The sequence below is a fragment of the Streptomyces sp. NPDC096324 genome (assembly GCF_044763015.1).
Classification (GTDB): domain Bacteria; phylum Actinomycetota; class Actinomycetes; order Streptomycetales; family Streptomycetaceae; genus Streptomyces.
The window spans coordinates 515621-746306 of the sequence record NZ_JBIWFK010000001.1; the positions used below are offsets into that span (position 1 = coordinate 515621).

Below are 230686 nucleotides of genomic sequence, written 5' to 3' on the forward strand. Positions count from 1 at the left end.
TTCAGTAAGCGCGCCGCGACGGCGGCACCGTCGACGTGATGGCTGCAGTGCCCGGCCTTCATGTGCCACAGCTCGTGACCGAGGATGACCAACTGATGGTCGGGCGCGGTGCGTTCCTCGATGACGACCAGGTCCTGTTCGGCCATGTCGAGCCACAGTCCGCTGGCGGTGCCGGGCGGGAACGAGGCCGTACGGAACTGGACGGGACGGCCGCGGCGCCGGCTCATCGCGCCGCACAGCTCGGTGTAGAGGTCGGCGGGTGCCGCCGGTGCCGGGAGCGAGAGTTCCGAGACGAGTTCGCCGCACAGGCGGCGCATTTCCCTTCCGATGCCCACTGGTCTCCCCCGGCTCACGACTCTGGCCGTTTGACGCTCTCCAGGAGCATGTCCAGCCATTCCGCGACCTTGTCCCGGTGCTGGTCGGTGGGCAACTGCGCGGCCCGCCAGGCGATTCCGCGGACGCCGTGGTCGAGGAGCAGTCGTTCGAGCGGATCGTGGGCGACGGAGGCCGCGGCGCGTTCGCGGTCGGCGAGACGCTGCAGGAGTTCCTGCTCCGACCGCTGGAGCGCGCCCACGAGCGCCTCGGAGTCCTCGGCCGTGAGGAATCCGGCGTGCACCCGGAAGAAGCGCTGGATGGCGTCGCAGTGCTCCATGGTGGGCCGCCGGTCGCCGTTGATGAGGGCGCCCGCCTGCTGGCGGGACATGCCGGCGCCGTCCGCTATCTCCTGCTGCGTGTAGCGGCGGCCGTTGGGCTTGAGCCGGGTGCGCCGCAGCAGGTCGAGGCGCTGAAGGAAGCGTGCCTGCAGGTCGGGTTCGCCCGCCGGGTGGCCGCACAGCAGGGCCTTCGCCACGGGCTCGGGGACACCGGACTCGGCCGACAGCCGCCGGACGTCGAAGACTTCGGCCTGCGGCACGCCGAGCCGGCCGGCGAGTGCGGTGACCCTGGCCACGACGGCCTGCAGCAGAACCGTCGCCGTGGCGCACGGAACCTCGAAGCCATCCGTCACCGACAGATCTCCTACGTCTCTCTCAGGTGGCTCTCACGAAGTTCGGGAACCATGTGGACACGAGGGTCAGGAACCATCCCGGCGGCAAGACCGGGGACCAACCGGAGCCTAGCCGGTCGCTCGAACTCACATCCAGGTCTCGCCACAACTGTGGCGAGATTCAGCCGTCAACAAGCGCCAAATGCCACGATAGTTGACACGCCCGTCCCCGGGGCAGCAGGATCGGGGCGCCGCGTGAAGGCCGCAGAGGCAAGAGGGGTGACCTCCCGATGGCGTACCAGGCAGGAAGGCAGCGGTCCCAGCCGCGACCTGTCCCCGAGAGTCTCGAAGCGCAGGCGTACCTCCAGGACTACGCCACGCTCCTCGAGGCCGTGCCCTTCCCCTCCTTCGTGTTCGACCGCCGCTGGGACGTCGTGCTGTCCAACGACGCGTTCGAGACACTTTTCGCCGGCATGGGCGCGCATCCGACCGCCATGCCGGGCGACAACTTCCTGCGTTTCGTCCTGTTCCACCCGGACGCGGGGTCGGTGCTCGGTGAGCACGAGTCGAGCTGGTGCCTGCCGATGCTCGCGCACTTCGCCTCGGCGGTGGAGCGCAACGGCCAGGACCGCGGACTCCAGGCGATCCGCCGGGACATCGCCCAGGACCCGATCATGGACGCCGCCTACCGGCACGGCCTGCCCCACTGGATCGAGGCCGTCGGGCCGCGCGGGGTCGAGCACGACGGGGCCGTACGCCCGCTGGTCCACCCCGATCCCCGCTGGGGCGGCACGGACTGCCGGATCGTCGACGAGACCCCCAAGGCCCTTCAGCACATGGGGTATTCGCGGATCACCCTGGTGCTGCGCGACGCGGCCCGGCCGGTCACGGGCGGACCGGGCAGGGCACGCAAGACGCGCAACGGCGCGGCGGAGCTTCGTGCCGTGTGACGCGCGTTGACCCGTCTGCGCGGAGGGTCGGGAGTTCTGGAGGGAGGCGGCCCCGGGGGACGGATCGGCCCGTTCAGCGGGCCGGCATCACGAGGACGAGGGGCACGCTGTCGCAGGGGACGAGCCGCATGTCCTCGTGTCGGGTGGCGCGGGCCGCCGCCAGCACGGCCGCGAAGTCGGGCCCCTTGATGAGGGAACCGGCCAGATGCGCGGGGTCCGCCGACGCGGCCACCCGGCCCCGGGCGTTCACCAGGTAGGCGGCTCCGGGCAGCCGTTGCAGCAGCGGGACCACCGCCCGCTCGAAGTGCCGCAGATACACGTCGGCCGCGGCGACCCCCACGAACCGGCCCTCCACCTGGACCGGCGCGGACAGGGTGAGGCTGTACTCGTCGGAGCAGAGGTAGTCGACGTAGGGCCCGGCGACCGCGCGCTGCCCCGTGTCGCGGGGGAGGGCGAACCAGTCCCAGTGCGTGTAGTCCGAGTACGCGGAGTGCGCCGGATCGAGGTCGAGCAGCAGCGGTCGTACGCCACCGTCGGAACCCTGCTGCCACCACTCCAGCCACGCCGGTACGTCACCGAGCAGGCCGGGTGCCGCCACGAAACCGGCGCCCGACACCAACTCCTGCCGGGTGAGCCGCAGATGCAGTCCCGGGCGCAGTGCCGCCAGATCCACGGTCGCCGGGCGCCGGCCGTCGGCGGCGACGCGGGTGAGCAGCGCGGCCGCGTCGGCCCGGGTGTCGGCGACCGCGTCGAAGACGGCCTCCAGCGTGCAGCGGACCTGCGTGGCGACGGCCGCCTCGGCGGAGACGTCAAGCGTCGCCGTCGCGCCGGCCGGTCCGGGGCTCCTGCGCATCGGTGCCCTCCAGTGGACGCGGACCTGACATGACACGCGGCATCTGGAGGCGCAGGGTGATGAGCCGCGCCGTCGAGTCCACCACGCACCGCTCGGCCAGTGCTCTGGCCGATTCGTGGGCCCCATCTTGCACGGCCGAGATTACGGAGCGATGACGGTCGGCGACTTCTTCACGATATTCGTCGTCCCCGAGCACGAGGCACATCAGCGCGCCCACCTCGGTCTGGAGCACCACCTGCTCACGCGTCAGCCGGGCGGACTGCGCCGCCGCGGCGAGTTCGACGTGGAAGCGGCCGTAGACGCGGCTGCGGGCGGCCGCGTCCTCGGCGGCCGACAGGTCGTCCAAGGTGCGCCGCAGGGCCTTGAGGTCGTCCGGTTCGGTCCGCTGCGCCGCGAGCCGGGCCGCCGCTCCGGACAGGGCCGCCCAGTGGTCGCCCAGGTCCCGCAGCTCCTCGGTGCTCCAGCCGGCGAGCCGGGCCAACAGCCTTTCCTCGCCGGGGACTTCGGGAAGCGACACGAAGCTGCCGCCGCCGCGCCCGCGCCGTGTGGTGACCAGTCCCTGCTGCCTCAGGGCCATGAGGGCCTCGCGCAGGGTGACCGTGGACACGCCGAGCTGACCGGCCAGCTCCATCTCCCCCGGCAGTTGCTCGCCGTCGGCGAGCAGCCCCAGCTCGATGGCGTCGCCGATCCGGTGCACGACCGTCTCGACGCGGGCGCGGCTGTCCACGGGTGTGAAGACGGCTCTGCGGACGCCGTCGCCTCTGTGTTGCTTCACGGTCACCACCTTGTGCGTTGACTCAACCTTTACTCTAAAGGGGTCTTGAGATTTGAACTATGGCTTCATATCTTTCCGGTCAGTGTTGCAACGCACCAACGCACCAGAAAGGTTCCCCGCCCATGGAGGCAAAGGCGATCCGGCTCCAGGGCCTGCGAAAGGCGTTCGGTGAGACGACCGCCGTGGCCGGAGTCGATCTGGAGATAGCCGACGGCGAGTTCTTCTCGATGCTCGGCCCGTCGGGCTCGGGCAAGACGACCGTGCTGCGGATGATCGCCGGATTCGAGAGCCCGACGGAGGGCCGGATCGAACTGGCGGGCCAGGAGGTCACCGGTCTCGCCCCCTTCGAGCGGGACGTGCACACCGTCTTCCAGGACTACGCGCTGTTCCCGCACATGACCGTCGAGGAGAACGTCGCCTACGGACTCAGGGTCCGCAAGGTGCCCAAGGCCGAACGGCTGGTCCGGGCCCGCAAGGCGCTCGCCGACGTACGCCTGGAAGGGTTCGGACGACGTCGTCCGGGCCAGCTCTCCGGAGGGCAGCGCCAGCGTGTCGCCCTCGCCAGGGCCCTGGTCGGCCGCCCCAGTGTCCTGCTCCTCGACGAACCCCTCGGCGCCCTCGACCTCAAGCTGCGCGAGCAGATGCAGGTCGAACTCAAGGCGATCCAGCGCGAGGTCGGCATCACCTTCGTGTTCGTCACCCACGACCAGGAGGAGGCCCTGACGATGAGCGACCGCATCGCCGTCTTCCACCAGGGCCGCATCGAACAGGTCGGCACCCCGGCGGAGATCTACGAACGCCCCGCCACGGCCTTCGTCGCGGGCTTCGTCGGTACGTCCAACCTGCTCGACGGACAGTCGGCCCGGCAGATCGTCGGTGCCCCGGGCACGTACAGCATCCGGCCGGAGAAGATCCGGGTCCTCGCGGAGCCCACGGAGCCCACGGAGCCCACGGAGCCCGCCGACGGTGCCGGGTCCGGGTCCGCCGATGCCGGTGCGGCCGGCGAGCCGGAGCACTCCACGGCCACCGGCACCGTCGCCGAGGTCGTCTATCTGGGCGACGCCACCCGCTTCCTGGTGGACCTCGACGCGGGCGGCCGCCTCACCGCGCTCCAGCAGAACCTGGACACCTCCTCTGAGGACGTCGCCGCCCTGCGCGGCACCCGGGTCCGGCTCCGGTGGCACCGCCGCCACGCCTTCCAGGTCCCCGACCCCCGCTGACCCCCGCTCAGTCCACCGTCACCCATGGAGTTCGCCGTGCGCCTCACCCCACCCCTCAAGGCCGCCGCCGCCGTAGCGGTGCTCCTCGCCGCCACCGCCTGCGGATCGTCCGGTACGGGCTCCTCCGCGTCCACCGGCCTCAACCCGCCCGACCTCAAGGCGCAGTCGAAGCTCGGCAGGACCGAGGGCCAGGTCAACCTGATCGCCTGGGCCGGCTATGTCGAGGACGGTTCCAACGACCCCAAGGTCGACTGGGTCGGCGACTTCGAGAAGCAGACCGGCTGCCAGGTCAACTCCAAGGTCGCCGCCAGCTCCGACGAGATGGTCAAGCTGATGAAGACCGGCCAGTACGACGCCGTCTCCGCCTCCGGGGACGCCTCCCTGCGCCTCATCGCCTCGGGCGACGCGGCCCCGGTCAACACCGGCCTCGTCCCGAACTACAAGAACGTCTTCAGCGGCCTGAAGAAGGGCGCCTGGAACTCCGTCAAGGGCCAGATGTACGGCATCCCGCACGGCCGGGGCGCCAACCTGCTGATGTACAACACCGAGAAGGTCAGCCCCGCCCCCACCTCCTGGTCCGCGGTCTTCGACGACGCCCCGGCGAACAAGGGCCACGTCACCGCGTACGACTCGCCGATCTACATCGCCGACGCGGCGCTGTATCTGAAGGCCACCAAGCCCGAGTTGAAGATCAAGGACCCCTACGCGCTCGACCAGAAGCAGTTCGACGCGGCCGTCGACCTGCTGAAGAAGCAGAGCGCGAACGTGGGGGAGTACTGGAGCGACTACCTCAAGGAGATCTCCGCCTTCAAGAGCGGCGACTCCGTGGTCGGCACCACCTGGCAGGTCATCGCCAACCTCACGGCCGACGAGGGCGCCAAGGTGAAGGCCTTCGTGCCCGAGGAGGGCTCCACGGGCTGGTCCGACACCTGGATGGTCTCCGCCAAGGCCAAGCACCCCAACTGCGCCTACAAGTGGATGGACTGGATCATCTCGCCGAAGGTGAACGCCCAGGTGGCCGAGTACTTCGGTGAGGCGCCGGCCAACTCCGAGGCGTGCCGGTACACGAGTGACAAGTCCTTCTGCGACACCTACCACGCCACCGACGAGAGCTACTGGAAGAACATCGCGTTCTGGAACACGCCCATCGAGCAGTGCCTCGACGGCCGCACCGACGTCAAGTGCGTCCCGTACGCCAAGTGGGTCCAGGCCTGGACCGAGATCAAGGGCTGACCGAACGATGACCTCCACCCCGCAGGCCGCCGGACGCTCCCCCGTCCGGCGGCTCGCGGGGACACTGCACCGGCACTCCCGGCTGCGGCTGTCCCTGCTGCTGACCGCACCCCTGCTCTGGCTGACGGTTCTTTATCTCGGCTCGCTGGCCGTGCTGTTCGTCTCGGCGTTCTGGACGACGAACTCCTTCACCTCCGAGGTCGTGAAGGTCTGGTCGACCGACAACTTCCACCAACTCCTCACCACCCCCGTCTACCGCCAGGTGATCCTGCGCAGCGTCGGCGTCGCCCTCGCGGTCACCGCCCTGTGCGCGGTGATCGCGTTGCCCGTCGCCTTCTACACGGCCCGGATCGCCCGGCCCGAGCGGCGCCCGCTGCTGGTCGTCGCCATCCTGACCCCGCTGTGGGCGAGTTACCTCGTCAAGGTGTACGCCTGGCGGCTGATTCTCTCTCAGGACGGCCTGGCCGACTGGGTGTTGAAGCCCCTCGGGCTGAGCGGACCCGGGTACGGGATCACGGCCGCGATCATCGCGCTGACCTACCTCTGGCTGCCGTACATGATCCTGCCGATCCACACCGCGCTGGAGCAGTTGCCCGCCAACCTGCTGGACGCGTCGGCGGACCTGGGGGCCCGCGCGGGCCGCACCTTCCGGTCGGTGGTGCTGCCGATGGTCCTGCCGTCCGTCGCGGCCGGCTCGGTGTTCACCTTCTCGCTCAGCCTCGGCGACTACATCACCGTGCAGATCGTCGGCGGCAAGACCCAGCTCATCGGCAACGTCGTCTACTCCAACATCGAACTGAACCTGCCCATGGCCGCCGCGCTCGGCACGGTCCCCGTCGTGGTCATCGTGGTGTACCTCCTCGCGATGCGCCGCACGGGCGCCCTGAGCAGTCTCTGAGGAGCCCGCTGTGCAACTCTCCCGTCCCGCGCGTATCGCGCTGCGCGTCGCCGCCGGGCTCGGCTTCGCCTTCATCTACGTGCCCCTCGCCCTCGTCCTGGTCAACTCCTTCAACCGGGACCGCAGCGCGAGCTGGCCGCCGTCCGGGCTCACCTTCCACTGGTGGTCGGTCGCCTGGGAGAACGAGGGGGCCCGCGCCGCCCTGTGGGTCTCGGTCAAGGCCGGGCTCGGCGCCACGGCGATCGCGCTGGTGCTGGGCACGCTCGTCGCCTTCGCGGTCGCCCGCCACCGGTTCTTCGGCCGGGGCACCATCTCCTTCGTGGTCGTGCTGCCGATCGCGCTGCCCGGCATCGTCACGGGCATCGCGCTCAACTCGGCGTTCAGCACGGTGCTCCAACCGCTCGGCGTCGGACTCGGCATGTTCACCGTGATCGTCGGCCACGCCACCTTCTGCATCGTCGTCGTCTTCAACAACGTGGTCGCCCGGCTGCGCCGTACGTCAGGAACGTACGAGGAAGCGGCGATGGACCTGGGCGCGGACACCTTCCGGGCCTTCGTCGACGTCACGTTCCCGCTGGTGCGCTCCGCGCTCCTGGCCGGCGCGCTGCTCGCCTTCGCGCTGTCCTTCGACGAGATCGTCGTGACGACGTTCACGGCCGGGCCCGGCATCGAGACCCTGCCGATCTGGATCTTCGACAACATGACCCGGCCCCGGCAGGCACCGGTCGTGAACGTCGTGGCCGCCGTGCTCGTCCTGCTCTCGGTGTTCCCGATCTACGTGGCCCAGCGCCTGTCCGCGGACACGGCCACCGAGAGCAGGATCTGAGGGCCGCGCGAACCGCCCCTCACAAGAGCCGGTCCCCACAGGGAAGTATGTGACATAGTACTGATGTGAGTAGGCCCGTTACCTGCGATGTCGTGATCGTCGGAGCCGGAATGGTCGGCGCCGCCTGTGCCTTGTACGCGGCTCGCGAGGGCCTCGACGTCGCCGTGGTGGACCGCGGCCCCGTGGCCGGCGGGACGACCGGCGCGGGTGAGGGCAATCTCCTCGTCTCCGACAAGGAACCCGGCCCCGAACTCGACCTCGCCCTGCTCTCCGGACGACTGTGGGCCGACCTCGCCGAGGAGCACGGGAAAGCGGTCGAGTACGAGGCCAAGGGCGGTCTCGTCGTGGCCTCCACCCCCGCGGGCCTGGCCGCGCTGGAGACGTTCGCGGCGGGTCAGCGGACGGCCGGCGTGCTGGCCGAACCAGTCGCCGCCGACCAACTGCACGACCTGGAACCGTACTTGGCCCCAGGACTCGCGGGCGGCGTCCGCTATCCCCAGGACACCCAGGTGATGCCCGCCCTCGCGGCCGCCCGACTTCTCAAGGCGTCGGGGGCGCGGCTGCTGACCGGGCGCACCGTGACGGAGGTGCTGCGCGCGAGGGACGGCTCGGTCCGCGGAGTGCGCACCGACCGGGGCGACCTGCACGCACCCGCCGTCGTCAACGCGGCCGGCACCTGGGGCGCCGAGGTGGCCTCGCTCGCGGGCGTCACGCTCCCCGTCCTGCCACGCCGGGGATTCGTCCTCGTCACCGAGCCCCTGCCGCGCCGGGTGCGCCACAAGGTGTACGCCGCGGACTACGTCGCCGACGTCGCCAGCGACTCGGCCGCTCTCCAGACGTCGCCGGTGGTGGAGGGGACCGCGGCCGGCCCGATCCTGATCGGCGCGAGCCGGGAACGCGTCGGCTTCGACCGGTCGTTCTCGCTGCCCGTCGTGCGGGAACTGGCCGCGGGCGCCACACGGCTCTTTCCCTTCCTGTCCGAGGTGCGCGCCCTGCGGACCTACCTCGGATTCCGGCCCTACCTGCCCGACCATCTGCCCGCCATCGGCCCCGACCCCCGGGCGCCCGGCCTCCTCCACGCCTGCGGGCACGAGGGAGCCGGCATCGGACTGTCCACCGGCACCGGACAGTTGATCGCGCGGGTCCTGGCCGGCACGGCACCCGGCCTCGACCTCACACCGTTCCGGCCCGACCGCTTCCCCGAGGAGGCCGTGTGAACCCGCTGGACCTCGTACGGGCCGAACCCGGCCCCGCCTTCACGGTCACCCTCGACGGCCGGGCCGTCGAGGTGCTGCCCGGCCGGACCGTCGCCGCCGCGCTCTGGGCCGAGGGCATCACCTCGTGGCGCACCACCCGTGACGCGGGCCGGCCCCGTGGGGTCTTCTGCGGCATCGGCGTCTGCTTCGACTGCCTCGTCACCGTCAACGACCGTCCCAACCAACGGGCTTGTCTGGTTCCGCTGGCGCCCGGTGACACCATCCGCACCCAGGAAGGCACCGGCCACGATGACTGAGGGACCCCACCGCCTCGCGGTGATCGGCGCGGGTCCGGCCGGTCTCGCCGCCTCCCTGGCCGCGGCGGCACGCGGCGTCCACGTGACGCTGATCGACTCGGCGGTGGCGGCGGGCGGACAGTTCTACCGCCGGCCCGCGAGCGGCCTGGGCGCCCGGCGGCCCCGCGCGTTGCACCACCGGTGGCACACCTGGGAGCGACTGGAACGGGGGCTCGCCCGACACCTGGAGGCGGGTACGGTCCGGCACTTGACGGACCATCATGTCTGGCTGGTCGAGCGGCCCGGGGCGACGGGCGCACGGCCGGGATTCACCGTCCACGCCCTCCTCGGCCCGCTCCAGGAGGAGTCCGTCGCCCTGCGCGCCGACGCCGTGCTCCTCGCCACCGGCGGATACGAGAAGGTGCTGCCCTTCCCCGGCTGGACCCTGCCCGGAGTCGTGACCGCCGGCGGGGCCCAGGCACTGCTCAAGGGCGGCCTCGTCGTGCCGGGACACAGAGCCGTCGTCGTGGGAAGCGGGCCGCTGCTGCTGCCCGTGGCGACCTCCCTCGCCGCCGCCGGGGTCGAGGTCGCCGCGCTCGTGGAGTCCCTCGATCCGAGAAGGCTGCCGCGCGGCGGCGGGGCGCTGGCGGCCGAGCCGGGCAAGATCGCCGAGGCGGCCCTGTACGCGGCCCGGCTCCTGCGCCACCGCGTCCCGTTCGTCCCGCGTCACACCGTCGTGGAAGCCCACGGCGAGGGCCGGCTCGAAGCCGTCACCGTCGCCGCGCTCGGCCCCGACGGGCGGGTACGGCCCGGAACGGAGCGGCGGATCCCGTGCGAGGCGCTCGCCGTCGGGCACGGGATGGTCCCGCACACCGATCTCGCCGAGGCGCTCGGCTGCCGGACCGACGCCTCGGGGGTGGACGTGGACGAGGAGCAGCGCACCGACGTGCCCGGCGTCTGGGCCGCCGGTGAGACCACGGGAATCGGTGGTGCCGCGCTCTCCCTGGCCGAGGGGCATCTCGCGGGCCGGTCGGTGGCGGCCCGGCTGCGTGGCGTCGAACCCGATCCGCGCTCGGCCGCCCGGGCCGTCAGGGTCCGCGCGAGAGCGCGCGCGTTCGCCTCCGCGCTGGACGCCGTGTACCGGCCGCCCGCCCACTGGGCGGAGCAGGTCACCGACGAGACCGTCGTGTGCCGCTGCGAGGAGGTCACGGCCGGCCGCGTCCGCGAGGCCGTCACCGACCTCGGCGCGGGCGACGTCCGCACGGTCAAGCTGCTCACGCGCGCCGGGATGGGGTGGTGCCAGGGCCGGATCTGCGAACCGGCCGTCGCCGGACTCGCCGGCTGCGAACAGGTGGCCGCACGAAGGCTGTTGGCGCGCCCGGTACCGCTCGGCGTCCTCGCCCGCGCCGGTGCGGAGGACGACGACCCGTCGCCCGGCACGGGCCCGCCTCCCGGCCTGCGCTGACGCTCCTCGCCGGGCCCGGAACGAAGCCCGGCACCGGCGCGGCCCGTCCCCCGCCTCGCCGCGGGCCACCTCGACCGACAGTAAAATGTCACACCCTATTGAGAGAGGATGAGCACCTCATGACCGACACCCCCGACAGCCGTCGCCCCTGGCACGGAGTCCTCGTCGCCACCGCGCTCCCGCTGAACGACGACCTCGGTGTCGACCACGGCCGGTACGCCGACCACTGCGTCTGGCTCGTCGAGAACGGCTGCGACGGCGTCGTACCGAACGGCTCCCTCGGTGAGTACCAGGTGCTCACCCCCGAAGAGCGGGCCAAGGTCGTCGAGACCGCCGTCGCCGCGATCGGCGGTTCCCGGGTCATGCCCGGCGTCGCCGCGTACGGCTCGGCGGAGGCCCGCCGCTGGGCCGAGCAGGCCAGGGACGCGGGCTGCGGCGCCGTGATGCTGCTGCCGCCCAACTCCTACCGCGCGGACGAGCGTTCCGTCCTCGCCCACTACGAGGAGGTCGCCCGGGCGGGCGTCCCGGTCGTCGCCTACAACAACCCGATCGACACCAAGGTCGACCTGGTGCCCGAACTCCTCGCGAAGCTGCACGCCGCCGGCTTCGTCCAGGCGGTCAAGGAGTTCTCCGGAGATGTGCGCCGCGCCTACCGCATCGCCGAACTCGCCCCGGAACTCGACCTGTTGATCGGCGCCGACGACGTCCTCCTCGAACTCGCCGTGGCGGGGGCCAAGGGCTGGGTGGCCGGATACCCGAACGCGCTGCCCCGGGCGAGCGTCGAGCTCTACCGCGCCGCCGTCGCCGGTGACCTCGACACGGCGGGCAAGCTCTACCGGCAGCTGCACCCACTGCTGCGCTGGGACTCCCAGGTCGAGTTCGTCCAGGCCATCAAGCTGTCCATGGACATCGTCGGCCGCCACGGCGGTCCGGTCCGGCCGCCGCGCGTCCCGCTGCTGCCCGAACAGGAGGCCGCGGTGCGCCGCGCGACGGACCAGGCCGTCGCCGCCGGTCTCGCCTGAGCCGGCCCAGCCCTCCGCCGCCGGTCCCGCCCGAGCCGGCCCGCCGGCACCTCCGCCACCGTCCAGCCACCCGTCGAGATCACTCAGGAGTCCCATGCGCAGCAAACTCGTCCTGCACGCCGTCGACTCGCACACCGAGGGCATGCCCACCCGGGTGATCACCGGCGGGATCGGCACCGTCCCGGGCGCGACCATGAACGAGCGGCGGCTCCACTTCCGCGAGCACCGCGACGACATCAAGCAGCTCCTCATGAACGAGCCGCGCGGGCACGCGGCGATGAGCGGAGCCGTCCTCCAGCCGCCGACCCGCCCCGACTGCGACTACGGCGTGATCTACATCGAGGTGTCGGGCTATCTGCCGATGTGCGGGCACGGCACGATCGGGGTCGCGACCGTGCTGGTGGAGACCGGCATGGTCGAGGTCGTCGAGCCGGTCACGACGATCCGGCTCGACACCCCCGCGGGTGTCGTCGTCGCCGAGGTCGCCGTGGAGGACGGCGCGGCCAAGGAGGTCACGCTCAGGAACGTGCCGTCGTTCGCCGTCGGCCTCGACCGCAAGGCCACGCTGGCCGACGGGCGCACGGTGACGTACGACCTGGCCTACGGCGGCAACTTCTACGCGATCCTGCCGCTGGAGCAGTTCGGCCTGCCCTTCGACCGCTCCCGCAAGGAGGAGATCCTCGCGGCGGGCCTCGCGCTCATGGACGCGGTCAACGCCGAGGGCGAGCCCGTGCACCCCGAGGACCCGTCGATCCGCGGCTGCCACCACGTCCACCTGTACGCGCCCGAGGCGACATCTCGTTACTCGCGGCACGCGATGGCGATCCACCCCGGCTGGTTCGACCGCTCGCCCTGCGGTACGGGCACCAGCGCGCGCATGGCCCAGCTCCACGCCCGGGGTGAACTCCCGCTGGACACCGAGTTCGTGAACGAGTCCTTCATCGGCACGCGGTTCACCGGGCGGCTGCTCGGCACCACCGAGGTCGCCGGAGTGCCCGCCGTGCTGCCCAGCTTCACGGGCCGCGCCTGGATCACCGGAACCGCCCAGTACCTGCTCGACCCCTCGGACCCGTTCCCGGCCGGGTTCGTCCTGTGAGCGGCCCCGCGCCGGGGCGTAGATACTGGTGCTCTCAGTAAGACGTGACATGGCACAGAATCCCGGGGCGGCAGAACGACGGCGCGCCGGCCCGTACGAGGAGACCTTGATGGCCGCCCAGCGCAGCAGCGAACCCTCAGCAGCTCCCGACCTGCCCACGCTGGGCGGCAGGCGCAGCAGCTACCGCGAGCGCGTGGCCGACGCGCTGCGCGCCGCGCTGATCGCGGGCGAGCTGCGGCCCGGCGAGGTGTACTCGGCGCCGACGCTGGCGGCCCGCTTCGGCGTCTCGGCGACGCCGGTCCGCGAGGCCATGCTCGACCTGGCCAAGGAGGGCCTGGTCGACACGGTCCCCAACAAGGGATTCCGGGTCACGGCGGTCTCCGAGGAGCAGCTCGACGAGTACACCCACATCCGCTCGCTCATCGAGATCCCCACCGTCGTAGGGCTGGCCACCACGGCCGATGCCGTCTCGCTGGAGGCGCTGCGTCCGGCCGCCCGGGAGATCGTGACGGCGGCGGCCGCCGGCGACCTCATCGCCTACGTGGAGGCGGACATCCGCTTCCACCTCGGCCTGCTGGCCCTCGCGGGCAACTCCCATCTGGTGGAGGTGGTCGGCGACCTGCGCAAGCGCTCGCGGCTGTACGGGCTCGACGCCCTGGTCCGGGCGGGCCGGCTGGAGGCCTCGGCCCGGGAGCACCTGGAACTCCTCGACGCCCTCCTGGAACGCGACGAGCGTGCCGTGCGCGCGGTGATGACGCGCCACCTCGGCCACGTCCGCGGTCTGTGGGCGGCGCCCTGAGGGTTCCCCGGTGCGGCCTGAAACGACCGGGCTCCCGGGGCGTGAACCTACTGGACCCCAGGGCGTGAACCGCCGGCCCCGCCGGGAGTGAGACCACCGGGCCCGCCCGGCGTGAAACCGCCGGGCCCGTCCCGGCGCCGGACCCGGCCCCGCGGTCGGGAACCGGCCGAAGTTCTACGCAAGCGATTTGCAATTCTTGCGCTATTCTTGCGCTCATGACGCGACGACTTGCTCAGGTGGCGAAGAAGGTCGGGGTCAGCGAGGCCACGGTCAGCCGGGTGCTCAACGGCAAGCCGGGTGTCTCCGACTCCACTCGGCAGGCGGTCCTGTCCGCCCTGGACGTCCTCGGCTACGAGCGGCCCACCCAGCTCCGCGGTGAACGCGCGCGGCTCGTGGGGCTCGTCCTGCCCGAGCTGCAGAACCCGATCTTTCCGGCGTTCGCCGAGGTGATCGGCGGTGCGCTCGCCCAGCTCGGGCTCACCCCGGTGCTGTGCACCCAGACCAAGGGCGGGGTCTCCGAGGCCGACTACGTGGACCTCCTTCTCCAGCAGCAGGTCTCCGGGGTGGTGTTCGCCGGCGGTCTGTACGCGCAGGCCGACGCGCCGCACGACCACTACCGCGAGCTCGCCGACCGCAACATCCCGGTGGTGCTGGTCAACGCGGCCATCGAGCACCTCGGCTTCCCCTGCGTCTCCTGCGACGACGCCGTCGCCGTCGAGCAGGCGTGGCGCCATCTCGACTCGCTCGGCCACGAGCGGATCGGACTCGTCCTCGGCCCCGGCGACCACATGCCCTCGGGCCGCAAGCTCGCGGCCGCGCGCGCCCTGGCCCCGGATCTGCCGGACGCGTACGTGGCACGGGCGATGTTCTCGCTGGAGGGCGGCCAGGCCGCGGCCACCAGGCTGCTCGACCAGGGGGTCACCGGCATCATCTGCGCCAGCGACCCGCTCGCGCTCGGCGCCGTTCGGGCCGCCCGCCGCAAGGGGCTCAGCGTCCCCGGCGAGATCTCCGTCGTCGGGTACGACGACTCGGCCTTCATGAACTGCACCGAACCCCCGCTGACGACGGTCCGCCAGCCCATCGAGGCCATGGGGCGCGCCGCCGTGGAACTGCTCAACGCGCAGATCGGCGGCAGCAGTGTGACCCCCGAGGAGCTGCTGTTCGAGCCGGAGCTGGTGGTGCGCGGGTCGACCGCGCAGGCTCCCCGCGGCTGAGCCTCGGACGAGGGCCCGCCGGCGCCGGTGACCGGGTCGTCGCACCACGCGGCGGCCCGGCGGTCTTTCCGGGGCCGTTGACTCCGCTACGCAACCACCTGCAACGCAGACCCCCAACCCCTGTCAAATAATTACAGATTCTGCGCGACATCTTGCGGACGGATGTCGTCGGTGCTTGAGTGTGCGGCGCCAGAACACGGCGGCACGCCCGCCGTGGGCCTTCCTCGCTCCAGCCCGAAGGGGTCCACCAATGAGAAGTACCGGGTTCCGCCGTAGTCTCGTCATGCTCATGGCGTCCTCCGTCGCGCTCTCGGCCGCCGCGTGCGGTTCGAGCGGCGACGACGATGCGGCCAACGGAAAGACCCGCATCACCGTCAACTGCGAGCCGCCGAAGAGCGCCAAGGTCGACCGCTCGTTCTTCGACGCCGACACCAAGGCGTTCGAGAAGGCCAACCCGGGCATCGACGTCGCCATGCACGACGCGTTCCCGTGTCAGGACCCCAAGACCTTCGACGCCAAGCTGGCCGGCGGCCAGATGGAGGACGTGTTCTACACGTACTTCACCGACGCCAAGCACGTCGTCGACGTCAACCAGGCCGCCGACATCACGAGTTACGTCAAGGACCTCAAGAGCTACAGCACCATCCAGCAGCAACTCCGTGACATCTACACGGTCGACGGCAAGATCTACGGCATCCCGCGCACCGGCTACTCGATGGGCCTCATCTACAACAAGGCCCTCTTCAAGAAGGCCGGCCTCGACCCCGACAAGCCCCCGGCCACCTGGGAGGAGCTGCGCGCGGACGCCAAGAAGATCGCCGCGCTCGGCAACGGAACGGTCGGTTACGCCGACTACAGCGCCCAGAACCAGGGCGGCTGGCACTTCACCGCCGAGCTGTACTCGCAGGGCGGCGACGTCGTCTCCGAGGACGGCAAGAAGGCGACGGTCGACACGGCCGAGGGCAAGGCGGTCCTGCAGAACCTGAAGGACATGCGCTGGAGCGACAACTCCATGGGCAGCAAGCAGCTCCTCGTCATCAACGACGTGCAGCAGATGATGGGCTCCGGCAAGCTCGGCATGTACCTCTCCGCGCCCGACAACATCCCGATCCTGGTCAAGGAGAAGGGCGGCAACTACAACGACCTCGGCCTGGCGCCGATGCCCGGCGGCAAGGGAACGCTCATCGGCGGCGACGGCTACATGTTCAACAAGAAGGACTCGCCGGCCCAGATCAAGGCGGGCCTCAAGTGGCTCGACTCCATGTTCCTGACGCCCGGCGACGGCTTCCTCGGTGACTACGCCCGCGCCAAGCAGAACAACGCGCCCGTCGGACTGCCCGAACCGCGCCTGTTCACCGGCGCGGCCGACGACAAGGACCAGCAGGTCAAGAAGGCCAACGCCAACGTGCCCGTCGAGAACTACCAGGCCTTCCTCGACGGCAACCAGAGCCTCGACATGAAGATCGAGCCGCCGCAGGCCCAGCAGATCTACTCCGTCCTCGACGCCGCCGTGTCCGCGGTCCTCACCAAGAAGGACGCCGACATCGACCAGCTCCTCAAGGACGCCTCCGGCAAGATCGACTCCATCCTGGCCCGAGGCTGACACCGTTCATGAAGACCGCATCGAAGCCCCCCGCAGTGCTCCCTCCGGCCGCCGTCGGCGCGCCGGAGGCGCCGCGGTCGGCCGGGCGCCGGACCGGGGGACCGTGGCGCCGGCGCCTGGCCGACCAGTTCCGCGCCTACGCCTTCCTCGCCGGAGGCCTGCTCTGCTTCGCCCTGTTCTCCTGGTACCCGGCGATCCGCGCCGTCGTGATCGCCTTCCAGAAGTACACGCCGGGCAGCGGCGGCGAGTGGGTCGGCACCGCCAACTTCACCCGGGTCTTCCACGACCCGGAGTTCACGGCCGCCTGGCGCAACACCCTCACCTTCACCCTCCTCGCCCTGCTCATCGGCTTCGCCGTCCCCTTCGTGATGGCGCTCGTCCTCAATGAACTGCGGCACGCCAAGGCGTTCTTCCGGGTCGTGGTCTATCTGCCGGTGATGATCCCGCCGGTGGTCAGCGCCCTGCTGTGGAAGTGGTTCTACGATCCCGGAGCCGGTCTCGCCAACGAGACGCTGCGCGCGCTGCACCTGCCGACCTCGAACTGGTCCAACGGCGCCGACACCGCGCTCGTCTCCCTGGTCATCGTCGCGACCTGGGCCAACCTCGGCGGCACCGTCCTCATCTACCTGGCCGCGCTGCAAAGCATCCCCGGCGAGCTGTACGAGGCGGCCGAGCTGGACGGCGCGAGCCTGCTCCAGCGCATCCGCCATGTGACGATCCCTCAGACGCGCTTCATCATCCTGATGCTGATGCTGCTTCAGATCATCGCCACCATGCAGGTGTTCACCGAACCCTTCGTGATCACCGGCGGCGGCCCCGAGGACAAGACCGTCACGGTGCTCTACCTGATCTACAAGTACGCCTTCCTCTACAACGACTTCGGCGGAGCCTGCGCCCTGAGCGTCATGCTGCTCGTCCTGCTCAGCGCCTTCTCCGCCCTCTACCTGCGGCTGACCCGCTCCGAAGGGGAGGACGCGTGAGCACCCGCACCCTCGTGTCTCCGCTCGCCCTGGCCCGCCCGCGCGGCAGAGCCGTCTACTGGACCGTCTTCGGCGGCGTCGTCCTGCTCTTCGCGCTGGCCTTCCTCTTCCCCGTCTACTGGATGGTCACCGGCGCCATGAAGTCGCCGGACGAGGTCACCCGCACCCCGCCCACCCTGCTGCCGGAACACTGGCACCTCGGCGGCTACACCGACGCGTGGGACCTGATGGACCTGCCCACCCACCTGTGGAACACCGTCGTCCAGGCCACGGGCGCCTGGGTGCTCCAGCTCGTCTTCTGCACGGCCGCCGCCTACGCCCTGTCCAGACTGAAGCCGGCCTTCGGCAAGGTGATCCTCGGCGGCATCCTCGCCACCCTGATGGTCCCCGTGCAGGCCCTGGTGGTCCCCAAGTACCTGACCGTCGCCGACCTGCCCGTCCTGCACACCAGCCTGCTCAACTCCCCGCTCGGCATCTGGCTGCCGGCCGTCGCCAACGCCTTCAACCTCTATCTCCTCAAGCGCTTCTTCGACCAGATACCGCGCGACGTCCTGGAGGCCGCCGAGATCGACGGCGCCGGAAAACTGCGCACCCTGTGGTCGATCGTGCTGCCGATGTCCCGGCCCGTCCTCGGAGTCGTGTCGATCTTCGCCCTGGTCGCCGTCTGGCAGGACTTCCTCTGGCCGCTGATGGTCTTCTCCGACACCGACAAGCAGCCCATCAGCGTGGCGCTCGTGCAGCTCTCGCAGAACATCCAGCTCACCGTGCTCATCGCCGCGATGGTGATCGCCAGCATTCCCATGGTCGTGATGTTCCTGGTGTTCCAGCGGCACATCATCGCCGGGATCAGCGCGGGCAGCACCAAGGGCTGACGCCCGCACCCGACCCCCTCGAACGAAAGGCAACGCACCGTGGGACAGCCCCGCCCTGCCCGAAATCAGTCCGCGTGGTGGCGTTCCGCCGTCATCTACCAGGTCTACGTCCGCAGCTTCGCGGACGGCGACGGCGACGGCACCGGCGACCTCGCGGGTGTCCGCGCCAGACTCCCGTACCTCGCCGAACTCGGTGTGGACGCCCTGTGGTTCAACCCCTGGTATCTCTCGCCGCTGGCCGACGGCGGCTACGACGTCGCCGACTACCGCACCATCGACCCGGCCTTCGGGACACTCGCCGAGGCCGAGAAACTCATCGCCGAGGCCCGTGAGCTGGGCATCCGCACCCTGGTCGACATCGTGCCGAACCACGTCTCCGACCAGCACCCCTGGTTCCGGGCCGCGCTGGCCGGCGGCCCGGAGCGCGAGCTCTTCCACTTCCGCCCCGGACGCGGCGAACACGGCGAACTCCCGCCCAACGACTGGCCGTCCCAGTTCGCGGGCTCCACCGAACCGGTGTGGACCCGGCTGCCCGACGGCGACTGGTACCTCCACCTCTTCACCCCCCAGCAGCCCGACCTCAACTGGGCGCACCCGGCCGTCCGCCGGGAACACGAGGAGATCCTGCGCTTCTGGTTCGAGCGGGGGGTCGCGGGTGTCCGCATCGACTCGGCCGCGCTTTTGGCCAAGGACCCGGACCTGCCCGACTTCGTCGAGGGCCGCGACCCGAACCCGTACGTCGACCGCGACGAGCTCCACGACATCTACCGCTCCTGGCGGACGGTCGCCGACGCCTACGACGGCGTCTTCGTCGGCGAGGTGTGGCTCCCCGACTCCGAGCGCTTCGCCCGCTACCTGCGCCCCGACGAACTGCACACCGCCTTCAACTTCTCCTTTCTGTCCTGCCCCTGGGACGCCGGACGGCTGCGGACCTCCATCGACGAGACCCTCGCCGAACACGCCCCCGTCGGCGCGCCCGCCACCTGGGTGCTGTGCAACCACGACGTGACCCGCACGGTCACCCGCTACGGGCGTACGGAGACCGGCTTCGACTTCGCGGCCAAGGCCTTCGGCACCCCCACCGACCTGGCCCTCGGCACCCGCCGGGCCCGCGCCGCGGCGCTGCTCTCGCTCGCCCTGCCCGGCTCCGTGTACCTGTACCAGGGAGAGGAACTCGGCCTTCCCGAGGTCGAGTTGCCGCTCGACAGCATCCAGGACCCGATGCACTCGCGCTCCGGCGGCACGGACCCGGGCCGCGACGGCTGCCGGGTCCCGCTGCCCTGGACGGCCGCGGAACCGTACGCCGGATTCGGCGGCGAACCCTGGCTCCCGCAGCCCGCGGAGTGGCCCACGTACGCCGCCGACGGCCAGGCGGACGATCCCGGGTCCATGCTGAGCCTCTACCGTGCCGCGCTCCGCGTGCGCCGCACCGAACCGGGCTTCGGGGACGGCGGGTTCGGCTGGCTGCCCGCACCGGAGGGTGTCCTCGCCTTCACCCGCGCGGACGGACTGCTCTGCGTGGTCAACCTGGCCGACGGCCCGGTCGAACTCCCGGAGCACTCCCGGATCCTGCTCCACAGCGGCCCGCTGGACGCCGACGGGTTCCTTCCGCCGGACACGGCGGTCTGGCTGCGCGCCTGAGCGGGCCCGCACCGCAGGGCACCGTTCCCACGGGTGTCACCGATCGGACGGAGGAGCGTCCTCGACGACCGGCTCCCCGCGTTTCGCCGCCTGGATCTGCTCGTACACATGGGTCCGCAGCTCGGCGAAGCGCGGGGCGACCCGGGTGCGCAACTGGTCCCGCTCCTCGGGAAGATCGACCTTCAGCTGCTCCCGTACGACGGTGGGGGAGCCCGAGAGGACCAGGACCCGCTCGCCCAGATAGACGGCCTCGTCGATGTCATGGGTCACGAACAGGATGGTGATTCCGCGCTGCCGCCACAGCTTGCGTACCAGATCCTCCAGATCGGCGCGGGTCTGCGCGTCGACCGCCGCGAACGGCTCGTCCATGAGCAGTACTTCGGGCTCGTACGCCAGGGCCCGCGCGATGGCGACCCGCTGCTGCATCCCGCCCGAGAGCTGCCACGGATAGGCTTTCGCGGCGTCGGCCAGGCCCACGGACTCCAGCGCGTCGTCGACCAGTTCCCGGCGCTGCCATTTGCTCAGGCTCTTCTGTCTCAGGGGGAGTTCGACGTTCTCGCCGACCCTCATCCAGGGGAACAGACTGCGGCCGTACTCCTGGAACACGAACGCCATGCCCGGCGGCGGGCCGGTCACCCGCCGGCCCCCGAGCAGGACCTGGCCCGACGTCGGCGCCAGCAGACCGCCCACACACTTCAGCAGGGTGGTCTTGCCGCAGCCCGACGGGCCGACCAGGCAGACGAGTTCACCCGCGTCGACCGTGAACGTGAGATCGCGGACCGCCTCCACCCGGCGCCCCGACCCCTCGTAGACCTTCCGGAGGCCGGATACGACCAAAGACGCGTGCATGGACCGCCCTTTCACGAGCGTCGTCACGGGGACCGCCTGGAGGAGTCGCGCAGACCGTGGTACCAGCCGAGGACCCGGCGTTCGACCACCTGGAGGACGGCCGAGAGGAGGAAGCCGAGCAGGCCGAGGACGAGGATCCCGGTCCACATGTCGGGGATCGCGAAGCCGCGCTGGAACTGCACGATGGTGAAGCCGAGTCCGTTGCTCGCCGCGAACATCTCGCTGATGACCATCAGGATGATGCCGATGGACAGCGCCTGGCGCAGCCCCGCGAAGATCTGCGGGCTCGCGGACGGCAGGACGACGGACCGGATCCGCGCCGGACCCGTGATGCCGTACGAGCGGGCCGTCTCGGACATCACGGAGTCGACGGCGCGCACGCCCTCGATCGTGTTGAGCAGGATCGGCCACACGCAGCCGCTCGCGATCACGACGATCTTCATCGTGTCCCCGATGCCCGCGAACAGCATGATGACCGGAACGAGGACGGGCGGCGGCACCGCGCGCAGGAACTCCAGGACCGGTTCGCACACCGCCCGCACCTTCCGGTACGAGCCGATGAGCGTCCCGAGGGCGATCCCCACGGTCGCGGCCGACGCGTAGCCGGCGAGCAGTCGCAGCAGGCTGGGCACCAGATCGGCGCGGAGCCGCGCGCGGGTCCAGACGTCGGGGAACGTCCTGAGGATCGTGCGCAGCGGGGGCCAGTAGACATTGCCGCTGCCGTCCGAGGCGAGCCACCACAGGCCGACCAGCAGCGCGGGGAGCGCGACGACGAACAGCGCGCGCAGCAGGAGGCCGCCCCACGGGTTCGGCCTCGTCCGGCCCGCCGGGACGTCCGTCATACCGCCACCTCCCCGCGTACGGACTGGTGCCAGGCCAGCGCGTACCGCTCCACCGACCGGGCACCCACGTTGATCAGCAGTCCGAGCAGTCCGGTCACCACGATCAGCGCGTACATCTCGGGCACCGCCTGCGAGGTCTGGGCGACCGCGATGCGGGCGCCCAGTCCCGGTGCGCCGATGACGAGTTCGGCGGTGACCGTGAGGATGAGCGCGACGGCCGCGGCGAGCCGGACCCCCGTCATGACGTACGGGAGCGCGGTGGGCCACAGCACATGTCGGATCCGGGCCCAGGCGCCGAGACCGTACGAGCGTGCCGTCTCCTCCGCCACCGGGTCCACGTCCCGCACGCCGTACATGACCTGGACGAGGACCTGCCAGAAGGACGCGTACACGACCAGCAGGAGCACCGACCGCAGCTCGGTGCCGTAGAGGAGGACGGCGAGCGGGATCAGGGCCACGGAGGGGATGGGGCGCAGGAACTCGATCGTCGAGGCGGTCGCCTCGCGCAGATACGGCACGACCGAGACGACCACCCCCACCACGACGCCCGCCGCCACCGCGATCGCCAGCCCCAGCGCCCAGCCCGTGAGGGTGTCGCCCAGGTCGGTCCAGAAGGTCGCGTCGTCGAGCTCGTCACCGAGAGCCCCCACGATCCGGCTGGTGGGCGGGAAGAACTGCTCCTTGACGATGCCGAGCCGCGGCACCGCCTCGCCGAGGGCGAGGAAGGCCGCGAGCCCGGCGGCGCCCAGTGCGGCGTTCACGGCCCGGCCGGGGGAGCCGCCACGCGCTCGCGTCCGTGTCACGGCAGCAGCTTGTCCAGATCGGGCGCCGTCTTGAAGAGGCCGTCCCGCTCGCCCAGCTTCTCCAGCGTCTCGATCGAGGCCCGGTTCGGCTCGGCCGGCCACTTCGGCAGGGTCACCTTCGCCAGGACGGCCGCGGGGATCTTGGTGTACGTGGTGACGATCTGCCGGACCTCGTCCGGGTGCGCGTCGGCGTACGCGAGGGACTCCGCGGTCGCCTCCTGGAAGTCCTTGACCACGTCGGGGTGTTGCTGCGCGTACTGGTTCGAGGTGAAGTACATGGCGACGGTGAGGTTCTTCGCCACGTCGACCAGGGCGGAGGCGATCTCGGTCGCGCCCTGGCTCTTGACGGTGGCGAGCGCCGGCTCGACCACCATCGCCGCGTCGATCTGTCCCTTGTCGAGGGCCGCGGGCATCAGGTCGAAGGCGAGCTCGACGAACTTCACCTTGGAGGGATCGCCGCCGGCCTTGCGCACCGACTCGCGCACGGCCGTCTCGTTGATGTTCTTCAGTGTGTTGACGGCGACCTTCTTGCCCTCCAGGTCCTTCGGCGACGCGATGGAGCTGCCCTTCCTGACCGTGATGGCGCCGAAGTCCGCGCCCGTGACGCCGGTCGAGGCGACGCCGTTCGCGATGGCCTTCACGGGAACGCTGTTGGACTGGGCGATCATCAGCGAGGTCACGTTGGAGAACCCGAACTGGAACTGGCCCGACACGACACCCGGGACGATCGCGGCGCCGCCCTGCGCGGTCGTCATCGACAGGGTCAGTCCGTGCTTCTTGTAGAAGCCCTTCTTCTGGCCCAGATAGACGGGGGCGACATCGACGATGGGGATGACCCCCAGCTTGACGGTGGTGGTGCCGCCGGACGAAGAGTTCTTGTCCGAGGCGCCACCGCCGCCGGACGAGCCGCAGGCCGACGCGGCGACCAGTAAGGCTCCGGCCGCGATCCCGGCGAGCAGACGACGCATGGCTCCTCCTGTGCAGACGAGAGTGTTCCGACAGGGCGTGCGCACACCGCACAATGGTGCTCAGCGCGAAGGTAGAACCCTGTCCGTGCCGGGTCAATGGCCTTGGCTGACAATATTGTTGACAGTTATCGAAGTGTGCTCCCGTCCCGGACGAGAGCACTCCGTGTGTCCCTCTGGAGGCGACGATGCCTGCAGCAGACCGAGCGCCCCATTTCGTCCGGTCCTTCGAACGCGGACTCGCCGTCATCCGCGTCTTCGGCGCCGACCGGCCGGAACTGACACTCAGTGAGGTCGCACGCGGCTGCGACCTGACCCGCGCGGCGGCACGCCGCTTCCTGCTGACCCTGGTCGATCTCGGTTACGTGAGCACGGACGGCCGCGTCTTCCGGCTCACCCCGCGCGTGCTGGAACTCGGCTACGCCTATCTCTCCGGCTTCACCCTCCCTCAGATCGCCGAGCCCCATCTGAAGCAACTCGCTGAACGAGTGGGGGAGTCGAGCTCGCTCTGCGTCCTCGACGGCGACGACATCGTGTACGTGGCGCGGGTCCCGACCCGGCGCATCATGACGGCGGCGATCACCGTCGGAACCCGCTTCCCGGCCCACGCCACCTCGGTGGGCCGGGTGATCCTCGCGCACCTCACGGACGACGAGATCGACATCCGGCTGGAGCGGGCCGATCTGCGCCCCTTGACCGGGCGGACGATCGTCGCGCGAGACCTGCTGAGAGCGGAACTGGCCCGCGCGCGGCGCCAGGGATACGCCATCGTCGACCAGGAGTTGGAGGAGGGACTGCGCTCGGTCGCCGCCCCCGTGCGCGACCGGGACGGCGCCGTGGTGGCGGCCGCGAACATCCCGGTGCACGCCAGCCGCAACAGCCTCGAATCCGTCCGCCGCGACCTGCTTCCCCCACTGCTGGAGACGGTCGCGCGGATCGAGCGGGACCTGGCGGTCACAGATCCAGGACGAGCCGCCTCCCCAGGCAGCGGGACACACAGATGAGCATCGTCGCGCCCGCCGCCCGCTCCTCGTCCGTGAGCACCGAGTCCCGGTGGTCCGGGGTCCCTTCGAGCACGTCCGTCTCGCAGGTCCCGCACGTGCCCTCGGCGCAGGAGTACAGGACCTCGACACCGGCGGCGCGCACGGTGTCGAGGACGGAGACACCGGGGAGGACGGTGACAGTTCGCCCCGAGCGTGCCAGGACCACCTCGAACCGCGTCTCCCCGCCGGTCCCTCGGTCCTTCGGCCGGAACCGCTCGACGCGCAGGGAGCGGGCCGGGCAGCGCTCCTCCATCGCGTCGAGCAGCGGCCCGGGGCCACAGCAGTAGACGAGGGTGTCCCCGGAGAGCCCGGCGAGCACGGAGGGCAGGTCGAGCATGCCGGTCTCGTCCTGGGGGGCGAGGGTGACCCGGTCCCCGTACCGCCGCAACTCCTCGGTGAACGCCATGGAGCCGCGGGTCCGTCCGCCGTACAGCAGGGTCCACTCGGCGCCCGCCGCCTCGGCCGCGGCGAGCATCGGCAGGATCGGGGTGATGCCGATGCCGCCCGCGACGAAGCGGTAGCGCGGGGCGGGCACGAGCGCGAAGTGCTGGCGCGGGCCCCGGAAGCGGACCGTGTCGCCCTCGCCCAACCGCCCGTGCACGTAGGCCGATCCGCCGCGCCCGTCCGGTTCGCGCAGTACCGCGATCCGCCAGGTCCCGCGGTCCGCCGGATCACCGCACAGCGAGTACTGCCGTGTCAGTTCCGGCCCGAGCAGGACCTCGATGTGGGCGCCCGGTTCCCAGGGCGGGAGTTCGGCACCGAGCGGATGCCGCAGGCGCAGGGCGAGCACGCCGTCGGCGGCGAACTCACTGCACTCGACGACGAGTTCACCCCCGTACGCCTTGCTGTCGGCCGAGCCGGTCACCGCACCCTCTCCACCGGCTTGTCGCCCTCCTCGACCAGCCGGGCCAGGATGCGCCGGGCCGCGAGACCGCCTGCGTCGATGCCGATGCTCAGCTCCTGGTAACCGGCGCGCTCGGAGGCGAGGGTCCGCTGGAGGACGGTGAGCGCGTCGACGTCCTGCATGACGACGGTGTGGTTCAAGTCCCGCATGAAGGCGCTGACTTCGTCGTCCGAGCGGGCGAAGTCGCGCGAGACGGCCCAGAAGTCGTACACCTTGCCGTCGCCGGACGGCGTGATGGCGTACGTGATCTCGGTGTGAAAGGCGTCCGGGTCGCTGCCGTCCGGCTCGGGCAGGACGCCGACCGGAGCGATCCTGCTGTGCAGCAGATAGAGGCAGGGTGCGTGGTACTCGATGTCCTGCCAGCGCGTGATGCGGCCCTCGATGCCGGTCGACCGCGCGTAGAAGGGCGGACACGCGGCGTCGTCCATGCGCCGGGAGACGCGCACGATCCCGGCGTCCTCGTCCACCTCGGTGACGATCGGCGTCTCGGCGACCTCGGGTGTGCCGATGTAGCCGCCGTGCAGATACGTCTCGTGCGAGAGGTCGAGGAGGTTGTCGACGAGGAGTCCGTAGTCCGCGTCGATGGGTTCCATGCCGCTGACGGTCGTCCAGTGGGGCGAGTCCATGTGCGGTGCGCGCGGAACGGAACCCGGGTCGGCGAGCGCGGGGTCGCCGATCCAGACCCAGACGAACAGGTCCTGCTCGACGACCGGGTAGGAGGCGACACGGGCGGTGCGCGGTATCCGCTTCTGCCCCGGCACCGACACGCACGCTCCGGTCGGGTCGTAGGTGAAGCCGTGGTAGCCGCACACGACCCGGTCGCCGTCGAGCCGGCTCTCCGAGAGCGGGAAACGCCGGTGCACGCACCGGTCGGACAACGCGACGACCGCCCCGTCCTCCTCGGTCCGGTAGAGCACGAGCGGCTCACCGAGGACGGTCCGTCCGACGAGCTCCCGCCCGATCTCGTAGGCGAAGGCGACGACGTACCACTGGTTCCTGGCGAAGGCGGTGATGTGCGGCATGGCGATCCCGTCCCTGAGAGCGGGGCACCGTCGCCCCGCGTGCCGTGGTCGCACCCAGCGTCGTGACGTCCGCGAGGGGCGGGCAAGTCGGCTTCCGCCAGGCGGAAGCGTTGCCGCACCTGTTCGCCGGCGGGGCCGGCGCGGGACGGACGGGACGGGTGGAACCCGTCCCGTCCGCCGGCCGGATCGGACGGGTTTCCACCCGTCCGGACCGTTGGCCGGATCCGTTCGTCTGGCGTACCGCCGACCTTCACGCCAGGGACAGAGGGCCCTTTCCTGACGTTCGGTGCGCTTGGAAAACTCCCTTCGCGCACGTTCCATCAACCTCCGGCCAACGGGCCCGTCAGGACAAGAGGTCACCCAGTCATGCCTCAAGTGAATCGGCGCCGTTTCTTCCAGATCGCGGGCGGGACGGCGGCGTTGACCGCGCTGGCCGGCAGCGTCCAGCGCGCGGCGGCCGTGCCGGCGCATCGTCGTTCGGGCACGATCGAGGATGTCGAGCACATCGTCGTCCTGATGCAGGAAAACCGTTCGTTCGACCACTACTTCGGCTCGATGAGAGGCGTCCGCGGCTTCGGCGACCCCCGTCCGGCGTCGCCGGCCGGCACCAAGCCGGTCTGGTACCAGTCGGACGGCACCAAGGACGTGCTCCCCTTCCGTCCCGAGATGGACGACCTCGGTCTCGCGTTCATCAAGGACCTCCCGCACGGCTGGAGTGACGGGCACGCCGCGTTCAACAAGGGCAGGTACGACAAGTGGGTGCCCGCCAAGTCGGCCACGACGATGGCGTATCTGACGCGGGAGGACATCCCCTTCCACTACGCGCTGGCCGACTCGTTCACCGTCTGCGACGCGTACCACTGCTCGTTCATCGGCTCGACGGACCCCAACCGCTACTACATGTGGACGGGGTACACGGGCAACGACGGCAAGGGCGGCGGCCCGGTCCTCGGCAACGACGAGGCCGGGTACGGCTGGACGACGTACCCGGAGCGGCTGGAGGCGGCCGGGATCTCCTGGAAGGTGTACCAGGACGTCGGCGACGGGCTGGACGCGAACGGCTCCTGGGGCTGGATAGCCGACGCCTACCGGGGCAACTACGGCGACAACTCGCTGCTGTACTTCAACCAGTACCGCAACGCCCGGCCGGGCGACCCGCTGTACGAGAAGGCCCGTACCGGCACCGACGCCCGCAAGGGCGAGGGCTTCTTCGACCGGCTCAGGGCCGACGTTCAGGGAGGCACGCTGCCGCAGGTCTCCTGGATCGCCGCCCCCGAGGCCTTCACCGAACACCCCAACTGGCCCGCGAACTACGGCGCCTGGTACATCTCCCAGGTGCTGGACGCGCTCACCTCCGACCCCGAGGTGTGGAGCAAGACGGCCCTGTTCGTCACGTACGACGAGAACGACGGCTTCTTCGACCACCTGGTGCCGCCCTTCCCGCCGCAGTCCGCGGCCCAGGGCAAGTCCACGGTCGACGTCGGCCCGGACCTGTTCGCGGGCGACGCGAGCCACGCGGCCGGACCCTACGGACTGGGCCAGCGGGTGCCGATGCTCGTCGTCTCGCCCTGGAGCAAGGGCGGATACGTGTGCTCCGAGACGCTCGACCACACCTCGATCATCCGGTTCATGGAAGCCCGGTTCGGGGTGCGCGAGCCCAACATCTCGCCCTGGCGGCGCGCGGTCTGCGGCGACCTCACGGCCGCCTTCGACTTCACCCACGAGGACACCGCCCCGGTCACCCTGCCCTCCACCGACGGCTACCGGCCGCCGGACGGCGACCGCCACCCCGACTACGTCCCCGCCCCGCCCGCGAACCCCGTGCTGCTCCGGCAGGAGCGCGGCTCGCGCCCGACCCGCCCGCTCAAGTACGCGCTCCTCGTGGACGGTTCGGCCGACACCGCGGCCGGGAAGTTCACGCTGACCTTCGGCTCCGGCGCCAAGGCGGGTGCCGCCTTCCTCGTCACCTCCGGGAACCGCACCGACGGCCCCTGGACGTACACCGCCGAAGCGGGCAAAACCGTCTCGGACACCTGGAACTCGGCCTACTCGGGCGGCTCGTACGACCTCACCGTGCACGGTCCGAACGGCTTCCTGCGCACCTTCAAGGGCGCCAACAGGACGGCGGGACCGGAGATCACCGCCCGGCACACCGGCTGCGACGTGGAGCTCACCTTCGTCAACAAGGGTGCCGCCACGGCGACGCTCAGGCTCACGAACGGCTACGGCGGACCGGCGCAGGTCGTCCGGGTCCGGGCGGGCGCGACCGTGAGGCACACGGTGGATCTGGCGGCGAGCAAGTGCTGGTACGACCTCGGTGTCGTCGTCGACGGACAGCCGGGGTTCCTGAGGCGATTCGCCGGGCATGTCGAGAATGGTCGGCCCGGTGTGAGCGACCCTGCACTCATCACGGTCTGATGGGTCCACAACTGACCGTTGTCTTCCGGCCATGTCACGGTAGGGTGCCCCGGTGACGACGCATTCGAACACTCCTGCAGGTTGGTACCCGGACCCGAACGGGAAGCCCCAGACACAGCGTTACTGGGACGGCTCGCAGTGGACCGACCAGGAGGCTCCGGCCGGACAGCAGGTGCCGCACCAGGGCACGCCGCCCCAGCACGCCTTCCCCCAGCAGGCCACCGCACCCGATCCGCGGGTCCAGAGCCAGGTGCAGCAGCAGGCCGGGGTGGCCCCGAGCGGTGCCGGCGGCGGCACCCTGTTCACCGAGCCGGTCCTGGTGGTGAACCAGAAGGCCAAGCTGATCGAGCTGACCAACGAGTACAAGGTCATGGACCAGCAGGGCAACCCGATCGGCTCGGTAACCGAGGTCGGTCAGGGCGTGCTGAGGAAGATCCTGCGGCTGGTCTCCAGCCTCGACCAGTTCCTCACGCACCGGCTGGAGATCCGCGACGCCCACGGTCAGCCGCAGTTGCTGCTGACCCGGCCGGCGAAGATATTCAAGTCCCGCGTGATCGTGACCCGTCCGGACGGCTCCACCGTGGGTGAGATCGTCCAGAAGAACATGATCGGCAAGATCAACTTCGCGATGAACGTGGACGGCCGGCAGGTCGGCGCGATCAAGGCGGAGAACTGGCGTGCCTGGAACTTCGCGATCGTCGACGAGTCGGAGAAAGAGGTGGCCCGGATCACGAAGACCTGGGAAGGCCTCGCCAAGACGATGTTCACGACCGCGGACAACTACGTCCTGCAGATCCACTTCCAGCTTCCGGAGCCGCTGCTGAGCCTGGTCGTCGCGACGGCGCTGACCGTCGACACGGCGCTCAAGCAGGACTCCCGCGGACTGGGCTGACGGACGCGGTCATACGGACACGGACATACGGAAGGGCGGCCGCGGATCTCTCCGCGGCCGCCCTTCCGGCATCCGCCGTCCGTCTCCTACAGGGACGTCAGATGGCCCGAGTCGCTCTGCCGGGGCACCAACGAGGGTTCGTACACGGCTCTGTTCGGCCCCAGCGCCAGCACCGCGGCGACCGGGTGGTCGTCGTCCACCAGACCCTCCAGATGGGCGACCGCCGGCGCAGCCGCGGGCTCGGGCGTCGAACGGGACAGCGTCACCACGCCCCACGCGGCGACCGACGCTCCCGCGAGCGCCAGCAGCAGGCCCGCGGCGCCGCCCTGGAGACGTTCGCCGAGCAGGGACAGTCCGATCGCCGCCGCGGCCAGCGGATTGGCGAGCGTCACGACGGCCAGCGGTGCGCCGAGCCCGCCCTGGTAGGCGGTCTGCGACAGCAGCAGGCCGCCGGCCGCGAAGGCCGCCACGAGCAGGGCCACCACGACGACCTGCGCGCTGAACGGCGAGTCCGAACGGTCCGTCGCGGCGACCGTCACGGTCTGGGTGAGGGCCGAGGCCACACCCGAGGCGAACCCGGAGGCCGTCGCGTGCCGCAGTCCCGGCCGGGCACCGCGCGCCAGTACGCCGATGACCGCGGCGGTCGTGCCCGCGACGGCGAGCGCCTGCGGCAGGCTCAGCACCTCGTCCGGAGCGGTCCCGGACGCCGTGACGAGCAGCGCGGCGAGTCCGGTCAGCGTGAGCGCCGTACCGCGCCACTCGACCGCGCTCACCCGCCGTCCGGCGAGCCGCGCACCCAGTGGCACGGCGGCCACGAGGGTGAGCGCCCCGAGCGGCTGGACCAGCGTGAGGGTGCCGTACTTGAGGGCCGCCACGTGCAGCAGTGCGGCCGAGGCGTTCAGGGTCACCGACCACCACCAGGCACCCTGGGCCAGCAGGCCCAGCGTGCCCGTCTCCGAGCCCGCCGACCGGGCGGCGAGCCGCTCCTGGGCGACGGCCGCGGAGGCGTAGGCGACGGAGGAGAACAGGGACAGGACGACGGCGGCGAGTGTCGGGTTCATCGCCCCGCTCCCACGAGTTCGGGCAGATCGCGTACGGGCGTCTTCGCGAGCCCGTGGGCCGGGAGCCGTCCCGAGGTCGTCGCCGTCCGGCGCGGCGGGTGGACCACGGCCAGGGCGACGCAGAGCAGGGCGGTCGCGGCGATCGCGTCCAGCCAGTAGTGGTTCGCGGTGCCGACGATCACCAGCAGGGTGAGCAGGGGATGCAGCAGCCACAGCGCGCGCAGGCGCGACCGGGTCGCGGTGATGAGGCCGATCGCGACCATCAGCGCCCAGCCGAAGTGCAGTGACGGCATCGCCGCGAACTGGTTGGCCAGGGCGTCGGCGGCCGGGTGCGCGCCGTACACGGTGGGCCCGTAGACCTGGCCGGTGTCGACGAGGCCCGTCCCGGCGAGCAGCCGCGGCGGTGCGAGCGGGAACACGAGGTGCCCGACCAGGGCGGCGGCGGTGACCAGGGCGAGGATCCTGCGGGCCCACACGTAGTGCGCGGGGCGCCGCAGATACAGCCAGACCAGGAAGGCGACCGTGGCCGGGAAGTGGACGGTCGCGTAATAGGTGTTCGCGAGGTGCACGAGCGTGTCGCTGTCCAGCAGCGCGCCCTGTACGGCGCCCTCGCCCGGCAGGTGCAGGGTCCGCTCCCAGCCCCAGACGCGGTGCGCGTCGGCGAAGGCCTCGTCCGTGCGGCCGGTGGCCAGCAGCCGGCCGGCCTTGTAGACGACGAAGAGCCCGACGACGAGCAGTAGCTCCCGCAGCAGCGGCGGGCGCGCCACCGTGTCGTCCGGTCGCGCTCCGATGCCGTCCGGGCGCGCGTCGGCGCGCGTGGGCGATTGCGTGAGCGGCCGCGCGTGAGCGGCCGCGTCGGCCGACGCGGCCGCGGGTGGAGCCGCGTCGGGCGGCTCCGTTCGTGAAGCGGATGCGGATGCCGGATCCGCAGGCTCGGTTCGGGAATCCATCCCCGGCCCCCTTGCTGACGTTCTGAAGTCGTACGTGCGCGGTGAGCCCAGGACAGGATCCACTCGGCCTTCCCGGTGGGGGAGCGGAGTAGGTCCTGTCCGAGGCTCATCGATACGGCAGTGTACCGATACGACGGTGTACCGATACGCGAGTGTACCGATACGGATGCGTACCGGTACCCTCGCGTATCGATTACACTGAACGCAAGACCGCACCGGTGTATGCCGGATCGAGCGAGGAGAAGCGCCATGACGTCGCAGGCCGCGGACGGACCGGAGACGGTCGTCGCCTCGCGCCGCTCCAAAATCACGCCCGAGCGTGAGCAGGAGTTCTTCGACGCCGTGCTCGAACAGATCCGGGAGTGCGGGTACGAGGCGCTCACCATGGAGGGTGTCGCCGCCAGTACCCGGTGCAGCAAGTCCACTCTCTACCGGCAGTGGAAGACGAAGCCCCAGTTCGTGGCCGCCGCGCTGCGCAACAACCGCTGCCCGCGGTTCACGGGGATCGACACCGGCTCGCTCGCCGGCGACCTCCGCGCGGCGGCGGCCGCCGCGGGCGAATGGTCGGCCAGGGACAGTACGCAGCTCCTGCAGGGCCTCGGCAATGCCGTCATGCAGGACAAGGAGCTCCAGCAGGCCCTGCGCGACGCGCTCGTCGAGCCCGAGGTGGCCGAGCTGCGGCAGATGATCACCCGCGGTGTCGAGCGCGGTGAGGTCGACGCCGGGCACCCGGCGCTGGAGTTCATCCCGGCCCAGATGCTCGGGGTCCTGAGGGTGCGCCCCCTGCTGGACGGGCAGTACGCGGACGCGGCGTATCTCACACAGTTCGTGGAGGCCGTCGTGCTGCCGACGCTCGGTCTCACCTGAGTCTCAGGCCGCTGTCCGTGGGATGACCGGACGTCGGCCTGTTCCGCGCCGCACCGTGGGGACGGGGGCGGCGCGCACCCCCCGGCCGGGTGGGGTTCCCCTTGAGCGGAGGGGCGCTCCACCCGGCCGATCCACGTCCACGGTGTCCCGGCGCCGGGACGAAGGTGTCCCGCGTGGGCGGCTTCAGATGTTCACTGACGCTTTCAGACGTTCTGGCCGTTCCCGCCGGTTCCGCTCGCGACCTTGATGCCCTTGGTGATGGTGTCGATGATCGACTGCTGCGGGGCCTTGGAGCTGACGTCGAGACCGAAGCGGACGACGACCAGGGAGCCGTGGTCGGCGGGGGACGGGAACACGAGCGATTCGACGTACCCGTCGTCACCCTTGCTCGTCACGACCTTCCAGCGCACCAGATAGCCCTTCTCGCCGGCCACCGTGACGGCCTTCGAGGCGAGCTCCGTGTGCGAGGTGATCGAGCCGTAGCCCTCGCCGTACGACTCGGCCGCGTTCTTGGAGATGTCCTCCTTGGCCGCCGCCTCCGCCGTCTTGGACTTCAGCTTCTGCGCCGTCGCCGGGGCCGAGTAGGCGCCGCCCCGCTGGCAGTTCTTCGAGGTGTCGCCGGGGCATTTGTAGGTGTCCTTGGTGGAGACCGCCGCCGTGCCCGCGCCGCTCTGGCCCGTCCAGCCGTCCGGCACCGGGATGGCGATGCCGTTGTAGACGTCCGTGGCGAAGCCGGGGTCGGTCTCCGGCCGGCCCGACTCGCCGGGCGCCGGAGTCTGCCCGCCGGAGCCACCGGAACCATTGGGGTCACCAGGGCCCCCTTGACCGTCCGAGCCGCCGGAGCCGCCGGGCGCCCCGCTGGGACCGCCCTCCTGGCCGCCGCCGGGCCCCCACGGTCCGCCCTGGCCGTTCGGCCCGCCGGAACCGGGCGAGGCCGCGCTGCCGCCGCCTCCGCCGTCGCTGGTCAGCGCGTACACACCGCCGCCGATGCCGGCGAGGACGGCGACCGCCGCCGCGACCGCTATGCCCGTGCGCAGCCCGCGCCGCGGGCCGCTCGGGGCGTACGCCGGATACGGTGCGGCCCCCGCCGGGTATGCCGGGGGACCCCATCCCGCCGCCGACCCGACGGGGCGGACCTGGTCCGTCCATGTCCTACCGTCCCACCAGCGCTCGGTGGCGGGAGCGTCATCTGTCTGCCCGGGGTCGGGATACCAGCCGGGGGGAGTCACCTGCGTCATGGGCCCACCGTATGAGCCCAGGGTGAAAGGCGGATGAGAGGGTCCCCCAAGGCCCTCGGGGACCTGACGTGACCATGCGGAAACTCCCACCGGACGGATGAAGAACGCCTGTGCCAGGAGCGCGCCCGCCCCGCACCGCCCCCGGGCCGGCGGCCGCACTCCGGGGAGTGGGGCGCGCGAGCCCGGGACGCCGGACACGAACGGCTCGGCCGGACGTCCGCGGGGGCCGCGAGCGCGGCCGCGCGAGGGCCCGGAAGACGAGGGCGTGCAGGTCACCCGTCGCGCGCCGGGGCGCTTGTGCCGGTTCTTCCCCGAGGGAGCGAGGTTTCCCGGAACGCGCCCCCGCCCGGTGCGCGAGAGAGGAAGATTACCTTCATTTGCCCGTTGATTGACTGTCCGTCACTCCCCTTTGGGACTACGGCATGTCCGGCGGAGAGGCCTCCGCGAGTCCGCCGTCACCCGTCTCGGCAACTGGTGCCGGGTCCCGCCTCCGTCGTGGCTTCCAGGAGGCTAGGCTCGTTGCAGTTACGTCGTTTGGGCGACCTGGGGAGGTAGCGGGATGACGGAGGTACGACCCGGAGCGGTCGCCTCGGCTTCCCTGTGGGAGCGCGAGGAGGAGGTCGCCACTCTCGAAGAGGCGATCACCGCGCTGCGGGCTGAATCCGGGACCTCGGGCGCCCTGCTGGTGCTCAGCGGAGAGGCGGGTCTCGGCAAGACCGCCCTCCTCGCCGAGGCGCGCAGGATCGCGGAGAGCAACGGCTGTGCCGTGTGGTCGGCACGCGGCGGCGAGACCGTCACGTCCGTCCCCTTCAACGTCGTACGGCAGTTGCTCCAGCCGGCCCTCGTCTCGCTGCTCCCCGAGGAGGCGCGCGAATACCTGGGGGACTGGTACGACATCGCGGGACCCGCCCTCGGCATAGCCGAACCGGGTGACCGGCAGCCGGACCCGCAGGGCGTCTGCGACGGTCTGGTCGCCGCGGTCCGGCGTCTCGCGAAGCGGGACTGGCCGCTCGTCCTGCTCATCGACGACGCGCACTGGGCCGACCAGGAGACCCTGCGCTGGCTCGCCGCGTTCGCCGAGCGCCTGGACGACCTGTCCGTCCTCGTCGTGGTGGCCCGCAGGCCCGGCGGGGTGAGCGGCGAGAGTTCCCGGCTGCTCGACGCGGTGGCCGCCGTGGGCCGTCCGGTCGCCACCCTGACCGCGCTGACCCCGGCCGCCACCGAGGGACTGACCCGCGCCACCCTCGGCGAGCAGGCCGACGCGCCCTTCTGCCGCGAGGTGTGGGCGGTCACCGGCGGCAACCCGTACGAGACCGTCGAACTGCTCGCCAAGGTCCAGGACAGCGAACTGGAGCCGGTCGAGGGCTCGGCCGCCGAACTGCGCGACCTGAACCGCTCCGCTCGCGGCCGCGGGCTCGTCGCCCGCCTCGAAGGACTGGGGATCGACGCCACCCGGTTCGCCTGGGCGGCCGCCATCCTCGGCACCGGCATCTCCCTCGACCTCGCCGCCCAACTCGCCGGAATGCCCGACGAGGAGGCCTCCCGCTGCGCCGAACTGCTGGGCGCGGCACGCATCCTGACGACCGTCGGACCCACGAACGGCCACCGGCAGGACGGCGAGCTGGAGTTCGTGCACCCGCTCATCGCCACCGCGGTCTACCGCTCGATCCCGGACGCCCTGCGCACGGCGATGCACGGACAGGCCGCCTGGGCGGTCACCGAGTCCGGACGCGGCGCGGCCGCGGCCTCCCGCCATCTCCTCGAAGTGCATCCGGACGACGATCCCGAGCTCGTCGAGCAGATGCGTGAAGCCGCCCGCGAGCACCTCGCCGTCGGCGCGCCGGACGCGGCCCGGCGTTGCCTGGAACGGGCGTTGAAGGAGCCGCCGCTGCCCGAGGTGCACGCACGGGTGCTCTACGAACTGGGCTGCGCCACGCTCCTGACCGCGCCGTCCACGACCATCGGCCATCTCCGGGCCGCGCTCGAACGGCCCGGACTCGAGGACACCGTGCGGGTCGACGCCGTCTTCCGGCTCTCCCAGGCGCTGCTCCACAACAACCAGTTGGACGAAGCCGTCCGCACGGTCGACGCCGAGGTCGAGCGGCTGGAGCCGGGACCCGCCCGGATGCGGCTCCAGGCCGTCCACTACATGTGGGAGGGCATCCACGCGGGCGAGGAGCGCGCCGGACACTCCAGCGGTCTCGCCGAACTCGTCACGACCTGCACGGGGCGCGACAACTCCGAGCGCGCGCTGCTCATACTGCGTGGCTTCGACGCGATGACCCGCGGCGAGAACGCCGAGGAGGTCGTGGAGCTGTGCGACCGGTCCCTCGTCAACGGCCGCCTCGCACCCGGACTCGCCTGGACCGACACCGAGTGGGGCGTCGAGCTGCTGCTCATGCTGGGCAGCGCGTACGCCTACACGGACCGTCTCGACCGGGCCGAGAGCCTGTTCAGCGAGGCCCTGCACGCCTATGTGAAGGCGGGCTGGAGCGGCGGTCACCTCTCCCTGGCCAACGCCTACCTCGGACTCGCCCACCGCAGGCGGGGCCGCCTCGCCGACGCCGAGCACTACCAGCGCGAATCGCTGCGCCTCGCGGAACGGGTCGGACGCGGGCTGCCCCTGTACTGGTCGGTGACCTGCGGGCTCATCGACACGCTGCTGGCCCGTGGACACGTCCAGGAGGCGGCGGAGATCGCCGAGCGCTACGGCTTCGCGCCTCCGTACCCGTCCACGATCGTCCTGCCCGACACCCGCTCGGTGCGGGGCCGACTGCTGCTCGCCGTCGGCCGCACCAAGGAGGGCATCAACGAACTGGAAGCGGCGGAGAAGGCCGCAGCCTCCCGCGGCCACCACAACACGGTGCTCGCGCCGTGGGCCGTCGACCTCGCGAGGGCACTCGCCAACGAGGACCCCGCACGCGCCGCCTCGCTGGCCGGTGACGCCCGCCGCCAGGCCGAGCTGTTCGGTACCGACACGGCGATCGGCGAAGCCCTGCGGTGCGCCGCCGCCCTCGAGACCGGTCAGCGCGCGGTCCGGCTGGCGGCCCAGGCCGTCACGTACCTGGAAGCCTCCCCGTGCCAGTACGAACACGCGGCGGCCCGCGTCGAGTACGGCATCGCGTCCCGCTCGGCGATGGAACTGAACAAGGGCCTGACCCTGGCCCGCGCCTGCGGAGCGGACGGCCTGGCGACGAAGGCGGAGGCGGCACTGACGGGCCTGTGACGAGCCCCGGCCGCCTCCTGGGCCGGCGTGCGCCGACGTCCGTCCGCGGCCCGGCCAGGGGCGGCACGCCGGCGCCCGCCGACAGCGACGGCAGCCCGCGTGTGCCCCGGCCCGGGTGGCAGCCCGCGGCGCTCCTTGGCCGAGGCGACGGCCGGCGCGTGCGTCTGGCCGAGTCGGCAGCCTGCGGAGGAACTCTGGCCGGTGCGGGCCGCCTGCGAGGGCCCCCGGCCAGGACCGGCGGCCCGCGAGGACCCCGGGACGGGGGTCAGTCCGATGAACCCGTCGGGGAGTCGTCGTCCTCCGTGTCGTCCTCCGCCAGTACCCGCTGGGCCACCGCGAAGGCCGAATTCGCGGCCGGGACACCGCAGTAGACCGCCGTCTGCAGCAGCACCGCCCCGATCTCCTCGGGTGTGAGGCCGTTGCGCCGGGCCGCGCGGACGTGCATCGCCAGCTCGTCGTGATGGCCGTGGGCCACCAGCGCGGTCAGCGTGATCATGCTGCGCTCACGGCGGCTCAGTGTCGTGTCGGTCCAGATCTCGCCCCAGGCGTAGCGCGAGATGAAGTCCTGGAACCGGGCCGTGAACGGGGTCTGGCGGGCCTGCGCACGGTCCACGTGCTCGTCGCCGAGGACCTGACGGCGTACCTCCATGCCGAGCCGGGCACCCCCCGCCGAGAAGTGCGCGCGCAGCGCCGTCAGCACGGCCTCCGGGCACTGGGCGGGCGCCAGATGGGAGGCGCCCGGGATCTCCACGAGCGCCGCACCCGGCACCGCGTCGGCGATCTCGCGCAGATGCGCGGGCGGTGTCGCGGGGTCCTCGCGCCCCGCGATCAGCAGCGTCGGTACGGTGATCGACGCCAACTCCTCGCGGAGGTCGAACGCGGCGAGGGCGTCGCAGCAGGCGGCGTACGCGGCCGGGTCGGCGTCGCGGTGGTCCTGGACCAGCTCCGGCACGGTGAAACCGGCGGTGAACCAGCGGGCGTCGGCGGTCGCCGCGACGGGCCCGAGGCCCTCGCGGCGCACCAGTTCGGCCCGTTCCTCCCACGGCTTCGACCCGTTGAAGTGGGCCGAGGAGCAGATGACGGCGAGCGACGAGAGCCGTTCGGGGTGGTGGACCGCCAGATGCAGCCCCACCGCCCCGCCCAGGGACACACCGGCGTACGCGAAACGCCCGATGTCCAGGGAGTCGGCCAGCTCCAGCACGAGCCCGGCCAGGTCGGCGACCGTCGCGCCCGGACCGATCGGATCGGAGGGCGCGCCGCCGTGCCCGGGCAGGTTCCAGCGCACCACCCGGTGGGACGCGGACAGTTCGGGCGCGATCCTGTCCCACAGGGCGTACGACGTCCCGAGCGAGGGACCGAGGAGGAGCGGGGGAGCGGCCGGGGACCCCTCGGCGCGGTGGGTGAGCAGGTTCGCGGTCAACGTCGCTCCAGAGCACGGTCGGTGAGGACTCCGGCGGAGCCCGTGTAGCGGGTCGGGTCGGTCAGGTCGGCGAGGTCGACTCCCGGAAGGTCCTTCAGAGCGGGCTCCTCGCCGAGCACGTCCGCGAGGGGCCGCCGCTCACCTGCGGCCCGCTCGGCGGCGCGCGTCAGCAGTTCCCTGGCACGCGCCCGGCCGAGAACCGGGGCGAGTTCGGCGGCAAGCCGTTCGGACACGATCAACCCATGCGTCAGGCCCAGGTGTTCCCGCATGGCGTCGGCGTCGACCCGTAGGTTCCCGGCCAGTTCGGCTGTGTCGCGGGCCGCTCCGCCGGTCAGCCGGAGCAGATCGCGCAGGGGTTCCCACTCGGCGTGCCAGGCCCCGGCCGGCCGTTCGTCCTCGGCGGCCAGCGCGCCGTACAGGGTGGCCGCGAGCAGCGGGGCACGCCGGGCGGCGGAGGCCACGAGGGTGGCCCGCACCGGGTTCGCCTTGTGCGGCATCGCGGACGAGCCGCCGCCGGACCCCTCGGCCAGCTCGGCGATCTCGGTGCGCGCGAGGGTGAGGACGTCGACGGCCGTCTTGCCGAGCGCGCCGGCCGTGAACGCCAGGGCCCCGGCCAGGTCGGCGATGGGCGTGCGCAGGGTGTGCCAGGGCAATGCCGGTTCGGCGAGGCCGAGTTCGCGGGCGTACGCGGCGGTCAGGGCCCGGGTGTCGTCCGCGCCGAAGGCGGTGAAGGCGGCCAAGGTGCCCGCCGCGCCGCCCAGTTGGGCGGGCAGTGAGGTCCGTACGGCGCGCAGCCGGTCCCGGGCGTCGAGCACCAGGGACCGCCACCCCGCCGCCTTCAGCCCGAAGGTCGTCGGCACCGCGTGCTGGGTGAGCGTGCGGCCGGGCAGGACGGTGTCCCGGTGCCGTTCCGCGAGCCGCGCGAGGTGGTGCCCGGTCCGTTCCAGGTCGTCCAGGACCAGGTCCAGGGTGCGGGCCGCGACGAGCATGGTGGCCGAGTCCAGGATGTCCTGGCTCGTCGCGCCCCGGTGGACGTACGGGCCGAACTCGGTGGCGACGGCGGCCGTCAGGTCCGTGACCAGGGGGATCACCGGGTTGCCGCCGCCCCGGGCGCGCAGCGCGATCGACGCGAGGTCGAAGTCCGCGGTGCCGGCCGCGCGGGTCACCGCCGTCGCGGCTTCGGCGGGGGCCAGACCGAGGGACGCCTGGGCCCGGGTCAGGGCGGCCTCCGCGTCGAGCAGGGCCCGCAGATAGGCGGCGTCGCTCGTCGCGGCCGACGCCGGGGAGCCCACCCGGCCGGGAGCGAGCAGGCCGATGTCGGAGGCGAGGGGGTCGGCGGCTGTCACCGGAACTCCAGGAAGACCGTCTCGCCCTCGCCCTGAAGGCGGATGTCGAAGCGGTGCGTCCGCCGCGCGCCCTCGGCCGCGATCAGCGTGGCGCGCCGCTCGTCCGGCAGCGCGTCGAGCAGCGGATCCGTGCCGTCGGCCAGATAGGCGCGGGTGAACAGGTGGTGGGTCAGACCGCGCGCGAAGACGCACACGGCGATGTACGGCAGCCCGGTGTTCCCCGGTGGCAGGGTGCGCAGCGCGTAGCGGCCGTCGGCGTCGGTGGCGACCCGGCCGAAGCCGGTGAAGTCGACGCCGTTGCGGCCGAGGAACCCGCCCGTGGACGGGTCGCGGCGCAGGGAGCCGGGGGTGCCGGTGAGCGAACCGTCGGGCGCGGCCTGCCAGAAGTCGAGCAGGGCGTCGGGGACCGGCGCGCCCGCCCCGTCGAGGACGTGGCCGTGCAGGGTGACGGTGTCGGGGTGGCCCGGGGGCGCGATGTCGCCGCCGCCCGGGAACGGCAGCGCGTGGCCGTAGAAGGGGCCGATGGTGTGGGCGGGAGTGGGGAGCGGTCGCTCGGCCATGCTCATCGGCCTTCCTCGATCCAGGTGGCGGAGGGACCGTCGAGGACGATGTCCCACGCGTAGCCCAGGGAGAACTCGGGCCGCGAGAGAGCGTGGTCGTACGTGGCGATCAGCCGGTCGCGGGCCGCCGGGTCCGTCACGGACCGCAGGATCGGGTCGTAGGGGAACAGCGGGTCGCCCGGGAAGTACATCTGCGTCACCAGTCGCTGGGTGAACGCGGTGCCGAAGACCGAGAAGTGGATGTGCGCGGGCCGCCAGGCGTTGGTGTGATTGCCCCAGGGGTACGGTCCCGGCTTGACCGTGGTGAACGTGTACCGCCCCTGATCGTCCGTCAGGGTCCGTCCCAAACCGGTGAAGTTGGGGTCGAGCGGGGCCGGGTGCTGCTCGCGCAGATGGGCGTACCGCCCGGCGGCGTTGGCCTGCCAGATCTCGATGAGCTGGCCGCGCACCGGCCGGCCCTCGCGGTCGAGCAGCCGGCCCGCGACCGTGATCCGCTCGCCGATCGGCTCGCCCCGGTGCTGGAGGGTGAGGTCGTTGTCGATCCCGGTGATGTCGGTGACGCCGAAGACGGGACCGGACAGCTCGACGGTCTCCGGATCGCCGCCGCTCACCGCGACCAGCGGCCGCTTCGGGTGGCGGAGCCGTGAGCTGCGGTACGGGGGGTAGTCGCGCGCGGGGTGGTGCCGCACGGGCGCTCCGCCGGCCACCGCCTTGTCGTACGCGTCCTGGTGATCCTTGATCTCGGCGTCGATGTCCGACTGGGTGGGAGTCATGGTCGGGTTCCTAGCGTTCGAGGACGAGGGCGAGGCCCTGGCCCACACCGATGCAGAGGGTGGCGACGCCGACTCCGCCGCCCCGACGGGCGAGTTGGTGGGCGACGGTTCCGGCGAGCCGGGCGCCGGAGGCGCCCAGGGGGTGGCCGATTGCGATGGCGCCACCGAGCGGGTTGAGGATCGCGGGGTCGAACTCGGGCCATTCCGCGAGACAGCCGAGGACCTGGGCGGCGAAGGCCTCGTTCAGCTCCAGTGTCGACAGGTCGTCAAATCCCTTGCCCGCCTTGGCCAGAGCGCGGTTCACGGCCTCGACGGGGGCGAGTCCGAAGTACTGGGGGTCGATCGCGGACACGCCGGTCGCGGACACCCGGGCGAGAGGTTCGCGGCCGGTGGCCCGCAGACCCTCCGCGTCGGTCAGCAGCAGGGCGGCGGCACCGTCGTTGAGCGGCGAGGCGTTGGCCGCGGTGACCGTGCCGCCCTCGGTGCGGAAGACCGGCTTCAGCCGGGCCATGGCGTCGAGGGACGCGTCGGCGCGTACGCATTCGTCGGCGTCGAACACGACGGCATCGCCCTTGCGCCGGGGCAGGGACAGGGGGGCGATCTCGGCGTCGAACAGGCCCTCATCCTGGGCCCGGGCCGCCTTCCGGTGGCTGGCGAGGGCGAACTCGTCCTGTCGCTCACGGGTGATCGTGTGCTTGTCGGCGATGAGTTCGGCGGACTCGCCGAGCGGGATGGTCCACCGCGGGTCCATCCGCGGATTGACCATGCGCCAGCCGAGCGTCGTGGAGTACAGCTCGGTGTGCCCGGCGGGGAACGGCTTCTCGCTCTTGGGCAGGACGTAGGGCGCGCGGGTCATCGACTCGACGCCGCCGGCCAGGACGATCGACGCGTCGCCGAGCGCGATGGCGCGGGCCGCCTGGATGACCGCTTCGAGCCCGGAGGCGCACAACCGGTTGACGGTCACGCCCGGCACGGAGGTGGGCAGCCCGGCCAGCAGCGCGGCCATCCGGCCCACGTTCCGGTTCTCCTCGCCCGCGCCGTTGGCGTTGCCGACGTACACGTCCTCGATCCGCGCCGGGTCCAGGTCCGGGGTGCGGGCGAGGAGTTCGCGGACGGCGTGGGCGGCGAGATCGTCCGGTCGGACACCGGCGAGCGAACCGCCGTACCTGCCGAACGGGGTCCGTACGGCATCGACGATGTAGACGTCCTTCACAGCCGGATCCCTTCCACGACACGGACCTCGGCGGCGGTCCTCGCCACGACCTCCGCGACCGTGACGCCCGGCGCGGTCTCCACCAGGAGCAGGCCCTCGTCGGTGACGTCGAGGACGCCCAGATCGGTGATGATCCGGTTCACACAGGCCTTCCCGGTGAGCGGCAGCTCGCACTCCCGCAGGATCTTGGGCGAGCCGTCCTTGGCCGTGTGCGTCATCACCACGATGACCGTACGGGCCCCGTGGACGAGGTCCATCGCCCCGCCGATGCCGGTGATCATCTTGCCGGGGACGGCCCAGTTGGCGAGGTCGCCGCCGGCCGACACCTGCATCGCGCCCAGCACCGCGACGTCGATGTGCCCGCCGCGGATCATCCCGAAGGACAGTGCGGAGTCGAAGTACGAGGCACCCGGCAGGACCGTGACGGTCTCCTTGCCGGCGTTGATGAGGTCGGGGTCGACCTGGTCCTCGGCCGGGTACGGGCCGGTGCCGAGAATGCCGTTCTCCGACTCCAGGATCACCTCCACGCCCGGGGGGAGGTGATTGGGGATCAGGGTCGGCAGGCCGATGCCGAGGTTCACGTACTGGCCGTCCGTCAGCTCCCGCGCGGCGCGCGCGGCCATCTCTTCCCTGCTCCAGGCCATCACTCGCTCACCGTTCCGTCCGCCGCGGACGCCGAGACCGTCCGCTTCTCGATCATCTTGGCGCTCGCCTGCTCGGGAGTCAGGGCCACGACGCGCTGTACGAAGATGCCGGGCAGATGCACGGCGTCCGGATCGATCCCGCCCGGCTCCACGAGTTCCTCGACCTCGGCGATCGTCACCCGGCCCGCCATCGCGGCGAGCGGGTTGAAGTTCCGGGAGGACTTGTTGAAGACGAGGTTGCCGTGCCGGTCGCCCTTCGCGGCCCGTACCAGCGCGAAGTCGGTGCGGATGCCGTGCTCCAGCACGTACTCGGTGCCGTCGAACTCGCGCACCTCCTTCGGCGGGGAGGCCAGCGTGACACCGCCGTGGCCGTCGTACCGCCACGGCAGCCCGCCCTCGGCGACCTGTGTGCCGACCCCGGCGGGCGTGTAGAAGGCGGGGATCCCGGCACCGCCGGCGCGCAGCCGTTCGGCCAGCGTGCCCTGCGGGATCATCTCGACCTCCAGCTCGCCGGACAGGTACTGCCGGGCGAACTCCTTGTTCGCGCCGATGTACGAGCCGGTGACACGGGCGACGCGTCCGGCGGCGAGCAGGGTCGCGAGCCCGGAGTCCATGGCCCCGCAGTTGTTGGAGACGACCCCGAGTCCCTGGACGCCGCGCTCGTGCAGAGCCGCGATCAGCACGTTCGGTACGCCACTGAGGCCGAATCCGCCGACCGCCAGGGTCGCCCCGTCCGGTACATCGGCCACCGCCTCCAGTGCCGTGGCGACCACCTTGTCCATCCGTGAAGCCTCATCTCTTCCGACTGCCCCGGCGCCCAAATTAATCAGGGCACTGATTAATTCTTCGAGGTGCTCAGCACGCTGCCACCCGGACATCGGTCCGTCAAGACCCCAGATGGGCGCGCACATACATACGAACTGCATGGCCGACTGGGGCGGGACAGCCGTCGAGGGGGACAGGTATCGTTCAGTGCACAAACGAATTCGGTACGGATGACGTCAGGAGCGCACATGGCCGCGGTGGACCTCTCCACCCATCCCGGGCACCTGGCCCGGCGACTTCAGCAGGCGCACTACCTGTTGTGGAACACGATGGTCTCCGAGGAGATCACCTCGCCCCAGTTCGCGGTCCTGAACGCGCTCGTCGCCGAGCCCGGCCTCGACCAGCGCACGGTGGGGGAGCGGGTGGGGCTCGACCGGTCCACGATCGCCGAGGTCATCAGCCGGCTCGGGCGCCGCGCGCTGCTGGACAAGGTGCGCGACCCCGAGGACGGGCGGCGCTACCTGCTCCGCCTCACGGACGACGGGCTGCGCGTCCACCGCAAGCTGACCGTGCGCACCGCGCGCATGAACCAGGTGTTCCTGGCCCCGCTCTCCGCCGAGGAACAGGGCCTCTTCCTCGACCTCATCCAGCGTGTCTCGGACGCCGCCGAGGGGCTCCGCAACCCCGCGGAACCCCTTCGCGCGCAGCACTGAGGCGCCTCTCACGCCTTGGCCAGGACCACCCACACCTGGCCCGGCGCGAAGTTCATCGGCGCGCCGTCCGGGGTGGTGAACCGGGTGCCGTCGCTCGCCTCGGGGCGCGTCCAGTTCGCGTCGAAGGCGCGGCCGTCGCGCAGCACCTGGGCCGTGCCGGAGCCCACCGACTCCGTGAACGGCGTGTTGTTGCCGAGGAAGTCGTGGTACTTCGACGTACGGACCTTCACGTACTGGATGACCACGGTCGCCGGGGCCACCGTCTTCCCGTCGGTCGTCACCGTCGGGGTGCCGTCCATCGCCACCAGCCAGCGCCCCCGTTCGGCGGACCAGGTGAAGGTGAAGCGGGCCGACGGGAAGCGGACCGTGCGCGAGGTCTCCGGGGTGCCGCCCGAGGGTGCCGCACCGAAGTGGAAGCCCGTGGTCAGCGCCGCGTCGCCGGGCACGGAGTCCATCAGCCGCCGCGGACGCAGATACAGATTGTGCGGAGCGGCCTTGCCCGCGCCCCGGTACCAGGCGTCGGGCACCTTCCCGGCCGGCTCGGGATCCAGCGGGGCGTCGTCGATCAGCGGCAGCAGCTTGTGCTGGGCCCCGGAGAAGGCGAGCGTCGGGTCGTGGAACTGTCTCAGCAGTTCGAGATCAGACTCGCGGGCACTGCGTACGGGCCCGACGGCGTCGGGCAGGGTCCTCGCGAAGACCGCCATCAGCCGGCTCAGACCTCCCTCGACCTGCTCCGCGTAGACCACGTCCGCCGCGTCGAGCCCCGTCTGGGGGCGGGCGTCGGGCGCGTTGTCGATCTTCACGGCGAGCACCGGACCGGCGTTCACCGTGCCGGTCCCGCTCTCGCTCGGGCTCTGGCTCTGACTCGGCGACCTGCCGTCGTCGGTGGCTCCGCCCCCCGAGGTGCAGCCCGATATCAGGGAGCCCGTCACCGTGACGGCCAGCAGTCCCGCCGTCCACGCGCCCCGCCGCGTCCGCACCATCTCTCGCATGCCCACCGTGCCACCTGTCCCGTGCCATCGATTTATGCGTTCATCAGTTCATCGGTGGCCGTACCCGATCGTTTCTGATTGCGCGAGGCGACTGAGACGATCGGCTCAGCGGGACGATCCGTGCAGGGTCGAAGGGGGTCGCGGAGGCGACGATTCCGTGCCGGTGCCCCGGCTCTGCCCGGCTGTCTCAGCTCCGCGGCCCCAGAATCTCCGCCAGGTCGTAGCCGACCGGCTCCTCCAGTTGTCCGTACGTGCAGCTCTCGGCGGTGCGGTCGGGACGCCATCGGCGGAAGCGGGCCGTGTGGCGGAACCGTACGCCGTTCTCCATGTGGTCGTACGCCACCTCGGCCACCCGCTCGGGCCGGACCGGAATCCAGGACAGGTCCTTCTTCGCCGACCACCTGCTGGGCGCGCCCGGCAGCCGGGCGCTCTCGTGCGCCGACTCCTGCGCCCAGGCCGCCCACGGATGCTCGGCCGCGTCCTCGAGCCGCAGGGGCTCCAGTTCCTCCACCAGTTCCGCCCGCCGCTTCATCGTGAACGCGGCGCTCACGCCCACGTGCTGGAGCGTGCCCCCGGTGTCGTACAGCCCCAGCAGCAGGGACCCGACGACCGGCCCGCTCTTGTGGAAGCGATAGCCGGCCACGACGACATCCGCCGTCCGCTCGTGCTTGATCTTGTACATGGCCCGCTCGTCCCGCAGATACGGCAGCGTGAGGGGCTTCGCCATGACCCCGTCGAGCCCCGCCCCCTCGTACTGCTCGAACCACCGCCGCGCCACCTCGCGGTCCGTGGTCGCGGGCGCCAGGTGCACCGGTGCCGTCACCTCGGACAGCGCCTTCACCAGCAGCGCGCGCCGGTCGGTCAGCGGCACGTCGAGCAGGGAGGCGTCGGCCAGGGCCAGCAGGTCGAAGGCCACGAAGGAGGCGGGGGTCTTCTCGGCCAGCATCCGCACCCGCGAGTCCGCCGGGTGGATCCGCTCCGTGAGCGCGTCGAAGTCGAGCCGCCCGTCCCTGGCGATCACGATCTCCCCGTCCATCACACAACGCTCCGGCAACCGCTCCCGCAACGCCTCCACCAGCTCCGGAAAATACCTGGTCAGCGGCTTCCCGGTACGGCTCCCGATCTCCAGCTCGTCCCCGTCACGGAACACGATCGCCCGGAACCCGTCCCACTTCGCCTCGTAGTGCATGTCCGGCGGGATCTTCGCCACGGACTTGGCGAGCATCGGCTTCACGGGGGGCATGACCGGCAGATCCATACTTCGATTCTGCGCGGTGGCGCGGGCATCCGCCCGGTGTGCGGGGCCCGCGAGCTGCGCCTACCGTGGCTCGCATGGGCGATGCGGTGGAACTCGAAGCGGCCGGCAGGAGCGTGCGTCTGTCCAGCCCGGACAAGATCTTCTTCCCTGAGCGGGGGTTCACGAAGCTGGACCTCGCCCAGTACTACCTCGCCGTCGGCGACGGCATCCTGCGCGCCCTGCGCAACCGTCCCACCACGCTGGAGCGCTACCCGGACGGGGTGACCGGCGAGTCCTTCTTCCAGAAGCGGGCGCCCAAGAACATGCCCGACTGGATCCCGACCGCCCACATCACCTTCCCCAGCGGCCGCAGCGCCGACGAGATGTGCCCCACCGAGCCCGCCGCCGTGCTGTGGGCCGCGCAGTTCGGCACGCTCACCTTCCATCCCTGGCCGGTCCGCCGCGAGGACGTCGACAGCCCCGACGAACTGCGCATCGACCTCGACCCGCAGCCCGGCACGGACTACGCCGACGCGGTGCGCGCCGCCCACGAACTGCGCGAGGTCCTGCACGAGTACGGCGGCCTGCGGGGCTGGCCCAAGACCTCCGGCGGCCGCGGGCTCCACGTCTTCGTGCCCATCCAGCCGCGCTGGACCTTCACCCAGGTGCGCCGGGCCGCCATCGCCGTCGGGCGCGAGCTCGAACGCCGTATGCCCGACCAGGTCACCACCGCCTGGTGGAAGGAGGAGCGCGGCGAGAAGATCTTCGTGGACTACAACCAGACGGCCCGGGACCGCACCATCGCCTCGGCCTATTCCGTACGTCCCCGCCCGCACGCCCCGGTCTCCGCACCGCTGCGCTGGGACGAGGTGCAGGACGCCAGACCCCGGGACTTCGACCTGGCGACCATGCCGAAGCGCTTCGCCGAACTCGGCGACGTGCACGCCGACATGGACGAGCACGCCTTCTCGCTGGAGGCCCTGCTGGAACTCGCCAGCCGCGACGAGCACGACCACGGCCTCGGCGACCTCCCGTACCCGCCCGAGTACCCGAAGATGCCGGGCGAGCCCAAGCGGGTGCAGCCGAGCCGAGCGAAGCACGAGGACGCCTAGGACCCGGGGACACTTCCGTCAAGTCGCCCTGTGGGGAGACCGGTTCGAGCCGTTTTCGATGATCGGGGAGCACCCCCACGGAGCGAGCGGTCGCGCGGCTATCCTGATCGGCATCCGCCGAGGAGGTGCCCTGAGGTGACCGAGACAGTGTCGCGCCCCACGCTGGAGGCCGTGGCCGCGCGGGCCGGGGTCTCCCGGGCCACCGTGTCACGGGTCGTGAACGGCGGGGACGGAGTCCGTGAGCCGCTCGTCGAGCGCGTGCGCCGGGCCGTCGAGGAACTGGGTTACGTTCCGAACCAGGCCGCCCGCAGCCTCGTCACCCGGCGCCACGACGCGGTCGCCGTGGTGATCGCCGAGCCCGAGACACGCGTCTTCGCCGACCCGTTCTTCGCACTCCAGCTCCGGGGCATCAGCAAGGAGCTGACGGCCAACGACTCCCAACTGGTCCTGCTGCTCACGGAAGGGCGCGACGATCACGCCCGCGTCGCCCGCTATCTCGCCGGCGGCCATGTCGACGGCGCGCTCGTGTTCTCCCTGCACCTCGAGGACCCGCTGCCGGGCCTCATCCACGGCGCGGGCGTGCCGACCGTGTTCGGTGGACGGCCCGGCTGGGGCGACGGCGTCCGCGAAGCGGTGTACGTCGACTGCGACAACCGCGGCGGAGCCCGCCAGGCCGTTCGCCATCTCCTCGGTCTCGGGCGGACGCGCGTCGCCCACATCACCGGTGCCCTCGACCAGACCTCCGCGGTCGACCGGCTCGACGGCTTCCGGGACGTCATGGCCGACGCCGGTCCGGAGCTCGTCGCACAGGGGGACTTCACCCCCGCCGGCGGCGAACGCGCGATGCGGGAACTCCTGGAGCGCCGCCCCGACGTCGACGCGGTGTTCGTGGCGAACGACCTGTCGGCCCTCGGCGTGCTGCGCGTGCTGCGCGAGCACGGACGACGGGTGCCCGAGGACGTCGCCGTGATCGGCTTCGACGACATGCTGCCGATCGCCGAACAGACGGATCCGCCACTGACGACGGTGCGTCAGGAGATAGAGGAGATGGGCCGGTTGATGGCCCGGCTGCTGATCCGCGGCCTCGAGGGCGGCCCCGCCGCGCAGGACCCGGCGCCCGACCCCGGCGGAGTGGTCCTGCCGACGACGATCGTGCGACGGGCCTCCGCGTAGGGCTGAAGACCATGGTGCGAGGGGCTTCCGTACAGTGACGACAGCCCCGGCGCCCCGGACGATTCAGCTCTGCCGCGGGGCGCTCTTGATCACCGCGAAGCGTGCCCCGTACGGATCGGCGAGCTTGGCCATACGGCCGACACCCTCCATGTCCGTGGCGGGCATACGCACCGCACCGCCGAGTTCCCCGGCCTTGGCGACCACGGCGTCCGTGTCGGGGACCTCGATGTACGGCAGCCAGTACGCGCCGGTCCTCGCCTCGACCGGGTCGTCCGCGAGCGGCATCAGACCGCCGAACATGCCCTCCTCCTCGGTCTCCGCCGGGTTGACGCAGGTGTAGGTCCCGCCCGGGAACTGGGCCGCCGTCGTGTGCCACCCGAAGACGGCGTTGTAGAACCCGGCGGCCGCCGCGATGTCCGGCGTGCAGAGCTCGACCCAGCACAGCGAACCCGGGTCGCCCGCCATGCCCAGGCCCTTGGTCCGGCCGGGCTGCCACACGCCGAAGGTCACGCCGGCCTGATCGGCGAGCATGGCCATGTGGCCCTCGCCCATCACGTCCATGGGCGGCATGAGCACCGTGCCCTTGTGCTGCTCGACCGCTTTGGCGGTGGCTTCGGCGTCGGCGGTCTGGAAGTAGACGTTCCAGGACGGCGGGCCCTGCTCGGCGGTGACCTGCATACCCCCGGCCACGGTCTTGCCGTCCACCTGGAAGAACCCGTAGCCACCGGCGTCCGGCCCCGCCGACTCGAACCGCCAGCCGAAGAGGCCTCCGTAGAAGGCGATGGCGCCTTCGATGTCGGCCGTGCCGACATCCAGCCAGTTCGGGGAGCCGTTGACAAAGCTGGTGGTGAGCATGATTGCCCTCCTTTGAGGGGTCCCGTTGCCTTTGATGCCGAGTCTTCCACCGCCCACTGACAATCGCCCCGGAGACGCGCAAACCGGCCGGAACGGCGGCGCCCGTCACTCCGAGTGTCCACCGGGATTCGTATCGTCGCCGGGTTCTCCCGCGCGCCGCCGTGCCCGAGACCATCCCGCGGGGCCATCATCGAGGCCGCCGGAAGCCTTGGTACACCGCGTTGATCCCGCGTTGATCGAACGTTTTTCGCCGCCGGGCACGCTGTGACCATGTACTCGGTAACCATCACCCCGTCCGACCTCGCCTGGCAGGAGCAGGCGTTGTGCGCGCAGACGGGGGCGGACTTCTTCTTTCCCGAGCCGGGCAGCTCGGTGCGCGAGGCCAAGCGCATCTGCGGCATGTGCGCGATGCGTCCCGCGTGCCTCGAATACGCGCTGAGCAACGACGAACGCTTCGGCGTGTGGGGCGGACTCTCCGAGAAGGAGCGTCTCGGCCTGCGGCGCGCCCTGGAGTGACCCGACCCCCTCGCCTCCTTTGGACTGCCGTCGTGGTTCATCGGAGTGAGCTGCTTGGCATATGCGCTTGGACCGTGCCAAATCTGCGTATGACGTCCTCTGATCGTTGTCACCGACACCGAAAGGGACGTCATGGCCGACAGCAAGGCCACCAAAGCAAGGAAAGTCGCGGGGTCGATCGGACTCGTCACCCCGATGGGGGAGCCCGCGCCCGCGCAGGCTCCCCCGGCCGACGAGGAATGGCAGCTACCGGGCGGCAGCGCCCGGGTGTACTACGGGCAGGGCCACAAGGGCGTGGTCCGGCCGGTGGTCCTGGCCGACGGGTTCAACCTGGGGCCGACCGATTTCGACTGGCTGTGGGACGGGCTGGAGAACGGCAGGTTCCCGTTCATCAGCGAACTGCGCCGGCGGGGACGCACGCTGGTCCTCGTCGGGTTCGACGAGCGCAGCGAGTCGATCCTGCGCAACGCCGAGACGATGACCGCCGCGATCATGCGGACCGTCGCCGAACAGCTCGGCGACACCCGGCTGCTCGTCGGCGGGTTCAGCATGGGCGGCATCGTCACCCGCTACGCGCTGGCCAAGATGGAGATGCAGCGCATGGACCACCGGGTCGGGGTCTATGTGTCGTTCGACAGCCCGCACCGGGGAGCGTGGGTGCCGATCGGACTCCAGGCGTTCGCGCACTACCTCGCCGACGCCGGCGACGACACCTACCTGCGGCAGATCAGCAGCCCCGCCTCGCAGCAGATGCTCTGGCGCCACCTGGACGCTCTCGACGGCACGCCGAAGGAGAGCCCGCTGCGCAGGGAGTTCAAGGAACAGCTGGAGCGGGTGGGCGGCTGGCCGCGCATCCCGCGCCTGATCGGGGTGTCCAGCGGGCGCGGTGACGGTGTGGGCAACGGGGTGCGCGCCGGGGCGAAGGCGCTGACCTGCGCCGGGCCGCTCTTCGACGGCACGTACTTCCTCGCCCAGCCCAAGGGCGAGGCCGCGGATGTGGCCGTGCTCGACGGCGTCCTCGGCGGCCCGTACACGATCACCACGAGCGGGTTCCCCGAACTCGACGGCGCGCCCGGCGGAACGCTCGAGTCGTTCGGCATCGTCGGGGACACGCTGACGGCGTTCGGCGAGAACGTCGACATGGTCCACCGGTCGGTGTGCTTCGTCCCGTCCATCAGCGCGGTCGCCATCCGTGACCTGGACCGCCAGGAGAACCTGTACGCCAAGATCGACGAGCTGCCCCCGGAGGAGTCGGATCTCGACGACTTCCTGCTCTCGACGGACAACGACCCGCACGCCGTCATGACGGCGGAGATCGGGGAGTGGGTCCTGGACCGGCTCCCCGACTAGAGCGGCCCGGGACCGGACCGGTCGGGGACCGGACAGCCGCGGGACCGGGCGTGGCCCACGGGGCCACGGCATGTGTGGGCGCCCCGGCGGGACCTGAACCCTGCCGGGGTGCCCGCGCCCGTTCCGGTCCGCCCGGGAGGGGTCACGCGGTGGCGCGGGCCGCCATCCGGGCCTTGCGGGCGGCGAGCTTCGCGTCGAACTTCGAGGCCTCGGCGTCCAGGCCGCCCATGAAGTAGCCGAGCTCCTCCTGGGCCTTGAGGCCCTCGGGGCCGAGGCCGCCGATCTCCAGGACCTTGAGGTGCCGCAGCACCGGCTGGAGCACGTCGTCGTGGTGGATGCGCATGTTGTAGACCTCGCCGATGGCCATCTGCGCGGCCATGCGCTCGAAGCCGGGCATGCCGTGACCGGGCATCCGGAAGTTGACGACGACGTCACGGACGGCCTGCATGGTCAGGTCGGGGGCCAGTTCGAACGCGGCCTTCAGGAGGTTGCGGTAGAAGACCATGTGCAGGTTCTCGTCGGTCGCGATGCGCGCCAGCATGCGGTCGCAGACCGGGTCGCCCGACTGGTGCCCGGTGTTGCGGTGCGAGATGCGGGTCGCCAGCTCCTGGAAGGCGACGTACGCGACCGAGTGCAGCATCGAGTGACGGTTGTCCGACTCGAAACCCTCGCTCATGTGCTGCATGCGGAAGGCTTCGAGCTTGTCCGGGTCCACCGCGCGCGAGGCGAGCAGGTAGTCGCGCATCACGATGCCGTGCCGGCCCTCCTCCGCCGTCCAGCGGTGCACCCAGGTGCCCCAGGCGCCGTCGCGGCCGAAGAGGGACGCGATCTCGTGGTGGTAGCTCGGGAGGTTGTCCTCGGTGAGCAGGTTGACGACCAGCGCGATCCGGCCGATCTCGGTGACCTTGGACTGCTCCTTGTCCCAGGCCTCGCCGTCCTCGAACTGCCCCGGGAAGTTGCGGGCGTCGCTGAAGGGCACGTACTCGTGCGGCATCCAGTCCTTGGCCACCTTCAGGTGGCGGTTGAGCTCCGTCTCGACGACTTCCTCCAGCGCGTACAGCAGGCGAGCGTCGGTCCAGGCTGCTGCCGGGCTGCCGAGGTCGGGGGAAGTGATCGTCACTGGTGCTCCAGGGAGGGACGGGACAACGAGCGGAAATCTAACCTACGGCATCGTAGGCTACGTCTCCGTAGGTTACGTCTCCGTAGGTTAAGAAGCCCGTAAAGACCGCTGATCAGCGGTGTTCCGGGCGAGGGCGCGCCTCTTCCGCCCCCTGCCGGAGAGGCCCGGAGCGGCGAGGGGCGGGACCGTACGGGTGACTCGCTCACTCGTTCAGACGTACAGCTCCCGGAGCCTCACCGAAAGGCATGTCACGCAGCCTTCGAGCTTCTCGAACTCGCCGATGTCCACCACGACCGGTTCATGGCCGAGGCCGGCGAGCAGTTCCGCGGTCTTCGGGGCGGACGCGGCCATCAGCAGCTTCCCGCCGCCCAGGAGCACCACGTGCGCCCCGGACTCCTCCGGGACGGCCAGGAAGCGCGGGAACAGCGAGGGCGTGTCCACGAGCGGCTCGTGGCCGATCACCGTCCCGTCGGGCAGAGCGGTGACCGCCGACTTCAGATGCAGCACCTTGCTGACGGGAACGGCGACGACCCGCGCCCCGAGCGGTTCGAAGGCGGCGCGGAGCTGCTGGACCCCGGCCGCGTTCGTCCGGCCGCCCCGGCCCACGTAGATCGTGTCGCCCACCTTCAGGACGTCGCCGCCGTCGAGGGTGCCCGGATCCCAGATCCAGTTCACCGAGCAGCCGAGGCGGGCCACGGCCTCCTCGACGCCCGGCGTCTCGGCCCGGCGGCTCTCCGCGCCGGGCCGGGCGATGAGCGCGACGTTGCGGAAGACGACGACGGCGTCCTCGACGAACACCGCGTCCGGACAGTCCTCGGCCGGGTCCACCTCGACGGTCTCCCAGCCGTGCGTCCGCAGCGCCTCGGTGTACGCCTCCCACTGCTCGAGCGCGAGATCGACGTCCACCTCCGTGCGTTCCACATGGGTCACCAGCCCCTCGGCGAGGCGGGGGCCGGGCCGGCGGACGAGCGCTTTCTGACTGGGCACGGGCGGGTCTCCGAATCGGCTGGGGGTGTCGAACGCACCATCATGCAGCGCGGTTCGCGCACGCAGAAGACCCCCGGCCCGACACCGGGCACCGCCCACCCCCGACGCTAGGCCGCCTCCGCGTCCCGCACTATGAGGAATACCCGACAGTTTCCGGAGCGATTTCTTTCAGTTCTCCTCCTTCCAGCAGCAGCCGTCGCGTGATGCCGATCGACTCCAGGAACGGCATGTCGTGGCTGGCGACGATCAGCGCCCCTTCGTACGACTCCAGGGCCGTGGTGAGCTGGTGGACGCTCGCCATGTCGAGGTTGTTCGTCGGCTCGTCGAGCATCAGGAGCTGCGGGGCGGGCTCGGCCAGCATCAGCGCCGCGAGCGCCGCGCGGAAGCGTTCGCCGCCGGAGAGCGTCGCCGCCCGCTGGTCGGCCTTCGCCCCCTTGAACAGGAAGCGGGCGAGCCGGGCCCGGATCCGGTTGGCGGTGGCGGCGGGCGCGTAGCGGGCCACGTTCTCGGCGACGGTCAGCTCGTCGTCGAGGACGTCGAGCCGCTGGGGCAGGAAACGCAGGGGCACATGGGCGTGTGCCTCGCCGGACACGGCGTCCAGCTCCCCGGCGATCGTCCGCAGGAGTGTCGTCTTGCCCGATCCGTTGCGCCCGACGATCGCGACACGTTCGGGTCCGCGAAGATCGAACACGCCGTTCACCCGTGCGCCGTGCTTCAGCTCCAGCCGGTCGAGGGTGAGGACGTCGCGCCCCGGCGGCACCGCCGTGTACGGCAGGTCGATCCGGATCACGTCGTCGTCCCGTACGGCCTCCACCGCCTCGTCGAGACGCTCCTTCGCCTCGCTCAGCCTGCCCTCGTGCAGGAGCCGGTGCTTGCCCGCGGACTCCTGGGCCGACCGTTTGCGCGCTCCCATGACGATCTTCGGTTCGCGCTTCTGGTCGTTCATCTTCTGCCCGTACCGCCTGCGCCGGGCCAACTTGACCCGAGCGTCGACCAGTTCGCGCTTCTGCTTCATCAGATCGGACTCGGCGACGCGCACCATGCGCTCCGCCGCCTCCTGTTCGGCGGCGAGCGCCTCCTCGTACGCGGAGAAGTTCCCGCCGTACCAGGTGACCTCGCCGGAGTGCAGATCGGCGATCTGGTCCGCCAGATCGAGGAGTTGGCGGTCGTGACTGACCACGATCATGACCCCTGACCAGGCTTCCACGGCCGCGTACAGCCGCTGTCGCGCGTACAGGTCCAGGTTGTTGGTGGGTTCGTCGAGCAGGAGGACGTCGGGCCGGCGCAGCAGGAGCGCGGCCAGCCGCAGCAGGACCGACTCGCCGCCGGACACCTCACCGATCGTGCGGTCCAGGTCGATGTGTCCGAGGCCGAGCTCGCCGAGGGTCGCGCGGGCCCGCTCCTCGACGTCCCAGTCGTCGCCGACCACGTCGAAGTGCTCCTCGGACCCGTCGCCCGCCTCGATCGCGTGCAGGGCGGCGCGGACCGCGCTGATGCCGAGCGCCTCGTCGACCCGCAGCGCGGTGTCGAGGGTGACGTTCTGCGGCAGACGGCCGACCTCGCCCGCGACCCGGACGGTGCCGTCGGCCGGGGTGAGCTCTCCGGCGATCAGCTTCAACAGGGTCGACTTGCCGGAGCCGTTGACGCCGACGAGTCCGGTGACGCCCGGTCCGAAGGCGACCTGGAGGTCGTCGAAGACCTCGGTGCCGTCCGGCCAGGCGAAGGACAGGGAGGTACAGGTGACGGAGGTGGGGAACGTTGACATGAGGGCCTCGCGATTGCTGGATGCGGTCGGGGGTACGCGTACGGGACACCGCGAGGCGACGACGATCCGGTTCGGAGGAGAGCGGGAAGAACGGGCTCCGCACCCTGGGACGGCTCGAACGCCGAGGTCGCACGCTGCGCACACGCGGGTCCGACGGGACCGGCTGTGTGACGCGGTGTCTCCGACCTCAGACGAGCAACGTCCTTCTCCATTCGACGGCAACAGAACCGCTTCACACCGTAGGGACGGTCCTGAGGGCTGTCAAAGGATTAACCCGCCCCACCGACGAACCGAGGAGATCCCGTGCCGAACGGCTCGCTCTCGTTGCCCGCCCGGCTCTACCTCCTGGCGTGGGACACCACGAAGGGGAGGATCACCGGGTCCACCCACCTCCACCACCTGGTGCGCGCCGGCGCCCTCACCGAGCTCGCCCAGCGCGGGCTGCTCGTCGACGACGACGGCATCGTCACCCCCGTCGACGCCGACTCCCGGACCGGGGACGTCGTTCTCGACGGGCTCCTGGAACTCGTGGCGGAGTCCCGGCCCCGGCGGTGGAAGCCGTGGGTCACCTCACGGGCCCGGGTCACCCTGGACGCGGTCCGTGCCCAGCTCGCCGCCGACGGATACCTGCGGGCGGAGCGCAAGCGGGTCTTCGGGATCTTCCCGTCCGTCGAGTACGAGCTGGACCGGATCGCCGTGGTGGAAGCCCTGCGCTCGGACGCGCGGGAGGTGCTGGAGGGACCGGTGCCCGTCGCCGACGTCGGTGACCGCGACGCGGCCCTCGTCGCCCTGGCCACGGCCGCCGAGCTGCGCACCTTCGCGTCGCCCAAGGAACGCAGGCTCCACCGCGCCCGCATCGACGAGCTCACCGAGCGCGGGGGCGCGGCGGCTCCCGCCCTGAGGAAGGTCATCCAGGACGTCCGCACGGCGGTGGTCGTGGCGGCCACGACGGCTTCCTCCACGACCGCCGCCACGACGGCGACGAACTGAACGCGGGCGACGGCCGCGGCGAACCGAAGGGACGCCACGGAGAACCGAGCGGACGGCCGCGGAGAACCGAACGGACGCCGCGGAGAACCGAGCGGACGGCACGGGCCGGGTCCGCCCACGGGAGCCCATGCTTCCGGGGGCGCGCCCGGCCCGTCGTGCGCCCGGCGGCCGCGTACACGTCGGATTCCTGCCAGCTCCCCTCGCCCCGGCCGTGCTTGGGTTGTCCCATGACCGACACCGAGCGACTCCGCGACTCCGCCCTCGCCCTCCGCGCCCTGCACGTGCCGGGCCGGCCCCTCGTCCTGGCGAACGTCTGGGACGCGGTGAGCGCCCGGATCGTCGAGGACGCGGGCGCCGCGGCGGTGGCGACGACCAGCGCGGGCCTCGCCTGGACGCTGGGCGCGGCGGACGGGGACCGGCTGGACAGGGAGGACGCGCTCGCGGCCGTCGCGCGGATCACCGCCGTGGTGCGGGTGCCGGTCAGCGCGGACATCGAGAGCGGGTACGCGTCCGACGTCACGGGCGTGGGGGACACCGTCCGGGCGGTGCTCGCGGCGGGCGCGGTGGGCGTCAACATCGAGGACGCCCTGTACGAGGAGGGGGCCGGGCCGCTGCGTCCGACGGCGGAGCAGGCGGAGCGCGTCGCCGCGGTCCGCGCGGCCGCCGACGCGGCGGAGGTTCCCCTGTTCGTCAACGCCCGCATCGACACGTTTCTGCGCGGCGCGGGCGGAGTGGAGGAGACCCTGGAGCGGGCCGCCGCCTTCCTGGCGGCTGGAGCCGACGGGGTCTTCGTCCCCGGAACCGTCGATCCGGCGACCGTGAAGGCGCTCGTCGAGGGCATCGAAGGCCCCCTGAACATCCTGGTGGGCCCCGGAGCGCCGTCCGTGGACGAGCTGGCCGCGCTCGGCGTGGCCCGGATCAGCGCGGGGTCGAGCATCGCGGCGGCGGCACACGGCCTGGTCCGGCGTGCCGCGCGGGAGCTGCTGGACACGGGGACCTGCGAGAGCCTGACCGGCGGGTTCGACTACGCCGGCCTCAACGCCCTGATGGGACGCGCCGGCTGACGGCACCCACGCCGGTTCAGCAGGTGCCCCGCATGAGTTCCGCCAGGTCGCGGTCCAGGTCCACCTGGAGGTGTTCGAGGCCGACCGGAACCAGCTCGGTGGTCTGCTGGAGGAAGGTCCGTACCTCGCCCGAGCGCACATGGATCACGGCGGTGCCCTCGGGGGCGTGGAACTCCAGGACGGTGCGGTCGAAGCCGTACGGCCGCACCCGCACGTCGCCGTACCCCACCGAGTCCTCCAGACCCGACACGAGCAGTTCCCGGGCGAAGGTCCAGCAGACCTCGATGCCTTCGAGCGTCGCGGGGGCCGGGAAGGTCATGCGGACGGCGAACGGGTCGGTCCGGTCGTAGTGCAGCGTGGCCGGAATGCTCGGCATCCGCGGCGCGGCGGCGACGAGGCGGGCCTCTACGGGCTGCTCGATGGCGGTGGACAACGCCTTGCTCCCTTGTGACGGCTGGACGAACTCCGGGCGGATGAAGCCGGTCAATTGAAGAGACGGAAGAATGACCCGGCGCGTGCACCTCTGACCCGAGTGACCTCTGTCACCGAGGTCATGCACCGGGAGATCCACTTTCCCCGATCGTGGTGATCCTTGTCGGGGATCGTGATGATCCCTTTCCGTTCCGTATTCACCCGACACCGAAGAGGACACCCGGGCGGCCCCCGAGGTTCCCGCCGGAGGCCATCTGGACGCGATCGGGGGAGTGGACTAGCTTCGCCCGCCATGAGGGGCTTGGGGAAGACGAGACGCACGGGCCGTACGGTCGGCGTGGGTTCGGCGGCGGCCGCACTCACCGCGGCGCTGGTGGTGGCGGTACCGGCGGTGGCGGCGCCCGCGCGGGCGCACGACACGGCGCGGACCCCGCAGTGGGCGCTCAAGGACACCGGCACGGACGCGCGCCTGCGCGGACTGTCGGCCGTCGGCAGGGACACCGCGTGGGTGGCCGGCTCGAAGGGCACCGTGCTGCGCACCACCGACGGCGGCGCGGTCTGGCGGAACGTGTCGCCGCCCGGCGCCGCGGACCTGGAGTTCCGCGACATCGAGGCGTTCGACGCCCGGCACGCCGTGGTCCTCGCCATCGGCGAGGGCGAGGCGTCCCGCGTCTACCGGACCGAGGACGGCGGCGCCACGTGGACCGAGTCCTTCCGCAACACCGACGTTCACGCCTTCTACGACTGCCTCACGTTTCTCGACCGGCGCCACGGTCTGGCGATGAGCGACCCGGTGGACGGCAGGTTCCGCATCCTGTCGACCGGCGACGGCGGCCGTACCTGGAAGGTGCTGCCCGAAGACGGCATGCCCGCCGCCGAGGACGGCGAGGCGGGCTTCGCCGCGAGCGGCCAGTGTCTGGTCGGCTCGGGACCCCGCGACGTGTGGCTGGCCACGGGAGGCGGGACGCACGCGCGCGTGCTGCACTCCGCCGACCGTGGACTGACCTGGACCGCCACCGGCACCCCGGTCCCCGCGGGCGACCCGGCGCGCGGTGTCTTCGCCCTCGCCTTCCGCGACCGCGTCCACGGAATCGCGGTGGGCGGCGACTACCGCGCCGACCAGTCCTCGCCGCGGGCCGCGGCCACCACCCGCGACGGCGGCCGCACCTGGACCACCGCGGACCGGCCACCGCCCGCCTACCGCTCCGGCGTCACCTGGCTGCCGCACAGCCGCACCGCGGCCCTCGCGGTCGGCCCCACCGGCACCGACCTGACCACCGACGGCGGCCGCACCTGGCGCACCCTCGACACCGGCTCGTACGACACCGTGGACTGCGCCCCGGACCTGGGCTGCTGGGCCTCCGGCGAGAAGGGACGCGTCGCCCGGCTGGAGCGTTGAGCCACGGGGAGGGTCCTTGGGACGGTCCTCAGCCGAGGGTCTCGCGGTAGCGCTCCAGGCCCGGCGCCGTCTTCGTCGCCACGAACTCGGTGACGCGGTACGCGCACACGCCCGCCGCGACGAACGGGTCGCCCGCGGCGATCTCCTCGATCCGCGCCCGGTTCTCCGCGACGGCCAGGATCACCCCGCCGTCGCGGGGGTTCTTGCGCCCCGAGGCGAGGAAGGTCCCGGCCGCGTACTGCTCGTCGAGCCAGGCGACATGCGCCTCCAGAACGGCGTCGACGGCGTCGAGCGGCGCGGTGTAGGACAACTCCAGTACGAACATGATCGCGACCCTACGCCCACCGTCGGCCCGCCCGGGCCCGCCCGGGCCCACGCGGGTGGGGACCGGCCCGTAGGCTCGTTCGCATCATGACGATCGTGAGCATTCCCGCGGGCTGGCCCGTCACCGAGGAACAAGCCCGGTCCGTACAGGACGAGTTGCGCGAGCGAGTGGTGCTCGACGAGCCGGGCCCGCCGCCCGGCACCGGCCACGTGACCGGCGTCGACGTCGCCTACGACGACGAACGGGACGTCGTCGTCGCGGCCGCCGTCGTCCTCGACGCGGCGACCCACGAGGTCGTCGCGGAGGCCACCGCCGCCGGCAGGGTCTCCTTCCCGTACGTCCCCGGACTGCTCGCCTTCCGCGAGATCCCGACCGTCATGGCCGCGCTGGACGCCCTGCCCTGCCCGCCCGGTCTGGTCGTCTGCGACGGCTACGGACTCGCCCACCCCCGCCGCTTCGGCCTCGCCAGCCACCTCGGCGTCCTCACCGGGCTCCCCACGATCGGGGTCGCCAAGAACCCGTTCACCTTCTCCTACGATGAACCGGGCGCCCGGCGCGGCAGCGCCTCACCGCTGCTCGCGGGCACCGACGAGGTGGGCCGCGCGCTGCGTACCCAGGACGGGATCAAGCCGGTGTTCGTGTCCGTCGGCCACCGCGTGGACCTGGGCAACGCCTGCGCCCACACCCTCGCGCTCACCCCGAAGTACCGTCTGCCGGAATCCACCCGCCGGGCGGACTCGCTGTGCCGCGAGGCCCTCCGGCAGGCGACCTCCTGACACCGCCCACCCGTCGCCCCGCCCGTCGCACCAGCCGTCGACCCGCCCGCGTACGTGAGTACGACTCCTGAGTACCCGTACGGATGTACGGCCGCGCGGCGACCGGCAGGGTGATCCCCATGACGACGCACCAGGTCTCGAACCCCTCCGCCCGGCCCGCGCGGTCCGACGGGCGCGCGGTGACGGCCGCGCTGGTCCTCGCCGTTCCGGCTGGCCTCGCCTGGATCGGCGGGATGATCTACACGGTGATCGCCTGGACGTCGTGAGGATCGCCCGATCCCCACGACCGTCCCAGGCACCGCGGACCTGCCTGGTGCCGCCAGGCAGACGGGAATGGTCAGACAGGTCCTAGCGCACCGCCGCCACCCGGAAGGTGATCCCCGCAGCGCTCAGCCGTTCCAGGAGCGCGTCGCCCATCGCCACCACGGGGGTGACCTGTCCGGACGTCTTCGGCAGCTCGTCGAGGGCCAGCGACAGGGCCGACTCCGCGAGCATCTTCGCCGTCTCGCCGTAGCCGGGGTCGCCGCCCGAGACCTCGGTGAACACGCGCCGGCCGCCGCCCTCGCCCACGAACCGCACCGAGAACCAGCTCTTCGCTCGACGCTCGGCGCTCGGCCCATCGCCCGGCTTGATCCGGTCGGACAGCCAGCGGCGCGCGGGCGGAACCTGGGCGGCCGCGAAGAGAGCGCTCACCCCGGCGATCCCGCCCAGGGCGATCGGCAGCCGCTCGACGGCCGCGTAGTGGCGGTAGCGGAAGTCCGGCCCGTACCGCGCCAGGGCCCGCGCCGAGCGCTGCACCACCTGGGCGTCGATCGTGGGCAGCGGCAGCGCCCACGCCCCGACCTCCTTGGCGAACCGCGGCGCCCCCAGCGGGGCCTCGACCCGCCGCCCCATCAGGCGCGGTTCGTGGTGCCTGCGTTCGCGGGCCGCGGCCAGCATGTGCCGGCCGCGCGCGAACTGGTTGAGGGCGGAGGCGAACGTGCCGCCCGAGAACATCGCCTGGGAGCGCACGAACCCCTCCACCCTCAGCGGCACGTCCTCCGGGAGCTGCCGGACGGTGAAATAGGCGCCCAGGTCGTGCGGGATCGAGTCGAAGCCGCAGGCGTGCACGAGCCGCGCGCCCGTCTCCCGCGCGCGTGCGTCGTGCCGCACGTACATCAGGTCCACGAACTCGGGCTCGCCGGTCAGGTCCAGATAGTCGGTCCCGGCGTCCGCGCAGGCGGCCACCAGCTCCTCCCCGTAGGTGATGTACGGCCCCACGGTCGAGGCCACCACGCGCGCCTGCCGGGCGAGCTCGCCCACCGAGGCCGGGTCCGTCACGTCCGCCCGCAGCACACCGGGTGCGCCGCCCAGCCGCTCCCGCAGCCGCTCCAGCTTCTCGGCGCTGCGTCCGGCGATCGCCCACCGCAGCCCCTCGGGCGCGTGAGCGGCCAGATATTCCGCGGTGAGCTCCCCGACGAACCCCGTGGCTCCGAAGAGCACGATGTCGTACGCGCGGTCCGGCTCGTTCACCCTGCTCATGACACCCTCCACCACACTGTGGGCTGCGCTCGAACGCGCGGCCCGCGCCACGTCGTGCGCGAAGCGCCGTTGTCGGTGGCTGAGGCTAGCGTGAGGTACGAACAGCCGGACGACGAGGTGGTACGAACAGGCCGGAGGCAGCCGTGGCGGTGTCGCAAAACGCGCTGAAAAAGTGGCAGAAGGTGCGTGGATTCGCGCTCGGCCTGCCCGGCGCCTCGGAGGAGTTCCCCTGGGGCGAGACCGTCGCGAAGGTCAACAAGAAGGTCTTCGTCTTCCTCGGTCTCGACGACGGCAGTTACCCGCTCGGCGTCACCGTGAAGCTCAAGGACGAGGCGGCGCACGCCCACGCGCTCACCTCGCCCGGCGCGGAGCCCGCCGGGTACGGCCTGGGCCGGGCCGGCTGGGTGCGCGTACCCCTGGAGGAGCCGGGGGCCCCGGCGGCGGAGCTGCTGTGCGACTGGGTCGAGGAGAGCTATCGCGTGATCGCACCCAAAAGGCTGATAGCCGAGCTGGACCAGCGCTGATCGCGACGCCGATCGGCGGTGTCGCCGAACCGGAGCGTGGTCCCGCGGCCGGGATTTAACTAAGCGCTTGCTCGCCGGGGACTTGCCCGGAGTGGAACACGTTCTTAACATCACTGATGTCACATCAGTGGTGTCACAGTGCTGGGGGCTTGATGACAGCGGCAGGAAAGCCGGGGCACGGCCCCCTCGCCGGGGTGCGCGTGGTCGAGCTGGCGGGCATCGGTCCCGGCCCGTTCGCCGCCATGCTGCTGGCCGACCTCGGAGCGGACGTCGTCCGGGTGGACCGGCCCGGCGGCGCCGGGATCGGCGTCGACCCGGCCCACGACATCACCAACCGCAACAAGCGGTCCGTGCTCGTCGACCTCAAGGCCGAGGACGGCCCGTCCCCCGTCCTCGACCTGGCCGAACGGGCCGACATCCTGATCGAGGGCTACCGCCCCGGCGTCGCCGAGCGGCTCGGCGTGGGCCCCGAGGACTGCCGGGCCCGCAACCCGCGGCTCGTCTACGGCCGGATGACGGGATGGGGCCAGGAAGGCCCGCTCGCCCAGCGCGCCGGGCACGACATCGCCTACATCGCGCTCACCGGCACCCTCGGGATGATCGGCGACCCGGACGGGCCGCCGGCGGTCCCGGCGAACCTCCTCGGCGATTACGCGGGCGGCTCGCTCTATCTCGTCGTCGGTCTCCTCGCCGCCCTGCACCACGCGCGCGCCACCGGCACCGGACAGGTCGTGGACGCGGCCATCGTCGACGGCACCGCGCACCTCTCGACGATGATCCACGGCATGATCGCGGCGGGCGGCTGGCAGGACCGGCGCGCCGCCAACCTCCTCGACGGCGGCTGCCCCTACTACGGGACCTACGAGACCGCCGACGGCCGGCACATGGCCGTCGGCCCCCTGGAGCAGCGGTTCTACGACCGGTTCGTCGACCTGCTCGGCATCCCCGAACTCGGGCCCGCCCACAAGGACCCGGCCCGGTGGGAGGAACTGCGCGGGGCGGTCGCCGACCGCTTCAGGACCCGTACGAGGGACGCGTGGACCGCCGTCTTCGAGGGCAGCGACGCGTGCGTCGCGCCGGTCCTGTCCCTGCGCGAGGCACCCGGTCATCCGCATCTCGCAGCCCGGGGCACGTTCGTGGACCACGGCGGCATCACCCAGCCCGCCCCCGCGCCGCGCTTCTCGGCCACTCCCACCTCGGTCCGCGGCGGGCCCGCCCTGCCGGGCGCCGACACCGCGGACGTGGCCCGCGACTGGGACGTACCCGGACTGACGAAGGACGGCGGATGACGAGATTCCGCCGATCGCCCGTTCCCGGCCGGGGCCCGGCGCCCGCTCGCGCCTGCGCGAGCCCCGGTACCGCCCTCCCCGCAGGTTTCCGTACACACTCCAGGAAGGCGCTTCCCGCATGAAGCGGCAGATCTTCACCGCCGAGCACGACGCGTTCCGCGAGACCGTGCGCACCTTCCTCGCCAAGGAGGTGCTGCCCCACTACGAGCAGTGGGAGAAGGACGGCATCGTCTCCCGCGAGGCCTGGCGGGCGGCCGGGAAGCAGGGACTGCTCGGACTCGCCGTGCCCGAGGAGTACGGAGGCGGCGGCACCACCGACTTCCGCTACAGCGCCGTGCTCGCCGAGGAGTTCACGCGCGCGGGAGCGGCCGGTCTGGCCCTCGGGCTGCACAACGACATCATCGGCCCGTATCTGACCGGCCTCGCCACCGAGGAGCAGAAGCGGCGCTGGCTGCCCGGTTTCTGCGACGGCTCGATCATCACGGCGATCGCGATGACCGAACCCGGCGCCGGCTCCGACCTCCAGGGCATCACGACGCACGCCGAGGACAAGGGCGACCACTTCCTGCTCAACGGCTCCAAGACCTTCATCTCCAACGGCATCCTGGCCGACCTGGTGATCGTGGTCGCCAAGACCACTCCCGAGGGCGGGGCGCGCGGACTGTCGCTGCTCGTCGTCGAGCGGGGCATGGAGGGCTTCGAGCGCGGCCGCAACCTCGACAAGATCGGCCAGAAGTCGCAGGACACCGCGGAGTTGTTCTTCAACGACGTCCGCGTGCCCAAGGAGAACCTGCTCGGCGAGCCGAACGGCGCGTTCGTCCACCTGATGACGAACCTCGCGCAGGAGCGCATGGGCATCGCCGTCGCCGCCATCGCCGGGGCGGAGCACCTGCTGGAGATCACCACCGAGTACGTGAAGGAGCGCGAGGCGTTCGGACGGCCGCTCGCGAAGCTCCAGCACATCCGCTTCGAGATAGCCGAGATGGCCACCGAGTGCGCCGTCACCCGCACCTTCCTCGACCGCTGCATCGTGGACCACTCGGACGGCGAACTCGACGCGGTGCACGCCTCGATGGCCAAGTGGTGGGCGACCGAACTGCAGAAGCGCGTGGCCGACCGGTGCCTTCAACTGCACGGCGGATACGGCTATATGACGGAGTACCGGGTCGCACGGGCCTTCACCGACGGACGCATCCAGACCATCTACGGCGGGACGACCGAGATCATGAAGGAGATCATCGGCCGCTCCCTGCTCGGCTAAACCCTCCTCGAAAGGCTTACCAGTGAGCACCGAAGCGTACGTGTACGACGCGATCCGCACCCCGCGCGGTCGTGGCAAGCAGAACGGCTCCCTGCACGGAACGAAGCCCATCGACCTCGTCGTCGGGCTCATCCACGAGGTGCGGCGCCGCTTCCCCGGCCTCGACCCGGCCGCCGTCGACGACATCGTGCTCGGTGTCGTCGGCCCGGTCGGCGACCAGGGCTCCGACATCGCCCGGATCGCGGCCATCGCCGCCGGACTGCCCGACACGGTGGCCGGCGTCCAGGAGAACCGCTTCTGCGCCTCGGGCCTCGAAGCCGTCAACATGGCCGCGATGAAGGTCCGTTCGGGCTGGGAGGACCTCGTCCTCGCGGGCGGCGTCGAGTCGATGTCGCGGGTGCCGATGGCCTCGGACGGCGGCGCCTGGTTCGCCGACCCGATGACCAACCTGGCCACGAACTTCGTGCCGCAGGGCATCGGCGCCGACCTCATCGCCACCATCGAGGGCTTCTCCCGCCGCGACGTCGACGAGTACGCGGCCCTCTCCCAGGAGCGCGCGGCGACCGCCGTGAAGGACGGCCGCTTCGAGCGGTCCGTCGTCCCGGTCAAGGACCGCGCCGGTCTCACCGTCCTCGACCACGACGAGTTCCTGCGCCCCGGCACCACCGCCGACTCGCTGGCGAAGCTCAAGCCGTCGTTCGCGGACATCGGCGAACTGGGCGGCTTCGACGCGGTCGCGCTCCAGAAGTACCACTGGGTCGAGAAGATCGACCACGTCCACCACGCGGGCAACTCCTCCGGCATCGTGGACGGCGCCTCACTGGTCGCCATCGGCTCGAAGGAGGTCGGCGAGCGCTACGGCCTGACCCCGCGCGCGCGGATCGTCGCCGCCGCCGTGTCCGGCTCCGAGCCGACCATCATGCTCACCGGTCCCGCGCCCGCGGCCCGCAAGGCGCTCGCCAAGGCCGGCCTGACCATCGACGACATCGACCTCGTCGAGATCAACGAGGCCTTCGCGGCCGTCGTCCTGCGCTTCGTGAAGGACATGGGCCTGTCGCTGGACAAGGTCAACGTCAACGGCGGCGCCATCGCGCTCGGCCACCCCCTCGGCGCCACCGGCGCGATGATCCTCGGCACCCTCGTCGACGAACTGGAGCGCCAGGACAAGCGCTACGGCCTCGCCACCCTGTGCGTGGGCGGCGGCATGGGCATCGCCACGATCGTCGAACGCGTCTGACCTTTCCAACGGATCAAGGATCTACGGAGCATCCCCTGATGAGCACTGAGCCCACCACCATCCGCTGGGAACAGGACGAGACCGGCGTCGTCACCCTCGTCCTCGACGACCCCGACCAGTCCGCCAACACCATGAACGCGGCGTTCCGCGCCTCCCTCGCCGCGGTCACCGACCGCCTGGAGGCGGAGAAGGACTCGATCCGCGGCGTCATCCTCACCTCCGCCAAGAAGACCTTCTTCGCGGGCGGCGACCTGCGCGACCTCATCCGGGTCACCCCCGAGACCGCCCAGGACCTCTTCGACGGCGGCCTCGCGATCAAGCGGAACCTGCGCCGCATCGAGACCCTGGGCAAGCCGGTCGTCGCCGCGATCAACGGCGCGGCCCTGGGCGGCGGCTTCGAGCTCGCCCTCGCCTGCCACCACCGGGTCGCCCTCGACACCTCCGGCACCAAGATCGGCTGCCCCGAGGTCACCCTCGGTCTGCTCCCCGGAGGCGGCGGAGTCGTCCGCACCGTGCGCCTGCTGGGCATCGCCGACGCCCTGCTGAAGGTCCTCCTCCAGGGCACGCAGTACAACGCGACGCGCGCCCGGGACAACGGTCTCGTCCACGAGGTGGCCGCCACCCCCGAGGAACTGCTCGCCAAGGCCCGCGCGTTCATCGACGCCAACCCCGAGTCGCAGCAGCCCTGGGACAAGCCCGGCTACCGCATCCCCGGCGGCACCCCGTCCAACCCCAAGTTCGCGGCCAACCTGCCCGCCTTCCCGGCCAGCCTGCGCAAGCAGACGGGCGGCGCCCCCTACCCGGCGCCGCGCAACATCCTCGCGGCCGCCGTCGAGGGCTCCCAGGTCGACTTCGAGACCGCCCAGGTCATCGAGGCCCGCTACTTCGTCGAGCTGGCCGCCGGCCAGACCTCGAAGAACATGATCCAGGCCTTCTTCTTCGACCTCCAGGCCGTCAACTCCGGCGCCAACCGCCCCAAGGGCATCGAGCCGCGCCCGGTCCGCAGGGTCGCCGTCCTCGGCGCCGGGATGATGGGCGCGGGCATCGCCTACTCGTGCGCGCTCGCGGGCATGGACGTCGTCCTCAAGGACGTCTCGGCCGACGCGGCGGACAAGGGCAAGGCGTACTCCGAGAAGCTCTGCGCCAAGGCGGTCTCGCGGGGGCGTACGACCCAGGAGAAGGCCGACGCGCTGCTCGCCCGCATCACGCCCACCGCCGACCCGAACGACCTCGCGGGCTGCGACGCGGTCATCGAGGCGGTCTTCGAGGACACCGCGCTCAAGCACAAGGTGTTCCAGGAGATCCAGAACATCGTCGAGCCCGACGCGCTGCTCTGCTCCAACACCTCCACCCTGCCCATCACCGCGCTCGCCGAGGGCGTGGAGCGGCAGGAGGACTTCATCGGGCTGCACTTCTTCTCCCCGGTCGACAAGATGCCGCTGGTGGAGATCATCAAGGGCGAGCGCACCGGCGACGAGGCACTGGCCCGCGCCTTCGACCTGGTCCGCCAGATCAAGAAGACCCCGATCGTCGTCAACGACTCGCGGGGCTTCTTCACCTCGCGGGTCATCGGGCACTTCATCAACGAGGGCGTGGCGATGGTCGGCGAGGGCATCGAGCCCGCCTCCGTCGAGCAGGCCGCCGCCCAGGCCGGCTACCCGGCCAAGGTCCTCTCGCTGATGGACGAGCTGACGCTCACCCTGCCGCGCAAGATCCGCAAGGAGTCGAAGCAGGCCGTCGAGGAGGCGGGCGGCACCTGGGAGACCCACCCGGCCGAGGCCGTCATCGACCGCATGGTGGACGAGTTCGAGCGCCCCGGCCGCAGCGGGGGAGCGGGCTTCTACGAGTACGGCGAGGACGGCGCGCGCGGTCTTCTCTGGCCCGGTCTGCGCGAGCACTTCACCAAGCCGGGGTACGAGATCCCGTTCGAGGACATGAAGGAGCGCATGCTCTTCTCCGAGGCGCTGGACACCGTCCGGCTCCTGGAGGAGGGATGCCTGACCTCCGTCGCCGACGCCAACATCGGCTCCATCCTCGGGATCGGCTTCCCGGGCTGGACCGGCGGCGTCCTCCAGTACATCAACGGCTACGAGGGCGGGACCGGTACGGGACCGGCCGCCTTCGTGGCCCGCGCGCGGGAACTCGCCGAGCGCTACGGCGACCGGTTCCTCCCGCCGGCGCTGCTCGTCGAGAAGGCGGAGAAGGGCGAGCGGTTCGCCGACGCGTCCTGATCCGGTCCGCCGCCTGATGCGGTTCGCCGCCTGATCCGGGACCGGATCAGGCGGCAGGCGCGGGACTTCGGCGTGCCGGGCGTCGCCGGGCAGGTGAGACGTCGCGGACACGACCTGGCTCCACGGGGGTGGGTCCCGGACACCGACGGGTGTCCGGGACCCACCCCCGCCGTCGAACGGCGGCCGTCAGGACTCCTTGAGCCATTCCCGCAGCTCGTCCTTCAACGAGCGCTGGAACGCGGTCAGCAGGGCCTGCACGACCAGCGGCTGCATGTGCGCCGACAGCGACTTCACGGCCGCCACGGACTCCTGGTCGCCCACGGCGTGGCGCAGCAGGCCGGACAGCTCGTGGGCCGCGGCGCGCGAGTGGTCCAGCAGGACGGTCCGCGCGGCGAGGATCGTCTCGTCCGCGATCGGTACGTCCAGGAGCTCCAGGCCGAGCTTCAGCAGCCCGGGGTCCAGCCGGACCGGGTCCCCCGTCCCTTCGACGACGCCCATCGCGGCGAGCCGCTCCAGGTCCCCGTCACCGAGCGGCCGCCCGGCCCGCCGTTCCAGTTCCACCCGGGACACGTCCTCCAGCGCGTCGGGCGCCCAGGAGGCCACCACGGCACGGTGGATGGCGAGGTCGTGCGCGCTCAGACCGGGCGGCAACCGCGTCAGGTGGCGCTCGATCGCGGCCAGCGTCATGCCCTGGTGCTGCAACTCCTCGATGAGCGCGAGCCGGGCCAGATGCTCCTGGCTGTAGTGGCCCACCCGGCGGGGACCGATCACGGGCGGCGGCAGCAGGCCCCTGGCGCTGTAGAAGCGGACCGTGCGAACCGTGACGCCCGCACGCGCGGCCAGTTCGTCGACCGTGAGTCTCGGCTCCTCGGTGTCCGTCGTCATGCCAGGTCCTCGCCTCTCCCGTCGTGCGGCGCGCGTCCGGGGTGAGGGGTGACGGCGCGGTGCAACAGTATTGCTGTCTCACCAGTGTTGTGAAAGCACCCGTCCACCGACTCCGTTGTCAGTGGCGGCCTCTACGGTGGTGGTATGGCGGAGATCGGATACGTACGCGGTGACGCCACCGCTCCCTCGGTCAAGGGCGTCAAAGTGATCGCCCACGTGTGCAACGACATCGGGGGCTGGGGGAAGGGCTTCGTGCTGGCGCTCTCCCGCCGCTGGCCGGAGCCCGAGGCCGCCTACCGCGCCTGGCACCGCGGCCGCGCCGGCAACGACTTCGGCCTGGGCGCGGCCCAGTTCGTCCAGGTCGAACCGTATGTGTGGGTGGCGAACCTGGTGGGCCAGCGGGGGATACGCACCGGCAGCAAGGGTGTGCCCGTGCGCTACGAGGCCATCGACGCCTCCCTCGCGCTGCTGGCCGACAGGGCGGTCGAGCTCGGGGCCTCCGTGCACATGCCGCGCATCGGGTGCGGTCTGGCCGGTGGCTCCTGGGCGCGGGTGGAACCCCTCGTCACCGAGCGGCTGGTGCGTCGCGGACTGGCGGTGACGGTGTACGACCACGGCGGCTGACCGGCGCCGGGGGTGCCGGGGCGGGGGTACCGGGGCGCCTGGGGTGACGGGCGGCGTCGTCGCTCCGGGCAAGTGAGCCGGTGAGTGCGGAAGCAGGTCTCGGGAGGAGTGCGCGGAGGGGCTTGTGGAAGTTTCTGCAATTCCTTGCGGTGATCGTCGGGGGCCTGGTTGACTCGCTGCTCGCGTCCGAAAGGGAGTGTCATGAGCCGCGACATCGACGTCCTCGTCCTGGGCGGAGCGGGTGTGGACACGATCGTCCACGTCCCCGAACTGCCGTTGCCCTACGCCGACAGCTACATGATCCGCCCAGGCATCGAGACGCGGGCCGGCCAGACCGGTGACTTCGTCGCGCTGGGACTGCACACCCTCGGCCTGCGCACGCACCACCTCGACATGCTCGGCGACGACCCCGAGGGCGACCTCGTGCGAGCCCTGCACCGCGACCGGGGCATCCCGCTCACCGAGGTCCCCCAGCCCGCGGGCACCAAGCGCGCGGTCAACCTCGTCGGCCCCGACGGGCGCAGGCTGTCCCTGTACGACGACAGCCGGGCGAGCGAAGGGGACCGGCTGCCCGAGAACACGGTGCGGGACCTGGCCGCGTCGAGCCGGCACGCCCATGTGTCCATCACCCACCCCTGCGCCTTCGCCCTGCCGGTCCTCCGGGAGGCCGGGGTGACCATCTCGACCGATCTGCACAACTGGGACGGCGAGAATCCGTACCACGAGGCCTTCGCCTACACCGCGGACGTCGTGTTCGTCTCCACCACCGCCCTCGCCGACCACGAGCGCACCATGCGGAAGATCATGGAGCGCGGCCGCGCCGAGGTCGTCGTCGCCACGGCCGGCGCCGAGGGCGCGTACGTACTGGCCGACGGCGAGATGACCCACATCCCCGCGATCCCGCCCCGCACACCGGTCGTCGACTCGAACGGCGCGGGGGACTCCTTCGCCGCGGGCTTCCTCTTCGGCCGTCTGACCGGCGAACCGGTCGGGCGCTGCGCCCTGTACGGCGCGGTCGCCGGCGCCTACGCGTGCACCGTGCCCGCGATCCGGGCCGACGCCATCACCCGCGCGGAACTCCTCGCCCAGGTGGCCGAGTCGGAGGTGCGGGCCGCCACCCGCTGAGCCTGCGCGTGACACAGGTGCCGGCCGACCAACCGCCGCGTGCCACAGGGGTCCCCGCCGAACCACCGCGTGTCCGCGGCATCCGCCGCCGCGCGGCACGGCCCGCTCACCGCGGGAACCGCCCGCCCCGGCCGGGGCGGGCGGTCCGGGCCTCAGCCGGAGTGGACCGAGTCCGTGGCGGCGATCTTCTTCCACGACTTCGGCCGGGCCGCGGCACCCTTCGCGGCCGGAGCGGGGGCGAGCCCCGCGTCACGCGCCGCGGGGGCAGCCGGCTTCGACGGCTGGAACATCCAGGTGTCGAAGAACGCGGCGAGCGACCGGCCGGACACCCGCTCCGCGTACTTCTGGAAGTCGGCGACCGACGCGTTCCCGTACGCGTGATCCTTCGGCCACCCCTTCAGAATGGCGAAGAAGGAGTCGTCCCCGACCTCGTTGCGCAGCGCCTGCACGGCCAGCGCGCCCCGGTCGTAGACCGCGATGTCGAACTGGTTGTCGGGCCCGGGGTCTCCTGGCGCCACCGTCCAGAAGGCGTCGTCCGCCGGATGCGAGGCGTACACGTAGTCCGCGAGCTCCTGCGCCGTGCCCTCGCCCTCGTGCTCCGACCACAACCACTGCGCGTAGCGTGCGAAGCCCTCGTTGATCCAGATGTCCTTCCAGCCCTTCAGCGACACGTCGTCGCCGAACCACTGGTGCGCCAACTCGTGCACGACGACGGAGGTGTTGGAGCCGTTCGCGAACTGGCGCGGGCTGTAGTACACCCGGGTCTGGGTCTCCAGCGCGTACCCGGTGGTGGTGTTGGGGACGTATCCGCCGGCACTGCTGAAGGGATACGACCCGAAGTAGCCGCTCAGCCAGTCGACCAGCTCGCCCGTGCGCTCGACACTGGCGCGCGCCGCCCCGTCGTTGTCGCCGAGGTCCTTGCTGTAGGCGTTGACGACCGGGACGCCGCCCTCGGAGACGCCGGTCGTGATGTCGAACTTCCCGACCGCGAGCGTGGTCAGATACGTGGCCTGCGGCTTGTTGGACCGCCAGTTGTAACGCGTCCAGCCGAGCCGCGAACTCGTGGACTGGAGCGTGCCGTTGGAGATCGCCTGGGTGCCGTCCGGGACGGCCACGGACACGTCGTAGGTCGCCTTGTCGAGCGGGTGGTCGTTGCTCGGGTACCACCACCAGGCCGACTCGGGCTCGTCCGCGGCGACCGCCCCGTCCGGGGTGCGGTGCCAGGTCGAGAAGCCGTACGCGCTCTTCGTCGACGGCACTCCGCTGTAGCGGACGACGACGGTGACCGACGTCCCCTTGGCGAGCGGCTTGGCCGGCGTGACCTCCAGCTCGTGCTCGCCCGACCGGGCGAACGACGCCTTCGCGCCATTGACCCGGACCTCGCTCACGTCGAGCAGAAAGTCCAGATCGAACCGGGACAGGTCCTGCGTGGTGGTCGCCAGGAGGGTGGCCGTGCCCTCCAGTTCGTCCGTCGTCGGCTGGTACGTGAGCCTCAGGTCGTAGTGCGAGACGTCGTATCCGCCGTTGCCGTAGGCCGGGTAGTAGGGGTCGCCGATGCCCGGTGCTCCCGGGGTGTAGCTTGCCGCCGATGCCGGGATCGCCAGCAGCAGGGAGGCGGCTAAGGCGCCCGGGGCGATGAGTCTGCGGTGCACGTCAAGCTCCAAGTCGTCGGGGCGTGAAGTCCGTCCGGAGCCTATTCAGTCCCTGGGGCACCAGTCATGTCCACGGCCACCCCTGTCACACGATCGCCATTCGGCCGACATGAGCCATCCGGCCCCAGGGGCCTGTCACCGACCCTCTGTCGCGCGGGAGTTGACCGGGGTACCTTCCGCGCATGCCGATACCAGTGAGCCGAACGCGCTTCATGACCTGGAGATCGCTCGCGACGGCGGCCGTGGCCGCCCTGATGGCCGCCTTACTCGTCCCGGCCGCCGCACACGGCGCCCCGAGACAGAGCACGCCGGTCTACTCGTACGAGAACGCGATCCGCGAGTCCGTCTGGGTCGACACCGGCCTCGACGGCGACAACGACGGACGGCACGACCGCGTCGCCGTCGACATCGTCCGGCCGCGCGAACTCGCCCGCCAGGGACGCAGGATCCCCGTGATCATGGACGCCAGCCCGTACTACTCCTGCTGCGGGCGCGGCAACGAGAGCCAGAAGAAGACGTACGACGCGAACGGCGACGTCGTCCAGATGCCGCTGTTCTACGACAATTACTTCGTCCCGCGCGGCTACGCCTTCGTCGGCGTCGACCTCGCCGGCACCGACCGCTCCGACGGCTGCGTCGATGTCGGCGGCCGCTCCGACATCCGGTCGGCCAAGGCGGTGATCGACTGGCTGAACGGCCGCGCCAGGGGCTACACCACCCGCGCCGGCACCACCAGGGCCAGTGCCACCTGGACCAACGGCAGGACCGGGATGATCGGAAAGAGCTGGGACGGCACCATCGCCAACGGCGTCGCCGCCACCGGCGTGAAGGGCCTGAAGACCATCGTGCCGATCAGCGCCATCTCCTCCTGGTACGACTACTACTTCGCCAAGGGCGCGCCCCTCTACGACTCCGGCCCCGACTGGCTGTCCGGCTACGTCGACAGCCCCGACGCCCGCGCCAAGTGCGCGGCGGTGCAGCGGAAGCTGGTCGACGGCGCCCCACGCACGGGCGACTGGACGCCGCTGTGGAGCGAGCGCGACTACGTCAAGGACGCCGCGAAGGTGAAGGCCAGCGTCTTCCTCGTCCACGGCATGCAGGACCTCAACGTCCGCACCAAGAACTTCGGCCAGTGGTGGGACGCCCTCGCCAAGAACGGTGTCGACCGCAAGATCTGGCTCTCCCAGACCGGCCACGTCGACCCCTTCGACTTCCGCCGCGGCGCCTGGGTCGACACCCTGCACCGCTGGTTCGACCACGAACTCCTCGGCTACGACAACGGCATCGACCACGAGCCGATGGCCGACGTCGAACGCCACCCCGACCAGTGGACGACCTCCGCGGTGTGGCCGCCCCGCGCCACGGCCGCCACGACCCTGCGACCGGGCACGGGCACGCGGCCGGGCGTCGGAACGCTCGGTCTCGGCCGCGCGTCCGGCACCGAGACGTTCACCGACGACCCGCAGGAGAGCGAGACCGACTGGGCCGCGAACATCGACCGGCCGACCGCCGACAAGGCCGGCTTCACCACCCGGCCGCTCACCCGCGACCTGCGGCTCTCCGGCTCCTCCAAGGTGACCGTCACCGCCACACCCACCACCTCGACGGCGCATCTCTCGGCGGTCCTCGTCGACCTCGGCCCGGACACCGTCCGTGACTACGCCGGCTCCGGCGAGGGCATCACGACCCTCACCGACCGCACCTGCTGGGGAGCGAGCACGGCCGGCGACAGCTCCTGCTTCAAGGTGACCCGGGCGGCCACGACCGACGTCGACTACACCGTCGTCAGCCGCGGCTGGGCCGACCTCGGCAACCACGCCTCGGACCGAGGCGTTCCGCTCACCCCGGGGAAGGCGTACACCATCACGCTGGACCTGGCGGCCACGGACCACGTGGTCCCGAAGGGGCACCGGCTCGCGCTGATCGTCGCGGGCACCGACAAGGATCTGATCGACCCTCCGGCCGGAACGCCGACCCTGACGCTCGACCTGTCCCGTACCTCGGCCCGGGTGCCCCTGGTGGGCGGCGCGGACGCGTTCGAGCGGGCGACGAAGGGCTCCACGGCGGCACCTTCCGCGTCCGTCCTCGACGGCGTACGCGCCCCGCACACCGCGCTCCGCGTCCCGGGGGAGGCCGACTGACCCGCCGACCTGCCGCACTTCGGGCCGGCTGACCCGCTGACCTGCGGGCCGGCCGGCCCGCAGGCCCTCGGGCCGGTCGACCCGCTGCCCCACGGGGCCGCCGATCCGCTGACCGGTGGGGCTGCCGACCCCGACGGCTCGCAGACCCGCCGCCCTCCGGCCCGCCGTGGCCGCAGGTCAGCCGGAGGCGGCCGGACCGACGAGTCCGGCCGCCTCACGCGCGCATCCCCACGCCACCGTGACCCCGGCGCCCCCGTGCCCGTAGTTGTGCACCAGCACGCGTCCGTCCGGCCGCACCTCGCGTTCCAGCCGCACCGTCTCGCGCACCGGCCGCAGCCCCACCCGGTGACCGAGCACACGGGCTCCGGCGATCTCGGGGCGCAGCGCCGCGCACCGCTCGACGATCCGCGCCGCCGCCCCAGGGTCCGGGACCAGCGACCAGTCGTCCTCGTCCGTGGTGCCGCCGAGGATCACCCGGTCCGGCTGCGGGAAGACGTACGTCGTCGTCCCGGCCGCCGGGTCCGTCGAGACGAGCCACTCACGGATCCCGGGATTCTCGACGATCACGAGCTGCCCGCGCACGGGCCGGACGGCCGGATCCGGGACGAGATCACGGGCGCCGAGGCCCGAGCAGTTCACGACCACCGGCGCGTCCGGCTCCGCGAGATCCGACACCGTCCGTTCCTCGACCGTCCCGCCCGCCCGCAGCAACCGCTCCCGCAGATGCCGCAGATGCACGGGCATGTCGAGCAGCGGCAGCCGTGCCCGCAGCGCGGTGCCCGGGTACTCCTCGGCCGTCGCCGCGCGCAGTCCGGGTACGCGGGCCGCCCACGACCCCAGCTCGTCCAGCCGCGTCTCGCCCATGACCCCCTCGACCAGGCGTACGCCACTCACGTCGGGCCGCGCCGCCAACCCTTCGTACACGGAGAGTGATTCAAGGGCCCAGGTGCGGGCCAGTTCCGTCGGTGCGATGCGGTACGGCCACCACAACGCCCCCGCGACAGCCGAGGTGGTCCGCTCGGCGGGCTCCCGCGCCCACACCCGGACCCGCCTGCCGGCCTCGGCCAGCACCACGGCCGTCGTCAGGCCGACGACCCCGCCGCCGACCACGATCACCTCACCGCTCCCGGGCTTCTCCATGCGGGGACGTTAGCGGAACATGCCAGGACAGAGGTCTCGTCACGCTCCGCCCGGGGATACTCACAGCATGTCCTCCGAGTACGCCACCTTCGGCCTGGCCCCGGCGACGCGTGCCGGTGGAGCCCTCGCGGGCGGTGACCACCGAGCACACCGGGCACACCGGGACGCCGTCGACTTCGTCGTGGACGGACACCCGCTGCTGGACCGGCTCTCCGGCCTCGACGCGGTCTCCCCGCTCGCCTCCGACGTACCGCCCGCGATCTTCACCGCCCAGGTGCGCGGCCTCCTCCTGGAGGCTCAGGCTCCGCTCGCCGGGGGCAGGCACGTCATCTACGGCTGTCCCGAGTGCGAGAGCGTCGAATGCGGTGCCGTCACCGCGGTCATCGAGAGGGCCGGCGACGACTACGTCTGGCGGGACTTCGCCTGGCAGACCGGCGAACGGGCCGACCTGGAACGCAACGGCTACCACGGCGTCGGGCCCTTCCGCTTCCACGGCCCCGAGTACCGCGGCGCGCTGCGCTCCCTGGGCGAGCCGTTCATCATGGCCCGGACGTCGGGGAACGCGCTGGTGGTACCGGTGAGCCACCAGGGCCCGGAACGGCGGTGAGGAGGGCCGCGGCGGGCCGTTAAAATCGGCTCCCTGATGACTGCCACTCTCGTCGCCAAGAATCTCACCGCCGGACACGGCGACCGCGCGCTCTTCGCCGGACTCGACCTCGTCGTCGCGCCCGGCGATGTGATCGGGCTCGTCGGCGCCAACGGCGCGGGCAAGTCCACGCTGCTGCGGCTGCTCGCCGGTCTCCTCACCCCGGAACAGGGCGAGCTGCGGCTCTCCCCGCCCTCCGCGACCGTGGGGCACCTGCCCCAGGAACCGGAGCGCCGGGAGGGCGAGACCGTTCGGGACTTCCTCGCCCGCCGGACGGGTGTCGACGAAGCCCAGCGGGTGATGGACGCGGCGACGCAGGCGCTCGTGGACGGGGCGCCGGGTGCGGACGACGCGTACGCGGACAGCCTGGAGCGCTGGCTCGACCTCGGCGGCGCCGACCTGGACGAACGTGCCGAGGAAGTCGCCGACTCCCTGGGGCTCGGCGTCGGTCTCGACCAGCCGATGACGTCCCTGTCCGGCGGTCAGGCGGCCCGGGCCGGACTCGCCTCCCTCCTGCTCTCCCGCTACGACGTGTTCCTGCTCGACGAGCCCACCAACGACCTCGACCTGGACGGTCTGGAGCGCCTCGAGCGCTTCGTCTCCGGTCTGCGCGCCGGGACCGTCGTCGTCAGCCACGACCGCGAGTTCCTCACCCGCACGGTCACCAAGGTCCTCGAACTCGACCTGGCACAGCAGCAGATCACGCTGTACGGCGGCGGCTACGAGGCGTATCTCGAAGAGCGCGACACCGCCCGCCGGCACGCGCGCGAGGACTTCGAGGAGTACGCCGACAAGCGTTCCGCCCTCGAAGGCCGCGCCCAGATGCAACGGGGCTGGATGGACAAGGGCGTCAAGAACGCCCGGCGCAAGGCGAACAACGACAACGACAAGATCGGCCGCAAGTTCCGCAGCGAGGCCAGCGAGAAGCAGGCCGCGAAGGCCCGGCAGACACAGCGCATGATCGAGCGCCTGGACGTCGTCGACGAGCCCCGCAAGGAGTGGGAGCTGCGCATGGAGATCGCGGCGGCCCCGCGGTCGGGCGCGGTGGTCGCCACGCTGCGCGACGCCGAGGTACGGCGCGGGGACTTCACCTTCGGCCCGGCGACCCTCCAGATCGACTGGGCGGACCGGGTGGCCGTCACCGGCGCGAACGGCGCGGGCAAGTCCACCCTGCTGGGCGCGCTGCTCGGCCGGGTGCCGCTGTCCTCCGGACACGCCACGCTCGGCTCGGGTGTGATCGTCGGCGAGGTGGACCAGGCCCGCAAGCTCTTCCTCGGCGCCGAGTCGCTGCTGGACGCGTTCTGCGCGGCCGTCCCGGACACGGAGCCCGCCGAGGTCCGCACGCTGCTGGCCAAGTTCGGCCTGAAGGCGGACCACGTCCTGCGCCCGGCGGCCACGCTCTCGCCGGGCGAGCGCACCCGCTCCGCGCTGGCCCTCCTCCAGGGCCGGGGCGTCAACCTGCTGGTCCTGGACGAGCCGACGAACCACCTCGACCTGCCGGCCATCGAGCAGCTCGAATCGGCCCTGGACTCCTACGAGGGCACGCTCCTGCTGGTCACCCACGACCGCCGCATGCTGGACGCGGTCCACACGACCCGCCGCCTGGAGGTGGCGGCCGGCAAGGTGACAGAACGCTGAGCCTCCCGGCCCCTGGGCCGTGCCGGGTTCCCCGGCGGAAGGAAGCGGAAGCAAGTGGAAGGGGCGGCTGCCGGATCGGCAGCCGCCCCTTCCGTGTGTCAGCCCGGTGTCACTTCCGGCCCCGCTCGGGGCCGGACAGACCCGCGCGGCGCAGGGCGTCGGCCATGGCGCTGTTCGCCGGCGGCGGAGCCTGCCGGGAGCCGCCCCCGGCGCCGCCGCCCGCACCGCCGCCGCGGCCCTGCCGCTGCTGCTGGCCACGCGGCTGCTGGCCGCGCTGCTGGGGCGGCCGTCCGCCCCGCTGGGACCGGCCGCCGCCGCCCTCGGCCTCCGGAGCCGCCGCCTCGTCGTCCAGCCGGAGCGTCAGCGAGATCCGCTTGCGCGGGATGTCGATGTCCAGGACCTTCACCTTGACGATGTCGCCGGGCTTCACGACGTCCCGCGGGTCCTTCACGAACGTCTTCGACAGCGCGGAGACGTGCGCCAGGCCGTCCTGGTGGACGCCGATGTCGATGAACGCCCCGAAGGCCGCGACGTTCGTGACGACCCCCTCCAGGACCATCCCGGAGGACAGGTCGGAGATCTTCTCCACGCCCTCCTTGAAGGTGGCCGTCTTGAAGGCGGGACGCGGGTCGCGACCCGGCTTCTCCAGCTCCCTGAGGATGTCCGTGACGGTCGGCAGACCGAAGGTCTCGTCGACGAACTCGGCCGGCTTCAGCGAGCGCAGCACGCTCGTGTTGCCGATCAGCGACGCGACCTCGCTGCCCGCGGTCTTCACCATCCGCCGCACCACGGGGTACGCCTCGGGGTGCACGCTGGACGCGTCAAGGGGGTCGCTGCCGCCCCGGATCCGCAGGAAGCCCGCGCACTGCTCGTACGCCTTGGGGCCGAGCCGGGCCACCTTCTTGAGGGCCGTACGGGCGGTGAAGGGGCCGTTGGCGTCGCGGTGCGCGACGATGTTCTCCGCGAGGCCGGAGGTGATGCCGGAGACCCGCGCCAGCAGCGGGGCGGAGGCGGTGTTCACGTCCACACCCACGCCGTTCACACAGTCCTCGACGACCGCGTCGAGCGAGCGCGACAGCTTCACCTCGGACAGGTCGTGCTGGTACTGCCCGACACCGATCGACTTCGGGTCGATCTTCACCAGCTCGGCCAGCGGGTCCTGGAGCCGGCGCGCGATGGAGACGGCGCCGCGCAGCGACACGTCCATGTCGGGCAGTTCCTGCGAGGCGAACGCGGACGCCGAGTACACCGACGCGCCCGCCTCCGACACCATCACCTTGGTGAGTTTCAGCTCCGGGTGCTTCGTGATCAGCTCACCGGCGAGCTTGTCGGTCTCGCGGGAGGCCGTGCCGTTGCCGATCGCGACCAGTTCGACCGCGTGCTCCTCGGCGAGCCGGGCGAGCTTGGCGATCGCCTCGTCCCACCGGTTGGCCGGGACGTGCGGGTGGATGACGTCCGTGGCGACGACCTTGCCGGTCGCGTCGACGACGGCGACCTTCACGCCCGTACGGAAACCGGGGTCCAGGCCCAGCGTCGCGCGCGTGCCCGCCGGGGCCGCGAGCAGCAGGTCCCGCAGGTTCGCCGCGAAGACGTCCACCGCCTCGTCCTCGGCGGCGGTGCGCAGCCGCAGGCGCATGTCGATGCCGAGGTGCACGAGGATGCGGGTGCGCCAGGCCCAGCGGGCGGTGTCCGTCAGCCACTTGTCGCCGGGGCGGCCGCGGTCGGCGATGCCGAAGCGGTGGGCGACGATCCCCTCGTACGAGGACGGTCCCTCGGTGGCCTCCTCCGGCTCCAGGACGAGATCGAGGACGTCCTCCTTCTCGCCGCGCAGCATGGCGAGGATCCGGTGCGAGGGCAGCGCCTTGAACGGCTCGGCGAAGTCGAAGTAGTCGGCGAACTTGGCGCCCGCCTCCTCCTTGCCCTCGCGCACCTTGGCGGCGAGCCGTCCGCGCACCCACATGCGCTCGCGCAGCTCGCCGATCAGGTCGGCGTCCTCGGAGAACCGCTCGGTGAGGATCGACCGGGCGCCGTCCAGGGCGGCCTGCGGGTCGGCGACGCCCTTGTCGGCGTCGACGAAGGCCGCCGCGGCGGCGAACGGGTCCACGGACGGGTCGCCGAGCAGGCCCTCGGCCAGCGGCTCCAGACCCGCCTCGCGGGCGATCTGCGCCTTGGTGCGCCGCTTGGGCTTGAACGGCAGATAGATGTCCTCGAGACGCGCCTTGGTCTCGGCGCCCCGGATCTGCGCCTCCAGTTCGGCGCTGAGCTTGCCCTGCTCGCGCACCGAGTCGAGGATCGCGGACCGCCGGTCCTCCAGCTCCCGCAGATAGCGCAGCCGCTCCTCGAGGGTGCGCAGTTGCGCATCGTCGAGCATCTCGGTCGCTTCCTTGCGGTAGCGGGCGATGAAGGGCACCGTCGAACCGCCGTCGAGCAAGTCGACGGCCGCCTTGACCTGCCGCTCCCGTACGCCGAGTTCTTCGGCGATCCTGCCTTCGATGGACCCTACGAGGGGTGTCGTCACGATCCCGTACCGCCTTCTCCACTGGGGTTGCGCGGCAATTGTGGCAGGTGACGCCGACAACGGGGGCCCAGGGCGGCACTCGAAGGGACCGCGTGCCGCACCCGGACCGCGTCCGCGCCCGGCCCGTCGGCTCCGGCCCGGACCCGGTCCACGCCCGGCACGTCCGCTCCGGCCGGGCCCCTCAGCCCTTGCCGATCATTCCCTCCGGGAACGCGCCGGCGGCGAAGGCGGTCATCAGCAGGCCCTTCGCGATCTCGGTGAGCCGTTCGACCCCGGCGGCGCCCAGGTGCTCGTAGGGTGCCCGGTCGAGGCGGTCCGTCCGGGCCTCGATGTCCCGGCGCAGCTCCGTACCGGCCGGCGTCAGCTCGCCGTCCGCGTCGAGCAGCCCGCGCTCGCGCAGCCGCCCGGACGCCGCCTCCCAGTCGTACCGGGACCAGCCGCGGGTGCCGAGCACCCACTGAGGCACCATGCCCTTGCCGGTCGCGGTGTGGCTCACCAGGGCCTCCACCGGGTCGAGCTCCGCGTCGAGCAGCGCCGCGAGGTGACCGTCGCCCCGGTGCTCGCGCAGCAGGGTGGCCGCGTGCCAGAGCGCCAGGTGCGGGGCCTCGGGCACAGGCAGGTCGGCGTGAGCGGCGTACAGCGGGCGGAAGGCGCGGGTGCAGGCCTCGGCCGCGCGCAGGGCGAGCTTCGCCGCCTCGGCCACCTCCTCGGACGCGATGACGTCCTCGCCGAGCAGCCGCCTGAGCGTCGCGTCCACGGCGCGCAGACGTGCCGCGAGCACCGTCTCCGGAGAGGCGGCCCGCCACACCGCGGGCACATGTCCGGCGACGAGTTCGTGCCGGAAGTTGAAGAACGTGGCCGTCACCGTGCCCGCGCCGACCGCGCCCATCGCGGCGGCCCGCACCGCGAAGTAGGCGCTGCGCTCGTTCTCGACGCCGACCGCGGCCAGCTCACGGCCCAGATCGGGCGAGAAGTAGTGCGTCGAGTGCAGCGGATTGAGGACGTTGTGGCAGCGCCGGCCGGCGCGCTCCGGCAGTGAAGTGGTCATACCCCGCACATTACCGACTGGTTGGTATGTCGTGAACCTCCTGGCGTGGAGCGGGCGACACCCGCTACCGCGCCCCGGGAGCCCTCAGGGAGCCCACGTGAACTGCGGCTGCCTGCGTTCGAGGAAGGCGGCTACCCCCTCCGCGGTGTCGCCGCCGGCGCTTGCCTGTCGTACCCAGTGGGCGTCACGGTCGGTGCGTCCGTCCACGAACTCCTTCGCCGCCGCCTGCGTCAGCAGCGAGCGCGTCGCCAGGACGCGGGTGAACTCCGCGACCCGCTTGTCGAGTTCGCCCTCGGGCAGCACCTCGTCCACGAGACCGGTGCGCAGTGCGCGCTCGGTGTCGATCAACTCGCCGGAGAAGAGCAGGTACTTGGCGGCGGACGGCCCCACGAGTGCCGCGAGCCTCCGGGTGGAGGAAGCCGGGTAGACGATGCCGAGCTTCGCCGGAGTCACCCCGAACAGCGAGCCCTCCTGCGCGAATCGCAGATCGCAGGCGGCCGCGAGCTGGGACCCGCCGCCCACGCAGTAGCCGCGGATCGCGGCCAGCGTCGGCTTGGGGAACGCCGCGAGGGCCTCCTCGGCGAGCACGGCGAGGCCCTGGGCCTCGCCCGGCGACTCCCGCAGCGTCGAGATGTCCGCCCCGGCGCAGAAGGTGCCGCCCTCGCCGGTGAGCACGAGCGCGTGCACGTCGGCACGCCCGCTCAGTACGTTCAGCAGCGGCGGCAGCGCCCGCCACATGGGCGTCGTCATGGCGTTCCGCTTGGCGGGGTGATGGATGACGACGGTGGCGACCCCGTCGCCGACGTGGTGCAACAGCTGCGGCTCCATACGCCGGATGCTATCCGGAGCGTCCGGCCGACTTCGATCATGGTCCCGGGCGGCAGGACGGGCGGTGGAGCGGCGCGGAACGAATCGGGTCAGCCGGGGGTCAAACCCGTACAACCCGAAAAGTTTCGGAAGTTGACATGAAAGTGGCAATTCCTGTCTTAGGGCTGGCTTTATATGACATTGGCGATCATAAATCAGCGATAATTGCTGACTTCTGTTCAGTCAACCGGTACGGACCGGCGCATTACCAACACTCGACTGTGTGGTGACAATCGAGCGCAAGGGTGGCGACCGGACGATGGAGAACCTCGGGCGCGGGTCCGACCCGAGCCCCGAAGGCGGAGTCGCGACTCCCGACGTCAGATCGCCCGGACCGCTGCCGTACGAGGGGGTGTGGCGGTTCACCGCCGCCGCCGTCGAAGCCTCGGTGCCGCAGGCGCGGCACGCCGTCCGTGATCTGCTGGTCCGCCAGGGGGTTCCGGTCTCGGACGATGTCGTTCAGGGACTGCTGTTGATCGTCTCCGAACTGGTCACGAACGCCGTCAAGCACGCGGCACTTCTGTCGCCGATGCTCGCGGTGGAGGTCGCGGTCGGCGCCGACTGGGTGCGGGTGTCCGTCGAGGACGACCACCCCTACCGTCCGACCGCCCTGGAGGCCGACTACGGGCAGACCGGTGGCCGGGGCCTGCTGCTGGTGCGCGAGGTGACCCGGGAGTTCGGCGGAGGGTGCGACGTCGAGTACACCGCGGGCGGCGGCAAGGTGATCTGGGCCGCCCTGCCGCTAGGGTCTGTCTGACACTTCCCGTCTGCCGGACGACGGCGGGAAGTGTCAGACAGGCCCTGGCACCGGGCGTCCGGTGGACCGGCTACCAGCCCGCGGACGGACCCGTCAGCTCCCGCATCGCCGGACGGGCCGCGTCCAGCACCGTCATGAACCACGCTGAGAAGGGGTCCTTCGCGTGCCGCTCCGCCAGCTCGGCGGCGGTCACGAAGGCCGTCGAGCCGACCTCCTCCGGGTCGGGCCGCGGCGCGGTCTGCACCATCCCGACGAACAGGTGGTTGTACTCCTGCTCCACCAGGCCCGAGTCCGGGTCCGGGTGGTTGTAACGGACCGTGCCCGCCTCGGCGAGCAGCGTCGGTGACACGCCGAGCTCCTCGTACGTCCGCCGGGCCGCCGCCGCGAAGGGTGCCTCGTCCGGGTAGGGGTGGCCGCAGCAGGTGTTCGACCAGACGCCGGGGGAGTGGTACTTGCCGAGCGCGCGCTGCTGGAGCAGCAGCCGGCCCTGCTCGTCGAAGAGGAACACCGAGAACGCCCTGTGGAGCTGTCCCGGGGGCTGATGGGCCGCGAGCTTCTCCGCCGTACCGATCGTGTTGCCGTCCTCGTCGACCAGTTCCAGCAAGATCGCTTCAGCGGTGCCGTTCGACGAACTGTGCGTCGCGGTGGCAGGTGTGATCGGCATACCCATCCTTCGCATCGGTTTTTCAGGGCCAAGTCTGCCGTACGAATCCGGCACTCCCGGCACTTCGCGACTCTCCGCATGTCCCGCCCCGGGGTCCCGGGGCGGGACACGCGGCCCACGTGGGTCAGACGCCGAACGCGGCCGGATACCTGATCGTGCCCGGTGCCACCGGCACGGAATCGTCGAGGACGAGGGCCATCAGGTGTTCGGGCGGCACGTCGAAACCGGGCCGGATGCCGTGGCCGGCGGCGGGCCCGAAGCCGAACCTCGGGTAGTACCCGGGATGCCCGAGCACGAGGACGAGCCGCTCGCCCCGTACGCGTGCCGCCTCCAGCACCGCCCGTACGACGGCGGATCCGGCGCCTCGGCGGTGCAGGTCGGGACGGACGGCGACCGGCGCCGGCGCGGCCGCCGGGACGTCGTCGACATGACAGCGGGTGATCAGGGCGTACGCCGCGATCGTGCCGTCCGGGGCCTCGGCGACGTACGACAGGCCGGGCAGCCACGCTCCGGGATCGGCGCGCAGCGCGTCCACCAGATCGGCTTCCTCCGCCCGGCCGAAGGCGGCGGCGGTCACGGCGTGCACCTCGGCGACGTCCGCGGAGGTCTCCCGGCGAGCGCGCCAGGCGGTGCCGCCGTGGGCTGTGAGGCCGGTCTTGAGATCGGTCGGTGGGTCGGTCAGGGGATCGGTCATGGGGAACGCTTGGATGAGGGGCCCGGCCGACGCGTCGGTGGACGGCGGGTCAGCTTCGGGCCCGCGAGACGGGGACGACGAGGTCGCTGCGCGTGGCAGCGCCGGACACGGCCGTCATCAACCCACCTCCTGGGATCGCCGGCCACGCCAGCAGCGCCCGCCCCGCGCCGCCTCCGGATGTCCCGGTGCCGGAGCCGCCCGTCGAGGGGGCGCGACCGTGCCGCGCGACCGTCAGTGGCAGAGCTTCGCCTCGTGCTCCGCGTGTCCGCTCGGTTCGAGCTGGAACGTGCAGTGCTCGACGTCGAAGTGGACGCCCAGACAGCCCTGGAGCTCGTGCAGCATCTTCTCGTGGCCGATCGCGTTCAGGACGTCGGAGCTGACCACCACGTGCGCGGAGAGCACCGGCATGCCGGAGGTGATGGTCCAGGCGTGCAGGTCGTGGATGTCCTCGACCCCGTCCAGGGCCAGGATGTGAGCCCGCACCTCCGCCACGTCGACCCCCTTGGGCGCCGCCTCCAGGAGCACGTCGAGTGTCTCCTGGAGCAGCTTCCAGGTACGCGGGACGATCATCAGCGCGATGGCGATGGAGGCGATCGGGTCCGCCGCCTGCCAGCCGGTGGTCATGATCACGACGGCGGCGACGATGACCGCCACCGAGCCCAGCGCGTCCGCGGCGACCTCCAGGAAGGCGCCGCGCACGTTCAGGCTGTCCTTCTGCCCGCGCATCAGCAGCGTCAGCGAGACCATGTTGGCGACCAGGCCGAACACACCGAACGCGATCGTCAGCCCCCCGCGGGTGTCCGCGGGGGTGATGAAGCGCTGGATCGCCTCGACGAGCACGTAGCCGCCGACGACGAGCAGCAGCAGACAGTTGGCGAGCGCGGCCAGGATCTCGGCCCGCGCGTAGCCGAAGGTGCGCTTCTCGCTCGGCGGGCGCGCGGCGAAGTGGATCGCGAGCAGGGCCATGCCCAGCCCGAGCGCGTCGGTCGCCATGTGCGCCGCGTCGGCGACGAGCGCGAGCGAATCGGCGAGGAGACCGCCGACGATCTCGGCGACCATGACGGTGAGCGTGATCGCCAGCGCGACACGCAGCCGCCCCCGGTACGCGGCCGTCGCCGTGCCGGCCGGGGGAGCGCCGTGCGCGTGCCCGTGGTCGTGCCCAGCCCCCATGAACGCTGCCTCCTGATTTCCCGCTCGGTGTTTCCGCTCGGTCGTGACAGTCAACTACGGGCGGGGGGTATCGGGCAACGCGGCACTGAACACCGTTGTCATATGCTCTGACCTGCGGAAATGATCAGCAGGTCAGAGCACCGGCGTGATCAGGTCCCGGTGGTCCCGGGGTGGTGCAGCAGCCAGCCCTGCCAGGCCGACTCCACCATCTCGCGGACCCCTCGGCGCGCGCTCCAGTCCAGTCGGTCGGCGGCCAGAGCGGCCGAGGCGACCGCCCGGGGGGCGTCGCCGGGGCGGCGGGGTTCGACGAGGGGCGCCACGGGGTTCCCGGTGACCTCGGCGATGAGCGTCACGAGCTCCCGTACGGAGACCCCCTCGCCCCGGCCGATGTTCACCGTCAGGTCACCGCTCGCCCCGTCCGTCAGCCGCCGGGCCGCCGCGAGGTGCGCCTCGGCGAGATCGGCGACATGGATGTAGTCGCGTACGCAGGTGCCGTCCGGCGTCGGGTAGTCGTCGCCGAAGATCCGCGGGGCCTCGCCGCGGGTGAGGCGGTCGAACACCATCGGGACGATGTTGAAGATCCCGGTGTCGGCGAGTTCCGGCGAGGCCGCGCCCGCCACGTTGAAGTAGCGCAGGCACACCGTGGCGATGCCGTGTGCCCGGCCCGCCGCCCGCACCAGCCACTCTCCGGCGAGCTTCGTCTCGCCGTAGGGGCTCATCGGCGCGCAGGGGGTGCCCTCCGTGATGAGGTCCACATCGGGGTTGCCGTAGACGGCCGCGGACGAGGAGAACACGAACCGCTCGACGCCCGCTCCGGCCACCGCCTCCAGGAGCGTCGCGAGGCCGCCCACGTTCTCCTGGTAGTAGCGCGTCGGCTGGGCCACGGACTCGCCGACCTGCTTGCGGGCGGCCAGGTGCACCACACCGGTGATCCGGTGCTCCGTCAGGACCCGCTTGAGCAGATCACCGTCCAGCGACGACCCCTGGACGAGGGAGATGCTCTCCGGAAGCCGGTTCGGGATCCCCGACGACAGGTCGTCGAGGGCGACGACGCGCTCCCCGGCCTCCGCCATCGCCCGCGCCACATGTGCCCCGATGTATCCGGCTCCGCCTGTGATCAGCCATGTCATGGACGACCACCCTATGCGGGTCCGGCGCCCTGTCCGCTCTGCCCTGCTTCGAGGGACGCGGGGTGCCGTACGTCCTGCCGGGAATGTTCCGGTCCGCATGCCGGGAATGCTCCGGTCCGTGCCGCCGAGCTTGTGACCCCGGCCCGGAATCACCGATGATGATCTCGGCGCCCGCGGGACAAAATCGGTTGATCGGGCCGTGAACGGGTGGTGAACGCCCGCTTCCATTCATCCGATAGCCTCTGCCGACATGCCGCCGGGGCCGCCGCCGTGGACCGGGGGCCATCCCCATCACGCACACGCCGGACGCCTGGGCGCGCCGGCACCCAGGGAGTGAGTTCGCTGCCGACCGCCATCCTCACCGGCCAGCCGGTCCCCGGATCGTCGCTCGAGGGCGATCTGCGGTCGCTCGGCTTCGACGTGCGTCCCGCGTCCGACGCGGCCGAGACCGAGACCCTGCTCGCCGCCGTGCCGGCGAACGAGCGGGTCGCCGTCGTGGACGCCCGCTTCGTCGGGCACGTGCACGCCCTGCGTCTCGGCCTGACCGACCCCCGCTTCGCGGCCTCCGCCATCCCCGGCGCCGTGTCCGTGCAGCCCGAGGCACGGCGGGCCCTGACCCGCGCCGTGACCCGGGAGACCGTGGCCGCCGGGAACGCCGCCGTGGCCCCGGACAACCTCGTCGAGCGCCTCGGCGAGGCGCTCGAGGCGGACGACCTCTCCGTGTACCGCCCGGAACTCGGCACGCTCGTCGCCGCGGTCCCCGCCGATCCGCAGGAGCGCAACGGCGTCCGGCAGGCCGTCCTGGCCGTCGACGACGAGGCCGTACGGCTGCGCAGTGCCGTCAAGGCCCGCGACGGGTTCTTCACCACGTACTGCATCAGCCCGTACTCGCGCTACATCGCGCGCTGGTGCGCCCGCCGCGGCCTGACCCCGAACCAGGTCACCACCGCGTCGCTGATCACCGCGCTGATCGCCGCGGGCTGCGCCGCCACCGGCACCCGCCTCGGCTTCGTGGCGGCCGGTCTGCTGCTGCTGTTCTCCTTCGTCCTCGACTGCACGGACGGACAGCTCGCCCGCTACTCCCTGCAGTACTCGACCCTCGGCGCCTGGCTGGACGCGACCTTCGACCGCGCCAAGGAGTACGCCTACTACGCGGGACTGGCGCTCGGCGCGGCCCGCGGCGGCGACGACGTGTGGGCGCTCGCGCTCGGCGCGATGATCCTCCAGACCTGCCGGCACGTCGTGGACTTCTCGTTCAACGAGGCGAACCACGACGCCACCGCCAACACCAGCCCCACCGCCGCCCTCTCGGACAAGCTCGACAGCGTCGGCTGGACGGTCTGGGTGCGCCGGATGATAGTCCTGCCCATCGGCGAACGATGGGCGATGATCGCCGTCCTGACGGCGCTGACGACCCCCCGCATCACCTTCTACGCGCTGCTCGTCGGCTGCGCCTTCGCGGCCACCTACACCACGGCGGGCCGGGTCCTGCGCTCGCTCACCCGCAAGGCGAGCCGCACGGACCGCGCCGCCGGGGCCCTGGTGGACCTCACCGACTCCGGCGCGCTCGCCGAGTACCTGACCCGCCACGCGGGCCGCCTCCCGCGCATCGCCCCGGCCGTGGTCGCCCTCGTCGCCGGAGCCGTCGTGGTGACATGCGCCGCACTCGCCCCGTACGGGAGCTGGCTCCCCGTCCTGGGCGCCGTCGTGTACGTCCTGCTGTCGCCCGCCGCCCTGCTCAGGCCCCTCAAGGGCGCCCTGGACTGGCTGGTCCCGCCGTTCTTCCGCGCGGCCGAATACCTCACCGTTCTGGCACTGGCGGTCAACGCCGACGTGAACGGAGCGCTTCCGGCGGCTTTCGGCCTGGTGGCCGCGGTCGCCTACCATCACTACGACACGGTGTACCGCATTCGCGGAAACGCCGGAGCCCCCCCGCACTGGCTGGTGCGGGCGATCGGCGGGCACGAAGGCAGGACGCTGCTGGTCACCGTCCTGGCCGCGCTGCTCACCGCCGCACAGTTCGAGGTCGCGCTCACGGCGCTCGCCGTGGCCGTGGCACTGCTGGTGCTCGTCGAGAGCATCCGCTTCTGGGTGTCCTCCGGGGCGCCCGCCGTACACGATGAAGGAGAACCCGCATGATCGGCCTCGTGCTGGCGGCCGGCGCCGGACGGCGTCTGCGCCCCTACACCGACAGCCTCCCGAAGGCTCTCGTGCCGGTGGGCCCCGCGGGCATAGAGGACTCCATCACGGTCCTGGACCTGACCCTCGGCAACTTCGCGGAGATCGGCCTGACCGAGGTCGGCATCATCGTCGGCTACCGCAAGGAAGCCGTCTACGACCGCAAGGCCGCCCTCGAGGAGAAGTACGGCCTCAAGATCACCCTCATCGACAACGACAAGGCCGAGGAGTGGAACAACGCCTACTCCCTGTGGTGCGGACGTGACGCCCTCAAGGACGGCGTGATCCTCGCCAACGGCGACACCGTGCACCCGGTCTCCGTCGAGAGGACGCTGCTCGCCGCCCGCGGCGACGGCAAGAAGATCATCCTCGCTCTCGACACGGTGAAGAAGCTCGCCGACGAGGAGATGAAGGTCGTCGTGGACCCCGACAAGGGCGTCCAGAAGATCACCAAGCTCATGGAGCCGTCCGAGGCCACCGGCGAGTACATCGGGGTGACCCTCATCGAGGGCGCCGCCGCCGCGGAGCTCGCCGACGCCCTGAAGACGGTGTGGGAGACCGACCCGCAGCAGTTCTACGAGCACGGCTACCAGGAGCTCGTCAACCGCGGCTTCCAGATCGACGTCGCGCCGATCGGCGAGGTCAAGTGGGTCGAGATCGACAACCACGACGACCTCGCCAAGGGACGGGAGATCGCGTGCCAGTACTGACGAGGCTCATCCCCTCGCCGGTCGTCGTCGACATCCGCCCCGGTGCCCTGGACGACCTGGCGGGCGTGCTCAGCGACCAGCGCATCTCGCACTCGGGCAAGCTGGCCATCGCGGTCAGCAACGGCTCGGGCGCCCGGCTGCGCGACCGCATCGCCCCGGCCCTGCCCGGAGCGAGCTGGTACGAGGTCGGCGGCGGCACGCTCGACGACGCCATCCGGCTGGCCGGCGACATAAAGGCCGGCCACTACGACGCGGTCGTGGGCCTGGGCGGCGGCAAGATCATCGACTGTGCCAAGTTCGCCGCCGCGCGGGTCGGGCTGCCGCTCGTCGCGGTGCCCACGAACCTCGCGCACGACGGACTGTGCTCGCCGGTCGCCACCCTCGACAACGACGCGGGCCGCGGCTCCTACGGTGTGCCGAACCCGATCGCCGTGGTCATCGACCTCGACGTGATCCGGGAGGCGCCGGTCCGGTTCGTCCGGGCGGGCATCGGGGACGCCGTCTCCAACATCAACGCGATCGCGGACTGGGAGCTGTCCAACCGCGTCACGGGCGAGAAGATCGACGGACTGGCCGCCGCCATGGCGCGCCAGGCCGGCGAGGCCGTGCTCCGGCATCCCGGGGGTGTCGGCGACAACGACTTCCTCCAGGTTCTCGCCGAGGCGCTCGTCCTCACCGGCATCGCGATGTCGATCTCGGGCGACTCCCGGCCGGCCTCCGGCTCCTGCCACGAGATCAACCACGCCTTCGACCTCCTCTTCCCCAAGCGGGCGGCGAGCCACGGCGAGCAGTGCGGCCTGGGCGCGGCCTTCGCGATGTACCTGCGCGGCGCCCACGAGGACGCGGCGTTCATGGCCGAGGTGCTGCGGCGGCACGGACTGCCGGTGCTCCCCGAGGAGATCGGCTTCACCGTGGACGAGTTCGTCGAGGTCGTGGAGTTCGCTCCGCAGACCCGGCCCGGCCGCTACACGATCCTCGAACATCTCGACCTGAAAACCCACCAGATCAAGGACATCTACTCCGACTATGCCAAGGCCATCGGTAGCTGAACTCCGTCCCGTCGTTCATCCCCCCGGGGTGAAGGACCGGCGCAGCGGTGAGCACTGGGCGGGACGCCTGTACATGCGAGAGATCTCGCTGCGCTGCGACCGCTACCTGGTGAACACCAGGATCACGCCCAACCAGCTCACGTACCTGATGACCGTCTGCGGCGTGCTCGCGGCCCCCGCCCTGCTGGTGCCGGGGATCGCGGGCGCGGTGCTGGGCGTGGTGATGGTCCAGCTCTATCTGCTGCTCGACTGCGTCGACGGCGAGATCGCGCGCTGGAAGAAGCAGTACTCGCTCGGCGGGGTCTACCTCGACCGCGTCGGCGCCTACCTCACGGACGCGGCCGTCCTCGTGGGCCTCGGCCTGCGTGCCGCGGATCTGTGGGGGACAGGACGCGTCGACTGGCTGTGGGCCTTCCTCGGCACCCTGGCCGCCCTCGGCGCGATCCTGATCAAGGCAGAGACCGACCTCGTCGGCGTCGCCCGGCACCAGGGCGGGCTGCCGCCGGTCAAGGAGTCCGCCGCCGAGCCCCGCTCCTCGGGCGTGGCGCTGGCCCGCAGGGCCGCCGCGGCGCTCAAGTTCCACCGGCTGATCCTCGGGATCGAGGCGACCCTGCTGATCCTGGTCCTCGCGATCGCGGACCAGATCAGGGGCGACCTGTTCTTCACCCGGCTCGGCACCGCCGTCCTCGCCGGCATCGCGCTCCTGCAGACCGTGCTGCACCTGGTGTCCATCCTCGCTTCGAGCAGGCTCAAGTGAGTGCCGCGACCAGGGTCGGCGCGGTGATCATCACCATGGGCAACCGCCCCGACGAGCTCAGGGCCCTGCTCGACTCCGTCGCCAAGCAGGACGGCGACCGCGTCGAGGTGGTCGTGGTCGGCAACGGCTCACCCGTCCCGGACGTCCCCGCGGGGGTGCGGACGGTCGAGCTGCCCGAGAACCTCGGCATCCCCGGCGGCCGCAACGTGGGCATCGAGGCCTTCGGCCCCGGCGGCACCGACGTGGACATCCTGCTCTTCCTGGACGACGACGGCCTGCTGGCCCACCACGACACGGCCGAACTGTGCCGCCGGGCCTTCGCCGACGACCCCGAGCTCGGGATCATCAGCTTCCGTATCGCCGACCCCGAGACCGGCGCGACCCAGCGCCGCCACGTCCCGAGGCTGCGCGCCGCCGACCCGATGCGCTCCTCGCGCGTCACCACGTTCCTCGGCGGCGCCAACGCGGTCCGTACGAAGGTCCTCGCCGAGGTCGGCGGACTCCCGGACGCCTTCTTCTACGCCCACGAGGAGACCGACCTGGCCTGGCGGGCCCTCGACGCCGGCTGGATGATCGACTACCGCTCCGACATGGTGCTGTACCACCCGACGACCGCCCCCTCGCGGCACGCTGTGTACCACCGGATGGTGGCCCGCAACCGCGTCTGGCTCGCACGCCGCAACCTTCCCGCGCCTCTCGTCCCGGTCTACCTCGGCGTCTGGATGCTCCTGACGCTGCTGCGTCGCCCCTCGCGGGCAGCTCTGCGGGCCTGGTTCGGCGGATTCCGGGAAGGCTGGAGGAGTCCGTGCGGACCGAGGCGTCCCATGCGGTGGCGCACGGTGTGGCGGCTGACCCGACTGGGCCGGCCTCCGGTCATCTGACAAGCTCGATCCTGAGAGCGGCCGGGCCCTACCCGGTTCCCCGGCTCATGCCCAGTCCGAACCGGCTGTGCGCATCTTGAAGACGAAAGTTCCCCTTGTGAGTGAGACCACGCATGACGGCGGAGTCGCGGTGAGCGACCGGCCGTCGCCCGATGACGGGCTTTCCGCGGCCGAACTGGCCGCCAAGTACGGCCTCGCGGTCAGCGGCGCCCGGCCCGGGCTGCCCCAGTACCTTCGTCAGCTCTGGGGTCGGCGGCACTTCATCCTCGCGTTCTCGCAGGCGAAGCTCACCGCCCAGTACAGCCAGGCCAAGCTGGGCCAGGTCTGGCAGGTGGCGACGCCGCTGCTCAACGCGGCCGTCTACTACTTCATCTTCGGTCTGATCCTCAAGGCCGACCGCGGGATGTCGCACGACGTGTACATCCCGTTCCTGGTGACGGGCGTCTTCGTCTTCACCTTCACCCAGAGCTCGCTCATGGCGGGTGTCCGGGCGATCTCGGGCAACCTGGGACTGGTGCGCGCGCTGCACTTCCCGCGCGCCTCGCTGCCGATCTCGTTCGCCCTCCAGCAGCTCCAGCAACTGCTCTTCTCGATGATCGTGCTGTTCATCGTGGTGATCGGGTTCGGCAGCTACCCGGGCCCGTCCTGGCTGCTGATCGTCCCGGTGCTGTTCCTCCAGTTCCTCTTCAACACCGGCCTCGCGCTGATCGTGGCGAGGATGGGCTCCAAGACGCCCGACCTCGCCCAGCTCATGCCGTTCATCCTGCGCACCTGGATGTACGCCTCCGGTGTCATGTTCTCCATCAGCACCATGCTCGCCGGCCGCCCCGAGTGGATCGCCCGGGTGCTCCAGGCGAACCCGGCCGCCGTCTACATGGACCTGATGCGCTTCGCGCTCATCGACGGCTACGGCTCCTCCAACCTGCCCCCGCACGTGTGGGCCATCGCCGTCTTCTGGGCCGTGGTCACGGCCGTCGGCGGTTTCGTCTACTTCTGGAAGGCTGAAGAGAGGTACGGCCGTGGCTGAGCTCGACAAGATGTCGCACATTCCGACCGTCATCGCGGACGAGCTGCACATCGTCTACCGCGTGAACGGCGCCAAGACCGGCAAGGGCAGCGCCACCGCCGCCCTCAGCCGCATTCTCAAGCGCGGCGAGGAACGCGGTGTGCGCAAGGTGCACGCCGTCAAGGGTGTCTCCTTCACCGCCTACCGCGGCGAGGCCATCGGCCTGATCGGCTCGAACGGCTCCGGCAAGTCCACCCTCCTGCGGGCCATCGCCGGACTGCTGCCCGCCGAGAAGGGCAAGGTCTACACCGACGGCCAGCCCTCGCTGCTCGGCGTGAACGCGGCCCTCATGAACGACCTGACCGGTGAGCGGAACGTCATCCTCGGCGGTCTCGCCATGGGAATGTCCCGCGAGGAGGTCAAGGAGCGCTATGAGGAGATCGTCGACTTCTCCGGGATCAACGAGAAGGGCGACTTCATCACCCTGCCGATGCGGACGTATTCCTCCGGCATGGCGGCGCGGCTGCGCTTCTCCATCGCGGCGGCCAAGGACCACGACGTCCTGATGATCGACGAGGCCCTCGCGACCGGTGACCGCTCCTTCCAGAAGCGTTCCGAGGCCCGCATCCGCGAGCTGCGCAAGAGCGCGGGCACGGTGTTCCTGGTCAGCCACAACAACAAGTCGATCCGCGACACCTGCGACCGCGTGCTGTGGCTGGAGCGGGGCGAGCTGCGCATGGACGGGGCGACCGAGGACGTGCTCAAGGAGTACGAGAAGTTCACGGGCAAGTAGCCCGATTCGCCCAGGGCCCCGCCGGAACTCTCCGGCGGGGCCCTGCGTCTGCAAGGGAAACGCCAACTCCCGTCGGCATGGGGAATCTTGACGCCAATCGGTGTGTTGTTGTGATGTGCAGGACACCCCGGCGGAGTGTGCCGCGTTGTACAACGTAAGCTGTACCGGTGCTGAATCGCGTCAAGTAGGGCGATAATACGCGACACCCGGAACCGTCACGCCGAGCGGATCTTCGGGCGGCGTGTCCGAAATGGGCAGTGTTGGGTCGGCAGTGTAGAACGGGAGATGTGACGGCAATGGCTACGGTGACTCTCCAGCTCCGCGATGCGTGTGCCGTCCTCGCGCCGGGCGGCGAGCGGTGACCCAAGCCGGGACGGCCCGCACCGGCGATCCGGAGCGCGGCACCCTCGACAAAGCCGCGGACGAGAACTTCCCCGTGGCCCCGTTCTTCCTGCCCAGGGCCTGGCGCGACGACCTCATGGCCGTCTACGGCTTCGCCCGTCTCGTGGACGACATCGGCGACGGCGATCTCGCCCCCGGCGGCGCCGACGCCCGCCTCCTCGGCGTGCCGGCCGCGGACGCAGACGACCCCATGGTCCTGCTCGACGCGCTGGAAGCCGATCTTCACCGCGTGTTCGACTCGACCCCGCGCCACCCCCTGATGCGCGGACTGCAGCCCACGGTCCGCCGCGCGGGTCTGACCCCCGAGCCCTTTCTCGGCCTGATCGCCGCCAACCGCCAGGACCAGCTCGTCAAGCGCTACGAGACCTACGACGACCTGCTCGCCTACTGTGAACTCTCCGCGAACCCCGTCGGCCGTCTGGTCCTCTCCGTCACCGGAACCTCCACGCCCGAGCGCGTCCGCCGCTCCGACGCGGTGTGCACGGGGCTCCAGATCGTCGAGCACCTCCAGGACGTGGCCGAGGACCTCGGCCGCGACCGCGTCTACCTGCCCGCCGAGGACATGAAGCGCTTTCACGTCGTCGAATCCGATCTCGCCGCCCCCACAGCAGGCGCATCGGTGCGAGCACTGGTTGCATACGAAGCAGAACGCGCCTTGAACCTCCTGAATGAAGGCACCCCCCTCGTGGGTAGCGTCCACGGCAGGCTGAAACTGCTGCTCGCGGGGTTCGTCGCGGGGGGGAAGGCGGCGGTCCGTGCGATCGCCGCCGCCGAATACGACGTACTTCCCGGCCCGCCCAAGCCCGGCAAGCTCCAGTTGCTGCGCGAGGTGGGAGTGACTCTGCGAGGAGAGGGGTGATCCGGACCGTGGAGTCGGAACAGCACGTGTCCGCACCGGTACTCGCCGCGTACAGCTACTGCGAGGCGGTGACCGGTCAGCAGGCCCGTAATTTCGCGTACGGCATCAGGCTTCTGCCGACGTCCAAGCGCCGTGCGATGTCGGCGCTCTACGCGTTCTCACGGCGCGTCGACGACATCGGCGACGGCACACTGGCGCCGGACGTGAAGGCGACGCGCCTGGAGGAGACCCGGGCGCTGCTCGCCCGCGTGCGCGCGGGCGCCGTCGAGGAGGACGACACCGACCCGGTCGCCGTCGCCCTCAGCCACAGCGCGGCGTACTTCCCGGTACCCCTGGGGGGCCTGGACGAGCTCATCGACGGCGTGCTGATGGACGTCAGCGGTGAGACGTACGAGACCTGGGACGACCTGAAGGTCTACTGCCGCTGCGTGGCCGGGGCGATCGGGCGGCTCTCGCTCGGGGTCTTCGGCACCGAACCGGGGGCGCGTGGCGCCGAGCGCGCGCCGGAGTACGCCGACACGCTCGGGCTCGCGCTCCAGCTCACCAACATCCTTCGGGACGTCCGTGAGGACGCCGAGGGCGGGCGCACCTATCTGCCCGCCGACGACCTGGCCAAGTTCGGCTGCTCGGCCGGGTTCGACGGGCCGACCCCGCCGGAGGGGTCCGACTTCGCGGGCCTCGTGCACTTCGAGGTGCGGCGGGCACGTGCCCTGTTCGCGGAGGGCTACCGGCTGCTGCCCATGCTGGACCGGCGCAGCGGCGCCTGTGTCGCGGCCATGGCGGGCATCTACCGGCGGCTCCTCGACCGCATCGAGCGCGAGCCGGAGGCCGTGCTGCGCGGCCGGGTCTCCCTGCCGGGACGCGAGAAGGCGTACGTCGCCGTGCGCGGTCTCTCCGGCCTCGACGCCCGGCACGTCTCCCGCCGCACGGTCCGGAGGCGCGTCTGATGGACACCAGGGGTCGAGGCGGACACACCCGGGATGACGCGGCCGGTGAAAAGCGGCGGGCAACCCTCCGGAGCCGGATGGCGTCCCTGACTGCGACGGCGTGCCGTGGAGCGTTCGACGACCACGGTCCGGCCGCGGGGGAGGGTGCGCGATGAGCGAGGTCGAGTCCACGGACGACTCCGGCCGGGCCACTGCCGTGGTGATCGGCGGCGGGCTCGCCGGTGTCACCGCCGCGCTCGCGCTGGCCGACGCCGGGCTCCGGGTGACGCTGCTGGAGGGCCGGCCGCGCCTCGGCGGTCTCGCTTTCTCCTTCCAGCGCGGCGAGCTCACCGTGGACAACGGACAGCACGTCTTCCTGCGCTGCTGCACCGCCTACCGCTGGTTCCTCGACCGCGTCGACGCGACCGCGCTGGCACCTGTGCAGGATCGTCTCGACGTGCCCGTTCTCGACCTGGAGGCACCTCCGGGACGACGGCTCGGCAGGATCGGCCGCACCGCGCTGCCCGTACCGCTGCACCTGGCGCGCAGCCTCGCCACCTATCAGCACCTCTCGCTCGCCGAACGCGCCAAAGTCGGCCGTGCCGCGCTCGCGCTCAAGAGCCTGGACCTCACCGATCCGGCACTCGACGAGCAGAACTTCGGCGACTGGCTCGCCGGGCACGGTCAGTCGCGACGTGCCGTCGAAGCACTGTGGGACCTCGTGGGGGTCGCCACCCTCAACGCGGTGGCCCAGGACTCCTCGCTCGGGCTCGCCGCGATGGTGTTCAAGACGGGTCTGCTGTCCGACCCGGGCGCGGCCGACATCGGCTGGGCTCGCGTCCCGCTGGGCGAACTGCATGACACCCTGGCCCGCAAGGCGCTCGACTCCGCGGGCGTACGTACCGAGATGCGTACACGCGTCACCTCCGTCTCCCCTTACGAGAACGGTCGTTGGGGCGTTCAGGTTCCCGGCGAGCGCATCGAGGCCGACGCCGTCGTGCTCGCCGTACCCCAGCGCGAGGCCCACGACCTGCTGCCCGAGGGGGCGCTCGACGCCCCCGAGCGGCTTCTGGACATCGGCACCGCGCCGATCCTCAACGTCCACGTCGTCTACGACCGCAAGGTCCTCACCGCGCCGTTCTTCGCGGCCCTCGGCTCCCCGGTGCAATGGGTCTTCGACCGCACCGAGGCCTCGGGGCTCCGGGAGGGGCAGTACCTCGCGCTGTCGCAGTCGGCCGCGCAGGACGAGATCGACGAGCCCGTCGCCGTGCTCCGGGAGCGATATCTGCCGGAGCTGGAGCGGCTGCTGCCCGGTGCGCGCGGCGCCGGGATCAAGGACTTCTTCGTGACCCGGGAGCGCACCGCGACGTTCGCCCCCACTCCGGGCGTCGGGCGGCTGCGGCCCGGCCCCCGGACCAAGGCCCCCGGCCTGTACCTGGCCGGAGCGTGGACCGCCACTGGGTGGCCCGCGACCATGGAGAGTGCGGTTCGCAGTGGAGTCGGTGCGGCGGACGCCGCGCTGGACGCCCTGGGCCGGCCCCGCGACCACCTCCTCGGACTCTTCGAGGAGGCGGCATGACGCTCGACCGGAGCATGGCAGGTCCCCGCACCCCCGGTTCCGTAACAAGAGGAGAGATTGTGCCCACTGTGCCCCCGGCCGAAGCGGCTGCCGACGCGGTGGACGTGACCGCGCTCCTGGAGCGCGGCCGGACCCTGGCCACACCGGTGCTCAAGGCGGCCGTCGACCGTCTCGCGCCGCCCATGGACACCGTCGCCGCCTACCACTTCGGCTGGATCGACGCGGAGGGCAACCCCGCGGACGGCGACGGCGGCAAGGCGGTGCGCCCCGCGCTCGCCGTGCTCTCCGCGCAGGCCGCCGGCGCGCCCCCCGAGGTGGGTGTCCCCGGCGCGGTCGCCGTCGAGCTGGTGCACAACTTCTCGCTGCTGCACGACGACCTGATGGACGGCGACGAACAGCGCCGCCACCGCGACACCGTCTGGAAGGTGCACGGCCCCGCCCAGGCGATCCTGGTCGGCGACGCCCTGTTCGCGCTGGCCAACGAGGTCCTGCTGGAGCTCGGCACCGTCGAGGCCGGCCGGGCCACCCGCCGCCTGACCACCGCCACCCGGGCCCTGATCGACGGTCAGGCCCAGGACATCTCCTACGAGCACCGCGACCGCGTCAGCGTCGAGGAGTGCCTGGAGATGGAGGGCAACAAGACCGGCGCCCTGCTCGCCTGCGCCTGTTCCATCGGCGCGGTCCTCGGCGGCGCCGACGACCTCACCGCCGACACGCTGGAGCGCTACGGCTACCACCTCGGCCTGGCCTTCCAGGCCGTCGACGACCTCCTCGGCATCTGGGGCGACCCGGAGGCCACCGGAAAGCAGACCTGGAGCGATCTGCGCCAGCGCAAGAAGTCCCTGCCGGTCGTGGCCGCGCTCGCCGCGGGCGGACCCGCCTCCGAGCGGCTCGGCGAGCTGCTCGCCGAGGACGCCAAGGCGAGCGACTTCGAGAACTTCTCCGAGGAGGAGTTCGCCGCGCGCGCCGCGCTCATCGAGCAGGCGGGCGGCCGCGAGTGGACCGCCGACGAGGCGCGCCGCCAGCACGCGATCGCCATCGAGGCGCTGGACGCCGTACCGATGCCCGAGCAGGTCCGCGCCCAGCTCGTGGCGCTGGCCGACTTCGTCGTCGTGCGGAAGAGATGATCGTTATCGGTCGAATAAACCTCGCGTAGTCGCCGGCCGGTGCCTTCCCCAAGCTTCGAACCTCGTTCGAGCGGAGGGATATCCATCCGAACGAACGCACCGGCCGACGGCGGACCCACAGCAGAGACACACCACTGCACGAAGGGGAAGCCATGACAGCGACGACCGACGGAAGCACCGGGGCACTTCCTCCCCGCGCTGCCTCGGCCAACGAGACCGTACGCGAGACGACTCCCGAGGCGGCCGGGACAGTCGAGACCCGAGACGCCGCCACGCGCGCCATGGAGCGCGCCACGGACTTCCTGCTCGCCCGGCAGGACGCCCAGGGCTGGTGGAAGGGCGACCTCGAGACGAACGTCACCATGGACGCCGAGGATCTCCTGCTCCGCCAGTTCCTGGGCATCCGCGACGAGCCGACCACCCGCGGCGCGGCGCTGTTCATCCGCGGCGAGCAGCGCGAGGACGGCACCTGGGCCTCGTTCTACGGAGGCCCGGGCGAGATCTCCACCACCATCGAGGCGTACGTCGCGCTGCGGCTGGCCGGGGACGACCCCCAGGCCCCGCACATGGCGCGGGCCGCCGCGTGGATCCGCGAGCGCGGCGGCATCGCCGCGGCCCGTGTCTTCACCCGGATCTGGCTCGCCCTGTTCGGCTGGTGGAAGTGGGACGACCTCCCCGAACTCCCGCCGGAGCTCATCTACTTCCCCAAGTGGATGCCCCTGAACATCTACGACTTCGGGTGCTGGGCGCGGCAGACCATCGTGCCGCTCACCATCGTCTCGGCGACGCGTCCGGTGCGGCCCGCGCCGTTCCCGCTCGACGAGCTGCACGCCGACGCGGACCGCCCCAACCCGGTCAGGCCCCTTGCTCCGGTGACCAGTTGGGACGGCGTCTTCCAGCGCCTGGACAGGGCCCTGCACCAGTACCGCAAGGTCGCGCCGCGCGCGCTGCGCAGGGCGGCGATGAACACGGCCGGCCGCTGGATCATCGAGCGCCAGGAGAACGACGGCTGCTGGGGAGGCATCCAGCCGCCCGCGGTCTACTCGGTCATCGCGCTGCATCTGCTCGGCTACGACCTCGAACACCCGGTGATGCGCGAGGGCCTGGCCTCGCTAGACCGTTTCGCCGTGTGGCGCGACGACGGCGCCCGGATGATCGAGGCCTGTCAGTCGCCGGTGTGGGACACGTGCCTCGCCACCATCGCGCTGGCCGACGCGGGAGTGCCCGCCGATCACCCGCAACTCGTCAAGGCCGTGGACTGGATGCTCGGCGAGGAGATCGTCCGGCCCGGCGACTGGTCGGTGAAGCGGCCCCAACTGCCGCCGGGTGGCTGGGCGTTCGAGTTCCACAACGACAACTACCCCGACATCGACGACACCGCGGAGGTCGTCCTCGCGCTGCGTCGCGTCCGGCATCACGACCCGGACCGCGTCGAGAACGCCATCGGACGCGGGGTCCGCTGGAATCTCGGCATGCAGTCCAAGGACGGCGGCTGGGGCGCGTTCGACGTCGACAACACCAGCGCCTTCCCCAACCGGCTGCCGTTCTGCGACTTCGGGGAGGTGATCGACCCGCCCTCCGCTGACGTGACGGCACACGTCGTGGAGATGCTGGCCGTCGAAGGGCTCACCCACGACCCGCGCACCCGCCGGGGTATCGAGTGGCTGCTGTCCCATCAGGAGCCGAACGGCTCCTGGTTCGGGCGCTGGGGGGTCAACTACATCTACGGAACAGGGTCGGTGGTCCCGGCGCTCGTGGCGGCGGGACTGCCCGGCTCGCACCCGGCGATCCGCCGGGCGGTGGCCTGGCTGGAGTCCGTGCAGAACGACGACGGCGGCTGGGGCGAGGACCTGCGCTCCTACGACGACAACGCCGGGTGGGGCGGACGCGGGGCCTCGACCGCCTCGCAGACCGGCTGGGCCCTGCTCGCCCTGCTCGCCGCGGGGGAGGACGAGTCGAAGGCCACCGAGCGCGGGGTGGTCTGGCTCGCCGGGACACAGCTTCCCGACGGCACCTGGGACGAGCCGTATTTCACGGGGACCGGCTTCCCGTGGGACTTCTCGATCAACTACCACCTCTACCGCCATGTCTTCCCCCTCACCGCGCTGGGCCGCTATGTCCACGGAGAGCCCTTCTCCGCGGCCGAGGGGGGCTGATGGTCATGACGTCCGCCCCGGCCCCGCTTCTGATCGCCTGCGCGCTCGGCATCGAGCACCTCGCCCTGCGCAGCGGAGACCGGAGCGGCGCCGGCGGGCCGGTCACCGTGCTGCGCACCGGCATGGGCCCCAGGGCCGCCGACCGGTCGGTCACCCGGGTGCTGGCCGACCCGGCGCTGTCCGGAGCGGCCGTGCTCGCGACCGGCTTCTGCGCGGGGCTCGCCCCGGGCATGCACCCCGGTGACCTGGTCGTCGCCGAGGAGACCCGTGACCCGGGCGGCGCCACGCCGTGCGTGGGCACGGATCTGCTGGTCAAGGAACTCGCCCGCGCCGTGCCGGGCCGCACCGTCCACACCGGGCCGCTCACCGGCTCCGATCATGTGGTCCGGGGCCACGAGCGGGCCGATCTGCTCGCCACCGGCGCCATCGCCGTCGACATGGAGTCGGCGGCGACGCTGCTCGGCGCGGTCCGCTCGGGGATCCGTCCCGTTGCGGCCGTCCGGGTGGTCGTGGATGCTCCAGAACATGAACTCGTCCGAATCGGCACGTTTCGCGGTGGAATATCAGCCTTCCGCGTTCTTCGTGCCGTGCTTCCCGCTTTTTTCGAATGGCACCGTTCTTTGTCGCTCCCTCGGAGGTGAGCCGTATGGCCATGCCGCTTCGGCAGTCCATGAAGGTCGCTGCGTACCTGTTTGAACAGAAGCTCCGGAAGCGGGACAAGTTCGCCCTGCTCGTCGAACTGGAGCCGCTCTTCGCGTGCAACCTCGCGTGCGAGGGCTGCGGCAAGATCCAGCACCCCGCCGGTGTGCTCAAGCAGCGCATGCCGGTCGCCCAGGCGGTGGGCGCGGTCCTCGAATCCGGTGCGCCGATGGTGTCCATCGCCGGCGGCGAGCCGCTGATGCACCCTCAGATCGACGAGATCGTGCGGCAGTTGGTGGCGAAGAAGAAGTTCGTCTTCCTCTGCACCAACGCGATGCTGATGCGCAAGAAGATGGACAAGTTCAAGCCCTCGCCGTACTTCGCCTGGGCCGTCCACATCGACGGGCTGCGGGAGCGGCACGACGAGTCCGTCGCCAAGGAAGGCGTCTTCGACGAGGCCGTCGAGGCGATCAAGGAGGCCAAGCGCCGCGGCTTCCGCGTCACGACGAACTCGACCTTCTTCAACACCGACACCCCGCAGACCGTCATCGAGGTGCTGAACTACCTCAACGACGACCTCAAGGTCGACGAGATGATGCTCTCGCCCGCCTACGCCTACGAGAAGGCGCCCGACCAGGAGCACTTCCTCGGTGTCCAGCAGACCCGGGAGCTGTTCAAGAAGGCCTTCGCGGGTGGCAACCGGCGCCGCTGGAGGCTGAACCAGAGTCCGCTCTTCCTGGACTTCCTGGAGGGCAAGGTCGACTTCCCGTGCACCGCGTGGGCGATCCCCAGCTACTCCCTCTTCGGCTGGCAGCGGCCCTGCTACCTGATGAGCGACGGCTACGTGCAGACGTACAAGCAGCTCCTGGAGGAGACCGACTGGGACTCCTACGGCCGCGGCAGGGACGAGAGGTGCGCCAACTGCATGGCCCACTGCGGCTACGAGCCGACCGCCGTCCTCGCCACCATGGGCTCCCTCAAGGAATCCATCCGGGCCGCCCGCGAGACCTTCACGGAAAGCCGCGGGTGACCTCATGACCGCCGTTTCCCTGGGCCTCCCCGAGGTACCGGTCCGGCCGATCGCGGAGCGCCGTGTGTCGCGGCGCATCCAGGTCGGACCGGTGGCGGTCGGTGGCGGGGCGCCCGTGTCCGTCCAGTCGATGACCACGACCCGGACCTCGGACGTCGGCGCCACACTTCAGCAGATCGCGGAACTGACCGCCTCCGGCTGCCAGATCGTCCGGGTCGCCTGCCCCACGCAGGACGACGCGGACGCGCTCGCGACCATCGCCAGGAAGTCGCAGATCCCGGTGATCGCGGACATCCACTTCCAGCCGAAGTACGTGTTCGCCGCGATCGACGCCGGCTGCGCGGCCGTCCGCGTCAACCCCGGCAACATCAAGCAGTTCGACGACAAGGTGAAGGAGATCGCGCGGGCCGCGAGCGACGCCGGGATCCCGATCCGCATCGGTGTCAACGCGGGCTCCCTCGACAAGCGGCTGCTCCTGAAGTACGGCAGGGCGACGCCCGAGGCGCTCGTGGAGTCGGCGCTGTGGGAGGCGTCGCTCTTCGAGGAGCACGGCTTCCGTGACATCAAGATCTCGGTCAAGCACAACGACCCGGTCGTCATGGTCAACGCCTACCGGCAGCTCGCCGCCGCCTGCGACTACCCGCTGCACCTCGGCGTGACCGAGGCGGGGCCGGCGTTCCAGGGCACCATCAAGTCGGCCGTGGCGTTCGGGGCGCTGCTCTCCGAGGGCATCGGCGACACCATCCGGGTCTCGCTGAGCGCGCCACCCGCCGAGGAGTGCAAGGTCGGCATCCAGATCCTGGAGTCGCTCGGACTGCGGCAGCGGCGCCTGGAGATCGTCTCCTGTCCGTCCTGCGGGCGCGCCCAGGTCGACGTGTACAAGCTCGCCGACGAGGTCACCGCCGGCCTGGAGGGCATGGAGGTCCCGCTCCGCGTCGCCGTCATGGGCTGTGTCGTCAACGGCCCCGGCGAGGCGCGGGAGGCGGATCTGGGGGTCGCCTCCGGCAACGGCAAGGGGCAGATCTTCGTCCGGGGCGAGGTCATCAAGACCGTCCCCGAGTCGAAGATCGTCGAGACCCTCATCGACGAGGCGATGAAGATCGCCGAGCAGATGGAGAACGACGGCGTCGCGTCCGGGGCACCGGCCGTCACCGTGAGCTGATCAGCACGGACCGAGAGGGGGCCCGACGTGACGATTCTGGAGAACATCCGGGGACCACGCGACCTGAAGGCGCTGTCCGAGGCGGAAATCGGTGAACTGGCCGAAGAGGTGAGGGAGTTCCTGGTGCACGCGGTCGCCAGGACCGGCGGTCACCTCGGACCCAATCTGGGAGTGGTGGAGCTGTCCATCGCCCTCCACCGGGTCTTCGAGTCGCCCTTCGACCGCATCCTGTGGGACACCGGCCATCAGAGCTACGTACACAAATTGCTGACAGGGCGTCAGGACTTCTCCAAGCTGCGCGGCAAGGGCGGCCTCTCCGGCTATCCCTCCCGCGAGGAGTCCGAGCACGACGTCATCGAGAACAGCCACGCCTCCACGGCGCTCGGCTGGGCGGACGGGCTCGCCAAGGCCCGCCAGGTGCAGGGCGAGAAGGGTCACGTCGTCGCGGTCATCGGCGACGGCGCGCTGACCGGCGGCATGGCGTGGGAGGCGCTGAACAACATCGCCGCGGCCAAGGACCGACCCCTGATCATCGTCGTCAACGACAACGAACGCTCGTACGCGCCCACCATCGGCGGCCTCGCGAACCACCTCGCGACCCTGCGCACCACCGACAGCTACGAGCAGGTCCTCGCCTGGGGCAAGCAGGTCCTGCTGCGCACCCCCCTCGTCGGCAACACCATCTACGAATCGCTGCACGGCGCGAAGAAGGGCTTCAAGGACGCCTTCGCACCGCAGGGCATGTTCGAGGACCTCGGGCTCAAGTACGTCGGCCCCATCGACGGTCACGACGTGGGAGCCGTGGAGTCCGCGCTGCGCCGCGCCAAACGCTTCCACGGGCCCGTGCTCATCCACTGTCTGACGGAGAAGGGGCGCGGCTACGAACCCGCGCTCGCGCACGAGGAGGACCACTTCCACACCGTCGGGGTGATGAACCCCCTCACCTGCGAACCCCTCGCACCGTCCAACGGCCCCTCCTGGACCTCCGTGTTCGGCGACGAGATCGTCCGGATCGGCGAGGAGCGCGCGGACGTCGTGGCCATCACGGCGGCCATGCTGCATCCGGTCGGGCTCGGGAAGTTCGCCGAGAGATTCCCCGACCGGGTGTGGGACGTCGGCATCGCCGAGCAGCACGCCACGGTGTCCGCGGCCGGACTCGCGACCGGCGGCCTGCATCCCGTCGTCGCCGTGTACGCCACCTTCCTCAACCGGGCCTTCGACCAGCTCCTCATGGACGTCGCGCTGCACCGCTGCGGTGTGACCTTCGTCCTCGACCGGGCGGGGATCACCGGCGTCGACGGCGCCTCGCACAACGGCATGTGGGACATGTCGATCCTCCAGGTCGTCCCCGGTCTCAGGATCGCCGCGCCGCGCGACGCCGACCAGCTCAAGGCCCAGCTCAGGGAGGCGGTGGCGGTGGACGACGCGCCGACCCTGATCCGCTTCCCGAAGGAGTCCGTCGGTCCGGACATCCCCGCCGTGGACCGGGTGGGCGGGCTCGACGTCCTGCACCGGGGCGAGCGCCCCGAGGTCCTGCTCGTCGCGGTCGGCGTCATGGCCCCGGTCTGCCTCCAGACCGCCGACCTGCTGGAGTCCCGCGGCATCGGCTGCACCGTCGTCGACCCGCGCTGGGTCAAGCCCGTCGACCCGGAGCTGCCCCGCCTCGCCGCCGCCCACCGGCTCGTCGCGGTCGTCGAGGACAACAGCCGGGCCTCGGGCGTCGGCGCCGCCGTCGCGCTGGCCCTCGGGGACGCCGAAGTCGACGTACCCGTACGGCGGTTCGGCATCCCCGAGCAGTTCCTCGCGCACGCCAAACGGTCCGAGGTACTGGCCGACATCGGGCTCACGCCCGTGGAGATCGCCGGACGGATCAGCGCCGGGCTGGCCATCAGGGACGAGCGGGCCAAGGCCGCGTACGAGCTGACGGAGGCCGCCGACCGGCCGGCCGAGAAAGAGTCGCCCAAGGAGAAACAGGAATGACCGACCCTGCCCAGAAGGGGGAGTTCGACCTCGGCGCACTCCTCGCCGAGCGCGGAGCCGAGCGCTACGAACTGCACACGAAGTACCTGAACCACCAGCTCCCGCGCATGCTGCACACCATCGGCTTCGACAAGGTCTACGAACGGGCCGAGGGCGCGCACTTCTGGGACGCCGAGGGCGACGACTACCTCGACATGCTCGCCGGCTTCGGGGTGATGGGCCTCGGCCGCCATCACCCCGTCGTCCGGCAGGCGCTCCACGACGTCCTCGACGCCTCGCTCGCCGACCTCACCCGCTTCGACTGCCAGCCGCTGCCGGGCCTGCTCGCGGAGCGGCTGCTCACCCACAGCCCGCACCTGGACCGGGTGTTCTTCGGCAACAGCGGCACGGAGGCCGTCGAGACCGCGCTGAAGTTCGCCCGGTACGCCACCGGCAGGCCGAGGATCCTGTACTGCGCCCACGCCTTCCACGGGCTGACCACCGGTTCCCTGTCGGTGAACGGCGAGGACGGCTTCCGCGACGGTTTCGCGCCCCTGCTGCCCGACACCGCCGTCCCGCTCGGCGATCTCGACGCCCTGGCCAGGGAGCTGAAGAAGGGCGACGTCGCCGCGCTCATCGTCGAGCCGATCCAGGGCAAGGGCGTCCACGAGTCCCCGCCGGGATATCTGCGCGCCGCCCAGGAACTGCTGCACCGGCACAAGGCGCTGCTCATCGCGGACGAGGTGCAGACCGGCCTCGGCCGGACCGGGGACTTCTACGCCTACCAGCACGAGGAGGGCGTCGAACCGGACCTGGTGTGTGTCGCCAAGGCGCTCTCCGGCGGCTATGTGCCGGTGGGCGCGACCCTCGGCAAGGACTGGATCTTCAAGAAGGTCTACTCCTCCATGGACCGGGTCCTCGTGCACTCCGCGAGCTTCGGCTCCAACGCGCAGGCCATGGCGGCGGGTCTCGCGGTGCTCTCCGTGATGGAGAACGAGCAGATCGTCGCGAACGCGCGTGTCACCGGAGAGCTGCTGAAGTCCCGGCTGGCGGCCCTGGTCGACCGCTACGAACTGCTCAGCGAGGTGCGCGGGCGGGGACTGATGATCGGCATCGAGTTCGGGCGGCCCGCGTCGCTCAAGCTGCGCAGCCGCTGGACCATGCTCCAGGCCGCGCGCAAGGGGCTGTTCGCGCAGATGGTCGTCGTGCCGCTGCTCCAGCGGCACCGCATCCTCACCCAGGTCTCCGGCGACCACCTGGAGGTGATCAAACTGATCCCGCCGCTGGTCATCGACGAGCGCGACGTCGACCGGTTCGTGGAGGCCTTCACCGCGGTGATGGAGGACGCGCACAACGGCGGCGGGCTGATGTGGGACTTCGGGAAGACACTGGTGAAGCAGGCGGTGGCGAACCGCTGAGGTTCTTTGCCTCTGGGGCAAGAAAATTGCCCCAGGGGCAATTGTTTGGCTCAATGGTTCCATGAGCCCTGCCGATCCAGGGGCGGCCGAAGAGCCGTCCGCCGAGCTGCACGCCGTGGCGCCCCGGCTCCGCGCCCTGCGTCGCGCGGCCTCCCTCACGCTGGAGGCCGCCGCCCGAGCCGCCGCACTCTCGCCGGCCCATCTGTCCCGGCTGGAGACCGGACAACGCCAGCCCTCGCTGCCGATGCTGCTCACGCTGGCCCGTGTCTACGGTACGACGGTCTCCGAACTGCTCGGCGAGGCGGTCCCCGACCGTGACGCGGTCGTACGGGCCGCCGACATGGAACCGGCCCCGGCGGGCGGCTGGACCTACTGGCAGGCGGGCTCCGCGGGCCGCGGCATGCAGGCCCTGCGCGTGCACGTCCCCTACGGTTCCCAGGGTGACATCGTGCGCGTCCACCCGGGCGAGGAGTGGCTGTACGTCCTCGAGGGGCGGCTCAGTCTGCGCCTCGGGGACACCGCGCACGTCCTCGCGCCGGGAGACAGCGCCCACTTCGACTCGCTGACCCCGCACCGCATCGCCGCCGCCGAGCGCGACGGAGCCGATCTCCTCTTCGTACACACCCTGCTGCAGAGCCCCGTCGCCGCGCTGTGCCTCGGCCCGGCGACGGGCCACCCCACCCCGGGAGAGACGTCATGACCGAACCCACAGAACCCCGCCGCCGGTCCATGGAGGACAGGTTCCCGCGCGCCCTGTGGGTGCGGCTGATCATCTACGTCGCCGTCGGCCACCTGTTCGCGGCCTTCATCTACCTGCTCTTCACGCTGGGCGCGCAGAACCAGTAGGCCCGGCCGGTGAGCGTGGCTCCGGGTCAGTCCAGGAGCCGCGCGCGCAGGCGCTCCCGGAGCTCCGGCGTGAGCCCCAGCCCCTGCTCCAGGTAGACCTCGACGCTGCCCCACTTCTCCTCGATCGTGTCGAAGGCGGCTGTCAGGTACTCGGCGCGCGCGTCGAACAGCGGGCTGAGCAGTTCCATGACCTCGGGGGAGTAGGCACCGGCCGAGGAGCCGTTGCGGTGGACCTTGTAACGGCGGTGCGCGGCGTTCGACTCCAGGTAGTCGGTCACGATCGCCTCGCGCTCGACGCCGAGGGCGAGCAGGGTGACCGCGATGGACAGCCCGGCGCGGTCCTTGCCCGCCGCGCAGTGCATCAGCGCGGGCACGCTGTCGTCGGCCAGGGAGTGCAGCACCTGGGCGTGCTCGGCCGTGCGCTCGCTGATGATCGTGCGGTACGAGTTGATCATCCGGTTCGCGGCCTTGCCGTCGCCGAGGAGCCCGCGAAGCTGGTCGATGTCTCCGTCGCGGACCATCTTCCAGAACTCGCTGCCGTCGGCCGGGTCGCTCAGCGGGAGGTTCACGTTCCGCACACCCGGCAGCTCGACGTCCGGGCCCTCCAGCTTCTGGTCCGCGGCGTTGCGGAAGTCGAAGATCGTGTGGAGCCCCAGGGAGGTGAGGAACGCGGCGTCCTCCTCCGTGGCGTGCGCGAGGTGGCCGCTGCGGAACAGCTGCCCGTGGCGCACTCTCCGGCCGTCCGCGGTGGGCAGCCCGCCCACGTCGCGGAAGTTCCGCACTCCGCCGAGCTCGGGCTCGGTCGACGGGACCTGCTGCGTCACGGGGGCTCCTCCCATTCGGCCGCCGGCGTCGCCGGGCTGGACTCGGCGCCGCTCGTCGGCAGTTGTACCGGCTTGCGCTGTCGACGATACGACATGGGTTCCTCGGGCAATGAGTTGTCCACAGGCGGCCTTCTCGCGCACGGAAACCCCTGGAAGCGACCCTCTACAGCCCCATTGAATCGAATAGTCGTTCGATGGGTGCTCGGGGTCGACCCCCGGGTCGGTGGTGCCCTTCCCGTCGCGCGGGGCTTGCGGGTCAATTGAGACGAAATGCCGCATTGAGGGTGTGTCTTTTGTGTGCCGTCTCGCGCGGAGATTTCGGATGTGCCGGATATCCGCCCGCGTCGCATCTGACCCTTCTGTCCGAATAGGCGCCTTCGTTACAACTGGCCCTGGAATAGGGGACCCTGGGGCGAGTCGCGTGAGGAGCGTCATATTCGTGACGATGCGTTGCCGTCCTCATTTCCCAACCCACCAGAAGCTACGGGCGGGTTGAGAGGTCCGGAAGATCGTCACTCCACGGAGGGTGACGGTGATTTCCGCATGGATCAAGAAAGGCGAGCGCACAGAAACCGCCCATAGTTGTCGACGCGCTCTCATCTCGCTTACGTTCTGCCTCAATCCGGACGGACGCCCAATCCTGCCGCCGCCCGGAATCCGCACACTCACCCGTACACGGCAGGAGCGGGGGACCCACAGGTTCCGTGCCTGGTCCGGTCTCCGGAACAGGCTAGGGGTACAGCCGCGCAGAAGCGGCCGGGCATCTCCAGCCCGCACCCGACAGCTCACCCCGCAGGCGCCGGAGAGGAATTCGTCATGCCCGCGAAGGGTAAGCACCGCCGTCCCAAGTCCCTCCGTTTCACCCGCTCGATCGCCGTGGCCGGAACCGGTGGCGCCGCACTCGCGCTGCCGCTGATGGGAGCCACGGGCGCCCAGGCCGCGACGCCGGCCACCGCCGTCGCGCACCACGTAGAGAAGGCCGCGACCGCCGCCCCCGCCGAGAAGTCCGCCAAGACCGGCACGTTCAAGACGTACGCGGTGAAGCGCGGTGACTACCTCTCGAAGATCGCCGACGAGCAGAACGTCGGCGGCGGCTGGAAGAAGATCTACGCGGACAACCGCTCCGCGATCGGCAGCGACCCGTCGCTGATCCACCCCGGTCTGAAGCTGTCGCTCGGCAAGAAGGCCGCCTCCGCCGCCCACGCGGCGACGCAGTCGTCCGCCAAGGCGACCACCTCGGCGAAGCCCGCCCAGGCGACTCCGGCCGCGTCCGACACGGCCGCGTCCGACTCCGCCTCCACCAACAGCTCCTCCGGCTACACCCTGCCGGTCGACAGCAGCAGCGTCGGCACCGGTTACAAGGTGGCGGGCAGCATGTGGTCCAGCGGCTACCACACGGGCGTCGACTTCGTGGTCCCGACCGGCACCACGCTCAAGTCCATCGCGGCGGGCACCGTCGTCTCCGCGGGCTGGGGCGGCGCCTACGGCAACCAGGTCGTCATCCAGCACGCCGACGGCAAGTACTCCCAGTACGCCCACATGTCGTCGCTGTCCGTCTCGGCGGGGCAGACCGTGACCGAGGGGCAGCAGATAGGCCTCTCCGGTGCGACCGGCAACGTGACCGGACCGCACCTGCACTTCGAGATCCGCACCACGCCGGACTACGGCTCCGACATCGACCCGGTCGCGTACCTGCGCTCGCACGGTGTCGCCGTGGGCTGACGCCCCTGCTCCTCCTGCTCCTGACGGCAGGAAGATCTCCGAAGGCCGGACCCCATGATCCCCTGGGTCCGGCCTTCGGTGTTCCCGTGGCGCGGCCTCGGGTCGATCGCTGCGTCAACATCCTTGGCGCGGGCCCTATTCCAGAGTTGACCAATGCTTGGCGAGTGGCTTATCTCACCGTCCGTCAACCCTTCCCTACGGTCGCGTAGCTCACATCAAAAGGTGAATCATGCTTGATGTGGCAGACGATTCGAAGAGTGACAAGAGATCAGTGATCGGGTCGTACGTGGCGGTGGGGGACAGCTTCACCGAGGGCGTCGGCGACCCTGGGCCCGACGGAGCCTTCGTCGGCTGGGCCGACCGGTTCGCGGTACTTCTCGCGGACCGCAGGCCCGAGGGCGATTTCGACTACACCAATCTCGCCGTGCGCGGCAAACTGCTCGACCAGATCGTCGAGTCCCAGCTCCAGAGGGCGAAGGAACTCGGCCCGGACCTGGTCTCGTTCTGCGCCGGCGGCAACGACATCATCCGCCCCGGCACCGACCCCGACGAGGTCGCGGAGCGCTTCGAGCGCGCGATCGCCGACCTCACCTCCGCCGTCGGCACCGTCATGGTGACGACCGGCTTCGACACCCGTGACGTTCCCGTGCTCAAGCATCTGCGCGGCAAGATCGCCACCTACAACGGACATGTGCGGGCCATAGCGGACCGCTACGGCTGTCCCGTGCTCGACCTCTGGTCCCTGAAGACGGTCCAGGACCGGCGGGCCTGGGACGGCGACCGGCTGCACCTCTCGCCCGAGGGGCACACCCGGGTGGCGCTCCGGGCCGGACAGGTGCTCGGCCTCGAGGTCCCGGCCGACCCGGACCAGCCCTGGCCGCCCCTCCCGCCGCGCGGCACGCTGGAGGTGCGCCGCGACAACATCCAGTGGGCGCGCGAGTACCTGGTCCCGTGGATCGGACGGCGACTGCGCGGGGAGTCCTCGGGCGATCACGTCTCGGCCAAGGGAGCCCTGTCCCCGGACGACATCAAGCTGCGCATCGAATCGGTGGCCTGAGCGCCACCGGCCCTGCCGACGGTCCCGGTTCGGTGGGCGTCACGCTCTTTGGCGGCGGCCCGGCTCGGCCGGACGGGACCGACTAGGTCGGCGAGCCCGGACGGGACCGCGTGCCGTCGCCGCGGTCGGGTCAGCCCATGGTGTTCAGGGGCGCCGCGCGCGCTCGGGCGGGATCCGGCCGGGGTCGAGGCTGGGCCGGGGTGGGCCGTGACCCGTGGCCGGGTCGGGGGCCAGGGCCGGAGCGCGTGATCCGGGTCGGTTCATTGCGTTCCGCCTCTGTCCCGCCCCCGCGTGAGCGTCAGCGCACCGCTGCCATCAACGCGGCGCGTTCCAGGCCCAGTTCGCGGGCGAGGGCCTCGTCGGCCCATTCCTGGGTGCGTGCCCGCGACACCGCTCCGGAGTACGCGGTCATCTGGACCGCCAAGCCGTCCAGCAGCGCCGTGAGTCTGAGGACCGCGCTCGTGGGGTCCGGGCAACGGAACTCGCCGGCGGCCACACCCTCCGCGATCACCTCGGTCATGGCGGCCTTCCACTGCCGGTCGAGGTCACGGGTGACCTCACACAGCGCGGGCTCCCGCAGAGCGACCGCCCAGCCCTCGATCCACAGGCGCCAGCCCTTGGCCTGCCCGGTCGGGGCGTACCAGCGCACGGCGGCACGAAGGCGGCGCAGCGCCGTCGTGCGGCGGCCGAGCAGCTTGCGCAGATGGGCGAGGTCGTCCTCGGCGGCGTGGGTGAACGCGGCGGCGACCAGCTTCTCCTTCGTCGAGAAGTGGTAGAGCACCAGCGCGTTGCTCACGCCGAGGGTCGAGGCCACGTCGGCGATCCGTACCGCCGCGACGCCCCGCGCCTCGATCTGTTCGACGGCGGCCCGCAGCAACTCCTCACGCCGCTCCGCCACACTCAACCGGACTCTCGCCACGCGGCAACCCTACACAGCCCTTTCGCCGGAGGCCCCGCGGGAGCGGCGGCGTCCCGGAGCGGCTTCCGCGGACTCCGGCCGGCCCCGCCCGCCGCCGGTCGGCGATCCCGTGGTCGGCCTTGACACGGCCCTCCTCGTGGATACGCGTCACGATCCTCACAGGCACGGGTCACGCGAGCGCGCCGCTCGTCGTGACCGGGTCCTCAGCGGTACCAGCCGAACCGCTCCGCGATGACCGGGAGCCGGTCGGTGACGATGGCGTGGGCGGCGGCCCGCGGGGTCGTGCCGTCGGCCTCCGCGCGCGCGAGCGTCCGGTCGATCAGGGCGCGCATGGAGCGCCGGGTGTGGGCGAACGCCTCGTCCGCGTCGGCGCCGATGTCGCCGAACAGGGTCCACCACCACCACGCGTTCGTACCGGAGTTGACCACGACGTCCGGCAGGACGGTGATCCCGCGCGCGGCGAGCAGTTCCTCCGCGTCCGCGAGGACGGGCATGTTGGCGGCCTCGACGATCCAACGGGCCGTGATCTCCCGCTGGTTCGCCGTGTCGATCGCGTACGAGACCGCGGCGGGCACCAGTACCTCGGCATCGGCGGACAGCCAGGCGTCACCGGGGAGTTCGCGGTCGTCCGGGCGCAGCACCGCGCGGTCGACCGTCCCGTACGCGTCCCGTGCCGCGAGCAGTGCCTCGATGTCGAGGCCGTCCGGGTTCGCGATGGTTCCCTTGATGTCGGCGACGGCCACGACCTTGAGTCCCGCCCGTGCGAGGAAGCGCGCGGTGGCCCCGCCCATGGTGCCGAGTCCCTGCACGGCGACGCGCGTTCCCGCGTACGGGGTACCGGCCCGGTCCAGCGCGGCGAGCGCCGACTCGGCGACCCCGCAGCCGCCGACCAGTTCGTCGAGGCCGATGCCGTCCACCTCGACCGAGAAGGCGTCCGCGAGCCGCCGCCGGGCCGCCGCCTCGTCGTCGAGCAGCGGGTACACGGCCTGGATCGACGAGACGAGGCCCGCCTCCGCGGCGGCCCGGTCGACCAGGTCCTGGCTGAGCCCGAGATCCTCGCCGGTGGTCCAGAAGCTCTCGATGTAGGGCCGCATGGCGCGCAGATAGCGCACCAGCAGTCCGTACGCCGCCGGGTCCTGGGGATCGCAGTCGATCCCGCCCTTGGCCCCGCCCAGCGGGATGTACCGGCCCTCGGGGTTGTAGTGCAGCGCCTCTTTCATGGTCATGCCGCGGGCGAGCCCGGTGACCTCCTCCAGCGTGCAGCCGGGCCGCATCCGCAGACCGCCGCTGGAGACGCCCCGCACGAGACGGTCGACGACGAGGAACCCCGGACGGCCGGTGACATGATCCGTCCAGGTGAGCGTCATCAGGGGGGCGGCGGTCATCGGGTCTCCTCGGGGACGGCGATCAGGGTGGGGCCGGGGGTGCGCAGCGCCTCGGCGAGCGCGGCGCCCAGCTCCTCCGGGCTGTACGCGTGCGTGCCCTGTCCTCCGTAGGCGCGGGCCAGGGCGGGCAGGTCGACCGGGGCGAGGTCGACGGCCGTGGGCGTGTCGCCCCGGGCGGCCATCTCGTCACGGATCTCCCCGTAGCCGCCGTTGTCGAAGACCACGACGGGCAGCGGGAGGCGGAGCTGTACCGCGGTCGCCAGTTCCTGCACGGTGAACTGGAGGCCGCCGTCCCCGCTGAGTGCCACGACCTCGCGGCCGGGGCACGCCGCCTTGGCTCCGATCGCCGCGGGCAGAGCGTAGCCGAGGGTGCCGTAGCCGGTCGGGTGAAGATAGCGGCCCACGGGGCCGAGCGTGAGGTGGGGGAGCGCTCCGTAGTAGCAGCACTGGGCGCTGTCCGAGGTGATCACGGCGTCCTCGGGGAGGACGGAACGGATCGCCCGCAGGTAGGGGATCCAGCGCGCGTCGCGCCCGGCGGTCTCGGCGTTCCGCGCGGCCCGCAGTGCCGCCGCCCGCCGGACGGGGTCCTCGTCGGGCACGCGTGCGTGCGGGCGTTCGCCACGCCGTCCCTCGACGGCGCCCGGCACGCGGGCGTGCCGGCTCGTACCGTCCGGTTCCCGGAGAGCGGCGAGCAGCGCCGTCAGGGACGGCAGCGCGTCGCCCACGACCGCGACGTCCGCGGCCGGACCCGCGTACATCTGGTCCGGGTCGATGTCCACGCGGATCAGCGTGCCGTTCAGGGCGGGCGGCGCGGACCAGAAATCGGACTCGGCGAGTTCGGTGCCCACGGCGAGTACGGCGTCGCGCTCCGCCAGCCAGTCCCGGACCGCGGGGCTGTGCAGCGACACGCCGACGGCCAGCGGATGGGTCTCCGCGACGATGCCCTTGCCGTTGGCCGTGGTGACGACGGGAGCGCCGAGCCTCTCGGCGAGGGCCAGGCCCGGGGCGGCCGCGCCGCGTGCTCCGCCGCCGAGCACGAGCGCCGGACGACGTGCCTCGCGCAGCGCCTCGGCGGCCCGCTCCACGGCGAGCGGCGCCGGAGCGAGGGGAAGGACGGGAGGGGCGATGCGCGCGGGAGCCGTCTCTTCGGCGGCCTCCAGCAGATCGAGGGGGATCTCGATGTGCGCGGGGCGCGGCCGGCCGGTGCGGAACAGGGTGAAGGCGCGTGCCACCGCCGCGTCGATCTCGGCGACCGAGGACACGCGGTGGCTGAACGCGGCCACGCCCCGCAGGGCCTCCGTCTGACTGCGCGTCTCGTGCAGCAGGCCGGTCGCGAGCCGGGGGTGGCGCAGGGGCATCCCGGGGGAGACGACGAGCAGCGGCACGCTGTCGGAGTAGGCCTGGCCGACGGCGGCCGCCGCGTTCAGCAGGGCGGGTCCGGTCGTGGTGATCACGACACCGGGACGCCCGGTCACGCGCGCGTAGCCGTCGGCGGCGTATCCGGCGCCCTGTTCGTGGCGCGTCAGAACGTGCCGGACGCCGTACGCGGACAGGTGGCGGTAGATCTCCAGGTTGTGCGTGCCGGGAATGCCGAAGGCGCGGGTCACGCCGTGTCCGGACAGGGCGCGGACGAGGGCCTCGCCGCCGGTGAGCGTCTCGCCCATCACACGCTCCCCGCCACGGCCACGGCCACGGCGACGGCGATGGCGACGGCGGCGGAACGCCCGGCGGCGTACGAGGCGCCCTCGGCCCTGGCCGGTTCGGCGGGGAGGTCGGACACGGTGTCTCCAGACGTGGACGGGCCTTGGCGCCGCTCCCGGGCCACCGGGACGCGCGCGGTCTCTACTGAATCACGAGTCAGTATCGGAAGGCGTGCGGGGTCGTGTCAACGCGCCGGACCGGCGTCGCCGTGGGCACGGCGGCGCCCAGAACGCCTCCCCGGAGCGGAAGAAGCGGGGGTGCGGCGGGGTTGGCACCTACGGAACGAGGGTCACGGACATCGCGTTGTGACCGGGTGACCCGGCGCTGTCAGAGGCGACGACCATAATGAAAGTCTGACCGACTCCATCTGGAGGTATCCGTGACCGGTTTCCGTACCCTGAGCTCCGGGCTCCGCGCGCTGCGGCCCGCCGCCTTCGGCGCGGATCCGGCTGGTGCGCGCATGCGGCGCATCCGCAACTCGCCGAACTTCGCGGACGGAGTGTTCCAGAACCCGGAGACCGCCCGTACCCGCCCCGACGGCTCGATGGTGGAGTTCGCGAAGGTCTACTTCCGCAGCGAGGAGCGCGCCCACCGTTCCCCGGCCGGGACCGTGCCCGTCCACGCGACGACACTCGCCGACCTGGCCAGGCCCGCCGCGACCGGACTGCGGCTCACCTGGATGGGGCACTCCAGCGTCCTCGCCGAGATCGACGGCCACCGCGTGCTGTTCGACCCGGTCTGGGGCGAGCGCTGTTCCCCCTTCGCCTTCGCCGGCCCCAAGCGGCTGCACCCGGTTCCGCTGCCGCTCGCCGCGCTCGGCCCGGTCGACGTCGTGGTGATCTCGCACGACCACTACGACCACCTCGACATGCCCACGATCAAGGCCCTGGGCGGCACGGACACGGTGTTCGCCGTACCGCTGGGCGTCGGGGCCCACCTGGAGCACTGGGGCATCGCGGCCGAGCGGATCCGCGAGCTGGACTGGCACGAGTCGACCAAGGTCGGCGGGATCACCCTGACGGCGACACCGGCGCGCCACTTCTGCGGGCGCGGCCTGCGCAACACCCAGCACACCCTGTGGGCCTCCTGGGTCGCCGAGGGCGACGAGCACCGGATCTACCACAGCGGCGACACCGGCTACTTCCAGGGCTTCAAGGACATCGGCGCCACCCACGGCCCGTTCGACGCCACGATGATCCAGATCGGCGCGTACAGCGACTTCTGGCCCGACATCCACATGACGCCCCAGGAGGGGATGCGCTCCCACCTGGACCTCCAGGGCGGGGTGCCCTCCGGAGTGATGCTGCCGATCCACTGGGGGACGTTCAACCTCTCCACCCACGCCTGGGCCGACCCGGGCGAGGGCACGCTGGCCGCCGCCCGCGCGGTCGGAGCGCGCGTAGCGCTGCCCCGCCCCGGAGAGCCCTTCGAGCCCACCGCCGAGACCGTCCCCTCCGAGCCGTGGTGGCGCGGTGTGGCGCGTGCGCCGAAGGGCGGCTGGCCGGCCGTCGAGGAGGCCGTGATCGATACGCCGGGTGACATCGCCGACGACTCGACGGAAGGCACCGGGGAGCCCGAAACGGTGCCCGCGGGCTGATCCACCGATCGGAGGCGAGGGCCGGGGAGCGCGACGCTCCCCGGCCCTCGCTGTTTGCTTGCGACCGCTTCCGACCAGCTCTGATCGGATCCAGGGCCCGGCGCGAACGCGTGTCCGACGGGGTTATCGGTCAGCCGTACGAGGCCTCATACCAGAGCGGGACGCTACCTGAGGGAGTTTGTCAACAGCCCACCACACCTGATGCGTTGGCGACTACTGTCAGTTGCCGACGGGCGACGCAGGGCCGTTTTTTTCGGCTCTCTCGACCGGCACCGCGACGGCACACGCCCGAGTCGCGGAACCGCGGGAGCTCCACGCCCCCGACGCATCCAGTACGAGGACGCCGATGTCTCACCTCCGCGCACCGGCCGCACGCGCAGACCGCCGCGAGGGCGGGCGGCATGGCCGGCCGGCCGCCCGCGCCACCCTCGCGCCGCCCGAGACGCACCTGCGGCACCAGCTCCTGCGCCTCGCGGTCCTGCCGCCGACCGCCGTGGCCCTCAGCGCGTGCGCCGCCGTCCTGTTCACCGTCCGCTCCACCGGCGCCCGGCCCGGCCCCGTCCTGTGGGCCGTCCTCGCCGGAGCGGTGGGCGTGGCCCTGGCCGGCATCCTGATCGCCGCCGTGGCCGCCGACCGCGCCGCCACCTCCGTACGGGAACGCATAGGAGCCCTGCGCCGCACGAGCGCCCGCACCGAGACCGACCTGCGCGCCGTCGTGGAGGGGCTGCGCCGCGGCGAGGACCCGCCCGCGCGCAAGAAGCGCCGCCGCCCGCCCGCGGACGCCGACGACTTCGAGCTGCTCGCCGCCGACCTCTCGCGCGCCCACGACGGCGCCGTCGCGGCCGTCGTGCAGGCCGCGCAGCTCTCCAGCAGGACCGGCAGCGACCAGAAGGTCGAGGTCTTCGTCAATCTGGCCCGGCGCCTCCAGTCCCTCGTGCACCGCGAGATCTCCATCCTCGACGAGCTGGAGAACGAGATCGAGGACCCGGACCTCCTCAAAGGCCTCTTCCACGTCGACCACCTGGCCACGCGCATCCGGCGCCACGCCGAGAACCTGGCCGTGCTCGGCGGCGCCGTCTCACGCCGTCAGTGGAGCAATCCCGTCTCCATGACCGAGGTGCTGCGCTCCGCGATCGCCGAGGTCGAGCAGTACTCGCGGGTCAGGCTCGTGCCCCCGATCGAGGGCACCCTGCGCGGCCACGCCGTCGCCGACGTCATCCACCTGCTCGCCGAACTCGTCGAGAACGCCACCGTGTTCTCCGCCCCGCACACCCAGGTGCTGCTGCGGGTCGACCTCGTCACCTCGGGCCTGGCCATCGAGGTGGAGGACCGCGGCCTCGGCATGCAGGCCGCCGAGCAGGACCGGATGAACGCCCTGCTCGCCGACCCCGACCAGGTCAATGTCGCCGGCCTGCTCCAGGACGGGCGCATCGGCCTGTTCGTCGTCTCGCAGCTCGCCCGCCGGCACGGCATCCACGTACGGCTCCAGAGCAACATCTACGGCGGTGTCCAGGCCGTCCTCGTGGTCCCGCAGGACCTGCTGGGCTCGGCGCCGGAAGCCGTCGAGGACGCGGCCCTGACCCAGGCGCCGCCGGACGTGACGAACGGCGGGCACCGTCCGGCCCTCGGACCCGGGCCCGCCCACACGCCGTCCGCGCAGCTCCCGGCACTTCCCGGCCGCCGCCCGGCGGCGCCCGTGGTGCCTCGGCAGTCGCCGCGCGAACTCGCGCGGGAAGCCGTGGCCGAGCCCGTACGACGGGAACGGACACCGGAGCGGGGCACGGACGCGCCGTCCGGGGCGCGCGGGGCCAGAGCGCTCCCGGTGCGCGGCGCCCGCGCCGAACGGCCCAACCCCGCGGAGGCACTGCCCGGCATCCGCCCCGAGGACCGCCTCACCGCGGCCGGGAACGCGGCCCTGCCGCCCACCCCGCGCGCCGGTGTCGTCCGGGGCACCATGGGCAAGCCCGGCCTCCCCAAACGGCGCGCCCAGGAGCACCTCGTACCGCAACTGCGCGAAGGACAGGCGCCCCGTCCGGACACCGAGCATCACGTCGGGCACGACCCGGGACTCATGGCGGCCTTCCAACGCGGGATCGGGCTCGCGGAGGCCGCCCACGTGGAGCCGGGGGACCCGCCGGGGCCGGAGCGGTCCCGGGTCCCCTCCGCCGCGGCCGGGCCGGCCGCACCGGCCTCCTTCCCCGACCGGACGCGCTCGGAGGCCCCGGTCGACGACAGCGCCGCCCGGGCCCGAGGGGACCTGCCCACGGGCACCCCCGCCGACGGCCGCGACCCCCTCGACGTACCCCTGGCGGACGGCACACCGCCGGCCCGCCGGGGCGTGGCGCGCGCGACGTACGCACCGGCACCGCGAGGAGCCCACGATCGCGCGTCCGGCCACGACCCCACCACCACCCGGCACGACGGGAGCGCACCGGCCGGATGACCACCCCCGCACCCACCCCCACCGCTCCCGCAGACCTTCGTACCTCAAGGAGTCGATCCCCCATGGCGAGCGATGCGCCCACCGGCCACGTGTCCGACCTCGACTGGCTGATGAGCGGCCTTGTCCAGCGCGTACCCCACACCACGAGCGCCGTCCTGCTCTCCAGCGACGGGCTCGTGAAGTCGGTCCACGGACTCGACCCGGACAGCGCCGACCACATGGCGGCCCTCGCCTGTGGCCTCTACGCCCTCGGACGCAGCGCGGGCGTACGGTTCGGGGACGGCGGCGAGGTGCGCCAGGTCGTGGTCGAACTCGACTCGACCCTGCTGTTCGTCTCCACGGCGGGCTCCGGAACCTGTCTCGCCGTGCTCGCGGGCCGGGAGGCCGACGCGGCCGTCCTCGGCTACGAGATGGCGATGCTGGTCAAGAGCGTCCGCCCCTATCTGGTCACCGCGCCCCGGCAGCATGCCGTCGAACCGTCGGCGATGAGGTCTTGAACGCGGCCGCGGCCGGCGACGGGCCCTGGCTCGATGACGCGGCGGGACGCCTCGTGCGCCCCTACACCGTCAGCGACGGCCGGACCCGGCCGAGCACCGCGCTCGACCTCCTCTCCCAGGTCATGGCCACCGGAGCCACCCCCCTCGGCTACCTCGGCCCCGAGCACGGCCAGGCGCTCGAACGCTGCCGGGCGCCCGTCTCGGTCGCGGAGGTCGCCGCCCATCTGAAGCTGCCGGCGGCGGTCACCAAAGTGCTGCTGTCGGACCTCGTCGACTGCGGGGCGCTGACCACCAAGCCCCCTCAGTTCCACCACAACCCCACTGACCGGTCCCTTCTGGAGGCAGTGCTCGATGGATTACGACGACAGCTCTGACCCCTTCCCCACCGCGCTCAAGATCCTGGTGGCGGGAGGGTTCGGGGTCGGCAAGACGACGTTCGTCGGCGCGGTGAGCGAGATCGCGCCGCTCAGTACGGAGGAACTGCTGACCACGGTCAGCGCCTCGACCGACCGGCTCGACGGGATCGAGAACAAGGTCGAGACGACCGTCGCCATGGACTTCGGCCGCATAACCCTGGATCAGGACCATGTGCTCTATCTGTTCGGCACACCCGGACAGGAGCGGTTCTGGTTCATGTGGGACGAGCTCTCCGACGGCGCGCTCGGCGCGGTCGTCCTCGCCGACACCCGGCGCCTGGAGGACTGCTTCGCCGCCGTCGACTTCTTCGAGCAGCGCGGTCTCGCGTTCATCGTGGCGGTCAACGAGTTCGACGGTTCGTACCGCTACGACCCGGCCGAGGTGCGCGCGGCCATCGACCTCGACCCCGGGATCCCCGTCGTGTGCTGCGACGCCCGCATCTCCAGCTCGGGCGTGCAGACCCTGCTCACCCTGGTCCGGCACCTCCTCGCCCACGCCCCCGCCCGCCTTCCGAGCCATGGAGCCCGTACATGAGGTACGACTCGCCGGGACCGGGCGGTCGCCTGCTGCTGACGCCGCAGGACAAGGACGCCCCCGCCCGGGTGCGGAGGCTGCGCCGGCTGGGCCTCGGGGAGCGCTCCGAGCCCGCCCTCGACGCCTTCGCGGACCGCCTCGCGCAGGTCGCCGCCGCGCCGTACTCGATGGTCAACTTCATCGACGAGCGGCAGCAGTTCTTCGCGGGTCTGCACACCCCGGACGGCGGGGCCCGGGCCGGCAGGCTCCCGGTCGCCCTGGACGGCAGCGAGCTCGAACTGGGCCGCTACATGGCCCGGGACCACGGCTTCTGCCCTCATGTCGTCGTGCGCCGCAAGGCACTCGTCCTGGAGGACGTCTGCGACTATCCGCGCTTCGCCGGAAATCCGGTCGTCGACGAGTTCGGCGTCCGCTCCTACCTCGGTGCCCCGCTGCTCGACCGCAGCGGCATCGCCCTCGGCACGATCTGCGTCGTGGACGTCGAGCCGCGCCCCTGGGGAAGGACGGGCCTGGAGACCATCAAGGCCATGGCGGCCGAGCTGACGGGGCAGCTCGAACGACGGGAAGAGGTTCACGGGATCTGACGACGCGCCGGGGCGCGGGTCCGGCCCTGTCGGCCGCCCGGGACCCATCCTGTGACGTATGCCGGGACTCATCCCCGATGTCCGTGACGCACCCCCGTGGAACGGGGGTGCCGCATGTCCACGTAGCCGTGCCTGACACCACCGTCCCCCACTTCGCCTCCTCGCCCCCGCGCCGCCCCGGCGGCCCGGCGACCGGCCCCGGACGGGCCGGGAGCACGCGGGCGTGAAGGAAAGCTGGGGCCGCGCTTAAGAAATCCTCGATGGACCCAGGGCACCGTCGTACGGCAGATTCCTGGGTGAATACACCCCTCTCCCCGGTGCGGGCCGCCTCGGCGTGCCCTGTCCCGGGACCTCACGCACAGGAGCCGTACGAGTGAAGGCGCTGGTCAAGGAGAAGGCGGAGCCCGGACTCTGGCTCACGGACGTCCCGGAGCCGCAGGCCGGCCCCGGTGAGGTACTGATCAAGGTCCTCAGGACCGGGATCTGCGGCACCGACCTGCACATCCGCAACTGGGACGGCTGGGCGCAGCAGACCATCACGACGCCGCTCGTGCTCGGCCACGAGTTCGTCGGCGAGGTCGTCGAGACCGGCCGCGACGTCAGCGACATCAACATCGGCGACCGCGTCAGCGGCGAAGGCCACCTGGTCTGCGGCAAGTGCCGCAACTGTCTCGCCGGACGCCGCCACCTGTGCCGTGCCACCGTCGGCCTCGGCGTCGGCCGTGACGGCGCCTTCGCCGAGTACGTCGTGCTGCCCGCCACCAACGTGTGGGTGCACCGCGTCCCGGTCGACCTCGACGTCGCCGCGATCTTCGACCCCTTCGGCAACGCCGTGCACACCGCGCTGTCCTTCCCGCTGGTCGGCGAGGACGTCCTGATCACCGGCGCCGGACCGATCGGCCTGATGGCCGCCGCCGTGGCCCGCCACGCGGGCGCCCGCAACGTCGTCATCACCGACGTCAGCGAGGAGCGCCTGGAGCTGGCCCGCAAGATCGGCGTCAGCCTCGCCCTCAACGTCGCGGGCTCGACCATCGCCGACGGACAGCGCACCCTCGGCCTGCGCGAGGGCTTCGACATCGGCCTGGAGATGTCCGGCCGACCCGAGGCGATGCGCGACATGATCGCCAACATGACCCACGGCGGACGGATCGCCATGCTGGGTCTGCCGTCCGCGGAGTTCCCGGTCGACTGGGCCCGGATCGTCACCTCCATGATCACGATCAAGGGCATCTACGGCCGCGAGATGTTCGAGACCTGGTACGCGATGTCCGTCCTCCTGGAGAGCGGCCTCGACCTCACGCCCGTGATCACCGGCCGGTACGGATTCCGGGACTACGAGGCGGCGTTCGACGACGCGGCAGGCGGCCGCGGCGGCAAGGTCATTCTCGACTGGACTCTCTGAGGACTCTAAGGAACTGATGATGTTCGACTCCGTCCGTGACGACCTGCGCACCACCCTCGACGAGATCCGCGCCGCCGGGCTGCACAAGCCCGAGCGGGTCATCGGCAGCCCGCAGTCCGCGACCGTGAACGTCACCGCGGGCGGCCGCCCCGGTGAGGTCCTCAACTTCTGCGCGAACAACTACCTCGGTCTCGCCGACCACCCCGACGTCGTCGCCGCCGCCCACGCGGCGCTCGACCGCTGGGGCTACGGCATGGCCTCCGTGCGCTTCATCTGCGGTACGCAGGAGGTGCACAAGGAGCTGGAGGCGCGGCTGTCCGCGTTCCTCGGCCAGGAGGACACGATCCTCTACTCCTCCTGCTTCGACGCCAACGGCGGTGTCTTCGAGACCCTCCTCGGCGCCGAGGACGCGGTCATCTCCGACGCCCTCAACCACGCCTCGATCATCGACGGCATCCGGCTGTCCAAGGCGCGCCGCTTCCGGTACGCCAACCGCGACATGGCCGACCTGGAGGCCCAGCTCAAGGAGGCCTCCGGCGCGCGCCGGAGGCTGATCGTCACCGACGGCGTCTTCTCGATGGACGGCTACGTCGCCCCGCTCCAGGAGATCTGCGACCTCGCCGACCGCTACGACGCGATGGTCATGGTCGACGACTCGCACGCGGTCGGCTTCGTCGGCCCCGGCGGCCGGGGCACCCCCGAGCTGCACGGGGTCATGGACCGCGTCGACATCATCACCGGCACCCTGGGCAAGGCCCTCGGCGGCGCCTCCGGCGGCTACGTCGCGGCCCGCGCCGAGATCGTCGCCCTGCTGCGCCAGCGGTCCCGCCCGTACCTCTTCTCGAACACGCTCGCCCCGGTGATCGCCGCGGCCTCCCTGAAGGTCCTCGACCTGCTGGAGTCCGCCGACGACCTGCGCGTCCGGCTCGCGGAGAACACCGCGCTGTTCCGCTCCCGGATGACCGCGGAGGGCTTCGACATCCTCCCCGGCGACCACGCGATCGCCCCCGTCATGATCGGGGACGCGTCCGTCGCCGGCCGGATGGCGGAGCTGCTCCTGGAGCGCGGCGTGTACGTGATCGGCTTCTCGTACCCGGTCGTCCCGCAGGGCAAGGCCCGTATCCGGGTGCAGCTCTCCGCGGGGCACTCCACCGAGGACGTGAACCGGGCCGTGGACGCCTTCGTGGCGGCGCGGGCCGAGCTCGACGCCTGACGGCGGACGCGCCCCCGCGCCGGGGGCGCACACCGGTCCGATGGCCGGAAATGACGTGTGACCTGAGAGAATCGGTCGCATGATCGAAGCGCGGCGGCTCCACATCCTCCGTGCGGTGGCCGACCACCGCACGGTGACGGCGGCAGCCGCCGCGCTGTATCTCACGCCCTCGGCGGTCTCGCAGCAGCTCACCGCCCTGGAGCAGGAGACGGGCCACCGGCTCGTCGAGCGCGGCGCCAAGGGCGTACGGCTCACACCCGCCGGCGAGATCCTGCTCGGCCACACCAACGCCGTCCTGGCTCAACTGGAGCGGGCGGAGGCCGAGTTGGCCGCGTACAGCGCGGGCTCCGCCGGTACGGTCACCGTGGCCTCCTTCGCCACCGGCATCGGCCTGGTCGTGGCCCCCGCCCTGGCCCGCCTCGCCGTCACCTCGCCCGGCATCCTCGTCCGCGTCCAGGACGCCGAGGGTGACGCCAGCCTGCCGATGGTGCTCGACCGGCAGGTCGACATCGCGGTGGCCGTCGAGTACCGCGGCGCCCCGGACGCGGACGACCCGCGCCTGACCCACGTCCCGCTGTACGCCGAGCCCTTCGACGCGGTCGTGCCGGTGACCCACCGCCTGGCCGACTCGGCGGAAGTGCCGCTCGCCGAGCTGGCCAAGGACCCCTGGATCGGCCCCTACCCGGGCAACCCCTGCCATGACGTGGTCGTCCTGGCCTGCGAGAACGCCGGATTCCAGCCGCGCCTCGAACACTCCTCGGACGACTTCCGCGCGGTCGTCGCCCTCGCCTCCGCCGACGCGGGCGTCGCCCTGGTGCCGCGCTCGGCGCTGCGGGGCATGGACCTCACGGGGGTGGTCGTGCGCCCCGTGGACGGTGTCGCCCCCACCCGCCGCGTCTTCGCCGCCGTGCGCCGGGGCGCCGAGGACCATCCGTTGATCCGGCCCGTCCTGGAGGCCCTGACGCGCGCGGCCACGGACGACTGATCCCGTCGATCCCGTCGATCCCGTCGAGCGGCCCGTCGGGTCCGCCGATGCCCGTGCTCCATCGCCCGCCTTCCTCTGCTTCCCGAATCTGGGATAACATCCCGAATATGGGAATCGAGGACGATGGTGAGGTCGACGTCCGGCTCGGGGCGCGTCTGGCCGAGCTGAGGGCCGAACGCGGCTGGACCCTGGGCGAGTTGGCGGAGCGCAGCGGGATCAGCAGATCGACCCTCTCCCGTGCGGAGCGGGCCGAGATCAGTCCCACGGCTTCTCTCCTCAACCGTCTCTGCCATGTGTACGGGCGGACGATGTCGCACCTGCTCAGCGAGGTCGAACGGGAATCCGCGCTCCTGGTCCGCGCCGCCGACCAGACGATCTGGACGGACCGGGCCTCCGGATTCGTCCGGCGATCGGTGTCGCCGCCGCACGCCGGACTGCGCGGCGAGCTGGTCGAGGGACGGCTCACGGCCGGCGCGGACATCGCGTACGACAGGCCTCCCGTGCCCGGCCTCGAACAGCACGTCTGGGTCCTCGACGGACGGCTCGACGTGACCGTGCGGGACGTCGAGCACCGTCTCGACGCCGGTGACTGCCTCCGGTTGCGGGTGTGGGGGCCGACGCGTTTCCACTGTCCCGGCCCCGCGGACGTGCGGTACGCGCTGGCGGTGGTGCTGCCGTGATCGCCGTCACGCGCCCGACCTCGGCCGAACTCCGCTCCGGAGCCGATGAGTTGGCGAGTCTGCTCACCGACACCGTGGAGGGCGGCGCCTCGATCGGATTCCTCGCCCCGCTCGGCCACGCGGCGGCCGTCGCCTGGTGGCGCGAGCGCGCGGACGCGGTCTCGGCAGGCCACCACGCGGTCTGGGTGGCCCGCGCCGGGGGCCGGCTGCTCGGCACCGTCGCCCTCGCCTTCCCGGACAAGCCCAACAGCCGCCACCGCGCCGAACTCGTCAAGCTGATGGTCCACCGCGACGGCCGCGGCCAGGGTTTGGGCCGTACGCTCCTCGCCACCGCGGAGACGGCGGCGGCCGCCGCCGGCATCACCCTCCTCCATCTGGACACCGAGACCGGCAGCCCCGCCGAGTCGCTGTACCTGTCGGCGGGCTGGACCCGGATCGGGGCGATACCGGACTACGCGGCGGCACCTTCGGGCGAACTGCGCCCGACGACGATCTTCTACAAGCGGCCCGGAGCGCACACCGACGGCACCTGACGTCGTGCTTCCCCGCGTCCTTCGCCGCGTCGATGTCAGTGGCATTGGCTACGGTGCGTCTCATGCCGGATGCAGAAGACGTTCGCCGTATCGCCCTTTCCCTGCCGGACACGACGGAGAAGATCGCCTGGAGCATGCCCACCTTCCGGGTCGCGGGAAAGATGTTCGCCACGCTGCCCGAGGCGGAGACCTCCATCGCCGTGCGCTGTCCGAAGGAGGAGCGCGACGAACTGGTCCTGGCCGAGCCGGGGAAGTTCTGGATCGCCGACCACGAGGCCGGCTTCGCCTGGGTCCGTGCCCGGCTCGCGGCCCTGGAGGACGACGACGAACTCCGCGCCATCCTCGCCGACTCCTGGCGTCAGGCGGCCCCGCCCCGACTGGTCGACGCCCACCCCGAGTTGGGCCTGCCGTCCGCCGACTGAAACGGCCCCTGAGCCACCTGCACCCCGTGGCATGATCCGCATCGGGAGCGATCCGGGGACGGACACGATCCGGACGCGGGAACGCGGCGGGCGGCTTCGTGGGGGAGCCGCCCAGGGGCAGGGGGAGGGGCGCGAACGGGATGACCATGACGTCATCGGGCCAGGAGCCGCAGGACGGGGTGCCGTGCGAGGGACCGGGCCCGGGCCGGGCCGGCGGCGGTCCGCTCGACGAACGGCGGAGCCGGTCGGTCTGGTCACGGGACTTCGCCCTGTTCTTCGTCGCGCGGGCCCTCGCCCGGCTCGGGGAGACCATGCTGCCGGTGGCGCTCGCCGCGGGACTGCTGCGCTACGGGTACGGAGTCGGCGCCGTCGGCCTCGCCATGGCCGCCTCCGCCGCGCCCTTCGCCGCCCTGGTCGTGTTCGGCGGAGTGATCGCCGACCGGTTCAGCACCCGCAGACTGATGATCGGCGCCGACCTCGTACGGCTCGTGGCCCAGTCGACCGCCGCCGCCCTCTTCTTCGCCGGCCACGTGGTCCTCTGGCAGGTCTGCGTGATCGGCGCGGTCAACGGCGTGGCCGGCGCCGTCTTCCAGCCCGGCGTCGCCAGCACCGTGCCGCGCCTGGCCGCCGACATCCAGGGAGCCAACGGCGCCATCCGGATCGCCGAGTCCGCCGCCCAGCTCGCCGGCCCCGCCCTCGCGGGGCTGCTGGTCGCGTTCGCCTCCGCCGGAGGGGTCTTCGTGGCCCACGCCGGCACCTACGCGCTGAGCGCCCTGTGCCTGCTCCTGCTCCGCCTGCCCCCGGCCGCCCCCGGAAGCCGCCCCCACAGCGCCGGCTTCACGGCCGATCTCGCCGAAGGCTGGCGGGAGTTCCGGTCCCGTACGTGGCTGTGGGGCGTCATCGTCATCTGGTGCGTCTACATGATCTCCGTCTGGGGCCCGACCGTCCCCCTGGTGGCGACCGAGATGGTGCGGGCGCACGGTCCGCGCGCCTACGGCCTGATCAACTCCGCCCTCGGCGCGGGCACGGTCGTCGGCGGGCTCGTCGCCCTGCGCCTGCGTCCGCGCCGCATGCTGCGCGCCGGTTCCTCCGCCCTCCTGGCCTTCGCCTGCTTCCCCGCGTCCGTGGGGGCGGGGTTCGGTGTGGCGGCCGTCTCCGGATGCGCCGTGATCGCCGGAGCGGGCATCTCGTTCTGGGGCGTGATGTGGGCGACGAGTGTGCAGACGCAGGTCGCCCCCGACGTCCTCAACCGCATCCACGCCTACGACGTCGCGGGCTCCCTGGCGATGATGCCCGTCGGCCAGGCACTCGCGGGGCCCGCCGCCGCGGCCCTCGGCGCCGACAACGTCCTGCTCGTGGCCGGCGTCATGTCCCTCGTCGTCTGCGTGGCCCTGCTCTCGGTGCCCGCGATCCGGGATCTCGTACGGGTCGACGGCCCCGTGTCCCGGTCGCCGGACAGCACCCCGGTACCGCTCGAACACGCCGCCGGGCCCTCCGGTCCGCGCGAAACGGGTGCGCGACCACCGGCGTGAGTGCGGTATTGTTTCGGTGCGCGTCCAGCCAGGGGAAACCCCAGGTCAGACGGGCATCGGGACGTGGCGCAGCTTGGTAGCGCACTTGACTGGGGGTCAAGGGGTCGCAGGTTCAAATCCTGTCGTCCCGACTGGAGTCTTCTCCGTAGTCGCAGGTCGAAGGCCGTCCTCTCGCTCGACGAGAGGGCGGCCTTCGACGTCTTTCGGGCCTGCCTCGGACCCGCGCGTCTCACGGTGTCCCCGCTCCGACCGGTGCGGGTCTCGCCGGCATCGACGGAGCAGTGGACGGGACGAGGTCCTGTTCGGCCCAGATCGCCTTGCCCCGGCTGACGCCCCGGACGCCCCAGCGGCGGGTGAGCTGTGCGGTGATGAAGAGCCCGCGCCCGTGCTCGTCCGTGTCCAGGGCCCGGCGCAGGTGCGGGGCGGTACTGCTGTCGTCGGCCACTTCACAGGTGAGGGTGTCGCCGAGGATCAGCCGCAGCCGGATCGGGCCCTTGGCGTACCGGACGGCGTTGGTCACCAGCTCGCTGACGATGAGCGCGGTGTTGTCGACGAGGTCGGCGCCGACGTCCCAGTGGGCCAGTTGGGTGGTCGCGGCCTTGCGTGCCATGGAGACGATCGCGGGGTTGTTGGGGAAGGTCCAGGCGTTGGTCCGGTCGGGGCCGAGGGTGCGGGTGCGGGCCAGGAGCAGGAAGGCGTCGTGGTCGAGCCGGTCGGGAACCAGGTCCAGGGCGAGGGAGTCGCACAGCGCCTGAAGGGAGGAGCCGGGTGCGGCCTCGCCGATCCGCCTCGGCAGCGACCGCTCCGTGACCGGGGAATCGGCCAGGAGGGCGGTGTTGTAGAGCAGCAGGGTGCTGCCCGCGGGCAGAGCGCGTTCGGTCGACCGGTACTGGGCGATGCCCTGGCCCAGCGGGGGACCGGTGTCGACGTCGAGGGCCTCGACGTCCCCGCCCGGGTGTACCAGGACGGGTGCGGGGTGTCCCGCGCTCGCCGTCGTGCAGAGACGGGTGACCGGGTCGTAGACGACGTAGAGGCAGCTCGCCGGGGAGGTGTCGGGCGCGGGGAGGCCGGGTGTGCCGGGCGGGACCGGCTGGGGGCGGCTGGCGAGGTCGTGCAGGCGTTCCAGGATCTCGTCCGGAGGCAGGTCGAGGTCGGACAGCGCCTCGATCGCGGCCCGCAGTTCGCCCATGGCCGCGGGGTCGGCGGCGTCCGCCTCCGCGGCGGTGTCCCCGGCGACGAGCGCGATCCTGGCGCCGGACAGGGGGATGACGTCGAACCACGCGCCGCCCGTCCCCGCGGGCAGGTAGGTGTGGGCGACGTCGACCGCGGCGGCTCCGGGCGTCGCCGGATGAGTGAGGCGGCCGGTGAGGATGCGGGCCGTGGAGCGTTCGCGTCCGTACTGGCGGGCGTTGTCGAGGCAGAGGGCGGCGTGGGTGGTGAGCTGCTCCGCCAGGGCCAGGTCCTTGGCGTCGAACGGGGTCGGATTGCGCCACCGGTAGAAGCAGGCGAGTCCGAGCACCAGGCCCCGGGCCCGGATGGGGACGAGCAGCATCGAGTGCACCCCGGCGGTCAGGATCCGGACGTCGCGCCGCCGGTCGGGGTCGAGCCAGGTGGCGTCCGGGTGCAGCCCGTTGATCAGCCTCGGCGCCAGGGTGTCCAGGGCGGCTCGGTGGGGCGTGGCGGGCGGATAGGTGGTGATCTCGCCGATCTTGGGCACGCCCTGGTGTTCGGGACCGGCCGCGGAGCGGAATCCCGCGCGTCGCAGGGCCGCTCCCTGGTCCCGGGACTCCGGAGTGGGCGCGTGGCCGCGTACGACGGTGTCGTAGACGTCGATGGTCACGGTGTCGGCCAGCCGGGGGACGGCGAGGTCGCCGAACTCATCGGCGGTGCGGAACACGTCCAGAGTGGTGCCGACCCGGGTGGCCGCCTCGTTCAGCAGACGCAGACCCGCCTCGGCCCGTACGCGGGCGGTGACGTCGGTCAGCGCGGCGGCGACCCCGAGCACGGTTCCGTCGGCGCGCTGGAGCCGGAGAACGGTGGCCGAGGCGACCGCCTCGACGGCGGGCTCGCCTCCGGTGCGGAGCCGGACGATCAGGTCGAACACGGGACCGCCGGACTCCAGCACCCGCCGGGCGGTCTGTTCGATGACACCGCGGTCGGGGATGTCGAAGGCCTGGAGTATCTCGGACAGGGGGTGCCCGACCATGCGGTCGATCGGGAAGTCGCCCATCATCCGCGCGGCGGTGTTCACCCGCACGAGTCGCAGGTGCCGGTCGTAGATGTGCAGGCCGGCCGGAGAGCGGGAGAACAGCGCGTCCAGGAGCGCTTCACCCAGCTCCTCGCCCGCCGGGTCGGCTGTCGAACCGTATCCATCTGCCACGACGGAACACCTCGATGAGTCGGCAACGATCCGTCGGACCGATCCAACCCCCGTCGGCGATCTCCTGCCACCGGAGCACGGCACTGAGCACGGCCGTCTCCACCGGAGCCACGCCGTCTCCACCGGAGCGAGGCCGCCGATGGCCGAGAAAAACGCTTGGACCGCGTGGCCGCCGCCACGGGACCATGGAACCTCTTGCCTTCCTATGTCCGGACATCGACGCCTTGGGGAGCCGAGGTGACGCGAACCCCGGACGACGCGGCGGGCAGCCGTACGACGACACAGGGCTGTGATGGCATCTCCTGAATCGCGCAAGGCCTTACCGGGCAAGGGCTCGGTCCTCCTCGCACTTCGCTACTACGGAAGGGAGCTGCGCAGGCTCCGCCGGCTGGCCGTGCCGGGCATGCTGCTGCCCGCGCTGGGCAACATCGGCATCAGCTACGTCGCGCCGCTCGTCGTCGCGAAGCTCGTCGGCCGTATCGCGGCCGACGGCAGCGGTGTCTCCGCCGGTGACGCCCTGCCGTACGTCCTCGCCTTCGGCGGTGTCCTGCTCCTCGCGGAGGCGTTCTGGCGTCTCGGCCTGCACTGCCTGAACCGCCTGGACGCCCTCGGCATCGAGCGGCTGTACGTGATCGGCATGGACGAGCTGTTCGCCAAGGACGCCGCGTTCTTCCACGACAACTTCGCCGGCTCGCTGACCAAGCGGGTGCTGAGCTTCGCCTCCCGCTACGAGGAGTTCGTCGACACGATGACGTTCCAGGTCGTGGGCAGCCTCGTGCCGCTGGTCTTCGGGTCGGTGGTGCTGTGGCAGTACGAACCGCTGCTCGTCGTCGGACTCCTGGCGATGATCGCCGTGACCGCGGTGTGCGTGGTGCCGCTCATCCGCCGCCGTCAGGCCCTCGTCGACGAGCGCGAGGAGGCGATCGCCCGCGTCTCGGGCCATGTCGCCGACAGCCTGATGAACATGGACACCGTGCAGGCCTTCGCCGCGGAGGAGCGCGAGGCGGCGGAGCACCGCTCCCGGGTCGCGGTGTCGCGGCGGCTCACCCTCCAGTCGTGGGACTACGGCAACCTGCGCATCGACACGTTCGTCGCGCCGATGTCCGTCCTGACCAACGCGCTCGGCCTGCTGCTCGCGATCACGCTCGGCGGGGGCGCGCACGGCGTGGAGGCGGTGGTGGTCGCCTTCACGTACTACGCCAACGCGACGCGGATCATGTTCGAGTTCAACCAGATCTACCGGCGTCTGGAAAGCTCGATGACGGAGGCCGCCCAGTTCACCGAGCTGCTGCTGTCACCGCCGACCGTGCTCGACCCGGCCGCCCCCGAGCCGCTGCGGGCCGGTGACGCCGATGTCCGCTTCGAACAGGTGACCTTCACCCACGGCGGGGCCGAGCCGCTCTTCACCGGGCTCGAACTGGCCGTACCGAGCGGAGCGAAGATCGGTCTGGTCGGCCGGTCGGGCGGCGGCAAGACCACGCTCACCCGGCTGCTGCTGCGGATGACCGACATCGAGGGCGGCCGCATCCTGATCGGAGGCCAGGACATCAGCAAGCTGCGGCAGGCCGATCTGCGCGGCCTGATCGCGTACGTACCGCAGGACCCGGCGATGTTCCATCGCTCGCTGCGGGACAACATCGCGTTCGCCCGTCCGGACGCCACCGAGGAGGAGATCCGCCGCGCGGCCGAGGCGGCACACGTCACGGAGTTCGCCGACGCGCTGCCCGACGGTTTCGCGACCATGGTCGGAGAGCGTGGCATCAAGCTCTCCGGCGGCCAGCGGCAGCGGGTCGCCCTCGCCCGCGCGATCCTGCGCGACGCGCCGATCCTGCTGCTCGACGAGGCGACCAGCGCGCTGGACTCCGAGAGCGAGATCCTCGTTCAGTCGGCGCTGTGGCGGCTCATGGAGCGGCGTACGGCGCTCGTGGTGGCACACCGGCTGAGCACGGTCGCCACCATGGACCGGCTCGTCGTCCTCGACCGCGGAAAGATCGTCGAACAGGGCACGCATCAGGAACTGCTCGCCTCGGAGGGCGCCTACGCGAAGCTGTGGCACCACCAGTCCGGCGGCTTCATCGACGACAGTCCCGACACGGCCGACCGTTGCTGAGGAGGAGCGGCCCCGGGACGACGGAGATCAGGCGGGTTCGTCGTCCGGGTGCAGCGGCACCGTCCACTCCACGACGGTGCCGCTCGGCTCGTCGGCCGTCAGGACCAAGGTGCCGCCGAGGTGTTCGGCGCGGGTGCCGATGTTGCCGAGACCGCTGCGGCGGGTGACGTCGGGGCCGATGCCGCGGCCGTTGTCCGCCACGCGCAGCCGCAGCACGATGGAGGTGGCCTCGGCGGTGACCTCCACGGCGGTGGCGTCGGCGTGCCGGGCGGTGTTGGACAGGGCCTCGCGCAGGACCGCGACCACGTGTTCCCGCTGCTCGTCGGACACGTCGGTGTCCAGCAGGCCGCTCATGCGCAGGGAGGGGGCGAAGCCCAGCGTCTCGGCCGCGCGGCCGACCTCGGTGACGAGCCGGGTGCGCAGACCGGCGGTGGCGTCGGAGCGGTCGCTCTCCCGCAGGGCGTAGATCGTGGAACGTACGACCTTGATCGTGTCGTCGAGATCGTCCACCACCCGCTGGACGCGTTCGGCCACGTCGGGCCGGTCGGCGAGGCGGTTGAGCACCGACTGGAGGCTGAGCCCGCCCGCGAAGAGCCGCTGGATGGCCAGGTCGTGCAGGTCGCGCGCGATGCGGTCACGGTCGTTGAGGACGAGGAGCTGTTCCGCGTCGCGGCGGTGCTCGGCGATCTCCAGGGCCAGCGCGGCGTGGCCGGCGAACCCCTCGATCATGTCGATCGTGGCATCGGGGAACGCGGTGCCGCCCTGGCGGTTCGCGACCTGGAGGACGCCCCGCACCCGCTCCTGGGTGCCGAGCGGGATCACGAACGCCGGGCCGAGGTCGAGGACCGACGCGCTGCCCGTGCCGGTGCGCGGGTCCTGGCTGAGGGAGGTGCTGACGATGCGCTCGCCGGAGGCGTACACCTTGGCCGCGAGGCTCGTCCCGTCGGGCAGGGTCAGCCCCCGTACCTGGTCGGCGTCGCGTCCCTCGGCGGACTCGATGACGAGGTCCGTGGTCCCGGTCAGCGGCAGCGCCAGCGTGACCAGATCCGCGTCGGACAGCTCCCGGACGGTCGCCGTGAACGCGTGCAGGACGTCGACCGGGTCGGCGCCGGACAGCAGGGTGCGGGTCAGCTCGCTGCTCGCGGCCAGCCAGCGCTCGCGGCGCCGGGCGTCGTCGTACAGCCGGGCGTTGTCGATGGCCACACCGGCCGCCGCGCCGAGCGTGCGCAGGACGGCCTCGTCCTCGGCGTCGAACTCGGCCCCGCCGTGCTTCTCCGTGAGGTACAGATTGCCAAAGATCTTGTCGCGGACCTGCACGGGGGTGCCGAGGAACGTGGTCATCGGGGGGTGGCCGGGCGGGAAGCCAGCGGAGTCCGGGTGGTCGCTCAGCACGGGGAGCCGCAGTGCGTGCGGCTCGCGGATGAGCAGGCCGAGGATGCCCTCCCCCCGGGGGTAGTGACCGATGCGGGCGATGGTCTCGTCGTCGATGCCCACGGTGATGAACTGCTTGATGCCGCCCTCGTCGCCGAGGACGCCGAGCGCGCCGTAGCGGCAGTCGACGAGCTGCACCGCGGACTCCACGATCTGGCGCAGGACCACGCCGAGGTCCAGATCGCTGCCGATCGCGAGGACCGCCTCGAGAAGGGTGTGCACCCGGTTCTGGGTGCCGCGCACACGCTCCACCTGCTCCTGGAGGTCCTCCAGCAGGGCGTCCAGCCGGAACTGCGGGGCCTGTGGCTCCTCCGGAAGGTGTGCGCTCTGGTCCATTCGAGATCCCCTCACTTACCACCCGTCGAAAACATGATGCCCGACCGTCCGTGCCCGCGGTCGGGCACCTGTACGGATCGCGGCGACGGTTTTCAGGGTCGGAAGGACCAGCGTTTCAAGTCCCGGCGCTTCAACGTCTAGCGCTTGAGACCGACCCCGCCGTACAGGGACACCGGCTCGTCGCCGATCGGGGTCTCGCCCTCCGCGAGCTCGGGACGCCAGTCCTTCACCGAGACGACGCCGGGCTCGACCAGGTCCAGCCCCTCGAAGAAGCGGCTCACCTCGGCGTGCGAGCGGCCCACCAGGGTGACACCGCCGCGCGCGTACGCCGCGATGCCCTTCCGGACCTCCTCGGGCTCGAAGTCGGCGGTCATCGCGGACAGCGACAGGAAGCTGCCCGGCGCCAGCGCGTCGACCAGGGTCCCGACCAGTTCGTACGCGCCGCTGTCGTCGGCGACGAAGTGCATCAGCGCGATCAGCGACAGGGCCACGGGACGGTCGAGGTCGAGCACGCGCGCGGCCTCGTCGAGGATCTTCCGCGGCTCGCGCACGTCCGCGTGGACGTACTCCGTGACGCCCTCGTCGGTGCCGCGCAGCAGGGCCTCGGCGTGGGCGAGGACGATCGGGTCGTTGTCCACGTAGACGACCCGTGCGTCCGGAGCGGTGCTCTGCGCGATCTGGTGGAGGTTGGGCTCGGTGGGGATGCCGGTGCCGATGTCCAGGAACTGGCGGATTCCCGCCGTACGGACGAGGTGCCGGGTGGCCCGCTGCATGAACCAGCGGTTGCTGCGCGCGGCCCGTTTGGCTCCGGGATCACGCGCCGTGATCTGCTGCCCGAGCCGTTCGTCGACCGGGTAGTTGTCCTTGCCGCCCAGATACCAGTCGTACACCCGGGCCGGATGCGGCCTGGTGGTGTCGATCCCGCGCGCGCCGGACTCCGTCCCCGTCATACGACAACTCCCCGTTCCGTCGGCCCTGTTGCCCCGGCGGCCTGGGTTCGACGGGGGCGCGCGAGCAGTCTGCCATTCACGCGGGGGGCGGCCGGGCGGTGGCCGTCGATCCTCGGCCACCGCCCGGCCGCCCCGACCGCGGGACGATCCCGCACGGGGTCGGGTGTTCGGGGCGGAGGGGCGGATACCGGCCGAGGGAGGCATCTTCCCAAGGGTCCGGCGCGGGGCTATAGTCCGAAACTAGCAGTGCTAATTAAGGTGTGTGTCCGTCAATGTCCGGTGCCCGTTCGCCGGTGTCCCCCAGGAGTCCTGTCGTGCGTCCCGTCCACTTCGCGGCCGCCCGCCGCACGCCCATCGGCAAGCTGCGCGGTGCCCTGTCCTCCGTGCGGCCCGACGATCTCGCCGCGGGCGTCATCCGCGCTCTGGTCGCCGAGGTGCCCACCCTGGATCCGGCCCGCGTCGACGACGTCTACTGGGGTGCCGCCAACCAGGCCGGCGAGGACAACCGCAATGTCGCCCGCATGGCCGCGCTGCTCGCCGGACTGCCGGACAGCGTGCCCGGCGCCACCGTCAACCGGCTCTGCGCCTCCGGGCTCGAAGCCATCACGACGGCCGCCCGCGCCATCGCCTCGGGCGAGGCCGACATCGTGCTCGCCGGAGGCTCCGAGTCGATGAGCCGGGCCCCCTTCGTGCTGCCCCGCCCGGACGAGGCGCTGCCGCACCGCATCGAGACCGTCGACACCCGGCTCGGCTGGCGGCTGGTCAACCCGGCGATGAAGGACCTGCACGGCGTGCTGTCGATGGGGGAGACCGCGGAGGAGGTCGCCGTGCGGTACGGCGTCTCGCGCGAGCGGCAGGACGCGTTCGCGCTGCGCAGCCACCAGCGTGCGGCGGACGCCCGGAAGAACGGGTACTTCGACGCCGAAGTGCTTCCCGTCGAGCGTCCCGACGGGGTGATCGTCGACAGCGACGAGTGCGTGCGCGAGGACACCTCGCTCGACAAACTGGCCCGCCTCAAGCCGGTGTTCCGCGCCGACGGCACGGTCACCGCGGGGAACGCCTCGCCGATGAACGACGGCGCCGCCGGGGTGCTGCTCGTCAGCGAGGAGGCCCTCAACGATCTGGGGCTGGAGTCGCTCGGACGCTATGTCGCCGGGGCCTCGGCCGGCGTCGATCCCGACGTCATGGGCATCGGACCGGTGCCCGCGACCCGTAAGGCGCTCGGACGCGTCGGCTGGACCGTCGCCGACGTCCAGGAGGCCGAGTTCAACGAGGCGTTCGCCGCCCAGGCCCTCGCCTGCGTGGACCGCCTCGGCATCGACCCCGACCTCGTCAACCCGACCGGCGGCGCCATCGCGCTCGGTCACCCGCTCGGCGCGTCGGGCGCCCGCATCCTCACCACCCTGCTGCACCGCATGCGCCGCACCGGCGCCGAGCGCGGCCTGGCCACGATGTGCGTCGGCGTGGGCCAGGGCAGCGCGGTCCTGGTGGAACGCCACTGATACCGGGGCCCGGCGAAGCATCCCTTCCGGCGTTCGAGGAAACCCGGCGCACCGGTCGACCCCGGTGCGTCGTTGACCTGGAACGCTCCCGGAGGGGCCCTCCTCGCCCGGGCGGGAAGCGTGGGCATAGCATCGACCCCCGCATGAACACGATGACGCTCTGGCACATATCCCCGGGGGAGTTCGCCGCTCTCGCCGCCGCGGCTCTTCTCGTCGGCTTCTCCAAGACCGCCGTCAGCGGCGCCAACACGGTCAGTCTGGCGGTCTTCGCCGCCGTACTGCCGGCTCGCGCCTCGACCGGTGTCCTGCTGCCCCTCCTGATCGTCGGCGACGTACTCGCCGTCGCCACCTACCGGCGCCACGCCCACTGGCCCACGCTGTGGCGGCTGTTCCCGGCGGTCGCCGCCGGCGTCGTCCTCGGCACGCTGTTCCTGGTGTGGGCCGACGACGGGGTCGTGCGGGCCTCGATCGGCGCGACCCTGCTGCTGATGACCGGGATCACGCTGTGGCGCCGCCGGACCGGCGCCCAGGACGAGGAACCCGACGCGGTCGTGACCCGCGCGGGCCGGGCCAAGGCACGGTCCTACGGTGTCCTCGGCGGCTTCACCACCATGGTCGCGAACGCGGGCGGCCCGGTCATGTCGATGTATCTCCTCTCGGCGGGCTTCCGCAAGCTCGGCTTCCTCGGCACGTCCGCCTTCTTCTTCCTGATCGTCAACGTCTCCAAGCTGCCCTTCAGCGCGGGCCTCGGCCTGATCAACGGCCGCTCGCTGCTGCTGGACGCGGCCCTGGCCGTGTTCGTCGTGCCGGGGGCGTTCCTCGGGAAGTGGGCGGTGAAGCGCATCAACCAGCTTCTCTTCGAACGGCTGGTGATCGTGGCGACGGTGGTGGGCGGAGTGCAGCTCCTGCTCCCCTGACCCGGCGCGGCCGAGCCCGGTGCGGTCAGGCGGATGTGGCCGAGGACAGTTCCGGGGGCCGGCCCGGCAGACCCTGCGTCAGGTCCTCGACCAGCAGACGCTTGGCGATGGTGTCGACGGCGGCGCGCAGTTCCGCGCCGGAGGGGCGGCCGATGTCCTGCTCCACGCGCCCGGCGAGCCAACGGCCCCAGGCCTCGCTGATCACCCGCGCCTCGCGCTCGCCCGCCGCGGTGTGCGAGAACAGCGTGCCGTGCCGGGTCAGATAGCCCTCGTCGACCATGCGCTGGAAGACCGGGACGAGCACCTCGGGAGGCATGTGGCGCCGGGCGGCGACCAGCGCGAGGTTGGCGTGGCCGACCATGCGGGTGAACAGCTCCACCTGCATCACGGCCCAGGCGCCCGCCACGTCCAGCCGAGTGTCGGACTCGGAGACGATCCGGCGCGCGGTGTCCATCTCCGTGGTGCCGATGATCTTCGCGACGGAGAACTCCAGCAGCCGCTGGGAGTCCGCGGTGGACGGTGACGCGAATCCCTCGCCCATGTCCGTCGACCCCATGCGAGCGCTGTCGCGCAGCTCCACCTGCTTGAGGAAGAGCGCCACGACGAAGCCGAGGAGCGCGACCGGGACCGTCCACAGGAACACCGTGTGGAGGGTGTCGGCGTACGCGTCGACGATGGGCGCGGCGGCCCGCGGCGGCAGCTTGTGGAGCCCCTCGGGGCTCTGCGCCGCCTTGGCGATGACGGCCGGCCCGGCCGCGCCCGTCTCGGCGGCCGCCCTGACCCCGTCCGCCAGGTTGGGCTTGAGCGCGTTGGTGTAGATCGTGCCGAAGACGGCCGTGCCGAACGAACTGCCCAGCGTACGGAAGAAGGTGACCCCGGACGTCGCGGTGCCGAGGTCGGTGTACTCGACGGTGTTCTGCACGGCGATCGTCAGCACCTGCATGCACAGCCCGATCCCGGTGCCGAGCACGAACATGTACAGGGACTCCAGCCATGCCCCGGTGTCCGGCCCCATCCGCGACATCAGATAGAGGCCGACCGCCATCACGAGGGAGCCGACGATGGGGAAGAGGCGGTACTGCCCGGTCTTGCTCACCACGTTGCCGCTGAAGACGGACGCGATGAGCAGCCCGAGGACCATCGGCAGCGTGCGCACACCCGAGACCGTGGCCGACTCCCCGTCGACGTACTGCAGATACGTCGGGAGGTAGGTCAGCGCGCCGAGCATCGCGAAGCCCACGATGAAGCTGAGGATCGAGCAGACCGTGAAGACCGGGTTGCCGAACAGCCGCATCGGCAGCATCGGTTCGGCCGCGCGGGTCTCGACCCGGCAGAACAGCGCGAGCGCGATCAGACCGCCGACGAACAGGCCGATGATGGTGGGCGAGCCCCAGGCGTACTCGTTGCCGCCCCAACTCGTCGCCAGGATCAGCGCGCTGGCCCCGACCGCGACCAGCGCGATGCCCAGGTAGTCGATGACCGGCCGGGTCACCGACTTGACGACGGGGATGGTCCGGGCCGCCGCGATCACCACGACGATCGCGAGGGGCACGTTGATGTAGAACGCCCACCGCCACGACAGATGGTCCGTGAACAGGCCGCCGAGCAGCGGCCCGATGACCGTGGCCACACCGAAGACGGCACCGATCGCGCCCTGGTACTTGCCCCGTTCGCGCAGCGGGATGACGTCCGCGATCAGCGCCATGGAGGTCACCATCAGACCGCCCGCGCCGACCCCCTGCACCGCCCGCCAGGCGATCAGCAGCGTCATGTTGGTGGCGAGCCCGCACAGGAAGGAACCCGTGATGAAGATGACCGCCGACGCCTGGAAGACCAGCTTGCGGCCGAACAGGTCGCCGAACTTGCCGACGAGCACGGTCGCCACGGTCTCGGCGAGCAGATAGGCGGTCACGACCCACGACATGTGCGCGGCCCCGCCGAGGTCCGACACGATCGTCGGCAGCGCGGTGCCCACGATCGTCTGGTCGAGCGCGGCGAGCAGCATGCCCAGCACGATCGTCGCGAAGACGATGTTGCGGCGGCGGTTGTCCAGCACCGGTGGCCCGGGCACCCCCGCCGGGGCCGGCGCGGTGTCCTCCGTGATCGTCACAATCGCCACCCTCACACCGGTGGGCTCCCCGTGCATGCGGGGCGACCCGCCCGGTGTACGGGCGGCCGGACGCTCTACTCGCCGGGATTCCTGCGCAGCAGATAGGTGTCCATGATCCATCCCTTGCGTTCCCGGGCCTCGGCGCGCAGGCGCTCGATACGGGGGGCCGCCTCGGCGATCGGACCCGAGGCGAGGATCTCGTCCGGCGTGCCGATGTAGGCGCCCCAGTAGATGTCGATGTCCTCGTCCGTGTACCGCCGGAACGTCTGATGGGCGTCGAGCATCACGACCACGTCGTCCACGCCCTCGGGAAAGCCCTCCGCGAGGCGCCGCCCGGTGGTGATCTGCACGGGCCGGGCCACCCGGTTCAGCCCCGTGCGGTGCCGGGCGACGAGCGCCGAGACACTGCTGATCCCGGGCACCACGTCGTACGAGAACGCCACCGCGCCCCGGTCCAGGATCTCCTCCAGGATGCCGAGCGTGCTGTCGTACAGAGCGGGGTCGCCCCACACCAGGAACGCGCCGGTCTCGTCCTCGCCCAGCTCCTCGGCGATCAGCCGTTCGTAGATGGCCGCGCGGGCGCTGCGCCAGTCCCCGACGGCCGGTGAGTACGCGGAGCCGCCCGCCGTGCGGTCCCGGTCCGGGTCGCGGGCCTCGACCAGGCGGTACACCCCCTCGGGTATGTGCGCGTCCAGGATGTCGCGGCGCAGTCGGACGAGGTCCGACTTCACCTCGCCCTTGTCCAGGATGAAGAACACGTCGGTGCTCCTCAGCGCCTTGACCGCCTGCAGCGTGAGCTGATCGGGGTCGCCCGCTCCGATGCCGATGACATGAATCTTTCGCACACCGAGAGTCTGCCGCACGCCACCGACAGGGGACGCACCGGCCGCACCCCGAGCATGTGCGCCGGCCCGCACCCTGGTCAGGCGGCCCGGTCAGGTGGCCCTTCCCCGCGGCCCCGGCGATGTCCGCGCCCCGGTCGGACGGCCCGCAGGCGCAACGACGCCGATGCCCGCGCCCTGGTCAGATGGCCGGTCCCCGGCAGCCCCACCCATACCCGCGCTCCCGTCAGGCGGTCCGCCCCCGCAGCCGTGGCGACGCCTGCGCCGCATCGGTCCGGCCGCCGTCGCGCTCCACGACGGCCGCCAACTCCCGGGCCCAGCGGGCGATCTCCGCGAGGTCCAGGTCGTGGGGCCGCGGCCGTCCGGTCGCCGCCGTCCACTCCTCGACCGCTCCGGCCCCGCGCCGCAGCAGCCGCGCGCCGCCCGTCACGTTCCCCCGGGCCGCGTGGGTGAGCCCCACGGCGAGCTGGGCCAGCCCCCGCCAGAGCCCGCGCTCGTCCTCGGGACCGGACTTCCAGGCGTCCTCGAAGACCTCGTGCGCGTGGAACGGCCGGCCCGCGTCCAGCAGCGCCTGCGCCTCGGCGACCGTCTCCTCGGGACGGCGCACGACGCCCTCCGGCGCCCGCTCCACTCCGGCGGCGCCGTACGGCAGTGGCCGCCCCAGTCCGTCCCGGGGCCGGGCGTTGCGGGCCCGCCCCTCGGCGTCCCGATCGCGTCCGCCGGCCCGCCGCGTCTCAGATGTCCCGGTCATACGCCGATTGTCGCGCGCCCCGTCCCCCTGCGGAGCAGCCCCCGGCGTGGGGTAAAGTTCTGTTCGCACGATCACGCGGGTCTCCGCGGGTGAAGGCACCGGGACGTGGCGCAGCTTGGTAGCGCACTTGACTGGGGGTCAAGGGGTCGCAGGTTCAAATCCTGTCGTCCCGACTTGCTTGAACGCAGGTCGCAGGCCGTTTCCGCCGAGGCGGGAGCGGCCTTTTCCGTTGTCCGGGGACGGGCGTGCGCCGCCTTATTCCGTGGCCTGGGACCCGGGCCGGCGCCATGATGACGCGATGGACGCCCGATTCCTCGGCATCGCCGAGCTCACCGACACCCCGTCCGTGGCGGTCGTGGTCGACGTCATGCGTGCCTTCACGGTGGCCGCCTGGGCCTTCGGCCGGGGCGCGGAGAAGATCGTTCTCGCGGAGTCCCTGGACGAGGCCCTGGCGCTCAAGGCCCGCCACCCGGACTGGGTGGCGCTCAAGGACGGTCCGCCCGCCCCGGGGTTCGACCTCGTCAATTCGCCGGGCCTGCTGCGGTCCGCCGACCTCGGTGGTCGCACCGTCGTGCAGAAGACCACGGCGGGGACGGTCGGCGCCCTCGCGGTCAAGGACGCCTCGCTCGTCCTGTGCGCCGGCTTCGTGGTGGCCGAGGCGACGGCCCAGCTCCTGCGGGACCGCCGGTGCGCCGACGTCACCTTCGTGGTCACCGGCGAGGACGGCCGCGCCGAGGAGGATCTCGCGTGCGCCCAGTACATCGCCGGGCGGGCCGCCGGGGCCGGGACCGACGCGGCCGGGTTCCTCCGCCGGGCCGCCGCGTCCCGTGCCGCCACCGAGCTGGCGACCGGGGTGCGGCAGGGCGTCCATCCCGACGACGTCGCGCTCTGCGTCGAGCTCGACCGCTTCCCCTTCGCCATGGTGGCGGCCCCGGAGGGCCCGCTCATGGTCCTGCGCCCGCGGGCCACCGACGCGGGCCGCGTCGAGGCCGCGGGCCCCCCGCGTCAGGCGATACGTCCGACGTAGGCCAGGGCCTGCCGCAGCAGCACGCCGTGACCGCCCGGCATGTCGTCCGTGACCACGGGGGACGCGGCCTCCTCCGGGCTGAACCAGACCAGGTCCAGGGCATCCTGCCGCGGGCGGCAGTCGCCGGTGACCGGGACGATGTACGCCAGGGACACGGCGTGCTGGCGCGGGTCGTGGAACGGCGTGACCCCGAGCGTCGGGAAGTACTCCGCGACGGTGAAGGGCTGGAGGGAGGCCGGGATCCGGGGGAGGGCCACCGGGCCGAGGTCCTTCTCCAGGTGGCGCAGCAGCGCGTCCCGGACCCGCTCGTGGTGCAGCACCCGGCCGGAGACGAGGGAGCGGGTGACCGTTCCGTCCGGACCGATGCCGAGCAGGAGCCCGATGTGGGTGACTTCGCCGTTGTCGTCGACGCGCACCGGTACGGCTTCGACGTACAGGATCGGCATGCGGGCGCGGGCCGATTCCAGTTCGTCGCGGGACAGCCAGCCGGGCGTGGTTTCGGTCAAGTCAGACATTGCTTGATCATACTTTCCGTGCGTCCGGTGCGGGCGTGATGTTCCAGGTCAACGATGCCCCACGGAAAGGGTCATTGTGTGTTCTTCGGCGTCGGTGACGGTGTTTCGGGCCACCGGCCGGTCTCGTAGCCTGGGCACGCCCGGCAGGACGACCGGCTGGACCTCGGGAGCGGCATGGCCAGAGAATTCACCACGGAGATCACCGACGCCGTCGTCGACAGCTTCGCGGGCACGGCCGATCCGAGGCTGCGTGAACTGCTCGGCGCGCTCACCCGCCACCTGCACGCCTTCGTCCGCGAGACCCGGCCGACGACCGCGGAGTGGGAGCGCGCCACGGCCTTCCTCACGGCGACCGGGCAGATGTGCACGGACACCCGGCAGGAGTTCATCCTCCTGTCGGACGTCCTCGGCGTGTCCATGCTGGTGGACTCCCTGAACGGCCACGACGGCCCGGGCGCGACGGAGTCGACCGTCCTCGGACCGTTCCACCTGACGCGGTCCCCCGTACGGGAACTCGGCGCGACCATCGACCTGGTGGGCACCGGCGAGCCGTGCGTCGTCAGCGGCCGGGTGCTCTCCCGCGACGGCGGTCCGCTGCCGGGCGCCGTCCTCGACGTGTGGCAGGCGGACGAGCGGGGTTTCTACGACGTCCAGCGGCCGGACGTCCAGCCGCCCGGCAACGGCCGCGGGCTGTTCACCGCCGACGCCGAGGGCCGCTTCCGGTTCCGCACCTGTGTACCGAGCCCCTACCCGATCCCCACCGACGGTCCGGTCGGCGCCCTGCTCGGGGCCACCGGCCGCCACCCCTGGCGCCCCGCCCACATCCACTTCATCGCCTCGGCCGAGGGCCACGCCCCCGTCACCACGCACATCTTCGTGGCGGGCAGCCCCTATCTGGACGCCGACGCCGTCTTCGCCGTGAAGCGGAGTCTCGTACAGGACTTCGCCGAGACCGACGATCCGTCGGCGGCCCGGGAGTTCGGTGTCGCGAACCCCTTCCGACACGCCCGCTTCGACCTCGTACTGGAGCCGGAATGACCACGCCGCCGAGCGCCCCGCTCGACTTCACCTACGAGACCCGGCCCGCCCGGGTCGTCTTCCGGCCCGGCGCCTCCGTGACCGCGACACCGGGGGAGGCCGCCCGCCTCGGGCTGCACAGGGTCCTCGTGGTGTGCGGCGGCCGGGGTGTGGACGCCGCGCGGGCGGTGGCGGACGCGCTCGGCGACAGTTGCGCGGGAGTCCACGCCGGGGCCCGGATGCACGTCCCCGCGGAGGTCGCCGACCGGGCCGTCGAAGTGGCACAGGACATGGCCGCCGACGGGTGTGTCGCCGTCGGCGGCGGATCCGCGATCGGCCTCGGCAAGGCGATCGCGCTGCGGACCGGCCTGCCGCTGATCGCCGTGCCCTCCACCTACTCGGGCTCCGAGATGACGTCCGTGTGGGGCCTGACCCAACAGGGGGTCAAACGCACCGGACGCGACTCCTCCGTACAGCCGCGCTGCGTCGTCTACGACCCCGACCTCACCCTCGGCCTCCCGGTCCCGCTCTCGGTGACCAGCGGTGTCAACGCCCTCGCGCACGCGGCCGAGGCGCTGTACGCCCCCGACGCCTCCCCGCTCGTCTCCCTGATGGCGGAGGAGGGCGTACGGGCGATGGCCGGCGCCCTTCCCGGCGTGGCCGCGGACCCCGCCGATCCCCAGGCCCGCGCCCGGGCCCTGTACGGCGCCTGGCTCTGCGGGTCCTGCCTCGGCGCGACGACCATGGGCCTGCACCACAAGCTCTGCCATGTCCTCGGCGGCACCTTCGGCCTGCCGCACGCCGAGACCCACACCGTGGTCCTCCCGTACGCCCTCGCGTACAACGCGTCCGCCGCACCGCGGGCGGTCGCCGTCCTGGCACGGGCCCTGGGCGCCGACGACGTCCCCCGCGCCCTCCGGGACCTCGCGGGAGGCCTGGGCGCTCCCCGTACTCTGGCCGAACTCGGCTTGAGGGAAGCCGACTTGGCGCGCGCGGCCACGATGGTCGCCGCCGAGTCCTACCCCAACCCCCGTGAGGTGACGGCGAACGGCGTACTCGGGCTGCTGACGGCCGCGTACGAGGGCTGGGAGCCGCGGAGCTAGGTCCAAAGCCGCGGCAGGGGGGTGATTCCGGTGACGCGGGGGGACGGGCGGCGGGGTCGGGCCCGTCGGTCCGCCACCCTCTTCGGCATCTGCTGATGCCGTGTCATGTCCGTTGAAGGTCAAGTTGGTTGAGCCTTCCACGACTCTTCGGGGCGTTCCGGGGGGCGTGGCGTACATCACCTCGGCGGGCGCCGAAACGTGAGGCGGGGCTTCACGGGTTCATGACACCCTCACCTCTGGTTACCCGTCGGTAATCCCGAGTCGCCCCCCACCCCCCTCAAGGACTGAACTTGCGTATCCGCAAGCGGGCCTCGCGGGCCGCCGTGCCCGCGCTCGCCGTATCCGCCCTCCTCCTCGCCTCAGGCTGCTCCGCGAGTCCCGCGGAGCAGCCCTCCCGTGCCGACCGCGCACGTCCCGCAGTGGCCTCGGCCTCCGCCACCCAGGACGCCGGGCGGCCGCTCGCCGTCGCCGCGGCCCCCGAGGCGGCGGCCACCTCGACCGCCGTCGCCCGTCCCGGTGCGTCGGGCGGCCGGGCGCACCGGGCCGCCCTCAAGGTGGCGTCGTACGACAGCAGGACCCGAAGGGCCGTCATATCCCGTACAGGCAGCGGCGGTTCAGACGGAAGGGGGGCGCATTCGTCGTCCCCGTCCCCGTCCGCCGGGAACTCGGCCGAGCCGCACGGCATGGCCGTGGGTGACGTCGTCGCCAGCGCCCCCGCGCCCGGCGCCCCGGACGGCCTCCTGGCCAGGGTGACCGACGTGATCGGCGAGAGCGGCGACGGTACCGAGGTGCAGACCGAGCCGACGACCCTGGACGCGCTGCTCGGTGACGACGACGCCAAGGGCTCGGTCCCCGTCGACCCGGCGTCCTTCGACATCGAGAAACTGCTGCCGGACGTGCGGGTCTCCTGGGCGAAGGCCGGAGACGTCCACGTCGGCCCCGAGGGGGCGAAGGTTCCGCTCGGCAGCCTGCGGATCGACGTCGGCGCGAAGGTGGCCACGGCGCCCGGGGCGCCGACGTCGGCGTCCCTGTCCGGGTTCGTTCAGGTCGCGCCGGATGTCGACTTCTCCTACGGCGGTGACGCGGCCGACTCCGGGCCGGGCACCGCCTACCTCGGTGTCTCCGGCGACTGGGACGCGCAGTGGGCGGTGAAGGGCCGTGCCGCCGCCTCCGCGCAGCCCCGGCGGGTGCCGTTCGCGAAGCTGCACGCCGACCCCGTCCTCCAGGTCGGCCCGATTCCCGTCGTGGTGAACCTCGATCTGACCTGCTACTTCCAGATCGGCGCCGACGGAGTCGTCACGCTCGACGTGGAACAGCACCTCAAGGGTGACTTCAAGGCCGGAGGTGCCTTCGGCCCTGCCCGGGGGTGGACGCCGGTCGACGAGTCGCACATGACGAGCAGTCCGGTGCGCACCTCCGTCAGCGCGGCGGGACGGGTGAAGGCGGCCCTCGGCGCGGAGGCCAGTGTCGGCCTGTACGGCGCCGTCGGTGTCACCGCCGACCTGGCCCCGTACCTGCGGGGCGAGGCCGCGGGCTCGGCCGGCGCCACGACCACGACGGGATCCACGGTGAGGACGGATGCCGCCGCCACGGGCGCCTGGTCGCTCTACGGCGGTGTCGACCTGGCCGGCACCCTGCGGACGCACCTGTCGATCTTCGGCACGCCCGTGTTCCAACGTGTCATTCCGCTGGGCGTGTTGAACCGTGAGTGGAAGCTCGCCGACGGTCACGTGTAGTTCCGGCGCCTCTTGTGCCCGTCGGCAACGGGGCGGTCATCTCCCATGCCCTCCCGCCCACTTGGTCGGCGGGCACGGGAGGTGACCCTCGGTCGAAGACCGGTTCATCCCAACAGGCTTTCTCACGCCCCCAGTTGGGCAATCCTTCACCGCTCCGATATCCGCTGCCTCTGGTGTTTTCCGCGCACGCCCGGAAGGCTGACCTGGGCATGCCAAGAGGGCCGCCCTGGCCTGCCCCGCCCCCACGCCGCGGTCGATCTGGAGGAAGCAGTGACAAGAAGCTCGCGGATCCGCAAGGTCTCGCTCGTCCTCGGCAGCGCCGTCGCGCTGGTCGTCGCCTTCCCGGGCAGCGCCCTCGCCGACCCGCCGACGGCCTTGCCCGGGAACGCGGACGCGCTGGAGTCGACGTACCAGCCGGCCTTCGACTACGACACCGACGGCTGCTACCCGACCCCCGCCATCGGCCCCGACGGGACCGTCAACCCCGGTCTCAACCCCTCCGGGGCCCTGAACGGCCACTGCCGCGACTCCTGGGACCTGGACAACACCAACGGGTACTCCCGCGAGAAGTGCAACAACGGCTGGTGCGCCATCATCTACGGCCTCTACATGGAGAAGGACCAGGCCGTCGTCGGCAGCGGCCTCGGCGGACACCGCAACGACTGGGAGCACGTCGTCGTGTGGGTCCAGGACAACGAGGCCAAGTACGTCTCCACGTCGGCCCACGGCAACTTCAACATCTACACCCGGGACCAGATCCGCTGGGACGGAACGCACCCCAAGGTCGTCTACCACAAGGACGGCATCGGCACCCACTGCTTCCGTCCCGCCAACACCAACGACGAGCCGCCGGAGAACCACTACCACACCTGGCAGTTCCCGACCCTGGTCGGCTGGAACGGCTACCCCGCCGGGCTGCGCGACAAGCTGAGCGCCTACAACTTCGGCAGCGCCGTGTTCGGCCTCAAGGACGGCAACTTCAACTCCCACCTGTCGAAGGCCAAGCCCGCCGGCATCGCGTTCGACCCCAACGCCTGACCGGAGGTCCGGTGGTGGGTGGGGTGCGGCCGCCCGGCGACACCCGCCACCGGTCGGTTCCCCCCACGACTCCTACGAGTTGAGAAGGTGTTCCTGGTGCCGTGGCGGCCGGCCCGTGTGCCACGGAAGCACCTCCCCGAACCGCACCAGTTCGCCGTACAGCGCCGGATCGGCCTTCTCCCGCAGCAGCAGATCGAGGATTGCGACCGCTGCCCGCGCGGGGGTCTGCGCCTGGCTGAAGTCGGAGAACCACGGGCGGGACAGCGGGGTGTCCACGAGCCCCGGGCAGACGGCCGCGACCAGGGTGCCGCGGGCCAGGTCGGCGTCTCGGCGCTCGGCCGCGACCGCCCGCACGGCGGCGACCTGCGCCACCTTGGACGGTACGTTGATCCACTGGGGCCAGCCGAGTTCCCGCTCGGTGCCCGCATGGACGGCGGCCCGCCAGGACTCGACCGCCGCCTCCACCTCGTCGAGCGAGGAGCCGTCGAACAGCGCGTGCAGCCGGGCGTCGAGATGACCCAGCGTGCCGAGCGAACTGGCCACGACGATCAGCCGCCCACCGGGGCGCAGTACGGGGCCGAAGGAGCGCAGCATCGCGTGCGCGCCCCCGTTGGCGACATCGATGAAGGCGTCCGCCTGCTCGGACTGCGACCGGTCCGGCGTCAGCATGGCGCTCGCGTTGGACACCACGATGTCCACGCCGCCGTGCCGCGCGCCGAGTTCGGCCGCCAGTTCGCGAACGGCCCGCGCGTCGGTGACGTCGAGGACGCGACCCTCGACCCGGCTCACGGTGGCCGCGGACGCGTCGACGCGTCCGACGGCGTCGGCGACCCGGTGGGTGTCACGCCCGGTGAGCAGGACCAGGTCCTCGCGGTCCATCCGGGCGGCGAGCCCTTCGACGAGCGCGAAGCCGAGCCCCTGGTTGGCTCCGGTGACGAGTGCGATGCGTGCGTTGGTCATGCCCACCACGCTAGGAACACCTCGGGTATGCGTCCAACGAAACCTTCTCAGGTCTGGTATGCGTAACCGTCATGGACTTCACCGACGTCTCGCTGGTCGCCCTGCGTGTCTTCCGTGAGGTGGCCGAACGGGGCACGCTCACCGCGGCGGCCGGCGCGCTCGGCTACACCCAGTCCGCCGTGTCCCGGCAGATCGCCTCGCTCGAACGGGCCGCGCGGGCAGCGCTGTTGGAGCGGCGCAGGGACGGCGTGCGGCTGACCGCGGCCGGACACGTCGTACTGCGCCGGGCGGTGACCGTTCTCGACCAGATCGACGCGACGGCACGGGAACTCGCCGGGCTGCCCGCCGAGGCCGGGACCGTCCGTCTCGGCTGGTTCGCGAGCGCGGGCGCCGTCCTGCTGCCCCGAGCCGTCGCCGCACTGCGCCGCAGCCACCCGGCGATCAACGTGACCACCCGGGAGGGCAGTACCCCCGCGCTGGTCCGTGCGCTGCGGGCCGGCACCCTTGACCTGGCCCTGCTCGCCTCGGCGCCGCCCTTCCGGCCCCTGGACAACGAGTCCCCGGCGCTGACCGTATGGACGCTCGGCGAACGCAGTCTGCGGCTCGCGGTGCCGGCCGCCCATCCGCTCGCCGCCGCCGACTCCGTCGACATCGCCGACCTGCGGGGACAGCACTGGATCGCCGGTTCGTCCGTCGGCGACGAGCGACTGATGGGCGTCTGGCCGGGACTGGACGAGCGTCCCGTGATCGCCCACACCGCCCGTGACTGGCTGGCCAAGCTGCATCTGGTGGCCGCGGGCTGCGGTCTGACCACCGTTCCCGCCTCGCTGGCCCCCGCGGCACCACCCGGCGTACGGATCCTGTCCGTGCGGGGCGGCCCCGATGAGCGGCGCCGCCTGGTCCTCGCCCGCCTTCCGCACCCCCTGCCGGAGCCTGCCGCCCGGCTGGCCGACGCACTCCGGGCGGCCGCGGCCGACCTGTCCGATCCGGCATGACGGCGACCCCTCCTGTCTCGTACGGCGCCCCGGCCGCGCACGGCGACCCCGCCTGCGCTGCGACGATGACAATGCGTACGCGGTCATCCACCGACGTACGGTAGGGTTCGGATACGCGAACGCACGGGTTCACCCACGTGCGAGACGCATCGGGACGTGGCGCAGCTTGGTAGCGCACTTGACTGGGGGTCAAGGGGTCGCAGGTTCAAATCCTGTCGTCCCGACGGGAGCTTTCGCTCCGAAGTCGCAGGCCGGAGGCCGTATCGGAATTCCGATACGGCCTCCGGTCGTTCTCCGTGAGCCCCGGGCGCGCGCCCGGCCGACGCCGGAAGGCCGCGACCGCCCGGAGAGGTCAGGCCTGGTCCAGCAGCGCGACCAGGGCCTTGCGCAGCGTCGTCCGGGGGTCCTTGGACGGGCCCTCGGAGCGCCAGGCGACGAAACCGTCGGGGCGGACCAGCACCGCGCCGTCCTCGCCCACGCCGTGCACCTGCGCCCAGTCCGTGTCGCCCGCGGGGACGAGGTCCGCCTCGGGGCCGCCGCCGACCCGGTACGAGTCGAGCGGGACGGACAACTGCCGGGCCGTGTCCTTCGCCGCCGCGTGCCACGCGCCGGCGCCGTCCGCCGAGCTCAGCAGCACCATGGAACGCTCGTACAGATCGAGGGTCGAGATCCGGGCGCCGGCGCGGGTCAGCCACATGTGCGGTGCCCGGCTTCCCGGCTCGCCCGTCAGCCGTACGCCGTCGGGCACGACCGGAGCGGACTGATCGGCGCCGAGGACCGCGCCCCGCGGGTAGCGGTAGGCGAGCGCCACGTTCAGGATGCCGCCCTTCTTCCCGCCGGGGCCGCCGCGCCCGGCCGCCGCGGGCTCCGGGGTGTACCCGGGGTGGCTGTGCTCCACCGAACGCGACGAGGCGCGCGCGCTCGTCGCCTCCGCGACCGGCCGCCGCTCGGCGTCGTACGACTTCAGCAGTCCCGGCCCCGCCCAGCCGGCCAGCACGGCGGACAGCTTCCAGGCGAGGTTGTGGGCGTCCTGGATACCGGTGTTGGAGCCGAACGCCCCCGTCGGGGACATCTCGTGGGCCGAGTCGCCGGCCAGGAACACCCGTCCCTGCGCGTACCGTTCGGCGACCCGCTCGGCGGCGTGCCAGGCCGCCCGGCCGGTGATCTCCACGTCGAGATCCGGCACACCGACGGCCCGCCGGATGTGCTCCACGCAGCGCTCGTCGGTGAACTCCTCCAGGGTTTCCCCGTGTTCGGGGTGCCAGGGGGCGTGGAAGACCCAGTGCTCCTTGTTGTCGACCGGCAGAAGAGCACCGTCGGCCGCCGGGTCGGTCAGATAGCAGACGATGAACCGGCGGTCGCCGACCACCTCCGCGAGCCCGCGCGAGGTGAACGTGAGGCTCACGTTGTGGAACAGGTCGCCCGGCCCGGTCCGGCCGATGCGGAGCGTGTCGCGGACGGGGCTGCGGGGACCGTCCGCCGCGACGAGATAGTCCGCGCGGATCGTCGTGTGCTCGCCGGTCTCCCGGCTCTTGACCTTCGCCGTCACCCCTTCGGAGTCCTGCTCGTACGACATCAGCTCCGTCGAGTACCGCAGGTCGCCGCCCAGCTCCCGGGCACTGGCCAGCAGCACCGGTTCGAGGTCGTTCTGGCTGCACAGGCACCACGCGCCGGGGCTGAATCGCGCCAGGCCGCCGCCGGGGTCGATCTCCTTGAACAGCCACTCCCCGGCGTCGCCCACCAGGGTCGGCGTCTGCAGGATGCCGTGGTTGTCCGCGAGGACCGAGGCCGCCTCCTCGATGCGCCGCTGAACCCCGGCGACCCGGAAGATCTCCATGGTGCGCACGTTGTTGCCGCGCCCCCTCGGGTGCCGGGACGTGCCCGCGTGCCGCTCGACCAGGATGTGCGGCACCCCGAGGCGCCCCAGGAACAGTGACGTCGAGAGGCCCACCAGAGAGCCGCCGACGATGAGGACGGGCGTGCGGAGACCGTTCTCGCCGGCCCCTTCGAATCGGTTCATCGATTGCCTCCAGCGTCGCCTGCGACGCGAGTCAGGGATGGGGATGCAGGTTCCATGCCCGGTGCGGGCCCGTTCGCGCGGCAGGGGCACCCGGATGGCGCGCGGTTCACTCGCCTGACCCGCGGGGCTCGCGGAGTCCCGGGCACGCGGCAACGATCAGTTCATGGCGGCCCCGGCGTTTCGGATACCGCGGTCGTTCCTGACTTCCGTGACGAAAAGGAGAGGTGTGCCGCAATGTCCAACTCGGGACGTATCGCTCAGTCGGCCTTCGACGGCTCGAAGCTTCGGGTGATCCTGCTGCTCGACCTGTACGAAGGCGCTCAGCAGCAGTTCCTCGACGCGTACGAACTCATGCGCAACCAGGTCGCCTCGGTTCCAGGACACCTCAGCGACCAGCTCTGCCAGTCGATCGAGAACCCCTCGCAGTGGCTCATCACCAGCGAGTGGGAGAGTGCCCCGCCGTTCCTCGCCTGGGTGAACAGCGAGGAGCACGTCGAGACCGTCCGGCCCATGCACAGCTGCGTCCGGGACACCCGGTCGATGCGCTACAGCATCCTGCGCGAGACCAGCCCCGCCGAACCGCTCACCCCCGAGTCGGCCAGGGCGGCCCTCCAGGTCGAGGCCCGCGAGGGCAGCGGGGTCGCGCGCCACGCCCTCACCTTCACCGTCAAGCCCGGATCCGAGTCGAAGGTCGCCGAGATCCTCGCCGGGTACGAGTCCCCCCAGGCCCAGGTCGACGACACCACCCGGCTGCGCCGCACCTCCCTCTTCATGCACGGCAACCGCGTCGTACGGGCCGTGGAGGTCGAGGGCGACCTCCTCGCGGCCCTGCGCCACGTGTCGCGCCAGCCCGAGGTGCGGGCGGTCGAGGAGGCCATCAACCCCTACCTGGAGCAGGACCGGGACCTGAGCGACCCCGACTCGGCCCGGGTCTTCTTCACCCGCGCGGCGCTCCCCGCCGTGCACCACGTGGTCTCCGGTCGCGAGGAACCCGCGAAGGTGACCCGGCACGCGCTGTTCTACCCGGCCCGCAAGGGCCGCGGCATGGAACTGGCCCGGCTGCTCGCCCACCAGGACGAGGCAGCGGCCGACGACAGGAACAGCCCGGTGTACAGCAGCACCGTCTTCCAGCGCGACGACATCGTGGTGCGGCTCATCGACATCACCGGCGACCTCGACCGCGACCCCGTCGCCTCCCTCGGCCTCAAGGGCGCCAAGAAGGCCGCCGAGCTGGAGCGCCTCCTCGACGGCCCCGCGATCGGCGTCGAAGGCTCCCTGGAGACGGAACGCAACATCAACCGCCTCCTGTCGCACGCCGACATGCTGCCCATCACCGACCGGAGCTCGGCGGGTTCCTGACGGACCGCTCCCCGCCGCCCGCGTCCACGGACGTCCCGTCCGACGTCCTGCCACATCCGGAGGTACCAAGCATGACCAAACAGCATCCACAGATCGTGAACCTGAGCGAGACGGAACCGAACCGCAGACGCGGGGGAGACATCCGGGCCATGCTCACGCCCGCCACGGTCGGGTCCACCAGCGGCTTCATGGGCCTCGCCATCATCCAGCCCGGCGAGCGCATCGGCGAGCACTACCACCCGTACTCCGAGGAGTTCGTGTACGTGGTTGGCGGCGCCCTCGAAGTGGACCTGGACGGCGAGGCGCTCGCGCTCCGGCCCGAGCAGGGTCTGCTGATCCCGATCGGCGTGCGGCACCGGTTCCGCAACGTCGGCGCCGAGGAGGCCCGCATGGTCTTCCACCTGGGCCCGCTCGCCCCGCATCCGAGCATGGGCCACGTCGACACGGAGGAGGCCGCCCACGCCTCCGAACCCGCCCCCGCGTTCCTGTCCGGCGGAGCCGCGCCCGGCCACCACGGACAGCCGTCCGAACGAAGCGGGGCCATAAAGTGACCCGCCGGGTGGCCGTCACCGGCATCGGTGTGGTCGCTCCGGGAGGCACCGGGACGAAGGCGTTCTGGGACCTCCTCGAAGGCGGCCGCACGGCGACCCGGGGGATCACGCTCTTCGATCCGGTGGGCCTGCGCTCGCGCATAGCCGCCGAATGCGACTTCGACCCGCTCGCGCACGGCCTGGAACCCGAGCTGATCGAACACGTCGACCGGTACATCCAGTTCGCCGTCGTCGCCGCCGGAGAGGCAGTCCAGGACTCCGGCCTCGACACGGACCGGGAGGACCCCTGGCGCGTCGGAGTCTCCCTGGGCAGCGCCGTCGGTGGCACCACCCGTCTGGAACACGACTACGTCCAGGTCAGCGAGTCGGGCCGGCGGTGGGACGTGGACCATCGCGCGGCCGACCCCAAACTGCACCTCGCGTTCGCGCCCAGCACGCTCGCCTCGGTCGTCGCCGAACGCTTCGGGGCGCAGGGACCCGTCCAGACCGTCTCCACGGGATGCACCTCCGGTCTCGACGCCGTCGGATACGCCTTCCACACCATCGAGGAGGGCAGGGCCGACGTCTGTATAGCCGGGGCGTCCGACTCGCCGATATCCCCGATCACGATGGCCTGCTTCGACGCCATCAAGGCCACGTCGCCCGACAACGACGACGCCGAACACGCCTCACGGCCCTTCGACGCCAACCGCAACGGCTTCGTCATGGGCGAGGGCGCGGCCGTACTCGTCCTGGAGGAGTACGAGCACGCACGGGCCCGCGGCGCGCACATCTACTGCGAGATCGGCGGCTACGCCACCTACGGCAACGCCTACCACATGACCGGTCTCACCAGCGAGGGCCTGGAGATGTCCCGGGCCATCGACAGCACGCTCGACCAGGCCCGCCTCGACCCCACGCGCATCGACTACGTCAACGCGCACGGCTCCGGCACCCGGCAGAACGACCGGCACGAGACCGCCGCGGTCAAACGGTCCCTGGGCGAACACGCCCACCGGACACCGATGAGCTCCATCAAATCCATGGTGGGCCACTCGCTGGGCGCGATCGGCGCGATCGAGGTCGTCGCCTGCGTCCTCGCCCTGAAGCACCAGGTGGTGCCGCCCACGGCGAACTACGAAACCCCCGACCCCGAGTGCGACCTGGACTACGTGCCGCGCACCGCCCGCCAGCGGAAGCTCAGGAATGTGCTCTCCGTCGGCAGCGGCTTCGGCGGATTCCAGTCCGCGGTGCTCCTGACCGGGCCGGCTGGGAGGACACGATGAGCACGCAGCGCCCCCGGAACGCGGCCATCACCGGTATCGGTGTCATCGCCCCCAACGGACTGCGTACCGACGCCTACTGGAAGTCCGTCAGGGAGGGCCTCACCGTCCTGGACGGCATCACCCGCGAGGGCTGCGGACACCTGCCGCTGCGCGTCGCGGGAGAGGTCCGGGCCTTCGACGCCGCGGACCTCATCGAGGAACGCTTCCTCGTCCAGACCGACCGCTTCAGCCACTTCGCGATGGCCGCGACCGTCCTCGCCCTCGACGACGCGGGCCTCGGAGCGGCCGGCCCCGAGGACCCGTACGACGTCGGCGTGGTCACCGCCGCCGGATCCGGCGGCGGCGAGTTCGGCCAGCGCGAACTGCAGAAACTGTGGGGCCAGGGCTCCAAGTTCGTCGGCCCGTACCAGTCCATCGCCTGGTTCTACGCCGCCAGCACCGGCCAGATCTCCATCCGCGGCGGCTTCAAGGGGCCCTGTGGAGTCGTCGCGAGCGACGAGGCCGGGGGACTGGACGCCGTCGCGCACGCCGCCCGCGGCGTACGGCGCGGCACCGGCGCGATGCTCGTCGGCGCCGCCGAGGCGCCGCTCGCCCCGTACTCGATGGTCTGCCAGCTCGGCTACCCCGAACTCAGCACCGTCGAGGACCCCGCGCGCGCCTACCGCCCCTTCACCGAGGGAGCCTGCGGTTTCGTGCCCGCGGAAGGCGGCGCCATGCTCGTCGTGGAGGACGAACGGCGTGCCCGCGAGCGGGGAGCGGAGGTCCGGGCCCTCGTGTCCGGACACGCGGCCACGTTCACCGGGGCCTCGCAGTGGGAGAGGTCCCGCGACGGGCTCGCCCACGCCATCCGGGGCGCCCTCGCCGAGGCGCGCTGCGCCCCGGAGGAGATCGACGTCGTCTTCGCCGACGCCCTGGGCGTCCCGGCCGCCGACCGCGCCGAAGCCCTGGCCATCGCCGACGCCCTGGGGGCGCACGGCACCCGGGTCCCCGTCACGGCGCCCAAGACGGGCATCGGACGGGCCTACTGCGGGGCACCCCTGCTGGACACCGCGGCCGCCGTCCTCGCGATGGAGCACGGCCAGATCCCTCCCACCCCCAACGTGTTCGACATCTGCCACGACCTCGACCTGGTGACGTCGAACGCCCGACCCGCCGAACTGCGCACGGCCCTGGTCCTCAGCAGGGGACTCATGGGGTCCAACGCGGCCCTGGTCGTGCGACACGGCGGTCACCCCGCCCGGTAACCCGGGCCGCACGTGAGGAGAACCACCGCATGATCACCACCGAAGTGACCGTCGACGAACTGGCCGCGCTCATGAAGAAGGCGGCCGGGATCACCGTCGACCCCCACGAACTCGCGCAGTCCCTCGACGCGCAGTTCGGCACCCTCGGACTCGACTCGCTCGGTCTGCTCGGCATCGTCGGCGAACTGGAGAACCGGTACAGCCGGCCCCTGCCCCCCGACGCCGAGCGCTGCAAGACCCCGCGGGAGTTCCTCGACCTCGTCAACGACAACCTCAAGGCTGGAGCCTGAAGTGGCAGGACACACCGACAACAGCGTCGTCATCGACGCCCCGCTCGACCTCGTCTGGGACATCACGAACGACATCGAGAACTGGCCGCGGCTCTTCAGCGAGTACGCCTCCCTCGAAGTCCTCGCCCGGGAAGGCGACACGACGAGGTTCCGCCTCACCATGCACCCGGACGACAACGGCAAGGTGTGGAGTTGGGTCTCGGAGCGCACCGTGGACCGCGCCGGGCGGACCGTGCGGGCGCGCCGCGTCGAGACGGGACCGTTCGCGCACATGGACATCCGCTGGGAGTACGAGGAGACGCCGGCCGGCACCCACATGCGCTGGGTGCAGGACTTCGCGATGAAGCCCGACGCCCCGGTCGACGACGACTGGATGACGGACAACATCAACCGCAACTCCGTCACGCAGATGGCCCTCATCCGGGAGCGGATCGAGCAGGTCGCCCGCGAGCGCCGCAGCCCGGCCGCCGTACCCCGCTGACCGACCGAACCGGAACAGGAAGGACACCCGATGCACCACGCCCTGATCGTCGCCCGCATGGCGCCCGGCTCGGCGCCGGCGATCTCCGACGTGTTCGCCGCCTCCGACCGGGGTGAACTCCCGCACCTCATCGGGGTCAACCGGCGCAGCCTCTTCCAGTTCGGTGACGTGTATCTGCACCTCATCGAATCCGATCGGGACCCGGGCCCCGCCATCGCGAAGATCGCCGGACACCCCGAGTTCCGCAGCGTCAGCGAGGAACTGTCGGCGTACGTCAGCGCGTACGACCCGCAGACCTGGCGCAGCCCGAAGGACGCCATGGCGCACCGCTTCTACACCTGGGAGCGCGACCCCGCCTCCTGAGCGGGCACGGGAAACAACCCGAGGCCGCCGGCTCCGCGATCGAGCGGAACCGGCGGCCTCGGGTTTTCCGGATTCTCGGAGGTCCGGCCGGATCAGCCGGGGACGGTGCACTCGAAGGCGTGCAGATAGGGGTTCACCGGGCGGATCTCGCCGATGATCAGGCCCGCGGCCGTGAGGCGGTCGACCATGCTCTGCCGGGTGTGCTTCGCACCGCCGACGTTCAGGAGCAGCAGCAGGTCCATGGCCGTCGTGAACCGCATCGACGGGGTGTCGTCCACGAGGTTCTCGATGACGACGACCCGGGCGCCGGGCCGGGCGGCCGCGCGGACGTTCGCGAGCGCCCTGCGGGTGCTCTCGTCGTCCCATTCCAGGATGTTCTTGATGATGTACACATCCGCCTGGACGGGGATGTCCTCACGGCAGTCCCCGGCCACGATCCGCACCCGGTCGGCCAGTGCCCCGCCGTCGCGCAGACGGGGGTCGGCGTTCTCCACCACGCCCGGCAGGTCGAGCAGGGTGCCGTGCACGCCGGGGTGCTTCTCCAGCAGGCTGGCCACGACGTGACCCTGGCCGCCGCCGATGTCGGCGACCGACTTCACGCCGCGCAGGTCCAGGAGCTTCGCCACGTCCTGGGCGGACTGCGAACTGGACGTCGTCATGGCCCGGTTGAAGACGTACGCGGATTCCGGGGCGTCCTCGTTGAGGTACTGGAAGAACTCCTTGTCGTACACGTCCTCGAAGACGTTGCGGCCGGTGCGGACCGCCTCGTCGAGCTGCGGCCAGACGTTCCACGTCCACGGCTCGGTGCACCACAGGGCGATGTACCGCAGACTGTTCGGGTCGTCCTCGCGCAGGAGCCGGGACATCTCGGTGTGCGCGAACGTGCCGTCGGGGCGCTCCGTGAAGACGCCCTGGCAGGAGAGGGCGCGCAGCAGCCGGCGCAGGGTCCCCGGCTGGGTCTTCACCGCGGCGGCCAGGTCCTCGGCGCTCAGGGGCGTGTCGTCGAGGGCGTCCGCCACGCCCAGCCGGGCCGCGGCGCGTACGGCGGCGGCACGGGCCGCCCCGAAGACGAGTTCCCGCAACTGCATGGACGGCGGGGGACTCTGATCGACAGTGGTCATTCAATGCCTCGTTTCTGGTCTCGTGCCGTACTCAGCACATGCCGGAGGGTTCGGAGACCTTGCAGGTGTTGCTCCGGAACGTGTTGCCCTTACCAGTGGTGTCGCGGTTGGCGAGGTCGGAGGGGCCGTTGCGCAGGACCACGTTGTCGCGCACCTCGTTGCGCTCGCTGAGCGCGCCCACGAAGCTCTTGAACAGGACGATGCCGCCCGACAGGGGGGAGGTGCCCACGTTGTCCTCGACGCGGTTGTGCGTCACGCGGGTGTCCTCCGCGCCGGTGAGGACGATGCCGGAGCCCTGGAGGGCGGGCAGCCGGGGGGTCTTGGGGCAGGACTTGTTGTTGGCGTGGATGTAGTTCCCGGTGACACTCAGGTCGCCGACGCGCGGCTTGTTCTCGTCGCCCACGACGAACACCGCGGTGCAGTTGCCGGTGGCCTCGTTGCGGGCGACGGTCAGGTTCCGCACCCGCCGGACCGTGATGCCGATCCGGTTGCCGCTCATCAGGTTGTGGGCGACCACCGTTCCCTTGGTGTCGCGGGCTCCCTCCTCGGTGGTGACCGTGTTGGAGACGAAGAGACCGGCGTCGCCGTTGTCCTTCGCGATGTTGCGGACGAACCTGGTCCGCACGGACCGCTCCTCGGCGATGCCCCACTGGCCGTTCTTCTCGGAGGTGACCCGGCGCACCGTCAGCCCGTCGGTCCCGGTCGCCCACAGACCCTGCTTCGCGAAGCCCCTGATGGTCAGTGACGCGACGGTGACGCCGCGGACGCGCTTGCTGTCGGTCCCGGTCACACAGATGCCGTTGCCCGCCTTGGCGCAGGCGTCGGTGGCGGCGGTGTTCGGCACGATGACGGTGGACCTGGCGCTCGCGCCCCGCAGGGTCACGTCCCGCGCGGTGATGGTGACGCTCTCGTGGTAGGTGCCGGGGGCGACGACGACGGTGTCGCCCGCCCGGGCCGAGTTCACGGCCTTCTGGATGGATTCACCCTGGCGTACCAGGTGCACGGACGGGTGGTCGGCGGGCAGGGCCGCGCCCACTCCCGATGCCACGACCACAGCCGTGCACGCGAGGTAGGCCATCTGTTGTCTGGTCATAGGCCGAAGCTATGAACGGGTGTTGCGGCCCGCCACCGCTGATCGCCCAGGTGGGCCGCAGCCGTCACCGTGACGCGCCGGGAGACCTCACAAAGGCGCCGCCCCGGCCGGAGGATCCGGCCGGGGCGGCGTGCGCGGGACTGTCGCCCGCGAGGTGGTGCGGTGGTGCGGAGGATCAGGCGAAGGTCGCCAGCGTCTCGTTCCAGGTGGCGGACGGGCGCATGATCTTCGCGGCCTTCGCGGGGTCGGGCTGGTAGTAGCCGCCGATGTCGGCCGGGTTGCCCTGGACCGCGTTCAGCTCGTCGACGATGGTCCGCTCCTGCGCGGTCAGCGTCTCGGCGAGCGGCGCGAACGCCTTGGCGAGGTCCGCGTCGTCGGTCTGGCGCGCCAGCTCCTGCGCCCAGAACAGGGACAGGTAGAAGTGGCTGCCGCGGTTGTCGATGCCGCCGACGCGACGGGTCGGGGACTTGTCCTCGTTGAGGAAGGTCGCCGTCGCGCGGTCGAGGGTGTCGGCGAGCACCTGGGCGCGCGCGTTGCCGGTGGTCTTCGCGAACTGCTCGAGCGACGGCACCAGCGCGAAGAACTCGCCCAGCGAGTCCCAGCGCAGGTAGTCCTCCTTGACGAGCTGCTGGACGTGCTTCGGCGCGGAGCCGCCGGCGCCCGTCTCGAACAGACCGCCGCCCGCCATCAGCGGGACGACCGACAGCATCTTGGCGCTGGTGCCCAGCTCCAGGATCGGGAACAGGTCGGTCAGGTAGTCACGCAGCACGTTGCCGGTCACCGAGATGGTGTTCTCGCCGCGGCGGATGCGCTCGACCGAGAACTTGGTGGCCTCGACGGGGGCGAGGACACGGATGTCCAGGCCCTCGGTGTCGTGCTCCTGGAGGTACTCGTCGACCTTGGCGATCAGGTTGGCGTCGTGGGCGCGGGTCTCGTCCAGCCAGAACACGGCCGGGTCGCCGGAGGCGCGGGCGCGGGTGACGGCGAGCTTGACCCAGTCCTTGATCGGCGCGTCCTTGGTCTGGCAGGCGCGGAAGATGTCGCCGGCCGAGACCGTCTGCTCCAGCACCGCGTCGCCGGCCGCGTCGACCAGGCGGACCGTGCCGGTGACCGGGATCTCGAAGGTCTTGTCGTGGCTGCCGTACTCCTCGGCCTTCTGCGCCATGAGGCCGACGTTCGGGACGGAGCCCATGGTCGACGGGTCGTAGGCGCCGTTGGCGCGGCAGTCCTCGATCACGGCCTGGTAGACGCCGGAGTAGGAGGAGTCCGGCAGGACCGCGAGGGTGTCGGCCTCCTGGCCGTCCGGGCCCCACATGTGGCCGGAGGTGCGGATCATGGCCGGCATCGAGGCGTCGACGATGACGTCGGACGGCACGTGCAGGTTGGTGATGCCCTTGTCGGAGTCGACCATCGCGAGGGCCGGGCCCTCGGCGAGCTCGGCGTCGAAGGACGCCTTGATCTCGGCACCCTCGGGGAGGGCCTCCAGGCCCTTGAAGATGCCGCCGAGACCGTCGTTCGGGGTCAGACCGGCGGCGGCGAGCGTCTCGCCGTGCGCCGCGAAGGTCTTCGGGAAGAAGGCGCGCACGACGTGACCGAAGACGATGGGGTCGGAGACCTTCATCATCGTGGCCTTGAGGTGCACCGAGAACAGGACGTCCTCGGCCTTGGCACGGGCGATCTGCTCGGTGAGGAACTCACGCAGCGGCGCGACGTGCAGGACGGACGCGTCCACGACCTCGCCGGCCTGCACGGGTACCGACTCGCGCAGCACGGTGGTGGAGCCGTCGTCGCCGACCAGCTCGATGCGCAGCGTGCCGGCCTCGGAGATCACCGCGGACTTCTCGGTGGAGCGGAAGTCGTCGACGCCCATGGTGGCGACGTTCGTCTTCGACTCGGACGACCACGCGCCCATGCGGTGCGGGTGGGTCTTGGCGTAGTTCTTGACCGACGCGGGGGCGCGGCGGTCGGAGTTGCCCTCGCGCAGGACCGGGTTCACGGCGCTGCCCTTGACCTTGTCGTAACGGGCGCGGATGTCGCGCTCCTCGTCCGACTTCGGGTCGTCCGGGTAGTCCGGAAGCGCGTAGCCCTGCGCCTGAAGCTCGGCGACCGCGGCCTTGAGCTGCGGGATCGACGCCGAGATGTTCGGCAGCTTGATGATGTTCGCGCCGGGCGTCTTGGCCAGCTCACCGAGCTCGGACAGGGCGTCCGCGATGCGCTGGTCCTCCTGGAGGAACTCCGGGAAGAGGGCGATGATGCGCCCGGCCAGCGAGATGTCACGGGTCTCCACAGTGACACCCGCCTGAGAGGCGTACGCCTGGACCACCGGCAGGAACGAATACGTCGCCAGGGCCGGGGCCTCGTCAGTGTGCGTGTAGATGATGGTCGAGTCAGTCACCGGGTGCTCCGCTCCACGTCTGCAACATTGCTCGACATCAAGATATCTCCTGGGAGCCCCCGACTCGACAGGGGTCCGTCCCGCGTCGGACGCGGAGGGGCGGGAAACGGCCGTACGGGCCGAAGCCGGGCCGCCCGAGCGAATCGCCCTGATCGGACACCTCGGGCACCCCTCCGGCCGCGGAAGTGAACGCGCCAGCCGGAGTGAAAACCGGGTCCATCGCTCGGAGGCAACCGGACGGCCCGCTCAGCCGTACATCCAAGTGACCGCGCAACTGATCTTGCGGCGGAACTCCCTGCCCTCTGTCGCCCGAACGAAAGCGAACCATGAGATATCGCACCAGAGTGACGGCCCCCGCGGCCGCGCTGCTCGGAACGGCGGCCGCGCTCGCCGTCGCCCCCACCGCCTCGGCGCGGCCCCTGGCCTTAAGGCCGGACCAGGGCACCCCGGGTGCGGAGACCCTCGGCGACTCCGTCTTCCCGGCCCTCGGCAACGACGGCTACCGCGTCGAGGCGTACCACCTCGACTTCGCGTACGACGCCACGACCCGCCTGGTCGACGCCAAAGCGACCCTGAGGATCAAGGCGACCCAGGACCTCTCGCGCTTCTCGCTCGACGCGCTCGGCCTGGACGTGCGGACGGTGAAGGTCGGCGGTGTGGCCGCGACCTTCGAGCAGGCGGGCGAGAAGCTGCGGGTCACTCCGGCGCGCAGTCTGCCGAAGTCCTGCGCCGTCGCGGTCTGCGTCGAGTACGGCGCCGACCCGGCCAGGACGCTGGCGTACACCGCCTGGGTACCCACCCCCGACGGTTTCGCCATCTGCCCCCAGCCCAACGCCGCGCACACCGTCTTCCCGTGCAACGACCACCCGACGGACAAGGCGGACTTCAGCTTCCGCATCACCGTGCCGAACACCCTGCGCGGTGTCGCGAACGGCTCGCTGACCCGCACGGAGCAGCTCGACGGCGACCGGACCGCGTACACGTACTGCTCGGCCGACCCGATAGCCACCGAACTGGTGCAGATCACCGTCGGCGACTACGTCGTCAAGGAGCGGCAGGGCCCGCACGGGCTGGGCCTGCGGGACGTCGTCCCGACCGCGCGGGCCGCCGCGCTGGAGCCGGCGCTCGCGCTCACCCCCGGCCTCGTCGACTGGCTGGAACAGCGCCTCGGCGCCTACCCGTTCGAGACGTACGGGCTGCTGCCCTGCAACAACGACGCCGCGAACGCGTTCGACTTCACGGGCCTGGAGACCCAGACCCTGACGCTCTACAAGCCGAACTTCCTGCTCCAGGCGGAGAGCAAGATCGGCTCGCACATGATGCACGAGCTGGTCCACTCGTACTTCGGCAACAGCGTCAGCCCCGCCAACTGGGCCGACCTGTGGCTGAACGAGGGCCACGCGGACTTCTACGGGCTGCTCTACCGCTACGAGCGCGGCTGGGCCGACTCCCTCGGCCTGACCACCATGGAAGCCCGGATGAAGGACACGTACGCCCGGGGCGACCAGTGGCGTCAGTCCTCCGGCCCCGTCGCCGCGCCGAACGCCGTCAACCTCTTCGACAACCAGCGCTACCTGGGCGGAGTCCTCGTCCTGTACGCGCTGCGCGAGCTGGTCGGCGAGGACGTCTTCAACCGCATCGAGCGCACCTTCCTGGAGCGGTACCGCAACCGCGCGGCGACCACCGCCGACTACATCGCGGTCGCCACCGAGATCTCCGGCGCGGACCAGTCCGGCTTCCTGAACGACTGGCTGTACGGGACGAGGACCCCGCGCATGCCGAACCACCCGGACTGGACGGTCACCCCGGTCGTGTCGAGCCTGGTCGCGCCGCGCAACCGCGCGCCCGGCCACTACCCGGACTCGACCGCCACGCTCTGACCGTCACGTTCTGACCGGGCGGGCGTGAAGAAGGGGGCCGGGCGGAGTGATCCGCCCGGCCCCTTCCGTACGTCGCCGGGTGCGGGTGCGTCGTGGTGACCCGTCCCCGTTCCGCCGTGTCCCGCGCGACCCCACGCTGATGTCAGGGCCGGTGCGCGGCCTCGCGCTGATGCGGGATGGCGGTCTCCAGGAAGCCCGCCCCGCCGGGCTGGAGCGCGACCGTCCGGGCGGGCGACGGAATCCGGATGCCCTCGTCCCGGTAGCGCTTGTGCAGGGCCTTGATGAACTCGTGCTTGATCCGGTACTGGTCGCTGAACTCGCCCACACCCAGGATCACGGTGAGACCGATGCGCGAGTCGCCGAACGTGTGGAAACGCACGGCGGGTTCGTGCTCCGGGACGGCACCGTCGATCCCGTTCATCACCTCGGCGACGACCTCGTTCGTGATCCGCTCGACGTGGTCGAGGTCGCTGTCGTACCCGACACCGACCTGCACCAGGAGCGTCATCTTCTGCTCGGGCCGGGTGAAGTTGGTCATGTTGGTGCCCGAGAGCTGGGCGTTGGGGATGATGACCAGGTTGTTGGAGAGCTGACGGACCGTGGTGTTGCGCCAGTTGATGTCGACGACGTAGCCCTCCTCCCCGCTGCTGAGGCGGATGTAGTCGCCGGGCTGGATCGTCTTCGAGGCGAGGATGTGCACGCCCGCGAAGAGGTTGGCGAGTGTGTCCTGGAGCGCGAGCGCGACGGCCAGACCGCCGACGCCCAGGGCTGTCAGCAGGGGCGCGATCGAGATGCCCAGGGTCTGCAGGACGATCAGGAAGCCGATCGCCAGGACCACGACCCGGGTGATGTTGACGAAGATGGTGGCCGAACCGGCGACGCCCGAGCGGGACTGCGTCACCGACCGGACCAGACCGGTGATCAGCCGGGCCGCGGTGACCGTCGTGACCAGGATCAGCAGGACGGTCAGCGACCGGTTGACGGTGCGGCCGACCGGCGCGGTCAGCGGAAGCACCGCGGCCGCCGCGGCGATGCCTCCGGCCACCGCCGACCAGGGCACGACGGTACGCAGCGCGTCCACCATGACGTCGTCGCCGCTCCAGCGGGTGCGCTCGGCGTGCTTGCCCAGCCAGCGCAGCAGCATCCGCAGCAGGAACGCCGCCAGCAGCCCGGCCGCCACGGCTATTCCGGCGATCATCAGGTCGTCCAGGGTGACGGAGCGTTTCATCGGTGACCTCCTCGGAGAGCGGGACCGGGACCCGTACCGGGATGAGGGCCCACGGGCCGAATGTGCTGTGTCGTCACTTGCCACCTGCTCGAATCCGGGAACGCGATCATGCCCGGACGGGCGTGAGCCGTCGTCCGGGGAGACGGCTCATCCTGCCGCATCCCCCTGCCTCTCCGTCACCAGCCCTACAGAGAACAGCCCTTGACACCCCGATCCGGCCACCGCACACCCGCAGCCGGAACCCGACCACCACACACCCGCAGCCGGAATCCAGCGCGAGGGGCCGTGCCGGTACATCGATGCCCGTCGCCACCGACGGCCACGTCTCCGTCCAACGGCGACGGGCTGATGCACCGGCACGGCCCCGACCCACCCACCGGACCGGAACCGCGGAACGGCGGAACCGCGACCGCCGCCGCACACCCGCCCGCCGGTGTCACCCCTCGCCGAAGGCGCCGTGGCGTCCCGCGCCGGAGGCGAAGCGCGCCGCGCCCTCCATGCTCTCCTCCAGCACACCCATGCCGTACCGGAGTTCGGTCCGCATGGCCTCCTTCTCGACCAGGCCCTCCTGATCGAGGACCGAGGCCCGGTCGCTGCGCAGACAGGCCTGCGGGAAGCCGGCGATCTCGGCGGCCAGCCGCTCGGCCTCGGCGCGGGCCCGGCCGGCCGGGACGACACGATTGGCGAGCCCCATCTCGTACGCCTCCCGGGCGCCGACGGGACGGCCGGTGAGGATCAGATCCATCGCCCGGCTCGTGCCGATGAGCCGGGGCAGCCGCACCGTGCCCCCGTCGATCAGCGGCACGCCCCAGCGGCGGCAGAACACCCCGAAGACGGCGTCCTCCTCGGCGACCCGCAGATCGCACCAGAGCGCCAGCTCCAGACCGCCCGCCACGGCGTGCCCCGCGACCGCCGCGATCACCGGCTTGGTCAGTCGCAGCCGGGTGGGCCCCATCGGCCCGTCACCCTCCTCGGCGACCTCGTTCCCCCGCTCGGTGCCGATGGCCTTGAGGTCCGCGCCCGCGCAGAAGGTGCCGCCCTCGCCCCAGAGCACGGCGACGCGCGCCGTCTCGTCCGCCTCGAACTTCCGGAAGGCGTCCGTGAGTTCGGCGGCGGTCGGCCGGTCCACCGCGTTCCGGGCCGCGGGCCGGGAGAGGACGATCGTGGTGACGTGACCCTGACGTTCGCTGCGGACCGGCATCGCGCTGTCCCTTCGGCGGCCGGCGCGCCACACCGCACGCCGTGGTTACTCCTCGGTATCACAGCATGCGGCGCACCGCACGACCCCGGGACGGACGCGCTCCTGCCCCCTCGCTCCGGACCCGCTCCGGACCGGGCCGCAGGACCGGGTCAGATCACCTTCCAGCGGACCAGCGCGCCGAGGGTGAGCGCACCCGGCAGCAGCGGCACCCACACCGTGATGATCCGGTACCCCAGCACCACCGCCGTCGCCACGCCCACCGGGCCGCCCGCCGCGACCAGGGCCACGATCAGCGCGGCCTCCACCGAGCCGAGCCCGCCGGGCGTCGGCACCATCGCGACCGCGATCGTCGCCGCCAGGTAGGCGATCATCATGTGCGTGGGCGACACCGGGAGGCCCAGCGCGCGTCCCACCGAGGCCAGTCCGGCGGCCTGGAGCAGCGGGAAGGCGAGCGAGCCGCCCCACAGGGCGAAGGCGCGGGACGGGCGAGCGTGCACCGAGCGGGCCTCACCGAAGGCGGTGCGCAGGAAGGAGAGGACGGCCGTGCGCAGCCTTCGCACGAGAACGAGCACGGCCAGCGCGACGCACAGGGCCACGCCGACGCCGAGGAGCAGCGGCCCGGTCGCGCCGTCGGGTATCAGGCCGTCGACCCGCAATGCGTCGGGGAACGCGATCAGCAGGCCGACGAGCAGGGTCAGCCGGGCGACCGCCTCGGCCAGCAGATACAGCGCGAGCGCGGCCGAGGAGCGGGCCAGCGGCACCCCGCACACCGTCATGAACCGCAGATTGACCGCCCCGGCACCGAGCCCCGTAGGCAGCAGGTGGTTCGCGGCGCCCGCGGCGAACTGCGTGGCCAGCAGGCGCCGGGCCGGCAGCCGTTCCATGACCGCGCCCTGACGGGTCACGGCCGCGGCCACCCAGGTCAGACAGGTCGCGGCGGCCGCGGCGACGAGCCAGGGCCACTCGGCCGACCTCAGATGACCGAAGCCCTCGGCGAGCACGGACCGGTGGCGTACGGCGACCACGAGGACCAGTGCGAGCGGGATCAGGCACAGGACCGGCCGGACGGCGGGCCGCAGGGTGAGGAGGCGGGGGAGCCGGGGCAGCGCCCGGGGAAGTCGTACGGCTGTCACATCTCGAGAGGTTTTCCACGCCGCACCAACGCGAGGTTGCGGGCGCGGGGACGGAGGCTGACACGCGGGGCAAGCCGTGGGACGCGCGGCCCGCGCCGCGCCCCGGGCGCCGGGGGAGGCCCACCCGCGTGAGTGCTCCCGCCCCGATCCGTTGACCTCAACAAAGCTTGAGGTCCTACTGTCTCTCCCATGAGCATGGAGACCACAGCCTGGACACAGTTGCACAGTGTCATGAACGCCCAACAGGAGCGTCGTCCCTTCGACCGCGCGACACTGCGCCGCATCGCCGCCTTCGCCCGCCCGCACCGCCGTCGTATCGCGCAGTTCGTCCTCCTCAGTGTGGTGACGGCGCTGCTGGCCGTCGCGACGCCGGTGCTCGCGGGGCACGTCGTGGACACCATCGTGGCCCACGGGGACGAGAGCACCGTCGTGCGTCTTTCCGTGCTCATCGCCGTCATCGCGTTCGCCGAGGCGGCCTTCGGGATCCTGGGCCGCTGGCTCTCGTCGACGCTCGGCGAGGGGCTCATCCTCGATCTGCGCACGGCTGTCTTCGATCATGTGCAGCGCATGCCGGTCGCGTTCTTCACACGTACACGTACGGGAGCGCTCGTCAGTCGACTCAACAACGACGTGATCGGCGCCCAGCGCGCGTTCAGCAACACCCTGTCCGGCGTCGTCGGCAACGTCGTGACCCTGTTGCTCACGCTGGTCGTGATGCTCACCCTGTCCTGGCAGATCACCCTGCTCGCGCTGGTCCTGCTGCCGGTGTTCGTGCTCCCCGCCCGGCGGATGGGCAGCCGCATGGCCAGGCTCCAGCGGGAGGCCGCGGACCTCAACGCCTCCATGGGCACCCGCATGACCGAACGCTTCTCCGCGCCCGGCGCGACCCTCGTCAAGCTCTTCGGGCGGCCCGGGGAGGAGTCCGCCGAGTTCGCGGCGCGCGCCCGGCGGGTGCGGGACATCGGTGTCCGTACGGCGATGGCGCAGTCCGCCTTCATCACCGCCCTCACCCTGGTCTCGGCCCTGGCGCTCGCCCTCGTCTACGGGCTCGGCGGCTGGTTCGCCCTGCGGGGCACCCTGGAGCCGGGCGCGGTGGTCTCACTGGCGCTGCTGCTCACCCGGCTGTACGCGCCGCTCACCTCACTGGCCGGGGCGCGCGTCGAGGTCATGAGCGCCCTGGTCAGCTTCGAGCGCGTCTTCGAGGTGCTCGACCTGAAGCCGCTCATCGAGGAGAAGCCGGACGCCCGCACGCTCCCGGACGATCCCGCCTCCGTCGAGTTCGACGACGTCCGCTTCGCCTACCCGTCCGCCGACAAGGTCTCCCTCGCCTCCCTGGAGGAGGTCGCCGCCCTCGACACCCGAGGCGGCGACGAGGTCCTGCACGGCATCTCCTTCCGCGCCGAGCCCGGCCAGACCGTCGCGCTCGTCGGCTCCTCCGGTGCCGGCAAGTCGACCATCGCGCAACTCCTGCCGCGGCTGTACGACACCGACGCGGGCGCCGTGCGCATCGGAGGCGTCGACGTCCGCGAGCTCAGCGCCGCGTCGATGCGCGCGACCCTCGGCATGGTGACCCAGGACGGGCACCTCTTCCACGACTCGGTCCGCGAGAACCTGCTCCTCGCCCGGCCGGACGCGACCGAGGACGAGCTGTGGGACGTGCTGCGCCGGGCCCGTCTCGACGAGCTCGTACGGTCCCTGCCCGACGGGCTCGACACCGTGGTTGGCGAGCGCGGCTACCGGCTCTCCGGCGGCGAGCGCCAGCGCATGACCATCGCCCGGCTGCTGCTGGCCCGTCAGCGCGTCGTCATCCTGGACGAGGCCACCGCCCATCTCGACAACACGTCGGAGGCGGCCGTCCAGGAGGCGCTCACCGAGGCGCTGGAGGGCCGCACCGCCCTGGTGATCGCGCACCGGCTGTCGACGGTACGGGCGGCCGACCTGATCCTGGTCGTCGAGGCGGGCGAGATCGTCGAGCGGGGCACCCACGAGGATCTGCTCGCGGCGGACGGGCGCTACGCGGAGCTGTACCGCACGCAGTTCAGGACCGGCCGGCAGCGGCACGAGGAGCAGCTCCCGGTCACGGTGGACGCGACGCCGTAGCGGCGTCGCGTCCACCGTGACCACCTCGCCCGGCCCGGTCCGTTCGGCCCCTCTGCCGCTTCAGCTGTTCCTGCGGCTCCCGGTCAGGTGGTGAACCGGTGGCTGCCGGAGCCGACGCGGTACACCGCGCAGCCGTCCTCCGTACGCAGGAGGGCGGCGCCGGTGTGCGTGACCGCGTCCGGGCCGGCCGCCGGGATCCACACCTCGGCCGTGGTGTTGGCGGGCACGGCGCAGGTGAGGTCGAAGCCGTCGGAGCGCTGTCGCCACCGGGTGGAGACCGGGCCGTAGAGGGACGTGAACGTGGCCCGCGCGGAGGTGACGCCGCCGCCCGGCCGGGGACGGACGACGATCTCCCCGTAGCCGGGCCCGCCCGGCGAGATGCCGGCGACCGTCGCGTACATCCACTCGCCCACCGAGCCGTAGGCGTAGTGGTTGAAGGAGTTCATGTCCGGGGTCTGGAAGCTGCCGTCGGGCCGGACGGAGTCCCAGCGTTCCCACATCGTGGTCGAGCCCTTGTCGATCTGGTAGCCCCAGCTCGGGAAGGAACGCTGAAGGAGCAGCCGGTAGGCGACGTCGGTGTGCCCGGTGTCCGTGAGGACCGGGAGCAGCCGGGGTGTGCCGAGGAAGCCCGTCGACAGATGCCAGTCCCTCGCGCGGATCAGGTCGACGAGCCGTCCGGCCGCCGCCGTGCGCAGGGCGTCCGGAACGAGGTTCATCGACAGGGCGAGCACGTACGCCGTCTGCGTGTCGCCCCGCACGGTCCCGCCGGCGCCGACGTAGGCGTTCCGGAACGCCTCCCGGACGCGGTCGAACAGGCCGGCCCAGGGCGCGGGATCCTCGCCGAGCGCGGTGGCCATCCGGGCCGCGAGGTCGGCGCTGTGCGCGAAGTACGCGGTGGCGATGACGTCCTTCGGCGTCTCGTCCGAGACGTTCAGCCAGTCGCCGTAGCCGTCCGCGGGCCGCAGCAGGCCCTGGCTGTGGCGCTCCAGGTAGCCCAGCCAGGCCCGGACGGACGGCCAGGCGTCGGCCAGGACCTGCCGGTCCCCGTAGGCCTGGTACAGCGACCAGGGGACGGTGACGCCCGCGTCGCCCCAGCCCGCGACCCCGTTGCCGACCGTCCCGACCATGGGCGCCACGTCCGTGAACGCGCCCTCGGCGGTCTGGCCGTCGCGCAGGTCCACGAGCCACTTGGCCAGGAAGCGCGCCGACTCCATGGTGTAGGCGGCCGTGGGGGCGAAGACGTTGATGTCACCGGTCCAGCCGAGCCGCTCGTCACGCGCGGGCGTGTCCGTGGGGACGGAGAGGAAGTTGCCCCGCTGGCCCCAAGTGATGTTGCTGTGAAGCTGGTTGAGCAGGGGAACGTCGGTCTCGAACTCCAGGGTGAAGGGCGCCGACGTATGCATGACGCGGCCCGTCACGGCCCCCGCCGAGGGAGTCCCGGGGAACCCGGTGACCTCGACGTAGCGGAACCCGTGGAAGGTGAAGCGCGGCTCGTACGTCTCCTCGCCGCCCCCCTTGAGGATGTACGTGTCGGTCGCCGCCGCCGAGCGGAGATTCGCGGTGTAGAGGGTGCCGTCCGGGTTGAGGACCTCGGCGTGACGCAGCCGCACGGTCGTTCCGGCCTCGCCCGAGACGCGCAGCCGGACCGAGCCGACCATGTTCTGGCCCAGGTCGAAGACGTGGACGCCCGAGGCCGGTTCGGTCACCTTCTCGGCGGGCCGTTCGGCGGCCACGCGCACCGGGCCGTCGAGCTGCGCGACGATCCGGCCGGGCGCCGCGTCCCCGGCGGCGCGGACGGCGAGCCAGGTCCGGTCGTCGAAGCCGGGGGAGGTCCAGCCGTCCGTCTCCGCGCGCGCGTCGTAGGTCTCACCGTTCAGCAGGTCGGCCGCGACGATGGGTCCGGCCGCGGCCCGCCAGTCGGTGCCCGACACGATGCTCTCTCTCGTCCCGTCGGCGTACTCCACCTCCAACTGCGCCAGCAGCGCCGGGCGTTCACCGTACTGGTGGGGTCCGAACATGCCGACGCTTCCCGCGTACCAGCCGGGCGCCACCCAGACGCCGATGGCGTTGGCCCCGGGCCGCAGGAGGGAGGTGACGTCGTAGGTCTGGTACTGGACGCGCTCGCGGTAGTCCGTCCAGCCGGGGGCGAGCTGGTCGCGGCCCACCCGGTGCCCGTTGAGGTGGGCCTCGTACAGGCCGAGGGCCGTCGCGTACAGGCGCGCGCGGGCCACTCTCCTGCCGGGCAGGGTGAACGCGTGGCGGAGCTGGTTCGCGGCGAACGACGCCGGAACGACTCTGCCCCAGGGGCCCGCGCCCCATGCGGCGGCCACCTTGGCGGCCGGCCAGCCGCCGTCGTCGAAGCCGTCCCCGCGCCAGCCGTCGGCGGGCTTCGTGTCCGTGGTCCGCCAGGACGCGTCGGTGACGATCCGCCGCTCGCCGGAGGCGGTGGTCAGGGTGAGGACACCGACCAGGCCGGCGGGCCCCACCGTCGCGTTGGCCGCCTCCACCGCGAGGACGTTCCGTCCGGGGCGCAGCCGTCCGAGGACGTCGACGACGGCCGGACGGCGCCAGTCCTCGTGCTCGGTCGCCAGGTCGGTACGGGCCACTTCGCCGCCGTTGACCGAGAGCGAGAAAACGTTGTCGGCGCTGAAGGCGATCTTCGCGGCGGTGACACCGTCGGGAACGTCGACGACCCGCCGGAACCACCGCGTGGCCGCCGGGGCGCTGCTCGCCGGATCACCCTCGGGGAACCAGATCCAGGCGCTGCCCTCGAGGGAGGGCGCGTCCGTGAGGGCGGGAGGAGCCGAGACCCACTCCGCCGACCACGGCGTGTCCAGGAGACCGGTCTCCCACCAGGACGGCGCGCTCCAGCCGGAGGCCGCGCCGTCGGTGTCCCAGACCCGCACGGACCAGAAGTAGCGTGTGCGCGGGGCGAGCCGGGGACCGGCGTACGGGACGAGGACGGACTGGTCGGACGTCACCTTCCCGCTGTCCCACACGTCGGGCCGGGACAGACCGGACGCGCTGGTGGCGACGCGGATCCGGTACGCGCTCTGCCGCGTCCCCGGTGCGTCCGAGACCATCGGCCAGCTCAGCCGGGGGTGTGGTGCGTCGAGCCCCAGCGGGTGCTCGACGTACTCGACGGTCGGAGCGGTGACGCGCGGGGCCGCGCGCCGGGCGCGCGGCCCCGCCGACGAGGGCGCGGCCGAGGCCGGTCCCGCTCCGGCGGCCGTCGCCGCGACGACACCCGCCGCGCCGGCCGCGCCCGCCAGGATGTTCCTCCTGCTGATCAACTGGGGCCCCTCACCTAGGAGTTATGAATCGTTTCACGGCGGTGAAGGTAGGGGCGGGGGAGGTGGCGGTCAACAAGTGCGGCGGTATTTTCCGGAAATCGGCCATGCTTATCCGTGTCATCAGTCGAATCGGCCGGTTCGCGTGCCCGAACATTGAACGGTTTCAATCGACAGGTCCCCCGTCCGGGCATCGAGCCGGAAGGTGGCAGAATGCTCCGGCGCCGCGCGGTGCCGTCCGGCGCGGCCGGCTGGTGCCCCGTGGTGTCCGGCGCCGCCCCGTGGCGCCCGGTGCCGAGTGCCCGTCGCGTGGTCGCGTGGTGATGGTCACGAACGCCGTCGGAGCCCGCCCACGCGCTGCTATAGTCATTTCCGATCGATCTCGATCGCAGGATTGTTACTCCCTACGAAGACGCCATGGCGTCCGGTTTGAGGGAGGCAAGGCCTGGGTGGCGCCCCGTGCGCTCCCCGGGCCTTTTTTGTTGCCTCGGTCCGTGCGTCAGAGATCGCGGACCGAAGCAGGATCGCAAGAATCAGGGATGCAAGGACGCGTCATGAACACACCCACACCCGGTGCGCTGGCGGAGAAGATCCTCAGTGGCGTCGGCGGCTCCGAGAACATCGAGAGCCTCACGCACTGCGCCACGCGCCTGCGCTTCCAGCTCCGCGACGGTGAGAAGGTCGACCAGGCCGCCCTCGACGCCCTCGACGGCGTCATGGGCACGGTGCCCCAGTCCGGCGACCGCTTCCAGATCGTGATCGGCGGAGCCGTCGCCGGGGTCTACTCGGACCTCATGAACCTGCCGTCGATGACCGGCGGCGCCACGCCCCGCCCGCCGTCCGACGCCGAGGTGAAGGCCGAGATCCGCGCCAAGGGCCGTGGCCGCTTCGCGTGGCTCGACAACTTCTTCGAGTACCTCTCGGACTCGTTCCGTCCGCTCCTCGGCGTGCTGCTCGGCGCCTCCCTGATCATCGCGATCGCCTCCATGCTCGACGCCTTCGGCCTGGTCGACTTCCGGTCCGCGGACAAGTCCGCCACCTGGGTCTTCGTCGACTCGATGTGGCGCTCGGTGCTGTACTTCCTGCCGATCATGGTCGCCTACAACGCGGCCAAGAAGCTGAAGATCGACCCCTGGGTCGGCGCCACGGTGATGGCCGCGGTGATGACCCCGAACTTCACGGGCATGATCGGGTCCAAGACCCCCGGTGTCACGACCACCACCAACACGACGCTGGGCACCTCGGAGTCCGTGGCGCACGTCTTCGGGCTGCCGATGCAGCTCAACGACTACGGCGGCCAGGTGTTCGTGCCACTGCTGATGGTCGCCCTGCTCGCCCTGGTCTACAAGGGCCTGAAGCGGATCTTCCCCGAGAACGTGCAGATGGTCTTCGTACCGTTCTTCAGCATGCTGATCATGATCCCGCTGACCGCGTTCCTCATCGGTCCGATGGGCGTCTGGGCCGGCAACGGCCTCGGCACGGGCCTCTCCTGGCTGAACGGCAACGCCCCGATCGTCTTCGCGATCGTCATCCCGATGCTGTACCCGTTCCTGGTGCCGCTCGGTCTGCACTGGCCGCTGAACGCGCTCATGCTCGTGAACATCAACACCCTCGGGTACGACTTCATCCAGGGCCCCATGGGCACGTGGAACTTCGCCTGCTTCGGCGCGACCGCCGGTGTCCTGCTGCTCTCGGTCCGTCACCGTGAGAAGGACATGCGCCAGACCGCCACGGGCGCCCTGGCCGCGGGTCTGCTCGGCGGTATCTCCGAGCCCTCGCTGTACGGCATCCACCTGCGCTTCAAGCGGATCTACCCGCGCATGCTCGTCGGTTGCCTCGTCGGCGGTGTGATCATCGGTGTCCTGGGTGGCGTGAACACCAAGGCCTTCGCCTTCACCTCGCTGCTGACCATCCCGGTCTTCGACCCGATGATCAAGTACATCATCGCGATCTCGGCGGCCTTCTTCACCTCGATGGCGCTCGTGTACTTCGCGGACTACCGCACCAAGGAGGAGCGCGCCCAGGTCAACGCCGAGCGCGACGCGGCCGAGGCGGCCCCGGGCGACAAGGCCGTCGTCCCGGCCCAGACCGTGGCGGCCGACGACCGCGAGCTCGTCGCCGTCGGTGCCGCCGCCGCTGCCTCCGCCGGTTCCGTCGCGAAGGCCGCCACCGCGGCCGGGACTCCCGTCGCCGACGAGGCTCCCGTCGCTGGGAAGGGCCTCGAACTCACGGCGCCCGTCGCCGGTCGTGTGGTCGGCCTCGGCGAGGTCGAGGACCCGGTCTTCGCCTCCCGAGCGCTCGGCGAGGGCGTGGGCATCGAGCCGGCCGACGGCCGCGTCGTCGCCCCGGTCGACGGTGAGCTGATCACCGTCGCCGACACCGGCCACGCCTTCGGCATCCGCACCGCGAACGGCGTCGAGGTCCTCATCCACGTCGGCATCGACACGGTGAAGATGCAGGGCAAGGGCTTCGACGTGCGCGTCGCGGCCGGGCAGAAGGTCTCCGCCGGCGACCTCCTCGCCGAGGTCGACCTCGCCGCCGTACGCGCCGCGGGACACCCGGCCGTCACCCTGATGACCGTCCTCAACACCGCGGACATGACCTCGGTCGAGCCGCACACCGGGCAGGACGTCACCGCCGGCACCCCCGTGGTGACCGTGCGACGGTGATCAGCCGCCCTTGACGCAACCGAGCCGGCGCGTGCACGCCTCCCGAGAGGGAGCGTGCACGCGCCGCGTCGGTGTTCGGGAGACGATGGAGATCGGACGGAAAGGAGGGCCGGCGGTGAAGGCTGTGCGTGTCCTGAACAACAACGTGGTCCTCGCGAGCGACGAGAAGGACCAGCCGGTCATCCTGACCGGGCGCGGCATCGGCTTCAGCTCCCACCAGGGCAAGCCCGTCGACCCCACGCTCATCGAGCGTGTCTTCGTCCCGGCCGACGGCCGCGACCCCACGGCGGGCTCCGGCCCCGACGCGGACCCCGACCGGCTGGCCGAGGCCATGGCCCTCATCAGCGAGGAGATCTTCGAGGCCGTCGTGACCGCCCTCGGCGACGCCGGTATCGAGGGGCGCGAGTCCACCCGCCCCACCCTCGCCATCGCGGTCGCCGACCACGTCGCCGGAGCGCTGGACCGGGCCGCGCGGGGCATCGTCATCGAGTACCCGCTGCGCGCCGAGGTGCAGACCCTGTACGCCACGGAGTACGCCCAGGCACAGCTCCTGCTCCAGGCCATCAACGAGCACGTGACCCCGCGACTGGAGGCCTCCGAGGCGACCCCGCTCGCCCTGCACCTGGTCAACGCGGGCTTCGTCTCGGGCGATCTGTCCTTCACCTACACGATGACCGGGGTCATCCAGCAGATGCTCGCCGTCATCAGGGAGCGGTACGGGCTGGACGTCTCCCACGAATCCATGAACGTGGCGCGGTTCATCACGCACGTGCGCTATCTCTTCGTACGGATCCAGCAGCGCCGCCAGCTCAAGGGCCACGAGTCCACGATCGGGAAGGGCATCCGCCAGTACTACCCGGAGGCGACCCGCACCGCGCAGCAGCTCGCGACGATCGTCGAGCTGCGTCTGGGACGCCAACTGAGCGAGGACGAGGTCTCCTATCTGGCGCTCCACGTGGCCCGCATGACCATGGAGGCCGACGACACGGCGGCGTGAGCCCGCGGCACCGCCGCGTGAGCCTCCTGACCCGGCCGCGTGAGGCCGCGACGCGGCCCCGGACCGACGTTCCCGGTCGCCCGGTCCCTCAGCGCGGGAGCCCCGAGGCCCGCAGTACCTCCCGCACGGTCTCGTCGTCGATCCGGTGCCCCAGCCGGTCGAGGAGCGCGGCGCCCTGGCGCAGGGTGCCGCGCTCCATCGAGCGGCGCACGCCGGTGTCGAGTTCGTGCCAGATCAACGGGTTCGCGATGAGAACGCGGGGGTCGAGTTCCGCGCGGTGGCCGTGGACGTCCCGCAGCACCAGGTGGGAGGAGACGCCGGCGAACTGCCGTACGGTCGTCAGCGCGTCCGTGTGGACGACGTGCCGGCGCCACGGCGTGCGGACCACCAGCCGGCCGGGCCCGGCGCTCACCCGGGGCGGCAGCAGGACGAAGCCCACCACCGCCGACACCGTGAGCCACAGCAGGGCGCGCGGGGAGGTGAGGCTCCCCGCGTCCCAGTCGACGAGCAGGGCCATGGCGCAGAACAGCAGCGCGCACGTCACCGCGAGCCGTGCGCCGGCCCGCCAATTCCGGTCACCGGCCGAGCCGGCCGCTCCCCTTCGCTCCACGAGGCCGACGCTAGGCGGGCCGTAGGGGCCGTGGCCCCTCGCTGACGGACTTCTGACGTCCGGGGTGCGGATACTGACGGATTCCCTACGCGGGTGCCGACGCCGGGCGGCGTGGAGGGCGCGGCCCACCGTTTCCGGCCGCACTCCCGCTGGTGCCGTGAGGCGGTCGACCTGCCGCGACGGCGGCCCGATCGGCGGGACGGATCGGGGGTCGGCGTAAGGGTCCCGTCAAGGCGGGGAGCGCCGCCGTATGGGAGCCGTCAACGGCGGCCGCATCCGGCCTGAGCGGCGGTTTCCTCTAATCGTCCGATGCAATACGAACCTCCCCTAGGAGTTCGCGATGGCCGATCTGGCCTTCGTCGTCACCACGATCGCGTTGTTCGCGCTGGTGGCCCTCGTCGCCAAGGGGGTGACGAAGCTGTGACCGCCGAGAACGTCGTCGGCCTGATCGCGGCCGTCGCCCTGCTGGGCTATCTGGTCCTCGCCCTTGTCTTCCCGGAGAGGTTCTGACTGTGACATCTGCTTCTGTCGCAGCGGACGGCATGAGCCCCGTCCTCGCCGGCGTCCTCCAGTTGCTCGCCCTCATAGGCGTGCTGGCACTCGTTTACATCCCCTTCGGCACGTACATAGCCCGGGTCTACTCCTCCGAGAAGCACCTGCGGGTGGAGAAGTGGGTCTACAAGGGCATCGGCGCCAACCCGGACGCCGAGATGACGTGGCCGGCGTATCTCCGCGCGGTCCTCGCGTTCTCCGCGGTCAGCGTCCTGTTCCTCTATCTGCTCCAGCGGCTCCAGGGTGTGCTGCCGGGCTCGCTGCACTTCGACTCGGTCAACCCGGCGCAGTCGTTCAACACGGCCGTCTCGTTCGTGACGAACACGAACTGGCAGTCGTACTACGGCGAGCAGACCATGGGTCACGTCGTGCAGACCGCAGGTCTGGCCGTGCAGAACTTCGTCTCCGCGGCGGTCGGCATGGCGGTCGCGGTCGCGCTGGTGCGGGGCTTCGCTCGCTCGCGCACCGGTGAGCTGGGCAACTTCTGGGCGGACCTGGTGCGCGGCACGCTGCGCATCCTGGTGCCGATCGCCGCGGTCGCAGCGGTGATCCTGGTGGTGTGCGGGGCGATCCAGAACTTCGCCGGCATCCACGAGGTCGGGCAGTTCTTCAACGGGCACAGCATGGGTGGCTCGCAGCAGTGGAACGGCGGTGCGGTCGCCTCGCAGGAGGCCATCAAGGAGCTCGGCACCAACGGCGGCGGCTACTTCAACGCCAACTCCGCCCACCCCTTCGAGAACCCGACCCCGTTCTCGAACCTCTTCGAGATCTTCCTGATCCTGGTGATCCCGTTCTCGCTGACCCGCACCTTCGGTCTGATGGTCGGCTCGGTGAAGCAGGGGTACGCGATCCTCGCCACGATGGCCACCATCTGGATCGGGTTCACCGCACTGATGATGGCGACCGAGTTCCACCACCACGGCGCGGCCTTCGACCTCGCGGGCGGGGCGACGGAGGGGAAGGAGACCCGCTTCGGCGTCGGCGCCTCGTCGATCTTCGCCGTGGCGACGACGCTGACCTCGACGGGCGCGGTGGACTCCTTCCACTCCTCGTTCACCGGACTCGGCGGCGGTATCACCATGCTGGGCATGCAGCTCGGCGAGATCGCCCCCGGCGGCACCGGATCCGGCCTCTACGGCATGCTGATCATGGCGATCATCGCGGTGTTCATCGCCGGTCTGATGGTGGGCCGAACCCCCGAGTACCTGGGCAAGAAGATCGGCGGCCGGGAGATGAAGCTCGCCGCCTGCTACATCCTCATCACCCCGGCGCTGGTGCTGGTCTTCACCGCGGCCTCGATGGCGCTGCCGACGCCGCCGCACTCGATGCTCAACTCCGGTGCGCACGGGTTCTCCGAAGTCCTCTACGCCTTCACCTCGGCGGCCAACAACAACGGCTCGGCGTTCGCCGGCCTGAACGCGAACACCGACTGGTACAACACCACGACCGCGCTCGCGATGCTGCTCGGCCGCTTCCTGCCCATGGTGTTCGTGCTGGCCCTGGCCGGTTCGCTCGCCGGACAGAAGCCCGTCCCCGTGACCGCGGGCACCCTGCGGACCGAGAAGCCGCTGTTCACCGGTCTGCTCGTGGGCGCGGTCCTCATCATCACCGGTCTCACGTACTTCCCGGCCCTGGCCCTCGGCCCGCTCGCCGAAGGACTCGCGTGATGACCACCCGTACAGAGAAGGCAGAGGACTCGATGTCCACAGCCACACCCACCAGGGCGCCGCACAGCGACGTCCCCACCGCGCACAAGCCCACGGACGGGCGGGTCGGAGCCGGTCTCTTCGACCCCGGGCAGCTCATCAGGTCCGTCCCGGAGGCGTTCCGCAAGCTCGACCCGCGGGTGATGGTCAAGTCGCCCGTGATGTTCGTGGTGTGGGCCGGCTCGGTGCTCACCACCGTCTTCTCCTTCAAGGACCCGGGCGACTGGTTCGGCTGGACGATCAGTGCCTGGCTGTGGCTCACCGTCCTCTTCGCCAACCTCGCGGAGGCGGTGGCCGAGGGACGCGGCAAGGCGCAGGCCGACACCCTGCGCAAGGCCAAGACCGACACCGTCGCCCGGCGGCTGCTGAAGGACGGGTCCGGTTCCGAGGAACAGGTGCCGGGCACCGCGCTGACGATCGGTGACCTGGTCGTCTGCGAGGCCGGTGACATCATCCCCGGCGACGGTGACGTCGTCGAAGGTGTCGCGTCCGTCGACGAGTCGGCCATCACCGGCGAGTCGGCCCCGGTCATCCGGGAGTCCGGCGGCGACCGGTCGGCCGTCACCGGCGGCACGAAGGTCCTCTCCGACCGGATCGTCGTCAAGATCACGACGAAGCCCGGCGAGACCTTCATCGACCGGATGATCGCCCTGGTCGAGGGCGCGGCCCGGCAGAAGACGCCCAACGAGATCGCGCTGAACATCCTGCTGGCCTCGCTGACGATCGTCTTCCTGCTGGCCTGCGCCACGCTGCCGCCGCTCGCGCACTACGCGGGCACCGACCTGACGATGGTCGTGCTGGTGGCCCTGCTGGTCTGCCTGATCCCGACCACCATCGGCGCCCTGCTCTCCGCGATCGGCATCGCCGGCATGGACCGGCTGGTGCAGCGCAACGTGCTCGCCATGTCCGGACGCGCGGTCGAGGCCGCCGGTGACGTCTCGACGCTGCTGCTGGACAAGACCGGCACCATCACCCTGGGCAACCGGCAGGCCGCCGAGTTCGTCCCGGTGACGGGGACGACCGAGGCCGAGGTCGCCGACGCCGCCCAGCTCTCCTCCCTGGCCGACGAGACCCCCGAGGGCCGCTCGATCGTCGTCCTGGCGAAGGAGAGGTACGGACTGCGCGAGCGCCACCAGGGCGAACTCGCCGGAGCCGAGTGGATCGCCTTCACCGCCCAGACCCGCATGTCCGGCGTCGACGTCGACGGACGCAAGATCCGCAAGGGCGCGGCCGGTTCGGTCATCGCCTGGGTCGGGGAGCAGGGCGGCACGGTCTCCGCGGACGCCGGCACCCTGGCGGACCGGATCGCCGAGGCGGGCGGCACCCCGCTGCTCGTGGCCGTCGAGGACGTGCACGGCGCACGGGTCCTCGGTGTCATCCACCTCAAGGACGTCGTCAAGGACGGCATGCGGGAGCGGTTCGAGGAACTGCGCCGCATGGGCATCAAGACCGTCATGATCACGGGCGACAACCCGCTGACCGCCAAGGCGATCGCCGAGGAGGCGGGCGTCGACGACTACCTCGCGGAGGCGACCCCCGAGGACAAGATGGCGCTCATCAAGCGGGAGCAGGCCGGCGGCAAGCTCGTCGCGATGACCGGCGACGGCACCAACGACGCCCCCGCGCTCGCCCAGGCCGACGTGGGCGTGGCCATGAACACCGGAACCTCGGCCGCCAAGGAGGCCGGGAACATGGTGGACCTGGACTCCAACCCCACCAAGCTGATCGAGATCGTCGAGATCGGCAAGCAACTGCTGATCACCCGGGGCGCGTTGACGACGTTCTCCATCGCCAACGACGTCGCGAAGTACTTCGCGATCATCCCGGCGCTGTTCGCGGCCGTCTACCCGGGCCTGGACAAGCTCAACATCATGCACCTGTCCTCGCCCGACTCCGCGATCCTCTCCGCGGTCGTCTTCAACGCGCTGGTCATCATCGCGCTGGTCCCGCTGTCCCTGAAGGGCGTCCGCTACCGGCCCGTCAGCGCCGACAAGCTGCTCCGCCGCAATCTCGGAATCTACGGACTCGGCGGTCTGGTCGCCCCGTTCATCGGCATCAAGATCATCGACATGATCGTCTCGCTCATCCCCGGGATCAGGTGAAGGACATGAACAACTCCTTTGTGAACACCGCCCGGTTGCTGGGGGCGGGTCTGCGGGCCCTGCTCGTACTGACCCTGGTGACCGGTGTCATCTACCCGCTGGTCGTCACCGGTGTCGCCCAGGGCCTCTTCTCCAGCCAGGCGAACGGCTCCGAGATCAAGGCCGACGGCAAGGTCGTCGGCTCCTCCCTCATCGGCCAGGCCTACAACCTTCCGCTGACGAAGGGCCAGGAGACCCCGGACCCCGACCTCAAGTGGTTCCAGGGCCGCCCCGCCAACGGGCTCGGCTCCAACAGCATGAACACGCGCTACACGCTGATCCTCTCGGGCGCCACCAACCTGGCCGGCGACAGCGGCGCGGTCGACGGGACCTGCCCCGCCAAGCCCGAGGACGGCACGCTCTGCGCCCAGGTGCTCGCCGCCAAGGCCGCCGTCGTCAAGGACAACTCGGTCCCGGGCTACACGGTGAAGCCCTCGGACGTGCCCGCCGACGCGGTCACCTCCTCCGGCTCCGGCCTGGACCCGGACATCTCCCCGGCCTACGCCGAACTCCAGGTCCACCGGATCGCCGAGAAGAACGGCCTGCCCGTGGCCCAGGTCGAGAAGCTCGTCGAGGACCACACACAGGGACGCACCCTCGGTTTCATGGGCGAGCCCCGGGTGAACGTCCTGGAGCTCAACATCGCGCTGAAGGACCTCGCGGCGAAGCGGTGACGGTCTTACGCGGCCCCGAAGGGAGCCGGCGGCACGGGAGTCGTCCCGGGCCGCCGGCTCCCGTCGTCATGAGGTCGGCCGCCCGGCGGGCGGGTGAGACTCCGCGGACGCGTCCCAGTGGCGTGGACGCCGCCCCCGGCGGAGTCGCGGTTGCGTGGCCGGCGGCTCCGACGGGGGCGGTATCGGCGGCGGCCCGTGGATCCACCTCGGGGCCGGTCCGTGGATCTACCTCGGGTTCGTGCTCTCCCGCTCCAGGTCACCGGTGTCCAGGCGCAGCCGCAGGGTGTTGCGGCGGTGGGCGGCCGTCAGCGCCGCCTCCAGAGGGGAGGGCGGGACCGCGAGAACGGGACAGACGGCGTGGGCGAGGCAGTGGCGGCCGACCGACGGCCACAGCGCGCGGCGCAGCAGGCCCCGGCCGCCGGCGCCGACGACGAGGAGGTCGCCGTCCCGGTCGGCGACGCGCACCAGCGCCGGTCCGGGGCGCCCCGGACGACGAGGGCCCGCCCGGGCAGCCCGGTGCCGGCGTTGCCGAACGCGTCCCGCAGCGCTTCCGTGAGCCTCTCCCCGGCGAGCCGCTCCCACTCGGGGACCAGGACCCTCGTGGCCGGGAACCTGCGGGCGGTGAGATCACCCTCCGGAGGCTCCCAGGCGACCACCGGCCAGAGTTCCGCGCCGCGGAGCCGGGCCTTGTCGGCGGCCCGGCCCAGAACGGTGAGGCACCCCGGTGAGTCGCCCACTCCGACGACGACGCGAGCGGCTGGGGGCTCAGGGGACTCGGACATCGCGTTCACCTTCCGCACGTGCCGGCCGAGCGTTCCCGGCCGGCGATTCCTTGGGGGACCGCCTCCATCTCACCTCCGCGTCCGTGCTCCCGGCAGCCCGCGCGCCCGTTCTTGGCGCCCCTCTGACGGCCCGCCGGGCACCCTCCGACCAGCGGTGTCAGCGGCCCGTCAATGTCGTCCAGCTCCTCGTCAACGTCCCGTCAGGACCGGTCCGGCCACCGGGAGGTCCGGGCATGACGTCGGCAGCGAACCCCGGCCCGCCTCTCCGCGTCCGGGGTCCCACAGCTCCGATCCCTCACTCCCTGCCCTTCGGGAGGCACCCCATGACAGAACTCCTCCACGGCGAAGACCCCGAGCCCGCCGATCGGTTCCCGGCCGGACCCCTGTACGTACCCGTCCGGCCGGGTCCCTCCGGGTGCGCGGCCCGGCTCTTCCGCACCCCCCTCGGCCGGCGAACGGCCGTCGGCTTCACCTCCGAGCACCGGCTGACCGCCACCCTCGGCTCGGGCCAGGCGTGGATCCGGCTCGCCGAGCCCGCGCTGCGCGCGCTGACCGCGCCGCTCGGCGTCACCACCGTCACGGTCCACCCGCGGTTCACCGCCCCGGCGCCCGGACGCGTCACGCCGCCCCTCCCGGTCGGGCCGACGGCCCCCGTCCCACCCGCCGGGCCGGTCACGCACGAGATGTCCGCGCTGCGGATCGCCTGAGAGGAGCCACGATGACCACGGTTCACGAACCCGCCGCCGCGATCGACGGCGCCGCCAGCGCTGCGACCGCCGCTACAACAACCGGCACCACTACCGCGACCGCCGTCATTGCCGCGACCGCCGCCATTGCCGCCACCGGCACCGTCGCCACCGGCACCGTCGCGGCGGGCCCCGCCACCGCCACCGCCGTCGAGGTCGGCCTGTCGGTGTGGCCCGCCTCCACCACCGAAGTCCCGCACGGCGACCTCGCCGTGGGTGGCGTGCCGCTCGCCGAGATCGCCGACCGCTTCGGCGCCCCCGTCTACGTCCTGGACGAGGCCGAGGTCCGCGACCGCTGCCGCACCTACCGGGACGCCTTCCCCGAGGCGGAAGTCCTTTACGCGGCCAAGGCGTTCCTGTGCCGCGCGATGGCCCACTGGATGGACGAGGAGGGCTTCGGCCTCGACGTCTGCTCCGCCGGTGAGCTCGAACTCGCCGTCACCACCGGCTTCCCGCCCGAGCGGATCGTGCTGCACGGCAACGCCAAGTCCCCCCACGACCTGGACCTCGCGCTGCGGCTGGGTGTCGGCCGCATCGTCATCGACAGCCCCTCCGAGATCGCCCGGCCGGCCGCCGCGGTCGGTCCGGACGGCCACCAGAAGGTGATGGTCCGCGTGGTGCCCGGCATCCGCGCGGGCGGCCACGAGAAGATCCGCACCGGCACCGTCGACCAGAAGTTCGGCCTGTCCATCGCCGACGGCTACGCGGCGCACGCCATCGCCCGGACACTCGACCAGCCGTAGCTCGAACTCACCGGCCTGCACTGCCACTTGGGCTCACAGATCACCAGTGTCACGCCGTACCGGATCGCCGTACGACGCCTGGTCGGCCTCATGATCCGGCTCCACGAACAGCACGGCCTGGTCGTGCCCGAACTCGACCTCGGCGGCGGCCACGGCATCGCCTACCGCCCCGGCGAGCCGGCCCTGGACCTCACCGCGGGCTGGCCCGCAAGATACGCGCCGAACTCGCCGACGCCTGTGCCACGGCCGGGCTCCCCGTCCCCCGCCTGATCATCGAACCGGGGCGGGCCATCGCCGGACCGGCGGGCATCGCCGTCTACCGCGTCCTGTCCGTCAAACACACCGGCGAGCACGTGTTCGTGGCCGTCGACGGGGGCATGAGCGACAACCCGCGCCCCGCTCTGTACGGCGTCCGCTACGCCCCCGTCTGATCGGTCGGCGCAGCATCGCGGACCCGGCCCGGGTGACCGTGGTGGGCCGGCACTGCGAGGCCGGCGACATCCTCGCCGAGGCGGACCTCCCCGCCGACGTACGCCCCGGCGACCTGCTCGCCGTCCCCGTGGCCGGCGCGTACCACCTGTCCATGGCTTCCGGCTGCAACCTGGTCGGCCGCCCGCCCGTGGTCGCCGTACGCGACGGACAGGCCCGCCTCCTCGTCCGCAGGGAATCCCCCCCCGTTCCGGGGATCGGTCATGGCGTCCTCCTCCGCTCGGGCCGCCGCGCGCCGGACGAGGTGTGCCGACAGGTGCCGTCCGCCGCGACGATACCGATCACCCGCACCGTCGCCCGTAGCGCACGCCGCCGCGTTCGGGCGATCTCGCGCCCGGCCCCGGCGGGACGAGGCCGAGTTCGGCGCCTGGGCCTGCCCTATGCCGGTTCCCCGTCGGCACCACCGGCCTCCGCCGTCTCGGCTCCGGCCCGGCGGGCGGCCGCCGCCGGCGCCTCCAGCGCGGCCAGATGCCCGGCGAGCGTCTCACGTCCGGTCAGGGTGAGCGCGAGCCAGGTGCGGGGCCTGTCGGCACACCTCGTCCGGCGCGCGGCGGCCCGTGCGGCGCCCAGTGCCGCGGCGGCGGAGTTTCCGTTCCGGCATGTCGAAGCATGGGAGAGCCCCGCCGGGAGTGGACCTCGGCGGGGCTCTCACGCGCCTGAGTGAGTCGATCGACGCGGACCCTGAGTGCGCGTCACCTGCGACCGGCGGGCGTCATGCCTGCTGGGAGAGTTTCGCCTCTCGGGCCAGCTGGGTGGCGGCCAGCAGGCTCAGGCCCGGCAGTTCCTGGCGCAGGGCCCGTACGGCGGCCACCTCGTGGGTGACGGGGTCCACGCCGTCGCGCTCCAGGATTCCCCGGGCCCACCGCACCCGCGGCTCCCCGCCCCGCTCCGCCAGTTCGTCCAGGATCCGCGCAGCGCGCCGCAGCCCGGGAGCCTCGTCGGCGGGAGCGTCCGACAGTGCCCGGCTCACCGCGTCCCGCGCGTCGCCGAGATCGCTGAGCGCGATCAGATGCACTTCCTTCTTGCTGAACATTCCCGTTCCGTCTCTCTCGCCCGGTCGTCCACGGTCGCCGCCCGGAATGCGCCGGACAGATGAACTCCCAATCACGCTACAGGCTTCCCCGAACCGCCCCTCGGCCGCCCGGACGAACTCCCTTGACTGGTTCCTACTTTGATGGTCTGCCACCTGTGCAGCTCTCCCAGAAGAGCTGCACAGCAGACCAGTTGGCTTCCTCGGGCCCTGGATGACGGGTCTCACTTCGCCGCGCGATCATGTGGTGAACCACTCGGACCGGGTGGGCCGTCCGTGGTCCGGTCCGTGGTCGTCCGACGGGATTCGCCTGACCGGGCAGCGGCCATCCGGGTGTGCTGAAGCCGTGTCAGACGGCCGACCCGAGGCCGATTGGCCATGCTGGGCGGGAATCGACACGCTGTCCGGCGACGAGGAGTACGGCATGCCCAAGGACTCGGTGGCCAGGTTTCTGGCGGCTCTGACCCCGGAGGATCGGCGGACTGTCGACTCCGAACCACGCGAAGAACAGGAGCGCCTGGCCGCGGCCTGGGAGAGCGAGTTGGAGACGGACGCCGAACTCGACACGCTCGACGAGTTGTCGCCGCCCGCGGCGGAGGCGGAGGCCGCCCGACGCGTCCTGGACCGCAAGGACGACTGACCCGTCCGCCACCCGGGCCCGACGGCTCAGGAGGCACGTCCCGTCGCGGCGGCTCCTCGTCCGTCCGCCCCGGCGTCAGGCCCCGGGCCCGATGAACCGTCGGAGCGTGTCCAGGGCCATCTTGTCCGTCACGGCGCTTCGGCCCGAGAGGCGGTGAACGAGAATCCAGCCCTGCGGTGAGGCTGCCGCGAAGACGGACGCGCCGCCTGTCGCGCCGTTGTGCCACAGAAGGCTTCCCGCCTTCTGCCAGGCCGGTGCCGGTTCACCCAGCTTGCGGTCGACCAGCAGGTCGGTGAGGAGGCGGGCGGCGGCCCGGGGAGTGGCCCACAGTCCCCCGGCGGGAAGGATCGCGCCGTCCATGGTCCAGGGCCTGCGAGGCCGGCCGAACAGCCCTGTGCTGCACAGCCGCCTGCCGGACGGCGGATCGTCGGCGACATCGACGATGCCGAGCGGGTCGAGGAGATGGCGGTGCAGCATTTCCTCGTACGGGGTGCGCGTGGCCGCGACCAGGGCCGCGCCCAGGAGCGCGTAACCGAGGTTGGAGTACTCCTCGACCGTCCCCGCGGGGGCGGTGACCAGGGTGTCGAGGTTCCGTACGACCGAGTCCAGCGCGTCCGTGTCGAAAGCCACGTAGGGATCGCGGCCGTCGATGCCGGGAGGCATGCGGGGAAGGCCCGAGGTGTGCTCGGCAAGGTGGCGCAGGGTGATTCCCGTGCCGCTGGGCGCCGGCAGGAACAGCTCCAGCGGGTCGTCGAGGCTCAGGACTTGGTCGTCGGCCAGGGCGGTCAGAATGGTCGCGGTGAGCGGCTTGGTCAGCGAACCGATCTGCACGAACAGGTCGGCGTCGTGGCCGTGAGAGATCTGGGGTGCCTGAAAGCTGCTGAGTACGCAGGTGGGAACTCGGATCATGATGGTCTCCCGTGGTGTGTTCGGGCCGGCGCGCTGCCGCCGGTCTGCGAGGGGACGGGCGCGCTGCCGCCGCTCTGCGAGTGGACGTGCGAGGTGCCCGTTCAGTCCGACGCGAGCCAGTCCCTGAGCAGAGCCTCCCGTTCACGCGACCGGAGAATTCTGGTCGGCCGAGTCCGTATCCACCACTCGGTCATGACGGCGGGAGTGGCGGTGCCCCGTATGAAGCGGCCGATCAGCCGGCGGGAGAGATCGACCTCGAGCGCGGAGTAGGCGACGGCGGCGCTGGAGTGGACAGGCGTCAGGACCGTGCCCTCGGGTGCGGTGATGGACACGGTCATCTCGGTGGGACTGCTCGGCACCCAGGCGTCCAGGGCCGCGGCGGCGAAGGTCACGGCGTGGGTCGTCCAGCGTCGTACGGTGGAGCGGACGGGGACTTCGGTGACCTCCACACCCGCTAGGCCGGACCACGCCCAGTCATGTGCGTGCGGACCGGTGACGCGGGGCCCAGAGGCCTCCAGCACCACGCACGGAGCCGGTGCCGTGGCCGGGGTGCCGACGTACACGCCGTCGGCCGAGACCCAGAACAGTCCCACCGTGGTGCCGTCGTTGTGGGACGGGAGGGCCGGGTTCGCTTCCATCGCCTGTCTGTCTCTCCTGTGTCCATGTCACTTTGGTGGAATGCCGCATCCGCGAGCTCGCACGGCGCCCGGCGTCGAACTGCGGCTTTCCGGCCGAAGGCGCCGGGAACGCTACACCGGCTCCTCCGCGAGCGTGACTTCGGCAGCGGTTTCGCCCGCCGCCTTCTCCTTCCCGGCTCGCCGGCCCAGCCGGGCGGCCAGCTTCGACGTGGTGGAAACGGCCCAGCCGAGTTCCCTGTTGAGGAAGACGAGGTCGCAGGCGATCATCGTCAGAGCGAATCCCGTCAGGCCCATGAGCAGACCGATGGCGACGTGGAAGCCGATCGACATGGCGGCGGCCCAGGGCCGGAGTGCGGGGACCAGCACTCCGAGAGGGAAGTAGACGAGGAACATGACGGTCGTGTACGTCCCGGCCACCACCATGAAATCGTTGTGATAGACGAGGTTCGAGACTCCGGGGAACGTGAACTCCGGAACCCGGAGCACATAGAACAGGGCGGTTCCGTCCTGCCACATCTGTCCCTGGACCTTGTACAGACCACTGACGACGTACACCAGGCACATCTGCGCCGCGATCGCCACGACACCGAGATTGTGCAGAGGCGTCGCCAACGATCGCACCTGCGTCGGCAGGCGACGGCCGAGTCTTTCCGTGCGACCGGAGGAGAAGGAGAAGCGGTCGTAGCAGCGGGTGGCCAGGAGCATCGGGAGCACCAGGTAGGCGAGGTTGTCGCCACCGTCGAGCAGGACCGGCTGACGTTCGTAGAGAGACCACAGGAAAACCCAGTGCAGGGCGAGTCCGGCCCTGCCGCCTATGCCCAGGGTGACCATCAGAGCGGTGATCAGGCCCAGGTGGAAGACCAGTTGGAACCACGCTTCCGAGGAACTCCACGTATAGAGGCTGAAAGAGCCGTTGCCGTGGACCTGTTCAACGAATTCGCGCCAGGGGAGAACGGCGTCGGGGCCGAAGAGGTAGTCCCGGTCGGCGTACTGGCTGACGTAGAACATCAGGCCGACGAACCCGAGGAGGGCACGGGTTCCGGAGACGCCGACGGCACCGATCGGTACCGAACTCCACCTGTCGATGGTGGAGACGACCTTCCTCATGTGACGTCCTCCGCGTTCCGCCATTTCAGATCCTCGAAGCTGGTCGTGCCGTTGGCGGACGGATCCTTTCGCCGCGACCACGAAGGGAGTTCGTGCACGTACATGCGTACCTGCACGGCGGAGGGAGACCCGTCGCACACGTTCCGCAACTGGGACAGCGAGTAGCGCGCCAGGAAGATCTCCGCCTGGTCTCGCGACGTCTTCTCGTAGGGAAGCAGAGGAACCGGTCGCTTCTTCTTCTCCGCTTCCTTGTTCCTGAGCCGGGCCAGAACCGGATCGGGGCTGTCCATCTGTGTGATGGTCCCGCTGACCAGCCGGTTGATGCGAGACGGGAAGAACCGGTCATGCTGGACTCGGGTCACGTAAGGGCGGGAGACGTCGTAGAAGTGGGTGGCCTCGCCGTTCGCGCACCTGGCACGGGCGACGATGCCGCGGTCGTCCGACAGGGGATCCGGGGCGAAAAGCATCCAGTTCTGTGACAGATAGGGTTCCGTCACCGCGTTCATCTCGTCGTAGTAGCGCAGCTTGACGGGATTCAGGGGCGTCTGGGTCAGCGCGGCGACGGACAGGTAGGCGCCCAGGAGGGCGGCCCCGGCAATGAGGACCGCCCTCCTGAGTACGACATGCTCGGTCACTTGTCGAAGACCGTGTCGACCGCCTCGACGCCGTCGACACCCTTGGCGGGCGCCACGTGAGTCCCGAAGAAGTCGTTGGCCACCTGACCGGCCGCCTTCGCCACGTGCGGGCACGCCGCACGACCGTGCACCGCGGCCTTGCCCACGACCTTGCCCAGAAGGCTGCCGAAGCCCGCGGGCGCCCTCTCGACGTCCGGCCGGACGACCGCCGGAGCGGAATCCACCTGCGGTGCGGCGGCCTGCGCGGTCCCCTGCACGCTGAGTGCGGCCGCGACGCCACCCATGGTGATGCCGGCCGCGACGAACAGCTTCTTCATCTTCTCTCCTTGTGCCTGTCGGATTCCGAGCAGGCTTTCTCGATGCCCGGCGCATGCCGGGCCGTTGAAGAAGGAAGGAATACTGGCGGCACGGAACGGTGCCGCCGATGCCGGTGCTTCGAACATCGAACGCACCAGACTCCCCCTACTGGCACGGGGGCACTGCGGCATGTGGTCAGCATGCCGCCCTGCCGGTACCGGATATCCGGTCTCCCAGCGCTGTCCCCGTTGGCTCGAATACTGGCACATCTCGAATTTATGTTCCTCGCCAGTAACAACGTGAACTGACCGAAAATGATCAAGGGAACGGTCAATCGCACCCAAAATCATCCAATATTCAACGGCTACTTGCACGCAAAGCCGGACATTCCCGAGGCCTCCCTGTTGATCATGGGCCGCCGCCCCTCTGGTCGCCGCCGGGACCTGCTTGGCCGAAAGTGTTCGCTTGCTCCCGGTGGTCCCACCGCGGCTCCGGGGTGCGTACGCGGTCAGTCCCGGCGGGCCACCAGGCGGTAGGCGTTGGACATGCCGAGCCGGTGCGCGAGCGGGCGGACCACGAACCGGTCCAGCAGCGTGCCCAGGACCAGGGCCGGGATCCCCGCGAGGAACAGGGCCGTACGAACGGCCCGGCGCAGCGCGCCCGGCGGCCTCGGCAGCCAGGGCGCGTCCTCGCGCGGAGCGGTGTGGTCCAGAGCCAGCCAGACGGCGGCGAGCAGGTCCACCGGGTCGTGCGGCTCGGCGTGCTGCTGCGCCACCACCGTGAACCCCAGCTCCGCCAGGCGGTGGCGCAGATTGGAGACAGGCACGAAGTGCAGGTGCTGAGGCTGGAGCCAGGGCAGCCACCAGCGGCCCAGCAGCCGGGCGTAGCGGCTCTCGGGGTCCGGGACCTCGATGAGCAGATGGCCGCCGGGCCGCACCGCCTGCCACGCCGCCCTCAGTTCACGGTCGGGGTCGGTGCTGTGCTCCAGGTAGTGGAACATGCTCACCACGTCGTAGCGGGCGGCGAGTTCCGGCGCCAGGTCGGGGAAGGCGCCGCGGTAGCCGTGCTCCACCCGGCCCTCGCGGGCGGCGAGTTCGACGCCGTCCGTGAAGTCGAGACCGTCGAACGCCGTGCCGGGCAGCACCTCGCGGGCGGTCGCGCAGAAGTGGCCGTGCCCGGTGCCGACGTCGAGCCAGTTCTTCGGGACGGAGTCGTACGGCAGCATCGACTCGGCGCGGTCGCGGTACATCCTGGTGCGGCCGCCGAAGGTGTCGCCGAGTCTCTTCTCGCCGAGCCCGTCGTAGAAGTCGCGGTAGTAGAACTCCAGCCCGGCCTCGCTCAGCCGCGGGTTCTGGAAGACGTGCCCGCAGGCGTCGCACCGGTCGAGGACGAACCGGCCCGGCTTGTGCTGGAGCAGGTCGGTGGTGCGCAGACGGGTGGTCAGCCGACCGGAGCCGCACCAGGGGCAGGTGGTGCGCGGCGGCTCGAAGAAGCGTCCCGTGCCCTCGGCCAGATCGGCCAGGTAACCGGGGCGCAGCCCGGCTATTCGCTCGGCGCGGCTGGGCTCGCGGGCCGGTTCGCCGGCGTCCTGCCTGGCCGGCTGTTCGGGGGCTTGTCCGGTCGGTTGGTTCGTCTGCTCACTCATCGGTACTCCCGGGCGAGTTGTTCGAGGCTGTCCGCCGCCGCGGGGGCACCGCCGGCGGCGCGGAACGTCGTACCGATCCGTTCGGCGGCGGCGCGGTGCCCGGGTTCGTGCAGGACGACGTCGAGCGCGGCGCCCAGCCGGGCGGCGGTCACCCGGCCGAACCTGACCCGGACGCCCGCCCCCGCGTCCACCACCTGCCCGGCCACCACCGGCTGGTCGTCGCGGATGGGCGCCACCACGAGCGGAACCCCGTGCCACAGCGCCTCGCACACGGTGTTGTGACCGGCATGGCAGACCACGGCGTCGACCCTTTCGAGGAGGGCGAGTTGGGGTACGGACGGCAGGACCAGCAGGTCCTTGTCGTGGCCGGACGAGGGGTGAGCGCCGTACGGAGTCCTGGTGCCGCCCGGAGACGGGATGGCGCCCCGTGCCGAGGCGGCGTCCGCGCTCAGCGTGTTCCCCGGGTCGACGACGACCCCCTGCACCCGGTCGGCCCGTGCGCGCAGGGCCTCTCGGCACACGGCGAGGAAGCGCCCGCCGGCGTCCGCGTTCGCGGTGCCGAGGGTCACCAGCACCGTGGCCCGGCCGGGGTCGAGCCAGTCCCAGGGGAAGCCGGCCGCGGCCGGTCTGGCCGTGATCGACGGGCCGACCCAGCGGATCGGACCGCCCCGCGCGGCGGCCGACGGACCGGCCAGCTCCACCGTGCTGAACGCCAGCACCAGATGAGGCGAGAACCGCGGATCGGAGTCGCCCGCCGGATCCCCGATCGACCGGCGCAGGCCCGCCAGGCGCTCCGCCAGCCACTCCGTGACCCTCGGCAGCCCGGCCAGTGGGTCGGCGAACTCGGCCGAGGTGGTCGCCGAGGTGGCCCACGGCAGCCCCGCACGCTCGGCGATCAGCCCGCCCGCGAACGCCTGCTGGTCGGCGACGACCACGTCCGGACGGAACGTCTCGACCGCCGCCCGTACCCCCGGCGCCATGGCCTCGGCCAGCGGCAGCAGATACCACTCCCACAGGAACTTCAGCGCCTCCGGCCCCCGCAGGTCGGGCGGCCGCCGTGCCTCGCCCACCCCCGGTACCGGGCCGGCGCACGGGAACACCGGGGCCCGGTCACCCGCGAGGCGTCCCACGAGAGCGGCGTCGGCGCAGGCCCACGCCACCCGGTGCCCGCGCGCGAACAGCAGGTCGGCGACCCCGACGGCCGGGTTGATGTGCCCGACCAACGGCGGTACCACGAACAGGAATCCGCTCACCTGGCCTCGGCCCCCACGCTCCGGGCCGCCGAAGTCCCCTGGATCAGCGCCAGGATGTGACCGCCCACGGTCCCGGCCGCCTCCACCAGGACCGAGTGCTCGTGCCCCGGGATCACCACCGTCCGGCAGTCCGGCACCAACGACCGCAGCCAGGGCGCGAGTTCGGCGAGGTCGGAGTCACCCCCGTACAGGCCGAGCACGGGGCGGCGCATCGCGGCTATCTGGTCATCCGTCAGGATGCCGCTGGCCGGGATGTCCTGTCCGAGGGTGGTGTCCCGGGCGAGCCGGGCCGCGCCTCGGGCCAGCCGCGCCGTGTTGTGGCCACGGTTCGCCGTGATCCAGGCGAGGGCGTCGAGCTCGTTGTGCGCCAGTTGGGCCATCACCCGGTCGAGGATGCCGCCGAGCTTCGACGCCCAGGCTGCGGTGGGCGGTTCGGACTCGATCAGGGACACGCTGGCCACACGCTCCGGGTGACGGGCCGCGAAGCCGAAGGCGATCGTGCCGCCGTAGGAATTGCCGACCAGGTGCACAGGGCCGGTCACCGCCAGCCGGTCGAGCAGCGCCCGGAGGTCGTCGATGTTGTGGTCCAGGGTGTAGCCGTCGGGCGGTCGTTCACTGCGGCCGTGCCCCCGCAGGTCGTACATGACGACGTCGAGGCCGGCCGCCGCGAAGGCGGGCGCCACGGTGAAGTAGTAGCTGGCCAGACTGTCGGTGAGTAGACCGTGGACCAGTACCGCGGTCGCGGTGGCCGCCCGGCCGTCCCGGGGGCCGAGCCGCTGTACGTGCAACCGGAGTCCACCGGTGTCGACCATCGCCATGAGTCAGCTCGCCTCCGCCGCCTTCAGGCTGGTCACGACGTAGGCGACGAGCTGCCCCACGGTGAGCCCGATGATCTCGTCGAACTCCATCCCGGCCAGGAACTCGGCGAAGTTGACCCGCCCGCCGTACCGTTCTTCAAGGAGTCCCGACAGCGTCACCAGGTCGATGCTCTCCAGCTCCAGATCGCGGTTGAACGTGGTCGCCATGCCGATCTCGACGTCGTCGAGGCCGTACTCGTCCTCAAGGAGCCGGGTGAGCAGTCCGGCGATGTCGGCGAGGACCTGGGCCGCGTCGGGAGGGCGGGGGGTGGCGTCCGTGGGGTGGGGGGTGGCGTCCGCGGTGTGGGGGGTGGCTTTCATGGGGCGTGTTCCTCCTCGTGGGGGTGTCCCGTCGGTCCGATCGGTCCCGTGGTCCAGGCCACGACATAGGCTCGTTCGGTCAGTCCCGGCGGGTTCGCGGCGGGCGCGCACCGCACCGCGTAGGCGCGTTCCAGGCGTCCCGAAACGATCAGCTCGTCCCCGGCCGGTGCCGCCTCCAGTACGGCGAAGTCGCGCGGCCGGCCGCCGAATCCGGTGCCCTCCGCCTTGGCGACGGCCTCCTTGGCGGCCCAGAACCGGGTGAACCACAGTGCCTCGTTGCCGTTGCCGTTGCCGTTGCCGTTGCCGTTGCCGCTGTCGGCGGTGGCGGTGGCGGTGGCGGTGGCGGTGGCGGTGGCGGTGGCGCACAGCGTGCGCAGCAGTCGCAGTTCGTCCGCGCCGAGCACCGTCGCCATCGCCTGCGGGTCGCGGGCGGTGACCTCCTCGATGTCGATGCCGGGACCGGGACCGGGCGTGTGCGGCCGTACGATCGCCACCCCGGCCTCGGCGCGGTGGGCGAGGGAGACGTCCAGCGGGGGCAGTTCCCGGCCGTGCACCCCGGTGACGTACGGGCGGCCCATGCCGTCGTTGCTCACCCGCAGCTCCGCGGGGAACACGGGGCCCTCGCCCTGGTCCCACAGCCATTGCCGTACGGCGTCCTTGACCGCGATCCGGCCCAGCAACCACTGCCGTCGGCCGCGCGGCGCGTGCCCGGCGTACTCCGAACGCTCCTGCCCGCCCAGCGAGTTGCGCATGATCAGGTCGCGCGACGCCAGATCCGGCCACCGTTCGTGCACCAGTGACCAGCCGCCCGGACAGGCCTCGGAGAGGGTGTTGCGATCGGGGAAGCGCTCCACCGGCCGGGTGTGCGGATCGTTGTCGAACCGGCGGTCCTGCCAACCGCGCAACTCCGCCCACACCACGCCCGCCACCGAGAGCTGCACGTCGGCCTCCAGCACGGTGTCGGTGAGCGAGGTGATCCGCACCAGACACGCCACCTGCGCCCCCGGGGCGGGCTGCGGGCCGTGGAAGCGCATCTCCCGCATCCCGACCGGGAACACGACCGTCCGCTCGGAGCGGGTCGCCATGATCCAGTAGCCGAGGATCTGGCCGACGTTGTCCAGCAGGGCGCCGGGCGCCGTCGGGGCGGTGATGATCCCGCGGATGTGCCGCTCGCCGAGCGCGGTGAGTTCGGTGACTCCCTGGAACGCCGGGCCGTGGAACATCCAGCGCTCGCCGTACAGTTGGGCCGCGGTGTGGAGAGGCGCGCGCTCGCTCGCGGGGTCGGTCCGCCAGCGGGCGGGCGGCGGGGCCGGGTAGTCGGTGGCGAGCTCGACGGTGGCACGGGCCCGGGGCCCGAAGGACACGGCCAGCCGGTCCGGTGCCACGGGCTCCGCCGTGACCTGTACGTCGACGGCGGGGGTGGCCGTCAGCCACTCCTCGAACCGGGCGCCGTGCACCGCGACCGGCACCTTGCCCGGTGCCGCCCGCCGGGCCGCGTCCATCAGGTGGTGCACGATCGTGGTCGCCGGGACGACCGGCCAGCGGTCGGCCACGTCCGGCCAGCCGGCCCGCTGGGGGAAGAAGCAGTGGTCCAGCAAGTACGGCATGGTCTCGGGGGAGACACGGACGACCGAGGTTCGTACGAGGGGGCCCGTCGCCGCGTCGCCGACCGCCGCCCGCGTTTCGGCGACGGGTCTGGAAGCCGGCAGGGGGACGGGGGTGCGGACAGAGGTGGGGACGGGGGAGGGGGCCGGGGTGGGGTCGGGGGGTGAGGGCGTGGCGGCCGGTCGGCGGGCCGGCCGCGCGGTGATGAGCGCTGCCGCCGCGTCCGCGGTTTCCCGCAGCAGGGCGTCCAGTTCGGCGGCGCCGGGGAACCGGTCGGTGAGCCCGCGCAGTACACCCGGTGCGTACTGGGTGGCGGTGCCCGGAGCGGGGGCGGCGGCCGCGCCCAACTCGGCGCGCAGGGCCGCCAGTTCCGGGCCGTCGAGTGAGATCAGAGCGCCGTCCAGATTGAGCCGCACGGGGGGCCGCGCCGACAGCGTGCCGCCGTCGGCGGCTCCGGACCCCGCTCCGGCTCCGGACGCCCCTCCGGCTCCGGCGTTGCCGTCGGCCGATCCGGATCCGGCGCCTGATGTGGTGCCCGTACGGGGCCCGGTGGGCAGGGCGGGGGCGACGGCCGCCCCCGCCGTCCACAGCGCGACCGCGACCCGGCGCAACTGGGCGAGGCCGCTGCGGTGGGGGGAGTTGGCGGCCACGGTCAGATGGTCGCGGTCGCCGAGGGTGTCGCCCACGAGCGACCCGAGTTGCCCGGGGCCCACCTGGACGAAGGTCCGGTGCCCCGCCGCGTACAGGGCCTCGGTCAACTGCCGGAAGCGCACGGGTTCCAGCAGGTGCCGGACGAACAAGTCCCGTACCTCCGACTCCTGTTCGGGGAACGGCGCCGCGGTCGTCCCCGACCACACGGGGACGGTCGCCGGATGCAGCCGGAACCGTCGCGCCGCCTGTCTGATCGGCCCGAGGTAGGGCTCCAGCATGGGCGTGTGGAAGCCGGACCGGAACGGCAGCACCTGGCCGAGCACACCGCGGGCCCGGAACGACCGGATGAAGTCCTCGACCGCGCCGTCCGGCCCGCACACCATCGACTGGCCCGGCGCGTTGTCGTGGGAGAGCACCAGGTCGGCGCCTCTGAACTCCTGTTCCAGGGCGGCCAGTACGCGCTCCGCGGGCGCGCCGACGGCACCGAACGCGAGACCCGGCACCGTCACCGTGTCCGGATCGAAGCCCGCCATGAAGGCGTCGACCTCGTCCTCGGAGTACAGCCCGGCCACCGTCATCGCGGTCCACTCGCCGATGCTGTGCCCGGCGACCGCGTCCGGCGCGACACCCAGGCGACGCAGTGCCGCGTCGAGAAGGCGTCCGACGGCCACCACGCCGAGGCCGTGCCGGCCCACGTCGCCGACGGGGTCGCCCGCGGGCGCCGCCCCGGGCAGGCCGAAGTGCGCGGCCACGTCGTCGACGCGCGCGGAGAACTCGCTCTCCAGACCGGGGAAGACGAAGACGAGCTTGCCGTGCCCGGGACCGAGCAGAGGGCCGGGCCGGAACCAGAGGTCGCCCCGGCCGTGCCAGGCGCGGCCCCGGCCGACCGCCCGGCGGGCCAGGGCCAGCCGTTTCGCGGTCGGGTCGACGATGCCGAGCCGGGCCCGGCCCACGGCCGGATGGGGAAGCGCGGGGTCGAGTCCGGCGGCGCGTACCGCCGCGTCGTCTCTGTCCAGCAGGGCGGCGAGCGGTTCCGGACCGTCCGCGGCGAGCAGCAGGACCCGCTCGGGCTCGGCGACCCGCACGGCCGGGCGCCCGGCCGTCGAAGCGGGCGCCGTCGTGACGGGCGCCGGTGCCTCCTCCAGCACCACGTGCGCGTTGATCCCGCCGAAACCGAAGGCGTTCACGGCGGCCCGGCGCACCGGGTTGCCGGGCGAGACCTCCCAGGGGACGGCCTTCTCCAGCGTACGGAAGCGCGTCGCGGCCAGCGCCGGATGCGGGTCGTCGCAGTGCAGGGTCGGCAGCAGCGTCGCGTGGTGAATCGCGAGAGCGGCCTTGACCAGTCCGGCCACCCCGGCGGCGGGCATGGTGTGCCCGATCATCGACTTCACGGAGCCGATCACCGCGCGGTCTCCGCCTGATCGTCCGGCCAGCCCGAACACCGCGCCGAGCGTGGCCAGTTCGGCCGCGTCGCCGGCGGGGGTCGCGGTGCCGTGTGCCTCCAGCAGGCCGACCGAGCCGGGCGCCGCCGGGTCGAGTCCGGCGGCGAACCATGCCTGTCGCACGGCACTCGCCTGACCGCCGGGATCGGGGCTGACCAGGCCGGCGGCCCGGCCGTCGCTCGCCACCCCGGTGCCCCGGATCACCGCGTAGATCCGGTCGCCGTCGCGCCGGGCGTCGGCCAGTCGCTTCAGTACGACGACTCCGGTGCCCTCGCCGACGAGGAGGCCGTCGGCGTTCCGGTGGAAGGGGCGGATGCGCTCGCTGGGGGAGAGGGCGCGCAGTTGGGAGAAGACGCTCCACAGGGTGATGTCGTGGCAGTGGTGGACGCCTCCGGCGAGCATCACATCGCAGCGCTCCGAGGAGAGTTCGCCCACCGCCTGGTCGACCGCGACCAGCGACGAGGCGCAGGCCGCGTCCACGGTGTAGGCGGGGCCGCGCAGGTCGAGCCGGTTGGCCACCCGGGAGGCGGCCAGGTTGGGCACCAGACCGATCGCCGACTCGGGACTGTCCGGGCCGAGCCGGTCGGTGAACGCCGTTCGTACGCGGTCGAGTTGACTGCTCGTCAGCTCCGGTAACAACTCGCCCAGTGTGCGGACCAGTTGTCCGGCCGTGCGCACCCTCTGGTCGAGCCGGACCAGGCCCGGGGTGAGATAGCCGCCCCGGCCGAGAACGACACCTACGCGCCGCCGGTCGGGAAGCCGGTCCGGGCCGCCCGCGTCCGCGAGGGCCGCGGCGGCCACGTGCAGTGCGATGAGCTGGTCGGGCTCGGTGCCGGCCACCGAGTTCGGCATGATCCCGAAGCGGGTCACCTCCACCTCGGCCAGTGTGTCCACGAACCCGCCCCTGCGGCAGTACACCTGGTCGGCGACGGCCGGTTCGGACGCGGTGCCGGGGCGGTAGTACCCGGCGTCCCAACGCCCGTGCGGCACCTCGCCGATCGCGTCCACGCCGTCCCGCAGGTTGATCCAGTACGCCTCCAGATCCCGGGCCCCCGGCATCAGCACCGCCATGCCGACGATGGCGACCGGAACCTGCCGCCGCGACCCCGGCCCTCCAGCCGCACCCGCCGTCCGGTCCTGTTCCCGGCCCGTCCCGGAAGCCTCCGCCCGGTGCGTCACCGGACCCGCCGCGGGGTCCGTCACCGGACCCGTCACCAGCCCGAGGCGGTGTAGACGACGGCGGTGGTCGACGGGTCGCCCCAGGCGAGTTCGCGCAGCAGGGCCGCGGTGCCTTCCTCGGGATCGATCAGGCCGATGCCCCGGCGGCCGTAGGCGCGGGCCAGCTCCGGTCCGACCATGCCGGCGTGCCGGGCGGCGGGCGCCCAGGGCCCCCAGTGCACGGTCAGTGTCCGGTGCCCGGTGCGGGCGGCCCAGGCCGAACCCAGCGTCTGGAGCGCGTCGTTGGCGGCCGCGTAGTCGGCCTGGCCCCGGTTGCCGAGGACGCCGGAGATGCTGCCGAACAGCACGCTGAACGCCGGCCCGTCGGGCAGTTCCTCCAGAGCGGTGAGCAGGGTGCCCGCGCCGGTCGCCTTCGTCCCGTAGACCCGCTGGAATGACTCGGGGGTCTTCTCGGCGATGATCCGGTCCTCGATCACCCCGGCCGCGTAGACGACACCGTCGAGGCGGCCGTGCTCGGCGTGGATGTCCTTCACCGCCTGGAGCACCGCCTCCGGCTCCCGGAAGTCGACGCAGCGGTAGCGGACTTCGCTCCCGAGCGCCCTGAGCTCCGTCAGCGTCGTGGTGATCTCCCGCTGGGCGAGCAGGAGTTCGGCGGCCTGGTTGATCGCCGCCGGTCCCGCCCCGCCGCGGGCGGCGAGCGCCGCGCGCAGTGCGGCCGGGGTACGGGCGGAGGCCGTGTCCGGGTCCTCCGGGCCGTCCGGCGCGGGTGTCCTGCCGAGCAGTTCGAGCCGGCACCGGCCGGCGGCGGCGATGGCCGCGGCGCACTGCGCGGTGATGCCGCGTGCCCCGCCGGCCAGCAGGACCACCGCGTCCCGGTCCAGGCCGAGCGCGGCGGCTTCGGCCGCACCGGCACCGGCCGGGCCCGCGCCGGTGCCGCCGAGGATCCCCAGGGGTGACTCGACGAGCTCCAGGCCGAACCGGCCCTCCGGCCGGCGCAGGACGACCGGGGCGAGGTCGGACGCGCACAGCTCGTCGACCAGCGCGTCCGCGAGCAGCAGGCCGTCCGCGACGGACAGCGTGTCCGCGACGGTCAGCGTGTCCGCGACGGTCAGCGTGTCCGTTGCGGCCGACGTGGTCACCACCTCCACCGTCCGCGCGACCGTCGACGGGTACTCGCGCGCCACGGTGCGGAAGAAGCCGCGCAGCCCCGCGGCCGCCGTGTTCGACGTGTCCCTGCCCACGGCCCGCAGGGCCAGCAACTGGCGCGGTCCCAGGGCGAGGGCGGCCTTCAGGACGGGGAACGCGTCCGGCAGCACCGGCGCGCCACCCGTGACGAGGTAGAGGACCCCGTCCACCCGGCCGTCGTCCTGGGTGAGCAGATGGTCCCGGTCGCGTACGACGACGTCGGCGCCGTACGAGGTGAGCCGGGCGCCGATCTCGGGGGCGTTGCCGAGGACGGCCCACCGTGTGCCGGACAGTACGGCCGCCGGATCCGCGGTGTCACCCTCCTGATCGAGGGGCACCGACCGCGGCAGGTACCGCTTGGGCGCCTCGCCGCGCACCGCCTCGCCGGCCATTGCGTAGCTGTTCACCGCGTTGCCGTTCGCCGCGTCGCCGGCCATTGCGTGGCTGTTCACCGTGTCGCCGTTCGCCGCTCGCACGGCCTCGACCGTCCCGGACGCCTCCGGGGTCTCGAACGCCTCAGCCGACTCGGTAGCCGCGACGGCCTCGGCCGTGTCGGCCGCCGGGAGCGTCTCGGCCTGCTCGGCGGGAAGCGTGGCCGGTTCCGCGGGGCCGGAGAGCCGGGCGGTCAGCCAGTCGGTCACCGCGCCGGCCGTCCGTGCCTTCGCCAGATCCTCCAACTCGGCGTCGTCGAGAACGGCGAGGTCCGCGCCGTCCCCGGCGCCGAGTCGCCGGGCCAGTTCGCCGGCTATCTCGGCCCGCTTGATGGAGTCGATGCTGAGGTCGGCCTCCAGGTCGAGATCGGGCTCGATCATGTCGAGGGGATAGCCGGTTCGCTCGCTGATGATCTCCAGGACCACCTGTTGGACGTCGACGTCCTGAACCGGTGCCGACCCGGTGGCGGGTGCGGGTGCCTGGTCGGCCGACGACTCCGTGGTCCGGGGTGGTGGTGACATCGGCGGCTCCGCCTGGGGCGCGGCGGCCGTCGTGTCCCGCGGTGCGGGCGGGGCGACGGGCGCGGGTGGCGCGGCCGTCCGCTCCCCGGCCACCGCTCCGAGGTAGGTCATCAGCACGTCACGCTGAGCGGCGACCATCTCGCGGCTGGTGCGCAGGAATTCGGAGATCAGCGCGTCCTGGGCGTCCTGGCGGTCCTGGTAGTGCACGCCGTTGCTGACGTTGCTGACGTTGCTGACGTTGCTGACGTTGCCGCCGTTGCTGGCGTTACCGGCGTGCACGCCGGGGCGGCCGTCCCGGTCGGACGGGACCTCGTGCGCGGGGTTCGTCGGCACGGTCGTCTCCACGACTCGTCGGGCCGGTGCGAGCGCACCGGGAAGGAGGTCTCCGGCGGCGGTGCGCACCAACTGTCCGTCGACCGTCCAGCCGGGCCGCTTCGGCACCGGCGTGCGCACCGCGTCGACGGCGCCGCGGCCCCGTAGCAGCCAGCCGGTGCGCACCGGCAGCCCGGCGACGGCCAGTCGGGCCAGGGCGTCCAGCCAGCCGCGCAGGCCGCTGTCCGGGCGCGGCTCACAGGCGACCGTCCGGTGCGGCCGGTCGCCGAGGATCTGTCCGACCAGCCCGGTCAGCACGGATCCGGGCCCGGCCTCGACGAAGATCCGCGCGCCCGCCTCGTACATCGCCTCGATCTGCTCGACGAATCCGACCGGGGCGCCGATCTGCGCGGCGAGTTCGGCCCGTACCGCGTCCGGGTCGGCGGCGTACGGCGTCGCGGTGCGGTTCGCCCACACCGGGAACTCCGGCGCGCGCACCGGACGGGCCGCGAGCGCCTCGGCGAACCGGGCGCCCGCACCGGCTACCAGAGGGCTGTGGAAGGCGCAGGCCACGGGGATGCGGCGGGCGTCGTACCCGGCCTCGCGCAGCAGACGCACGGCCTCCGTGACGTCGTCGGCCGAGCCCGATATCACCGTCTGGCGGGGCGCGTTGCGGTTGGCGACGACCACGGCGGCCGGGGCCTCGACAGCCCGAAGTGCGCGCGAGACCTCCGCGGCGCCGGCCGGGACCGCGGCCATGGTCCCCGGGTCCGCTCCGCGGTCCGCCCCGGCGGCCGCGAGGATGGCCGCCGCCCGTTCGGAGCTGAGCGCGAGCAGCGTCTCGGGGCTCAGGGCGCCCGCCGCGCTCAGGGCGACCAGTTCGCCGTAGCTGTGCCCGGCGGCCATGTCGGGCCGCACCCCGGCCGTGGTGAGCAGGGCGTGGACGGCGAGTCCGGCGATGCCGAGCGCGGGCTGGGCGGCCCGGGTGTCGGTGAGCGCCGCCCGCTGCCGGTCGCGAGCGCTGTCGTCGAAGGCGGCGGGCGGGTACAGCCGGGCGGCGTGGTCGGCGCCGAGTTCGAGGTAGTGGCGCAGTTCGGGGAAGGCGACGAACAGGTCGCTGAGCATTCCGGGGCGCTGGCTGCCCTGACCGGGGAAGAGGAAGGCGACCTTGCCCTCGGCCGGGTTCTGGTCGGGGACCGCGCCCTTGGCCGGGACCTGGCCGGGTCTCGCGCCCTCGGCCGGGTCCTGTCCAGATCCGTCACCCGCGGCCGGGCCCTGGTCGGGTCCCGCGGCGGGTGACGTCCGCCCATCGCCTCGCGGCATCAGATGGACGCCGTGCGCGGGATCGTGCTCCCCGGCGAGCGCCCGCCGCAGCCGCACGGTCAGTTCGTCCACGTCCGCGGCCACGACCGCCACCCGCGCCGGATCCGGACAGACGTCGGCCCGTCGGGCGGCGCTGAGCGCCAGGTCGCGCAGCCGCCACGGCCGGCCGTCGGCCTCGGCGGCCCCGAGCAGTTCCTCGACGGCCCGGTGTGCCGCCGCCGCGTCCCGGCCCCGGAACACGAACAGTTCGGCGGGCCATTCGTCCAGCGCCTGCGCCGGTGCCGCGCCGTCCGCGTACGCGCCGAGCACCACATGGAAGTTGGTGCCGCCGAAGCCGAACGCACTGACACCGGCGAACCGTTGCCGAGCCGGAGCCGCCCAGGGCCGGGCCCGGGTGTGGAAGGCGAACGGGCTGCTCTCCTCGTCCCAGGCGGCGTTGGGGTGCTCCAGGTGCAAGGTGGGCGGCCGGACGCCGGTGTACAGCGCCAGGGTCGTCTTGATCAGCCCGGCCAGCCCGGCGGCACACTTGGTGTGCCCTATCTGCGATTTGACCGAACCGAGCGCACAGCTCCCCGGCTTGGCTCCGGCCCTGCCGAACACCTCGCCCAGGACGGTCAGTTCGGTGCGGTCGCCGACCACGGTCCCGGTTCCGTGCGCCTCGACGAGCCCGACGTCCGCCGGTGAGATTCCCGCGTTGCGGTAGGCCCGCTCCAGCGCCGAGCGCTGCCCCTCGGGGCGGGGCGCGGTCAGGCCCAGCGAGCGGCCGTCGCTGGAGCTGCCGAGGCCCTTGATCACGCCGTAGATCCGGTCGCCGTCCCGCTCGGCGTCCGCGAGCCGCTTCAGGACGACGCAGGCGACGCCCTCGCCGAGCGCGATGCCGTCCGCCGAGCCGTCGAAGGAGCGGGAGCGCCCGGTGGGGGAGAGCGCGTGCACCGAGGAGAACAGGACGTAGTCGTTGATGCCGTTGTGCAGGTCGGCGCCGCCGCACAGCACCACATCGCTGGTGCCGCCGGTGAGTTCCTTGCACGCGACGTCCACTGCGGCCAGGGAGGAGGCGCAGGCGGCGTCGACGGTGAAGTTGGCGCCGCCGAGGTCCAGCCGGTTGGCGATCCGGCCGGAGATCACATTGGCGAGCATGCCGGGGAAGGAGTCCTCGGTCAGCCGGGGCAACTGGCCGTCGAGGCCCTCGGGAACGCGCCCGTGGTACGACGGGAGCACGGCGCGCAGCGTGGCCGCGTTGGACAGGTCGCTGCCCGCCTCCGCGCCGAACACCACCGAGGTACGGGAACGGTCGAACTCCCGTCCCCCGTCGCCGTATCCGGCGTCCTCCAGAGCGCGCCGGGCGGCCTCCAAGGACAGCAACTGGACCGGCTCGATGCTGCCGAGCGACGTCGGCGGGATGCCGTAGCGCAGCGGGTCGAAGGGGATACGGGGCAGGAAGCCGCCCCACTTGGAGGGGACGGCACCGCTGGAGGGGACGGCACTTCTGGAAGGGGCGGTCCCGCCGTAGGAGGCGCTGCCGGTGTGTGATGCGCCGTTGGCGGGCGCGGTGGCCGCATCGTCGCCCCGGCCGTAGTGCACGGCCGGGTCCCACCGCTCGGGCGGGACCTCACCGACCGCGTCCCGGCCGCCGACGACGTTCGCCCAGAAGGAGGGGAGGTCGGGCGCCTGCGGGAACATACAGGCCATCCCGACGATGGCGATGTCCAACGGAGCGGGCACCACCGGCTCCCGGGTCTCGGACGCGCCCGGCCGCTCGCCCAGCCGGTCGCGCAGCTCCGCCGCCCGCCGCGCGAGGAAGCCGGCGGCCCCGGAGGTCACCGACTCGTGGAGCGCCGCGACGGTGGTGGTGGCCGAGCGCAGTACGGCCACCTCCCCGGCCATGAACATGCCGTCGGTGAGCTGGCGTGCCTCGTCGACCGGCCTGAGCGACCCGTCGCCGTTCCGTTCCACGCCCTTGCTCGCGAGGCGCAGGCGCCCGATGTTGAGCCGCTCCAGCTCCTCCCAGACCCGCCGGTCGGTCACGCCCGCGGACCGCAGTCGGCCCTCGTGCTGGCGGTACCCCTCGGTGAAGGAGCTCGGCAGGCAGCGGGTGGCGTGGCCGGGCGCGGTCTCCAGGAGCGTGGTCCGCTCGGCGGCCCGCACCTGGCGCTGGAAGAGCGGCTGGATCGCGCCGCGCGTGACGACCTCCTCGGTGAAGAGGTACGCGGTGCCCATGAGGACCCCGACGGCGGCCCCGCGCGAGGTCAGCGGGGCCGCGAGCGCGGCGACCATCGCCGCCGAGCGCTCGTCGTGGACACCGCCCGCGAAGAACACCTCCAGCGCCTGAGCCGTGTTCCCGCCGTTCCCGTCGCCCGCGTCCTCGCCGCCGCCCTTACCGCCCCTCTTGTTGCCGCCGCAATTGGCGGTCGCGTCGTCCAGGAAGTCCTCCAGAACGGCGAGTTGGGCCTCCCAGAGCGGGAAACTGCCACGCGGACCGACGTGCCCGCCGCACTCGGAACCCTCGAACACGAAGCGGCGGGCCCCGGCTTCCAGGAACTGCCGCAGCAGCCCCGGCGAGGGCACGTGCAGGAAGGTACGGATCCCGTCCCGCTCCAGCGCCCGCGCCTGGGAAGGCCGCCCACCCGCGATGACGGCGTGCGTCGGCCGCAGCTCCCGTACCGCCTCCAACTGGGCGGCACGCACCTCCTCCGGCGCGAAGCCGAGCACGCCGACTCCCCAGGGCCGCCCGGCCACGGCGGCCCGGGTCTCGGTCAGCATCGCCCGGGTGCGTGCGCCGTCCGCAAGTGCCAGCGCGAGAAAGGGCAGCGCGCCGTCCTCGGCGACCGCCGCCGCGAACTCGGCGCGGTCGCTGACCCGGGTCATCGGTCCCTGCGCGACGGGCAGCCGGGTGCCGAGCGCCCGGCTCATCGGGGAGCCCGTGCCCAGTGCTCCGGCGGCCGTGTCGTCGCGTACGACGTCGCGCACCGCGTCCGTCAGAGCGCGCACCGTCCGGCGCACATCTCCCCAGCGCCGCGCGAACCGAGCGGCGAGGAAGCCGTCCTGACCCACCGGCAGCAACTGGGTACGAGGATCCTGCGCGCCCAGTGCCGCCGCCACCGTCTCCGGGTCGTCCCTCTCGACGCGTGGTGCGTCCGGGCCCCGCCGCAGCAGCACCCGGTGACCGGCCAGCACGGTCGTCTCCGAACCGTCCAGGGACCGCAGTTGTGCCGCGGCCGCCTCCGGCAGGGAGGACTCGGCCAGCAGCGCGAGCTGGCTGTCCAGCACCACCCCGGCCGCCCCGCCGGCCATCGCGGCGGCGGCCGTGCGGGGGCCGATCCCGCCACAGGCCCAGACCGGGAGCGGCACGTCGGGCGCGGCGAGCAGTCGCTGGAGCAGGACGAAGGTGCTCAACTCCCCGACCCGGCCGCCGCATTCGCTGCCGCGGGCGATCAGCCCGTACGCCCCGGCGAGCACCGCGGCCCGCGCCTCGTCGAGGTCCGTGACCTCCACCAGTACACGGTGGTCGGCGGTCAGATCACCGGTCTGCCACGGCGCGTCGACCGCGAGGACCACCGTGTCCGGCCCGCCGGCGTCACCGATGCCCGGCGCGAGGTCGGCGGGGTCCAGTCGGCAGCGGGCGCCGATCCGCACCCCGAACGGGCCCGGTGCCAGGCGGTGCAGGCGTTCCAGCGCGTCACGGGATCTTCGGTCCCCGTCGCCCAGGTCGAGAACGCCGAGCCCGCCGGCCCGGCACACCGCCGCCGCGAGCCGGGCGTCGGGTTCGCCGAACGGGGTGATGCCGATGATCATGTCCTCGGAACGCACAGCAGACGTCATGATTCTCCGAATCAAGCTGAGACTGCATGGTGGGGGATGCGGTACGACAACGATGGCGGCACGTCGGATTCCAGCGGGACCTGCGGAAACCCGGGAACATCGGTCTATTGAGCCTGCTCGAAACGCGTTGAAAGGTAGCCCTGTTGTTACTGGCTGGTCAATGTTGAACCAGTGGGGCGGTGCGCGGGCGCATTGATTCGGTCAATTGTGAACGCCGGAAGCGATGCCGGGAATCGGAGCAATTCCTCGATGGTGGCGCCTCGTTCACTCCCCTCACACATCATCGAAACGCCAATAGGTGAATGAGGAACTTTCTCTGGTGCGGCATGTCCGAATCGGGGCGCGCTTTCCCTTCGGGCGGCGGGCACGGGAAAATTCCATGTGTCGATCTTGAATTGACCGGGACGGGTGCGTGCCGGGCGTGGAGGCTTCCGGCTCCTCGGGCGAGGACTTCATCACCCGCGCGGCGGTTCGCCGTGTCGCCCGAGCGACGTGGGCGGTGGCACACCGCACCTGGTCCCGGCTCGCCGTGACACTCCGACGACACGGCGGATCGTCTCCCCCGGCGCGGTCTCGGACAGTGGGATATGGGTTGTCCGACGTGCGAGGAACTGACGAGAATCTGTCCGGTGAACGAGATCGATCACCAGAAGTCGCCCAGGGGCGCGTCGGCCGCCGCCGTGTCGGCCGGCCTGATCGCGGTGTTGGTGGGAGTCACCAGTTCCGCCGCGATCGTCTTCGCCGCCGCGAAATCGGCCGGGGCGGGGCCAGGAGAGCTCAGCTCATGGATGCTGGCCCTCGGGGTCGGTATGGGCGTCACGTGTATCGGTCTGTCCCTGCGGTACCGGGCTCCCGTGGTCACCGCGTGGTCCACCCCTGGAGCGGCGTTGCTGGTGTCCGGCCTCGACGGGGTGACGATGGCTCAAGCCGTCGGCGCCTTCCTCGTGTCCGCCGCGCTGATCGTGGTCAGCGGCCTGACCGGCTTGTTCGAGCGAGTGATGGGAAGGATCCCCGTACCGCTCGCGGCGGGCCTGCTCGGCGGGGTGCTCGTACAGTTCGGCACCGGACTCTTCGCCGGTATGGACGGTCATTTCGTCGTCGTGTTCTCCATCTTCGCGGTCTATCTGCTCGGGCGGCGGCTGCTGCCCCGCTTCGCGATCATCCTGGCGCTCGCGGTGGGCGTCGCGGCCGCGGCCGTACAGGGCTCGCTGCGACCCGGGAGGATCCGCTTCGCCTTCGCCGAACCCGTGTTCACGGCCCCCGCGTTCTCGTGGCAAGTGATCGTCAGCGTCGCGTTGCCCCTGTTCGTCGTCACGATGGCGTCGCAGAATCTGCCGGGCGTCGCGGTCTTGCGCGGCGACGGGTACGACCGGGTGCCGGTCTCACCTCTGATCACCTGGACCGGCCTCACCAATCTGCTGCTCGCGCCGTTCGGTTGCTTCGGTCTGAACCTCGCCGCCATCACGGCTGCCATCTGTACGGGGCGTGAGGCGCACGAGGACCCTGATCGGCGCTACTTGGCCGGAGTCTGGGCGGGAATCTTCTACCTGTGCGTGGGCATCCTCGGCGGAACGGTGAGCTCGCTGCTGACGGCACTGCCGACCGCCCTCATTCTCGGCATCGCCGGACTCGGCCTGCTCAACACCATCGGGAACTCCCTGGCCTCCGCCGTCTCGGACGACACCTGGCGGGAGGCGGCGGTCGTCACGTTCCTGGCGACGGCGTCCGGGGTGACGCTGCTCGGCGTGGGTTCCGCGTTCTGGGGACTGCTGGCCGGAGGGCTGACGGTGGCGGTGACGCGCGGCCGCCTTCCGCGCGGAGCCGGCACATCGCGTGAGCCGACCCGCTCCGCCGCCCATTCCGCGCCGTCCGGCAGCACATCCGCCGACACGTCCGAGCCTCTCGGCGACGCCTGAATCAGTGCTCGGCGCAGCAGCAGAACGAGCCGCGGCACGTGTAGCAACGTGGATGTCCGACGCACCGGCACGACTGCCCGCAGTTCACGGACTCGGTGTGCAGCTTGTTCTCGTCCGGGTTGCCCGAGTCGTACGTGGCGCGGCAGTGCCGGCAGGCAACGTGCCCCGGCTGCAGGTCTTCACCACCCGGCGTCGGCCCCGGCTCCGCAGCCGACGACGATGCGCGGCCCGGCCCCGTGTCCGGGTGCTCGTCCTCGTCCTCGAAGAGCCGAAAGACCGTCAGGTCACTCCACTGGTCGGACATGACCGCATCTTCCCGGACGGTCGCCGTCCCGAAGCTGCCTGGACGGGCCGACTGTCAGCGTCGAGGACCTTGTGCGTGCGGGGCTCGTCGCACACCTGCCGGGCGCACGACCCCTGACATGGGGGCTCAGCCCAGAACCGGTCCGATCCATGTGGTCGCCTCTTGCGGCAGCGCATGGGTGTCGACGCCGAGGACGTGGATGACGACCCTCCACCGTCCAGCACGCCGGCCACATGCCGCTCATGGAGTCCGGCCGCGCTCCGGACGCCGGAACGCTCCGGAACCGCCCGCAACGCCGCGCCTTCAGCGTCCGCGAGGGCGCCGGGAGATCACCTGGGGGAGACCGCCGGTCTTCCAGTAGCCGTCGAGGATCCCGAGCAGGCGTTCCGGGTCGCGGAAGATCTCGGCGATCCGGTCACCGTACGCGTCGAGGAGCGGGTCGCTCTCGACCGTCTTGCGGCCGGTGCCGGTGAAGGACGACGAGTAGGCGTGGCAATTGCCGCACCACAGGTAGTTGATCCATGACGGTTCGGTCCGGCCGTACTTCTCGTGGTGGTAGTCGCGCAGGCCGACATGGCGGCACACCGGGCAGATCCGTTCGGTCACCGGAAGCCGCAGTTGCGCGAAGAGCGCCTCACCATGGTGTTCGTCGTAGGGGCGGACCATGGAGGGAACCTTTCTCGGGTGTACGGGGCACGACCCGTTCGGCCACAGGGGGACGGTCTCCCGCCCACGCGGACGGCACCGGGGGCGAGTTCACCAGCCCCTGGCGACTCGGCCGTGACCGCCCCGTTCCGACCCGACTCGGCTGAGTCCGGGGAAACGTACACGGCGGCCCGCCCGTCCTGGCGAAGGACGGGCGGGCACGCCTGTGTCACCGTGTTGCTCAGTCCTGGTGCAGGGCGGTGATCCGGGAGGGCAGGCCGCTCCAGATGTCCGGCGTGTAGAAGTGGCCGCCCGGGAGCACGTCGTGGCGGAAGTCGCCGGTCGACAGCTTGCGCCAGTGGTCGGCCACGTGGGGGTCGATGATGTCGTCGTCGGCGCCGGAGAGGATCTGCAGGGGCGTGCTCACCTTCGCGCCCTCGCGGTGGTAGAAGGTGTCGCGGACCCGGATGTCGGCGCGCATGAGCTCCAGGGCCATCTCCGCCAGGTCCGGATCCCCGAGTACGTGCTCCGGCAGGAGGCCGAACGCACGCATCCAGTCCATGAGTTGCTCGTCGGTTTCCTGTTGCGCGGGAAACATGTCCCGGACCGTCAGCCCGAAACTGGGAGCGTTCGCCGCGGAGACCACGAGGGCCTCGGGGACACGCCCGCCCCGCTCCTCGATGCGGGAGGCCACGTCGAAGGCCATCCAGCCCCCCATGCTGTGTCCGAACAGCACATAGGGTCCTTCCACGGCGGTGACGACCGCGAGGGCGTCCTCGGCCAGGGCGTCCCAGTCCGCGGCGAAGTCCTCCAGGAACCGTCCCTCCCGGCCGGGATAGCAGACGGCGGCGAGCTCCGCGCCGGGCGGCATCGTGTCCGCCCAGCGCAGGTAGACGCCCGCGCCTCCGCCACAGAACCCGAGGCAGACCAGTGTCCGCCGGGCGTCCGGCACCTGCCGGGGGCGGACCAGTGCCGTTTCGAGCAGCTGCATCTCTGTCCTCTTCTGCGATCTCGGGGTAATCGGGTCAGGCAAGGGCGGTCGCCGGCCGGCTCGTGGCCTCGACGTGCCGGGCGAGGTCCCGCAGCCCGGGATAGCGGTAGACCTCCTTGATCGAGACGACCAGGCCGAGGTGCTTCTTGAGGCGTGCGACCACGCGCAGCGCCATGAGCGAGTGGCCGCCGAGGGCGAAGAAGTCGTCGTCCGCGCCGACCTCCTCCCGGCCCAGCACCTCGGACCAGACGTCCGCGATGAGCTTCTCGAACGCGCCCTGCGGTGCGCTGCCCGCCGTCGCGGAGGCGCTCGCCTCCCGGGCTCCGGGCAGGGCGGCCGTGTCGAGCTTGCCGTTCGGGGTCAGCGGCAGTTCGTCCAGGAGCACGTAGAGGGAGGGCACCATGAAGGCGGGCAGGGCCTCGACCGCGTGCTCGCGCAGCCGCTCGGTGAGGGCGGTGGCGGCGGGCCCGTCCACCGGCTCCACCGGTACGCAGTAGGCCACCAGTTGATCGCCGGCGGTGCCGCCGTTCCGTACCAGTACGGCGGTCGTGGCGACGCCCGGGTGCGCGGACAGCACCTGCTCGATCTCGCCCGGTTCGATCCGGAAGCCACGCACCTTGACCTGACGGTCGACGCGCCCGAGGAACTCCAGATCGCCGTCGGCCGTCAGCCTCGCCCGGTCACCGGTTCGGTACATCCGGGCACCGGGACCGCCGAGGGCGTCGGGCACGAAACGGTCCGCGGTGAGCGCGGGCCGGTTCACATAGCCGTGGGCCAGCCGCGGACCGCCGATGCACACCTCGCCGGCGGTGCCCGGCGGCACCGGCCGCAGCTCTTCGTCCACGATGCGCACCTGGCCGCCTCCGGCGAGCGGACGGCCGATGTGCGGCCGCGCGCCCGTGATCCAGGCGGCGGTGGCGTCGACGGTGCATTCGGTCGGCCCGTAGAGATTGAGCGCCTCGAGCTCTCCCCGGGCACCGGCCGCGGCGAGTTCGGCCCATACGTGCCCGGGAACGGGCTCCCCGCCCATGAAGAGCCGCAGCACGCGGCCGTCCGCACGCGGGGGCAGGAGCCGGGCGCGGAGCAGCTCCCAGTGCGACGGGGTCAGATCGAGATCGGTGACGCCGTACCGGTCGAGCAGGTCGGAGAGCCGCTCGGGTTCCTTGCGGTGGTCGTCGTCCAGGACCACGACCGTGTCGCCCCGGCACACACGCACCCACTGCTGGACCGACGCGTCGAAGGACGCGCTCGCGTTCCAGGCGACGACCCGTGGCCCGGCGTCGTACATGCCGGCCGCCTCGAGCGCCGAGACGAGCGAGGCCACACCGCCCCGCGTCGCCTCCACGCCCTTCGGAGTGCCGGTCGAGCCCGAGGTGTAGATGACGTAGGCGGGGGCGAGGGCGGGCACCTCCGGGTCCGTGCGAGCGGAGGACGGGTGGTCCGTCCGTACGTCCACGGGGACCACCTCCGCGCCGGCGGGCAGGAACGACGGGCCGGCCGCGGAGTCGCCCGCCGCCAGGAGCCGCCGGATGCCCGCGTCCTCGGCCATGAACGCCAGCCGGTCCCGCGGGTAGGCGGGATCGAGCGGTACGTAGGCGGCGCCCGTACGCCACACCGCGAGCAGCGCCACGACGAGTCCTCTGCCGCGCGGCAGGCTCACACCGACCCGGTAGCCCCGGCCGACGCCCCGGGAGCGGAGAGTCTCGGCCAGCCACCCGGAGGCCCGTTCGAGTTCGGCGAAGCTCAGTTCGCCGTCCGCCGCCCGAACGGCGGTCCGGTCAGGGTCGTCGCGGACCGCCTGGTGGAAGCGGCTCAGCAGGTCGGCCGGCTGCCGGAGGGGATCGGCCATGGAACGGACTCCTTCGAGAACGGGGAGAAAGGACGGGTCGGACGAGAACACGGCAGGGGCCTGAAATGCGGACAGTGCCTAGGGGGCGGGGTGGACACCCGGGTCGCAGTCGGTGATCTCCACGGGGTTCCCCATGGCCACCACGATCCGGCGGTCGCCTCGGAAGGGGTCACGGCCGTGGGCGGTCAGGACGTTGTCGACCAGGAGCAGATCGCCGACCTGCCAGGGCGCGCGGACCGTGGCCCGGTCGTACGCGTCCTGAATCAGGTCCAGTTCGTCCTTCGTGAGCGGTTCGCCGTCACCGAAGGAGGTGTTGAACGGCAGGCCCTCCCACCCGAACTCGTCGATGAGCGCCTCCCGGAGCTCCTCGTCCAGGGACCACTCGTTCCAGAACGCGAGATGGTTGAACCACACCTCTTCGCCCGTGGCGGGATGCCGGACGATCCCGGGGCGCAACTGGCTGGTGCGCAGATTGCCGTCTCCCTGCCACTGGTGGGAGACGAGGTTCTCCGCGCAGTACCGCTCGACCTCGCTCCGGTCCTCGGTGGCGAACGCGGTCGTCCAGTGCGTGGAGATGTTGTCGGAGTAGCTGCGCCGCAGCAGCCAGCCGGTGGTGCGCATCCGCTCGACCAGGGAGTCGGGGAGGAGGCGCAGGACCTCACGGCAGTCGGCGACCGGAGTGGCGCCGCCCTCGGACGGCGCGACCAGGCAGGCGAACATCAGCAGACCGGGGAAGGTCAGCGTGTAGCTGTTCTCGTTGTGCATCCGGATCGGCTGGGAGGGCGGCAGATCCGTGGAGGAGTACACGCCGTTGCCGAAGTCACTGCGTGGCGTGGCCTTCTCGCGGTACGGGGTGGGCTGCGGGAGGAGGACGTCCCGTACGGCGGCGAAGTCGTCGACGCCCGCGAGGGGCAGGCCCCGCAGGAGCACGGCGCCGTATTCGCGCAGGGCCGCCTCCAGTTCGGCGCGGACCGAGATCAGCCATGGCTCCGCCTCGGCCATGGCCGTCAGCCCGCCGATCGTCGCGAGGGCGGGCCGGCCGGGGGTGAACTCCCAGGCCGGCGGGGCGGTTCGGGCCGTGCTTGCGCTGCTCACCGTGTGCTCCTTGTCTGATGTCCGGGGTCAAGTCCGTATGCGGGTACGTGGGTGGGCACCCGTACGCGTCGTGCCGTGGCCGTCAGGGCAGCCGGACGACCTGTGCCGCCCAGGTGAGTCCGGCGCCGAAGCCGACGAGCAGGGCGGTGGCGCCGCTGCCGACCGTGCCCAGCTCGCGCAGCCGGGAGACGGCCAGCGGGATGGACGCGGAAGAGGTGTTGCCGGAGTGCACCACGTCGCGGGCGACGGCGACCTCCGGCGGGAGGTCGAGGCGCTGGGCGAGGGTGTCGATGATCCGCAGGTTGGCCTGGTGCGGGACGAACGCGTCGAGGCGGTCCAGTGTCGTCCCGGCCGCCGCGGCGGCCTTCCCGGCCGTTTCGGGGATGTCCTCGATCGCCCAGCGGAAGACTTCGGGTCCGGCCATCCGCATCGCGGGCCAGGCGGCACCGGGGGTGTCGCGGTACTCCGTCCAAGAGGCGTCGTGCGCGATCAGATTGCCGCGTCCGCCGTCGGAACCCCAGACGACGGGGCCGATCCCGTCCTCCTCGGGGCGGCCGGGGCCGATCACGACGGCTCCCGCTCCGTCCGCGAAGAGGAACGCCGCGCCCGGGTCGTGGGGGTCCACGATGTCGGTCATCTTCTCGGAGCCGATCAGCAGGACATGGCCGGCCGAACCGTCCCTGACCATGGACGCGGCGAGGGCCAGGCCGTAACAGAAGCCCGAGCACGCGGCGTTCAGGTCGAAGGCCGCGGCCCGGCTGCCGATGCGGTGGGCCACCTCGGGAGCCGAGGCGGGGCTCTGCCGCAGATCCGACATCGAGGCGACCAGGACCGTGTCGATCTCGGCGGCGGTGACACCGGCGTCGGCCAGCGCCTTCCGGGAGGCCTCGACGGCCATGTCGGCCACGGTCTCGTCGTGTTCCGCGTAGCGGCGCTCGACGATTCCGGTGCGGCGCCGGATCCAGTCGGCCGAACGCCCGGTCCTGACCGCCGCTTCGTCGTTGCCGACCACGCGCCGTGGCCGGTGGACACCGATGCCCAGGAGCTGGGCTCCGCGCGCCTCGGTTCGCTGAGTGTGGGGAAGCATGCCGCACCTCGGGTGGTCGACAGTGGTGAGGCGGCCGACGGTCGTGGACGACCGGCCGTCGGCGCCGCCGAGAAGCGTCGGACGACCCCCTATACCGGGTCTATACGGCGGGCCGCTGGGGATCGACCCAGCCGCGGAGCGCTGCCAGGGCCCCGGTCTGGAACCTGCTCTTGGCGCCCAGCCGGTGCGCCAGACCGGCGGTGATGCGCCGCGTGGTGCGGACCGAGATCCCCAGACGCCGGGAGATCTGGTCGTCGGCGTTCCCCTGCGCCAGCAGGTCCAGTACGGCCTGTTCCTGAAGGGTGAGTCCGTCGTCGTCGCCCGGCCACTGCACGTAGTCCAGGGGCCGTGCGGTGCTCCAGACCTGCTCGAAGAGCTCGCACAGCGCGCTGACGACGCCCTTGCTCCGGGTGACGAGAGCTCCCCGGTGGGTGGCGTCCGGATCGTCGGGGACGATCGCCACCTCTCGGTCGTAGATCACCATGCGGGGCGGCAGTACCGCGGCGAAGCGGATGTGCGCACCCGAGTCGCCGAGCCAGCGCGCGTACTCCATCGTGGCCCGGTCGTTGCCGATGCTCTCCAGGTAGACACTGCGCATGCGCACCCCGCGGGCCAGGGCGGACTCGTCCAGCGGCCGGCTCGCCTCCATGTTGGCCCGCGACTGGGCGCCACCGGGCACGAAGGCGATGATCTCGGAGGAGCAGCCCGCCGCCAGCGCCTCTATGCGCAGGCGTATCGCGTCGATTCCGTCGAGCCGTTCGGTGTCGGTGCCCTGCCGGGAGCGGCTGAGTTCGGCGTACTCGGCGGCCAGGCCCTCGAGTTTGACGCGGGCCGTCTCGAACTCCTCCTGCCGGCGATGCAGTTCCGCCTCCTGGGTGGACAGCAGGAGCTTGAGCCCGACCTCGGGTTCGACCGCGCGGTACTCGCCCGGGTCCTGCCAGGACGGCCGGATCAGCGAGAGGCGGTTCAGCTCCGTCATCGCGTTTTGTACCTGGGAGGCCGGCCGGTCGAGTCTCCACGCGATGGCGTCGGTGCTCGCCTCCGGATCCTTGAGCATCTCCTCGTACACGGCCTGTGCGATGTCGTCCAGCCCAAGTAAGTCGAACACTGCGCCCTCCCCAGAAGCACATGGCGACCGCATGACCCACCGCACGGTCACCCCCGCAGGGACGACATCAGTCCTGGTCTCGACTGAGGAACGTCATCCCGATACCTCATCTGCTACACGAGTTGTGGACTCTACCCAAGGAATCAATCCGGCGACGAGTGAGAAAATCGACGCGGGGCAAGGTGATGATCTTTCCACCGGGAGCGATCACCCGACGTAGAATCCGACCATCAGTCTGGAGGTGTCCCCGTGGACGAACCTGGCGCGACGGTCGGACCGCGTCTCGCCGACAAGCTCAACCACCTGTTCAGCACGGTGACTCCAGGGGGGCGGCGTCCGTACAGCACGGAAGAGGTCGCGCGGAGCATCACCCTCACCGGGGTGCCCATCTCGGCGAGCTACATCTGGCTGCTGCGCAAGGGACACCGGGACAATCCGACGCTGCGTCATGTCGAGGCGCTCGCCCAGTTCTTCGGTGTTCCGCCGACCTACTTCTTCGACAGCGGCACGGAGAGCGAGGTGGCGGGGGATCTGCGGCTCATGGCCGCGCTCAAGGACGCCGGGGTGCAGGCCATCGCCCTGCGTGCCTCCGGGCTGTCCGCGAAGAGTCTGGACTCCATCACCGAAGTGATCCGGCGGGTGCGGGAGTTGGAAGGACTTTCGGAATATCCGGACGAGCCGTGCGAGGGATGACGACGCGCAGGCGGCGGGCACGCTGCGCGGCTCTTGTCCGCGGACTCGGCCTGCCGTCCTCCTACGGCATCCCCGATGTGTGCCGACGCGTCACCCAGCGGACGGGACGGGCCATCCATCTGGAGGCGATGCCCTTCCCCGCCGAGGGCCACTGCGGGGTGTGGGTCCGTACAGCACAGGCCGACTACATCTTCTACGAGCAGATGACCAGCCCGGTCCACCAGCAGCACATCATCGGACACGAGTTGGGGCACCTGCTGTGCCACGACGAGGAACGGCCGCGGGAGCCGGCCGTGAGCGAGGACATGGCGCGGCTGCTGCTGCCCGGTCTCGATCCGCGGACGGTCACCGGCCTGCGGCGGCGGACCGCGTACACGCACGACGAGGAGCAGGAGGCCGAGCTGATCGGCACGCTGCTCCTCCAGGGCGCCAACCACCGGCCCCTGGACCCGGTCTGGGCGCCCATGGCCGAGAGCGCCGTGCTCGTCGACCGGCTGGAACGCACGCTGCTGCCCCAGCACCCGGACATCCCCGGGGCGGCCGGTCCCACGTGACGACTCTGCTGCACCCGTTGTGTGCCCTGGTCGCGGTGGCGGCTCTGCTCTACAAGATCGGTCCGCTGCGGCGCGCCCCGCGCGACCCCGCGCTGTGGACCCTGTGCGGCGTGCACGGCTTCTCGGCGCTCAGCTTCACCCTGTCCACCCCCGCTGTCTGGGTCGCCGTCGACCGGCTCACGGGGGTCCCCAACAGCGCGGCGCTGCTGGCCCAGAGCTGTGTGATGGGCCTGATCGTGGCGCAGTGGGCCCTGTTCGACCGGATGCTCCTCCCGCCCGCACGGGCCCGGAGGAACACGCTCCGCCATCTCCTCGTCCTCTGCGGGGTGGTGGCCGCCTTGGCCGTGCTCTTCGTCCGGCTGAGCTCCTCGGGGGAACATTCCCGGGACTTCACCGTCCACTACGCGGGCGATGCCGACTACCGGCGCTATCTGCTGCTGTACAGCGCCGTGTTCATGATCGGCGAGGTGCTGGTGTCGGTCCTGTGCCTGCGCTGCGCGCGGCGGGTGAACCGGCTGTGGCTGCGTCGCGGACTGCGTGTCACGGCGGTGGGATCCGCGCTCTCGCTCGGGTACGGGGCGGTCCGCTTCGTCAACGGCGTGTGCGGGTGCGTCGCGCAGAACCCCTCCTGGGTGGAGCGTGCCGCGTGGCTCTGCGGTGGCCTCGGGGGGCTGCTCGCCCAGACGGGATGGACGCTGCCGGGCTGGGGGCCGCTGCTGACCAAGGCCCGCCGTGCCGCGCGCGGCTATACGCAGTACCAGCGACTCCATCCGCTGTGGCTGGCGCTGGTACGGAGCAGGCCGGACATCGCCCTGGAGGAGGTACGGTTCTCCCGGCTCTGGTCCCTGCTGACCATACGGAACATGGAGTTCAGGTTGTATCGCAGGGCCATCGAGATCCGGGACGGCCAACTGGCCCTGCGGGAGCATCTCGACGCGGAGGTCGCCGAGCGGGCCGCCCGGCTGGGCAAAGCCGCCGGGCTCGTCGGCGAGGAGCTGACGGCCGCTGTCACGGCCGCCCAGCTCAAGGCCGCCCTGCACGCCCAGGGGCTGGGCCTGCGGCCGGCGGTGCCCGACACGCTGCGGGCCGCCGACGGACCGTCGGCGGCCGATCTGAGCGCGGAGATCATCTGGTTGGTCCGGGTCGCGCGTGCCTACCGGGTGTGCCCGCTGCTCACCCCCGAATGAGACCGGGGGGGCGGTCAGTCGGACATGGCGACCAGCACGCGGCGCGCTCCGGAGTACGCCCGGCGGCCGTGGCCGACCAGGACGTTGTCGATCAGCAGCAGGTCGCCCTGGCGCCAGTCGACGTCGACGGCCGCCGCGAGCCCCCGGTCACGGATCTGGTGGACGTGAGCGGCCGGGATCGGCCTGCCGTCGGCGTAACTGACGGACTGCGGCAGTTCGTCGGCGGGAAGGACCTTGGCCAGTTCGGCGGCGGTCTCGTCGCCCAGCCCCGCGGGGTGCCACTGGTCGGCCTGGTTGAACCAGACCTCCTCGCCGGTGAGCGGGTGCCGCAGGGTCGAAGCCCGGTCCTGGGTCACCCGGAGTGCGTCACCGCGCAGCCACCGCCAGCTCGCCCGCGTACCGGCCAGGAACGCCTCGACCTCGTCCTTGCTGTCGGTCTCGAAGGTGTCCTGCCAGCTCTTGCCGAGCCCGCGGCCGCCGTGCAGGTTCTGGGTGTACCGGACACCGCCCGCGAAGGCCTCGCGGACGTCGTCGTCGAGGGAGTCCAGCCACAGCCGGCCGTCCACCACGGGAGTGGCGCCACCGGTCGCCGGGGCGACGGCGCAGTAGAAGAGCAGCCGGGCCGGCCACTGGTGGGCGTAGGACATCTCGTTGTGCATGGAGATCACGTACTCGGCCGGGTACTCGGTCGAGGTGTAGACGTTCTTGCCGACCTTCGTGCGCGGGGAGTTGCCGTGCACGTACGCGAGCCGCTTGGGCAGCAGCCGGTCCATGACGGCGTCGAGCGCGCCCTCGGACACCTGGAAGCCCCGGAACACGAGTGCCTTCTCCTTGGCGAGAAGCTGCTCCAGGCCGGTGAGCGAACGCAGATGGGCGACGAGGCCGTCGGCGTCCGCGGTGACCCCCGCGTCGGCCGGTCCGATCTCCAGTGGTTTCCATCCCTGACGGTGCTCCATGAAGACCGTGACCTCCCGGTGTGGCGGATCGTGCGCTCCTGTCCCGGTCATCCTGCGGAGGGCGGCTATATTCCGGCCATACTCGCCGGTTCCCGGCATCAGCCCTTGGTATAGAGGCGGTATAGGACAGCGGCCGAGCATTCCCCGGAATCCCTTTCCGGAAAATGCCGAGGAGCATGTCATGGCCGAAGAATTCTCCGACGACGCCCTCTACCGTGTCGTCCTCAACGACGAGGAGCAGTACTCCATCTGGTGGCTGGAGCGTGAACTGCCGGACGGCTGGCGTGCCGAGGGTACCGAGGGCACGCGCGAGCAGTGCCTGTCCCGCATCGAGGAGGTGTGGACGGACATGCGGCCGCTGAGTCTGCGCCTGAGCATGGAGCAGTCCGTCCTCGCATGAGCGCCTCCACGCGATCGGGCCGCCCCGACCGCGCCGAACTGGTGGGCTGCTGGCTGCTCTCGGCCGCCCTGCTCGCGACCAGTTTCGGCGTGGTCTGGGACGTGCAGTGGCACGACGACGTCGGCCCCGACACCTTCTTCACCGCCCCCCACATGCTCATCTACGCCGCACCCGCCCTGGCCGGCCTGACCGGCGTGGTGATGGTGCTGATGCGTACCGGCGTCTGGCGCGCCGACCCTGACGGCGTGGCCGCCACCGGCCGCTCGGTCACCGTGCTCCGTGTCTTCCGGGCCCCGATCGGATTCCTCGTCGCCGGCGTCGGCGCGGCGGTCGAGCTGATCTACGGAATGATCGATCTGTGGTGGCACACCGTGTACGGGTTCGACGTCACCCTCAATTCACCGCCCCATGTGGGACTTTCCTTCGGTGGACTGACCATCTGCGTCGGTACGGCGCTCGCGTTCGGCGCGCTCGGGGACCGGACAGTCAGCCGCTGGGGGGTCGCCCTGTCCGTGGCCACCTCCCTGACCTCGATGATGTTCGCGCTCTTCTGGGCGCAGCCCTTCGAGGTGTCGATGACCGCGGTCGTGCTGTTCGCCCTGTTGATGGTGGCCGGCGTGACGCGTGCCACCGGCTGGGTCACCCTCACCGGACTGATCTTCGGGGCGCTGCACGCGATCGACTGGTTCTTCGCCCCCTGGATCACCCGGGTCTACGCCGGGAGCCTGGGCATGTCGCTGCGGGACAACATCTCGGGCGAGCCCACCCTGGCGTCGCTCTACCCCATGGTGCTGCCGCTGATCGCGGTTCTGGTGGAAGTCGCGCTGGTGGTCCTGCGGCGCCGTGGAGTGGCCCCGAGGATCGCGATTCCCGCGGTCAGCGCGGTCGCCGCGGCGGCGATGGTACTGCTCTACACCCCGCAGTTGGGCGACGGCTTCTCGCTGCCCACGATCGTGGCGGCGACGGTCCTGGGCGCGGCCGCCGGTCCGCTGGGCTGGTCCGCGGCGATCGCCCTGCGCGCGCTGGGTCCGGGTGCGGGCGTCTCGTCCCCGGCTCCGGCGGCACCGGCCCCGGCGCCCGAGTCAGGGCTGCGGCCCGCGATGGAGGTGTGAGCATGCCAGGACACACCGCGCGGCCGGGCGGCCGTGCGCGGAACACGCGGCGCTCGCTCGCGGCGGTCCTTCTCGCGGTCCTGGCGGGAGTCTTCGCGGCTCCCGCCGCCTCGGCCGCCGACGCCGGCGCGCCCGCCGTGGTCCACTCCGAGCGGCTGAGGGCGGGCCCGTACGACATCGAGGTGTCCTTCACCGACTGGCCGCTGTACGCCGGCCGTTCCCTGGACATGACGTTCCAGGCCGACCGGGGGATCAAGGGACGCACCGCGCGGCTGCACCTCATCGGGCCGTCGGGTCAGGACTACGGCAAGCGGGGCGCCGGCCTGGGGCGGGCACTGCCCCGGTACACCCGCTCCCACGACCGCTGGGGTCTGGACGGCACGATGCTGCCGGACGAGGGCACCTGGCGGTTCGAGCTGGCCGTCGAGGGCCCCGACGGCGCGGGGCGGGGCAGCCTGTCCGTCCCCGTGGGACCGCGGCCGGGACCGCCCATCGAGGCGAGCTGGGCGGTGGGACTGCTGCCGGCCATCGCCGCCGTCCCGATCTGCCTGGCCCTGTGGTGGCGTGGTCGTGGCAGGCGTACGGCCGCGGTCTGGACGTGGGACTGAGCCGGACGACGCGCGAAGAGCCGGCCCGGGTGGATCGAAGGGATCCCCCGGGCCGGCTCTTCGCCGTCACGAGCCGCAGGGCAGCGTCACCGTCAGCACGGTCGGCCCGCCGGCCGGGCTGCTGAGGGCGAACGTACCGTCGGCGGACGCGACCCGCTTGGCGAGGCCGCTGAGCCCGGTCCCGCCGGCGGAATCCGCGCCGCCGCACCCGTCGTCCGAGACGAGGACCAGCAAGGTGTCGCCGACCCGGCCGACCGTGACCTCGACACGGGACGCCCCGGCATGCTTGATCACATTGGTGAGGGCCTCGGAGACGACGAAATAGGCGACCGCCTCGACGGTCGGCGAGGGCCGTTCGGCCAGCTCGACGTTGAGCTGCACGGGCAGCGGAACGCGTTCGGCGAGGCCGGACAGCGCCGCGTCGAGCCCCCGGTCCTCCAGCACGGCCGGATGCAGACCGCGTACCAGATCGCCCAGTTCGGAAATGGCTTCCTTCGCCTCGCGGTGCGCGTCCTCGATCACCTTGCGGGCGTCCTCCGGGAGTTCGCCGAGCGTGGCCTTGGCGAGGCCGAGGTGCACGGCCATGGCGACCAGCCGCTGCTGAGCGCCGTCGTGCAGGTCCCGCTCGATGCGGCGGCGCTCGGCGTCGGCGGCCTCCACCATGCCCGCCCGGCTCTCGGTGAGGTTCTCCACCCGCCGCTCCAGGAGCTCGGCCCGGGTGGGGCCGAGCAGCCGCGTGGCCGCGAAGGCGTCCAGCCGGGCCAGGCCGTGGCACACCCAGGTGGCGAGCGCGAGCACGGCAAGGCCGGCGCCCATGACATAGGCCGCCGTGACCGAGTAGCCGTGATGGGCCAGACGCCACTCCAGCGGGAGTTGCCACACCCAGATGTACACGGTGGCGGCCACGAACCCCACGACCCACAGCGTCAGACCGATCAATGCCGCCAGCGCCACCGCGGGCCCGGTCAGAAGGTGGTATTGAGTCTGACGTCGGCTTGTTCTCGGGTCGTCGGCCGAGGGGCGGGCGATCTCCACGTCGAGCATGGCCTGAAAGCGATATCGCTGCACCAGCGTCATGGCCGGTCTCATGACGGGAACCAACGCGCAGAAAAGGGCCACGAGTTGAAGTGGAACACCGACGGTCAGGAAAGTGAGGGTCTGCCACATCTTCCATAAGGGGTGCCGCAGCCACTGGACAAGTCGGCGGAGGGATTGCATGGACAAAAGCTTATCCTCAGAGGGAAGTTCGGCCGGAAATCACGAAAGGTCGGCCGGGGGTTCGGCCAGGGTGCGACGCCCGGACACGACCACGGTCGTCACCAGGAGCAGCACACCGCACACGACCAGCCCGGTCGGCGCGGCGCCGGCCCTGTCCAGCAGGTAGCCGCCGCACAGCGCGCCAAGGGAGTTGGCTCCGGAGGCCAGGAAGCGTGCCGTGCCGTTCACCCGGCCCTGGAGCCCGTCGGGGGTGTGCTGGACCTGGAAGACCCAGGCGGTGACGCTCAGTACACCGACGATCGAGGTGGTGGCGGTCAGCAGGACGGCCAGTCCCGCGGGGTGGCGGACCCACGCGACCAGCGGCGTGATCAGGACCCACAGCACACAGCCGGCGAGAAAGACGGCCCGCAGACTGAAGCGCCGCCGCAGCCGGGGCGCGACCAGCGCCCCGGCGAGACCGCCGAGACCGCCGCACCCGGTGACCAGGGCGACGAACACGGGGGAGCGGCCGCTCTGTTGGATGATCACCATGACGGTGAGCATCAGGATCTGGAAGGCGAAGTTGCAGCCGGCGAAGAGCGAGACCAGCAGGCGGGCGACCCGATGCCGCCACAGCCAGAGCACGCCCTCCTTGATGTCGGCGTGCAGCGGCTGGGCGCGGGCGCGGGCCGGGACACCCCGGTCCTTGCGCATCAGCGCGACGCACACCGCGGCCACCGAACTCGCCAGCGCCGTCGCGGCGAAGGGCAGCCAGCCCGCGACGGCGAGCAGACCACCGCTGCCGGGCTGGCCGAGCAGGCCCATGGCCTGCCCTCGTGCCTCGTTCTGGGCGAGCGCGGCAGGGAGCTGACCGGGGGCGACCACCTGCCGCACACTCGCCCGCTCGCCCAGATCGACGACGATGCCGCGGGCGCCCTCGAGGAACGCGGCCGCCATCAGATGGGGCAGCCAGATCTGCCCCAGGAACACGGCGACGGCCACGGCCGCGATCGAGAAGGCGCCGAGGACGTCGCACCAGAGCATCAGCCGGCGCCGGTCCCAGCGGTCGACCAGCGCGCCGGCGGGCAGTTGGACGACGAAGTTCGGCAGGGAGGCGGCGAACCCGACCAGCCCGGCGTCCACCGCCGAGCCCGTGTGATACAGCGTCAGCAACGGGAAGGCGGTCATGCCGATCCGGGTACCGAACTGGGAGACGCCCGCCCCGGCCCACAGGCGGATGAACTCGGCGTTCCTGCGCAGCGGGACCGGTGGACGGCCGGACGCGCCGGCCGTCCCGAGGGCGGTGCCCTCGGACTCCGGGGAACCCGCGGAGTCCGAGGGGCTTCGGATGTCCTCGCTCATCGCGGCTGCACGGCCGTCTCCGCCGCCGCGCTCCGCCAGAAGCCGGTCAGACGGCCCTTGTCCGACCAGCCCGTCGACATCAGATGGGTGACCAGCTCCCTTCCGGAGGCGGCGTTGGTGAGCACCACCGCACCCGACCCGGCATGGGCGCGCATACCGAACATCGCCTGGTATCCGACCGCCTGACCCCCGTGACCGAATTCGAGGTCCACGCCGCTGTGGTCGACGATCGTTCCCCAGCCGTACGGACGGTCGGACTGCGGCGTGAGCATCTCCCGCACCGCCTCCTGCGGGACCAGCGCGCCCGGCCGGCCCAACCGGCTGTCCCTGACGCCCAGGACGAGCCTGGCCAGATCCCCGGCGGTCGTCCACAGACCGCGCGCCGCCGACTCCGGATAGACCTCGTGGCCGCCGGGCAGAGGCACCCCCTCCAGGTCGTGACCGCGTGCCACCGGGAGACCCGAGGTCTCCGGGAAGGCCGGGTCGAAGCCGCTGTGCTCCATGCCCAGCGGTTCGAGCACGAGCCGCCCCATCAGCTCCGGGAACGGTTCGCCGGAGAGGTCGGTCATCGCCTGCTGGAGTACGCAGTAGTGGGCGTTGTTGAGCCGGAAGACCTCGCCGGGAGCGAACTCCCGTCCCACCGGCACCGGTTCGGCCGGCGGCCGTCCGTGCAGGAGGTCGAGGACGGTGGGAACCGGCGCGCCGATCCGGTAGCCCGCGCGGCGCGGCGGTTCGGCGAGTCCGGCCAGGTTCGCCACCAGGTGCCGCAGCGTGACGGGCTGAGCGGCCCCGGCGTCCGGAGCGGGCAACTGCCAGGAGGTGAGGCAGCGGTTGACGTCCTCGTCGAGGTCGAGGCCCCGCTCCTGGGCCAGTCGCAGCAGTCCGAAGGTCGTCACATGCTTGCTGATGGAGGCGGCGGCGAAGAGCGTGTTCTCGCCGACCGGTTCCGCACCGTCCGCGCCGAGACGGCCATGGGTCTCCACCGAGGCCAGTTCGCCGCCCTCGATCAGGGCGATCGCCGCTCCCGGGATGTGGTGGCGGGCCATCACCTCGGGCACCGAACGGGTCGCGACCCGGTGGGTGGCGCGGGTCGTCCGTGTGGCACCGCCGACGGCATCGGACGTGCCTCCCGTGCCCCCCTCGTCGGCCGATGAGGGCGTCGTGGCGAGAGCGGTCAGCGCGGTCAGTTCGACGAGGTGCTCATCGGCCAGCCGCTGTACCGTCGCGGCGTCGTACAGCCGGGAGCCGTACGTCCATCGCAGATACAGCCGTCCCTCGTCGAACACGGCCGCGACATCGAGGAGATGGTCCCGCTCGGCGCCGGGGTTCGTCCGCGCGGAGGGCGCGGCGAGCAGCGCGAAGCCCAGTCGCGGACGCTCGGCGGAGCGGAGTTCCGCCGCCAGCTCGGGGTCGGGCGCGAGGTCGCGCAGCACTCCGTACACATGGCGCGGCGCGGGCAGCTCGGCGAGCTGCCGGCCGACGGAGCGCAGCAGGGCGGGCAGTTCGCGCGTCCGGGGCAGCCACAGAGTGAGCGGGACGCTGTCGGCGAGCGGTCCCACGGTCCGCGAGAGATCGGTACCCGCGGCGGAGCCGTCGCGCGGGTCGGTCCGCAGATCGAGGGTGAGCCGGTCGCGTCCGGTCCAGCGGGTCACGACCCTGCCCAGGGTCGTCAGCAGCGCCTGCTCCGGGTCGTACCCGGCGAGCAGGGCGCGGGTCCGCTCCGGAGAGAGCACCGCGGTGACCGTCCGGGCCGAGCCATGGGAGTTGTCACCGCCCGGGTGGTCCACCGGCAGCCCGCCCGCGCGTTCCTGGCCGATCCACGGGTGGGCCTGGTCCGCGGTCTCGGGCCGCGCGGCCAGCTCGGCGGTCCTGCCCGCCCACTGCCGCAGGGGCGTGGGCACGGACGGCAACCGCACCGGGGAGCCCTGTGCGCACATGCGGTAGGCGGTCTCGACGTCCTCGGCCACCAGAGCGAGGGAGGTCGCGTCGGCGGCCAGCTCGTGCACGGTGATCCACACCTCGGAGGCGACGTCGGAGGCCAGCAGCCGTTCCTCGCCGACATCGCACAGTGTGGCCTGGAGGACCGGCCCCGACGCGGGGTCGAGCCGGTCGCGGGCCGCGTCGAGCGCCCGCGCGACGGCGTCGGCCCGGTCGGCCACGGCCGTCCCGCGCAGGTCGGCGACCTCCAGCAGCCGAGCGGATTCCGCCGGGGCGATGAGGCCTTCGGCGCCGCCGGACGTGAGCCGCAGGCGCAGGGCCTCGTGATGGGCGACCACGGCGGCCAGCGCCTGCTCCAGGAGCGCGGGGTCGGGACGGCGCAGGGTGAGGCGGACCGAGCGATGGGCACGGGTGCCGCCGCCGGCCCGCGCCTGGGCGGGCAGGCGGGGTATCCGGGCGCCGTCGCTCCCCGCTCCGGCCCCGACGCCGTCGGCGGCGCCCTCCGGCCCTTGCTCCGCGTCCACGAGCTCGGCGAGTTCCGCGAGCGTACCGGCCTGGTAGATCATCCATACGGCGAGCGGCAGTCCGGCCTCGCGTGCGGTGGCGAGCATCCGCACGGCGAGGATGGAGTGTCCGCCGAGATCGAAGAAACTGTCGTCGGCGCCGACCCTCTCCAGGCCCAGGACCTCGCGCCAGACGGCGGCGATCGCCTGCTCGGTGGGGGTGGCGGGGGCCACGTACGGCCGGCTGTCCTGATCGGGCGCGGGCAGCGCCCGGCGGTCCAGCTTGCCGTTGGGCGTGAGCGGAATGCTCTCCACCGGAGTGAACACGACCGGGACCATGTAGTCGGGCAGTGTCGCCACGAGATGCGCGCGCAGCGCGTCCCGATCGGGCGCGAGCCCGTCGGAGGCCACCACGTACGCGGCGAGCTCCGGACCCCGGTCCGCGGTCTGGTGGACCACGACCGCGGCGTCCTTCACCCCCGGGTACTCGGTGAGCCGGTGCTGCACCTCGCCCAGTTCGACGCGGTAGCCGCGGATCTTGACCTGGTTGTCGATCCGGCCGAGGAAGTCCAGGGTGCCGTCCGGCAGATGGCGGGCGAGGTCGCCGGTGCGGTAGAGCCGCGAGCCGGGCGGACCGAACGGGTCGGGCACGAAGCGCTCGGCCGTGAGCCCGGGGCGGTCGCGATAGCCGCGAGCCAGGCCCTCGCCACCGATGTGGAGCTCGCCGGGCACGCCGACCGGGACCGGGCGCAGCCGTGCGTCGAGAACGTACGCGGTCGTGTTGGGCAGCGGACCGCCGAGCGGAACGGCGCTGTTCTGCGTGCCGGTGACCGGGTGGGCGGTGGCGCCGATGGAGGTCTCCGTGGGGCCGTACTCGTTGACCAGCCTGCCGGGCCCGACCAGACCGAGCCAGTGGTTGGCCAGCCGGGGCGGCAGGGCCTCCCCGGCGACGAGCACGGTCCCCGCCAGCCGCGCCAGCTCGCCCGGCGGCAACTGGTGGGTGAGGACTTCGAGATGACCGGGCGTCAGCTTGACGAACCCGTACGGGGCCCCGCCCGCCAGCGCCTCGCCGAGCGAGGCGGTGTCCAGGTCGGCCGGAAGGATGTGCACGGAACGGCCGGTGATCAGCGGGACGTACAGATTGGTGGCCGGCAGGTCGAAGGCGACGGAGGAGAACAGCGGCGCGCCGCCCTCGTCGTTCGCGAGGTCCCGGGCGGCCCAGCGCAGGTGATTGGCCAGACCGCGCTGCGTGATCATGACCCCCTTGGGGGTGCCGGTGGATCCCGAGGTGTAGATGACGTACGCGAGCAGTCCGGGATCGCTCACGCGCGCCGGCGGCGTCGCGGGCATCGCCGCCAGTACGGCGCGGTCGGCGTCGAGGTCGAGTCGCGGACCCCGGTGGCCCTCGGTGGCGTGGGCCGACGTGCTGTCGGTCACGAGGACGGCCGCCCGACTGTCGGTGAGGACGTGGGCCAGGCGCTCGGCGGGGTTGGAGGGGTCGAGCGGCACGTACGCGGCGCCGGCCTTCCACACTCCCAGCAGGGCGGCGACCAGCTCGGGGCCGCGGTTCAGGCAGACACCCACGAGCGTGTCGGGACCGGCGCCGAGCGAGCGCAGGTGGTGGGCGACGCGGTTGGCCCGCTCGTCGAGTTCCCGGAAGGAGAGCCTGCGCTCGCCGGCGACGACAGCGACCGCCTCGGGGACGCGGGCCACGGTCTCCTCGAACTGGTCCAGGACGGAGCCGACGGGCCACTCCACGTCCGTGGCGTTCCACTCGCCGAACAGCAGGTGCCGCTCCTGGGCGGGCAGCAGGGCGATGGTGGCGTCGCCGTCGGGGTCCCCGGCCATCGCGGTGAGCACCTGCCGGTACATGTCCGCCAGCCGCTCGGCATTGTCCCGGCTCATGACATCGGTGAAGGAACCGAGGCTCAGATGGCCGCGCGCGGCGATCACGTCCAGGGCGAACTCGTTGCCGCCCACCCCGAATCCCGCCTCGACGTCCACCGCGTCCGTGTCGACCTGATGGAAGTCGAGGTAGCTGAACAGGACGGTGATCAGCCGGTCGGTGCTGTCGGCGGCGCGCTGGATCGCGGGCAGCGGATAGCGCCGGTGCCCCCAGATCCGGGTCTCCTGTGTGAAGGTGCGGCGCACCAGCTCACGCCAGGTGGTGCCGCCCACCGCCGGGAAGGGCACGGTGTTGAGGTGCATGCCCAGGACCCGGTCGCCGCCGGGCGCCTCCAGACGGCCGTGGGCCACCAGGCCGCTGTGGAAGGAGCGTTCGGGCGTCAGCCGGGAGAGCACCGTCAGGTGCGCGGCGAGCAGCACGCTCTTGAGTGACCCGCCGGCCGCCGCGGCCAGCCGCCGCAGGCCCTCCTCCAGATCGTGGAAGGGGACGAGCCGGTGATAGGGCTCGCTGGGACCCTCCTGTCCCCAGCCCTCCGGCAGGGTGAACGGCACGCTCGTGTCCACGACCGCCTGCCAGAAGGCCCGCTGCTCATCGCTGGCCAGCGCCTCGGTCTCGGCCGCGATGAAGTCGGCGTAGCGCACCGACGGGGTCTCGTAGGCCGGCAGGGGCTGTCCGTCGCGCACCGCGCGGTACGCGGCCAGCAGCTCCATCAGCAGGGTGTGGTAGCTCCATCCCTCCGTGATGGCGTGGCTCTGGGTGAACGTCAGCCGCCAGGCCTCGTCCGACTCCAGGTGCACACTCACCCGGAACAGCGGCGCCACGCGCAGATCGAAGAGGTTCGCCTTCTCCTCGGCGATGAAGGCGAGCGCCGCCGCGCGCTGCCGTTCCTCGCCGAGGCCGCGCAGGTCGTGCACGGCGAGGGCGATGTCGGCGTGGGCGTGCACCAGTTGAAGCGGCTGGGAGTAGCCCTCCAGCGCCATCGACGTCCGCAGGATGTCGTGACGCGCCGTCACCACGGCCAGCGCCTCGCGCAGCGCGGGCAGGGAGAACGGCTCGCGGTCCCTGATACGGAAGTTGTTGACGTGGTGGTAGGTGTTGCGGTCGCGGTGGGTGAGCATCTCGACGAGCATGCCGGTCTGGATCTGCGAGAGCGGATAGGCGTCGACGACACTCTCCGGCAGCCGCTCCCGGTCCTCCGGTGCCAGTTGAGCGAACGGTTCCACCGCCCGTACCAGCGAATCGGTGCCGTCCTTGCCGGCCGCCGCGACGGCGAGCGCGGCCACGGTCCCGTGCTCGAAGACATCGCCGATGGTGAGGTCGAAACCTGCCTCGCGCAGAGCACCCGCCAGGCGCACGGCGCGCATCGAGTCGCCGCCGAGCGCGAAGAAGCCGTCCTCGGCACCGACCCGGTCCA

General features: G+C 71.8%; 193 protein-coding genes, 3 tRNA genes, 2 pseudogenes and 1 riboswitch (2 of these 199 cut by a window edge). Of the genes and pseudogenes, 114 read left to right on the forward strand and 84 right to left on the reverse strand.

Annotated features, from left to right (window positions below; translation table 11 throughout):
• A protein-coding gene (locus ACIQ7M_RS02160; protein ID WP_403639238.1) for a toxin-antitoxin system, toxin component crosses the window boundary here: on the reverse strand, window positions 1-317 show its 5' portion. Its footprint begins 214 nt before the window's first position; 317 of the gene's 531 nt are visible here — the first part of the coding sequence; the start codon lies at window positions 315-317; its stop codon lies off the left edge, out of view.
• A 32-nt stretch (window positions 318-349) separates the two neighbouring features.
• Entirely contained in the window at window positions 350-1006 is a 657-nt protein-coding gene (locus ACIQ7M_RS02165) for a helix-turn-helix transcriptional regulator (protein ID WP_355762130.1), read from the reverse strand.
• A gap of 269 nt (window positions 1007-1275) precedes the next feature.
• Here ACIQ7M_RS02165 and ACIQ7M_RS02170 point away from each other — a divergent pair, with 269 nt between their 5' ends.
• Window positions 1276-1935: a hypothetical protein gene (locus tag ACIQ7M_RS02170; RefSeq protein ID WP_403638784.1), complete on the forward strand. Its 660-nt coding sequence runs from the start codon at window positions 1276-1278 to the stop codon at window positions 1933-1935.
• A 73-nt stretch (window positions 1936-2008) separates the two neighbouring features.
• Here ACIQ7M_RS02170 and ACIQ7M_RS02175 read toward each other — a convergent pair whose 3' ends face one another.
• A complete protein-coding gene (locus ACIQ7M_RS02175) occupies window positions 2009-2788 on the reverse strand; it encodes a cache domain-containing protein (protein ID WP_403638786.1) in 780 nt (259 codons plus the stop codon).
• Complete coding sequence (locus ACIQ7M_RS02180) at window positions 2745-3563, reverse strand: GntR family transcriptional regulator (RefSeq protein WP_355762139.1); 819 nt, start codon at window positions 3561-3563, stop codon at window positions 2745-2747. The genes ACIQ7M_RS02175 and ACIQ7M_RS02180 overlap by 44 nt, the downstream gene beginning before the upstream one ends.
• 122 nt (window positions 3564-3685) lie before the next feature.
• On the opposite strand from ACIQ7M_RS02180, the gene ACIQ7M_RS02185 reads away from it, so the two are divergent.
• The 15 genes from ACIQ7M_RS02185 (at window position 3686) to ACIQ7M_RS02255 (ending at window position 19924) form a co-directional block, all read left to right on the forward strand.
• Entirely contained in the window at window positions 3686-4783 is a 1098-nt protein-coding gene (locus ACIQ7M_RS02185; RefSeq protein ID WP_403638789.1) for an ABC transporter ATP-binding protein, read from the forward strand.
• 24 nt (window positions 4784-4807) lie between these two features.
• Window positions 4808-6016 carry an ABC transporter substrate-binding protein gene (locus ACIQ7M_RS02190; RefSeq protein ID WP_403638791.1) on the forward strand — a complete coding sequence of 403 codons (1209 nt, stop codon included), beginning with the start codon at window positions 4808-4810 and terminating at the stop codon, window positions 6014-6016.
• Window positions 6017-6023: 7 nt separating this feature from the next.
• The gene (locus ACIQ7M_RS02195) at window positions 6024-6914 is read left to right on the forward strand and encodes an ABC transporter permease (RefSeq protein ID WP_403638793.1); all 891 of its coding nucleotides are present in this window, start codon (window positions 6024-6026) and stop codon (window positions 6912-6914) included.
• 10 nt (window positions 6915-6924) lie between these two features.
• The gene (locus ACIQ7M_RS02200; protein ID WP_403638795.1) at window positions 6925-7740 is read left to right on the forward strand and encodes an ABC transporter permease; all 816 of its coding nucleotides are present in this window, start codon (window positions 6925-6927) and stop codon (window positions 7738-7740) included.
• Between the two features lie 65 nt (window positions 7741-7805).
• Window positions 7806-8957 (forward strand): NAD(P)/FAD-dependent oxidoreductase, encoded by a 1152-nt coding sequence (locus ACIQ7M_RS02205; protein ID WP_403638797.1) that lies wholly within the window; start codon window positions 7806-7808, stop codon window positions 8955-8957.
• Window positions 8954-9253, forward strand: a complete 300-nt coding sequence (locus ACIQ7M_RS02210) for a (2Fe-2S)-binding protein (protein WP_355762157.1) — start codon at window positions 8954-8956, stop codon at window positions 9251-9253. The genes ACIQ7M_RS02205 and ACIQ7M_RS02210 overlap by 4 nt, the downstream gene beginning before the upstream one ends.
• Complete coding sequence (locus ACIQ7M_RS02215; protein ID WP_403638799.1) at window positions 9246-10697, forward strand: FAD-dependent oxidoreductase; 1452 nt, start codon at window positions 9246-9248, stop codon at window positions 10695-10697. The genes ACIQ7M_RS02210 and ACIQ7M_RS02215 overlap by 8 nt, the downstream gene beginning before the upstream one ends.
• A 119-nt stretch (window positions 10698-10816) precedes the next feature.
• Window positions 10817-11719, forward strand: coding sequence for a dihydrodipicolinate synthase family protein (locus tag ACIQ7M_RS02220; protein WP_355762162.1), 903 nt, complete (start codon window positions 10817-10819; stop codon window positions 11717-11719).
• 94 nt (window positions 11720-11813) lie between these two features.
• Window positions 11814-12815, forward strand: a complete 1002-nt coding sequence (locus tag ACIQ7M_RS02225; RefSeq protein ID WP_403638802.1) for a proline racemase family protein — start codon at window positions 11814-11816, stop codon at window positions 12813-12815.
• Between the two features lie 109 nt (window positions 12816-12924).
• The gene (locus tag ACIQ7M_RS02230; RefSeq protein WP_403639240.1) at window positions 12925-13614 is read left to right on the forward strand and encodes a GntR family transcriptional regulator; all 690 of its coding nucleotides are present in this window, start codon (window positions 12925-12927) and stop codon (window positions 13612-13614) included.
• A gap of 215 nt (window positions 13615-13829) precedes the next feature.
• Entirely contained in the window at window positions 13830-14828 is a 999-nt protein-coding gene (locus tag ACIQ7M_RS02235) for a LacI family DNA-binding transcriptional regulator (protein WP_386983546.1), read from the forward strand.
• A gap of 250 nt (window positions 14829-15078) precedes the next feature.
• A complete protein-coding gene (locus tag ACIQ7M_RS02240; protein ID WP_355762170.1) occupies window positions 15079-16431 on the forward strand; it encodes an extracellular solute-binding protein in 1353 nt (450 codons plus the stop codon).
• Window positions 16432-16439: 8 nt separating this feature from the next.
• On the forward strand, window positions 16440-17411 hold the full coding sequence (locus ACIQ7M_RS02245) for a carbohydrate ABC transporter permease (RefSeq protein ID WP_403638804.1): 972 nt from the start codon (window positions 16440-16442) through the stop codon (window positions 17409-17411).
• Window positions 17408-18283: a carbohydrate ABC transporter permease gene (locus ACIQ7M_RS02250; protein ID WP_403638807.1), complete on the forward strand. Its 876-nt coding sequence runs from the start codon at window positions 17408-17410 to the stop codon at window positions 18281-18283. Before ACIQ7M_RS02245 ends, ACIQ7M_RS02250 begins: the two co-directional genes overlap by 4 nt.
• A gap of 39 nt (window positions 18284-18322) precedes the next feature.
• Entirely contained in the window at window positions 18323-19924 is a 1602-nt protein-coding gene (locus ACIQ7M_RS02255; protein ID WP_403638809.1) for a glycoside hydrolase family 13 protein, read from the forward strand.
• Window positions 19925-19960: 36 nt separating this feature from the next.
• Here ACIQ7M_RS02255 and ACIQ7M_RS02260 read toward each other — a convergent pair whose 3' ends face one another.
• The 4 genes from ACIQ7M_RS02260 to ACIQ7M_RS02275 are packed head-to-tail and all read right to left on the reverse strand — an operon-like array spanning window position 19961 to window position 23386.
• Complete coding sequence (locus ACIQ7M_RS02260) at window positions 19961-20773, reverse strand: ABC transporter ATP-binding protein (RefSeq protein ID WP_355762180.1); 813 nt, start codon at window positions 20771-20773, stop codon at window positions 19961-19963.
• A 23-nt stretch (window positions 20774-20796) separates the two neighbouring features.
• A complete protein-coding gene (locus ACIQ7M_RS02265) occupies window positions 20797-21615 on the reverse strand; it encodes an ABC transporter permease (RefSeq protein ID WP_403638811.1) in 819 nt (272 codons plus the stop codon).
• Window positions 21612-22418, reverse strand: a complete 807-nt coding sequence (locus tag ACIQ7M_RS02270) for an ABC transporter permease (protein WP_403638813.1) — start codon at window positions 22416-22418, stop codon at window positions 21612-21614. The genes ACIQ7M_RS02265 and ACIQ7M_RS02270 overlap by 4 nt, the downstream gene beginning before the upstream one ends.
• Window positions 22415-23386: an ABC transporter substrate-binding protein gene (locus ACIQ7M_RS02275; RefSeq protein ID WP_403638815.1), complete on the reverse strand. Its 972-nt coding sequence runs from the start codon at window positions 23384-23386 to the stop codon at window positions 22415-22417. Before ACIQ7M_RS02275 ends, ACIQ7M_RS02270 begins: the two co-directional genes overlap by 4 nt.
• Window positions 23387-23571: 185 nt before the next feature.
• Here ACIQ7M_RS02275 and ACIQ7M_RS02280 point away from each other — a divergent pair, with 185 nt between their 5' ends.
• A complete protein-coding gene (locus ACIQ7M_RS02280) occupies window positions 23572-24387 on the forward strand; it encodes an IclR family transcriptional regulator C-terminal domain-containing protein (RefSeq protein ID WP_389840482.1) in 816 nt (271 codons plus the stop codon).
• On the opposite strand, the gene ACIQ7M_RS02285 is transcribed toward ACIQ7M_RS02280, so the two are convergent.
• Window positions 24338-25291, reverse strand: coding sequence for a PDR/VanB family oxidoreductase (locus ACIQ7M_RS02285; RefSeq protein ID WP_403638818.1), 954 nt, complete (start codon window positions 25289-25291; stop codon window positions 24338-24340). The two genes, ACIQ7M_RS02280 and ACIQ7M_RS02285, sit on opposite strands and share 50 nt — an antisense overlap.
• On the reverse strand, window positions 25288-26352 hold the full coding sequence (locus ACIQ7M_RS02290; RefSeq protein WP_403638820.1) for a Rieske 2Fe-2S domain-containing protein: 1065 nt from the start codon (window positions 26350-26352) through the stop codon (window positions 25288-25290). Before ACIQ7M_RS02290 ends, ACIQ7M_RS02285 begins: the two co-directional genes overlap by 4 nt.
• 366 nt (window positions 26353-26718) lie before the next feature.
• On the opposite strand from ACIQ7M_RS02290, the gene ACIQ7M_RS02295 reads away from it, so the two are divergent.
• Window positions 26719-28770 (forward strand): phosphocholine-specific phospholipase C, encoded by a 2052-nt coding sequence (locus ACIQ7M_RS02295; RefSeq protein ID WP_403638822.1) that lies wholly within the window; start codon window positions 26719-26721, stop codon window positions 28768-28770.
• A 52-nt stretch (window positions 28771-28822) separates the two neighbouring features.
• Window positions 28823-29662, forward strand: coding sequence for a phospholipid scramblase-related protein (locus ACIQ7M_RS02300; RefSeq protein WP_403638824.1), 840 nt, complete (start codon window positions 28823-28825; stop codon window positions 29660-29662).
• An 86-nt stretch (window positions 29663-29748) separates the two neighbouring features.
• Here the strand turns inward: ACIQ7M_RS02300 and ACIQ7M_RS02305 are convergent, their stop codons facing one another.
• The gene (locus ACIQ7M_RS02305) at window positions 29749-30723 is read right to left on the reverse strand and encodes a DMT family transporter (protein ID WP_403638826.1); all 975 of its coding nucleotides are present in this window, start codon (window positions 30721-30723) and stop codon (window positions 29749-29751) included.
• Window positions 30720-31490, reverse strand: a complete 771-nt coding sequence (locus tag ACIQ7M_RS02310; RefSeq protein WP_403638828.1) for a phosphatase PAP2 family protein — start codon at window positions 31488-31490, stop codon at window positions 30720-30722. Before ACIQ7M_RS02310 ends, ACIQ7M_RS02305 begins: the two co-directional genes overlap by 4 nt.
• Before the next feature lie 432 nt (window positions 31491-31922).
• Between ACIQ7M_RS02310 and ACIQ7M_RS02315 the strand changes: the two genes are divergently transcribed.
• Window positions 31923-32540, forward strand: coding sequence for a TetR/AcrR family transcriptional regulator (locus ACIQ7M_RS02315; protein WP_355768262.1), 618 nt, complete (start codon window positions 31923-31925; stop codon window positions 32538-32540).
• Between the two features lie 203 nt (window positions 32541-32743).
• Here ACIQ7M_RS02315 and ACIQ7M_RS02320 read toward each other — a convergent pair whose 3' ends face one another.
• Window positions 32744-33778, reverse strand: a complete 1035-nt coding sequence (locus tag ACIQ7M_RS02320) for a DUF2510 domain-containing protein (protein ID WP_386983370.1) — start codon at window positions 33776-33778, stop codon at window positions 32744-32746.
• Between the two features lie 559 nt (window positions 33779-34337).
• On the opposite strand from ACIQ7M_RS02320, the gene ACIQ7M_RS02325 reads away from it, so the two are divergent.
• Window positions 34338-37004, forward strand: a complete 2667-nt coding sequence (locus ACIQ7M_RS02325) for an ATP-binding protein (RefSeq protein WP_403638831.1) — start codon at window positions 34338-34340, stop codon at window positions 37002-37004.
• Window positions 37005-37269: 265 nt separating this feature from the next.
• On the opposite strand, the gene pcaD is transcribed toward ACIQ7M_RS02325, so the two are convergent.
• From pcaD to ACIQ7M_RS02360, 7 genes are read right to left on the reverse strand one after another with little or no spacing between them, the layout of a single operon-like run.
• On the reverse strand, window positions 37270-38424 hold the full coding sequence (gene pcaD, locus ACIQ7M_RS02330) for a 3-oxoadipate enol-lactonase (protein ID WP_403638833.1): 1155 nt from the start codon (window positions 38422-38424) through the stop codon (window positions 37270-37272).
• On the reverse strand, window positions 38421-39770 hold the full coding sequence (gene pcaB / locus ACIQ7M_RS02335; RefSeq protein ID WP_403638835.1) for a 3-carboxy-cis,cis-muconate cycloisomerase: 1350 nt from the start codon (window positions 39768-39770) through the stop codon (window positions 38421-38423). The genes pcaD and pcaB overlap by 4 nt, the downstream gene beginning before the upstream one ends.
• The gene (gene pcaG / locus ACIQ7M_RS02340) at window positions 39767-40330 is read right to left on the reverse strand and encodes a protocatechuate 3,4-dioxygenase subunit alpha (protein ID WP_403638837.1); all 564 of its coding nucleotides are present in this window, start codon (window positions 40328-40330) and stop codon (window positions 39767-39769) included. The genes pcaB and pcaG overlap by 4 nt, the downstream gene beginning before the upstream one ends.
• Window positions 40331-40332: 2 nt before the next feature.
• The gene (gene pcaH, locus ACIQ7M_RS02345; RefSeq protein ID WP_403638839.1) at window positions 40333-41103 is read right to left on the reverse strand and encodes a protocatechuate 3,4-dioxygenase subunit beta; all 771 of its coding nucleotides are present in this window, start codon (window positions 41101-41103) and stop codon (window positions 40333-40335) included.
• Window positions 41104-41113: 10 nt separating this feature from the next.
• Window positions 41114-42316, reverse strand: coding sequence for a thiolase family protein (locus ACIQ7M_RS02350; protein ID WP_403638841.1), 1203 nt, complete (start codon window positions 42314-42316; stop codon window positions 41114-41116).
• Entirely contained in the window at window positions 42313-42960 is a 648-nt protein-coding gene (locus ACIQ7M_RS02355) for a CoA transferase subunit B (protein WP_355768239.1), read from the reverse strand. The genes ACIQ7M_RS02350 and ACIQ7M_RS02355 overlap by 4 nt, the downstream gene beginning before the upstream one ends.
• Window positions 42960-43742: a CoA transferase subunit A gene (locus tag ACIQ7M_RS02360; RefSeq protein ID WP_355768236.1), complete on the reverse strand. Its 783-nt coding sequence runs from the start codon at window positions 43740-43742 to the stop codon at window positions 42960-42962. The genes ACIQ7M_RS02355 and ACIQ7M_RS02360 overlap by 1 nt, the downstream gene beginning before the upstream one ends.
• A 231-nt stretch (window positions 43743-43973) precedes the next feature.
• On the opposite strand from ACIQ7M_RS02360, the gene ACIQ7M_RS02365 reads away from it, so the two are divergent.
• A complete protein-coding gene (locus ACIQ7M_RS02365; protein ID WP_355768233.1) occupies window positions 43974-44438 on the forward strand; it encodes a MarR family transcriptional regulator in 465 nt (154 codons plus the stop codon).
• An 8-nt stretch (window positions 44439-44446) separates the two neighbouring features.
• On the opposite strand, the gene ACIQ7M_RS02370 is transcribed toward ACIQ7M_RS02365, so the two are convergent.
• Entirely contained in the window at window positions 44447-45430 is a 984-nt protein-coding gene (locus ACIQ7M_RS02370) for a DUF3048 domain-containing protein (RefSeq protein ID WP_403638844.1), read from the reverse strand.
• 187 nt (window positions 45431-45617) lie between these two features.
• On the reverse strand, window positions 45618-46688 hold the full coding sequence (locus ACIQ7M_RS02375) for an ATP-dependent DNA ligase (protein WP_403638846.1): 1071 nt from the start codon (window positions 46686-46688) through the stop codon (window positions 45618-45620).
• Window positions 46689-46762: 74 nt separating this feature from the next.
• On the opposite strand from ACIQ7M_RS02375, the gene ligD reads away from it, so the two are divergent.
• A complete protein-coding gene (gene ligD / locus ACIQ7M_RS02380) occupies window positions 46763-47779 on the forward strand; it encodes a non-homologous end-joining DNA ligase (RefSeq protein ID WP_355768227.1) in 1017 nt (338 codons plus the stop codon).
• Between the two features lie 135 nt (window positions 47780-47914).
• A complete protein-coding gene (locus tag ACIQ7M_RS02385; protein ID WP_403638849.1) occupies window positions 47915-48952 on the forward strand; it encodes a LacI family DNA-binding transcriptional regulator in 1038 nt (345 codons plus the stop codon).
• A 63-nt stretch (window positions 48953-49015) separates the two neighbouring features.
• Here ACIQ7M_RS02385 and ACIQ7M_RS02390 read toward each other — a convergent pair whose 3' ends face one another.
• Window positions 49016-49807, reverse strand: a complete 792-nt coding sequence (locus tag ACIQ7M_RS02390) for a VOC family protein (RefSeq protein ID WP_403638851.1) — start codon at window positions 49805-49807, stop codon at window positions 49016-49018.
• 270 nt (window positions 49808-50077) lie between these two features.
• On the opposite strand from ACIQ7M_RS02390, the gene ACIQ7M_RS02395 reads away from it, so the two are divergent.
• Together ACIQ7M_RS02395 and ACIQ7M_RS02400 are read left to right on the forward strand one after the other, a co-directional pair.
• A complete protein-coding gene (locus tag ACIQ7M_RS02395) occupies window positions 50078-50323 on the forward strand; it encodes a WhiB family transcriptional regulator (RefSeq protein WP_355768218.1) in 246 nt (81 codons plus the stop codon).
• Between the two features lie 132 nt (window positions 50324-50455).
• The gene (locus tag ACIQ7M_RS02400) at window positions 50456-51673 is read left to right on the forward strand and encodes an esterase/lipase family protein (protein ID WP_403638854.1); all 1218 of its coding nucleotides are present in this window, start codon (window positions 50456-50458) and stop codon (window positions 51671-51673) included.
• A 142-nt stretch (window positions 51674-51815) separates the two neighbouring features.
• On the opposite strand, the gene ACIQ7M_RS02405 is transcribed toward ACIQ7M_RS02400, so the two are convergent.
• The 3 genes from ACIQ7M_RS02405 to ACIQ7M_RS02415 all read right to left on the reverse strand — a co-directional run bounded on the left by ACIQ7M_RS02405 (window position 51816) and on the right by ACIQ7M_RS02415 (window position 55545).
• On the reverse strand, window positions 51816-52793 hold the full coding sequence (locus ACIQ7M_RS02405) for an acyl-ACP desaturase (RefSeq protein ID WP_355770519.1): 978 nt from the start codon (window positions 52791-52793) through the stop codon (window positions 51816-51818).
• 210 nt (window positions 52794-53003) lie between these two features.
• On the reverse strand, window positions 53004-53780 hold the full coding sequence (gene ddaH / locus ACIQ7M_RS02410; protein WP_403638856.1) for a dimethylargininase: 777 nt from the start codon (window positions 53778-53780) through the stop codon (window positions 53004-53006).
• A gap of 130 nt (window positions 53781-53910) precedes the next feature.
• Window positions 53911-55545: an ABC-F family ATP-binding cassette domain-containing protein gene (locus ACIQ7M_RS02415; protein ID WP_403638858.1), complete on the reverse strand. Its 1635-nt coding sequence runs from the start codon at window positions 55543-55545 to the stop codon at window positions 53911-53913.
• 303 nt (window positions 55546-55848) lie between these two features.
• Here ACIQ7M_RS02415 and ACIQ7M_RS02420 point away from each other — a divergent pair, with 303 nt between their 5' ends.
• Window positions 55849-56535, forward strand: a complete 687-nt coding sequence (locus tag ACIQ7M_RS02420) for a GPP34 family phosphoprotein (RefSeq protein ID WP_403638860.1) — start codon at window positions 55849-55851, stop codon at window positions 56533-56535.
• Between the two features lie 227 nt (window positions 56536-56762).
• Window positions 56763-57599: an isocitrate lyase/phosphoenolpyruvate mutase family protein gene (locus ACIQ7M_RS02425; RefSeq protein WP_355770507.1), complete on the forward strand. Its 837-nt coding sequence runs from the start codon at window positions 56763-56765 to the stop codon at window positions 57597-57599.
• A 16-nt stretch (window positions 57600-57615) separates the two neighbouring features.
• On the opposite strand, the gene ACIQ7M_RS02430 is transcribed toward ACIQ7M_RS02425, so the two are convergent.
• Window positions 57616-58032, reverse strand: a complete 417-nt coding sequence (locus tag ACIQ7M_RS02430; RefSeq protein WP_355770521.1) for an SsgA family sporulation/cell division regulator — start codon at window positions 58030-58032, stop codon at window positions 57616-57618.
• 291 nt (window positions 58033-58323) lie between these two features.
• On the opposite strand from ACIQ7M_RS02430, the gene ACIQ7M_RS02435 reads away from it, so the two are divergent.
• Window positions 58324-59430: a WD40/YVTN/BNR-like repeat-containing protein gene (locus tag ACIQ7M_RS02435; RefSeq protein ID WP_403638863.1), complete on the forward strand. Its 1107-nt coding sequence runs from the start codon at window positions 58324-58326 to the stop codon at window positions 59428-59430.
• Between the two features lie 28 nt (window positions 59431-59458).
• Here ACIQ7M_RS02435 and ACIQ7M_RS02440 read toward each other — a convergent pair whose 3' ends face one another.
• A complete protein-coding gene (locus tag ACIQ7M_RS02440; RefSeq protein ID WP_403638865.1) occupies window positions 59459-59755 on the reverse strand; it encodes a YciI family protein in 297 nt (98 codons plus the stop codon).
• An 86-nt stretch (window positions 59756-59841) separates the two neighbouring features.
• On the opposite strand from ACIQ7M_RS02440, the gene ACIQ7M_RS02445 reads away from it, so the two are divergent.
• Together ACIQ7M_RS02445 and mmpA are read left to right on the forward strand one after the other, a co-directional pair.
• Window positions 59842-60531, forward strand: a complete 690-nt coding sequence (locus ACIQ7M_RS02445; RefSeq protein ID WP_403638867.1) for an endonuclease V — start codon at window positions 59842-59844, stop codon at window positions 60529-60531.
• 119 nt (window positions 60532-60650) lie between these two features.
• Window positions 60651-60797, forward strand: coding sequence for a morphogenic membrane protein MmpA (gene mmpA / locus ACIQ7M_RS02450; RefSeq protein WP_355770497.1), 147 nt, complete (start codon window positions 60651-60653; stop codon window positions 60795-60797).
• Window positions 60798-60879: 82 nt separating this feature from the next.
• Here the strand turns inward: mmpA and ACIQ7M_RS02455 are convergent, their stop codons facing one another.
• Window positions 60880-62052 (reverse strand): saccharopine dehydrogenase family protein, encoded by a 1173-nt coding sequence (locus ACIQ7M_RS02455; protein ID WP_403638870.1) that lies wholly within the window; start codon window positions 62050-62052, stop codon window positions 60880-60882.
• A gap of 143 nt (window positions 62053-62195) precedes the next feature.
• Here ACIQ7M_RS02455 and ACIQ7M_RS02460 point away from each other — a divergent pair, with 143 nt between their 5' ends.
• The 5 genes from ACIQ7M_RS02460 (at window position 62196) to ACIQ7M_RS02480 (ending at window position 68594) form a co-directional block, all read left to right on the forward strand.
• Window positions 62196-62576 carry an MmcQ/YjbR family DNA-binding protein gene (locus ACIQ7M_RS02460; RefSeq protein ID WP_355770492.1) on the forward strand — a complete coding sequence of 127 codons (381 nt, stop codon included), beginning with the start codon at window positions 62196-62198 and terminating at the stop codon, window positions 62574-62576.
• A gap of 152 nt (window positions 62577-62728) precedes the next feature.
• Window positions 62729-63865, forward strand: a complete 1137-nt coding sequence (locus ACIQ7M_RS02465; RefSeq protein ID WP_403638872.1) for a CaiB/BaiF CoA transferase family protein — start codon at window positions 62729-62731, stop codon at window positions 63863-63865.
• Between the two features lie 118 nt (window positions 63866-63983).
• Entirely contained in the window at window positions 63984-65126 is a 1143-nt protein-coding gene (locus ACIQ7M_RS02470) for an acyl-CoA dehydrogenase family protein (RefSeq protein WP_403638874.1), read from the forward strand.
• Window positions 65127-65148: 22 nt separating this feature from the next.
• Window positions 65149-66363 (forward strand): acetyl-CoA C-acetyltransferase, encoded by a 1215-nt coding sequence (locus ACIQ7M_RS02475; protein WP_355770484.1) that lies wholly within the window; start codon window positions 65149-65151, stop codon window positions 66361-66363.
• 38 nt (window positions 66364-66401) lie between these two features.
• Entirely contained in the window at window positions 66402-68594 is a 2193-nt protein-coding gene (locus tag ACIQ7M_RS02480; RefSeq protein WP_403638877.1) for a 3-hydroxyacyl-CoA dehydrogenase NAD-binding domain-containing protein, read from the forward strand.
• A 186-nt stretch (window positions 68595-68780) separates the two neighbouring features.
• On the opposite strand, the gene ACIQ7M_RS02485 is transcribed toward ACIQ7M_RS02480, so the two are convergent.
• Entirely contained in the window at window positions 68781-69479 is a 699-nt protein-coding gene (locus tag ACIQ7M_RS02485; RefSeq protein ID WP_403638879.1) for a MerR family transcriptional regulator, read from the reverse strand.
• A 144-nt stretch (window positions 69480-69623) separates the two neighbouring features.
• On the opposite strand from ACIQ7M_RS02485, the gene ACIQ7M_RS02490 reads away from it, so the two are divergent.
• Window positions 69624-70103, forward strand: a complete 480-nt coding sequence (locus ACIQ7M_RS02490; protein WP_403638881.1) for a macro domain-containing protein — start codon at window positions 69624-69626, stop codon at window positions 70101-70103.
• Window positions 70104-70304: 201 nt separating this feature from the next.
• Window positions 70305-71228 (forward strand): adenosine kinase, encoded by a 924-nt coding sequence (locus ACIQ7M_RS02495; RefSeq protein WP_403638883.1) that lies wholly within the window; start codon window positions 70305-70307, stop codon window positions 71226-71228.
• 152 nt (window positions 71229-71380) lie between these two features.
• Here the strand turns inward: ACIQ7M_RS02495 and ACIQ7M_RS02500 are convergent, their stop codons facing one another.
• Window positions 71381-72880, reverse strand: a complete 1500-nt coding sequence (locus tag ACIQ7M_RS02500; RefSeq protein ID WP_403638885.1) for a M1 family metallopeptidase — start codon at window positions 72878-72880, stop codon at window positions 71381-71383.
• A gap of 182 nt (window positions 72881-73062) precedes the next feature.
• Between ACIQ7M_RS02500 and ACIQ7M_RS02505 the strand changes: the two genes are divergently transcribed.
• On the forward strand, window positions 73063-75021 hold the full coding sequence (locus tag ACIQ7M_RS02505) for a Xaa-Pro dipeptidyl-peptidase (RefSeq protein WP_403638887.1): 1959 nt from the start codon (window positions 73063-73065) through the stop codon (window positions 75019-75021).
• A gap of 177 nt (window positions 75022-75198) precedes the next feature.
• Here ACIQ7M_RS02505 and ACIQ7M_RS02510 read toward each other — a convergent pair whose 3' ends face one another.
• Window positions 75199-76161 carry an FAD-dependent oxidoreductase gene (locus ACIQ7M_RS02510; RefSeq protein WP_403638889.1) on the reverse strand — a complete coding sequence of 321 codons (963 nt, stop codon included), beginning with the start codon at window positions 76159-76161 and terminating at the stop codon, window positions 75199-75201.
• Between the two features lie 67 nt (window positions 76162-76228).
• On the opposite strand from ACIQ7M_RS02510, the pseudogene ACIQ7M_RS02515 reads away from it, so the two are divergent.
• Both ACIQ7M_RS02515 and ACIQ7M_RS02520 read left to right on the forward strand, forming a co-directional pair.
• A pseudogene (locus tag ACIQ7M_RS02515) lies at window positions 76229-76687 on the forward strand (oxidoreductase); the annotation flags it as partial.
• A 117-nt stretch (window positions 76688-76804) separates the two neighbouring features.
• A complete protein-coding gene (locus tag ACIQ7M_RS02520) occupies window positions 76805-78445 on the forward strand; it encodes an ABC-F family ATP-binding cassette domain-containing protein (RefSeq protein WP_403638890.1) in 1641 nt (546 codons plus the stop codon).
• 109 nt (window positions 78446-78554) lie between these two features.
• Here the strand turns inward: ACIQ7M_RS02520 and ACIQ7M_RS02525 are convergent, their stop codons facing one another.
• The 3 genes from ACIQ7M_RS02525 to ACIQ7M_RS02535 form a co-directional block, all read right to left on the reverse strand.
• The gene (locus tag ACIQ7M_RS02525) at window positions 78555-80963 is read right to left on the reverse strand and encodes a Tex family protein (protein ID WP_403638891.1); all 2409 of its coding nucleotides are present in this window, start codon (window positions 80961-80963) and stop codon (window positions 78555-78557) included.
• A 181-nt stretch (window positions 80964-81144) separates the two neighbouring features.
• On the reverse strand, window positions 81145-82011 hold the full coding sequence (locus tag ACIQ7M_RS02530; RefSeq protein WP_403638893.1) for a hypothetical protein: 867 nt from the start codon (window positions 82009-82011) through the stop codon (window positions 81145-81147).
• An 84-nt stretch (window positions 82012-82095) separates the two neighbouring features.
• Window positions 82096-82839 carry an enoyl-CoA hydratase/isomerase family protein gene (locus ACIQ7M_RS02535; protein ID WP_403638895.1) on the reverse strand — a complete coding sequence of 248 codons (744 nt, stop codon included), beginning with the start codon at window positions 82837-82839 and terminating at the stop codon, window positions 82096-82098.
• Between the two features lie 298 nt (window positions 82840-83137).
• Between ACIQ7M_RS02535 and ACIQ7M_RS02540 the strand changes: the two genes are divergently transcribed.
• Entirely contained in the window at window positions 83138-83635 is a 498-nt protein-coding gene (locus ACIQ7M_RS02540; protein ID WP_355765699.1) for an ATP-binding protein, read from the forward strand.
• Window positions 83636-83705: 70 nt separating this feature from the next.
• On the opposite strand, the gene idi is transcribed toward ACIQ7M_RS02540, so the two are convergent.
• The 4 genes from idi to galE all read right to left on the reverse strand — a co-directional run bounded on the left by idi (window position 83706) and on the right by galE (window position 87293).
• Complete coding sequence (gene idi, locus ACIQ7M_RS02545) at window positions 83706-84299, reverse strand: isopentenyl-diphosphate Delta-isomerase (RefSeq protein ID WP_355765682.1); 594 nt, start codon at window positions 84297-84299, stop codon at window positions 83706-83708.
• Between the two features lie 124 nt (window positions 84300-84423).
• Complete coding sequence (locus tag ACIQ7M_RS02550; protein WP_403638897.1) at window positions 84424-84993, reverse strand: GNAT family N-acetyltransferase; 570 nt, start codon at window positions 84991-84993, stop codon at window positions 84424-84426.
• 231 nt (window positions 84994-85224) lie between these two features.
• The gene (locus ACIQ7M_RS02555) at window positions 85225-86163 is read right to left on the reverse strand and encodes a cation diffusion facilitator family transporter (RefSeq protein ID WP_403638899.1); all 939 of its coding nucleotides are present in this window, start codon (window positions 86161-86163) and stop codon (window positions 85225-85227) included.
• A 149-nt stretch (window positions 86164-86312) separates the two neighbouring features.
• Window positions 86313-87293, reverse strand: a complete 981-nt coding sequence (gene galE, locus ACIQ7M_RS02560) for a UDP-glucose 4-epimerase GalE (protein ID WP_403638901.1) — start codon at window positions 87291-87293, stop codon at window positions 86313-86315.
• Between the two features lie 342 nt (window positions 87294-87635).
• Here galE and ACIQ7M_RS02565 point away from each other — a divergent pair, with 342 nt between their 5' ends.
• The 20 genes from ACIQ7M_RS02565 to ACIQ7M_RS02660 all read left to right on the forward strand — a co-directional run bounded on the left by ACIQ7M_RS02565 (window position 87636) and on the right by ACIQ7M_RS02660 (window position 108770).
• Window positions 87636-89432: a DUF5941 domain-containing protein gene (locus tag ACIQ7M_RS02565; RefSeq protein WP_386984877.1), complete on the forward strand. Its 1797-nt coding sequence runs from the start codon at window positions 87636-87638 to the stop codon at window positions 89430-89432.
• Window positions 89429-90181 (forward strand): phosphocholine cytidylyltransferase family protein, encoded by a 753-nt coding sequence (locus ACIQ7M_RS02570; protein ID WP_355765672.1) that lies wholly within the window; start codon window positions 89429-89431, stop codon window positions 90179-90181. Before ACIQ7M_RS02565 ends, ACIQ7M_RS02570 begins: the two co-directional genes overlap by 4 nt.
• The gene (locus ACIQ7M_RS02575) at window positions 90169-91230 is read left to right on the forward strand and encodes an iron-containing alcohol dehydrogenase family protein (protein ID WP_389840397.1); all 1062 of its coding nucleotides are present in this window, start codon (window positions 90169-90171) and stop codon (window positions 91228-91230) included. The genes ACIQ7M_RS02570 and ACIQ7M_RS02575 overlap by 13 nt, the downstream gene beginning before the upstream one ends.
• Window positions 91208-91987, forward strand: a complete 780-nt coding sequence (locus ACIQ7M_RS02580) for a CDP-alcohol phosphatidyltransferase family protein (protein ID WP_355765666.1) — start codon at window positions 91208-91210, stop codon at window positions 91985-91987. Before ACIQ7M_RS02575 ends, ACIQ7M_RS02580 begins: the two co-directional genes overlap by 23 nt.
• A 35-nt stretch (window positions 91988-92022) precedes the next feature.
• Entirely contained in the window at window positions 92023-92868 is an 846-nt protein-coding gene (locus ACIQ7M_RS02585; RefSeq protein ID WP_386984875.1) for a glycosyltransferase family 2 protein, read from the forward strand.
• Between the two features lie 97 nt (window positions 92869-92965).
• Window positions 92966-93895 carry an ABC transporter permease gene (locus ACIQ7M_RS02590; RefSeq protein ID WP_355765660.1) on the forward strand — a complete coding sequence of 310 codons (930 nt, stop codon included), beginning with the start codon at window positions 92966-92968 and terminating at the stop codon, window positions 93893-93895.
• Window positions 93896-93905: 10 nt separating this feature from the next.
• Window positions 93906-94667, forward strand: a complete 762-nt coding sequence (locus ACIQ7M_RS02595) for an ABC transporter ATP-binding protein (RefSeq protein ID WP_389840582.1) — start codon at window positions 93906-93908, stop codon at window positions 94665-94667.
• 358 nt (window positions 94668-95025) lie between these two features.
• Window positions 95026-95928 carry a squalene synthase HpnC gene (hpnC, locus tag ACIQ7M_RS02600; protein WP_403638904.1) on the forward strand — a complete coding sequence of 301 codons (903 nt, stop codon included), beginning with the start codon at window positions 95026-95028 and terminating at the stop codon, window positions 95926-95928.
• The gene (gene hpnD / locus ACIQ7M_RS02605) at window positions 95925-96875 is read left to right on the forward strand and encodes a presqualene diphosphate synthase HpnD (RefSeq protein ID WP_403638906.1); all 951 of its coding nucleotides are present in this window, start codon (window positions 95925-95927) and stop codon (window positions 96873-96875) included. The genes hpnC and hpnD overlap by 4 nt, the downstream gene beginning before the upstream one ends.
• Entirely contained in the window at window positions 96875-97030 is a 156-nt protein-coding gene (locus ACIQ7M_RS02610) for a DUF6380 family protein (protein WP_355765651.1), read from the forward strand. The genes hpnD and ACIQ7M_RS02610 overlap by 1 nt, the downstream gene beginning before the upstream one ends.
• A complete protein-coding gene (hpnE, locus tag ACIQ7M_RS02615; RefSeq protein ID WP_403638909.1) occupies window positions 97027-98433 on the forward strand; it encodes a hydroxysqualene dehydroxylase HpnE in 1407 nt (468 codons plus the stop codon). The genes ACIQ7M_RS02610 and hpnE overlap by 4 nt, the downstream gene beginning before the upstream one ends.
• Window positions 98430-99560, forward strand: a complete 1131-nt coding sequence (locus ACIQ7M_RS02620; RefSeq protein WP_403638910.1) for a polyprenyl synthetase family protein — start codon at window positions 98430-98432, stop codon at window positions 99558-99560. Before hpnE ends, ACIQ7M_RS02620 begins: the two co-directional genes overlap by 4 nt.
• 152 nt (window positions 99561-99712) lie before the next feature.
• A complete protein-coding gene (gene shc / locus ACIQ7M_RS02625; protein ID WP_403638912.1) occupies window positions 99713-101716 on the forward strand; it encodes a squalene--hopene cyclase in 2004 nt (667 codons plus the stop codon).
• The gene (locus ACIQ7M_RS02630) at window positions 101716-102357 is read left to right on the forward strand and encodes a 1-hydroxy-2-methyl-2-butenyl 4-diphosphate reductase (RefSeq protein ID WP_403638914.1); all 642 of its coding nucleotides are present in this window, start codon (window positions 101716-101718) and stop codon (window positions 102355-102357) included. Before shc ends, ACIQ7M_RS02630 begins: the two co-directional genes overlap by 1 nt.
• A gap of 5 nt (window positions 102358-102362) precedes the next feature.
• Window positions 102363-103385, forward strand: a complete 1023-nt coding sequence (gene hpnH, locus ACIQ7M_RS02635) for an adenosyl-hopene transferase HpnH (RefSeq protein ID WP_355765637.1) — start codon at window positions 102363-102365, stop codon at window positions 103383-103385.
• Between the two features lie 4 nt (window positions 103386-103389).
• Window positions 103390-104547 (forward strand): flavodoxin-dependent (E)-4-hydroxy-3-methylbut-2-enyl-diphosphate synthase, encoded by a 1158-nt coding sequence (ispG, locus tag ACIQ7M_RS02640; RefSeq protein WP_355765634.1) that lies wholly within the window; start codon window positions 103390-103392, stop codon window positions 104545-104547.
• A gap of 27 nt (window positions 104548-104574) precedes the next feature.
• Window positions 104575-106527 (forward strand): 1-deoxy-D-xylulose-5-phosphate synthase, encoded by a 1953-nt coding sequence (gene dxs / locus ACIQ7M_RS02645; RefSeq protein ID WP_403638917.1) that lies wholly within the window; start codon window positions 104575-104577, stop codon window positions 106525-106527.
• Window positions 106524-107924, forward strand: coding sequence for an aspartate aminotransferase family protein (locus ACIQ7M_RS02650; RefSeq protein ID WP_386984842.1), 1401 nt, complete (start codon window positions 106524-106526; stop codon window positions 107922-107924). Before dxs ends, ACIQ7M_RS02650 begins: the two co-directional genes overlap by 4 nt.
• A 61-nt stretch (window positions 107925-107985) precedes the next feature.
• Entirely contained in the window at window positions 107986-108624 is a 639-nt protein-coding gene (locus ACIQ7M_RS02655; protein ID WP_403638919.1) for a helix-turn-helix domain-containing protein, read from the forward strand.
• A 29-nt stretch (window positions 108625-108653) separates the two neighbouring features.
• Complete coding sequence (locus ACIQ7M_RS02660; protein WP_037618597.1) at window positions 108654-108770, forward strand: DUF6126 family protein; 117 nt, start codon at window positions 108654-108656, stop codon at window positions 108768-108770.
• A gap of 26 nt (window positions 108771-108796) precedes the next feature.
• On the opposite strand, the gene ACIQ7M_RS02665 is transcribed toward ACIQ7M_RS02660, so the two are convergent.
• Window positions 108797-109594 (reverse strand): tyrosine-protein phosphatase, encoded by a 798-nt coding sequence (locus ACIQ7M_RS02665; RefSeq protein ID WP_355765620.1) that lies wholly within the window; start codon window positions 109592-109594, stop codon window positions 108797-108799.
• A 656-nt stretch (window positions 109595-110250) separates the two neighbouring features.
• A riboswitch (cyclic di-AMP (ydaO/yuaA leader) is annotated at window positions 110251-110406 on the forward strand.
• 4 nt (window positions 110407-110410) lie between these two features.
• Here ACIQ7M_RS02665 and ACIQ7M_RS02670 point away from each other — a divergent pair.
• Together ACIQ7M_RS02670 and ACIQ7M_RS02675 are read left to right on the forward strand one after the other, a co-directional pair.
• Entirely contained in the window at window positions 110411-111316 is a 906-nt protein-coding gene (locus ACIQ7M_RS02670; RefSeq protein ID WP_403638921.1) for a peptidoglycan DD-metalloendopeptidase family protein, read from the forward strand.
• Window positions 111317-111587: 271 nt separating this feature from the next.
• The gene (locus ACIQ7M_RS02675; RefSeq protein ID WP_384793168.1) at window positions 111588-112373 is read left to right on the forward strand and encodes an SGNH/GDSL hydrolase family protein; all 786 of its coding nucleotides are present in this window, start codon (window positions 111588-111590) and stop codon (window positions 112371-112373) included.
• A 298-nt stretch (window positions 112374-112671) separates the two neighbouring features.
• Here ACIQ7M_RS02675 and ACIQ7M_RS02680 read toward each other — a convergent pair whose 3' ends face one another.
• The 3 genes from ACIQ7M_RS02680 to ACIQ7M_RS02690 all read right to left on the reverse strand — a co-directional run bounded on the left by ACIQ7M_RS02680 (window position 112672) and on the right by ACIQ7M_RS02690 (window position 116341).
• Window positions 112672-113292 (reverse strand): TetR family transcriptional regulator C-terminal domain-containing protein, encoded by a 621-nt coding sequence (locus tag ACIQ7M_RS02680; RefSeq protein ID WP_355769615.1) that lies wholly within the window; start codon window positions 113290-113292, stop codon window positions 112672-112674.
• Window positions 113293-113495: 203 nt separating this feature from the next.
• Entirely contained in the window at window positions 113496-114677 is a 1182-nt protein-coding gene (locus tag ACIQ7M_RS02685; RefSeq protein WP_403638923.1) for a Glu/Leu/Phe/Val dehydrogenase dimerization domain-containing protein, read from the reverse strand.
• A complete protein-coding gene (locus tag ACIQ7M_RS02690; RefSeq protein WP_403638925.1) occupies window positions 114674-116341 on the reverse strand; it encodes a 5-guanidino-2-oxopentanoate decarboxylase in 1668 nt (555 codons plus the stop codon). The genes ACIQ7M_RS02685 and ACIQ7M_RS02690 overlap by 4 nt, the downstream gene beginning before the upstream one ends.
• 416 nt (window positions 116342-116757) lie before the next feature.
• Here ACIQ7M_RS02690 and ACIQ7M_RS02695 point away from each other — a divergent pair, with 416 nt between their 5' ends.
• From ACIQ7M_RS02695 to ACIQ7M_RS02760, 14 genes are all read left to right on the forward strand, one after another.
• On the forward strand, window positions 116758-117975 hold the full coding sequence (locus ACIQ7M_RS02695) for an MBL fold metallo-hydrolase (protein WP_355769622.1): 1218 nt from the start codon (window positions 116758-116760) through the stop codon (window positions 117973-117975).
• 346 nt (window positions 117976-118321) lie between these two features.
• Window positions 118322-120418 carry an ATP-binding protein gene (locus tag ACIQ7M_RS02700; RefSeq protein WP_403638927.1) on the forward strand — a complete coding sequence of 699 codons (2097 nt, stop codon included), beginning with the start codon at window positions 118322-118324 and terminating at the stop codon, window positions 120416-120418.
• A 62-nt stretch (window positions 120419-120480) separates the two neighbouring features.
• Entirely contained in the window at window positions 120481-120915 is a 435-nt protein-coding gene (locus ACIQ7M_RS02705; protein WP_328445767.1) for a roadblock/LC7 domain-containing protein, read from the forward strand.
• Window positions 120912-121289: a DUF742 domain-containing protein gene (locus ACIQ7M_RS02710; RefSeq protein WP_355769627.1), complete on the forward strand. Its 378-nt coding sequence runs from the start codon at window positions 120912-120914 to the stop codon at window positions 121287-121289. Before ACIQ7M_RS02705 ends, ACIQ7M_RS02710 begins: the two co-directional genes overlap by 4 nt.
• Window positions 121267-121866, forward strand: coding sequence for an ATP/GTP-binding protein (locus ACIQ7M_RS02715; RefSeq protein WP_355769630.1), 600 nt, complete (start codon window positions 121267-121269; stop codon window positions 121864-121866). Before ACIQ7M_RS02710 ends, ACIQ7M_RS02715 begins: the two co-directional genes overlap by 23 nt.
• Window positions 121863-122450 (forward strand): GAF domain-containing protein, encoded by a 588-nt coding sequence (locus ACIQ7M_RS02720; RefSeq protein WP_355769633.1) that lies wholly within the window; start codon window positions 121863-121865, stop codon window positions 122448-122450. Before ACIQ7M_RS02715 ends, ACIQ7M_RS02720 begins: the two co-directional genes overlap by 4 nt.
• A gap of 373 nt (window positions 122451-122823) precedes the next feature.
• Complete coding sequence (gene tdh / locus ACIQ7M_RS02725; RefSeq protein ID WP_355769636.1) at window positions 122824-123852, forward strand: L-threonine 3-dehydrogenase; 1029 nt, start codon at window positions 122824-122826, stop codon at window positions 123850-123852.
• Window positions 123853-123871: 19 nt separating this feature from the next.
• The gene (locus tag ACIQ7M_RS02730; protein ID WP_403638931.1) at window positions 123872-125065 is read left to right on the forward strand and encodes a glycine C-acetyltransferase; all 1194 of its coding nucleotides are present in this window, start codon (window positions 123872-123874) and stop codon (window positions 125063-125065) included.
• A gap of 79 nt (window positions 125066-125144) precedes the next feature.
• The gene (locus tag ACIQ7M_RS02735; RefSeq protein ID WP_386987203.1) at window positions 125145-126050 is read left to right on the forward strand and encodes a LysR family transcriptional regulator; all 906 of its coding nucleotides are present in this window, start codon (window positions 125145-125147) and stop codon (window positions 126048-126050) included.
• Between the two features lie 107 nt (window positions 126051-126157).
• Window positions 126158-126730 (forward strand): helix-turn-helix domain-containing protein, encoded by a 573-nt coding sequence (locus tag ACIQ7M_RS02740; protein ID WP_403638933.1) that lies wholly within the window; start codon window positions 126158-126160, stop codon window positions 126728-126730.
• Window positions 126730-127263: a GNAT family N-acetyltransferase gene (locus ACIQ7M_RS02745; protein ID WP_403639244.1), complete on the forward strand. Its 534-nt coding sequence runs from the start codon at window positions 126730-126732 to the stop codon at window positions 127261-127263. The genes ACIQ7M_RS02740 and ACIQ7M_RS02745 overlap by 1 nt, the downstream gene beginning before the upstream one ends.
• A gap of 62 nt (window positions 127264-127325) precedes the next feature.
• Entirely contained in the window at window positions 127326-127685 is a 360-nt protein-coding gene (locus tag ACIQ7M_RS02750; RefSeq protein WP_355769647.1) for an MmcQ/YjbR family DNA-binding protein, read from the forward strand.
• A gap of 140 nt (window positions 127686-127825) precedes the next feature.
• Window positions 127826-129217, forward strand: coding sequence for an MFS transporter (locus ACIQ7M_RS02755; protein WP_403638936.1), 1392 nt, complete (start codon window positions 127826-127828; stop codon window positions 129215-129217).
• A 57-nt stretch (window positions 129218-129274) separates the two neighbouring features.
• Window positions 129275-129348, forward strand: a tRNA-Pro gene (locus ACIQ7M_RS02760).
• 98 nt (window positions 129349-129446) lie between these two features.
• On the opposite strand, the gene ACIQ7M_RS02765 is transcribed toward ACIQ7M_RS02760, so the two are convergent.
• Complete coding sequence (locus ACIQ7M_RS02765) at window positions 129447-131597, reverse strand: SpoIIE family protein phosphatase (protein ID WP_403638938.1); 2151 nt, start codon at window positions 131595-131597, stop codon at window positions 129447-129449.
• Window positions 131598-131889: 292 nt separating this feature from the next.
• Between ACIQ7M_RS02765 and ACIQ7M_RS02770 the strand changes: the two genes are divergently transcribed.
• The gene (locus ACIQ7M_RS02770; protein ID WP_403638940.1) at window positions 131890-133707 is read left to right on the forward strand and encodes an ABC transporter ATP-binding protein; all 1818 of its coding nucleotides are present in this window, start codon (window positions 131890-131892) and stop codon (window positions 133705-133707) included.
• 27 nt (window positions 133708-133734) lie between these two features.
• On the opposite strand, the gene ACIQ7M_RS02775 is transcribed toward ACIQ7M_RS02770, so the two are convergent.
• Window positions 133735-135474 carry a GAF domain-containing protein gene (locus tag ACIQ7M_RS02775; protein ID WP_403638942.1) on the reverse strand — a complete coding sequence of 580 codons (1740 nt, stop codon included), beginning with the start codon at window positions 135472-135474 and terminating at the stop codon, window positions 133735-133737.
• Window positions 135475-135611: 137 nt separating this feature from the next.
• Window positions 135612-136424, reverse strand: coding sequence for an SAM-dependent methyltransferase (locus ACIQ7M_RS02780; protein ID WP_403638944.1), 813 nt, complete (start codon window positions 136422-136424; stop codon window positions 135612-135614).
• 314 nt (window positions 136425-136738) lie between these two features.
• Here ACIQ7M_RS02780 and ACIQ7M_RS02785 point away from each other — a divergent pair, with 314 nt between their 5' ends.
• Complete coding sequence (locus ACIQ7M_RS02785) at window positions 136739-137926, forward strand: thiolase family protein (protein WP_403638946.1); 1188 nt, start codon at window positions 136739-136741, stop codon at window positions 137924-137926.
• 143 nt (window positions 137927-138069) lie between these two features.
• Window positions 138070-138843, forward strand: coding sequence for a sulfite exporter TauE/SafE family protein (locus ACIQ7M_RS02790; protein ID WP_355771099.1), 774 nt, complete (start codon window positions 138070-138072; stop codon window positions 138841-138843).
• 25 nt (window positions 138844-138868) lie between these two features.
• Here ACIQ7M_RS02790 and ACIQ7M_RS02795 read toward each other — a convergent pair whose 3' ends face one another.
• The 3 genes from ACIQ7M_RS02795 to ACIQ7M_RS02805 all read right to left on the reverse strand — a co-directional run bounded on the left by ACIQ7M_RS02795 (window position 138869) and on the right by ACIQ7M_RS02805 (window position 142546).
• Window positions 138869-140953, reverse strand: coding sequence for an MDR family MFS transporter (locus ACIQ7M_RS02795; RefSeq protein ID WP_403638949.1), 2085 nt, complete (start codon window positions 140951-140953; stop codon window positions 138869-138871).
• Window positions 140954-141027: 74 nt separating this feature from the next.
• Window positions 141028-141798 (reverse strand): precorrin-6A synthase (deacetylating), encoded by a 771-nt coding sequence (gene cobF / locus ACIQ7M_RS02800; RefSeq protein WP_403638951.1) that lies wholly within the window; start codon window positions 141796-141798, stop codon window positions 141028-141030.
• Window positions 141799-142021: 223 nt separating this feature from the next.
• Entirely contained in the window at window positions 142022-142546 is a 525-nt protein-coding gene (locus ACIQ7M_RS02805; protein ID WP_403638953.1) for a DUF309 domain-containing protein, read from the reverse strand.
• A 99-nt stretch (window positions 142547-142645) separates the two neighbouring features.
• Here ACIQ7M_RS02805 and ACIQ7M_RS02810 point away from each other — a divergent pair.
• Together ACIQ7M_RS02810 and ACIQ7M_RS02815 are read left to right on the forward strand one after the other, a co-directional pair.
• Window positions 142646-142719: transfer RNA gene (locus ACIQ7M_RS02810), tRNA-Pro, on the forward strand.
• Between the two features lie 125 nt (window positions 142720-142844).
• Window positions 142845-143573 (forward strand): 2-phosphosulfolactate phosphatase, encoded by a 729-nt coding sequence (locus ACIQ7M_RS02815; RefSeq protein ID WP_403638955.1) that lies wholly within the window; start codon window positions 142845-142847, stop codon window positions 143571-143573.
• On the opposite strand, the gene ACIQ7M_RS02820 is transcribed toward ACIQ7M_RS02815, so the two are convergent.
• Window positions 143552-144088, reverse strand: coding sequence for an NUDIX hydrolase family protein (locus tag ACIQ7M_RS02820; protein ID WP_326784256.1), 537 nt, complete (start codon window positions 144086-144088; stop codon window positions 143552-143554). The two genes, ACIQ7M_RS02815 and ACIQ7M_RS02820, sit on opposite strands and share 22 nt — an antisense overlap.
• 174 nt (window positions 144089-144262) lie before the next feature.
• Between ACIQ7M_RS02820 and ACIQ7M_RS02825 the strand changes: the two genes are divergently transcribed.
• The 4 genes from ACIQ7M_RS02825 to ACIQ7M_RS02840 all read left to right on the forward strand — a co-directional run bounded on the left by ACIQ7M_RS02825 (window position 144263) and on the right by ACIQ7M_RS02840 (window position 148982).
• Window positions 144263-145126, forward strand: coding sequence for an intradiol ring-cleavage dioxygenase (locus tag ACIQ7M_RS02825; RefSeq protein ID WP_403638957.1), 864 nt, complete (start codon window positions 144263-144265; stop codon window positions 145124-145126).
• Complete coding sequence (locus ACIQ7M_RS02830; protein ID WP_403638959.1) at window positions 145123-146208, forward strand: maleylacetate reductase; 1086 nt, start codon at window positions 145123-145125, stop codon at window positions 146206-146208. The genes ACIQ7M_RS02825 and ACIQ7M_RS02830 overlap by 4 nt, the downstream gene beginning before the upstream one ends.
• 296 nt (window positions 146209-146504) lie before the next feature.
• Window positions 146505-147944 carry a hypothetical protein gene (locus ACIQ7M_RS02835; protein WP_403639246.1) on the forward strand — a complete coding sequence of 480 codons (1440 nt, stop codon included), beginning with the start codon at window positions 146505-146507 and terminating at the stop codon, window positions 147942-147944.
• 270 nt (window positions 147945-148214) lie between these two features.
• Complete coding sequence (locus ACIQ7M_RS02840; RefSeq protein WP_384802742.1) at window positions 148215-148982, forward strand: NPP1 family protein; 768 nt, start codon at window positions 148215-148217, stop codon at window positions 148980-148982.
• Window positions 148983-149054: 72 nt separating this feature from the next.
• Here the strand turns inward: ACIQ7M_RS02840 and ACIQ7M_RS02845 are convergent, their stop codons facing one another.
• Window positions 149055-149942 carry an SDR family NAD(P)-dependent oxidoreductase gene (locus ACIQ7M_RS02845; RefSeq protein ID WP_403638962.1) on the reverse strand — a complete coding sequence of 296 codons (888 nt, stop codon included), beginning with the start codon at window positions 149940-149942 and terminating at the stop codon, window positions 149055-149057.
• A gap of 71 nt (window positions 149943-150013) precedes the next feature.
• Between ACIQ7M_RS02845 and ACIQ7M_RS02850 the strand changes: the two genes are divergently transcribed.
• On the forward strand, window positions 150014-150937 hold the full coding sequence (locus ACIQ7M_RS02850; protein WP_403638964.1) for a LysR family transcriptional regulator: 924 nt from the start codon (window positions 150014-150016) through the stop codon (window positions 150935-150937).
• A gap of 150 nt (window positions 150938-151087) precedes the next feature.
• A tRNA-Pro gene (locus tag ACIQ7M_RS02855) sits at window positions 151088-151161 on the forward strand.
• A gap of 128 nt (window positions 151162-151289) precedes the next feature.
• On the opposite strand, the gene ACIQ7M_RS02860 is transcribed toward ACIQ7M_RS02855, so the two are convergent.
• Entirely contained in the window at window positions 151290-152957 is a 1668-nt protein-coding gene (locus tag ACIQ7M_RS02860) for an FAD-dependent oxidoreductase (protein WP_403638966.1), read from the reverse strand.
• A 234-nt stretch (window positions 152958-153191) separates the two neighbouring features.
• Here ACIQ7M_RS02860 and ACIQ7M_RS02865 point away from each other — a divergent pair, with 234 nt between their 5' ends.
• The 7 genes from ACIQ7M_RS02865 (at window position 153192) to ACIQ7M_RS02895 (ending at window position 158510) form a co-directional block, all read left to right on the forward strand.
• Window positions 153192-154316 carry a SchA/CurD-like domain-containing protein gene (locus ACIQ7M_RS02865; protein ID WP_386987276.1) on the forward strand — a complete coding sequence of 375 codons (1125 nt, stop codon included), beginning with the start codon at window positions 153192-153194 and terminating at the stop codon, window positions 154314-154316.
• A gap of 71 nt (window positions 154317-154387) precedes the next feature.
• Window positions 154388-154867: a cupin domain-containing protein gene (locus tag ACIQ7M_RS02870; protein ID WP_355769501.1), complete on the forward strand. Its 480-nt coding sequence runs from the start codon at window positions 154388-154390 to the stop codon at window positions 154865-154867.
• Entirely contained in the window at window positions 154864-156132 is a 1269-nt protein-coding gene (locus tag ACIQ7M_RS02875) for a beta-ketoacyl-[acyl-carrier-protein] synthase family protein (protein WP_355769498.1), read from the forward strand. Before ACIQ7M_RS02870 ends, ACIQ7M_RS02875 begins: the two co-directional genes overlap by 4 nt.
• On the forward strand, window positions 156129-157376 hold the full coding sequence (locus ACIQ7M_RS02880) for a ketosynthase chain-length factor (protein ID WP_403638969.1): 1248 nt from the start codon (window positions 156129-156131) through the stop codon (window positions 157374-157376). The genes ACIQ7M_RS02875 and ACIQ7M_RS02880 overlap by 4 nt, the downstream gene beginning before the upstream one ends.
• Window positions 157377-157405: 29 nt before the next feature.
• A complete protein-coding gene (locus tag ACIQ7M_RS02885) occupies window positions 157406-157666 on the forward strand; it encodes a phosphopantetheine-binding protein (RefSeq protein WP_355769492.1) in 261 nt (86 codons plus the stop codon).
• A gap of 1 nt (window position 157667) precedes the next feature.
• Window positions 157668-158147, forward strand: coding sequence for an SRPBCC family protein (locus tag ACIQ7M_RS02890; protein WP_355769489.1), 480 nt, complete (start codon window positions 157668-157670; stop codon window positions 158145-158147).
• Between the two features lie 30 nt (window positions 158148-158177).
• The gene (locus ACIQ7M_RS02895) at window positions 158178-158510 is read left to right on the forward strand and encodes a TcmI family type II polyketide cyclase (protein ID WP_355769486.1); all 333 of its coding nucleotides are present in this window, start codon (window positions 158178-158180) and stop codon (window positions 158508-158510) included.
• A gap of 92 nt (window positions 158511-158602) precedes the next feature.
• Here the strand turns inward: ACIQ7M_RS02895 and ACIQ7M_RS02900 are convergent, their stop codons facing one another.
• The 3 genes from ACIQ7M_RS02900 to ACIQ7M_RS02910 form a co-directional block, all read right to left on the reverse strand.
• Window positions 158603-159631 carry a methyltransferase gene (locus ACIQ7M_RS02900; RefSeq protein ID WP_355769483.1) on the reverse strand — a complete coding sequence of 343 codons (1029 nt, stop codon included), beginning with the start codon at window positions 159629-159631 and terminating at the stop codon, window positions 158603-158605.
• Between the two features lie 31 nt (window positions 159632-159662).
• Entirely contained in the window at window positions 159663-160724 is a 1062-nt protein-coding gene (locus ACIQ7M_RS02905) for a nitrous oxide reductase family maturation protein NosD (protein ID WP_403638971.1), read from the reverse strand.
• A gap of 175 nt (window positions 160725-160899) precedes the next feature.
• Window positions 160900-163119 (reverse strand): NADP-dependent isocitrate dehydrogenase, encoded by a 2220-nt coding sequence (locus ACIQ7M_RS02910; protein ID WP_386986947.1) that lies wholly within the window; start codon window positions 163117-163119, stop codon window positions 160900-160902.
• 326 nt (window positions 163120-163445) lie between these two features.
• On the opposite strand from ACIQ7M_RS02910, the gene ACIQ7M_RS02915 reads away from it, so the two are divergent.
• Entirely contained in the window at window positions 163446-164999 is a 1554-nt protein-coding gene (locus ACIQ7M_RS02915) for a M1 family metallopeptidase (protein WP_403638973.1), read from the forward strand.
• 142 nt (window positions 165000-165141) lie between these two features.
• Here the strand turns inward: ACIQ7M_RS02915 and ACIQ7M_RS02920 are convergent, their stop codons facing one another.
• The 3 genes from ACIQ7M_RS02920 to ACIQ7M_RS02930 form a co-directional block, all read right to left on the reverse strand.
• Window positions 165142-166227 (reverse strand): mechanosensitive ion channel family protein, encoded by a 1086-nt coding sequence (locus tag ACIQ7M_RS02920; RefSeq protein WP_403638975.1) that lies wholly within the window; start codon window positions 166225-166227, stop codon window positions 165142-165144.
• A gap of 436 nt (window positions 166228-166663) precedes the next feature.
• The gene (locus ACIQ7M_RS02925; RefSeq protein WP_403638977.1) at window positions 166664-167428 is read right to left on the reverse strand and encodes a crotonase/enoyl-CoA hydratase family protein; all 765 of its coding nucleotides are present in this window, start codon (window positions 167426-167428) and stop codon (window positions 166664-166666) included.
• A gap of 149 nt (window positions 167429-167577) precedes the next feature.
• Window positions 167578-168561, reverse strand: coding sequence for a YbhN family protein (locus ACIQ7M_RS02930; RefSeq protein ID WP_403638979.1), 984 nt, complete (start codon window positions 168559-168561; stop codon window positions 167578-167580).
• 195 nt (window positions 168562-168756) lie between these two features.
• Between ACIQ7M_RS02930 and ACIQ7M_RS02935 the strand changes: the two genes are divergently transcribed.
• The gene (locus tag ACIQ7M_RS02935; protein WP_403639248.1) at window positions 168757-170661 is read left to right on the forward strand and encodes an ABC transporter ATP-binding protein; all 1905 of its coding nucleotides are present in this window, start codon (window positions 168757-168759) and stop codon (window positions 170659-170661) included.
• A gap of 83 nt (window positions 170662-170744) precedes the next feature.
• Here ACIQ7M_RS02935 and ACIQ7M_RS02940 read toward each other — a convergent pair whose 3' ends face one another.
• On the reverse strand, window positions 170745-173954 hold the full coding sequence (locus ACIQ7M_RS02940) for an alpha-L-rhamnosidase (RefSeq protein ID WP_403638981.1): 3210 nt from the start codon (window positions 173952-173954) through the stop codon (window positions 170745-170747).
• A gap of 551 nt (window positions 173955-174505) precedes the next feature.
• On the opposite strand from ACIQ7M_RS02940, the gene ACIQ7M_RS02945 reads away from it, so the two are divergent.
• Together ACIQ7M_RS02945 and ACIQ7M_RS02950 are read left to right on the forward strand one after the other, a co-directional pair.
• Entirely contained in the window at window positions 174506-176620 is a 2115-nt protein-coding gene (locus ACIQ7M_RS02945; RefSeq protein WP_403638983.1) for a glucose PTS transporter subunit IIA, read from the forward strand.
• A gap of 115 nt (window positions 176621-176735) precedes the next feature.
• Window positions 176736-177617: a PRD domain-containing protein gene (locus ACIQ7M_RS02950; protein WP_389840297.1), complete on the forward strand. Its 882-nt coding sequence runs from the start codon at window positions 176736-176738 to the stop codon at window positions 177615-177617.
• 88 nt (window positions 177618-177705) lie between these two features.
• Here ACIQ7M_RS02950 and ACIQ7M_RS02955 read toward each other — a convergent pair whose 3' ends face one another.
• Entirely contained in the window at window positions 177706-178227 is a 522-nt protein-coding gene (locus tag ACIQ7M_RS02955) for a hypothetical protein (protein ID WP_403638986.1), read from the reverse strand.
• Window positions 178228-178647: 420 nt separating this feature from the next.
• On the opposite strand from ACIQ7M_RS02955, the gene kdpF reads away from it, so the two are divergent.
• The 4 genes from kdpF to ACIQ7M_RS02975 are packed head-to-tail and all read left to right on the forward strand — an operon-like array spanning window position 178648 to window position 183300.
• A complete protein-coding gene (gene kdpF / locus ACIQ7M_RS02960; protein ID WP_403638988.1) occupies window positions 178648-178737 on the forward strand; it encodes a K(+)-transporting ATPase subunit F in 90 nt (29 codons plus the stop codon).
• A gap of 32 nt (window positions 178738-178769) precedes the next feature.
• The gene (kdpA, locus tag ACIQ7M_RS02965) at window positions 178770-180446 is read left to right on the forward strand and encodes a potassium-transporting ATPase subunit KdpA (protein ID WP_403639250.1); all 1677 of its coding nucleotides are present in this window, start codon (window positions 178770-178772) and stop codon (window positions 180444-180446) included.
• Window positions 180446-182587 (forward strand): potassium-transporting ATPase subunit KdpB, encoded by a 2142-nt coding sequence (gene kdpB, locus ACIQ7M_RS02970; RefSeq protein WP_403638990.1) that lies wholly within the window; start codon window positions 180446-180448, stop codon window positions 182585-182587. The genes kdpA and kdpB overlap by 1 nt, the downstream gene beginning before the upstream one ends.
• 5 nt (window positions 182588-182592) lie before the next feature.
• A complete protein-coding gene (locus ACIQ7M_RS02975; RefSeq protein ID WP_403638992.1) occupies window positions 182593-183300 on the forward strand; it encodes a potassium-transporting ATPase subunit C in 708 nt (235 codons plus the stop codon).
• Window positions 183301-183525: 225 nt separating this feature from the next.
• Here the strand turns inward: ACIQ7M_RS02975 and ACIQ7M_RS02980 are convergent, their stop codons facing one another.
• A complete protein-coding gene (locus tag ACIQ7M_RS02980) occupies window positions 183526-183765 on the reverse strand; it encodes a universal stress protein (RefSeq protein WP_403638994.1) in 240 nt (79 codons plus the stop codon).
• A gap of 640 nt (window positions 183766-184405) precedes the next feature.
• Here ACIQ7M_RS02980 and ACIQ7M_RS02985 point away from each other — a divergent pair.
• Window positions 184406-184789, forward strand: coding sequence for an SAV_915 family protein (locus ACIQ7M_RS02985; protein WP_403638996.1), 384 nt, complete (start codon window positions 184406-184408; stop codon window positions 184787-184789).
• A gap of 200 nt (window positions 184790-184989) precedes the next feature.
• A pseudogene (lysA, locus tag ACIQ7M_RS02990) lies at window positions 184990-186241 on the forward strand (diaminopimelate decarboxylase); the annotation flags it as partial.
• 531 nt (window positions 186242-186772) lie between these two features.
• On the opposite strand, the gene ACIQ7M_RS02995 reads toward lysA, so the two are convergent.
• A complete protein-coding gene (locus tag ACIQ7M_RS02995) occupies window positions 186773-187093 on the reverse strand; it encodes a hypothetical protein (protein ID WP_403638998.1) in 321 nt (106 codons plus the stop codon).
• A 421-nt stretch (window positions 187094-187514) separates the two neighbouring features.
• Here ACIQ7M_RS02995 and ACIQ7M_RS03000 point away from each other — a divergent pair, with 421 nt between their 5' ends.
• Entirely contained in the window at window positions 187515-187730 is a 216-nt protein-coding gene (locus tag ACIQ7M_RS03000; RefSeq protein WP_403639000.1) for a hypothetical protein, read from the forward strand.
• Window positions 187731-187805: 75 nt separating this feature from the next.
• Here ACIQ7M_RS03000 and ACIQ7M_RS03005 read toward each other — a convergent pair whose 3' ends face one another.
• The 11 genes from ACIQ7M_RS03005 to ACIQ7M_RS03055 form a co-directional block, all read right to left on the reverse strand.
• Window positions 187806-188639 carry a serine hydrolase domain-containing protein gene (locus ACIQ7M_RS03005; RefSeq protein WP_403639002.1) on the reverse strand — a complete coding sequence of 278 codons (834 nt, stop codon included), beginning with the start codon at window positions 188637-188639 and terminating at the stop codon, window positions 187806-187808.
• Window positions 188640-188740: 101 nt separating this feature from the next.
• The gene (locus ACIQ7M_RS03010) at window positions 188741-189277 is read right to left on the reverse strand and encodes a hypothetical protein (RefSeq protein ID WP_403639004.1); all 537 of its coding nucleotides are present in this window, start codon (window positions 189275-189277) and stop codon (window positions 188741-188743) included.
• Window positions 189278-189388: 111 nt separating this feature from the next.
• Window positions 189389-190384: a hypothetical protein gene (locus tag ACIQ7M_RS03015; protein ID WP_403639006.1), complete on the reverse strand. Its 996-nt coding sequence runs from the start codon at window positions 190382-190384 to the stop codon at window positions 189389-189391.
• Window positions 190381-191019: a DUF5819 family protein gene (locus tag ACIQ7M_RS03020; protein WP_355761298.1), complete on the reverse strand. Its 639-nt coding sequence runs from the start codon at window positions 191017-191019 to the stop codon at window positions 190381-190383. The genes ACIQ7M_RS03015 and ACIQ7M_RS03020 overlap by 4 nt, the downstream gene beginning before the upstream one ends.
• A complete protein-coding gene (locus ACIQ7M_RS03025) occupies window positions 191016-191336 on the reverse strand; it encodes a hypothetical protein (protein WP_355761301.1) in 321 nt (106 codons plus the stop codon). Before ACIQ7M_RS03025 ends, ACIQ7M_RS03020 begins: the two co-directional genes overlap by 4 nt.
• Window positions 191337-191824: 488 nt before the next feature.
• The gene (locus ACIQ7M_RS03030; RefSeq protein ID WP_403639009.1) at window positions 191825-192961 is read right to left on the reverse strand and encodes a class I SAM-dependent methyltransferase; all 1137 of its coding nucleotides are present in this window, start codon (window positions 192959-192961) and stop codon (window positions 191825-191827) included.
• Window positions 192958-194214, reverse strand: coding sequence for a glycosyltransferase (locus tag ACIQ7M_RS03035; RefSeq protein ID WP_403639011.1), 1257 nt, complete (start codon window positions 194212-194214; stop codon window positions 192958-192960). Before ACIQ7M_RS03035 ends, ACIQ7M_RS03030 begins: the two co-directional genes overlap by 4 nt.
• Window positions 194211-195032, reverse strand: coding sequence for an alpha/beta fold hydrolase (locus tag ACIQ7M_RS03040; RefSeq protein WP_403639013.1), 822 nt, complete (start codon window positions 195030-195032; stop codon window positions 194211-194213). The genes ACIQ7M_RS03035 and ACIQ7M_RS03040 overlap by 4 nt, the downstream gene beginning before the upstream one ends.
• A gap of 3 nt (window positions 195033-195035) precedes the next feature.
• Window positions 195036-195392, reverse strand: coding sequence for an acyl carrier protein (locus ACIQ7M_RS03045; RefSeq protein ID WP_403639015.1), 357 nt, complete (start codon window positions 195390-195392; stop codon window positions 195036-195038).
• Window positions 195389-200161, reverse strand: coding sequence for a beta-ketoacyl synthase N-terminal-like domain-containing protein (locus tag ACIQ7M_RS03050; protein ID WP_403639017.1), 4773 nt, complete (start codon window positions 200159-200161; stop codon window positions 195389-195391). The genes ACIQ7M_RS03045 and ACIQ7M_RS03050 overlap by 4 nt, the downstream gene beginning before the upstream one ends.
• 140 nt (window positions 200162-200301) lie before the next feature.
• Window positions 200302-207861 (reverse strand): SDR family NAD(P)-dependent oxidoreductase, encoded by a 7560-nt coding sequence (locus ACIQ7M_RS03055; RefSeq protein ID WP_403639019.1) that lies wholly within the window; start codon window positions 207859-207861, stop codon window positions 200302-200304.
• Window positions 207862-208490: 629 nt separating this feature from the next.
• Between ACIQ7M_RS03055 and ACIQ7M_RS03060 the strand changes: the two genes are divergently transcribed.
• Window positions 208491-209777, forward strand: coding sequence for a benzoate/H(+) symporter BenE family transporter (locus ACIQ7M_RS03060; protein WP_403639021.1), 1287 nt, complete (start codon window positions 208491-208493; stop codon window positions 209775-209777).
• Window position 209778: 1 nt separating this feature from the next.
• Here ACIQ7M_RS03060 and ACIQ7M_RS03065 read toward each other — a convergent pair whose 3' ends face one another.
• The 7 genes from ACIQ7M_RS03065 to ACIQ7M_RS03095 all read right to left on the reverse strand — a co-directional run bounded on the left by ACIQ7M_RS03065 (window position 209779) and on the right by ACIQ7M_RS03095 (window position 216856).
• A complete protein-coding gene (locus tag ACIQ7M_RS03065; protein WP_403639023.1) occupies window positions 209779-210081 on the reverse strand; it encodes a hypothetical protein in 303 nt (100 codons plus the stop codon).
• Window positions 210082-210384: 303 nt separating this feature from the next.
• Window positions 210385-210747: a hypothetical protein gene (locus ACIQ7M_RS03070; RefSeq protein ID WP_403639025.1), complete on the reverse strand. Its 363-nt coding sequence runs from the start codon at window positions 210745-210747 to the stop codon at window positions 210385-210387.
• A 220-nt stretch (window positions 210748-210967) separates the two neighbouring features.
• Window positions 210968-211717, reverse strand: a complete 750-nt coding sequence (locus tag ACIQ7M_RS03075; protein WP_403639027.1) for a thioesterase II family protein — start codon at window positions 211715-211717, stop codon at window positions 210968-210970.
• Between the two features lie 34 nt (window positions 211718-211751).
• Window positions 211752-213566: an amino acid adenylation domain-containing protein gene (locus ACIQ7M_RS03080; RefSeq protein ID WP_403639029.1), complete on the reverse strand. Its 1815-nt coding sequence runs from the start codon at window positions 213564-213566 to the stop codon at window positions 211752-211754.
• A gap of 78 nt (window positions 213567-213644) precedes the next feature.
• Window positions 213645-214661: a TauD/TfdA family dioxygenase gene (locus ACIQ7M_RS03085; RefSeq protein WP_403639031.1), complete on the reverse strand. Its 1017-nt coding sequence runs from the start codon at window positions 214659-214661 to the stop codon at window positions 213645-213647.
• An 82-nt stretch (window positions 214662-214743) separates the two neighbouring features.
• A complete protein-coding gene (locus ACIQ7M_RS03090; protein ID WP_403639033.1) occupies window positions 214744-215748 on the reverse strand; it encodes a beta-ketoacyl-ACP synthase III in 1005 nt (334 codons plus the stop codon).
• A gap of 100 nt (window positions 215749-215848) precedes the next feature.
• Window positions 215849-216856: a helix-turn-helix domain-containing protein gene (locus ACIQ7M_RS03095; RefSeq protein WP_403639035.1), complete on the reverse strand. Its 1008-nt coding sequence runs from the start codon at window positions 216854-216856 to the stop codon at window positions 215849-215851.
• Between the two features lie 249 nt (window positions 216857-217105).
• On the opposite strand from ACIQ7M_RS03095, the gene ACIQ7M_RS03100 reads away from it, so the two are divergent.
• The 3 genes from ACIQ7M_RS03100 to ACIQ7M_RS03110 are packed head-to-tail and all read left to right on the forward strand — an operon-like array spanning window position 217106 to window position 219290.
• Window positions 217106-217549 (forward strand): helix-turn-helix domain-containing protein, encoded by a 444-nt coding sequence (locus tag ACIQ7M_RS03100; RefSeq protein WP_403639037.1) that lies wholly within the window; start codon window positions 217106-217108, stop codon window positions 217547-217549.
• Window positions 217546-218103, forward strand: a complete 558-nt coding sequence (locus tag ACIQ7M_RS03105; protein WP_355761335.1) for a regulator component — start codon at window positions 217546-217548, stop codon at window positions 218101-218103. Before ACIQ7M_RS03100 ends, ACIQ7M_RS03105 begins: the two co-directional genes overlap by 4 nt.
• Window positions 218100-219290: an MAB_1171c family putative transporter gene (locus ACIQ7M_RS03110; RefSeq protein ID WP_403639039.1), complete on the forward strand. Its 1191-nt coding sequence runs from the start codon at window positions 218100-218102 to the stop codon at window positions 219288-219290. Before ACIQ7M_RS03105 ends, ACIQ7M_RS03110 begins: the two co-directional genes overlap by 4 nt.
• 14 nt (window positions 219291-219304) lie before the next feature.
• Here ACIQ7M_RS03110 and ACIQ7M_RS03115 read toward each other — a convergent pair whose 3' ends face one another.
• Window positions 219305-220246, reverse strand: a complete 942-nt coding sequence (locus tag ACIQ7M_RS03115) for a TauD/TfdA family dioxygenase (RefSeq protein ID WP_403639252.1) — start codon at window positions 220244-220246, stop codon at window positions 219305-219307.
• Between the two features lie 181 nt (window positions 220247-220427).
• Here ACIQ7M_RS03115 and ACIQ7M_RS03120 point away from each other — a divergent pair, with 181 nt between their 5' ends.
• The 3 genes from ACIQ7M_RS03120 to ACIQ7M_RS03130 are packed head-to-tail and all read left to right on the forward strand — an operon-like array spanning window position 220428 to window position 222366.
• A complete protein-coding gene (locus ACIQ7M_RS03120; RefSeq protein ID WP_355761344.1) occupies window positions 220428-220646 on the forward strand; it encodes an MbtH family NRPS accessory protein in 219 nt (72 codons plus the stop codon).
• Complete coding sequence (locus ACIQ7M_RS03125; protein ID WP_403639041.1) at window positions 220643-221758, forward strand: hypothetical protein; 1116 nt, start codon at window positions 220643-220645, stop codon at window positions 221756-221758. Before ACIQ7M_RS03120 ends, ACIQ7M_RS03125 begins: the two co-directional genes overlap by 4 nt.
• 2 nt (window positions 221759-221760) lie before the next feature.
• Window positions 221761-222366, forward strand: a complete 606-nt coding sequence (locus ACIQ7M_RS03130; protein WP_403639043.1) for a hypothetical protein — start codon at window positions 221761-221763, stop codon at window positions 222364-222366.
• Window positions 222367-222432: 66 nt separating this feature from the next.
• Here ACIQ7M_RS03130 and ACIQ7M_RS03135 read toward each other — a convergent pair whose 3' ends face one another.
• The 3 genes from ACIQ7M_RS03135 to ACIQ7M_RS03145 all read right to left on the reverse strand — a co-directional run.
• Window positions 222433-223455: a histidine kinase gene (locus tag ACIQ7M_RS03135; RefSeq protein WP_403639045.1), complete on the reverse strand. Its 1023-nt coding sequence runs from the start codon at window positions 223453-223455 to the stop codon at window positions 222433-222435.
• Window positions 223456-223623: 168 nt separating this feature from the next.
• On the reverse strand, window positions 223624-224925 hold the full coding sequence (locus ACIQ7M_RS03140; protein ID WP_403639047.1) for an MFS transporter: 1302 nt from the start codon (window positions 224923-224925) through the stop codon (window positions 223624-223626).
• A protein-coding gene (locus tag ACIQ7M_RS03145; protein WP_403639049.1) for an amino acid adenylation domain-containing protein crosses the window boundary here: on the reverse strand, window positions 224922-230686 show its 3' portion. 5479 nt of this gene lie beyond the right edge of the window; the window shows 5765 of its 11244 coding nt (coding positions 5480-11244); the start codon falls outside the window, past its right edge; its stop codon occupies window positions 224922-224924. The genes ACIQ7M_RS03140 and ACIQ7M_RS03145 overlap by 4 nt, the downstream gene beginning before the upstream one ends.

Coding starts and splice junctions, on each gene's coding strand:
- ACIQ7M_RS02225 (WP_403638802.1), top strand. CDS start 11,814: ATGCGCAGCAAACTCGTCCTGCACGCCGTCGACTCGCACACCGAGGGC.
- ACIQ7M_RS02190 (WP_403638791.1), top strand. CDS start 4,808: ATGGAGTTCGCCGTGCGCCTCACCCCACCCCTCAAGGCCGCCGCCGCC.
- ACIQ7M_RS02315 (WP_355768262.1), top strand. CDS start 31,923: ATGACGTCGCAGGCCGCGGACGGACCGGAGACGGTCGTCGCCTCGCGC.
- ACIQ7M_RS02220 (WP_355762162.1), top strand. CDS start 10,817: ATGACCGACACCCCCGACAGCCGTCGCCCCTGGCACGGAGTCCTCGTC.
- ACIQ7M_RS02490 (WP_403638881.1), top strand. CDS start 69,624: ATGGCGGAGATCGGATACGTACGCGGTGACGCCACCGCTCCCTCGGTC.
- ACIQ7M_RS03105 (WP_355761335.1), top strand. CDS start 217,546: ATGACGACGCGCAGGCGGCGGGCACGCTGCGCGGCTCTTGTCCGCGGA.
- ACIQ7M_RS02520 (WP_403638890.1), top strand. CDS start 76,805: ATGACTGCCACTCTCGTCGCCAAGAATCTCACCGCCGGACACGGCGAC.
- ACIQ7M_RS02305 (WP_403638826.1), bottom strand. CDS start 30,723: ATGAACCCGACACTCGCCGCCGTCGTCCTGTCCCTGTTCTCCTCCGTC.
- ACIQ7M_RS02195 (WP_403638793.1), top strand. CDS start 6,024: ATGACCTCCACCCCGCAGGCCGCCGGACGCTCCCCCGTCCGGCGGCTC.
- ACIQ7M_RS02850 (WP_403638964.1), top strand. CDS start 150,014: ATGGACTTCACCGACGTCTCGCTGGTCGCCCTGCGTGTCTTCCGTGAG.
- ACIQ7M_RS02185 (WP_403638789.1), top strand. CDS start 3,686: ATGGAGGCAAAGGCGATCCGGCTCCAGGGCCTGCGAAAGGCGTTCGGT.
- ACIQ7M_RS02620 (WP_403638910.1), top strand. CDS start 98,430: ATGACGCTCGACCGGAGCATGGCAGGTCCCCGCACCCCCGGTTCCGTA.
- ACIQ7M_RS02935 (WP_403639248.1), top strand. CDS start 168,757: ATGGAGACCACAGCCTGGACACAGTTGCACAGTGTCATGAACGCCCAA.
- ACIQ7M_RS02860 (WP_403638966.1), bottom strand. CDS start 152,957: ATGAACCGATTCGAAGGGGCCGGCGAGAACGGTCTCCGCACGCCCGTC.
- ACIQ7M_RS02365 (WP_355768233.1), top strand. CDS start 43,974: ATGGCCGCGGTGGACCTCTCCACCCATCCCGGGCACCTGGCCCGGCGA.
- ACIQ7M_RS03005 (WP_403639002.1), bottom strand. CDS start 188,639: ATGATCCGAGTTCCCACCTGCGTACTCAGCAGCTTTCAGGCACCCCAG.
- ACIQ7M_RS02995 (WP_403638998.1), bottom strand. CDS start 187,093: ATGTTCAGCAAGAAGGAAGTGCATCTGATCGCGCTCAGCGATCTCGGC.
- ACIQ7M_RS03015 (WP_403639006.1), bottom strand. CDS start 190,384: ATGAGGAAGGTCGTCTCCACCATCGACAGGTGGAGTTCGGTACCGATC.
- ACIQ7M_RS02170 (WP_403638784.1), top strand. CDS start 1,276: ATGGCGTACCAGGCAGGAAGGCAGCGGTCCCAGCCGCGACCTGTCCCC.
- ACIQ7M_RS02595 (WP_389840582.1), top strand. CDS start 93,906: ATGTCGCACATTCCGACCGTCATCGCGGACGAGCTGCACATCGTCTAC.
- ACIQ7M_RS02295 (WP_403638822.1), top strand. CDS start 26,719: ATGCCTCAAGTGAATCGGCGCCGTTTCTTCCAGATCGCGGGCGGGACG.
- ACIQ7M_RS02260 (WP_355762180.1), bottom strand. CDS start 20,773: ATGCACGCGTCTTTGGTCGTATCCGGCCTCCGGAAGGTCTACGAGGGG.
- ACIQ7M_RS02820 (WP_326784256.1), bottom strand. CDS start 144,088: ATGTCTGACTTGACCGAAACCACGCCCGGCTGGCTGTCCCGCGACGAA.
- ACIQ7M_RS02985 (WP_403638996.1), top strand. CDS start 184,406: ATGACAGAACTCCTCCACGGCGAAGACCCCGAGCCCGCCGATCGGTTC.
- ACIQ7M_RS02670 (WP_403638921.1), top strand. CDS start 110,411: ATGCCCGCGAAGGGTAAGCACCGCCGTCCCAAGTCCCTCCGTTTCACC.
- ACIQ7M_RS02730 (WP_403638931.1), top strand. CDS start 123,872: ATGTTCGACTCCGTCCGTGACGACCTGCGCACCACCCTCGACGAGATC.
- hpnH (WP_355765637.1), top strand. CDS start 102,363: ATGGCCATGCCGCTTCGGCAGTCCATGAAGGTCGCTGCGTACCTGTTT.
- ACIQ7M_RS02715 (WP_355769630.1), top strand. CDS start 121,267: ATGGATTACGACGACAGCTCTGACCCCTTCCCCACCGCGCTCAAGATC.
- ACIQ7M_RS02280 (WP_389840482.1), top strand. CDS start 23,572: ATGCCTGCAGCAGACCGAGCGCCCCATTTCGTCCGGTCCTTCGAACGC.
- ACIQ7M_RS03090 (WP_403639033.1), bottom strand. CDS start 215,748: ATGCTTCCCCACACTCAGCGAACCGAGGCGCGCGGAGCCCAGCTCCTG.
- ACIQ7M_RS03120 (WP_355761344.1), top strand. CDS start 220,428: ATGGCCGAAGAATTCTCCGACGACGCCCTCTACCGTGTCGTCCTCAAC.
- ACIQ7M_RS02905 (WP_403638971.1), bottom strand. CDS start 160,724: ATGACCAGACAACAGATGGCCTACCTCGCGTGCACGGCTGTGGTCGTG.
- ACIQ7M_RS02540 (WP_355765699.1), top strand. CDS start 83,138: ATGGAGAACCTCGGGCGCGGGTCCGACCCGAGCCCCGAAGGCGGAGTC.
- ACIQ7M_RS02550 (WP_403638897.1), bottom strand. CDS start 84,993: ATGACCGATCCCCTGACCGACCCACCGACCGATCTCAAGACCGGCCTC.
- ACIQ7M_RS02880 (WP_403638969.1), top strand. CDS start 156,129: ATGAGCACGCAGCGCCCCCGGAACGCGGCCATCACCGGTATCGGTGTC.
- ACIQ7M_RS02240 (WP_355762170.1), top strand. CDS start 15,079: ATGAGAAGTACCGGGTTCCGCCGTAGTCTCGTCATGCTCATGGCGTCC.
- ACIQ7M_RS02355 (WP_355768239.1), bottom strand. CDS start 42,960: ATGGCCTGGAGCAGGGAAGAGATGGCCGCGCGCGCCGCGCGGGAGCTG.
- ACIQ7M_RS02925 (WP_403638977.1), bottom strand. CDS start 167,428: ATGCCGGTCCGCAGCGAACGTCAGGGTCACGTCACCACGATCGTCCTC.
- ACIQ7M_RS02370 (WP_403638844.1), bottom strand. CDS start 45,430: ATGCGAGAGATGGTGCGGACGCGGCGGGGCGCGTGGACGGCGGGACTG.
- ACIQ7M_RS02415 (WP_403638858.1), bottom strand. CDS start 55,545: ATGTCAACGTTCCCCACCTCCGTCACCTGTACCTCCCTGTCCTTCGCC.
- ACIQ7M_RS02510 (WP_403638889.1), bottom strand. CDS start 76,161: ATGGAGAAGCCCGGGAGCGGTGAGGTGATCGTGGTCGGCGGCGGGGTC.
- ACIQ7M_RS02395 (WP_355768218.1), top strand. CDS start 50,078: ATGTACTCGGTAACCATCACCCCGTCCGACCTCGCCTGGCAGGAGCAG.
- ACIQ7M_RS02320 (WP_386983370.1), bottom strand. CDS start 33,778: ATGACGCAGGTGACTCCCCCCGGCTGGTATCCCGACCCCGGGCAGACA.
- ACIQ7M_RS03025 (WP_355761301.1), bottom strand. CDS start 191,336: ATGAAGAAGCTGTTCGTCGCGGCCGGCATCACCATGGGTGGCGTCGCG.
- ACIQ7M_RS02830 (WP_403638959.1), top strand. CDS start 145,123: ATGACCACGCCGCCGAGCGCCCCGCTCGACTTCACCTACGAGACCCGG.
- ACIQ7M_RS02480 (WP_403638877.1), top strand. CDS start 66,402: ATGAGCACTGAGCCCACCACCATCCGCTGGGAACAGGACGAGACCGGC.
- ACIQ7M_RS02805 (WP_403638953.1), bottom strand. CDS start 142,546: ATGACCGGGACATCTGAGACGCGGCGGGCCGGCGGACGCGATCGGGAC.
- ACIQ7M_RS02770 (WP_403638940.1), top strand. CDS start 131,890: ATGGCATCTCCTGAATCGCGCAAGGCCTTACCGGGCAAGGGCTCGGTC.
- ACIQ7M_RS03000 (WP_403639000.1), top strand. CDS start 187,515: ATGCCCAAGGACTCGGTGGCCAGGTTTCTGGCGGCTCTGACCCCGGAG.
- ACIQ7M_RS03130 (WP_403639043.1), top strand. CDS start 221,761: ATGCCAGGACACACCGCGCGGCCGGGCGGCCGTGCGCGGAACACGCGG.
- ACIQ7M_RS02790 (WP_355771099.1), top strand. CDS start 138,070: ATGAACACGATGACGCTCTGGCACATATCCCCGGGGGAGTTCGCCGCT.
- ACIQ7M_RS02375 (WP_403638846.1), bottom strand. CDS start 46,688: ATGGATCTGCCGGTCATGCCCCCCGTGAAGCCGATGCTCGCCAAGTCC.
- ACIQ7M_RS03040 (WP_403639013.1), bottom strand. CDS start 195,032: ATGGCGATGGTCGACACCGGTGGACTCCGGTTGCACGTACAGCGGCTC.
- ACIQ7M_RS03010 (WP_403639004.1), bottom strand. CDS start 189,277: ATGGAAGCGAACCCGGCCCTCCCGTCCCACAACGACGGCACCACGGTG.
- ACIQ7M_RS02175 (WP_403638786.1), bottom strand. CDS start 2,788: ATGCGCAGGAGCCCCGGACCGGCCGGCGCGACGGCGACGCTTGACGTC.
- ACIQ7M_RS02495 (WP_403638883.1), top strand. CDS start 70,305: ATGAGCCGCGACATCGACGTCCTCGTCCTGGGCGGAGCGGGTGTGGAC.
- ACIQ7M_RS02290 (WP_403638820.1), bottom strand. CDS start 26,352: ATGCCGCACATCACCGCCTTCGCCAGGAACCAGTGGTACGTCGTCGCC.
- kdpA (WP_403639250.1), top strand. CDS start 178,770: ATGAGCCCCGTCCTCGCCGGCGTCCTCCAGTTGCTCGCCCTCATAGGC.
- ACIQ7M_RS03055 (WP_403639019.1), bottom strand. CDS start 207,861: ATGACGTCTGCTGTGCGTTCCGAGGACATGATCATCGGCATCACCCCG.
- ACIQ7M_RS02690 (WP_403638925.1), bottom strand. CDS start 116,341: ATGGGCGAGACGCTCACCGGCGGCGAGGCCCTCGTCCGCGCCCTGTCC.
- ACIQ7M_RS02530 (WP_403638893.1), bottom strand. CDS start 82,011: ATGACCACTTCACTGCCGGAGCGCGCCGGCCGGCGCTGCCACAACGTC.
- ACIQ7M_RS02610 (WP_355765651.1), top strand. CDS start 96,875: ATGGACACCAGGGGTCGAGGCGGACACACCCGGGATGACGCGGCCGGT.
- ACIQ7M_RS02505 (WP_403638887.1), top strand. CDS start 73,063: ATGCCGATACCAGTGAGCCGAACGCGCTTCATGACCTGGAGATCGCTC.
- ACIQ7M_RS02895 (WP_355769486.1), top strand. CDS start 158,178: ATGCACCACGCCCTGATCGTCGCCCGCATGGCGCCCGGCTCGGCGCCG.
- ACIQ7M_RS02630 (WP_403638914.1), top strand. CDS start 101,716: ATGGTCATGACGTCCGCCCCGGCCCCGCTTCTGATCGCCTGCGCGCTC.
- galE (WP_403638901.1), bottom strand. CDS start 87,293: ATGACATGGCTGATCACAGGCGGAGCCGGATACATCGGGGCACATGTG.
- ACIQ7M_RS02235 (WP_386983546.1), top strand. CDS start 13,830: ATGACGCGACGACTTGCTCAGGTGGCGAAGAAGGTCGGGGTCAGCGAG.
- ACIQ7M_RS03135 (WP_403639045.1), bottom strand. CDS start 223,455: ATGAGACCGGCCATGACGCTGGTGCAGCGATATCGCTTTCAGGCCATG.
- ACIQ7M_RS02570 (WP_355765672.1), top strand. CDS start 89,429: ATGATCGGCCTCGTGCTGGCGGCCGGCGCCGGACGGCGTCTGCGCCCC.
- ACIQ7M_RS02555 (WP_403638899.1), bottom strand. CDS start 86,163: ATGGGGGCTGGGCACGACCACGGGCACGCGCACGGCGCTCCCCCGGCC.
- ACIQ7M_RS02780 (WP_403638944.1), bottom strand. CDS start 136,424: ATGACGGGGACGGAGTCCGGCGCGCGCGGGATCGACACCACCAGGCCG.
- kdpB (WP_403638990.1), top strand. CDS start 180,446: ATGACCACCCGTACAGAGAAGGCAGAGGACTCGATGTCCACAGCCACA.
- ACIQ7M_RS02845 (WP_403638962.1), bottom strand. CDS start 149,942: ATGACCAACGCACGCATCGCACTCGTCACCGGAGCCAACCAGGGGCTC.
- ACIQ7M_RS02945 (WP_403638983.1), top strand. CDS start 174,506: ATGAACACACCCACACCCGGTGCGCTGGCGGAGAAGATCCTCAGTGGC.
- ACIQ7M_RS02275 (WP_403638815.1), bottom strand. CDS start 23,386: ATGCGTCGTCTGCTCGCCGGGATCGCGGCCGGAGCCTTACTGGTCGCC.
- ispG (WP_355765634.1), top strand. CDS start 103,390: ATGACCGCCGTTTCCCTGGGCCTCCCCGAGGTACCGGTCCGGCCGATC.
- ACIQ7M_RS02920 (WP_403638975.1), bottom strand. CDS start 166,227: ATGAAACGCTCCGTCACCCTGGACGACCTGATGATCGCCGGAATAGCC.
- ACIQ7M_RS02440 (WP_403638865.1), bottom strand. CDS start 59,755: ATGTTCGTACTGGAGTTGTCCTACACCGCGCCGCTCGACGCCGTCGAC.
- ACIQ7M_RS02360 (WP_355768236.1), bottom strand. CDS start 43,742: ATGGACAAGGTGGTCGCCACGGCACTGGAGGCGGTGGCCGATGTACCG.
- ACIQ7M_RS03075 (WP_403639027.1), bottom strand. CDS start 211,717: ATGCAGCTGCTCGAAACGGCACTGGTCCGCCCCCGGCAGGTGCCGGAC.
- ACIQ7M_RS02720 (WP_355769633.1), top strand. CDS start 121,863: ATGAGGTACGACTCGCCGGGACCGGGCGGTCGCCTGCTGCTGACGCCG.
- ACIQ7M_RS03140 (WP_403639047.1), bottom strand. CDS start 224,925: ATGAGCGAGGACATCCGAAGCCCCTCGGACTCCGCGGGTTCCCCGGAG.
- ACIQ7M_RS02750 (WP_355769647.1), top strand. CDS start 127,326: ATGCCGGATGCAGAAGACGTTCGCCGTATCGCCCTTTCCCTGCCGGAC.
- ACIQ7M_RS02445 (WP_403638867.1), top strand. CDS start 59,842: ATGACGATCGTGAGCATTCCCGCGGGCTGGCCCGTCACCGAGGAACAA.
- ACIQ7M_RS02470 (WP_403638874.1), top strand. CDS start 63,984: ATGAAGCGGCAGATCTTCACCGCCGAGCACGACGCGTTCCGCGAGACC.
- ACIQ7M_RS02825 (WP_403638957.1), top strand. CDS start 144,263: ATGGCCAGAGAATTCACCACGGAGATCACCGACGCCGTCGTCGACAGC.
- ACIQ7M_RS02660 (WP_037618597.1), top strand. CDS start 108,654: ATGGAGGACAGGTTCCCGCGCGCCCTGTGGGTGCGGCTGATCATCTAC.
- ACIQ7M_RS02435 (WP_403638863.1), top strand. CDS start 58,324: ATGAGGGGCTTGGGGAAGACGAGACGCACGGGCCGTACGGTCGGCGTG.
- ACIQ7M_RS02815 (WP_403638955.1), top strand. CDS start 142,845: ATGGACGCCCGATTCCTCGGCATCGCCGAGCTCACCGACACCCCGTCC.
- ACIQ7M_RS03045 (WP_403639015.1), bottom strand. CDS start 195,392: ATGAAAGCCACCCCCCACACCGCGGACGCCACCCCCCACCCCACGGAC.
- ACIQ7M_RS03125 (WP_403639041.1), top strand. CDS start 220,643: ATGAGCGCCTCCACGCGATCGGGCCGCCCCGACCGCGCCGAACTGGTG.
- ACIQ7M_RS02465 (WP_403638872.1), top strand. CDS start 62,729: ATGACAGCGGCAGGAAAGCCGGGGCACGGCCCCCTCGCCGGGGTGCGC.
- ACIQ7M_RS02485 (WP_403638879.1), bottom strand. CDS start 69,479: ATGACGACGGACACCGAGGAGCCGAGACTCACGGTCGACGAACTGGCC.
- idi (WP_355765682.1), bottom strand. CDS start 84,299: ATGCCGATCACACCTGCCACCGCGACGCACAGTTCGTCGAACGGCACC.
- ACIQ7M_RS02215 (WP_403638799.1), top strand. CDS start 9,246: ATGACTGAGGGACCCCACCGCCTCGCGGTGATCGGCGCGGGTCCGGCC.
- ACIQ7M_RS02755 (WP_403638936.1), top strand. CDS start 127,826: ATGACCATGACGTCATCGGGCCAGGAGCCGCAGGACGGGGTGCCGTGC.
- ACIQ7M_RS03115 (WP_403639252.1), bottom strand. CDS start 220,246: ATGGAGCACCGTCAGGGATGGAAACCACTGGAGATCGGACCGGCCGAC.
- ACIQ7M_RS02885 (WP_355769492.1), top strand. CDS start 157,406: ATGATCACCACCGAAGTGACCGTCGACGAACTGGCCGCGCTCATGAAG.
- pcaH (WP_403638839.1), bottom strand. CDS start 41,103: ATGACTCCCACCCAGTCGGACATCGACGCCGAGATCAAGGATCACCAG.
- ACIQ7M_RS03070 (WP_403639025.1), bottom strand. CDS start 210,747: ATGGTCCGCCCCTACGACGAACACCATGGTGAGGCGCTCTTCGCGCAA.
- ACIQ7M_RS02870 (WP_355769501.1), top strand. CDS start 154,388: ATGACCAAACAGCATCCACAGATCGTGAACCTGAGCGAGACGGAACCG.
- ACIQ7M_RS02735 (WP_386987203.1), top strand. CDS start 125,145: ATGATCGAAGCGCGGCGGCTCCACATCCTCCGTGCGGTGGCCGACCAC.
- ACIQ7M_RS02915 (WP_403638973.1), top strand. CDS start 163,446: ATGAGATATCGCACCAGAGTGACGGCCCCCGCGGCCGCGCTGCTCGGA.
- ACIQ7M_RS02585 (WP_386984875.1), top strand. CDS start 92,023: ATGGGCAACCGCCCCGACGAGCTCAGGGCCCTGCTCGACTCCGTCGCC.
- ACIQ7M_RS02705 (WP_328445767.1), top strand. CDS start 120,481: ATGGCGAGCGATGCGCCCACCGGCCACGTGTCCGACCTCGACTGGCTG.
- ACIQ7M_RS02700 (WP_403638927.1), top strand. CDS start 118,322: ATGTCTCACCTCCGCGCACCGGCCGCACGCGCAGACCGCCGCGAGGGC.
- ACIQ7M_RS02580 (WP_355765666.1), top strand. CDS start 91,208: ATGCCAAGGCCATCGGTAGCTGAACTCCGTCCCGTCGTTCATCCCCCC.
- ACIQ7M_RS02655 (WP_403638919.1), top strand. CDS start 107,986: ATGAGCCCTGCCGATCCAGGGGCGGCCGAAGAGCCGTCCGCCGAGCTG.
- ACIQ7M_RS02900 (WP_355769483.1), bottom strand. CDS start 159,631: ATGACCACTGTCGATCAGAGTCCCCCGCCGTCCATGCAGTTGCGGGAA.
- ACIQ7M_RS02265 (WP_403638811.1), bottom strand. CDS start 21,615: ATGACGGACGTCCCGGCGGGCCGGACGAGGCCGAACCCGTGGGGCGGC.
- ACIQ7M_RS03065 (WP_403639023.1), bottom strand. CDS start 210,081: ATGTCCGACCAGTGGAGTGACCTGACGGTCTTTCGGCTCTTCGAGGAC.
- ACIQ7M_RS02685 (WP_403638923.1), bottom strand. CDS start 114,677: ATGACCGCCGCCCCCCTGATGACGCTCACCTGGACGGATCATGTCACC.
- ACIQ7M_RS02865 (WP_386987276.1), top strand. CDS start 153,192: ATGTCCAACTCGGGACGTATCGCTCAGTCGGCCTTCGACGGCTCGAAG.
- ACIQ7M_RS02775 (WP_403638942.1), bottom strand. CDS start 135,474: ATGGACCAGAGCGCACACCTTCCGGAGGAGCCACAGGCCCCGCAGTTC.
- ACIQ7M_RS02740 (WP_403638933.1), top strand. CDS start 126,158: ATGGGAATCGAGGACGATGGTGAGGTCGACGTCCGGCTCGGGGCGCGT.
- ACIQ7M_RS02230 (WP_403639240.1), top strand. CDS start 12,925: ATGGCCGCCCAGCGCAGCAGCGAACCCTCAGCAGCTCCCGACCTGCCC.
- ACIQ7M_RS03050 (WP_403639017.1), bottom strand. CDS start 200,161: ATGGCGGTGCTGATGCCGGGGGCCCGGGATCTGGAGGCGTACTGGATC.
- mmpA (WP_355770497.1), top strand. CDS start 60,651: ATGACGACGCACCAGGTCTCGAACCCCTCCGCCCGGCCCGCGCGGTCC.
- ACIQ7M_RS03030 (WP_403639009.1), bottom strand. CDS start 192,961: ATGAGTGAGCAGACGAACCAACCGACCGGACAAGCCCCCGAACAGCCG.
- ACIQ7M_RS02400 (WP_403638854.1), top strand. CDS start 50,456: ATGGCCGACAGCAAGGCCACCAAAGCAAGGAAAGTCGCGGGGTCGATC.
- ACIQ7M_RS03080 (WP_403639029.1), bottom strand. CDS start 213,566: ATGGCCGATCCCCTCCGGCAGCCGGCCGACCTGCTGAGCCGCTTCCAC.
- ACIQ7M_RS02455 (WP_403638870.1), bottom strand. CDS start 62,052: ATGAGCAGGGTGAACGAGCCGGACCGCGCGTACGACATCGTGCTCTTC.
- hpnE (WP_403638909.1), top strand. CDS start 97,027: ATGAGCGAGGTCGAGTCCACGGACGACTCCGGCCGGGCCACTGCCGTG.
- ACIQ7M_RS02535 (WP_403638895.1), bottom strand. CDS start 82,839: ATGGAGCCGCAGCTGTTGCACCACGTCGGCGACGGGGTCGCCACCGTC.
- ACIQ7M_RS02245 (WP_403638804.1), top strand. CDS start 16,440: ATGAAGACCGCATCGAAGCCCCCCGCAGTGCTCCCTCCGGCCGCCGTC.
- ACIQ7M_RS02975 (WP_403638992.1), top strand. CDS start 182,593: ATGAACAACTCCTTTGTGAACACCGCCCGGTTGCTGGGGGCGGGTCTG.
- ligD (WP_355768227.1), top strand. CDS start 46,763: ATGGGCGATGCGGTGGAACTCGAAGCGGCCGGCAGGAGCGTGCGTCTG.
- ACIQ7M_RS02650 (WP_386984842.1), top strand. CDS start 106,524: ATGACCGACCCTGCCCAGAAGGGGGAGTTCGACCTCGGCGCACTCCTC.
- ACIQ7M_RS02425 (WP_355770507.1), top strand. CDS start 56,763: ATGACCGACACCGAGCGACTCCGCGACTCCGCCCTCGCCCTCCGCGCC.
- ACIQ7M_RS02390 (WP_403638851.1), bottom strand. CDS start 49,807: ATGCTCACCACCAGCTTTGTCAACGGCTCCCCGAACTGGCTGGATGTC.
- pcaG (WP_403638837.1), bottom strand. CDS start 40,330: ATGGCCGAGCGACCGCTCCCCACTCCCGCCCACACCATCGGCCCCTTC.
- ACIQ7M_RS02325 (WP_403638831.1), top strand. CDS start 34,338: ATGACGGAGGTACGACCCGGAGCGGTCGCCTCGGCTTCCCTGTGGGAG.
- shc (WP_403638912.1), top strand. CDS start 99,713: ATGACAGCGACGACCGACGGAAGCACCGGGGCACTTCCTCCCCGCGCT.